The sequence below is a fragment of the Oceanospirillum maris DSM 6286 genome, assembly GCF_000422865.1.
Lineage (GTDB): Bacteria > Pseudomonadota > Gammaproteobacteria > Pseudomonadales > Halomonadaceae > Oceanospirillum > Oceanospirillum maris.
In genome coordinates this window covers 57,672-288,357 of record NZ_AUGW01000007.1, presented here as the reverse complement: position 1 = coordinate 288,357, position 230,686 = coordinate 57,672, and the positions used below count along the sequence as shown (strand labels likewise).

The 230,686-nt window shown below is 46.6% G+C and carries 230 protein-coding genes, 1 tRNA gene, 1 other RNA gene and 3 pseudogenes (2 of these 235 only partly in view); 92 read left to right on the top strand and 143 right to left on the bottom strand.

Annotated features, from left to right (window positions below):
• The 3 genes from G517_RS0102905 to G517_RS0102895 all read left to right on the top strand — a co-directional run.
• On the top strand, positions 1 to 757 hold the 3' portion of the coding sequence (locus G517_RS0102905) for a heme/hemin ABC transporter substrate-binding protein (RefSeq protein WP_028303154.1). Its footprint begins 140 nt before the window's first position; the window shows 757 of its 897 coding nt (coding positions 141-897); the start codon falls outside the window, past its left edge; the stop codon is at positions 755 to 757.
• Positions 758 to 759: 2 nt separating this feature from the next.
• A complete protein-coding gene (locus tag G517_RS0102900) occupies positions 760 to 1,788 on the top strand; it encodes a FecCD family ABC transporter permease (RefSeq protein WP_051205927.1) in 1,029 nt (342 codons plus the stop codon).
• A gap of 77 nt (positions 1,789 to 1,865) precedes the next feature.
• The gene (locus G517_RS0102895) at positions 1,866 to 2,624 is read left to right on the top strand and encodes a heme ABC transporter ATP-binding protein (protein WP_036590136.1); all 759 of its coding nucleotides are present in this window, start codon (positions 1,866 to 1,868) and stop codon (positions 2,622 to 2,624) included.
• Here the strand turns inward: G517_RS0102895 and G517_RS0102890 are convergent.
• Positions 2,621 to 3,688 (bottom strand): hemin-degrading factor, encoded by a 1,068-nt coding sequence (locus G517_RS0102890; RefSeq protein WP_051205925.1) that lies wholly within the window; start codon positions 3,686 to 3,688, stop codon positions 2,621 to 2,623. The two genes, G517_RS0102895 and G517_RS0102890, sit on opposite strands and share 4 nt — an antisense overlap.
• A 91-nt stretch (positions 3,689 to 3,779) precedes the next feature.
• On the opposite strand from G517_RS0102890, the gene G517_RS0102885 reads away from it, so the two are divergent.
• Positions 3,780 to 4,994 (top strand): cytochrome-c peroxidase, encoded by a 1,215-nt coding sequence (locus tag G517_RS0102885; protein WP_051205923.1) that lies wholly within the window; start codon positions 3,780 to 3,782, stop codon positions 4,992 to 4,994.
• A gap of 100 nt (positions 4,995 to 5,094) precedes the next feature.
• Here the strand turns inward: G517_RS0102885 and G517_RS0102880 are convergent, their stop codons facing one another.
• The 4 genes from G517_RS0102880 to G517_RS0102865 form a co-directional block, all read right to left on the bottom strand.
• On the bottom strand, positions 5,095 to 6,237 hold the full coding sequence (locus G517_RS0102880; RefSeq protein WP_028303149.1) for a hypothetical protein: 1,143 nt from the start codon (positions 6,235 to 6,237) through the stop codon (positions 5,095 to 5,097).
• Between the two features lie 32 nt (positions 6,238 to 6,269).
• Positions 6,270 to 8,291 carry a TonB-dependent receptor plug domain-containing protein gene (locus G517_RS17535; RefSeq protein ID WP_051205921.1) on the bottom strand — a complete coding sequence of 674 codons (2,022 nt, stop codon included), beginning with the start codon at positions 8,289 to 8,291 and terminating at the stop codon, positions 6,270 to 6,272.
• A 280-nt stretch (positions 8,292 to 8,571) separates the two neighbouring features.
• Positions 8,572 to 9,597, bottom strand: a complete 1,026-nt coding sequence (locus G517_RS0102870) for a TauD/TfdA family dioxygenase (protein WP_028303148.1) — start codon at positions 9,595 to 9,597, stop codon at positions 8,572 to 8,574.
• Positions 9,560 to 10,768, bottom strand: a complete 1,209-nt coding sequence (locus G517_RS0102865; RefSeq protein ID WP_028303147.1) for an MFS transporter — start codon at positions 10,766 to 10,768, stop codon at positions 9,560 to 9,562. Before G517_RS0102865 ends, G517_RS0102870 begins: the two co-directional genes overlap by 38 nt.
• A gap of 89 nt (positions 10,769 to 10,857) precedes the next feature.
• Here G517_RS0102865 and G517_RS0102860 point away from each other — a divergent pair, with 89 nt between their 5' ends.
• Positions 10,858 to 11,769, top strand: coding sequence for a LysR family transcriptional regulator (locus G517_RS0102860; protein WP_028303146.1), 912 nt, complete (start codon positions 10,858 to 10,860; stop codon positions 11,767 to 11,769).
• 48 nt (positions 11,770 to 11,817) lie between these two features.
• On the opposite strand, the gene trmB is transcribed toward G517_RS0102860, so the two are convergent.
• The 3 genes from trmB to thiS all read right to left on the bottom strand — a co-directional run bounded on the left by trmB (position 11,818) and on the right by thiS (position 13,799).
• A complete protein-coding gene (trmB, locus tag G517_RS0102855) occupies positions 11,818 to 12,450 on the bottom strand; it encodes a tRNA (guanosine(46)-N7)-methyltransferase TrmB (protein WP_051205950.1) in 633 nt (210 codons plus the stop codon).
• 259 nt (positions 12,451 to 12,709) lie between these two features.
• Positions 12,710 to 13,507, bottom strand: coding sequence for a thiazole synthase (locus G517_RS0102850; protein WP_028303144.1), 798 nt, complete (start codon positions 13,505 to 13,507; stop codon positions 12,710 to 12,712).
• A 91-nt stretch (positions 13,508 to 13,598) separates the two neighbouring features.
• Positions 13,599 to 13,799 carry a sulfur carrier protein ThiS gene (gene thiS / locus G517_RS0102845; protein ID WP_028303143.1) on the bottom strand — a complete coding sequence of 67 codons (201 nt, stop codon included), beginning with the start codon at positions 13,797 to 13,799 and terminating at the stop codon, positions 13,599 to 13,601.
• 161 nt (positions 13,800 to 13,960) lie between these two features.
• Here thiS and G517_RS0102840 point away from each other — a divergent pair, with 161 nt between their 5' ends.
• On the top strand, positions 13,961 to 14,416 hold the full coding sequence (locus tag G517_RS0102840; protein ID WP_028303142.1) for a DUF423 domain-containing protein: 456 nt from the start codon (positions 13,961 to 13,963) through the stop codon (positions 14,414 to 14,416).
• A 66-nt stretch (positions 14,417 to 14,482) separates the two neighbouring features.
• Here G517_RS0102840 and G517_RS0102835 read toward each other — a convergent pair whose 3' ends face one another.
• The 3 genes from G517_RS0102835 to pyrE all read right to left on the bottom strand — a co-directional run bounded on the left by G517_RS0102835 (position 14,483) and on the right by pyrE (position 16,454).
• A complete protein-coding gene (locus G517_RS0102835) occupies positions 14,483 to 14,932 on the bottom strand; it encodes a PaaI family thioesterase (protein WP_051205919.1) in 450 nt (149 codons plus the stop codon).
• A 253-nt stretch (positions 14,933 to 15,185) separates the two neighbouring features.
• A complete protein-coding gene (locus G517_RS0102830; protein ID WP_028303140.1) occupies positions 15,186 to 15,734 on the bottom strand; it encodes a YfaZ family outer membrane protein in 549 nt (182 codons plus the stop codon).
• 60 nt (positions 15,735 to 15,794) lie between these two features.
• Positions 15,795 to 16,454 carry an orotate phosphoribosyltransferase gene (pyrE, locus tag G517_RS0102825; protein WP_028303139.1) on the bottom strand — a complete coding sequence of 220 codons (660 nt, stop codon included), beginning with the start codon at positions 16,452 to 16,454 and terminating at the stop codon, positions 15,795 to 15,797.
• Between the two features lie 91 nt (positions 16,455 to 16,545).
• Here pyrE and G517_RS0102820 point away from each other — a divergent pair, with 91 nt between their 5' ends.
• On the top strand, positions 16,546 to 17,307 hold the full coding sequence (locus tag G517_RS0102820; protein ID WP_028303138.1) for an exodeoxyribonuclease III: 762 nt from the start codon (positions 16,546 to 16,548) through the stop codon (positions 17,305 to 17,307).
• A gap of 142 nt (positions 17,308 to 17,449) precedes the next feature.
• Here the strand turns inward: G517_RS0102820 and rph are convergent, their stop codons facing one another.
• Positions 17,450 to 18,172, bottom strand: coding sequence for a ribonuclease PH (rph, locus tag G517_RS0102815; RefSeq protein ID WP_028303137.1), 723 nt, complete (start codon positions 18,170 to 18,172; stop codon positions 17,450 to 17,452).
• Positions 18,173 to 18,434: 262 nt separating this feature from the next.
• On the opposite strand from rph, the gene G517_RS0102805 reads away from it, so the two are divergent.
• Entirely contained in the window at positions 18,435 to 19,298 is an 864-nt protein-coding gene (locus G517_RS0102805; protein WP_028303136.1) for a YicC/YloC family endoribonuclease, read from the top strand.
• Between the two features lie 56 nt (positions 19,299 to 19,354).
• Here G517_RS0102805 and G517_RS0102800 read toward each other — a convergent pair whose 3' ends face one another.
• The 12 genes and pseudogenes from G517_RS0102800 to G517_RS17510 form a co-directional block, all read right to left on the bottom strand.
• Entirely contained in the window at positions 19,355 to 20,569 is a 1,215-nt protein-coding gene (locus tag G517_RS0102800; RefSeq protein ID WP_028303135.1) for a type II toxin-antitoxin system HipA family toxin, read from the bottom strand.
• Positions 20,562 to 20,873, bottom strand: coding sequence for a helix-turn-helix domain-containing protein (locus G517_RS0102795; RefSeq protein WP_028303134.1), 312 nt, complete (start codon positions 20,871 to 20,873; stop codon positions 20,562 to 20,564). Before G517_RS0102795 ends, G517_RS0102800 begins: the two co-directional genes overlap by 8 nt.
• A 431-nt stretch (positions 20,874 to 21,304) precedes the next feature.
• Positions 21,305 to 22,379, bottom strand: a pseudogene (locus G517_RS17530) (IS3 family transposase).
• A 380-nt stretch (positions 22,380 to 22,759) separates the two neighbouring features.
• The gene (locus tag G517_RS20855) at positions 22,760 to 23,107 is read right to left on the bottom strand and encodes a DUF3427 domain-containing protein (RefSeq protein WP_028303133.1); all 348 of its coding nucleotides are present in this window, start codon (positions 23,105 to 23,107) and stop codon (positions 22,760 to 22,762) included.
• 20 nt (positions 23,108 to 23,127) lie between these two features.
• Positions 23,128 to 23,583 (bottom strand): hypothetical protein, encoded by a 456-nt coding sequence (locus tag G517_RS20850; RefSeq protein ID WP_211224223.1) that lies wholly within the window; start codon positions 23,581 to 23,583, stop codon positions 23,128 to 23,130.
• A gap of 99 nt (positions 23,584 to 23,682) precedes the next feature.
• Entirely contained in the window at positions 23,683 to 24,039 is a 357-nt protein-coding gene (locus G517_RS20845) for a DEAD/DEAH box helicase (RefSeq protein ID WP_211224222.1), read from the bottom strand.
• Positions 23,999 to 24,268, bottom strand: a complete 270-nt coding sequence (locus G517_RS20840) for a hypothetical protein (protein ID WP_028303130.1) — start codon at positions 24,266 to 24,268, stop codon at positions 23,999 to 24,001. Before G517_RS20840 ends, G517_RS20845 begins: the two co-directional genes overlap by 41 nt.
• A 307-nt stretch (positions 24,269 to 24,575) precedes the next feature.
• A complete protein-coding gene (locus G517_RS0102760; RefSeq protein WP_028303129.1) occupies positions 24,576 to 25,508 on the bottom strand; it encodes a DUF7281 domain-containing protein in 933 nt (310 codons plus the stop codon).
• A gap of 13 nt (positions 25,509 to 25,521) precedes the next feature.
• Complete coding sequence (locus tag G517_RS0102755) at positions 25,522 to 26,760, bottom strand: hypothetical protein (RefSeq protein ID WP_028303128.1); 1,239 nt, start codon at positions 26,758 to 26,760, stop codon at positions 25,522 to 25,524.
• Positions 26,760 to 27,380: a condensin complex protein MksE gene (locus G517_RS0102750; RefSeq protein ID WP_028303127.1), complete on the bottom strand. Its 621-nt coding sequence runs from the start codon at positions 27,378 to 27,380 to the stop codon at positions 26,760 to 26,762. The genes G517_RS0102755 and G517_RS0102750 overlap by 1 nt, the downstream gene beginning before the upstream one ends.
• Complete coding sequence (locus tag G517_RS17515; protein ID WP_084632027.1) at positions 27,377 to 31,141, bottom strand: ATP-binding protein; 3,765 nt, start codon at positions 31,139 to 31,141, stop codon at positions 27,377 to 27,379. The genes G517_RS0102750 and G517_RS17515 overlap by 4 nt, the downstream gene beginning before the upstream one ends.
• Before the next feature lie 78 nt (positions 31,142 to 31,219).
• The gene (locus G517_RS17510; protein ID WP_211224221.1) at positions 31,220 to 33,034 is read right to left on the bottom strand and encodes a sensor domain-containing diguanylate cyclase; all 1,815 of its coding nucleotides are present in this window, start codon (positions 33,032 to 33,034) and stop codon (positions 31,220 to 31,222) included.
• Positions 33,035 to 33,366: 332 nt separating this feature from the next.
• Here G517_RS17510 and gmk point away from each other — a divergent pair, with 332 nt between their 5' ends.
• From gmk to G517_RS0102715, 4 genes are all read left to right on the top strand, one after another.
• Entirely contained in the window at positions 33,367 to 34,005 is a 639-nt protein-coding gene (gene gmk / locus G517_RS0102735) for a guanylate kinase (RefSeq protein ID WP_028303126.1), read from the top strand.
• Positions 34,006 to 34,126: 121 nt separating this feature from the next.
• Positions 34,127 to 34,369, top strand: coding sequence for a DNA-directed RNA polymerase subunit omega (rpoZ, locus tag G517_RS0102730; RefSeq protein ID WP_028303125.1), 243 nt, complete (start codon positions 34,127 to 34,129; stop codon positions 34,367 to 34,369).
• A gap of 74 nt (positions 34,370 to 34,443) precedes the next feature.
• Complete coding sequence (spoT, locus tag G517_RS0102720) at positions 34,444 to 36,600, top strand: bifunctional GTP diphosphokinase/guanosine-3',5'-bis pyrophosphate 3'-pyrophosphohydrolase (protein ID WP_028303124.1); 2,157 nt, start codon at positions 34,444 to 34,446, stop codon at positions 36,598 to 36,600.
• A gap of 38 nt (positions 36,601 to 36,638) precedes the next feature.
• Positions 36,639 to 37,025 carry a RidA family protein gene (locus tag G517_RS0102715; RefSeq protein ID WP_028303123.1) on the top strand — a complete coding sequence of 129 codons (387 nt, stop codon included), beginning with the start codon at positions 36,639 to 36,641 and terminating at the stop codon, positions 37,023 to 37,025.
• A gap of 83 nt (positions 37,026 to 37,108) precedes the next feature.
• Here G517_RS0102715 and G517_RS17505 read toward each other — a convergent pair whose 3' ends face one another.
• Positions 37,109 to 37,987 carry an SDR family oxidoreductase gene (locus G517_RS17505; protein ID WP_036590129.1) on the bottom strand — a complete coding sequence of 293 codons (879 nt, stop codon included), beginning with the start codon at positions 37,985 to 37,987 and terminating at the stop codon, positions 37,109 to 37,111.
• A gap of 167 nt (positions 37,988 to 38,154) precedes the next feature.
• Between G517_RS17505 and recG the strand changes: the two genes are divergently transcribed.
• Together recG and G517_RS0102700 are read left to right on the top strand one after the other, a co-directional pair.
• Entirely contained in the window at positions 38,155 to 40,272 is a 2,118-nt protein-coding gene (recG, locus tag G517_RS0102705; protein ID WP_028303122.1) for an ATP-dependent DNA helicase RecG, read from the top strand.
• 110 nt (positions 40,273 to 40,382) lie between these two features.
• Positions 40,383 to 41,780, top strand: a complete 1,398-nt coding sequence (locus G517_RS0102700) for an HDOD domain-containing protein (RefSeq protein WP_036590126.1) — start codon at positions 40,383 to 40,385, stop codon at positions 41,778 to 41,780.
• A 92-nt stretch (positions 41,781 to 41,872) separates the two neighbouring features.
• Here G517_RS0102700 and G517_RS0102695 read toward each other — a convergent pair whose 3' ends face one another.
• Entirely contained in the window at positions 41,873 to 42,148 is a 276-nt protein-coding gene (locus tag G517_RS0102695; protein ID WP_028303120.1) for an HU family DNA-binding protein, read from the bottom strand.
• Between the two features lie 140 nt (positions 42,149 to 42,288).
• Between G517_RS0102695 and G517_RS17500 the strand changes: the two genes are divergently transcribed.
• The 4 genes from G517_RS17500 (at position 42,289) to phoR (ending at position 46,108) form a co-directional block, all read left to right on the top strand.
• Positions 42,289 to 42,930 (top strand): chorismate--pyruvate lyase family protein, encoded by a 642-nt coding sequence (locus G517_RS17500; RefSeq protein ID WP_157833136.1) that lies wholly within the window; start codon positions 42,289 to 42,291, stop codon positions 42,928 to 42,930.
• Positions 42,931 to 42,935: 5 nt separating this feature from the next.
• Complete coding sequence (ubiA, locus tag G517_RS0102685; RefSeq protein ID WP_028303119.1) at positions 42,936 to 43,820, top strand: 4-hydroxybenzoate octaprenyltransferase; 885 nt, start codon at positions 42,936 to 42,938, stop codon at positions 43,818 to 43,820.
• Positions 43,821 to 43,920: 100 nt separating this feature from the next.
• Positions 43,921 to 44,610: a phosphate regulon transcriptional regulator PhoB gene (gene phoB, locus G517_RS0102680; protein ID WP_028303118.1), complete on the top strand. Its 690-nt coding sequence runs from the start codon at positions 43,921 to 43,923 to the stop codon at positions 44,608 to 44,610.
• 118 nt (positions 44,611 to 44,728) lie between these two features.
• On the top strand, positions 44,729 to 46,108 hold the full coding sequence (gene phoR / locus G517_RS17495) for a phosphate regulon sensor histidine kinase PhoR (RefSeq protein ID WP_245543176.1): 1,380 nt from the start codon (positions 44,729 to 44,731) through the stop codon (positions 46,106 to 46,108).
• Here phoR and G517_RS19910 read toward each other — a convergent pair.
• The 7 genes from G517_RS19910 to G517_RS0102640 form a co-directional block, all read right to left on the bottom strand.
• Positions 46,079 to 46,918, bottom strand: coding sequence for a response regulator (locus tag G517_RS19910; RefSeq protein WP_028303117.1), 840 nt, complete (start codon positions 46,916 to 46,918; stop codon positions 46,079 to 46,081). The genes phoR and G517_RS19910 overlap by 30 nt on opposite strands.
• Positions 46,919 to 46,954: 36 nt before the next feature.
• Entirely contained in the window at positions 46,955 to 47,692 is a 738-nt protein-coding gene (gene cysZ, locus G517_RS0102665; protein WP_051205914.1) for a sulfate transporter CysZ, read from the bottom strand.
• A gap of 321 nt (positions 47,693 to 48,013) precedes the next feature.
• Positions 48,014 to 48,739: a phosphate signaling complex protein PhoU gene (gene phoU, locus G517_RS0102660; RefSeq protein ID WP_028303115.1), complete on the bottom strand. Its 726-nt coding sequence runs from the start codon at positions 48,737 to 48,739 to the stop codon at positions 48,014 to 48,016.
• A 73-nt stretch (positions 48,740 to 48,812) separates the two neighbouring features.
• Positions 48,813 to 49,682 carry a phosphate ABC transporter ATP-binding protein PstB gene (gene pstB / locus G517_RS0102655; protein ID WP_051205947.1) on the bottom strand — a complete coding sequence of 290 codons (870 nt, stop codon included), beginning with the start codon at positions 49,680 to 49,682 and terminating at the stop codon, positions 48,813 to 48,815.
• 190 nt (positions 49,683 to 49,872) lie between these two features.
• A complete protein-coding gene (gene pstA / locus G517_RS0102650; RefSeq protein ID WP_028303113.1) occupies positions 49,873 to 51,546 on the bottom strand; it encodes a phosphate ABC transporter permease PstA in 1,674 nt (557 codons plus the stop codon).
• Between the two features lie 27 nt (positions 51,547 to 51,573).
• Entirely contained in the window at positions 51,574 to 53,862 is a 2,289-nt protein-coding gene (locus G517_RS0102645) for an ABC transporter permease subunit (RefSeq protein WP_028303112.1), read from the bottom strand.
• A 145-nt stretch (positions 53,863 to 54,007) separates the two neighbouring features.
• The gene (locus G517_RS0102640; RefSeq protein ID WP_028303111.1) at positions 54,008 to 54,991 is read right to left on the bottom strand and encodes a PstS family phosphate ABC transporter substrate-binding protein; all 984 of its coding nucleotides are present in this window, start codon (positions 54,989 to 54,991) and stop codon (positions 54,008 to 54,010) included.
• A gap of 345 nt (positions 54,992 to 55,336) precedes the next feature.
• On the opposite strand from G517_RS0102640, the gene G517_RS0102635 reads away from it, so the two are divergent.
• Positions 55,337 to 55,750 carry an acyl-CoA thioesterase gene (locus tag G517_RS0102635; protein WP_028303110.1) on the top strand — a complete coding sequence of 138 codons (414 nt, stop codon included), beginning with the start codon at positions 55,337 to 55,339 and terminating at the stop codon, positions 55,748 to 55,750.
• Between the two features lie 122 nt (positions 55,751 to 55,872).
• Here G517_RS0102635 and G517_RS0102630 read toward each other — a convergent pair whose 3' ends face one another.
• Together G517_RS0102630 and uvrD are read right to left on the bottom strand one after the other, a co-directional pair.
• Positions 55,873 to 56,988: a TRAP transporter substrate-binding protein gene (locus G517_RS0102630; RefSeq protein ID WP_028303109.1), complete on the bottom strand. Its 1,116-nt coding sequence runs from the start codon at positions 56,986 to 56,988 to the stop codon at positions 55,873 to 55,875.
• Between the two features lie 127 nt (positions 56,989 to 57,115).
• Positions 57,116 to 59,332 carry a DNA helicase II gene (gene uvrD / locus G517_RS0102625; RefSeq protein WP_036590123.1) on the bottom strand — a complete coding sequence of 739 codons (2,217 nt, stop codon included), beginning with the start codon at positions 59,330 to 59,332 and terminating at the stop codon, positions 57,116 to 57,118.
• A gap of 255 nt (positions 59,333 to 59,587) precedes the next feature.
• Here uvrD and G517_RS17485 point away from each other — a divergent pair, with 255 nt between their 5' ends.
• On the top strand, positions 59,588 to 62,593 hold the full coding sequence (locus G517_RS17485; RefSeq protein WP_051205912.1) for an EAL domain-containing protein: 3,006 nt from the start codon (positions 59,588 to 59,590) through the stop codon (positions 62,591 to 62,593).
• Positions 62,594 to 62,642: 49 nt separating this feature from the next.
• Here the strand turns inward: G517_RS17485 and hexR are convergent, their stop codons facing one another.
• Positions 62,643 to 63,494, bottom strand: a complete 852-nt coding sequence (gene hexR, locus G517_RS0102615; protein ID WP_051205909.1) for a transcriptional regulator HexR — start codon at positions 63,492 to 63,494, stop codon at positions 62,643 to 62,645.
• Positions 63,495 to 63,703: 209 nt separating this feature from the next.
• Here hexR and G517_RS0102610 point away from each other — a divergent pair, with 209 nt between their 5' ends.
• Complete coding sequence (locus G517_RS0102610; protein ID WP_051205907.1) at positions 63,704 to 63,925, top strand: PA3496 family putative envelope integrity protein; 222 nt, start codon at positions 63,704 to 63,706, stop codon at positions 63,923 to 63,925.
• Positions 63,926 to 64,011: 86 nt separating this feature from the next.
• Here G517_RS0102610 and glmS read toward each other — a convergent pair whose 3' ends face one another.
• The 16 genes from glmS to G517_RS0102530 all read right to left on the bottom strand — a co-directional run bounded on the left by glmS (position 64,012) and on the right by G517_RS0102530 (position 81,358).
• Positions 64,012 to 65,835, bottom strand: a complete 1,824-nt coding sequence (glmS, locus tag G517_RS0102605) for a glutamine--fructose-6-phosphate transaminase (isomerizing) (protein WP_028303105.1) — start codon at positions 65,833 to 65,835, stop codon at positions 64,012 to 64,014.
• Between the two features lie 85 nt (positions 65,836 to 65,920).
• The gene (glmU, locus tag G517_RS0102600; RefSeq protein ID WP_036590120.1) at positions 65,921 to 67,270 is read right to left on the bottom strand and encodes a bifunctional UDP-N-acetylglucosamine diphosphorylase/glucosamine-1-phosphate N-acetyltransferase GlmU; all 1,350 of its coding nucleotides are present in this window, start codon (positions 67,268 to 67,270) and stop codon (positions 65,921 to 65,923) included.
• Between the two features lie 120 nt (positions 67,271 to 67,390).
• Positions 67,391 to 67,816 (bottom strand): F0F1 ATP synthase subunit epsilon, encoded by a 426-nt coding sequence (locus tag G517_RS0102595; RefSeq protein ID WP_028303103.1) that lies wholly within the window; start codon positions 67,814 to 67,816, stop codon positions 67,391 to 67,393.
• Positions 67,817 to 67,851: 35 nt separating this feature from the next.
• A complete protein-coding gene (gene atpD / locus G517_RS0102590) occupies positions 67,852 to 69,225 on the bottom strand; it encodes a F0F1 ATP synthase subunit beta (RefSeq protein WP_028303102.1) in 1,374 nt (457 codons plus the stop codon).
• Positions 69,226 to 69,276: 51 nt separating this feature from the next.
• The gene (gene atpG, locus G517_RS0102585) at positions 69,277 to 70,134 is read right to left on the bottom strand and encodes a F0F1 ATP synthase subunit gamma (protein ID WP_028303101.1); all 858 of its coding nucleotides are present in this window, start codon (positions 70,132 to 70,134) and stop codon (positions 69,277 to 69,279) included.
• Positions 70,135 to 70,207: 73 nt separating this feature from the next.
• Positions 70,208 to 71,752, bottom strand: a complete 1,545-nt coding sequence (gene atpA / locus G517_RS0102580) for a F0F1 ATP synthase subunit alpha (protein ID WP_028303100.1) — start codon at positions 71,750 to 71,752, stop codon at positions 70,208 to 70,210.
• A gap of 16 nt (positions 71,753 to 71,768) precedes the next feature.
• Positions 71,769 to 72,302, bottom strand: coding sequence for a F0F1 ATP synthase subunit delta (locus tag G517_RS0102575; protein ID WP_028303099.1), 534 nt, complete (start codon positions 72,300 to 72,302; stop codon positions 71,769 to 71,771).
• Between the two features lie 12 nt (positions 72,303 to 72,314).
• The gene (locus G517_RS0102570) at positions 72,315 to 72,785 is read right to left on the bottom strand and encodes a F0F1 ATP synthase subunit B (RefSeq protein WP_028303098.1); all 471 of its coding nucleotides are present in this window, start codon (positions 72,783 to 72,785) and stop codon (positions 72,315 to 72,317) included.
• Between the two features lie 60 nt (positions 72,786 to 72,845).
• Complete coding sequence (atpE, locus tag G517_RS0102565) at positions 72,846 to 73,103, bottom strand: F0F1 ATP synthase subunit C (protein ID WP_028299499.1); 258 nt, start codon at positions 73,101 to 73,103, stop codon at positions 72,846 to 72,848.
• A gap of 63 nt (positions 73,104 to 73,166) precedes the next feature.
• Complete coding sequence (gene atpB, locus G517_RS0102560) at positions 73,167 to 73,988, bottom strand: F0F1 ATP synthase subunit A (protein WP_028303097.1); 822 nt, start codon at positions 73,986 to 73,988, stop codon at positions 73,167 to 73,169.
• A 63-nt stretch (positions 73,989 to 74,051) separates the two neighbouring features.
• Complete coding sequence (locus G517_RS0102555; protein ID WP_028303096.1) at positions 74,052 to 74,435, bottom strand: F0F1 ATP synthase subunit I; 384 nt, start codon at positions 74,433 to 74,435, stop codon at positions 74,052 to 74,054.
• A gap of 184 nt (positions 74,436 to 74,619) precedes the next feature.
• A complete protein-coding gene (locus tag G517_RS0102550) occupies positions 74,620 to 75,513 on the bottom strand; it encodes a ParB/RepB/Spo0J family partition protein (RefSeq protein WP_028303095.1) in 894 nt (297 codons plus the stop codon).
• Positions 75,514 to 75,575: 62 nt separating this feature from the next.
• Entirely contained in the window at positions 75,576 to 76,349 is a 774-nt protein-coding gene (locus G517_RS0102545) for a ParA family protein (protein WP_028303094.1), read from the bottom strand.
• A 44-nt stretch (positions 76,350 to 76,393) separates the two neighbouring features.
• The gene (gene rsmG / locus G517_RS0102540) at positions 76,394 to 77,029 is read right to left on the bottom strand and encodes a 16S rRNA (guanine(527)-N(7))-methyltransferase RsmG (RefSeq protein ID WP_036590114.1); all 636 of its coding nucleotides are present in this window, start codon (positions 77,027 to 77,029) and stop codon (positions 76,394 to 76,396) included.
• Between the two features lie 43 nt (positions 77,030 to 77,072).
• Positions 77,073 to 78,995, bottom strand: a complete 1,923-nt coding sequence (mnmG, locus tag G517_RS17480) for a tRNA uridine-5-carboxymethylaminomethyl(34) synthesis enzyme MnmG (protein WP_036590111.1) — start codon at positions 78,993 to 78,995, stop codon at positions 77,073 to 77,075.
• Between the two features lie 554 nt (positions 78,996 to 79,549).
• Positions 79,550 to 81,358, bottom strand: coding sequence for a DEAD/DEAH box helicase (locus G517_RS0102530; protein ID WP_028303092.1), 1,809 nt, complete (start codon positions 81,356 to 81,358; stop codon positions 79,550 to 79,552).
• A gap of 405 nt (positions 81,359 to 81,763) precedes the next feature.
• Between G517_RS0102530 and G517_RS19905 the strand changes: the two genes are divergently transcribed.
• Positions 81,764 to 82,363: a methyltransferase gene (locus tag G517_RS19905; protein WP_051205905.1), complete on the top strand. Its 600-nt coding sequence runs from the start codon at positions 81,764 to 81,766 to the stop codon at positions 82,361 to 82,363.
• Positions 82,318 to 82,977 carry a methyltransferase gene (locus G517_RS17475; RefSeq protein ID WP_051205903.1) on the top strand — a complete coding sequence of 220 codons (660 nt, stop codon included), beginning with the start codon at positions 82,318 to 82,320 and terminating at the stop codon, positions 82,975 to 82,977. Before G517_RS19905 ends, G517_RS17475 begins: the two co-directional genes overlap by 46 nt.
• Before the next feature lies 1 nt (position 82,978).
• Here the strand turns inward: G517_RS17475 and G517_RS17470 are convergent, their stop codons facing one another.
• Positions 82,979 to 83,575 (bottom strand): TetR/AcrR family transcriptional regulator, encoded by a 597-nt coding sequence (locus G517_RS17470; RefSeq protein ID WP_051205900.1) that lies wholly within the window; start codon positions 83,573 to 83,575, stop codon positions 82,979 to 82,981.
• Positions 83,576 to 83,759: 184 nt separating this feature from the next.
• On the opposite strand from G517_RS17470, the gene G517_RS17465 reads away from it, so the two are divergent.
• The 3 genes from G517_RS17465 to G517_RS0102505 all read left to right on the top strand — a co-directional run bounded on the left by G517_RS17465 (position 83,760) and on the right by G517_RS0102505 (position 85,790).
• Complete coding sequence (locus tag G517_RS17465) at positions 83,760 to 84,500, top strand: Fe(II)-2OG oxygenase family protein (protein WP_028303091.1); 741 nt, start codon at positions 83,760 to 83,762, stop codon at positions 84,498 to 84,500.
• A gap of 45 nt (positions 84,501 to 84,545) precedes the next feature.
• Positions 84,546 to 84,758: a hypothetical protein gene (locus G517_RS19900; protein WP_028303090.1), complete on the top strand. Its 213-nt coding sequence runs from the start codon at positions 84,546 to 84,548 to the stop codon at positions 84,756 to 84,758.
• 150 nt (positions 84,759 to 84,908) lie between these two features.
• Positions 84,909 to 85,790 (top strand): DMT family transporter, encoded by an 882-nt coding sequence (locus G517_RS0102505; protein ID WP_084632025.1) that lies wholly within the window; start codon positions 84,909 to 84,911, stop codon positions 85,788 to 85,790.
• Positions 85,791 to 85,905: 115 nt separating this feature from the next.
• Here G517_RS0102505 and mnmE read toward each other — a convergent pair whose 3' ends face one another.
• The 4 genes from mnmE to rpmH all read right to left on the bottom strand — a co-directional run bounded on the left by mnmE (position 85,906) and on the right by rpmH (position 89,839).
• A complete protein-coding gene (mnmE, locus tag G517_RS0102500) occupies positions 85,906 to 87,297 on the bottom strand; it encodes a tRNA uridine-5-carboxymethylaminomethyl(34) synthesis GTPase MnmE (protein ID WP_051205943.1) in 1,392 nt (463 codons plus the stop codon).
• Between the two features lie 179 nt (positions 87,298 to 87,476).
• Entirely contained in the window at positions 87,477 to 89,144 is a 1,668-nt protein-coding gene (gene yidC, locus G517_RS0102495; RefSeq protein WP_028303087.1) for a membrane protein insertase YidC, read from the bottom strand.
• 110 nt (positions 89,145 to 89,254) lie between these two features.
• Positions 89,255 to 89,677 carry a ribonuclease P protein component gene (gene rnpA, locus G517_RS17460; protein WP_084632024.1) on the bottom strand — a complete coding sequence of 141 codons (423 nt, stop codon included), beginning with the start codon at positions 89,675 to 89,677 and terminating at the stop codon, positions 89,255 to 89,257.
• Between the two features lie 27 nt (positions 89,678 to 89,704).
• Positions 89,705 to 89,839 carry a 50S ribosomal protein L34 gene (gene rpmH, locus G517_RS0102485; RefSeq protein WP_028303086.1) on the bottom strand — a complete coding sequence of 45 codons (135 nt, stop codon included), beginning with the start codon at positions 89,837 to 89,839 and terminating at the stop codon, positions 89,705 to 89,707.
• 751 nt (positions 89,840 to 90,590) lie between these two features.
• Here rpmH and dnaA point away from each other — a divergent pair.
• From dnaA to gyrB, 4 genes are all read left to right on the top strand, one after another.
• Complete coding sequence (dnaA, locus tag G517_RS0102480; protein WP_028303085.1) at positions 90,591 to 92,126, top strand: chromosomal replication initiator protein DnaA; 1,536 nt, start codon at positions 90,591 to 90,593, stop codon at positions 92,124 to 92,126.
• A 116-nt stretch (positions 92,127 to 92,242) separates the two neighbouring features.
• Positions 92,243 to 93,355 (top strand): DNA polymerase III subunit beta, encoded by a 1,113-nt coding sequence (dnaN, locus tag G517_RS0102475; RefSeq protein WP_028303084.1) that lies wholly within the window; start codon positions 92,243 to 92,245, stop codon positions 93,353 to 93,355.
• A gap of 130 nt (positions 93,356 to 93,485) precedes the next feature.
• Positions 93,486 to 94,607 (top strand): DNA replication/repair protein RecF, encoded by a 1,122-nt coding sequence (gene recF, locus G517_RS0102470; protein WP_028303083.1) that lies wholly within the window; start codon positions 93,486 to 93,488, stop codon positions 94,605 to 94,607.
• Between the two features lie 32 nt (positions 94,608 to 94,639).
• Positions 94,640 to 97,060 (top strand): DNA topoisomerase (ATP-hydrolyzing) subunit B, encoded by a 2,421-nt coding sequence (gyrB, locus tag G517_RS0102465; RefSeq protein WP_028303082.1) that lies wholly within the window; start codon positions 94,640 to 94,642, stop codon positions 97,058 to 97,060.
• Positions 97,061 to 97,116: 56 nt separating this feature from the next.
• On the opposite strand, the gene G517_RS0102460 is transcribed toward gyrB, so the two are convergent.
• From G517_RS0102460 to G517_RS17455, 6 genes are all read right to left on the bottom strand, one after another.
• On the bottom strand, positions 97,117 to 98,094 hold the full coding sequence (locus G517_RS0102460; RefSeq protein WP_028303081.1) for an Abi family protein: 978 nt from the start codon (positions 98,092 to 98,094) through the stop codon (positions 97,117 to 97,119).
• A gap of 142 nt (positions 98,095 to 98,236) precedes the next feature.
• Entirely contained in the window at positions 98,237 to 98,785 is a 549-nt protein-coding gene (gmhB, locus tag G517_RS0102455) for a D-glycero-beta-D-manno-heptose 1,7-bisphosphate 7-phosphatase (RefSeq protein WP_028303080.1), read from the bottom strand.
• A 150-nt stretch (positions 98,786 to 98,935) separates the two neighbouring features.
• Complete coding sequence (glyS, locus tag G517_RS0102450; protein ID WP_028303079.1) at positions 98,936 to 101,008, bottom strand: glycine--tRNA ligase subunit beta; 2,073 nt, start codon at positions 101,006 to 101,008, stop codon at positions 98,936 to 98,938.
• A gap of 1 nt (position 101,009) precedes the next feature.
• Positions 101,010 to 101,969 carry a glycine--tRNA ligase subunit alpha gene (gene glyQ, locus G517_RS0102445; RefSeq protein ID WP_028303078.1) on the bottom strand — a complete coding sequence of 320 codons (960 nt, stop codon included), beginning with the start codon at positions 101,967 to 101,969 and terminating at the stop codon, positions 101,010 to 101,012.
• 160 nt (positions 101,970 to 102,129) lie between these two features.
• A complete protein-coding gene (locus tag G517_RS0102440; protein WP_157833135.1) occupies positions 102,130 to 102,909 on the bottom strand; it encodes a phosphatase PAP2 family protein in 780 nt (259 codons plus the stop codon).
• Positions 102,910 to 103,075: 166 nt separating this feature from the next.
• Positions 103,076 to 103,852 carry a 3-deoxy-D-manno-octulosonic acid kinase gene (locus tag G517_RS17455; RefSeq protein WP_051205898.1) on the bottom strand — a complete coding sequence of 259 codons (777 nt, stop codon included), beginning with the start codon at positions 103,850 to 103,852 and terminating at the stop codon, positions 103,076 to 103,078.
• Between G517_RS17455 and G517_RS0102430 the strand changes: the two genes are divergently transcribed.
• The 3 genes from G517_RS0102430 (at position 103,851) to G517_RS17450 (ending at position 107,262) form a co-directional block, all read left to right on the top strand.
• Positions 103,851 to 104,924, top strand: coding sequence for a glycosyltransferase family 9 protein (locus tag G517_RS0102430; RefSeq protein WP_028303076.1), 1,074 nt, complete (start codon positions 103,851 to 103,853; stop codon positions 104,922 to 104,924). The two genes, G517_RS17455 and G517_RS0102430, sit on opposite strands and share 2 nt — an antisense overlap.
• Positions 104,925 to 105,050: 126 nt before the next feature.
• Positions 105,051 to 106,325 (top strand): lipid IV(A) 3-deoxy-D-manno-octulosonic acid transferase, encoded by a 1,275-nt coding sequence (gene waaA, locus G517_RS0102425; RefSeq protein WP_051205896.1) that lies wholly within the window; start codon positions 105,051 to 105,053, stop codon positions 106,323 to 106,325.
• A 4-nt stretch (positions 106,326 to 106,329) separates the two neighbouring features.
• Positions 106,330 to 107,262: a lysophospholipid acyltransferase family protein gene (locus tag G517_RS17450; protein ID WP_051205894.1), complete on the top strand. Its 933-nt coding sequence runs from the start codon at positions 106,330 to 106,332 to the stop codon at positions 107,260 to 107,262.
• Positions 107,263 to 107,328: 66 nt separating this feature from the next.
• Here G517_RS17450 and G517_RS0102415 read toward each other — a convergent pair whose 3' ends face one another.
• The 5 genes from G517_RS0102415 to def all read right to left on the bottom strand — a co-directional run bounded on the left by G517_RS0102415 (position 107,329) and on the right by def (position 113,188).
• Positions 107,329 to 108,777 (bottom strand): TrkH family potassium uptake protein, encoded by a 1,449-nt coding sequence (locus G517_RS0102415; RefSeq protein WP_028303074.1) that lies wholly within the window; start codon positions 108,775 to 108,777, stop codon positions 107,329 to 107,331.
• Positions 108,778 to 108,813: 36 nt separating this feature from the next.
• On the bottom strand, positions 108,814 to 110,187 hold the full coding sequence (gene trkA, locus G517_RS0102410) for a Trk system potassium transporter TrkA (RefSeq protein ID WP_028303073.1): 1,374 nt from the start codon (positions 110,185 to 110,187) through the stop codon (positions 108,814 to 108,816).
• Positions 110,188 to 110,189: 2 nt separating this feature from the next.
• On the bottom strand, positions 110,190 to 111,542 hold the full coding sequence (gene rsmB, locus G517_RS0102405; protein ID WP_028303072.1) for a 16S rRNA (cytosine(967)-C(5))-methyltransferase RsmB: 1,353 nt from the start codon (positions 111,540 to 111,542) through the stop codon (positions 110,190 to 110,192).
• A gap of 101 nt (positions 111,543 to 111,643) precedes the next feature.
• A complete protein-coding gene (gene fmt / locus G517_RS0102400) occupies positions 111,644 to 112,603 on the bottom strand; it encodes a methionyl-tRNA formyltransferase (protein ID WP_028303071.1) in 960 nt (319 codons plus the stop codon).
• A gap of 75 nt (positions 112,604 to 112,678) precedes the next feature.
• On the bottom strand, positions 112,679 to 113,188 hold the full coding sequence (gene def, locus G517_RS0102395) for a peptide deformylase (protein ID WP_028303070.1): 510 nt from the start codon (positions 113,186 to 113,188) through the stop codon (positions 112,679 to 112,681).
• 248 nt (positions 113,189 to 113,436) lie between these two features.
• Here def and dprA point away from each other — a divergent pair, with 248 nt between their 5' ends.
• The 5 genes from dprA (at position 113,437) to aroE (ending at position 118,003) form a co-directional block, all read left to right on the top strand.
• Positions 113,437 to 114,669 (top strand): DNA-processing protein DprA, encoded by a 1,233-nt coding sequence (gene dprA / locus G517_RS0102390; RefSeq protein ID WP_028303069.1) that lies wholly within the window; start codon positions 113,437 to 113,439, stop codon positions 114,667 to 114,669.
• A gap of 112 nt (positions 114,670 to 114,781) precedes the next feature.
• Positions 114,782 to 115,351, top strand: a complete 570-nt coding sequence (gene tsaC / locus G517_RS0102385) for an L-threonylcarbamoyladenylate synthase type 1 TsaC (RefSeq protein ID WP_245543174.1) — start codon at positions 114,782 to 114,784, stop codon at positions 115,349 to 115,351.
• A gap of 114 nt (positions 115,352 to 115,465) precedes the next feature.
• The gene (gene hemF, locus G517_RS0102380) at positions 115,466 to 116,383 is read left to right on the top strand and encodes an oxygen-dependent coproporphyrinogen oxidase (protein ID WP_028303067.1); all 918 of its coding nucleotides are present in this window, start codon (positions 115,466 to 115,468) and stop codon (positions 116,381 to 116,383) included.
• Between the two features lie 4 nt (positions 116,384 to 116,387).
• Positions 116,388 to 117,131 (top strand): hypothetical protein, encoded by a 744-nt coding sequence (locus tag G517_RS0102375; protein ID WP_028303066.1) that lies wholly within the window; start codon positions 116,388 to 116,390, stop codon positions 117,129 to 117,131.
• Between the two features lie 32 nt (positions 117,132 to 117,163).
• On the top strand, positions 117,164 to 118,003 hold the full coding sequence (gene aroE, locus G517_RS0102370; protein ID WP_028303065.1) for a shikimate dehydrogenase: 840 nt from the start codon (positions 117,164 to 117,166) through the stop codon (positions 118,001 to 118,003).
• Between the two features lie 92 nt (positions 118,004 to 118,095).
• Here the strand turns inward: aroE and G517_RS0102365 are convergent, their stop codons facing one another.
• The 4 genes from G517_RS0102365 to G517_RS0102350 all read right to left on the bottom strand — a co-directional run bounded on the left by G517_RS0102365 (position 118,096) and on the right by G517_RS0102350 (position 120,674).
• Positions 118,096 to 118,389, bottom strand: a complete 294-nt coding sequence (locus G517_RS0102365; protein WP_036590106.1) for a hypothetical protein — start codon at positions 118,387 to 118,389, stop codon at positions 118,096 to 118,098.
• 28 nt (positions 118,390 to 118,417) lie between these two features.
• A complete protein-coding gene (locus G517_RS0102360; protein WP_084632022.1) occupies positions 118,418 to 119,302 on the bottom strand; it encodes a M48 family metallopeptidase in 885 nt (294 codons plus the stop codon).
• Positions 119,303 to 119,548: 246 nt separating this feature from the next.
• Positions 119,549 to 120,016, bottom strand: coding sequence for a Spy/CpxP family protein refolding chaperone (locus G517_RS0102355; RefSeq protein ID WP_028303062.1), 468 nt, complete (start codon positions 120,014 to 120,016; stop codon positions 119,549 to 119,551).
• Positions 120,017 to 120,095: 79 nt separating this feature from the next.
• Positions 120,096 to 120,674 carry a gamma carbonic anhydrase family protein gene (locus G517_RS0102350; protein WP_051205892.1) on the bottom strand — a complete coding sequence of 193 codons (579 nt, stop codon included), beginning with the start codon at positions 120,672 to 120,674 and terminating at the stop codon, positions 120,096 to 120,098.
• Positions 120,675 to 120,825: 151 nt separating this feature from the next.
• Between G517_RS0102350 and prlC the strand changes: the two genes are divergently transcribed.
• Complete coding sequence (prlC, locus tag G517_RS0102345; protein ID WP_028303060.1) at positions 120,826 to 122,883, top strand: oligopeptidase A; 2,058 nt, start codon at positions 120,826 to 120,828, stop codon at positions 122,881 to 122,883.
• A gap of 109 nt (positions 122,884 to 122,992) precedes the next feature.
• Positions 122,993 to 123,235: a YheV family putative zinc ribbon protein gene (locus G517_RS0102340; protein ID WP_028303059.1), complete on the top strand. Its 243-nt coding sequence runs from the start codon at positions 122,993 to 122,995 to the stop codon at positions 123,233 to 123,235.
• Between the two features lie 57 nt (positions 123,236 to 123,292).
• Here the strand turns inward: G517_RS0102340 and G517_RS0102335 are convergent, their stop codons facing one another.
• Positions 123,293 to 124,264, bottom strand: a complete 972-nt coding sequence (locus tag G517_RS0102335; protein ID WP_028303058.1) for a homoserine kinase — start codon at positions 124,262 to 124,264, stop codon at positions 123,293 to 123,295.
• Positions 124,265 to 124,384: 120 nt separating this feature from the next.
• A complete protein-coding gene (locus G517_RS0102330; protein WP_028303057.1) occupies positions 124,385 to 124,663 on the bottom strand; it encodes a DUF2782 domain-containing protein in 279 nt (92 codons plus the stop codon).
• A 95-nt stretch (positions 124,664 to 124,758) separates the two neighbouring features.
• Here G517_RS0102330 and polA point away from each other — a divergent pair, with 95 nt between their 5' ends.
• Both polA and G517_RS0102320 read left to right on the top strand, forming a co-directional pair.
• Positions 124,759 to 127,917, top strand: a complete 3,159-nt coding sequence (polA, locus tag G517_RS19895; protein ID WP_051205891.1) for a DNA polymerase I — start codon at positions 124,759 to 124,761, stop codon at positions 127,915 to 127,917.
• Between the two features lie 28 nt (positions 127,918 to 127,945).
• The gene (locus G517_RS0102320; protein WP_028303056.1) at positions 127,946 to 128,353 is read left to right on the top strand and encodes a hypothetical protein; all 408 of its coding nucleotides are present in this window, start codon (positions 127,946 to 127,948) and stop codon (positions 128,351 to 128,353) included.
• A gap of 88 nt (positions 128,354 to 128,441) precedes the next feature.
• On the opposite strand, the gene speA is transcribed toward G517_RS0102320, so the two are convergent.
• Positions 128,442 to 130,358 carry a biosynthetic arginine decarboxylase gene (gene speA / locus G517_RS0102315; RefSeq protein ID WP_051205889.1) on the bottom strand — a complete coding sequence of 639 codons (1,917 nt, stop codon included), beginning with the start codon at positions 130,356 to 130,358 and terminating at the stop codon, positions 128,442 to 128,444.
• Between the two features lie 369 nt (positions 130,359 to 130,727).
• Between speA and speE the strand changes: the two genes are divergently transcribed.
• A complete protein-coding gene (speE, locus tag G517_RS0102310; RefSeq protein ID WP_028303054.1) occupies positions 130,728 to 131,588 on the top strand; it encodes a polyamine aminopropyltransferase in 861 nt (286 codons plus the stop codon).
• A 93-nt stretch (positions 131,589 to 131,681) separates the two neighbouring features.
• Here the strand turns inward: speE and G517_RS17435 are convergent, their stop codons facing one another.
• From G517_RS17435 to G517_RS17430, 3 genes are all read right to left on the bottom strand, one after another.
• Positions 131,682 to 132,716 (bottom strand): extracellular catalytic domain type 2 short-chain-length polyhydroxyalkanoate depolymerase, encoded by a 1,035-nt coding sequence (locus G517_RS17435; RefSeq protein WP_051205887.1) that lies wholly within the window; start codon positions 132,714 to 132,716, stop codon positions 131,682 to 131,684.
• Between the two features lie 200 nt (positions 132,717 to 132,916).
• On the bottom strand, positions 132,917 to 133,207 hold the full coding sequence (locus tag G517_RS21425) for an HD-GYP domain-containing protein (RefSeq protein ID WP_483814916.1): 291 nt from the start codon (positions 133,205 to 133,207) through the stop codon (positions 132,917 to 132,919).
• Positions 133,208 to 133,210: 3 nt separating this feature from the next.
• The gene (locus tag G517_RS17430; protein ID WP_245543172.1) at positions 133,211 to 133,993 is read right to left on the bottom strand and encodes a response regulator; all 783 of its coding nucleotides are present in this window, start codon (positions 133,991 to 133,993) and stop codon (positions 133,211 to 133,213) included.
• A gap of 253 nt (positions 133,994 to 134,246) precedes the next feature.
• Between G517_RS17430 and G517_RS0102295 the strand changes: the two genes are divergently transcribed.
• The gene (locus G517_RS0102295) at positions 134,247 to 136,577 is read left to right on the top strand and encodes a TonB-dependent receptor domain-containing protein (protein ID WP_028303053.1); all 2,331 of its coding nucleotides are present in this window, start codon (positions 134,247 to 134,249) and stop codon (positions 136,575 to 136,577) included.
• Between the two features lie 131 nt (positions 136,578 to 136,708).
• On the opposite strand, the gene G517_RS0102290 is transcribed toward G517_RS0102295, so the two are convergent.
• From G517_RS0102290 to G517_RS0102250, 9 genes are all read right to left on the bottom strand, one after another.
• Positions 136,709 to 136,945: a thioredoxin family protein gene (locus G517_RS0102290; RefSeq protein WP_028303052.1), complete on the bottom strand. Its 237-nt coding sequence runs from the start codon at positions 136,943 to 136,945 to the stop codon at positions 136,709 to 136,711.
• 12 nt (positions 136,946 to 136,957) lie between these two features.
• Positions 136,958 to 137,950, bottom strand: a complete 993-nt coding sequence (locus G517_RS0102285; protein WP_028303051.1) for a permease — start codon at positions 137,948 to 137,950, stop codon at positions 136,958 to 136,960.
• Between the two features lie 124 nt (positions 137,951 to 138,074).
• On the bottom strand, positions 138,075 to 138,815 hold the full coding sequence (locus tag G517_RS0102280) for a sigma-70 family RNA polymerase sigma factor (protein ID WP_051205885.1): 741 nt from the start codon (positions 138,813 to 138,815) through the stop codon (positions 138,075 to 138,077).
• A gap of 65 nt (positions 138,816 to 138,880) precedes the next feature.
• On the bottom strand, positions 138,881 to 140,107 hold the full coding sequence (arsJ, locus tag G517_RS0102275; protein WP_028303049.1) for an organoarsenical effux MFS transporter ArsJ: 1,227 nt from the start codon (positions 140,105 to 140,107) through the stop codon (positions 138,881 to 138,883).
• A 1-nt stretch (position 140,108) separates the two neighbouring features.
• On the bottom strand, positions 140,109 to 141,110 hold the full coding sequence (locus G517_RS0102270) for an ArsJ-associated glyceraldehyde-3-phosphate dehydrogenase (protein ID WP_028303048.1): 1,002 nt from the start codon (positions 141,108 to 141,110) through the stop codon (positions 140,109 to 140,111).
• Between the two features lie 96 nt (positions 141,111 to 141,206).
• Positions 141,207 to 142,223, bottom strand: a complete 1,017-nt coding sequence (gene arsB, locus G517_RS0102265) for an ACR3 family arsenite efflux transporter (protein ID WP_028303047.1) — start codon at positions 142,221 to 142,223, stop codon at positions 141,207 to 141,209.
• Entirely contained in the window at positions 142,223 to 142,960 is a 738-nt protein-coding gene (gene arsH, locus G517_RS0102260; protein ID WP_028303046.1) for an arsenical resistance protein ArsH, read from the bottom strand. The genes arsB and arsH overlap by 1 nt, the downstream gene beginning before the upstream one ends.
• Before the next feature lie 29 nt (positions 142,961 to 142,989).
• Entirely contained in the window at positions 142,990 to 143,742 is a 753-nt protein-coding gene (locus G517_RS21285) for a metalloregulator ArsR/SmtB family transcription factor (RefSeq protein ID WP_028303045.1), read from the bottom strand.
• Between the two features lie 448 nt (positions 143,743 to 144,190).
• A complete protein-coding gene (locus G517_RS0102250; protein WP_028303044.1) occupies positions 144,191 to 144,445 on the bottom strand; it encodes a hypothetical protein in 255 nt (84 codons plus the stop codon).
• Positions 144,446 to 144,777: 332 nt separating this feature from the next.
• Between G517_RS0102250 and G517_RS21335 the strand changes: the two genes are divergently transcribed.
• The 4 genes from G517_RS21335 (at position 144,778) to G517_RS0102225 (ending at position 148,163) form a co-directional block, all read left to right on the top strand.
• Positions 144,778 to 145,041, top strand: coding sequence for an Arm DNA-binding domain-containing protein (locus tag G517_RS21335; RefSeq protein ID WP_036590102.1), 264 nt, complete (start codon positions 144,778 to 144,780; stop codon positions 145,039 to 145,041).
• A 41-nt stretch (positions 145,042 to 145,082) separates the two neighbouring features.
• Positions 145,083 to 146,027 carry a tyrosine-type recombinase/integrase gene (locus tag G517_RS0102235; RefSeq protein WP_028303042.1) on the top strand — a complete coding sequence of 315 codons (945 nt, stop codon included), beginning with the start codon at positions 145,083 to 145,085 and terminating at the stop codon, positions 146,025 to 146,027.
• A gap of 175 nt (positions 146,028 to 146,202) precedes the next feature.
• Entirely contained in the window at positions 146,203 to 146,391 is a 189-nt protein-coding gene (locus G517_RS0102230) for a helix-turn-helix transcriptional regulator (RefSeq protein WP_028303041.1), read from the top strand.
• Positions 146,392 to 146,492: 101 nt separating this feature from the next.
• Positions 146,493 to 148,163, top strand: a complete 1,671-nt coding sequence (locus tag G517_RS0102225; RefSeq protein WP_036590100.1) for an ATP-binding protein — start codon at positions 146,493 to 146,495, stop codon at positions 148,161 to 148,163.
• A 109-nt stretch (positions 148,164 to 148,272) separates the two neighbouring features.
• Here G517_RS0102225 and G517_RS17420 read toward each other — a convergent pair.
• Positions 148,273 to 148,505, bottom strand: a pseudogene (locus G517_RS17420) (DDE-type integrase/transposase/recombinase); the annotation flags it as partial.
• Between the two features lie 71 nt (positions 148,506 to 148,576).
• On the opposite strand from G517_RS17420, the gene G517_RS0102215 reads away from it, so the two are divergent.
• Complete coding sequence (locus G517_RS0102215; RefSeq protein WP_028303039.1) at positions 148,577 to 149,899, top strand: hypothetical protein; 1,323 nt, start codon at positions 148,577 to 148,579, stop codon at positions 149,897 to 149,899.
• A 187-nt stretch (positions 149,900 to 150,086) separates the two neighbouring features.
• Here the strand turns inward: G517_RS0102215 and G517_RS0102210 are convergent, their stop codons facing one another.
• Positions 150,087 to 151,175, bottom strand: coding sequence for an IS630 family transposase (locus tag G517_RS0102210; RefSeq protein WP_051205882.1), 1,089 nt, complete (start codon positions 151,173 to 151,175; stop codon positions 150,087 to 150,089).
• Positions 151,176 to 151,459: 284 nt separating this feature from the next.
• Between G517_RS0102210 and G517_RS0102205 the strand changes: the two genes are divergently transcribed.
• Genes G517_RS0102205 through G517_RS0102160 form a run of 10 tightly spaced genes read left to right on the top strand, consistent with a single transcriptional unit; the run spans position 151,460 to position 159,495 of the window.
• Positions 151,460 to 152,092, top strand: a complete 633-nt coding sequence (locus G517_RS0102205) for an FMN-dependent NADH-azoreductase (RefSeq protein WP_028303037.1) — start codon at positions 151,460 to 151,462, stop codon at positions 152,090 to 152,092.
• Between the two features lie 44 nt (positions 152,093 to 152,136).
• A complete protein-coding gene (locus G517_RS0102200; RefSeq protein WP_028303036.1) occupies positions 152,137 to 153,171 on the top strand; it encodes an AfsA-related hotdog domain-containing protein in 1,035 nt (344 codons plus the stop codon).
• A complete protein-coding gene (locus G517_RS0102195) occupies positions 153,171 to 154,310 on the top strand; it encodes an oxidoreductase (RefSeq protein WP_028303035.1) in 1,140 nt (379 codons plus the stop codon). Before G517_RS0102200 ends, G517_RS0102195 begins: the two co-directional genes overlap by 1 nt.
• A gap of 3 nt (positions 154,311 to 154,313) precedes the next feature.
• Entirely contained in the window at positions 154,314 to 155,087 is a 774-nt protein-coding gene (locus tag G517_RS0102190; protein WP_028303034.1) for an SDR family NAD(P)-dependent oxidoreductase, read from the top strand.
• A gap of 35 nt (positions 155,088 to 155,122) precedes the next feature.
• Positions 155,123 to 155,863 carry an SDR family NAD(P)-dependent oxidoreductase gene (locus G517_RS0102185; protein ID WP_211224220.1) on the top strand — a complete coding sequence of 247 codons (741 nt, stop codon included), beginning with the start codon at positions 155,123 to 155,125 and terminating at the stop codon, positions 155,861 to 155,863.
• A 29-nt stretch (positions 155,864 to 155,892) separates the two neighbouring features.
• On the top strand, positions 155,893 to 156,192 hold the full coding sequence (locus tag G517_RS0102180) for a hypothetical protein (protein WP_028303032.1): 300 nt from the start codon (positions 155,893 to 155,895) through the stop codon (positions 156,190 to 156,192).
• 38 nt (positions 156,193 to 156,230) lie between these two features.
• Positions 156,231 to 157,574 (top strand): ANL family adenylate-forming protein, encoded by a 1,344-nt coding sequence (locus tag G517_RS0102175; protein WP_028303031.1) that lies wholly within the window; start codon positions 156,231 to 156,233, stop codon positions 157,572 to 157,574.
• Positions 157,575 to 157,602: 28 nt separating this feature from the next.
• Entirely contained in the window at positions 157,603 to 157,851 is a 249-nt protein-coding gene (locus G517_RS0102170) for a hypothetical protein (protein ID WP_028303030.1), read from the top strand.
• Entirely contained in the window at positions 157,841 to 158,860 is a 1,020-nt protein-coding gene (locus G517_RS0102165; RefSeq protein ID WP_028303029.1) for a 3-oxoacyl-ACP synthase III family protein, read from the top strand. The genes G517_RS0102170 and G517_RS0102165 overlap by 11 nt, the downstream gene beginning before the upstream one ends.
• Positions 158,861 to 158,913: 53 nt before the next feature.
• On the top strand, positions 158,914 to 159,495 hold the full coding sequence (locus G517_RS0102160) for a hypothetical protein (protein WP_051205880.1): 582 nt from the start codon (positions 158,914 to 158,916) through the stop codon (positions 159,493 to 159,495).
• 143 nt (positions 159,496 to 159,638) lie between these two features.
• Here the strand turns inward: G517_RS0102160 and G517_RS17415 are convergent.
• Both G517_RS17415 and G517_RS0102150 read right to left on the bottom strand, forming a co-directional pair.
• A pseudogene (locus G517_RS17415) lies at positions 159,639 to 160,360 on the bottom strand (IS3 family transposase); the annotation flags it as partial.
• A gap of 131 nt (positions 160,361 to 160,491) precedes the next feature.
• A tRNA-Arg gene (locus G517_RS0102150) sits at positions 160,492 to 160,568 on the bottom strand.
• Positions 160,569 to 160,882: 314 nt separating this feature from the next.
• Between G517_RS0102150 and G517_RS0102145 the strand changes: the two genes are divergently transcribed.
• Positions 160,883 to 161,305: a c-type cytochrome gene (locus G517_RS0102145; protein WP_028303027.1), complete on the top strand. Its 423-nt coding sequence runs from the start codon at positions 160,883 to 160,885 to the stop codon at positions 161,303 to 161,305.
• 83 nt (positions 161,306 to 161,388) lie between these two features.
• Here the strand turns inward: G517_RS0102145 and rep are convergent, their stop codons facing one another.
• The 3 genes from rep to G517_RS17410 all read right to left on the bottom strand — a co-directional run bounded on the left by rep (position 161,389) and on the right by G517_RS17410 (position 165,435).
• Positions 161,389 to 163,413 carry a DNA helicase Rep gene (gene rep, locus G517_RS0102140; protein ID WP_028303026.1) on the bottom strand — a complete coding sequence of 675 codons (2,025 nt, stop codon included), beginning with the start codon at positions 163,411 to 163,413 and terminating at the stop codon, positions 161,389 to 161,391.
• Positions 163,414 to 163,562: 149 nt separating this feature from the next.
• Entirely contained in the window at positions 163,563 to 165,083 is a 1,521-nt protein-coding gene (locus G517_RS0102135) for a YifB family Mg chelatase-like AAA ATPase (protein ID WP_028303025.1), read from the bottom strand.
• Positions 165,084 to 165,147: 64 nt separating this feature from the next.
• A complete protein-coding gene (locus G517_RS17410; protein ID WP_051205877.1) occupies positions 165,148 to 165,435 on the bottom strand; it encodes an accessory factor UbiK family protein in 288 nt (95 codons plus the stop codon).
• Between the two features lie 360 nt (positions 165,436 to 165,795).
• Here G517_RS17410 and G517_RS0102120 point away from each other — a divergent pair, with 360 nt between their 5' ends.
• The 7 genes from G517_RS0102120 (at position 165,796) to glnK (G517_RS0102090) (ending at position 175,237) form a co-directional block, all read left to right on the top strand.
• Positions 165,796 to 166,839 (top strand): TAXI family TRAP transporter solute-binding subunit, encoded by a 1,044-nt coding sequence (locus G517_RS0102120; RefSeq protein WP_051205941.1) that lies wholly within the window; start codon positions 165,796 to 165,798, stop codon positions 166,837 to 166,839.
• 262 nt (positions 166,840 to 167,101) lie between these two features.
• Positions 167,102 to 169,300, top strand: coding sequence for a TRAP transporter permease (locus G517_RS0102115; RefSeq protein WP_245543171.1), 2,199 nt, complete (start codon positions 167,102 to 167,104; stop codon positions 169,298 to 169,300).
• 68 nt (positions 169,301 to 169,368) lie between these two features.
• Positions 169,369 to 171,213 (top strand): sensor histidine kinase, encoded by a 1,845-nt coding sequence (locus G517_RS0102110; protein ID WP_157833134.1) that lies wholly within the window; start codon positions 169,369 to 169,371, stop codon positions 171,211 to 171,213.
• Between the two features lie 35 nt (positions 171,214 to 171,248).
• Positions 171,249 to 172,442, top strand: a complete 1,194-nt coding sequence (locus tag G517_RS17405) for a sigma-54-dependent transcriptional regulator (protein WP_245543170.1) — start codon at positions 171,249 to 171,251, stop codon at positions 172,440 to 172,442.
• Between the two features lie 565 nt (positions 172,443 to 173,007).
• Entirely contained in the window at positions 173,008 to 173,346 is a 339-nt protein-coding gene (glnK, locus tag G517_RS0102100; protein WP_028303021.1) for a P-II family nitrogen regulator, read from the top strand.
• Between the two features lie 45 nt (positions 173,347 to 173,391).
• Positions 173,392 to 174,636 (top strand): ammonium transporter, encoded by a 1,245-nt coding sequence (locus tag G517_RS0102095; RefSeq protein WP_028303020.1) that lies wholly within the window; start codon positions 173,392 to 173,394, stop codon positions 174,634 to 174,636.
• A 262-nt stretch (positions 174,637 to 174,898) separates the two neighbouring features.
• Positions 174,899 to 175,237 carry a P-II family nitrogen regulator gene (gene glnK, locus G517_RS0102090; protein WP_028303019.1) on the top strand — a complete coding sequence of 113 codons (339 nt, stop codon included), beginning with the start codon at positions 174,899 to 174,901 and terminating at the stop codon, positions 175,235 to 175,237.
• A gap of 120 nt (positions 175,238 to 175,357) precedes the next feature.
• On the opposite strand, the gene G517_RS0102085 is transcribed toward glnK (G517_RS0102090), so the two are convergent.
• From G517_RS0102085 to G517_RS19890, 3 genes are all read right to left on the bottom strand, one after another.
• On the bottom strand, positions 175,358 to 175,807 hold the full coding sequence (locus tag G517_RS0102085) for a copper chaperone PCu(A)C (protein WP_028303018.1): 450 nt from the start codon (positions 175,805 to 175,807) through the stop codon (positions 175,358 to 175,360).
• A 117-nt stretch (positions 175,808 to 175,924) separates the two neighbouring features.
• Complete coding sequence (locus tag G517_RS0102080; RefSeq protein ID WP_028303017.1) at positions 175,925 to 176,527, bottom strand: SCO family protein; 603 nt, start codon at positions 176,525 to 176,527, stop codon at positions 175,925 to 175,927.
• 140 nt (positions 176,528 to 176,667) lie between these two features.
• Positions 176,668 to 177,135 carry a hypothetical protein gene (locus tag G517_RS19890; RefSeq protein ID WP_051205874.1) on the bottom strand — a complete coding sequence of 156 codons (468 nt, stop codon included), beginning with the start codon at positions 177,133 to 177,135 and terminating at the stop codon, positions 176,668 to 176,670.
• Between the two features lie 243 nt (positions 177,136 to 177,378).
• Here G517_RS19890 and G517_RS0102070 point away from each other — a divergent pair, with 243 nt between their 5' ends.
• Positions 177,379 to 178,314: an AEC family transporter gene (locus G517_RS0102070; protein ID WP_028303016.1), complete on the top strand. Its 936-nt coding sequence runs from the start codon at positions 177,379 to 177,381 to the stop codon at positions 178,312 to 178,314.
• 12 nt (positions 178,315 to 178,326) lie between these two features.
• Here G517_RS0102070 and G517_RS0102065 read toward each other — a convergent pair whose 3' ends face one another.
• The 6 genes from G517_RS0102065 to radC form a co-directional block, all read right to left on the bottom strand.
• Positions 178,327 to 179,328 (bottom strand): 2-hydroxyacid dehydrogenase, encoded by a 1,002-nt coding sequence (locus G517_RS0102065; protein WP_028303015.1) that lies wholly within the window; start codon positions 179,326 to 179,328, stop codon positions 178,327 to 178,329.
• 12 nt (positions 179,329 to 179,340) lie between these two features.
• A complete protein-coding gene (locus G517_RS0102060; protein ID WP_169447897.1) occupies positions 179,341 to 179,721 on the bottom strand; it encodes a SirB2 family protein in 381 nt (126 codons plus the stop codon).
• A 38-nt stretch (positions 179,722 to 179,759) separates the two neighbouring features.
• Positions 179,760 to 180,599 carry a bifunctional DNA-formamidopyrimidine glycosylase/DNA-(apurinic or apyrimidinic site) lyase gene (mutM, locus tag G517_RS0102055; RefSeq protein ID WP_028303013.1) on the bottom strand — a complete coding sequence of 280 codons (840 nt, stop codon included), beginning with the start codon at positions 180,597 to 180,599 and terminating at the stop codon, positions 179,760 to 179,762.
• A 159-nt stretch (positions 180,600 to 180,758) separates the two neighbouring features.
• On the bottom strand, positions 180,759 to 180,914 hold the full coding sequence (gene rpmG / locus G517_RS0102050; RefSeq protein WP_028303012.1) for a 50S ribosomal protein L33: 156 nt from the start codon (positions 180,912 to 180,914) through the stop codon (positions 180,759 to 180,761).
• A 23-nt stretch (positions 180,915 to 180,937) separates the two neighbouring features.
• Complete coding sequence (gene rpmB / locus G517_RS0102045) at positions 180,938 to 181,174, bottom strand: 50S ribosomal protein L28 (RefSeq protein WP_028303011.1); 237 nt, start codon at positions 181,172 to 181,174, stop codon at positions 180,938 to 180,940.
• Positions 181,175 to 181,408: 234 nt separating this feature from the next.
• Positions 181,409 to 182,083 (bottom strand): RadC family protein, encoded by a 675-nt coding sequence (gene radC, locus G517_RS0102040; protein ID WP_028303010.1) that lies wholly within the window; start codon positions 182,081 to 182,083, stop codon positions 181,409 to 181,411.
• Positions 182,084 to 182,313: 230 nt separating this feature from the next.
• On the opposite strand from radC, the gene coaBC reads away from it, so the two are divergent.
• The 5 genes from coaBC (at position 182,314) to G517_RS0102015 (ending at position 187,154) form a co-directional block, all read left to right on the top strand.
• Positions 182,314 to 183,594, top strand: a complete 1,281-nt coding sequence (gene coaBC / locus G517_RS0102035; protein WP_245543169.1) for a bifunctional phosphopantothenoylcysteine decarboxylase/phosphopantothenate--cysteine ligase CoaBC — start codon at positions 182,314 to 182,316, stop codon at positions 183,592 to 183,594.
• 145 nt (positions 183,595 to 183,739) lie between these two features.
• On the top strand, positions 183,740 to 184,195 hold the full coding sequence (gene dut, locus G517_RS0102030; protein WP_028303008.1) for a dUTP diphosphatase: 456 nt from the start codon (positions 183,740 to 183,742) through the stop codon (positions 184,193 to 184,195).
• A 67-nt stretch (positions 184,196 to 184,262) separates the two neighbouring features.
• Complete coding sequence (gene argB / locus G517_RS0102025) at positions 184,263 to 185,177, top strand: acetylglutamate kinase (protein ID WP_051205872.1); 915 nt, start codon at positions 184,263 to 184,265, stop codon at positions 185,175 to 185,177.
• Positions 185,178 to 185,205: 28 nt separating this feature from the next.
• Positions 185,206 to 185,823, top strand: coding sequence for a nucleoid occlusion factor SlmA (gene slmA / locus G517_RS0102020; protein ID WP_028303006.1), 618 nt, complete (start codon positions 185,206 to 185,208; stop codon positions 185,821 to 185,823).
• Positions 185,824 to 185,867: 44 nt separating this feature from the next.
• Entirely contained in the window at positions 185,868 to 187,154 is a 1,287-nt protein-coding gene (locus tag G517_RS0102015; RefSeq protein ID WP_028303005.1) for a GGDEF domain-containing response regulator, read from the top strand.
• Between the two features lie 64 nt (positions 187,155 to 187,218).
• Here G517_RS0102015 and G517_RS0102010 read toward each other — a convergent pair whose 3' ends face one another.
• Both G517_RS0102010 and G517_RS0102005 read right to left on the bottom strand, forming a co-directional pair.
• Positions 187,219 to 190,509 carry an efflux RND transporter permease subunit gene (locus tag G517_RS0102010; protein ID WP_036590096.1) on the bottom strand — a complete coding sequence of 1,097 codons (3,291 nt, stop codon included), beginning with the start codon at positions 190,507 to 190,509 and terminating at the stop codon, positions 187,219 to 187,221.
• On the bottom strand, positions 190,502 to 191,548 hold the full coding sequence (locus tag G517_RS0102005; RefSeq protein ID WP_028303003.1) for an efflux RND transporter periplasmic adaptor subunit: 1,047 nt from the start codon (positions 191,546 to 191,548) through the stop codon (positions 190,502 to 190,504). The genes G517_RS0102010 and G517_RS0102005 overlap by 8 nt, the downstream gene beginning before the upstream one ends.
• A 288-nt stretch (positions 191,549 to 191,836) precedes the next feature.
• On the opposite strand from G517_RS0102005, the gene G517_RS19885 reads away from it, so the two are divergent.
• The 3 genes from G517_RS19885 (at position 191,837) to G517_RS0101990 (ending at position 196,081) form a co-directional block, all read left to right on the top strand.
• The gene (locus G517_RS19885) at positions 191,837 to 192,856 is read left to right on the top strand and encodes a hypothetical protein (RefSeq protein WP_051205870.1); all 1,020 of its coding nucleotides are present in this window, start codon (positions 191,837 to 191,839) and stop codon (positions 192,854 to 192,856) included.
• A 305-nt stretch (positions 192,857 to 193,161) separates the two neighbouring features.
• On the top strand, positions 193,162 to 193,875 hold the full coding sequence (locus tag G517_RS0101995; protein ID WP_084632018.1) for a response regulator: 714 nt from the start codon (positions 193,162 to 193,164) through the stop codon (positions 193,873 to 193,875).
• A gap of 127 nt (positions 193,876 to 194,002) precedes the next feature.
• Positions 194,003 to 196,081, top strand: a complete 2,079-nt coding sequence (locus tag G517_RS0101990; protein WP_028303001.1) for an ATP-binding protein — start codon at positions 194,003 to 194,005, stop codon at positions 196,079 to 196,081.
• Between the two features lie 92 nt (positions 196,082 to 196,173).
• Here the strand turns inward: G517_RS0101990 and rpoH are convergent, their stop codons facing one another.
• The 4 genes from rpoH to ftsY all read right to left on the bottom strand — a co-directional run bounded on the left by rpoH (position 196,174) and on the right by ftsY (position 200,396).
• Positions 196,174 to 197,040 (bottom strand): RNA polymerase sigma factor RpoH, encoded by an 867-nt coding sequence (gene rpoH / locus G517_RS0101985; RefSeq protein WP_028303000.1) that lies wholly within the window; start codon positions 197,038 to 197,040, stop codon positions 196,174 to 196,176.
• 207 nt (positions 197,041 to 197,247) lie between these two features.
• Positions 197,248 to 198,387, bottom strand: coding sequence for a permease-like cell division protein FtsX (ftsX, locus tag G517_RS0101980; RefSeq protein ID WP_084632017.1), 1,140 nt, complete (start codon positions 198,385 to 198,387; stop codon positions 197,248 to 197,250).
• Positions 198,384 to 199,052 (bottom strand): cell division ATP-binding protein FtsE, encoded by a 669-nt coding sequence (ftsE, locus tag G517_RS0101975; protein ID WP_028302998.1) that lies wholly within the window; start codon positions 199,050 to 199,052, stop codon positions 198,384 to 198,386. Before ftsE ends, ftsX begins: the two co-directional genes overlap by 4 nt.
• Before the next feature lie 81 nt (positions 199,053 to 199,133).
• Positions 199,134 to 200,396 carry a signal recognition particle-docking protein FtsY gene (gene ftsY / locus G517_RS0101970; protein ID WP_028302997.1) on the bottom strand — a complete coding sequence of 421 codons (1,263 nt, stop codon included), beginning with the start codon at positions 200,394 to 200,396 and terminating at the stop codon, positions 199,134 to 199,136.
• Between the two features lie 250 nt (positions 200,397 to 200,646).
• Between ftsY and rsmD the strand changes: the two genes are divergently transcribed.
• Positions 200,647 to 201,309, top strand: a complete 663-nt coding sequence (rsmD, locus tag G517_RS0101965) for a 16S rRNA (guanine(966)-N(2))-methyltransferase RsmD (RefSeq protein WP_028302996.1) — start codon at positions 200,647 to 200,649, stop codon at positions 201,307 to 201,309.
• Positions 201,310 to 201,342: 33 nt separating this feature from the next.
• On the opposite strand, the gene G517_RS0101960 is transcribed toward rsmD, so the two are convergent.
• Complete coding sequence (locus tag G517_RS0101960; RefSeq protein WP_169447896.1) at positions 201,343 to 201,981, bottom strand: TetR/AcrR family transcriptional regulator; 639 nt, start codon at positions 201,979 to 201,981, stop codon at positions 201,343 to 201,345.
• 434 nt (positions 201,982 to 202,415) lie between these two features.
• Between G517_RS0101960 and coaD the strand changes: the two genes are divergently transcribed.
• The 3 genes from coaD (at position 202,416) to G517_RS0101945 (ending at position 204,660) form a co-directional block, all read left to right on the top strand.
• Positions 202,416 to 202,898 (top strand): pantetheine-phosphate adenylyltransferase, encoded by a 483-nt coding sequence (gene coaD / locus G517_RS0101955; protein WP_028302994.1) that lies wholly within the window; start codon positions 202,416 to 202,418, stop codon positions 202,896 to 202,898.
• A gap of 30 nt (positions 202,899 to 202,928) precedes the next feature.
• Entirely contained in the window at positions 202,929 to 203,183 is a 255-nt protein-coding gene (locus G517_RS0101950; protein WP_028302993.1) for a YfhL family 4Fe-4S dicluster ferredoxin, read from the top strand.
• A 160-nt stretch (positions 203,184 to 203,343) separates the two neighbouring features.
• The gene (locus tag G517_RS0101945; RefSeq protein ID WP_245543168.1) at positions 203,344 to 204,660 is read left to right on the top strand and encodes an MATE family efflux transporter; all 1,317 of its coding nucleotides are present in this window, start codon (positions 203,344 to 203,346) and stop codon (positions 204,658 to 204,660) included.
• A 9-nt stretch (positions 204,661 to 204,669) separates the two neighbouring features.
• Here the strand turns inward: G517_RS0101945 and G517_RS17390 are convergent, their stop codons facing one another.
• Positions 204,670 to 205,095 (bottom strand): chemotaxis protein CheW, encoded by a 426-nt coding sequence (locus G517_RS17390; protein WP_051205868.1) that lies wholly within the window; start codon positions 205,093 to 205,095, stop codon positions 204,670 to 204,672.
• A 290-nt stretch (positions 205,096 to 205,385) separates the two neighbouring features.
• On the opposite strand from G517_RS17390, the gene G517_RS0101935 reads away from it, so the two are divergent.
• The 4 genes from G517_RS0101935 (at position 205,386) to G517_RS21330 (ending at position 210,895) form a co-directional block, all read left to right on the top strand.
• A complete protein-coding gene (locus G517_RS0101935) occupies positions 205,386 to 206,825 on the top strand; it encodes an aspartate kinase (RefSeq protein WP_028302991.1) in 1,440 nt (479 codons plus the stop codon).
• A 717-nt stretch (positions 206,826 to 207,542) separates the two neighbouring features.
• The gene (locus G517_RS0101925; RefSeq protein ID WP_211224219.1) at positions 207,543 to 210,089 is read left to right on the top strand and encodes a sensor histidine kinase; all 2,547 of its coding nucleotides are present in this window, start codon (positions 207,543 to 207,545) and stop codon (positions 210,087 to 210,089) included.
• 90 nt (positions 210,090 to 210,179) lie between these two features.
• Positions 210,180 to 210,488 carry a DUF6482 family protein gene (locus G517_RS0101920; RefSeq protein ID WP_028302989.1) on the top strand — a complete coding sequence of 103 codons (309 nt, stop codon included), beginning with the start codon at positions 210,180 to 210,182 and terminating at the stop codon, positions 210,486 to 210,488.
• A 176-nt stretch (positions 210,489 to 210,664) separates the two neighbouring features.
• Entirely contained in the window at positions 210,665 to 210,895 is a 231-nt protein-coding gene (locus G517_RS21330) for a type II toxin-antitoxin system YhaV family toxin (RefSeq protein WP_425413767.1), read from the top strand.
• Positions 210,896 to 211,219: 324 nt separating this feature from the next.
• On the opposite strand, the gene G517_RS21175 is transcribed toward G517_RS21330, so the two are convergent.
• From G517_RS21175 to G517_RS0101790, 25 genes are all read right to left on the bottom strand, one after another.
• Positions 211,220 to 211,345 (bottom strand): hypothetical protein, encoded by a 126-nt coding sequence (locus tag G517_RS21175; RefSeq protein ID WP_281167487.1) that lies wholly within the window; start codon positions 211,343 to 211,345, stop codon positions 211,220 to 211,222.
• Entirely contained in the window at positions 211,342 to 211,491 is a 150-nt protein-coding gene (locus tag G517_RS20680) for a hypothetical protein (protein ID WP_157833133.1), read from the bottom strand. Before G517_RS20680 ends, G517_RS21175 begins: the two co-directional genes overlap by 4 nt.
• A gap of 3 nt (positions 211,492 to 211,494) precedes the next feature.
• Positions 211,495 to 211,635, bottom strand: a complete 141-nt coding sequence (locus tag G517_RS20675; RefSeq protein WP_157833132.1) for a hypothetical protein — start codon at positions 211,633 to 211,635, stop codon at positions 211,495 to 211,497.
• Complete coding sequence (locus tag G517_RS0101895) at positions 211,632 to 211,925, bottom strand: hypothetical protein (RefSeq protein ID WP_028302987.1); 294 nt, start codon at positions 211,923 to 211,925, stop codon at positions 211,632 to 211,634. Before G517_RS0101895 ends, G517_RS20675 begins: the two co-directional genes overlap by 4 nt.
• Before the next feature lie 4 nt (positions 211,926 to 211,929).
• A complete protein-coding gene (locus G517_RS0101890; RefSeq protein WP_028302986.1) occupies positions 211,930 to 212,343 on the bottom strand; it encodes a hypothetical protein in 414 nt (137 codons plus the stop codon).
• Positions 212,344 to 212,396: 53 nt separating this feature from the next.
• A complete protein-coding gene (locus G517_RS20670) occupies positions 212,397 to 212,561 on the bottom strand; it encodes a hypothetical protein (protein WP_157833131.1) in 165 nt (54 codons plus the stop codon).
• Positions 212,561 to 213,349: a glycine-rich domain-containing protein gene (locus G517_RS0101880; protein WP_028302985.1), complete on the bottom strand. Its 789-nt coding sequence runs from the start codon at positions 213,347 to 213,349 to the stop codon at positions 212,561 to 212,563. The genes G517_RS20670 and G517_RS0101880 overlap by 1 nt, the downstream gene beginning before the upstream one ends.
• Positions 213,346 to 214,089, bottom strand: a complete 744-nt coding sequence (locus G517_RS0101875; RefSeq protein ID WP_028302984.1) for a translocation/assembly module TamB domain-containing protein — start codon at positions 214,087 to 214,089, stop codon at positions 213,346 to 213,348. The genes G517_RS0101880 and G517_RS0101875 overlap by 4 nt, the downstream gene beginning before the upstream one ends.
• A complete protein-coding gene (locus G517_RS0101870; RefSeq protein WP_028302983.1) occupies positions 214,086 to 214,817 on the bottom strand; it encodes a hypothetical protein in 732 nt (243 codons plus the stop codon). The genes G517_RS0101875 and G517_RS0101870 overlap by 4 nt, the downstream gene beginning before the upstream one ends.
• A gap of 3 nt (positions 214,818 to 214,820) precedes the next feature.
• Entirely contained in the window at positions 214,821 to 215,030 is a 210-nt protein-coding gene (locus G517_RS0101865) for a hypothetical protein (RefSeq protein WP_028302982.1), read from the bottom strand.
• Positions 215,027 to 215,314, bottom strand: coding sequence for a hypothetical protein (locus G517_RS0101860; RefSeq protein WP_028302981.1), 288 nt, complete (start codon positions 215,312 to 215,314; stop codon positions 215,027 to 215,029). Before G517_RS0101860 ends, G517_RS0101865 begins: the two co-directional genes overlap by 4 nt.
• Positions 215,315 to 215,317: 3 nt before the next feature.
• Positions 215,318 to 216,187 carry a major capsid protein P2 gene (locus G517_RS0101855; RefSeq protein ID WP_028302980.1) on the bottom strand — a complete coding sequence of 290 codons (870 nt, stop codon included), beginning with the start codon at positions 216,185 to 216,187 and terminating at the stop codon, positions 215,318 to 215,320.
• Between the two features lies 1 nt (position 216,188).
• Positions 216,189 to 216,344, bottom strand: coding sequence for a hypothetical protein (locus G517_RS20665; RefSeq protein ID WP_157833130.1), 156 nt, complete (start codon positions 216,342 to 216,344; stop codon positions 216,189 to 216,191).
• Between the two features lie 123 nt (positions 216,345 to 216,467).
• Complete coding sequence (locus tag G517_RS0101845; RefSeq protein ID WP_157833129.1) at positions 216,468 to 217,163, bottom strand: ATP-binding protein; 696 nt, start codon at positions 217,161 to 217,163, stop codon at positions 216,468 to 216,470.
• Positions 217,132 to 217,629, bottom strand: a complete 498-nt coding sequence (locus G517_RS0101840; protein ID WP_028302978.1) for a hypothetical protein — start codon at positions 217,627 to 217,629, stop codon at positions 217,132 to 217,134. Before G517_RS0101840 ends, G517_RS0101845 begins: the two co-directional genes overlap by 32 nt.
• Positions 217,630 to 217,632: 3 nt before the next feature.
• The gene (locus tag G517_RS20660; protein ID WP_157833128.1) at positions 217,633 to 217,785 is read right to left on the bottom strand and encodes a hypothetical protein; all 153 of its coding nucleotides are present in this window, start codon (positions 217,783 to 217,785) and stop codon (positions 217,633 to 217,635) included.
• Between the two features lie 3 nt (positions 217,786 to 217,788).
• Positions 217,789 to 218,211 (bottom strand): hypothetical protein, encoded by a 423-nt coding sequence (locus tag G517_RS0101830; protein ID WP_028302977.1) that lies wholly within the window; start codon positions 218,209 to 218,211, stop codon positions 217,789 to 217,791.
• Between the two features lie 59 nt (positions 218,212 to 218,270).
• Positions 218,271 to 218,549, bottom strand: coding sequence for a hypothetical protein (locus G517_RS0101825; protein ID WP_028302976.1), 279 nt, complete (start codon positions 218,547 to 218,549; stop codon positions 218,271 to 218,273).
• Positions 218,513 to 218,752 carry a hypothetical protein gene (locus G517_RS0101820; protein WP_157833127.1) on the bottom strand — a complete coding sequence of 80 codons (240 nt, stop codon included), beginning with the start codon at positions 218,750 to 218,752 and terminating at the stop codon, positions 218,513 to 218,515. The genes G517_RS0101825 and G517_RS0101820 overlap by 37 nt, the downstream gene beginning before the upstream one ends.
• 12 nt (positions 218,753 to 218,764) lie before the next feature.
• Positions 218,765 to 219,085, bottom strand: coding sequence for a helix-turn-helix domain-containing protein (locus G517_RS17380; RefSeq protein ID WP_036590094.1), 321 nt, complete (start codon positions 219,083 to 219,085; stop codon positions 218,765 to 218,767).
• A complete protein-coding gene (locus G517_RS19880; RefSeq protein WP_051205865.1) occupies positions 219,078 to 221,033 on the bottom strand; it encodes a replication endonuclease in 1,956 nt (651 codons plus the stop codon). Before G517_RS19880 ends, G517_RS17380 begins: the two co-directional genes overlap by 8 nt.
• A gap of 3 nt (positions 221,034 to 221,036) precedes the next feature.
• A complete protein-coding gene (locus G517_RS0101805) occupies positions 221,037 to 221,321 on the bottom strand; it encodes a hypothetical protein (protein WP_028302974.1) in 285 nt (94 codons plus the stop codon).
• Entirely contained in the window at positions 221,318 to 221,692 is a 375-nt protein-coding gene (locus G517_RS0101800) for a hypothetical protein (RefSeq protein WP_028302973.1), read from the bottom strand. The genes G517_RS0101805 and G517_RS0101800 overlap by 4 nt, the downstream gene beginning before the upstream one ends.
• Positions 221,689 to 222,120, bottom strand: coding sequence for a hypothetical protein (locus G517_RS0101795; protein ID WP_028302972.1), 432 nt, complete (start codon positions 222,118 to 222,120; stop codon positions 221,689 to 221,691). The genes G517_RS0101800 and G517_RS0101795 overlap by 4 nt, the downstream gene beginning before the upstream one ends.
• Before the next feature lie 25 nt (positions 222,121 to 222,145).
• Positions 222,146 to 222,454, bottom strand: a complete 309-nt coding sequence (locus tag G517_RS0101790; protein ID WP_028302971.1) for a hypothetical protein — start codon at positions 222,452 to 222,454, stop codon at positions 222,146 to 222,148.
• Positions 222,455 to 222,538: 84 nt separating this feature from the next.
• Here G517_RS0101790 and G517_RS17370 point away from each other — a divergent pair, with 84 nt between their 5' ends.
• From G517_RS17370 to G517_RS0101775, 3 genes are all read left to right on the top strand, one after another.
• Complete coding sequence (locus G517_RS17370) at positions 222,539 to 222,835, top strand: helix-turn-helix domain-containing protein (protein ID WP_211224218.1); 297 nt, start codon at positions 222,539 to 222,541, stop codon at positions 222,833 to 222,835.
• Positions 222,836 to 222,937: 102 nt separating this feature from the next.
• A complete protein-coding gene (locus G517_RS0101780; RefSeq protein WP_028302970.1) occupies positions 222,938 to 223,360 on the top strand; it encodes a hypothetical protein in 423 nt (140 codons plus the stop codon).
• Positions 223,360 to 223,818, top strand: a complete 459-nt coding sequence (locus tag G517_RS0101775) for a hypothetical protein (RefSeq protein ID WP_028302969.1) — start codon at positions 223,360 to 223,362, stop codon at positions 223,816 to 223,818. Before G517_RS0101780 ends, G517_RS0101775 begins: the two co-directional genes overlap by 1 nt.
• Before the next feature lie 22 nt (positions 223,819 to 223,840).
• Here the strand turns inward: G517_RS0101775 and G517_RS0101770 are convergent, their stop codons facing one another.
• From G517_RS0101770 to G517_RS20655, 3 genes are read right to left on the bottom strand one after another with little or no spacing between them, the layout of a single operon-like run.
• Entirely contained in the window at positions 223,841 to 224,326 is a 486-nt protein-coding gene (locus G517_RS0101770; protein WP_028302968.1) for a type II toxin-antitoxin system YhaV family toxin, read from the bottom strand.
• Complete coding sequence (locus tag G517_RS0101765) at positions 224,326 to 224,550, bottom strand: hypothetical protein (RefSeq protein WP_028302967.1); 225 nt, start codon at positions 224,548 to 224,550, stop codon at positions 224,326 to 224,328. The genes G517_RS0101770 and G517_RS0101765 overlap by 1 nt, the downstream gene beginning before the upstream one ends.
• A gap of 50 nt (positions 224,551 to 224,600) precedes the next feature.
• Positions 224,601 to 224,762, bottom strand: coding sequence for a hypothetical protein (locus G517_RS20655; protein ID WP_157833126.1), 162 nt, complete (start codon positions 224,760 to 224,762; stop codon positions 224,601 to 224,603).
• 151 nt (positions 224,763 to 224,913) lie between these two features.
• Here G517_RS20655 and G517_RS0101755 point away from each other — a divergent pair, with 151 nt between their 5' ends.
• Positions 224,914 to 225,930, top strand: coding sequence for a phage integrase (locus G517_RS0101755; protein ID WP_028302966.1), 1,017 nt, complete (start codon positions 224,914 to 224,916; stop codon positions 225,928 to 225,930).
• Between the two features lie 70 nt (positions 225,931 to 226,000).
• Here the strand turns inward: G517_RS0101755 and ssrA are convergent.
• Positions 226,001 to 226,358, bottom strand: a transfer-messenger RNA (tmRNA) gene (gene ssrA / locus G517_RS20395).
• Positions 226,359 to 226,420: 62 nt separating this feature from the next.
• Positions 226,421 to 226,903, bottom strand: a complete 483-nt coding sequence (gene smpB / locus G517_RS0101750; protein WP_028302965.1) for an SsrA-binding protein SmpB — start codon at positions 226,901 to 226,903, stop codon at positions 226,421 to 226,423.
• Positions 226,904 to 227,096: 193 nt separating this feature from the next.
• Between smpB and G517_RS0101745 the strand changes: the two genes are divergently transcribed.
• On the top strand, positions 227,097 to 227,531 hold the full coding sequence (locus tag G517_RS0101745) for a type II toxin-antitoxin system RatA family toxin (protein ID WP_028302964.1): 435 nt from the start codon (positions 227,097 to 227,099) through the stop codon (positions 227,529 to 227,531).
• Complete coding sequence (locus G517_RS0101740; RefSeq protein ID WP_028302963.1) at positions 227,521 to 227,820, top strand: RnfH family protein; 300 nt, start codon at positions 227,521 to 227,523, stop codon at positions 227,818 to 227,820. The genes G517_RS0101745 and G517_RS0101740 overlap by 11 nt, the downstream gene beginning before the upstream one ends.
• 53 nt (positions 227,821 to 227,873) lie before the next feature.
• Here the strand turns inward: G517_RS0101740 and G517_RS0101735 are convergent, their stop codons facing one another.
• Positions 227,874 to 228,188: an outer membrane protein assembly factor BamE gene (locus tag G517_RS0101735; protein ID WP_028302962.1), complete on the bottom strand. Its 315-nt coding sequence runs from the start codon at positions 228,186 to 228,188 to the stop codon at positions 227,874 to 227,876.
• A gap of 82 nt (positions 228,189 to 228,270) precedes the next feature.
• Between G517_RS0101735 and fur the strand changes: the two genes are divergently transcribed.
• Both fur and G517_RS0101720 read left to right on the top strand, forming a co-directional pair.
• The gene (gene fur / locus G517_RS0101730; protein WP_028302961.1) at positions 228,271 to 228,678 is read left to right on the top strand and encodes a ferric iron uptake transcriptional regulator; all 408 of its coding nucleotides are present in this window, start codon (positions 228,271 to 228,273) and stop codon (positions 228,676 to 228,678) included.
• A gap of 384 nt (positions 228,679 to 229,062) precedes the next feature.
• Positions 229,063 to 229,647, top strand: a complete 585-nt coding sequence (locus G517_RS0101720) for a rhodanese-like domain-containing protein (protein ID WP_028302959.1) — start codon at positions 229,063 to 229,065, stop codon at positions 229,645 to 229,647.
• A 45-nt stretch (positions 229,648 to 229,692) separates the two neighbouring features.
• Here G517_RS0101720 and recN read toward each other — a convergent pair whose 3' ends face one another.
• Positions 229,693 to 230,686 carry the 3' portion of a DNA repair protein RecN gene (recN, locus tag G517_RS0101715; protein ID WP_028302958.1) on the bottom strand. It continues 692 nt past the right edge of the window, so only the last 994 of its 1,686 coding nucleotides appear in the window; its start codon lies off the right edge, out of view; its stop codon occupies positions 229,693 to 229,695.

Sequence of the window (230,686 nt, the reverse complement as noted above, 5' to 3'; positions counted from 1 at the left end):
CCTGCAGGATAAGTTAATCGCGATTGATGTCACCAGCACTCAACCCGATACTGAAAAGCCTTTGCCATCCATCGGCTACCACAGAAACCTCTCGGCAGAGGGCCTAATGAGCCTGAATCCTGACGCAATTATTGGTAGCAACCATATGGGCCCGGATCATGTTGTTGAGCAGATAAAACGCAGCCAAATTAACCTTATTCAGCTTCCCGTTGCCCATACGGTCGATCAGCTTAGTCGCAATATTCGGTCACTAGCCCAGCAGCTTAATATTACCCAGCTTGGTGATACGCTGGCGGCTCAATCAAACAAGGTTTTCCAAACACTTCAAGAGCAAGCCCTTAGTCATGAACGGACGGTATTCCTGCTGTCCATGGATGGTAAGCTTCGAATGGCTGGCGAAAAAACCGGCGGCGGTGCCTTGGTATCGCTTTTAGGAGCGAAGAACCTAGCGGATTACGATAATTACAGAAGTATTTCCGCCGAGGCACTGGTGGCGTTGCAGCCCTCGATTATTCTTGTGTCGAACCGAGACCCTGAATCTGGCGTGCAAACATTACTGGATAGCCACCCTCTGCTTAAACACACGCCAGCGGGTAAATCTGGGAAAATATTAACGGTTGATGGACGTACCATTGTCTCTGGAGGCTTAAGTATTTCTGCCCTAGCAGAAGCCCACCGCCTATCGGATCTGCTCCACAAAGATTCGACCCTTGCCCAAGGCTCCGATCTAAAAACCGCCCAACGGCTTCAGGAATAATCATGCTGCGCTTGTCACCGTTATTAACTGCATCAGCACTTTTGGTGCTGCTTCTGCTCTCGGCTTTGCTCTCTATTATGATGGGTGCGATGCCGCTGCCCGCATTGGATAGCCTGCTATCGGTTATTGATGCGATGGCAGGGTCAACCTTCAGCCGTCTGTTAGATTATCAGCAAGCGGTTGTTATGGAGCTTCGTGTGCCGCGCATTCTATTGGCACTGGCTATCGGTGCTATTTTGGCTCAGTGCGGTACAGTTATGCAGGGTTTATTCCGAAACCCCTTGGCAGATCCCGGTATTATTGGCGTTTCCTCTGGGGCGGCGGTTGGCGCCGTGATTGCCATTGTTTGGTTACCTGCCAGTATCGCCAGTTGGTCGGTTCCGGTTGCGGCATTTGTTGCGGGGCTAGGGGCCACACTATTGGTATACGGCTTATCCCAAACACGCTCTGGCACCTCTGTTTTGGTACTGCTATTAGCGGGCGTGGCATTGTCAGCGTTTGCGGGGGCGGCCATCGGTTTTGTCAGTTATTTTGCCAGCGATGAGAACCTAAGAGCATTAAGCCTTTGGCAGATGGGTTCTTTGGCGGGCAGCAATACCCATCGTATTTTACTTGCGGTTTGTACGTTAATACTACTGTCTATCGCCTTCCAGCGACGGGCAAATGCCCTCAATGCATTACTGCTGGGTGAGTCAGATGCGCGGCATCTTGGCATCAATGTAGAACGCCTTAAACTGGAGCTGATTGTGCTCACGGCGATAGGTGTCGGAGTTGCTGTGGCCTGTTCCGGTATTATTGGATTTATCGGCTTGGTGGTTCCTCATATCGTGCGAATGGCTACGGGGCCAAATCACAAAACACTCTTACCATTAGCCGCTTTATGTGGCGCGTTACTGCTGCTGATAGCCGATCTTTTTTCCCGTTTATCCGTTCAACCGGCAGAGCTACCCGTGGGCTTGGTAACAGCACTGATGGGGGCACCTTTCTTCCTTATTATGCTGATTCAACAGCGTCGTCGCTGGGATAGCTGATGGCCATTAATGGCTATTAATTACGTTTTATTGCCGCTAATAAATAACCCTTAATTGCTACGAAGATACCTAATATCATGTTGTTTATTCAGAACTTGCACGTATATTCCGATAAAAAAGTGCTGCTCAATGTCGATCAGATACAGCTCCAGTCCGGTGACGTTATGGGCGTTCTGGGGCCAAATGGCGCAGGTAAATCAACGCTATTTAAGGCTATTACCGGAGATATTCAAAGCCAAGGCGATGTCACGCTGCACAACCGCAGCCGCAAAGCATGGGCGCATCAAGCCTTGGCACGCCATTTAGGAGTGCTTGCTCAGGCCAGTCAGCTAAGCTTTCCCTTTCATGCTCAAGAGGTAGTTGCCTTGGGGTTAACGCCACTATCGTTAAGCCATAAAGAGGGCTGGAAACAGATTAAGCGCCTAATGGCTCGAACTGATTGCCTTCATTTGGCCGAGCGCAGCTATACCTCCTTATCCGGTGGCGAGCGCCAGCGGGTGCAATTGGCTCGGGTTCTGTTGCAGCTTAGCCAAGCAGAACACGCACCGTTACTGCTCTTAGACGAGCCAACATCTGCTCAAGATTTGGGGCAGCAACACAGTATTCTTGACCTTGCCCGTCAACTGGCTAAGGAAGAAGGATACGGTGTTCTAGTCATTCTCCACGATCTAAATCAAGCTCTGCAGTATTGCGACTTATGCATACTGTTAGATCGCGGTGAAGTGGCTCTTCAGGGCAAACCTGCCGAAATACTCACTCCTGATACCATTGAGCATCACTGGCAGTATCGCCCTGAGCAGGTGAGCTTGAATAACGGCCAGCCGATTTTAATCTAGCCGACTAATTCGCTCAGCAAATCCTGCCACTCGGTCAGCTCTTTTTGTCCTGGTTTTCGGGCGCCAAAGAGCTGCAAAGCCAAACCGCCCTGTTGATCAAAAGCCTCTAAAGAAGATACCACCCCATCTTCTGTCGGGCGCTTGACCAACCATACGTGGCGAAAAGCATCGGTATCAGCATGAAGGTTAAAGGTAGGGTCAAGCACATTAAACCAAGGCCCACGGCGCATCAGCTTTTTCACCGGCCCAGTATGGATTTGCACAGCACCAGTGTTACCGGCAAAAACCATAATCGGCAGTTCACATTCCGCAGCCTTAACCAAAGCCTGCTCAATAGCGGTAACCGGTAACGGTTGCGCACGCTCAGTACCCGCTAAACGAAATGCTTGCTGGCGCTCTAACTGATGCTTCTTTAGTAACCCGAAGAAATCATGCACATCTTTTAGCTGATCCCAATCCTGATGAAAGGCCTTCAGATCCACTTGATCATCACTTAGAGTAAGCGGCACGGCACGATGATCAATCTCATCCGCCGCCGAATCCACAGCCTGTCCAGCGGTTTGATCTTCAGCCTGATAGCGCTGCACTAAGTTTTCTAGCGCAGGAATATCGGTATCCCCATTGGCATAAATCTTATGTATCGCCACACCCGCTTTATCAAAGAACTGTAAGCTGCGACGCTCGCCTTCCTGGACATAATAGGCAAAACTCCAACGCTCAAAAAATAGCCGTAGGTCGATATCCCCTAAAAATAAGCCCACTTTCTCACCGCCTCCCAACTTGCCGTAGATGCCTGTTTTTTCATGAACAACGCTGTCATTGCGTGATAACGCCATAACAGAGCCAAGCTGAGATATTTCAGCCATTAATGCTCGAAAAACACCTTGATCATTTTTTAACCGCACAACATCCGCTTGACCACAGTTAAGCGCCAGCAGCTCAACTTCACTGACTCCCAGAGCATCCGCCACATTGCGGATTCTTAGTTTAGGATTATCTGCTTTAAAGCGTGCAACGCGCTCGCGCAAACTGTTCAAGCTATCGCAACTCAGAGGCTGAATCATGCCGTCTCCCTTATCTTTTTGATGGTTCACTTATTGCCCTAGTTAATGATAGTGATTATCATAATCAAAGTCACTTGAAATTGAATTCACTATGATCCCTCTATCTCAGCACCTCTTAAAACTTGTCCAAAACCCTTTAAAACTGTCCCGCCTTACGCTAGTACTGACTTGCTCAGCTCTTTGCGCCTGTGGTCAGGACTCATCAACCCAAACATCAACCGATACGGAGCAGACGTCTGGTATAAGCGCTAAAGCAACTCTTGGGCAGATACTGTTCTTTGACCCCAACCTATCCCTGACCCGCAATCAATCCTGCAGCAGCTGTCATGATCCCGGCAGAGCCTTTACCGACAGTCGAATAGCGGCTATTGAGAAGGGTGTATCCATTGGTGATGACGGTATCAGTCTGGGAAACCGCAACGCCCCAACCCTAAGCTATATTGGGCTAACACCTGAATTCGGAGTCGATGCCGATGGAGAATACCTAGGTGGCTTTTTCCATGACGGGCGTGCCAAAACGCTGCAACAGCAGGCAGGCCAGCCATTTCTGAATCCGGTGGAGATGGCGATCCCTGACAAAGCAACGTTGATAGCTCGGATCATAGAGCAACCCCGATATGCGAAGGCCTTCCAACAGGCTTTTCAGCGCTACGATTTCAGTGATACGGAAGCGGTTTTTTCTGAAGTCACCGAGAGTCTGGCGGCGTTTCAGCAAACCGAGCCGTTCCAACCTTTTGATGCCAAATATGATCGGTGGCTGGCGGGAGAAGCGGAGCTGACAGCGGCAGAGGAGCGAGGCAGAGTGCTTTTTTTCACATCCAGACAAAGTAGTTGCATTAACTGTCACCGTATGGGAAAGGCAAACAATGCCCAATATGAAACCTTTACCCACTACCGCTATCGCAATATCGGCGCTCCGATTAACCTGGAGCTGGAGCAAAGCACCTCCGAGGCTGATCTCGGTATTGCGGCGCTACCGGATCTGGAATATGCCACGGCAGGCGCGTTTAAAACCTCCACTCTGCGCAATATCGCGGTTACAGGGCCCTATCTGCACAATGGGGCGTTAAAAACACTGGAAGCGGTACTGGAACTCTATAACTTCCGTAGCTGGGGCAATACCAGCAACCTGAATCATGGGATAAACCCTGAAACCGGCCTCGTCTGGCAGACAGACATCTATGCCAATCAGCTACACGGGGCAGAACTGGCGATGCCGGAGCTGTCATCCCAGGACAAGCAGGATCTGATCGCCTTTTTGAAAACGCTGACCGACCGTCGCTATGAACACCTGCTAAACAGATAACCCATTTCTGCCCAAGAGCTACCGGCAGAGAAAAACAAACGCAACAAAAAAACCCCGCTTATCAGGCGGGGTTTTATCACTCATGGTTTGGCGCTGAGATTTACTCCACCGCCTTCCACTGCTCCACCTGGAGAGTCAGCGGGCTGTAGCTGCTGAAGTGAATTCGGGCGTAAGCATTGCCGTCTGCTGATTTTACAATCCAGCCATTGCTGTCGCCTTTATCATGTACGGTGACGATATGCGTTGTGCTGTCGTAGTCATACCAGCCGCTTGATGGCATCAGTGTTTTTACTGCATCTGCAGCGGTAGCACAGTCATCCGCCTTAACCGCATTAAATTCAGTCAGAGTATTTGCTGCGGTTAGTTTCTCGAACTCCGCTGCAACTGGGTTACCATCAGCGTCATAAAGCGCATCATACTGATAGGCGACACAAGCTTTAGCAGAAGCGTTGAGACTGAAGCCTACATATTTCTGATAGGCCATATCCCATGCGGTGTTCGTTGCGGTATCAGCGACTGTGATATCTCCTGACAGATCAAGGCCTACCGCCGTTCCACCGGTGGCGTCCAGACTGATCGTTTTCTCCACCGCACCTGTGGCAGCATCAGCATAGCGGATAAAGAGACTGGCGGAGGAAAGATCGCCGTTCTCACCGGTATTACTCAGAACCTGAACTTTATGATGATTACCTTCATCATCGTCAATCAGATAGACCGCAAAGGTTGGCCACATGGCATGTCCACCTGCAGCGCCATATTCCAACGCACCAAAATCACCGGGTGCATTAAAGGCTCCCTCGGTGGAATCGGTAAAATACTTATAAACCTGACTGGTATCAGCAGGATCTGTGACATCCCATACAGAGTCCGCTAAAAGCGCACCAACGCCCTGAGCATCACCTGCTTTATCACTACCGACAATCGCCGCCTGACCGGAACCTGATGCACCGCCGTTCAGCGAGTAAACCGTGCTATAGCCGGACTTCTCCACCTTAAGCTCCCAGTCATCATTTTCGGTAACAATACTGTTAGTCTCAAGATCCCAATAAACAGCCCCTGAATCCGGTGTCAAACTAGGAGAGGCCGTTGCAACCTGCCAAGAACCCGCACCCGTCTCCCCTACTGCGGTATCACCATCGGAATCATCATCACTATCCGACCCTAAGCAGCCGGTTAGGGTCAGTGTCGCCGCCAGAACAGCAGTGCTCAGTAAAGAACGGGTAAAGGGTAACTCTAAATTCATGATGTTCTCCGTAACGGTTAGCAGAAAAAATATTAAAGATCGACTCTTAAGCCGGAATAGACGAAGCGCCCGGGATGCGGGCCCTGGTCATGGGGATCTGAAGGATCTTTAGTGACGTCAGCGAGGTTGTCGACGCCCAGATAAACCTTCAGATGCGGATTGATTTGCTGATTCAGTTTCAGATCCCAGGTGCTCCAGGCTGGGGTGTAATGCTCATTGTCGACATCGCTAAAGCTCTTACTCTGATAACTGCCCAGCAGCGAAGCACTAAAACCTGATCCCGGCTTGAGTGTCAGGCCGGTTTTAAACTGCTGCTGTGGACGACCGGTAAGCTGCTTTCCTGTCGATGCATTTTCGGTATCCATCAAGGTCAGTGCCGCATCCCAGTACAGCAGATGACGCCACTGACCTTTTAGTGCCAGCTCGGCACCGGTAATTGTGGCTCGGTCAATATTCAGATATTCGTAAATGACGACGGATGGCGTACTTCTGGGATGGTCAGCATTCGAGGCAGACGTGATAAGGTCGGTCAGATTATTGCGATACAGGCTCAGATCCATACTCAGTCCGGAGGGGAAGCTCAGCTCAGCACCAATCTGATAACTATCCGAGCGCTCCGGCTGAAGGTCTGGGTTTCCCATGACCATATAGCCCAAATTACTGTGATCAAAAACGTAGTAGCGTTCCTTAAGGTTAGGAACACGGTAACCCATACCCACACCCGCCCGAATACGCATCTCAGCAGCGTCAAACCAGTCTGGCGTATAAGATAGATTGACCTTGGGCGTGTAGTGACTGCCAAAATCGGAATCATACTGATAGCGCACACCAGGTAATAACTCCCAGTGACTTCCCAGAAAAATATCGTTCTGAACAAATAGTTCCGCACTCTTGTTATCCGTTCCGTTACCGATCTCTTCTGTTCTCTGATAACCGGTCAGGGTGGGCTTATCCAAATATTGTTCCAACTCTGCCTGGGACAGATCGGCTCCCAGAGTCAGTAGCTGGTTATCGCTCAGGGGCGTGTCCCATTGGACACTACCCCGAAGAATCTTTTGTTCTGCGGTACGGATATCACCTTTTTCGGTGGTATCACTAAACGTTTCCTGGGTCAGATATAAAGCCAGCTTATCCTCGCCAAACTGAAAACGTGCCCCCGTATCCAGATGCTTACGTTCCGCAACTTCAGTTTTATCTCGATAACCCACCCCAGGTGTAAACAGCAGGTTCTCCGCAACCAGATCTTCTTTGTAGTAACTGGGCTCAACAAAGTATTCATTACCGGACGATGTTTCATAGGCCAGGCGCGCAGAAACATTGGTTTTTGTGCCAGATGAACCATCTCTGCTGGGTGTATCCAAGTCGAGATCATAGCCATCGGTATCCCTGATGCTGCCATTCAGCACCGCACTCCAGCTGCCTTTATTCACCCCAAGATTTAACTGACCATAACGGGAACTGATATCCTGCGCTCTCCCCCCTAGGCTCAAATCAGAGTTACCGATATTACCCTGACCATAACTGCCGGCATCGGCGGTTACCGAAAGACTGAACTCTTTATCCGGGCGACGGGTAATAATATTCACCACACCACCCATCGCTGAACTACCATACAGCGCTGAAGTAGCACCCTTTACGATCTCTATACGCTCAATATCCGCAGTGGCCAGTTGGCTGACATCCACCGATGAGCCGGTGCTGGCCGTGACAGGTCGGCCATTAACCAGAATCAGAACCCGGTCAGCATCCAGACCCTGCAACCAGACTTCCTGACCGCCTTTACCGTGAATATCTTTCAGCATAAGCCCCGGCACTGTTTTCAGCGCTTCACTGACATTGCGGGCATGTTGATTATCAATCTGCTCCCGAGAGATAACCTCTGTGCGCACCGGAGTATCCTCTAGCAATCGCTCTGTTCTTGTTCCCGTCACGACCCAAGTTTCATTTGAACGAACAGTATCTTCTGTGGCGTCAGTGATGCTTTCAGCGGCAAAAGCATTGCTTAATGACAGCGATGCCACCGCCAGATATATCAGAGAAAATCGATGATTCACGGCATTAGCTCTTAAGTTTAAGATCATTTATGCAAATGATAATAATTATCACAAACATTTAATGCAAATATAAATAAGAACTATTTTTATTTGAGAGCTAAAACAAACGAGGGAAATAGCGGAGGGAAGAGCTGTTCGTTAACGGCATCATGGTGATATATCAGCCATGTAGTCTTCTGACTACTACGAACTGTCCACCGACGCTCTGAACCTGTAAAAATCGACCCAGAGCGTCAACATTTTAAAAACCTTTCAGACAGATCATTAAACCACTAAGGGTTCAGCTTGCTTGCTTCCTTGCCTCTCGATCAGACGTGAAACAAGCCTCCAACGGGTAACGAATGACACTATCAGGCGATGTGGCAACCGGATCGTGTTGCCCAATCCAGATCCGCAGCAAGTGCCGTCGAGCATCACTGAATGCGTTACGATAGTGGATCACATCATGGTTATTCACCAATAAAATATCCCCTTCATCCATCATCAGATCCAAACGAACATCATCCCGATCTGCCAGTGTCATCAGATGCGAAACAGACTTCATTGTTTCCCTGTAATATTCGTGTCGATAAAAGTCAGCACCTTTTCTGATGGAGTCAATACGCAGGCGTATACTCGGTTTATCTGACAACACTGTGCTTTGAATCACCTCGGCTATATCTGGAGACTGGTCAAACGTAAATGCACCAGGAATTCTGAACGCTAAAGGTACCTTGCTCAAATATTCATATGCCCAGCGATGCTTAGTATCTTGCAACTTCTCTTTGAGATCACCCAGGTGCGCCAACCGATTGATACCACCACCACAGGCCGCTTGTTTAATACACATCAAACCAATAATCTTTACCGGATCAGGGTAAAAAGACGTGTCGGTATGAAAAGGTGCTTCACCGCGACCTTCAGAGAAAGTGGCATAATACGCTTGGCTTCCCACCGGTAAAATGCGTTGACGAATATCCCAAATCACCTGTCCCGAAACCTTATCCGCTGCAGCAGGCTGCCCCATCATTACGGACAGAAGATAAAGAATCCGAGCTTGCTGCTCTGAATTGTACGATTGACCAATTCCCTTTAACAACACGGCACCTTTTGTGTGAACCCCATGCACAATTTCCGCAGTAATTTCGTCAAGAATGGAAAAAACCTGACTCAGTTCACCGCGTATATGTTTACTGTCCTGCCTCTCCGTTATTTCTGTATAAGAGCTCCCAGAGAAAGTACCCGACACTGATAATAGTGAGTCCAGTGACTTCAGAATAACGTCCCAGTTAACTTTTCCTAAATGATGTATCGGCTTCAGATTCACGGCACTCTCCTTTTGTTATCCGTTCTTTTTTCTGTTCAGACACGCCACGCCCGATCCCGTATAAAACTGCCAGAAACTGTATTGAAATGATGCTCAGCACCACATAGGACCAACCGTAATGGCTGTAGATAAACGCGGAACTCAACGCACCACAGCAGCCGCCTATGTAATAGAAAAAAAGGTATATGCCATTGGCATAGCGGATTGATCCGGCGGGTAAATCAGCGATCCCATAATTTGCCAGCGACTGCGCCATATAGGCGGCCACTGAGAAAACCGCTACCGACAGCGCAATCAGCCACAGGTCCGATAACAAAGAAGCCAATACCGACAGTGCACTCAGAGAGCACACCAGCAGCAAAGAAGTGCCCCGACCAAAACGATAGGCCAGTGACAACGCCAGAGGAGGAAAGAAGATAGCCAATACCGCAGTCAGATAGATCAGCCCTGAATCACTGGCACTTAAGCCAAACTCACCCGCCAGGCGCAGACCGATAGCCGTATAGAGACTACTTTGCGAAAACAGAATACAGAAACCAATCCCCAGCAGAGTCTTCAGGCGAAAGCGAGTCGATTCACTGAGCTGATGCCAACCACTGACCCGTGTTGTAGTGTTCGATGGTAAAGCCGCTGTAGTATCAGACTCATCACGAAACAACCCCTCATGCTGACGGATAATTATTAATACGATCATCATCGCAGCCGCTGAACAGATAAAACCATTTTGCCAGCCCAGATGATCTACCAGCCAGGCTGTACCAAAGCGACTGGCTACACTACCCAGAATCGTACCCGTAACATAGGCGGAGATCACAGCTGGACGCTTACCCGAAGCCCTCAACAAGGTCGACAGAATCAAAGGGATTAAGATGCCCTGAAACATACGCACGGCTAATAGCGGCCACTGTTCACTGACCAGCGCCAGAGCCAGATTAGCCAGCGCCATCAACAGAAAAGCCGCGCAAATTAAGGTATAGCCACGGATACGGCCCATCAGAGCACCGCTGAATAAAGCCATAAGCGCCAGGCTTAGCAAGGTCGCCATATTCAATGGCCCGGCCTGGGCCTCGGACACGGCAAAAAGCAGATGCAGCTGGGGATAAAGGGACTGTAGCTGATATAGATTGAAGAACGCCCCAGCCGAGGCGATAAGAATGATTAAGGCTTGCATAGGATCCTCCGTTCTTTGAGAATCCCACAGATGTTTCACTCAGAGAATGTCCGTTTTCAGATCAGGCGATACGACAAAGGAATCAATTAATGGACATGAAGCAGTTGAAATACTTTATTGCCGTAGCAGAGGCGCTGAATTTTCGCCGAGCTGCAGAGCACTTATGCATGACTCAACCGCCTTTGAGCCAGAAGATTCGTCAATTAGAAGATGAACTGGGCACACCTTTGCTGCTTCGTAATACGCGTCAGGTCAGCCTGACGCCCGCCGGAGAATATTTCCTGCATAAGGCCCAGCATATTATTCAGCAAATGCATCAGGTCAGCCAAGAAGTGCGTGATATCGGCCTGCAAACGGTGCACCCCATACGTATCGGTTATTCAGGCACCAGCACTTTTGTCGCGCCTGTGATGCAGTCTTTGAAGGACTATGCCAGCCTGAATTCTAATATCCGGCTGAATATGACCTGCACAAATGCCAAAGACCTACAAAAACAGCTATTAGCCGGTCAGCTGGATCTCGCGCTGATACGCAGCAGCCAACCACCGGTTAGCCCGAAGATCGATTATCGTCACCTGTCAGAAGAACCGTTTTTTTTATTAATACCACCGGAAAACAGCCTGGCACAGGCAAGCCAGATTCGACCTGAACAACTGAGTACGCAAACGCTGATTACCTACCGTCGTAGTGACAATACCGCTTTGCGTCAGCAGATCGACCGCTACCTGATAGAAAATGCCTGCCAACCTGCCGATATTCTGGAGGTTTCAGATATCGCGGCCATGGTGAACATGATGCAGTTTGGTATGGGGGTCACAATGCTACCTGAAAGTGTCGCACGGGCTTTTTCTGAACAGTACATCGCTCGCCCGGTATTAGGGCTTGAGAACACCATTGGGCTTTATCTCTGCGTCACCGAGCAAGGCACTATCGCCCGACACCTGTTTGATACACTGTTGCGATTGGATCTTTATCCGCTTAACAGCAACGATCACAACTAAAAAGACTGCCAGGATATGGCAGTCTTTTAAGATCCGTCCGCGACCCGTTTAGCCGGTGCGGCGGTAGATAATATCCCACACGCCATGACCCAAGCGTTCACCGCGTTTTTCAAACTTAGTGACAGGCCGGGAGTCTGGGCGCGGTACATAATCACCATCGCTGGCGGTATTTTCGTAGCCTTCTGCCACCTGCATCACTTCAACCATATGTTCGGCGTAGTTTTCCCAGTCGGTAGCCATGTGGAAGCGACCACCCACCTTCAGCTTTTGGCGTACCCGCTGGACGAACTCAGCCTGTACGATACGGCGCTTATTATGACGCTTTTTATGCCAAGGATCAGGGAAGAACAGCTGCAGCAGATCCACGGAGTTATCGGGAATACACTGATCTAGAATTTCGATCGCATCATCTTCATAGGCGCGCAGATTGGTTAAGCCTGCATCGCCAGCTTCGGCCAGCAACTTACCAACACCCGGCGTGTGTACTTCAATGCCAATAAAATCATGATCGCGCATGGTGTTGGCCTGCTCAAAAAGAGAGTGGCCCATACCAAAACCGATCTCGATAACCAACGGTGCTTCACGCTCAAAAACCGTCTTTGGATCGATCATGCCCTGCTCTAGGGTCAAACCCCATTTAGGCCAAAATTCATCCATACCACGCTGTTGCCCTGCGGTCATACGACCCGTACGCAGTACAAAGCTACGAATGCGGCGTTTATGCTCCTCCGGCGTTTCGTTTGTTTTCTTGGCTGGATCATCCGTTGTTGCTTGATTTTTTGCTGATTCCTGGCTTTCTACCGGCTGCTCAGAAACCTCAGCTTCGGTTACAGCTTGATTCGGATTTTGAGCGTCAGTTGCGTCAGACATTGTTGTTTTTTAAACCTGTATCGTGTGTTGGTCTAGCCTGAAAACGCTGTGTTTTCAGGCGGGAGGGTGATTAATCGATCAAGCCGTTCATTGGAGAAGAGGCGCTGGCGTATTTCTTACGAGGCATTCGACCGGCCAAGTAAGCTTCTCGGCCTGCTTCAATCGCTTTCCGCATGGCGGAGGCCATTAGCACAGGATCTTTAGCCGCCGCGATAGCCGTGTTCATCAATACCGCTTCACAACCCATTTCCATCGCAATGGCCGCATCAGAGGCCGTGCCCACGCCAGCATCAACCAATACCGGAATATTGGCGCTTTCCATAATGATACGGATATTGTGCGGATTCAAAATACCCAAACCGGAACCAATCAGAGAGCCAAGCGGCATAATCGCGCAAGCACCCATATCTTCCAGTTTTTTCGCAGCAATAGGGTCATCATTGCAATACACCATGACATCAAAACCATCGCTGATCAGCGTTTTCATCGCTTTCAGGGTTTCTTCCATATCGGGATACAGTGTTTTCTGATCCCCTAAAACTTCCAACTTCACCAGATTATGGCCACCCAATAGCTCACGAGCTAGACGGCAGGTGCGCACGGCATCTTCTGCGGTATAACAGCCCGCCGTATTGGGCAGAATGGTGTATTTATCAGGGGTAATCACATCAAGCAGATTCGGCTCATCAGGGTTCTGACCGATATTGGTCCGACGCACCGCAACGGTAACAATCTCTGCGCCGCTGGCCTCAATCGCCAAGCGCGTTTCTGCAAGGTCTTTGTACTTACCGGTGCCGACAAGAAGACGGGATCGGTAGCTTTTTCCTGCAATTGTCAGAAGATCATTATTGTTCATCGAATGTGTCATCAAATGCCTACCCTTATCTGATTTATTTGCGATATTTGAGTTATTTACGTGATCATTCAAGATCATTAACATTACCCTGCCAAGATGCTAATCACCCACCGCCAATAGCGTGCACAATTTCAACTTGGTCATCGGCCTGCAAAAGAGTACTGCTGTGCTGGCTGCGAGGTACAATTTCTGCGTTTACTTCAATCGCAATACGCTTGCCCGTTAGTTCCAACAGTGCAACCAGATCCGCTAAGGAGGCATTTTCCGGCAAGGTCTGGCTTGCACCATTAACCTGTATCTGCATGTTTTTTTGCATGAAAGTTCACTCTTTCAGCTGTATTCTTTAACGTTTTAATACGCTCGCTTTAGTGATCATTCCCACCGGAGCGCCATGAGAGAAAAATGGCGTTATTGTACCCTAATCCACGGGGTTTGCGGCCTCTATTTACTTACGGAGTATACAGAATGCAGGATCAAACAGATTCACCAACTAAAGCTCTTTTTTATCTTTATGGCCTGTTCTGGCTTTTTGCTGGGTTAGCCGGTGCGAGTAGTGTTTTCCTAGATGCTTGGCTTAGCCACGGCTTTACCAGCAATCAGGCGGGGGTACTTGAGAGTTTGCAAACCGCCGTAGGCTATCAACAGTTTAATAGCCTGACATTAGCATTTAGCCTATGGATTGCCGGTGCAGGCTTGCGCCAAAAAAACAAAACCATGGGCTGGCTCAGCCTACTACCCAGTTTATTTTTTCTACTCGCCATTTTCGCCTTTAGCGGCGGTATCTATGGTAAACATCTTTTAGATTTATCAACAGGAGCCATAACCCCAACCGGCGGCTTTATGATGGCGTTAGGTTGGTTGAGTCTCGCCCATGTGGGCTGGCGCTACCAGAGAGAAGAAGGGCAGAGAAAAGAAAGATAGAGAAAGTAAAACCTCTCTATCTTAAAAAAGAGAAGAAGTGATAACAAAAACGATCACAGAAACCTCTTAACGAGGCGGGATTGAGTAAGTCGCTGTCACATGAGCCACAGGTTCATCATCCCCTTCAGAGTAGAGACTGATTTCGCCCACGGCCAAGCGTTTGCCTAACTTTAACAGGTGACCCTCAGCAATCAGCGCCTTGGCAGGCTGCGGCTTCCGCAAGAAATTAATATTAAGGTTCGTGGTTACCGCCAAAGCAACAGGGCCAATCTGACCCAAAATAGCCACATATAAACAGATATCAGCCAAGGCCATCATGGTAGGGCCTGATACCGTTCCACCAGGGCGAAGATGGCTATCATCCACCTCAAGGCGCATAACCGCACCCTTTTCATCCACCGCTGTTACCACCCCAATATGTTGAGGAAACTCTCGATGTAAAAGTGCCATAACATCATCAGCTGACATTACATTAGAGGGTACAGCACGCGCAGCGTTTATTTTTGTTGTTGTCATAGGTGCTCCAATACAGGATTAAATAGCCTTATTTAGGCTTAATATAACGCTGTCCAGTATGCCTGTGACGTTTATCCGATGAATAGCCTTCGCTGTGACCGAGCATTCACATAAGCTTTCGTGATCTTTATAAAACTTTCGTGACCCTTATAAAAAAGGGAGCGCCCGACATCATCAACAGCATGACGGGAAGCTCCCTTCAGGCGACAGCTTGAGAGTAGCTGAGGCCAAGACATTCTCTGTTAACTCATCATTAGAACTTCATGATAAAACCAACATTTAAGCCGCTTTCCAGATCATCGGAATGGGGGCCTACATCAACTTCAAGCTTACGCCAGCCCAAATAAATATCGACATCTTTTAACGCCGCATAATAAGCCCGCAGAGAAAGATCCATCATGCCATCAAGGTCGCCAAAGGAAACAACCTTAGGTGCAAAATAGACATGGCCGCCAAAACGAACATCCCTAAGCTGGCGAAAAGAAACGCTACCTTGGCCGCCTAAACCAATGGACACACCATCAATATCGTTACTGCTGGTCACGCCATAAAGCCGCCCACCAACACCGGCACTGTAGGTCGCTGTGTTTTCCTGAGTGTGTAAACCAAGGTGGCCAACGACTGCATCAAAGTGGTTTTCTTCATGATACAAAGCCCCAACAGCCATGTTAAGACGGTTCTGCGGCAGCGGTGCGTCATATTCGGCACGAATGGTTTCATCATTAATATTCAGGTCAATAGTAGCGGCCTGAGCTGTTACCGCCATTCCTGCCGTTAATACAGCCAAAGCTAATCGTTTCATTACAAACCTCTGATAAGTGTCCAGTCCATTCAAATACACGTTCAATTCTTTTCGACCGTATTAGATGCCATACTGCTCACGGTAATCACGAATCGCACCGGCATATTGTGTCAAAGTGCTATCATTATCCTTTTGAGCGCATTCATCTAAATACTGTAATACTTGCTCTAACGTGATAATACTGACAACCGGCATCTTAAAATCGCGCTCAACTTCTTGAATAGCCGATAATTCGCCTTTACCGCGCTCTTGACGATCTAAGGCGATAACAACGCCGCCAGGTTGCGCACCATTGGCTTCAATAATTTGCATCACTTCACGAATAGCGGTACCGGCGGTGATCACATCATCAATAATAAGTACTTTGCCTTCTAGGTCAGCACCGACTAAAAGGCCACCTTCACCGTGATCTTTGGCTTCTTTACGGTTAAAGACATAAGGTACATCGCGATCATGATGATCGGCCAACGCAACAGCGGTAACAGCCGCTAAAGGAATCCCTTTATAGGCGGGGCCAAAAACAACATCATATTCTACTTTTGCGGCGGAGATCGCCTGCGCGTAAAATCGACCAAGTCGGGCTAAAGCTTGGCCTGACTTGAATAAGCCTGCATTAAAGAAATATGGGCTAATACGGCCTGATTTGAGGGTAAATTCGCCGAAACGTAGTACATTTTGCTCGATCGCAAACTCAATAAACTCGCGCTGGTAGTCTTGCATTCACTGAACTCCGGTAGATTTGGCTGATGAGTATTTACCAAAACGTCTAAAGCTCGGGTATCATACACGCTCGTCGTAGCAGGAACCATGTATGAAGATCATCAACATTAACTTAAACGGCATTCGCCGTGCCGTAGATAGAGGCTTTTTAGACTGGCTACAGCAGCAGGACGCAGATGTTATCTGTGTACAAAACCTGCAAGCCAAGTCTTACGAATTGGACGATTCTATTCTGTATCCGCAAGGTTATGAAGGTTATTTCTTCGATGCGGATCAGGAAAATTTTGGTGGCGTTGGCGTCTATTGCCGCAAACTGCCAAAAGCAATTATGACCGGTCTTGGTTTTGAACAAGCGGATTTTGAAGGCCGCTTTATTCAAGCCGATTTTGACAAGGTCAGTATTGCATCGTTTTTGATGCCCGATAACAGCGACCCACAGGCAAAATATGCCTTTATGGAGCAGTTTAACGAGTATCTGAAAAAACTTCGCCGAAAACGGCGTGAACATATCATTTGTGGTAGCTGGTATATTGCCCACAAAACGATTGATCTCGCTGACTGGGCTAACAACCAAGAAACACCGGGCTTTCGCCCCGTAGAACGCGCATGGCTGGACCAAGTCTTTGGCCCAATCGGCTTTTTAGATGCGTTCCGTGAAGTGAATCGCGAGGAAGGCCAGTACTCTTGGTATCCCGACGTTGATAAACCTCGCAACCGTCAAGATGGCTGGCGTATAGACTACCAAGTAACAGGCCCGAACATGCGTCGCAATATTGTGAATGCTTGGTTTGATATTCAAGCCAACTTTTCAGAATATGCACCATTAGTTGTTGAATACGATATCGACCTCTAATCCAGCTTACCCTGAGAAACACAGGGTTCTGGCTTACGATGATACGTCTAACAACTCTAGCATCCGTTGTCTTGTTAGCGCCAAAAGGCCCGTAGGTTTCTAACCTTTGGGCCTTTTGTTTTTACATCGTTCTTTATGCCGCTTACTCAGCCAATGCTTTTAACTGCATTTCAAAAAGCTCATTACAGCCTTTTTTCGCCAGTTCTAGCATCGCAAATAGCTCTTCTTGGGAATAAGGCGCGCCTTCCGCTGTACCTTGAACCTCAATAAAGCCACCTTGATCGGTCATTACCACATTCATATCGGTTTCAGCGGTAGAATCTTCAGGATAATCAAGATCCAGTACCGGCTGACCTTTATAAACACCCACAGAGATCGACGAGATCATCTGCTTCAGCGGATCGCCTTTAATCATCTTCTCGCGCTGCATCCAGCGGATCGCATCCACCATCGCCACACAAGCACCTGTGATCGACGCCGTACGAGTACCGCCATCCGCCTGAATCACATCACAATCAACCTGAATCGTATGTTCACCCAACTTACCCATATCAACCGCTGCCCGTAACGAACGACCAATCAAGCGCTGAATCTCTTGAGTGCGACCCGATTGCTTACCCCGAGCCGCTTCACGCCCCATACGACTACCGGTAGAGCGAGGTAACATACCGTATTCTGCCGTTACCCAACCTTGATTTTTACCCCGTAGGAAACGCGGCACAGACGCATCTACAGAAGCCGTACAGATTACTTTAGTATTGCCAAATTCCACCAACACAGAACCTTCCGCATGACAGGTATAGTGACGTGTGATTTTTACTGCGCGCATCTCATCAGATGCACGTCCACTTGGACGAGAAACCATAGAACACCTTTAAATAATGGATTAATAAGACTGAATTCATGATCGCTTTCAAAGGAAAGCCAAAAGAAACAAACTCGAAGATGCCGAACAAAATCGACTCAAAGATCAGATGTGGCAATTATACACGTTACACCAGCATAAGCAGGACTTTGCCCACCGCATTCGCTAAACTAACGCCCACTAACCACCAAGATAAAAAAACATAAAACAACCCAGCAGGCAGACTATTACCGCCTACCCGCACTGGAAATCGGAGCAGAAAATGACTCACAGCATGACCGCCTTCACCCGACAGGAAGAACAGTATTCATGGGGCACCCTAAGCTGGGAGATTCGCTCGGTAAACCAACGCTTTTTAGAACCCCATTTTCGCCTGCCCGAAACCCTGCGAGAGCTAGAGCCAGCCATTCGTGACCTACAACGCAAAAGCCTAAACCGAGGCAAAGTAGAATCCGTACTGCGTTTTCATCCTGCACAGGTCAGCGACAGCCTCAATATCGACGAGCAATTAGTCAAACAGCTGATCGGAGCTGCCGAAACCATCAACGGCCACCTAAGTAAACCGGGCTCCATCAACCCGTTACAGATCATGCAGTGGCCCGGTGTACTGCAAAATGAAGAAATGGATGCCGATGCGGTAAAAAAATCCGCCCTAGAACTGTACAAAAAAGGCCTGCAAGACCTGATCGCCATGCGCGCCCGAGAAGGTGAAGAGCTGGCCAATCTTATCAGCCAACGTCTTGATGGCATCGACGCCATTGTTGTACAAGTACGCGCCGCACTACCGAGTATTCTAGAGCGCCAACGCCAGCTCATTCTAGATAAACTGGACAGCATCAAAGACGACCTAGACCCCAGCCGCATTGAACAAGAGATGGTACTCGTCGCCAACAAAACCGACGTCGCCGAAGAACTCGACCGCCTCGACACCCACGTCAACGAAGTGCGCCGCACCCTGAAAAAGAAAGAACCCGTAGGCCGCCGCCTAGACTTCTTAATGCAAGAACTTAACCGCGAAGCCAACACACTAGCCTCCAAATCCATCGTCACCGAAACAACCCAATGCGCGGTTGAATTAAAAGTGTTGATTGAGCAGATGCGGGAGCAGATTCAGAATATTGAGTAGGTTCTTAGGTAGAAAATTACCCGTTGCTTTTTAAGTAGTAGGCAAACTTGAACACTTTAGCGTAGCGGTATATTTCGTAAGTGCATATCAATGGCTTCAATCATTGACTTGGTAAGCGGTAAATGCGCTTTTTCTTTCGCCCAGATTTCATGAAAGCCTTCCACGGTTTGCTTGGCAGTATCTAACACCAATTTTTCTGGCAGCATGGCTTTAGCGGCTAGATGTGATAATTCATCTAAGGTGAAGTCACGGAATTTCTTGCTACGGCTCACCTTCAGCGACGCACTATCATCGGGGATATAAGGAATGGTCGAGACAAAGTCATAGGCAGGCGCAATCGATGCTGTGCGCTTGTCTTTGTAAATCACAGACCAATTCTTCAGATGCATATCCGCATTGCCAATTAGGGTATTGAACACCAATCGACGCGTAAATTCTGCAATGTCTTCGTCTTGACCTTCGATGCCGATAACCTGAGCAATATTGCGCATACTGGCTTTTTTGTATTTATCTTGAGGGTATACACCAAACACTTGCGCAAAATCTTCAATATGTACAGCTTGATCACCTGCACGATCAAAGCGCTTGATCACAAACGCACTGTCACCAAATTTACCAATACCATCTGGGATATTAGCAATCTGGTTAATCGGGAGTAGCTGCGTCTCTGGTACATCCATTCCCAACATTCGAGCCAACTCCATCATCGAATATTCATTTTCTGGCACAGCGTCAAATCGAGACGATGGCAATTTCACTATCCAAGAGCCACCTTTACCAGTTGCTGGAACGGTCAAACCACCGTTTGCCTGTTGTACGGCTGAAAACTTCAACTGCACACCTGCTAATGAAAAGCGCATGGGTGCTTCAACTTTCGTCTCATCGTCAATGTCTTGATGCGCATTAGGCGGCAGCGCTTCGCCATCAGCAGGTTCAACCGTGATCGCGCCTGCTAAATCCTGGCCTAATACCCACAATAGAAAAAACTCACGCGCTGGGTTCACACCAGCACGCTCCGCTAGGTAATTTCGCATGGTTTCTTCTGGCAAAAGGTTAGAGAAAAACGGAGTTAACTTGGTTTGGGTCGGTTTGAAGTTAGTCAGCAAGCCACCTAGCGAATCTTTAAAACCCAGCCCTAATACGGGCCGTGATTCATGATTAATGTACGAATCCATAAAGGCAAAAAGCGCTCTGTCATTGCCCACATTGGTGATCGTTGCTATAGGTTCCCCGTAGAGCAACACGTTAAGCGTAGAGACATGGTTAGTCATTGTCGTCTTCCTCTAACTGATATGCAGGCGACATTGCCTCACCTTCATCGCTGATCCCTTGGCTGCTTCGAATGATCGACTTAATGGCAGGTACAGATTTTTTTGGCGCAACCAATAGCTCTAGGTCGAGCACACGGGCAAGTGCTATCAAACTGGACATTCTTAAATCAACACCACCAGACTCGATTTTCGATATGTGGCTTTGAGGCACACCCGAACGCGCGCTCAGTTCTCTTTGGCTAAAACCTCTACCTACCCGAGCTTCTCGAAGGCTTTCTAGTATCTGCTCTGTTACATAGCTCATTTTGATATACTTTAATGTATCAATTAGGAATAATTATATACAAAAACATATCAATCAAATCCAAAAAACACAAGGATGATTAGCTATTATGTATCATAAAGTACTTTTTGATATGCAATTATAGATAAATCATTAAATGTACGCTTAATTACTGTGAGCAGATGGGACAATGGGGCAACACCTGATATACCAAGTTTTAGAGGGTGAATAAGAGGAAACTAAACTACCCCAAGAAATGAGGCAATAGGGGATGCGGTAACAACTCCTAACCGCATCAAAATGCTAAACCTGCAAAAGTCTCAAATTGGGACTACCATCTGTTTCTGAGAAACATCGCACTATCAACCTTAAAAACATTTTGGGAAGACAGCCCAGAATACATTGATGCGAAATGTAATCCTCCCATTTTTAGCAGGTGCCAAAAGTAGAGGTTAAGCCGCCTTCATGGGTGGCCTGCCACCATTGGCTTTGTGGGAACCCTCATGATTGTAAAACCAAAGCCAGCGTGTTGCATAATCCTGAACTTCTTCCAGAGTCTCGAACAGGTGTTTACTGACCCAGCTGTATCGCGCTGTCCTGTTAAAACGCTCGATATAAGCATTCTGCTGAGGCTTTCCTGGCTGAATATACTCAATACGGATTGAGTGCTTACGTGCCAACTCCGTAAACTCACCGCTGATGAACTCAGGGCCATTATCGCAGCGGATAACACTTGGCTTACCTCGCCACTCGATGAGCTGGCTCAGAGTCCTGATCACTCTTATCGTGGGTAACGAAAAGCCCGCCTCAATCGTTAAGCCTTCACGCCGAAAGTCATCCAGTACGTTGAAGAGGCGGTATGTGCGCCCGTCTGATAGTTGATCACGCATAAAGTCCATCGACCATACTTGGTTCTGTCGCAAAGGTTGTTTCAGCGGTTCTGGCTTATGTCGGTTTAATCGCTTGCGTGGCCGTATCCTGAGGTTTAACGCGAGTTCGCAATAAATCCGATAACACGTTTGTGATTCCAGGAAAACCCCTTCTCATTGCGGAGATAGTCAAAACAGAGGCCAAAGCCCCAGTCCGATTCATCTTTTGTCAGCTGGATCAGCCAGCTGGCGATCTCCTCATTCTCAGAATGAAGTCTCGGCTGATAACGATAACAGGTTTCGCTGATACCAAAGGCATGGCAGGCCAGCCTGATGCTGACACCTTATGTTGCGACGACTTGCTGCGCCATCTCCTTACGACGAGACGGCTTTACCACTTTTTTTGCAAAGCTTCTTGGACGATCTCAGCCTTGAGTCGTTCCTCAGCGTACATTTTCTTTAAGCGGCGATTTTCCTCTTCCAGCTCCTTCATGCGAGCCATCAAAGAAGCATCCATCCCGCCATATTTTGCCCGTCATTTATAAAAGGAGGCGGAACTCATGCCGTGCTCACGACAAAGCTCAGGAATAGGTGTTCCAGCTTCGGCTTGTTTCAAAATCGCCATAATCTGGCTATCGGTATAACGTGACTTTTTCATGCAGAATCTCCTGCGTATAGGTTACGAGAAAATTCTACTTTTGGGCACTGCTACTTTTGGGGGGGGATTACAACTCCACCTAATGCCAGTAGTAAGTGTAACAGCTTTATTTTCATCAATTTTCCCTAAGCTAGAAACCAAAAAATACTGTTGATACAAGATATTATGCGTCTTAAATCGAAAATACTTATATTATATAACCTATTCTTACACTGAACGTCTAAACTGGAAACTGAAGGATAATGCAGAATCATCAGCATACCCAGCTATATCGCTATTTTCTTATACGGCTAAGAAAGCAGACATTTTTGAACGCTTTCGTCTCGATAAGCGATTGAGTAATCTGAAAACCGAATTAAAAAAGGAGCCAAATGGCTCCTTTAACCCACCGCTAATTTCGCTGCCTGCTTCCACATAAAGCTTGGCATCGGCTCTCGTAGTCGCCACGTGATATTCATGGGCTGACTGCCGGTATAGCTGACGTAATCAATTTCACCGTAGTTCACAAAACCCATTGTGCGTCCATACTCATCCCTTGGCTGCTCTCGGACAAACAGAAACAAGCGCTTTCCGGTTTCACGATGTTCAATATAACTCAGGCCAACACCAAGATCTGTCCTTGCAGCATTTTGCGATTGCCAATGGAAAAGATCTTCGCTGATCGCATAATCGTGATACATGGTTGTAGGCGAAAACTGCTTTTCATTTTTATTGAGTGTGACAAACATCAGTTCAATATTCTGCTCTTCTATAAAATATAGAGCTCTTCCAGTTCAATATGCGGATTCATCTTCAGAAAATTGGCTAAGGTCAGCGGTAGGTCTGCATCATGCTGGAACTGGCGAATCATGCTGATAAGTCGCTTTAGCGTCAGGCTGGCTTGGCGGATATTGCGCAACACCATTTCTTGCGTGCGCTTAGACAGCTCGACTCGACAGCCCGGAGGGGTGTGCGGGAAACCCTCTTCAATTTCTTTGCTGATCGCTTTATTAGTTTTACCCACAAGGGCTCTAAATTTATGGGAAAAATCATATTCAGGGCGCGAATTACCAACAAAGTCCAGAATGGTGCAGCACTCTTTGTCATCGGCAAGACGTAATCCACGACCCAGCTGCTGCAAAAATATAGTCAAACTTTCCGTCGGTCTCAGGAACAGCAGAGTATCCACTTCTGGGATATCCACCCCCTCCATTGAAGATATCAACCACAAACAACACCTTGATCTCACCGGAACGAATCGCTTGTTGCTTTTGCTGCCGTTCAGCGCTGTTATCGCTGGTTAATAGGTCACTAGGAATGCCTTTCAGCAAAACTGCTTACACATAAAGTCAGCGTGCTCACGGCTGACACAAAATGCCAACGCTTTCATATCCAAAATATCGGTCACAATCTCCCGTAAGCTTTGCACGATTTTATTTACCCGCGCCTGATTGTGGATATAAAGATTCGTCAGCTGTGAAATGTCATAGCGTCCACGACTCCAACTGATGTTTCTTAGATCGGTTTCATCATCAATACCAAAATACTGAAACGGACAAAGATGACGACGGCTAATCGCCTCGGGCAAATGAATCTCGGCAGCAATCACATCACAAAAGTCTACCAAAATGTCTGAACCATCATACCGCTCTGGAGTGGCAGTTAAGCCAAGCAGACTCATACAAGGCCGTTAGGATTTTGCCCTGTGTATCCAGCAGGTTGTCTTCAAAGAAGGTGTCGTCTTTCAGCTTATCCTTTAGCCAGTAAAGCAACTGGTTAGAAAGCTCAATCTGTTTCTGCAATCGGTCATCTTTATCCGGAACAGCATTAACCACATATTCCAGTACGCGGCTTAAAAACCGAGAAAGCCAAACCGCCGCATCCGCCTGTTCAAGTTCGCGCTCCCCCACATAAAAAGAGTCACGATCAATTTAAGAGGCTATCAGTTGAGTAATAAGTTGTTCATAAAGGCCTGATTGCTGCATAACCGATTCATCTCCCTTGAAAAGTATTATTCAGCATCTTACTCGCCCAAGGCTTCAAAGTCTTTTACCGACCCTGTACCTAAATGCGCAGAATAAAAACAAAGGCTGAAATCTTTCAGCCCTGATCCTGTTTCAAACCCATCACACAATCGGTAGATAAATATCATCTACTCTGGCACATCAGGTAAAAATTTCTTAAATGGGAAACTATAGAAGCCTGTTTTTAAAATAGCTAGAGGCGAGTTCGGGTTTGTATATTCTCGATTACCATGCCTCGCATCCGCTGTTGCCTTAGCCCTTTATGCTGCAATAAAATCTTTAAATAAGCGCCTAGCTCTGGCGTTAAAGTGTTATTTTTTGATGCTGCAAGCGCCTCTATTCTTGGTAAAAAATCTTGTTGTTTCTCAGGGCTCATCCCAGGGGATGCGTGGATGGAAAGGGTAGATAATGAAGGTAATGCAATTCCCTGATACCCCTCAAATAGAGCAATACTGACTCCTTTAGGGTCAAAGTCGCCAAAGTAAATAATCGGTTTAATACTGTAATCATCGATGTCGTCGTAATGACTTGAGCTCAACCAGGCTTTTTTTAAGGCTGTAGAGCCTTGCGTATAGAGGCTATCACCACGATAAATAACTAGATCTGTCGAGGAAAGACCAGCAAGAAGCCCCTCCTTCTGAAAGCTCTCTAGCTCATAAAAACAGTCAAGGTTTTCTACTACAATTAAACGACTAAAACGGCTAAAGTCTAGCTGTTGCCACTCAATATCAACTACTTCAACTGAAGTACCGAGTGCAATTTCTTGCTGCTGATGTAATCGTACAAGTATACGATTTTCCCTAGGTTTAATACCTTGCTGCTTATCTTCTTGGTCGCTGAACTGAGCCTGCTCAGTACGGGAACTGGTTTTTAACGTTTGTCGGAAACAGAGTTGCTTTAGCTCGATCTGTTTTTGAGCAATGGTATCTAGCAAATCTTTGGTTAGTAAAAATTCAGGTAGGTTCAAGCTATTACTCGCAATAAGATCTAGAGCGATACACCACCGCAGAACTTCTTGGGCGCTTTTAACTTTTGTTTTAACCCATACTCCCTCGGGTTGCTGCTTTGCATCTTTGGTTCTTAGCCAATGTCGAGCTTGGCCGCTAAGTGGATCAAAGCCAATCATTATTCGCTCCAAATCAAGCCCGTAGCTGTATATAAATATCGTGAATCAGCATCAGTTGGTTAGCCGCTGATACGGGTTTCTCTTCATTACGCAGGCGGAACATGTTTTGTTCATGTCGGGGTAGTGCTTGGTAGTCTGCCATAATTTGATACAGCCAGATTTCTCCATCCCACGTTAGGGCTTGTTGTTCTAGATAACCTAGGGCGCTAACGGGGGCGCTGTTATCCACAACATGCAAATAAAAGTTTTCCACATCCTGTTTTAAGGCTTGCTGACGAGCGGCAATCTCTTCATTAACAAATAGCTCGGCAAAGTTGGCGCTGTGCTGTTCCGGCAGGTTGAGTGAAGCGGACTTTGGTAAATGGTGTACCAGCTCCGCTAGGGTTTGCCGTTCATGGGTGCGGTCTAGGGCAATACTGCCTTTAGGCTGTAAATGAGCCGCTTGATTAAACAGTACCGGAACCTGCACACGATTGGGATAGTCTGCAGGGTGGTAAGCGGGATGCTGACGAAGATAGGCCACCATGTTATTAATTAATAATGATCGTGATTGCTGCTGGCGAAATTTGGCCAAAAGCCCAATCAGGCGCTTCTGTACTTCTAACAAACTACTGTGATGGGAGCTAAGCTGGCTTTGCAGTTGGCTAACGAGCAGTTTGCGTAGATGACTGTTGCCTTCAGACAGCTCTATCAGGGTGTTAAAGTCGATAAGCTCTAGGCCATCTAGAAGGCGACGCAGCTGTTGCTGGGCGCGCTCATTCTCTCGGATTTTATCGTTTAGGCTGCGGACAAAACCAAAATCACTATTTAGGCGATTCCAAAGACTGTCGATTGCTTCTTCAAACTGACCGCTCATATCGTGAACTTGTTCGGTCAGGCGCTGTAGCTGGGTCTCGGCAATGCTGTAATCGCCCTTGTGCTGCGCTTCTTTATAGGCTTGTACGCGGTTATGGATCTGTTCCAGCTTTTCTGCCACATCGGCGTTAACCTGTCGGCGGTTTTCATCCGCCACCATACTGGCGATTAGCTCACTCACTAAGGGGCGCAGCATCAGCGGTTGCTGTTCATCCGGTCGCCAAAGAATACGGGCGGCCATCAGTTTTTTTAAGACGCTATCGCCAAGGGCGCTTTCATCAATATATCCATCAAGATAACCCTGCATCAGAGCCTTATGATGCTTGCCCAGTAGGGCGAGTCGATCAGCGCCAATGGCAAAGAGATTAGAGGTTAGTGCTGTCTTTGATGCCGCCATTAGATCAGGCTCTCTTGGGCCGGTGCATCATCCACGGGAAGGTGTTCTTCATCTCGAATAAAGCGAATAATATCCAATAGATAATCGATTTTTCCGGTAACAATATAATATTGACGATCACCGTGGGGTTGTCGCAAGTAGCCATGCTCTTTAAGACGACGGAAAATCAGTTTTACCTGTTGATCCAGCGCTTCACTTTGGCTGTTAAAAAAACGATCGGTTGCCAGTGTATTAAGGCGTTGGCGTAAGCTTTGGTTATCTTCTGTACGCAGTACAAATTCTTGCAGCTTGATGGTATCCCCTGCGGTCAAAGCGCTATCACGGCCTAGGGTTTCCTGTATTAGCTGCAACCATTCTAGTACGGGTAGTAGTGACTGTACCGTTAAAGCAAACTGGCTACTAAGGTGCTCCCGCGCGTCTGGGGTTAGCTCGTGGTAGGCCAGAAAATACACACTACGCTCATCATTGCTAACGATCCGGCGATTAAGCGGGCGTAAATAATGGTTAATTGCCAACTGTGTTTGTTCATTATTTAGGTGACGAAACCCATCGCTATCACTGATCTCACAGATAAAGTCACCGGCTAATAGACGTTCGAGTAAAGGGCCGTGTTCAATCATCTGCGTGGCTCCTGCGGCAAGGTCGTTGATGATGGGTCAGCTGTTGATGATGGGCTAGCGGATAAGCTGGCTTCAGCATCGGAATGCTTGGCAGCCAACCGTTCGGCTAGGCGACTAATTTTTGGCTGAATACGTTTAAGTTGTCGTTTGCTGGGATCTTGTTGGTTTGGCTCAATCAGATAGCGATGCTGGAATAGCATTAACACGTCGGATTCTGGGTTTGGAAACGCACCAACAATCACAATACGATTGCTGCTACAGGCTTGGAACAGCTTTTCGACATTGTGGTAGGCCAAGGTGCCAATTTCATCAATCGGCCAGTGCAGCGTTACATCGCTTTCGCCTCTAAGCAAACGGGTAAAGGCCAGCAGATACTTGCACAAAATAAGATAGGCCATGCCGTGGCTGGAGGATTCGAGTAACTGGCGGTCGTTTTTAATCACCAGATCAGAACCACCTTCACTCAGGTGCAACTCCAGACGCAGCAGCGACTCCATAGTGTATTGCTCATCGGAGCGTAACAACTCAACCACATCCGCTAGAGCATTAAGATACCCGTCTGTCGGTAGTGATTTTCCAGAGCGCTGCCATTCATCAAACCGCTTGGCAAAGCGCTTAAGTGGTCGCCAAAAACCAAGCTCGTCAATGGTCGATAATATGCGAACTTCTGACCGGCTGATGCCTTCCAGTATAAGATCATCGGCGACGGCCTCACTTAAACGCCGACTTTGTAGGGCAATACGGCGATTAATATCGCTAAACACGGCGAAGAACTTTTTCAGGTCACCGCCAATGTTTTCACCCATTTCTAATAGCTGTTGCTGCTGATCTTTTAGGATATGCAGTAGGTCAGCCAAAATAGGCAGTTGCTCGCGCTTACTGGCAAAGTCTGGCAACTTACTTTTTTCATGTTCCAGCCGATCCAGAAACTCTTTACCGGCATCTTTGCTCAATAACGCCTCAAAAAGATCAAGACGGCGGCTTAATTCGCTATCCAGTTTACTGCGCTGATCAAGAGCTTCATTCGCCCGAGACAAGCGCTCCGCAAGATCTGCTGATTCAAGTGGCTGGGTGAAGGGCTCTGCAAAAGGTTCAACAAAAGGCTCTCCGATAAGGCTTAGCTCATTCAGTTTGGCAATAATAGGTCGCAATTGGCTGAGCAATCCATCCGCTTTTTGGATCTGTTCTTGCTGCTGGCCCTTGCGCTCATCCAGGGCTTTGCGGTTTCGGGTAAAGTCATCTTTAAGCTGCGCCAGCTTTTGTGTCAGTTCCCGCTGCCGCTGTTTTAACCGCGTTTCCTGTGCCAATAGCTCTGGGCGGCGCTGCTGCCAGTCCAGTTGCATAAAGTTTTGCCAACCTGTTAGCTCATCTTGGCGATCTTCAACGGCTTTAATCTCATTTCTAAGCTGCTGCTGGCGTTGTTTCAGGCCACTCAGGCGTTTAGGGTCGATCCCCTTTGCGGTTAATTCTTCATCAAAAGCCTGTTGTAATTCTTTTAGCTGGGCTTTGCTTTCATCCCGCTTACGGGCAAGCTGATGTTCCAGTTCGCTAATTTGATCATCGATGGCTTGTAGCTCCGATTGCCACCCTGACTTTAGCTCTATGCGCTGGGCTTGATGATCATCGTTCATGCCTTGAAGGTCACGCTGCTGCTGGCTTTTTAAGGCTTCAAGCTGCTGTTTTCGCTCTGCTAGCTCGCTACGGGTTTTAGCCTGACGCTGTAGCGTTAGCTCCTGCTGTTGCGCTTTTAGTCGATCACGGGCATCCCGAGCATATTCGATATTGCTCTCATGTTCGGTGCTCTGCCATTGCACTTGTTCAAGCTGTGCGCGAATCAGTTCGGTCTGTTCGTGCTGCTCTTTTAGTACTTTTTCCCCATGAGCACGCTGGCGATTGGCCTCTTCAAACTGCTGTTCTGCCTGTTGAATACGGTGCTGAATCGCCTCTTCATCTTGAGCGTAATCTGGCACGTCAACATTATGCAACTCTAGTTTTAAGCCATAAAGAGTATCGGTTAACACGCTAAAATGGGGCTGTAGGTCTTGGCGCTCTAGCAGGGCTTCATCCAAAACTTTACCAAGGCTTTGTTCCCAGCCTTGATAGTTTTGACGTAAAAAGTGGCGCAGACTGCCGTGCTCTGGGGTTAATTGACGCTGAAGTTGCAGCCGTGCTTGTTCCGCTTGATTTGCTTGTTTTCGCTGCTGTTCAAGGTTTTTATTCGCTTGATCCCGCCGTTCTCTCGCCTGTTGCAGCTCTTGTTGCACCCGCGGTAACTGGCGGCTATGTTGCTGGGCTTGGGCTTGAGCCTGCTCTAATCGAGCTTCGGCAGTACGCAACTCATGATGTTCGGCATCAGTTAATGGTGAATGAGTGAGTTCACTTTCCAGCACCGCAATTGCGCTGCGGTATTCGGCGTCCTGCTCAGAGAAACCCTGCTGCTGCGCTTGAAACTGCCCTTGGAAACGCTGATCCAGTGCCGATAAGGTGTTGTCCTGCGCTTCTCGAATTTGGTCTTTTTGTAACTGAAGCTGTTTTACTTTGGCGCTATGCTGCTGGCTTAGGCGCTCAAGGCTCTCTGAGAGCTTAATTTTACGTAGATCTAACTGACGCTCCAGATCACCATGCTGTTCAGCCATTAGTTGATACTGCTCTTGCAGCTCTTGCAGATTCTCCCGTGATAACGGCAAAGCATCGCTATCCCGCTGTAACTTAGCCATATCTCGCGCTTCGTAACTATCGTAGCGGTTCTGCATCTGATCAAGGCGATCTGTAGCTTCTTTTAGGTCGTACTCTGTTTTGCTCAGGCTGCTATTCAGGTCTGATTGCTGATCATCAAAATGATCTTTCAGTTTTTGTAGCTCACCACGCAGGGCATGTAGAGTCTCTTCACTTTCTGCCCGAGACTGTTTCTGAGCCTGTTCATCGTTTTGTAATAATGGCTGCAGAGCCACAAGTTGTGATTCCGCGCCTTCCAACTGCTGGGCGGTCTGTTTCAGGTGGTCAAAATCCTGCTGTAATTGACCCAGCTTCATCGACTGGCGCATTTGCAGAATCCAGTCCCGGGCCTTGGTATTTTTAACTTTTGTGGTAGGCAGGGTAACGCCGTCTTCCTCGAAAATAGCCGCTAACATCGCCTTTAACGTGTCCATTTTGCCTTCTTTGGCATGAACCGCGCTAACCAGCTTCTCAATATGACGTAACTTATGATGGCCGCTAACCAGACTAAAAGTGGCGGCTAAGCGGCGTAGCTTAATGCTCTCAGCGTTGTTGCCCCGCAGGGCTGCAGCATCATTTTGAATAATACTGCGGTATTCACTGGTAGCACCAATTTTAGCGGAGAACTGCCCCGCCGCCTGATGCCGCATAATACTGGACCAGTCACCATAGCTGTAAGCTTTAACGCCACCGTTGTCATCCTCTTGAAGGTAATGCGCACTATCGTAGGGAATACCAACAAAACGGTACTCAAGGCCGCCATCACTTTTTTTTGTTAAAACGGCTTGGCAGATATCGCCTTTGTCTCGACAGTATTCGTAAACGATATAGCTGTTGCTGTAGGGTAGGTAAAACTCATCAAATTTCTTGCGGGTTTTCGGCACAACACGGTTAGGCAGCTCGCCATAAAAGACAGGCACAAGACGTTGTAAGGTTGTTTTCCCGGATGCATTGGTACCGCAAATATTGGTGTGTTCATCCATCTGTATTTCCACAACGCCGGGCAAATGGGTGTGGATAAGAATGATACGGAGGAGTTGTGACATGTCGCATCCTTTTGGTGATCGTTCTGTCGCGCCGGCTTAAATGATATTTTCGGACACAATAAGGCTGGGCTAACGGTTTTAAGCTAACGGCTCTTCTTTTTGAAAATCCAGTCGCGCCGGAGCCATACGGACACGATTACGGCCACTATTTTTTGCCTCATACAGGGCAATATCCGCTAGGTTAAGCGCGGTTTCCATCGTTTCAGAGCCGGTATTGATCTCGGTAACGCCTACGCTTACGGTGAAATATAAGTCGGGTTTATCTGAATCTAAAAGTACGACTTTATGCTTTTCAGCGGTTTGCCTGATCTGCTCCGCAATATCCATAGCTTGCAGCAATGCAGTCTTAGGTAGCAGGATTACAAATTCTTCACCCCCAAAGCGCGCAATCAAATGACCCTCTTGGCTATGGGTTCTTAGAATATTTGCTAGGGCGATAATCACCTGATCACCGGTTTGATGGCCGTGGGTATCATTCACTAATTTGAATCGATCAATATCCAAAATCATTAGGGATAAAGGCGTTGCTTCTTTTTGCGCCTGTTTAAGCTGGTAATTCGCTTCAGTATAAAAATAACGCCGATTATATAGTTGAGTCATAGAGTCCGTCACGGCCAGTAACTTTAATTCATCCTGTGACGACTTAATCTCCTCAAGCATTCTGATCCGATAAGAAATAATAAACGCCAGCATTAGGGCTTCTAACATAATGCCGATACCAACGCCGTGGCTGGTTATATAATTAAACTCGATTAAGCCTTTATAGAAGAGTACGGCAATGGTGCTGAATCCTACGAATAAGCTATGACCAAATAAGAAGTACTTTGCAAAGGGATGACCTTTTCGTACTAAAGAGATGCTGACAGAGATAGTCACCAGCATCATTAATGCCGCCAATGAACTGGCAGGTTTTAGAGCATTAACAATATCAAATAGGCCATAACAAAAATCGAGCCCCAAAAACAGCAAGGTGCCTTGTAAAAAACGATGCTCTATTGGGTAGTGTTCGGCTGTTTCAAAAATATCCATCATAAAAAGGATGAGAAACATCGGCATAGCGATCAAGGACAGGTGTAAGGGCAAAATGCCAGCCCCATAAATATTAAAAAAGTTGGCTAATAACCCGTAGGAAAGCGCAATCCAAATACCACCAGAAATCAGGTAAAGGGAATAGAAGACATTTTCATTTTTGCTGGAGGAGAAATAGATCAAGAAATTATAAATAATTAACGCCAGTAGGATACCAATCATCAGCGCAATATCGTTATGGGTGCCGATCAACTCCCGTCGAGAACTATTCTCATCAAGCAGTAAGAGAGTAAACCACTGGTGCGAGAAAGAAATCCCTTTTACATATAAGGTTTTGCTCTGGCCAATATCTAATTCAAACTCAAAAATAGCACTCCCGCGATACATCAAAGGGCTATCTTCGGCTAAATCTAGGTCAAGTACCTGCTCTCGAATCAAAGAGCCTTGCTCAACTTCATATAGGGTAATCAAACGGTTGTGATAGGCATAAGGATGATGCAAGAACAGTCTTTTTTTCTGCGCGCTGGTGTTTTTTAGCAGAATTTTTGACCAAGTGGTTTTTGCCCCCGTCCCTAAAGAAAGTTTATTGCTGGACGGTATAAATTTCTGCTGCTGTACCCGCTGAAAGGATAAAGACTCATTGGTATCAACAAAATAACCCATAGAAAAATTGAGAGAACTCTTCCAATCTTCGCCAATTTCTATTGGTTGAATAGCCTGATTAACACTCGGTTTTATATCTGAGTTTTTTGTCGAAGCTAAAGCCGTTACCATAAATGCTGAATTGAATAGTAATACCGCCCAAACAATCGCTGCCACATATCCCGTGGTTGCTCGCACGAATGACTTTAATAATCCTTGCATAGCGATGATTCCGTTGTATAGACATGCCCTCATGAGAACCTTCTTCATAAAAACCTTAACTTATGGAGCTCATGTTGAATTAAGGCGGCATTAAATAATGCTTGAGTCTAGAGAGTGGTAGCCAAATTCGCTTTAAATTTATCTGAAAATACAGTTAAGCCACTGAGTATACCAGCACCAGATGAGCAATATATGACCTTGTCTTTCAACCGAAGTCTGAAGGCTTGGGCTGCAAGTCGTAAAATGATGGTCTAACGATCCCTAGAGACAGTCGCATCTATCCTTCAATACCGATAAAATCCTTATTCAGATACAGGTTTTAGGAATCAGCAATGTCTCAAGCAGTCCAGCCAAACAGCACGCAAGGTACGCTTTATATTGTTTCTGCGCCTTCTGGGGCAGGTAAGTCCAGCTTAGTCACAGCACTACTGGAACAGACTCAGCATATTAAAGTGTCGGTTTCCCATACGACCCGCGCACCACGACCCGGTGAAGAAAATGGTGTGAACTATAATTTTGTCTCCGTCGAGCAGTTTAAAGCCTTGATGGAAGAAGAAGCATTTTTAGAACACGCCGAAGTCTTCGGTAATTTTTATGGTACATCTCGCCCTTGGCTAGCGGAGCAATTGGCCGCAGGCACCGATATTATTTTAGAGATTGATTGGCAAGGTGCGCAGCAAGTTCGCCTTTTAATGCCAGAGGCCATTGGCATCTTTATTTTACCGCCATCAAAAGAAGCGCTACAGCAACGGCTGGATAACCGTGGACAAGATTCCGATGAGATTATCGCCGGTCGAATGGTTCAAGCGGTCAGTGAAATGTCACATTATGACGAATATGAATATGTCATCATTAATGACCGCTTCGAAGTCGCCTTAAATGAACTGCGATCTGTTATCATTGCTCAACGCCAGCTACTGAAGAATCAACAACTGCGACAGAGTGCTCTGATCAAAGATCTCTTGTCTTAATCAGACCTAAGCATTGCTCTGTTCTTGTCAAAGGTTGCTATTGTTCTCTTGTCATAGAAAGCAGTAATTCAGTAAACTGGGCGATTCTCTGCTGGTTGTAAATTTTATTTGGGGATACCAAATGGCTCGCGTCACTGTTGAAGATTGTTTAGAAAACGTAGAAAACCGCTTTGAACTGGTTATGGTTGCCAGTAAGCGTGCTCACCAACTGAGCACTGGCGGTAAAGATCCTATGCTGCCATGGGAAAACGACAAGCCTACCGTTATGGCCCTGCGTGAAATCGCAGAAGGTCATGTTACTGGTAAGCTGCTGCGTGATGCCAACGCAATCGGTCGTGAATTCCAAGGTGACGACGAGGAGTAAGTCGCTTATGTTGGCACAGATGAAGACACCCTTTACGGCGGCCCTAATGGCTAAAAAAGCTGAGGAGCTGAACTGTGTCAACTATTGAAGACTTAGTGGATCGTATGCGGGGCTACCTGAAACCTGAAGAGATTCAGCAGGTGCGCCGCGCGTATTTTTTTGCCGAGCAGGCCCACGATGGTCAACGCCGCCGCAGTGGTGAGCATTATGTAACTCATCCTCTGGCGGTAGCGACTATTCTTGCTAATATGCACATAGACCATCAAAGCTTGATGGCGGCCATGCTGCATGACGTGATCGAAGATACCCCCGTCACAAAAGATGCCCTAGCCAAACAGTTCGGTGATACCGTGGCTGACTTGGTTGATGGTGTCTCTAAGTTGACCCAGATTCATTTTGAAGACAAAGCCCTTGCCCAAGCGGAAAACTTTCAGAAAATGGCGTTAGCCATGGCGAAAGATATTCGCGTAATTTTGGTTAAGCTGGCAGACCGTCTACATAATATGCGCACCTTGGGCGCGCTTCGCCCAGACAAGAAGCGCCGCATTGCCCGCGAAACCCTCGATATTTATTCTCCGATTGCGGCTCGCTTAGGGATTAATACCATACGGACAGAGCTTGAAGAACTCGGCTTTGAAGGTATGTACCCTATGCGCTACGAACGCCTAAAACGGGCGGTTCAAAAGGTACGTGGTAATCGTAAGCTTGTTATTCGTGAAATTAAAACAGCATTACAAGACTGTATTGATATCGAAGAATTAGACGGCAAAGTGTTCGGGCGTGAGAAACATTTATTAAGCCTGTATCGAAAAATGCGCGCCCGCCGTAAATCTTTCTCTGAAGTGATGGATGTTTACGGTTTTCGTATCGTTACCGACAAAGTTGATACCTGTTACCGGATTTTAGGCGCAATTCATAATCTTTATAAACCTGTTCCCGGTCGTTTTAAAGATTATATCGCCATTCCAAAAGCTAACGGCTATCAATCGCTACACACCTCTCTGATCGGCATGAACGGTATTCCTATCGAAGTTCAGATCCGTACTCGGGAGATGGAGTCGATGGCCAACAACGGCATCGCTGCCCATTGGCTGTATAAGTCAGGCCAGAAAGACCAATCAGAACAGAAAAACAGCACCCAAGGCATGACCGGTGCCAGCCATGCCCGTGCTCGCCAGTGGGTGAAAGGCCTGCTGGAAATGCAGCAACGGGCCGGTAACTCGTTAGAGTTTATTGAGCATGTGAAAATGGATCTCTTCCCTGATGAGGTTTATGTTTTCACTCCCAAGGGTGACATTATGGAGCTACCTTCTGGTGCAACGGCGGTCGATTTTGCTTATGCGGTACACACCGATGTAGGGAATTCCTGTGTTGCTGCCCGTATTAACCGACGTTTATCACCATTAAGTGCTCATATTGAGAGCGGGCAATCCATCGAAATTATTACCGCCCCAAGCGCTCGTCCTAATTTAGCGTGGCTAAGCTTTGTGGCAACAGCTAAAGCCCGTAGTGCGATCCGGCACTATCTGAAAAATCAGCAACGGGCAGAATCCATTTCTCTGGGTAAGCGCCTGTTAAATAAAGCGCTCGATGCCTTTGATAAACAATATGACGATATACCTAAAGCTCAGACTGAAGCCCTGCTGAAAGAGTTTCAGTATGACACCGAACAAGATCTGCTGGATGCTATTGGCTTAGGTAATCGCATGGCCTTTAGTGTCGCCCGTGCATTAATCGGCCAAGAAGGTAACTCTGCCGATCAAGAATCAAGCCCAGCTAAAAGCAACAACAAGCTGGCTATTAGCGGCACCGAAGGTATGGTGACCTCTTATGCTCGGTGCTGTCACCCGATCCCTGGTGATCCTGTTGTAGGCCATATTAGTAGCGGTCGCGGTATTGTGATCCACATGGATACTTGCCGTAATATCACTGATATTCGTGATGACAGCAATCGCTGCATTCCGATGGCCTGGTCCGATACAGTATCCGGTGATTTCACTGTTGTGATTCGTGTTGAAGCTGAGCACCAGAAGGGCTTTATCGCATCTTTAGCATCTTTAATTACAGAAGCGGATGCCGGAATCGAGAAAATAACAACAGAAGAACGGGATGCTCGCCTAACCATGGTTAATATTGAAATAAGCATCACAAACCGTATTCACCTTGCCCGCGTTATGCGTCGTATTCGTTCACTATCTAATGTTAATCGCATTATGCGCGCCCGCCGCTAGCCTTTGTCACTGTTTAAGTAAAAAATGGAGCATTAATAATGAGCAACAAAAGTGTTATCCACACCGATAAAGCCCCTGCAGCCATCGGGACTTATTCACAGGCTGTAAAAGCCGGTGATACCGTTTATATGTCTGGTCAAATTCCACTGGTTCCTGAAACGATGGAAATTATCTCCGATGACTTCGCCGAGCAGACCGAGCAGGTGTTCAAAAACATCTCTGCGGTGGTTGAAGCCGCCGGTGGTCAGCTGTCTGATGTGGTTAAACTGAATATCTACCTGACCGATCTATCTAACTTTGCCACCGTTAACGAAGTAATGGGGCGTTTCTTTAAGCAGCCTTACCCAGCCCGCGCTGCGGTTGGTATTTCAGAGCTGCCTAAAGGTTCTTTGGTTGAGATTGAAGGTGTCGTAGTACTGTCTTAGGCATACTGCCTTAGGCGTACGGCCTTAGGTTACCTACTCCTTAGCAAACTCCACGTACCCTCGCCCAATCGGGCGGGGAGCCGTTACACGCTATCTGCTTCAGCTGTCATTTGAGCTTTAACCTCAAGCAAGGCCTCTCGATAACCTTCGCGATAGGTTGGGTAGATAAATTCATAGCCGGTGCTTAACAACAGACGGTTATCACAGATTTTACTGGTACGGCGGCGCGTAGGGGATTCCACCACTTCAGTGGGTGTGACCTCCAATAATTCCGCCATCCAGCTCATCACTTCAAACAAGGGTACAGAGCCCTTGTCCGTCGCCAGATAAACCGAATCCGCTTGCTCAGCCATACCGATTAGGTGCGCTAAAATACCCGCACAATCATCACTATGAATCCGATTGGTATATTTCACCGGCACTTCCGGTGCAATACGACCTTGGCGCACCTGCCGAATAAGCATATCTCGACCGGGGCCATAGATACCTGAAAAGCGCACACAGCTATGACTTAAACCACTTCGCCTTAGAGTTTCTTCAGCCTGAAGCATAACGCTACCGGCAAATCCTGACGGCTGAGGTAAAGACGTTTCATCAACGGTTTCCCCCTCCGTTTGACCATAAACACTGGTGCTTGAGACAAAGAGAATATGCTTGGGCGTGTGCTTTAGCTTTTTAAGCCACTGCAACATCTGCTTCATCCCTTCAGCATAAGCCTTTTGATAGTGCTCTTCTGAAAAACCTCCAGCGGCGACTGAATAAACAATATAATCCGGCTTGAGTTGCAGAGGCTTCCAAGATTCTGGGTCAGCAACATCAAGCACAACTGGCTTGATCCCTTCCGGTAGATTTTGAGGGTTACGACGTGCACCGTAAACCTGATAGCCTTGCTGTATTAAATTCAGAGCCGTACGACTACCGATATCACCGCATCCTACGATTAAAATCTCCTGAGCACTCATCTTTCTTCTCTCCTCGGGAATCTCTATTATCAGACAGGGTCAGTGCCAAACCTACGGCACACCACGCATCCTTGTTGTAACATCGTTACCCATCATACAAGTAAAGTGCGCCGATAAACTACCGATCTGATATTGATACCCCCCATAGCCCGATAGATGGATAGGATATGCCAACAACTAGCCAACACACTGATTCTAAAAGCGCAGGTTCTCTTGGTTCTGAGCAACTATCACAATCGGTTACAGCCTTAAAAGGGGTTGGTGCCGCACTGGCTGAGAAGCTAACGAAGCTACATATCAGCACGGTTGAAGATCTATTATTTCATCTGCCGTCACGTTATCAAGATCGCACTCGGGTAACACCTATCGGAGCCGTTCGCCGGGGGGATGAAGCGGTAGTGGTCGGGCAAGTATCGCTTTCAGAAGTGATAAAAGGCCGCAGACAGACGCTTATCGTACGCCTACAGGATGGAACGGGCAGTATCACACTGCGCTTTTTTCATTTTAATACGACGCAAAAAAAACAATTCCAAAAAGGCGCACTGGTACGCTGCTATGGCGAAGCAAGGCCGGGGGCTAGCGGTTTAGAACTCTATCACCCTGAATACAGTTTAGTGGCTCAGGATCAACCTGTGGCGGTAGAGGATCACCTCACCCCTATCTATCCACTGACTGAAGGCTTAACCCAAAATCGACTACGGCAACTGATCCATTTAGCCTTAGCTGAGTTGAAAAAAGCCCAGGTAGCCGATTGGCTGCCCAAGTCTCTATTTCCTAATTTACCCTCACTCAAAGAGTCCCTGTTCTTACTGCACGAGCCGCCACCGGATGCTCCCGTTTTTGAACTACAAGAATACAAGCACCCAAGCCAGCATCGGTTGATTATAGAAGAACTGATCGCCCAGCAGCTCAGCCTATTAAAACTGCGCCAGCAGCATAAGCACCATCGAGCGCCTGTATTTAACGGCACAGGCAATCTAAGCAAGCGGATGCTCGATCAGCTACCTTTCTCCCTCACTGGGGCACAAAACCGTGTGATCGGAGAGATTCAGCAAGATATTCAACAGGCAAGCCCAATGCTGCGATTGGTACAGGGTGACGTTGGTGCGGGAAAAACATTAGTGGCGGCGATGGCAGCTCTCAACGCCATTGAAGCGGGCTATCAGGTTGCGGTAATGGCTCCTACGGAGATTCTTGCGGAGCAACATTTTAATAATTTCACCCAATGGTTTACTCCTTTAGGCCTTGATGTGGCATGGATGGCTGGCAAACTAAAAGGCAAAGCCCGTCAAGCTCAGCTTGATCAAATCGCCGCCGGTGCGCCGATGGTCGTGGGTACTCACGCTTTATTCCAGGAAACCGTCATCTTTAAGAATCTAGGGCTTATTGTGGTTGATGAGCAACACCGCTTTGGTGTCCATCAACGTTTAAGCTTGAGGGAAAAAGGACAGCAGGGGGATCTTTACCCTCATCAATTAATTATGACGGCGACACCTATTCCACGAACATTGGCGATGAGTGCCTATGCGGATCTGGATACTTCTGTTATTGATGAGTTGCCTCCAGGACGAACGCCCATTGAAACTGTCGCCCTAGCAGATACCCGTCGGGATGAGATTATTCAACGGGTATCTGCTGCCTGCCATCAAGGTAAACAGGCCTATTGGGTTTGTACGCTTATTGACGATTCCGAAGCCCTGCAATGCCAAGCCGCCGAGACGACTTTTGCCGATCTAAAAACTCGCTTACAGGGTTTAAATATTGGCTTAATTCATGGGCGCATGAAAGCTCAAGAAAAAGCTGACATTATGGCGCAATTTAAAGCGAATAAGCTTCAACTCTTGGTGGCAACAACGGTAATTGAAGTGGGTGTAGATGTACCTAATGCGACGCTGATGGTGATCGAAAACCCTGAGCGCCTTGGCCTATCACAGCTACATCAACTACGAGGACGTGTTGGCCGGGGCGATCAAAAAAGCTACTGCGTACTGCTTTATCACGCCCCTTTATCTCGCAATGGCAAAGCCCGTATCGCCGTTATGCGTGATACGCAGGATGGCTTCCAAATAGCAGAGAAAGACTTGGAGCTGCGTGGCCCCGGTGAGGTGCTTGGTACGCGGCAAACTGGCTTGGCCCAGATGAAAATTGCAGACTTGGTACGTGATCAATACCTGTTAGAAGAGGTTAATGTCGCAGCCAATAAGCTGATCCAACACCACCCTGAGCACCTAACACCCTTGGTGGAACGCTGGTTAGAAGGGGCGGAACAATATGCTCAAGTTTAAGAATAAGCCTTGCTTTAGCCCCCTTGAAATACATTTTTTAAATCATGTTCTTATATCCTCTGCTAAGGCATAGTAGGTATAATTACTAGACTTTCTAGTCGGAGAACATCATGTCCTTTCAAGGATTTGTACAGATTTTAAGGGAAAATATTACACAAGGTGTCTCACCGAATAGCTTCCCTCAGCTACTTAAAGATCGTTTGGTTCCCCGCAACCAGGCGACGGCCAAGCAGCTCGTTCGCTCATCAATACTTGAAGATGCAAATGGTGTGCGTCATATTTTTGCATTTCCGGCGCACTGTTTACTGGATGTGAAACTTTACCCAGACTATAAAACGATTACGCCTGATGCCAAATTAGCACTCTTAAAGCGTAAGAAGCTACAATCTGTTCCCGCCATTCCTGATGTTCTAGATTATGATCTGATTGTTGATAGTCGCTGCCTTGATAACGATACTGTGTTCACCGAATCTGGTGATCCTCGCTGGTTATTTGAGTTTACCGCTGACGAGTTTAAAGAGCTGATCAATACTTTTGATCAGGCAAAATTTGATCAGTTTAGTATCCCTCTTGTCTCGATTCGCCCCAATATGACTGCGGTTGATCAGGATGAGATGGAGATCAAAGCAGCCATTGAGACCATCACTTCTCGCCGGATTCGTACTCGTCTGGCTGAAAGTCTTGAAATTCCACCGCTGCCTCTTAGTGCCCATAAAATTATGCTACTGCGGGCGGATGAAAATGCTGACGGGGATGATTTAGCATCCATTGTAGAATCAGACCCTAGCTTAGCCTCCCAAGTTATTAGTTGGGCAAACTCGCCTTATTATGGCCTGCCAGGGCAAATCCGCTCGATTCAAGATGCGGTTATTCGTGTGTTAGGTTTTGACCTTACCATGAACCTATCTCTTGGCTTATCCCTTGGGAAAAATATCAAAATGCCAAGCGATGGCGTTTTTGGTTACCGTAACTATTGGCGGGAAGCGGTTGTTAAAGCAATGCTGATGGAGCGATTGGTTAAACAAATCCCGTCAGCTCATCGTCCTTTTTCAGGCTTAAGCTACTTATCTGGCTTGGTGCATAACTTTGGCTACTTGGTTATTGCCGAGGTTTTTCCGCCGTATTTTTCACTGTACTGTCGCTATCAAGAGGCCAACCCTCACGTACCGGCCATGTACATTGAGCGCTTTTTATTCGGTATTACCCGCGAGCAGATCGCCAGCTTCCTATTTCAAGCGTGGGGGCTTCCCGATGAAGTATGTAGTGCGGTTCGCCATCTGCACAATGCCTCCTATGAAGGCGCTCACCATGAATACACCAACCTCTTGTACATCGTCAACCAATTGGTACAGAGCGACGGCAGCGTACACTTAGGCAGATTACCAGAAACACTACTTAGCCGATTACATCTATCACTCGAAGCGATTGAAGGTACGATTGAGGGTATTAACAAGTTTAATGATGAATTAAACCAACTGGCAGAAATGCTAGAAAAAGCCAGCAAGTAAACCAAAACCAAAAAACCCATAGCGCCAATTTTAGTGCTATGGGTTTTTGAGTTTTACTTTTACGATCTAAAAGCGATTAACCTCTAAAAAACTTAATTATCAACCGCATCTTTTAGTTTTTTGCCCACCTTAAAGCCAACGGTTTTACTCGCTGGAATATCCATCGGCTCACCCGTTTGAGGGTTTTTACCTTTACGAGCGCTGCGCTCGCGTACTGAAAAAGTACCAAAGCCGATCAAAGAAACAGAGTCACCTTTAGATACGGCACCAGTAATCTCGTCTAACATGGCATTCAAAACTTCATTCGCTTTATCTTTCGACAGCTCCGCTTTTTCTGCGATCGCTGCTGCCAGTTCAGGCTTACGCATGCGTTATCCTCTTTTGTTATTTCTATTAATCCGTGTGTGACCGCAGATATTTAAGCAGCCCACTATGCCCGATGCAAAGGTTTTTTCCCCACTATGGTAGAATCTCCGCCCATCAAGAAGATGGATCAAAGAGGCATGTGTTGGATCTGCATCAACGGAAGTCCCCTCAAGCGATAACCCGCTTAGACTGGGATGTATTAAACTGGGTTCGCCCCTACGCTCCGGGGTATATTCAACCCGATAGCACTTGGCTGGACTGGCTAACCGATAGCACGTCATTAACCCGCCGATTAAAGCAGGTTAGCGGCCAGCGTTTTCACGTCCAACTGTTGCAGCAATGCTTAATGCGCCCTGCATTAAACGAATGTCGCCTACTTGCAATGGATAGCCAGCAATACGCTTTGATTCGCCAAGTGATTTTACACGGAGAAAACCAGCCGTGGGTCTTTGCCCGTACCGTTATTCCCTTGCCAACGCTACATCAAGGCAATCGCCACTTAATGATGCTGGGCAACCGTTCCTTAGGTAGCGTGCTGTTCAAGAATGCCCAAACCAAACGAACCCCTATGGAAATAACCCCCTATACGCCTGATTTTTCTACGCCTTTTATTTGGGGTCGGCGCTCCACCTTTGAGATTCGCCAAGCACCTTTGCTGGTAACAGAGCTGTTTCTGGAACCCTTTCGTCAACATCAGCAACTGTTCCCCTTAAGCTCTAATACCGAAACCGTCCCTAGTGCCTCACCTGCCCTTAACACTATGCTAACGCCCCCCAAAGGATAAGCCCTATGTCATCTCTTGCCTTTGCACAGCACCTTCGTCAGCAGTTTCCACACTATATTAAACTGATGCGCATTGACCGCCCTATTGGCACCTACTTGCTGCTGTGGCCAACCCTATGGGCGCTCTGGATTGCAGCGGAAGGTGCACCAGATTGGGATGTGTTAACTATCTTTATTCTTGGGGTTTACAGTATGCGGGCTGCGGGCTGCGTAATTAATGATTTTGCAGACCGAAAAATAGACGGCCATGTTGAGCGCACCAAAGAGCGCCCCCTTGCCACAGGAGAGGTAACGGCAAAAGAAGCTATTGGGCTTTTTATCACCCTAGGGCTTATCTCCTTTGGTTTGGTATTAATGACCAACCCTCTGACAATTATTCTCTCCCTAGGCGGAATACTACTGGCCTTTATGTACCCTTTTATGAAGCGCTATACCCATCTACCCCAAGTCATTTTAGGGGCGGCTTTTTCGTGGGCGATTCCGATGGCTTACGCGGCACAAACCAATTCCGTACCGGTTGAAGCTTGGCTACTTTTTACCGCTAAGTTGCTCTGGACTGTGGCTTACGATACGCAATATGCCATGGTCGATCGTAATGATGATGTAAAAATCGGGGTAAAATCCACAGCCATTTTATTCGGTGATCTGGATCGCCATATTATCGCGCTATTGCAGCTATTGGCGGTTATCGCCCTGTTGATTGTGGCGAACGATAAAGGCTTGGGAAGCTTCTTTTATCTCGGCCTTGCTGGGGCAATAGGGTTGTTTATTTATCAAGGAAAACTGACCCTTAACCGCCAGCGCGAAGGCTGTTTTAAAGCATTTTTAAACAACCACTGGGTAGGCTTATTGATCCTAATAGGTATTATTGCAGACTATGCCGTACGCTAGCGAATTAACATAAACGTCATCATGTCATCTTATTGTCATATTTAATCGCTGTAATAAAGGCATTATTGATGACATAACCGACTTAGACGGGAACACGGAAATGACAGGAAAAACCGTCCTGATTGTGGATGACGAAGCTCCGATCAGGGAGATGATCGCTGTTGCGCTTGAGATGGCAGACTACACCTGCCTAGAGGCTGAAAATGCCCAGCAAGCCCATGCCTTGGTAATCGACAAACGCCCCGACCTTATCCTGCTTGACTGGATGATGCCAGGAACCAGTGGAGTCGAGCTTGCTCGCCGCCTAAAGCGTGATCCAGTCACCGCGGAAACCCCTGTGATTATGCTCACCGCAAAGGGTGAAGAAGACAACAAGGTACAGGGCTTAGAAGCCGGTGCGGATGACTATATCACCAAACCTTTCTCGCCCCGTGAACTGGTAGCACGACTCAAAGCCGTGCTACGCCGGACAACACCTAAGGGGATTGAAGATCCTGTCGATGTAGGCGGCCTTATGCTTGATCCTGCAAGCCATAGAGTAACCTCTAACGGTGATCCCTTGGAGATCGGCCCTACGGAGTTTCGCTTGCTGCAGTTCTTTATGACGCATCAAGAGCGGGCTTACACTCGCAATCAGCTATTGGATCAAGTCTGGGGTGGTAACGTTTATGTTGAAGAGCGTACCGTAGACGTTCATATTCGCCGCTTGCGTAAAGCCTTAGGTGAGAAGCATGAGCAACTGATTCAAACGGTCCGAGGAACAGGCTACCGTTTCTCGATTAAGGTTTAAAATTAAGGCTCGGCCTTAACGCTCACCTAATCCCTAGACTCAAACGGCCTGATTCGCTTGCTCGGATCGGGCCGTTTAACCACTTATCACTTGATCATTTTAAGTAAGGTAATCGCTTGTGACTCCTATCTGGCAAGCAGAACTCACCCGGATGCTTTACATCGCCCTTTTTGCTGCCGTTATTGGTTGGATCTCCGGCTCAATGGCTTGGGCGCTTGTGACCGTAATGGGAGTGTATATTTTATTCGCGTTACTCTTTTTACAGCGACTGGATAACTGGCTCGAAAAAAATGCCAATGCCGCACCACCTGAGAGCTGGGGTATCTGGGGCTATCTTTTTGATAAAATGTACCGCCACCAAAAACGTTACCAAAGCCAGCAACAGCATCTCACCGAGATTATCCATAAGGTGCAACGCTCCAGCGGTGCCCTAAAAGATGCGGTAGTGATGATCGATCAACACGGCTGCCTTGAGTGGTGGAACCGTGCGGCTGAAGGCCTATTAGGATTCCGCTCACCATCAGATAAAGGTCAGGCGCTAACCAACCTACTGCGTGATCCGCGCTTTATTACTTACTATGATCGTCAGGACTATCAAGACCCTCTCGTACTGCATTCACCCGTGGACGACAATGTAGTTTTGGAGTACCAAGTCACTATTTTTGGCCGCAATGAACGCCTGATGCTGGTGCGAAATGTTACCCGCCTGTACCGCCTTGAGCAGATGCGAAAAGACTTTGTTGCGAACGTATCCCATGAGTTGCGCACACCGCTAACCGTCATCAATGGCTATTTAGAAACCTTCGGCGACTATAGCGACCAACTACCGCCACGCTGGGGCCGCGCCACCCAACAGATGCAGCAGCAATCACGCAGAATGCAAAATATTATTAATGATCTTTTGCTCTTATCCCGGCTTGAAACCACCGATATAGAAGGCCAACAGCAGCATATTGATATTCAATTGATGCTAGAAAGTATCCGACAAGATGCCTTGCTGCTTAGTGGAGAAAAAGATCACCAGATTCATATTGATCAACAAACACCCGCTCAAATTATCGGCTCTGAAAACGAGCTGCGCAGCGCCATCTCAAATCTCGTTTTTAATGCTGTGAAATACACGCCGCCTCGTTCTCACATTAATATGCGCTGGCTAGAGCAGCCTCAGGGGGCAACCCTAATCGTAGAAGACAATGGGGAAGGGATTAGTGCTCGCCACTTGCCACGCCTGACAGAGCGCTTCTACCGGGTTGATAAAGGGCGTTCCGCAGAAACCGGTGGCACCGGCCTTGGCCTAGCGATTGTGAAGCACGTATTACTGCGTCACGATGCTAAACTAGAGATCAAAAGTGACGTAGGAAAAGGCACCTGCTTTACCTGTATTTTTCCCGATGCACGTCTTATCTGGCCAGGAGATAAAAGCCGGCACAATGAGCATCTTTTTGCTCAGAGTCCCGAACTATCAGATTTAACTACTCAGCCGCGCGATGATTTTTGATAGTAACTGGCTGGACTTCTCGTCCATATCAACAAAGCGTATCCCCACATAAACGTTTTCTGCGGTGACGCGCTTTTCCTGGGCCTGTAGCAGAGTGACACAACCTCTAGTGGTTAAGCGCATCTGCTTCTCGACCTGACCAGCGATAAACCCAACCGATAGCTCTTCAAACATCTCAGGCAATGCTTGATCACGGGGTATCACCGCAATCACTTCTTGAGTATTTAGCTCACGGATCGTCACGGGCAGCTTATGCTCACCAAATAGCAGCATGGCTTTACCGCGTACACGACGAGGGGCTTGACTTGAGGGCGCTGAACCACTCATTCCCTGCTTACTGGTCAAAACATTAGCGGTTGTTCCGCCACCCATAACATGGGTTCGGCGACTAACAATGCTAGCCAGCTCGCCTCGGCTAATAATGCCTTGTTTAACCATTTGCTTCGTTACTTTGCTGACTAACTGATCATTATTGAAGGGCTTCGTGATGTAGTCCGTTACGCCATGCTGAGCCGCTTCAACCACGTACTCCTTATCTCCAAGGCTGGTCACCATAATAAAGGAAACATCTTTATTGCGGCTTTCGCTTTGCTCCCGCAGCCAAGTGAGTAGTTCAATACCCGACATTTCAGGCATTTCCCAATCACAAAGCACCAGATCAAAGCGGGAAATCTCTAACAGTTTTTGCGCCTTACGGCCATCTTGAGCCGTTTCAACCTCAAACTGAGGGAACTCAATTTTAACCGCTTTTACCATTAGATCACGGGTAAACTTAGCATCATCTACAACAAGTATTCGGGCTGGTTTCATAATACTTCTCTGTTACCCTTCACGCCTGATGGGCACTCAAGTGTCATCGGCAGATGTTGACACTTGATCGACCCAAAGCCAGGTCGCACCAGCAACGGCCACAGGCATCAAGATAAGGTTAATGAAGGGGACAAACATTAATAAATAATGGGTTAACCCAAAACTTACCGTGTGCCACCAGTTGCTTTTAAGTCGTTTCTGCATGTCATGGAAACCTATTTGATGGTTGTCCATGGGGTAATCCAGATACTGCAAAGAGAGCATCCAAATTGAAAATAAAAACCATAAAAATGGACTGATCAAGTTAACTACTGGAATAAAGCTAATCAGCAATAATAGCAAAACACGCTTCAGGAAAAACCACTGCTTTTGTAGCTCTCGCTGCAACGAACGTAGCGCCATTTCACTGATGGTTTCATCGGGAAAACTTACTTGACCACCACGAAGATGTGATTCAACTTTTTCAGCTAACAGGCCGTTAAACGGAGCTGCAATTAGCGAAGCCGTTGCATTAAAACCGTATAGAACAAAACCCAGCATGCTGATTAACGCTAACGGCCATATTAGCCAACTTAGGAAACTAAGCCAGTCTGGTAGGCTGCCAATAAATCCATCAAGCCAGCCGCTAATCAGGTTGATGGTCAACCAGATAAACCCAGTCAAAATAACAACGTTGCTAACCAGAGGTACGAAGACAAAGCGTTTCATACCCGGCAAGATGATCAAACGAAAACCAGCGGCAAATGCCGCAGGCCCTGAAAAAATCTGTGTCATGCCACTCTCAATTTATGCGTTTATTTATGCGTTTATTTATGCGTCTATTTAGGGCGTTAAGGAGATTAAAACAATTAAGAAAAAACCCTTTAACGACGGCATATTACTGCGCTTTTCTACCTACTGGAATATTAAACACTTTTCACTGAACGCTTAAAAACTTGCTGCAATATTGCTAGCCGTTGCTCACTTTACCCAACTTTAACGATAAAGTTCCTGCAATAGCACAATAAATGATGATAAAAACGGCTAATAGCGATGAAAACACCATAAAAAAAGGGAGCCGAGGCTCCCTATTTCAAGTAATCGAATAGCCACAGACTATGGATTATCATTTAATCGTTTTTCAATGGTCTCAGGGGAGGAGTGACGAACATCCATGCCTTTAACAAGATAGATCACATATTCTGCGATATTGTCGGCATGGTCGCCAATACGCTCCAAAGAGCGCAAAACCCAGATCACATTAAGCACACGGCTGATAGAGCGTGGATCTTCCATCATAAAGGTTACTAATGCCCGCATGGCAGAACGGTATTCCAAATCCACGGCTTTATCTTCTTGGGCGACTTTTAGCGCCAAATCCGTATCAAAACGTGCGAAGGACGTTAGGGCATCTTTCACCATATTACGAACATGATTACCGATATGCCGGGTTTCAATATAACCCCTCGGTGACTCACCCTCTTCTGCCAGCTGAATAGCATGACGGGCAATCTTAGACGCCTCATCACCAATACGCTCAAGGTCAGAGGTGGTGCGTGTCACCGCCATGACCAAACGAAGATCACTTGCCGCAGGCTGGCGGCGCGCCAGAATGCGGGTACATTCTTCATCAATATTAATCTGCATATCATTGATATTACGATCATTGGCCCGCACTTCTTCCGCAACGGCGCTGTCGCCTTCGGTTAAGGCATAGATCGCATCCTGAACCTGCTTCTCAACCAAGCCACCCATGGCAAGCAGGTGGGTTTTCAAGTCTTCCAGCTCGTTATTAAACTGCTGAGAAATATGATGACTATGGGTTTCTGTTGTGATTTCCATGGTACTACCTTAAATATGCGTTAAAACCTTAAGATCCAAAATATTGGTACCGTCATTAGCCATAACAGCCGACTTAGCCATAACGGCCAGTGATATAGTCTTCGGTTTTCTTTTCCTTAGGATTGGTAAACAGCATATCGGTGTTACCAAACTCAATCAGATTCCCCATATACATAAAGGCAGTGTAATCAGAAACACGGGCGGCCTGTTGCATATTGTGGGTTACGATGGCGATGGTGAACTTATCTTTTAGCTCGTAGATCAGCTCTTCGATCTTAAGGGTTGAGATAGGGTCTAGCGCTGACGCAGGCTCATCCAATAACAGAACTTCAGGTTTTACCGCAATCGTACGGGCGATAACCAGACGCTGTTGCTGACCACCGGACATACCCAGTGCACTTTCATGCAGACGATCTTTCACTTCGTCCCATAAAGCCGCTGAGCGCAAGGCCCACTCTACCGCTTCATCAAGAACACGCTTCTTGTTGATCCCTTGAATACGCAGGCCGTAAGCCACATTCTCATAGATTGATTTAGGGAAAGGATTCGGCTTCTGAAACACCATACCAACACGACGACGCAACTCAGCCACATCAACATTTTTATCGTAAATATTCTGGCCTTCCATATTGATTTCACCGGTAATACGGCAACCATCAACCAGATCATTCATACGGTTCAAACTGCGTAAAAGCGTTGATTTACCACAACCCGACGGGCCAATAAAAGCGGTAACACGTTGCTTAGGAATGATCATATTCACATCAAACAAAGCCTGTTTGGTGCCATAGAATAGATCCATATTACGCACGTCTAGACAGGTGGTTTCCTGCTCTATCGTTAGGGTGTTGCCTTCACCGCGATTCATGGCACTAATATCAATACCGTGGCTTTTTGAATCACTAGAATGTTTAGCATCCGTTGCACTATTTTTATCTGTCATAGAAGAACTTGTGTCTGTCATAGAAGAACCTGTCGCGTTATTCGCTGGTGTCTGTTCATCGGCTACAGCCAATGCTTCTGTCGCTTTTTTTTCAGCTTGAGCTTCCATGGGAATACTCTCTTAAATTCGTTATCTCAATAACAAGAGCACGACTGCGGCGACCATAGAAGACAACCGCAGCCGTTAAGGCCTACATCTCAAGTGATTTGTATTTCTCACGTAGATGGTTACGGATCGAAATAGCACTTAAGTTAAGCAGTGCGATCACAATCACTAGCAGCAGGGCCGTGGCGTAAACCAGAGGACGCGCCGCTTCAACATTCGGACTTTGGAAGCCCACATCATAGATATGGAAACCAAGGTGCATAAACTTCTGATCTAGATGGATAAACGGATAGTTACCATCTAATGGCAAGCTTGGGGCTAATTTCACCACACCCACCAGCATCAGAGGGGCTACCTCACCCGCTGCACGGGCTACCGCTAGAATCACACCGGTCATCATGGCAGGGCTGGCCATCGGCAGAACCACACGCCATAGGGTTTCTGCTTTAGTGGCACCTAGTGCCAAAGAGCCTTCACGTACCGTACGCGGAATTCGAGCTAAGCCTTCCTCTGTCGCCACAATCACCACAGGTACGGTCAAAAGCGCCAGAGTTAGCGAGGCCCACATTAAGCCTGGCGTACCAAAGGTTGGCGCTGGCAATGCTTCTGGGAAGAAGAGTTCATCAACATGCCCCCCTAAGAAGTAAACGAAGAAACCCAAGCCAAATACACCGTAAACAATGGACGGTACACCAGCCAAATTGTTCACCGCGATACGGATCATCCGAGTAATAAAGCCCTGTTTGGCATATTCACGCAGGTAAACCGCTGCGACAACACCAAAAGGTGTGACCAAAATCGACATCAGGATAACCATCATCACCGTGCCGAAAATCGCAGGGAAAATACCACCTTCAGTATTGGCCTCCCGGGGCTCATCCGTTAGAAATTCCCAGAGCTTTGAACCATAAAAGCCCATTTTTGCCATCACGCCCATTTGGTTGGGCTGATAAGCACGAACGACTTTACTTAGTGAAACTTCGACCGTTTGCCCATTCATTGCTTGAGTAACAAAGCTATCCCGGTTCGCAGCGATATAAAGTTCTGCTAACTGTCTTTGCAATACTTCATATTCGGCGTTAAGTACAGCGCGCTCAGCATCAAGTTCAGCAATATTCTGCGGGCTATCTTCACCTTTTAGCTCAAAACCACGCTGCTTAAGACGCAGGCGTTCAATAGCATAGTTGATACGTCCAATATCATGCTTTTCGATCTGATAGATCTCTTCATGAATGGCTAGGGCGCGTTCAATACGCTTCTCAAACTCTGGCCAGATGCTATTTTCCCCAGCCGCTTGAACGGCAACCGTTTCACCTTTTTCTTTCAGCGCCAGCAAGTAACCGTATAAGTTACCCCACTCACGACGCTCTACAGCGATCAAGTTTTCTGGGTAGGTCACGTCTTGAACAAACTCTTCCAGAACCCAACGGAAGTCGGAACCGTAAACATCACGGTTGCCGGTCTTGATCAAAAAACGCTCAACAGTTTCTTTTTCGCTTTGGATCTGAATACCGGCAGAGCGTATTTGCTCTGTCGGTACAGAAACGGTTTCCACCTTCTCACCCACAAGATGGTAAACCTGATCAGGGGTACGAACTTCCGTCTCTAGAACAGCCGCTGGCCAAAAGTGGCCTAAGCCACGGGAGGCGATCAACGCTAACAGGCCAATCACCATAACCACGCTGATGGCTACCGCACCGGCATTCAACCAAACCCAGGGAGATCCACTACGGGTCCAGCTACCAAAAGATTCACGCATAACTTTTTCCTTTCTCTCTTGGGTTGCTTACAGAGCGCCGTATTTCTTACGCAGACGCTGACGAACCACCTCTGCTATCGTGTTCACCACAAAGGTAAACATAAAGAGTACGAAGGCTGCGAGGAACAAGATTCGATAGTGAGAACTGCCGACTTCTGATTCAGGTACTTCCACGGCAATATTGGCCGCCAATGTCCGCATACCTTCAAAAATATTGGCATCCATAATTGGGGTGTTGCCGGTGGCCATCAATACAATCATGGTTTCACCTACCGCTCGACCCATACCGATCATAACCGCAGAGAAGATCCCCGGACTGGCCGTTGGTAGAACCACTCGCGTTAAGGTCTGCCACGGGGTCGCACCCAGCGCCAGCGAGCCATAACTCAAGTGCTTAGGTACCGCGAAGATCGCATCTTCCGTAATAGAGAAGATGGTCGGAATCACGGCAAAGCCCATCGCTAAACCCACAACCAAAGCGTTACGCTGATCGAATGGAATACCCAGATCATTGCTCAACCAAGTACGCATATCACCATCAAAGAAGGCGATTTCAAAGGTCGCACTCATACCAAATGAGAACCAGCTTACCAGCAGTACCACAGGGATAAGCAGTGCTGCCTGCCATCCATCCGGTATCGCATGGCGTACTTTGTCTGGCATCTGTGCCCAAGCAAAACCAAAACCAACCATGCCCAATGGCAGCAATATCAACAGAGCAAAAATACCCGGCAAATTAACTTCGATAAAAGGCGCAAGGAACAAGCCCGCTAAGAAGCCCAGAATCACCGTTGGCAGTGCTTCCATCAACTCGATAATCGGCTTCACTTTGCGGCGCATCGCTGGAGCCATAAAGTAGGCGGTAAAAACCGCGCCACAAATCGCTAAAGGCGTCGCCACGATCATGGCGTAAAAAGCGGCTTTAAGTGTACCGAAGGCCAGAGGCATCAAGCTAAATTTTGGCTCAAAGTCATTACTCGACGCCGAAGACTGCCAAGTGTATTCAGGCTCTTCATAGCTTTCGTACCAAACTTTGTCCCACAGAACATTCCAAGACACTTCAGGGTGCTCGTTATGTACGCTAAACGTTTGGATTACGCCGTCTTGCCGTTGCAAAATCAACAGATCGGCACGGGGGCTAATCGCACCAATTTCAGGCTGATGATCGAGAACTTTCTCTCTTAACATGGTGCGGTGTGCGGTGGTACTGTAAATGCTCAGCTCGCCTTTATCATCCAGCATCAAAAAGCCTTTACGGCGATGCTCAGGCAAGATCAGAGCAACGGGTGTTACATCATGCTCAAAACTGCGGATTTTTTTCAGCGCCCACTCATTTTGCTCATCACGCACCAAGAACCACTGGGATAGAGCGCCTTGTTCGTCGCCGACAAGAACCGAGATTCCCCCTAACTGGAAGCTAACATCACCAATAGGGCTATTTTTCTCTGTTACTTTTAGACGGGCATTTAACTTAAGGTTATCAAGGTCACGCAGATCCAAAACATCAATCGTGCCTTTCTCACTAACGAGATAAGCCCAATTCTGATCCGGTGAAATTAAGATCGTGTGCAGGTTGCTCTCTACAACTGGCAGTACGATATCATGACGCTCGAGATTAACCTCATCACCAAACAGAGATTCTTCTTTAACGTAATGCACCAAATGCGCTTTTTTATCCGCCGTTACCGCAGAGATCAACATGTTTTCTTCAGTATCACTGATCGCGGCTTTAATCACCGGCTGACCTGTTTCACTGATAACAATAGGTTCCTGACCATAAGGGTATTCGATACGCGGAGTAATCAGGCGTTCATCGTTAGGGTAAGTGATACGGTAGCGATCTCGGATAATCATCACGCTGCCATCCGTCAACCCCAGAACCATCAAAGTAGATGCGGGGCCTTCCGGTTGCACTGACGTCACGTCAACGCCCGCAGGCAGATCAAGTTGCACGCGGTCAATAACCTGTCCATCTAGAGTGCGGAAGAAAACTACTTCGCCGACGTTCGTCAAACGAATAGCAACTTCTCCCTGCTCTTCTGTGGCTAGGTAGAGGGTTTTAGCATCATCAGGGCGCACAGACGTCGCGGGTACCTGATACTCTGCTACGGGTTCAATGCTTGCCGATTTGAATAGAGGCACAACCTCATACATCAGATATAGGAAGATCAGTAAGATTGCGATAATCACACTGACTCCACCAATACCGACACCAACCTCGGCAGCTTTGTCTTTATACGATCTGATTTTCCGGTGCATACGTAATGCCGGAGTATCAAAATCGATTACAGGGGCGTTTTGGCTATTTTCTTTCATAGCGGGAAAATACTGCACTTATATGACATTTGTATGACACCAGACAGACGATCAGAGGTATAGAAAAAAAAGGGCAAGCTTAGCGCCCACCCTTTTTTCAACATGTTCTTATTGAACATCCCTGTTCACGCCCGTCCAACCCGGATTACTTAATGTCCAGAGCTTTCAGAGTTTTCTCTACGACAGCAGCAGGTAACGGAATATAACCGTCTTTCACAACAACTTCCTGTCCTTGCTGAGACATCACCATCTTGATGAATTCACGCTCTAGCGGCTGTAGCGGCTGGTTTGGCTTCTTGTTGATGTAAACGTACAGGAAGCGAGACAGAGGATACTTACCTGCTACAGCATTCTCAGGCGAGGCCTCAACGAACGGCTGACCGGCTTTCTTAGCCAAAGGAATAGCCCGTACGCTGGATGTTTTATAGCCGATACCAGAGTAACCAATCGCATTAATAGAGGTACTTACCGACTGTACAACAGAGGCAGAACCTGGTTGCTCGTTCACGCTGTTCTTAAAGTCACCTTTACACAGGGCTTTACCCTTAAAGTAACCGTAAGTACCGGATACAGAGTTACGACCGAATAGCTGAACGCTACGGTTGTCCCAGTTACCCGTCAGACCCAGATCACCCCAAGTAGAAGCGTCATTAGCCGCACCACACTTACGGGTAGAAGAGAACACAGCATCCACTTGATCAATGCTCATGCCTTTAATTGGGTTATCTTTATGTACAAAAACGGCCAAGGCATCAATCGCTACAGGAACAGGAACGGGCTTGTAGCCATGTTTGTTTTCAAAGGCTTCCAGCTCTTTATCTTTCATCTTACGGCTCATAGGGCCTAGGTTTGCAGTACCTTCGGTCAGAGCTGGTGGCGCAGTAGAAGAACCTGCCGCTTGAATCTGGATATTTACGTTAGGGTAAGCGCGCTTGTACTCTTCAGCCCATAGCGTCATCAGGTTTGCCAGGGTATCAGAACCTACGGAAGACAGGTTACCAGATACACCACTTGCCTTTTGATACACTGGCAAGTTTGAATCCAGTTCCGCTGCAGCGTTAGCTACGGTTGCTGTAACAGCACTTGCAGCCACGAAGGATATCGCTGCAATCATCTTCTTCATTTTCATGTTATCTCCTGAACATTACGTCCGTTTTCTATTTGCTAAAGAGGTTTAGTCGGCTATTTTTACCATGGGGCTTTACCATGGGCTGCCTTCTGTTCTTACTATGAAATGTACTATAGGGCGGGTTTATGACAGTTATATGAACGCCCTATTTAAGCCGGTACACTTTTTTAACGTTAAAAACGATTTAACGTTAATAACGACCTATTTCTGGCTCACCAGTCATGGGGATTAGTGATAGTTCTGACTTTTAGTGATAGTCTGCGCCTAACCGTGAATGACTTAATAACGAGAACGTCGCCCGCAACTGGCGTACCTAAAAAACACTCAAACAAATAAGAAAAGCTAATGAGCAACGTGGATAATATTGAGGATATTCCTTCACCTATGGGTGAGCTGACACTAAAGATCGTTGCAACGCCGCAAGATACCAATATCTATGGCGATATTGCCGGTGGCTGGCTGGTTTCCCAAATGGATCTGGCCGCAGAGATCAGTGCCGGTAAACTGGCTAAAGGCCGCACCGCTACTGTTGCTATTAGTGAGATGGATTTTCTTTGCCCGGTTCGCATCGGTTCAACGGTAGAAATTTATACCCGTGTCAAAGAGGTTGGCCACAGTTCGATCAGTGTCCGTGCTGAAGCTTGGATTCAGCCGCCTTTTGAGAGTGACGAGCTGGAAATGTTTAAAGTATCTTATGCGAAATTTGTCATGGTAGCCATTGATGCCAACGGACGAATTCGGGCTGTGCCGGAGTCTTAGTCAAAGTAAAATATATATATAAAAAGATAAAGGAAATAAAGAAGATAAAAAGAGACCGGAAAAAAATCCGGCCTCTTACTTTTCTTTTTCCGACGGTCAAGCCGCCGAAAAGAATAAACGTATTATTTGCTGGTCATCATACGGCCATGCAGATAAGCGTATTCAGAAATTTTCTGATACTCTTCTGACAAGTCGCGGAATTTGATGAACGATTCATAGATGCGCTTACTTAAATCATCCTTCTGCGCTTCTTCATAAACAACTTCTTCTGAAATAGTACGCAGTGTCTGATACACATCAGCCGGCAGTTCACGCAGCTCTGTACCATGCTCTTCAACCAGCTCTTTTAGTGCGATCGCGTTGCGGTACGTGACTTCATCCATCATATCTTGGTTAGCGGCACGGGTTGCCACCATCACGATATCTTGCAGATCCTGAGGCAATGCTTCAAAAGCTTGCTTATTCAGCATGCCTTCAAGCACAGTGCCCGGCTCATGCCAGCCTGGGTAGTAGTAATATTTGGCCGCTTTATAAAGTCCAAACGCTTTATCGTTATACGGGCCAACCCACTCTGTCGCATCAATCGCACCAGTTTGTAGTGAGGTAAACAGTTCAGAACCTGGCAGACTTACTGCCGTACCGCCGGCGCGGTTGATAACTTCACCGCCTAGACCCGGAATACGCATTTTCAGACCTTTCAGGTCTTCCACCGAGTTAATCTCTTTATTGAACCAACCCGCCATCTGTACACCGGTGTTACCCACCGCCGTTGGTATCAGGTTGAAAGGTTCATAAACTTCTTTCCATAACTCAAGACCGCCGCCGTAATAGATCCAGCTGGCGATCTCCTGAGCATTCAAACCAAAAGGAACCGCGGCAAAGAACTGAGCCGCAGGCGCTTTACCTTTCCAGTAATAAGAAGCTCCATGCCCCATTTGAGCAGTACCTTCAGATACCGCATCAAATACGCCAAAGGCAGGTACTAATTCACCGGCACCATAGACTTTAATTTCTAGGCGGCCACCGCTCATTTTAGTGATTTTTTCTGCAAGGCTGTTAGCAGCCGTACCCAAGCCTGGGAAGTTTTTTGGCCAAGTTGTAACCATCTTCCACTTAATTGTTTCTTGCTTTATGCTAGCTTTTTTCTCTTCACTGCCCGATTCAGTACCGGAACAACCTGCCAGTACAGCACCTGCTGCGCCCACACCTAGTGCGGTAACAAACTCACGACGCTTCATGTTTATTAGCTCCTGTTTTTATATTCTTATTTTCATTTTCTCGTGTATCCCGACTAAAATTATCAGATTTCTCGTTGGGATACACTATTAAAGAAAATGGCGAAGAGATTAAAGCAAGCCATCAAAATTAAAGCGCCTCTAATTTAGCAAAACCAGCCATAAGCCATTTTTCGCCTTCGCTGTCGAAGCTAACTTGAATACGGGCTTTTGGCCCTTGGCCCTCGTAATTCAGTACAATGCCTTCACCAAAGACCCCATGCTTTACCCGCTGTCCAACCATCAGTGTTGGACCGTCATCACCGCTATCTAGCGCTTCTGTTGGCTTCCACTGAGAACCTGAACGGGAGCTGGTAACAGGTTTGGAAATTTGGCCTCGCAAACGCACCTCTTCGAGAAGTTTATCCGGTATCTCCCGTACAAAACGAGATGCCGTATTATAGGTTTCTCGGCCATGTAGGCGGCGCATCTCTGCATAGGTGATATAGAGCTTTTTCATGGCACGGGTAACACCCACGTAACACAGCCGGCGTTCTTCCTGTAATCGCGCGGGATCATCCATCGACATCTTATGAGGGAATAATCCTTCTTCGACACCAGCCATAAAGACCAGCGGAAACTCTAACCCTTTCGCGGAATGTAGCGTCATCAGCTGTACCGCATCCTCATATTCATCCGCTTGCTGTTCGCCAGAGTCCAGTGCTGCTTCAGAGAGAAAACTTTGTAGCATGGTGAGGGTATCAACACCCTCGTCGTCATCTTCTGCCACAGGATCGTTTTCAGGGCTGAAACCTCGGGCAGCGGTCACTAATTCTTCAAGGTTTTCGACGCGGGCTTGGCCTTTTTCACCCTTTTCCTGGCGATGAAACGCCACCAAACCGGTGCTTTCATTCACATGGTCAACCAGTTCATGCAGGCTGATTTCATGGGCGGAGTCTTCCAGCTGATCCACCATCGCCATAAAGCCACCCAACGATGACAGCGCGCGGGCAGGAAGAACCTTGTTCGCAATACAGTGCACCGCAGCGTCCCAAAGCGAGCAGCCTTCGTTACGCGCCAGTTCACGCAGGGTATCAATCGTTTTTGCGCCGATACCTCGGGTTGGCGTGTTAATCACTCGCTCTAGGGCGGCATCATCATTACGGCTTTGAATCAATCGCAAATAGGCTAAGGCGTTTTTAATCTCCAGCCGTTCATAGAAACGCTGGCCGCCATAGATGCGGTAAGGTGTGCCCGCTCGAATAAGGGCTTCTTCCAGGGCACGAGACTGGGCGTTAGAGCGATATAAAATAGCGCTTTCAGAACGTGAGCCACCCTCTTGAACCCATTTTTCAAGGGTATTCACAATAAAGCGTGCTTCATCCTGCTCGTTAAATCCCGCATAAAGCGAAATAGGTTCGCCTTCGTTGCCTTCCGTCCAAAGCTCTTTGCCCATACGATCAAAGTTATTGGCGATCAAGCTATTCGCGGCATCCAAGATGGTGCTCGTCGAACGATAGTTTTGCTCAAGGCGTACGGTTTTACTGCCGGAAAAATCATTAGCAAATTGATGAATATTTTCCACCTTAGCGCCACGCCAGCCGTAAATAGACTGATCATCATCCCCCACAACCGTCAGTAAGTTATTGCTACCTGCTGTTAACAGGCGCAGCCATGCATACTGAATAGTATTGGTATCTTGGAACTCATCCACCAGAATATGACGAAAACGATCCTGATAGTGTTTCAGAAGCAGAGGGTTATCCCGTAGTAATTCATGGGCGCGGAGTAATAGTTCGCCAAAGTCGACCAATCCGGTACGCTGGCAATGCTCTTCGTATAGGGTATAGAGGTGATTCATCGTCGCGGTGAATCGGTCACCGTTATCAATAAAGTAGCTCGCGCGGCGACCTTCATCCTTTTGACCGTTGATATAACCTTGCACCTGACGGGCAGGCCAACGTTCGGTATCAATATTTTGTTCTTTCATCAGGCGCTTAACCAAACGCAGCTGATCATCTGAATCAAGAATCTGGAAGTTTTCAGGTAATTTAGCATCACGCCAATGGGTGCGGATCAGCCGGTGAGCAATACCGTGGAAGGTGCCCACCCAGAAATTACGCATCGGTAAGCCCAGCAGTGCCTCAAGTCGAGTACGCATTTCTGCTGCGGCTTTATTGGTAAATGTTACCGACATAATACTATGAGGGGATAAACCTTCAGCTTGAACCAGCCAACCAATTCGATGCACCAAGACTCGGGTTTTACCACTGCCCGCCCCCGCCAATACCAACATATGTTGGGCTGGAGCAGTAACCGCTTCACGCTGCGCGTCATTTAAAGCATCAATAAGGTGTGTAACTTCCATAGTATTCCTGTCATTCAGAGCCCACGTATACTTATTCATGCAGGCTCATCGTATACTTATTCGTTCAGGCCTATCCCATGCCAGTCATTTAGGTAGTGTCAGGCCGACTTTTGACGCTAAACTCTATCACAATATGTTACGGAAAACTCTTGGCGGCCTATTCTGCCACTGTCATCCATCTGTTATCTTAATCCATAAAGGCCGAAGGGAATTGGGCCGCTAAAACAACAATAATACTTTGAGTGCTAACACATCATGAACCAATCTAAACAAGCCGCTTCTTTGAAGGATGACAATACGGCTGTCCCCTTCAACAAAGTGCTTTTGAGCGAGCAGCTATCTCTGCTGTATAGAGACTCAACAGCCTATTACCGCTTAGGGATGGGCTGTGCGCTGGTCTCTTGCTCACTGTTATGGAACAACACCAATAACCTATTACTGGGCTTCTGGCTGCTGATTTATGCCGCCCTAACATGGGGAGGCATCCAGCTTAATTGCCGCTACCAGAAACATCTTTTGTTAAGGTCTTATCCAACCCTTGATACAGAATCAAAGTCAGAATCAAGGGTTGAACCAGGGCCAAAACCCGCACTTAAACCTCATTTACAAAGCCAAGAAAAATGGCGCAATCTGTTTACTCTTGGCGGCATTCTTGTGGGTTGTTGCTGGGGATTACTGCTGATTTTCTTAACGCCTCAAGACAATGCGACACTGCAATCGGTTGTTATTATTTCCATGACAGGGCTTGCTCTGTACGCCAGTGCTATTTTTTCAGCGGTATTGGTCAGTTATTTAGGCTTTATTCTACCGGCATTTATTCCGCTTATTATTCTGGAGTACAACCGTTCTGAGCCTTTAGTGTCACCCTATATTGTCGCCATTTTTTTGGCATTTTTGATCTACAGCGCATGGCGCAATCATGTGTTATTAAAAAGCTCGCTAAGCCGTAATGTTGAAAACCGGCTCTTGCTCAAAAGAGTAACCGCCGAGCAAGCCATTACCGAAACGCTTAATAAACAGCTTGAAACCGAGGCAGAAACACGGGCGAAGGCCGAAAACCAATTAAAAGAAGCCCACGCCAATCTGGAAAAGCAAATTCAGGAACGTACTCAAGCCTTATCTGAAACCAATCAGCGTTTAAAAGCAGCCGTTTCTGAGCAGCGCCAATCGAGCCTCGCCTTAGAAAAAAACCGCCAACGTTATAGCAAAGCTATTGAAGCCAGCGACCTAGGCCTTTGGGAGTGGGATCTTGTCACGGATGAAATTTATCATTCAAATTTTGATCAGATTTTTGGCTATTCTGAACAGGAAATCCCCCACTTTATGGGGCATCTAAAACCCCTTGTTCACGAAGATGATTACCCCTCTTTACGCACCGCACTTATCGATACGCTTAAGGGCTATATCGACCAATTTAAGATTCAATTTCGGATTCGCCACAAGAATGGCCAATGGCGCTGGTTGGAAGATACAGGGAGAGTAATTGATCGTAACCCCTTATCTGGTAAGGCTTTAAAAATGATCGGCACCCGCCGAGATATCACCGAGCAGATTAACCGTGATGAACGGTTGCGCTTAGCGTGGCAAGCGTTTGAAAGCTCCAGCGAAGCGATCTTTATTCTGGATGAAGACTTCACCATTACCACCGTCAATGAAGCCTTCTATCAAATTACCGGCTATACCAGCAAAGAATTACAAGGCCAATACTTTAATCAAGGGCCGTTATGGCAGCTGGACAGCGGGCTTAATCAGCGTATCCGGGATCAATTACGAGAATTAGGCGCTTGGGAAGGCGAGCTAGTTGAACAGCGCAAAGATGGTGATAAATTCCCAGAGTGGCTAAAAATCTATCGCGTGCCTTCCAAGCAAAGCGAAAGAGTCCATTTTGTTGGTATTTTCTCAGATTTAACCCAGCGTAAAAAAGCAGAGGAGAAGCTCAGTTATCTGGCAAACCATGATGATTTAACCGGTCTTGCTAACCGAAACCTATTCAAAGATCGCCTGCATATGGCGATTAATCAAGCCCGACTCAATCACAGTAAAATGGGCTTGATCCTGCTCGACATTGATCGCTTTAAGATCATCAATAACACCCTAGGCCACGATATTGGTGATCAATTACTAAGAGAGCTGGCAGAGCGCCTAACAAGTCAGATCAGTGAGATTGATACCATCGCACGCTTAGGGGCCGATGAATTCGCCTTAATATTGGATCACTACGAACAAAAATCAGATATTAGTGATCTGGCCGATCAAATTTATAATCTTGTTCATACGCCGTTTATGATTGAAGGCCACGAGCTTATTATTTCCTGCAGTATGGGCATCAGTTTATTTCCAAAACACACTCGCGGTCTGAATATTCTGGTCAATCAAGCTGACTTAGCCAGAAACAAAGTGAAGCAGCTTGGCGGGTCTGGCTTTGAGTTTTATTCTGAGGAGCTACAAACAGGCTCACTTGAACGCCTTAAAATGGAAAGCGATCTACGTAAAGCCCTTCAGCGGGATGAACTTTGCGTTTATTACCAGCCAAAAGTCTGCTTAAAAGAGAACAAAATTTATGAAGCCGAGGCACTGGTGCGCTGGAATCACCCAGAGTCAGGTCTAATCTGCCCAGGCTCCTTTATATCGATCGCAGAAGAAACAGGGCTGATTTCAGTCTTGGGCGAGCAGGTTTTTGTCAAATCTTGCCATCAAGTCCGAGAATGGTTGGATAAAGGCTTAGAGATTAAACTGTCGGTTAATCTCTCTGCCCAACAGTTGCATCATCATGATCTGGTAGGCTTTATTGATGAGACTATTCGCCAAGCCAATATTCCCCATCACCTTATAGAGCTTGAATTAACAGAGAGCTCGCTGATAGATGATCCTAATCGCACAGTAAGTCTGCTAGATGGTATCCGTGCTCTTGGTGTCACCTTAGCCATTGACGACTTTGGCACAGGTTATTCATCCCTAAGCTACTTACAGCGCTTTCCTTTAGATATTTTGAAAATCGACCGAAGTTTCTTAAAGCAAATCCATAGCGCAGACCCTCAACAAGCAACGCTAACTAAAGCGATTATTGCTCTTGGGCATAACTTAGACATGAAAATTGTTGCAGAAGGAGTGGAAACCAGAGCGCAGCTAGAGTTTTTACAGCGTCATGCCTGTGACTTTGCCCAAGGTTTTTATATTAGCCCGCCAGTGCCGCCTCAAACCTTCTTTGAGCTAGTGGAAAACTACAACCAAAGCAACATCAGAACTGACGAATCGATCTGACACAAAAGCGGAGCGTATGCTCCGCTGCTGCTTATAGCCTATTAACGGCTTAGTTATCTGTTAATCGCAAAGAATGGAGACTTCGCTTTACCGCCTTAAGATGCTCCGCCAATTTTGGCCCGCGCATCTTGGCAACGCCAACCGCAAGCACATCAATCATCACTAAATGAGCAATGCGGGAGGTCATCGGCGTATAAATTTCTGTATCTTCAGGCACATCAATATACAAAGGTATAGTAGCCAAATCCGCCAACGGTGAACCATTTGGGCATAAAGCGATCACATTGGCGCCTGCTTCTCGCACTAGCTGAATACTTTGTAATAAAGCCTTAGTACGCCCTGTTTGAGAGATCGCCACCACCACATCAGTACTAGAAAGCGTAACCGCTGACATATTCTGCATATGAGGGTCAGAATACGCCGCAGTCGACATCTGCAGTCGGAAAAACTTATGTTGGGCATCGGTGGCTACAGCACCAGAAGCCCCAAAACCGAAAAACTCAACTCGATCAGAACTGCTCAAGGCGGTAATTGCTTCTTGAACTTTTTCTGTATCAATTCGGTTTTTTACTCCTAACAGAGCACTGGCCGTCGTATCAAAAATACTGTTAGTAAAGTCGCTAACAGAGTCATCTTCATTCATAGAAAATTGGGCAAAGCGTGTTTCTTTTGCCAAAACCTGAGCTAGGCGTAGCTTAAAGTCCTGGAAGCCATCACAGCCCAGTGCACGACAAAAGCGAACAACCGTAGGCTCACTGACATTAGCTTCTGTAGCAAGATCAACAATGCGCATATGAATCACATCCGTCGCATGGCTTAGCACATAATCTGCAACCTTTTGCTCCGAGCGACGAAATTGAGTTTTCGAATGATGAATCTTTTCTAGGATGTTTTCTTTCACCGGTTTACCACTGGTTAATTAAGCTCTTAGTCATTTCGCCATTTTACCTATAAGTACCACAAAACGTCATTTTTTATTCAGCCAACATAATCTCAAACTTGTCACAGGAATTTCATACGCGCTATATTAGGATAGTAATCCGAACACGATGTAGGTTGTCACTTGATTCTCAACCAAGCCTCAAGGTAAGCCTGAGGGAGGATGCTGATATGAGACACAACCCTCACATTGATCATGTAAAAGTTGATCAGGTGAAAGACGAAATCTTCGATATTTTTATGTCCATCGAAGTAGAAGAACACGAACAGCGCAAAAAAAGTGAAGCGCTAAAACAACTTGAAGCTCGCCGAGGCATCGAAAAACATTTCGAGAAAAAACGCCTTGTAGAAGAGCTTGATGATTATTGCGGTGACGACGATGTAAATCACTAGCTGCTTTAATTTTCTACTACAAATAACCAAAAACCGGCACGATTACACGCGCCGGTCATGGTTTTTTTACACAAATACCCCAAGGGCTATTCCACAGTAACGCTTTTGGCTAGGTTTCTTGGCTGGTCCACGTCGGTGCCTTTTAGTACGGCGACATGGTAGCTCAGTAGCTGCAAGGGAATGGTGTAAACAATGGGTTCCAGAATTTCTGGTACGTCTGGCATTTGCTTAACCTTTAAACCTTCTTCCGGTTTAATATGGTCGGCTCCGGCGAAGACAAACAGCTCTCCACCTCGGGCTTTAACTTCCTGCAAATTCGCTTTCAGTTTGTCCAGTAGCGCATTATTCGGCGCGATGGCAATCACCGGCATCTCTTTATCCACTAAAGCCAGTGGGCCGTGCTTAAGCTCTCCGGCAGGGTAGGCTTCCGCATGAATATAAGAGATCTCTTTCAGCTTCAACGCCCCTTCCATTGCGATAGGATACAGAGGGCCACGGCCTAAAAAGAGGGCATGATTTTTCTCGGCAAAGTCCTGTGATAACACTGCAATATCTTTGTCGAGCTTAACGGCTGCAAGCAATAGCACAGGTAGTTGATGCAGAGCCTGTACCAGTTCTGTTTCCTTCGCTTCCGTAAGCCCGTGGCGGCGCGCTAGGGCGATAGACAGCATGAGCAATGCGACGAGCTGAGTAGTAAAAGCTTTGGTGGAGGCGACGCCAATTTCAGGCCCGGCATTGGTCATTAAGCAAAGATCAGATTCACGTACGAGGGAGCTACCCGGTACGTTACACACAGTCAAACTAGCCAATACCTTATCTTTTACCGCACGCAGGGCGGCTAAGGTATCTGCGGTTTCACCGGACTGAGAGATGGTCACAAACAGGGTATTCGCTGGAATCACATGCTTACGATAGCGGTACTCGCTGGCGACTTCGATCGAGCAAGGAACACCGGCGAGATCTTCCAACCAATATTTTGCAACTAACCCTGCATGAAAGCTGGTGCCACAGGCGATAATCTGAATATGTTGTGCTTGATCAAAAACCTTGCAAGCATCGCTACCAAACGCCTGTTCAAGCAAGTGTGTCTCGGAGATACGCCCTTGAAGTGTTGCTTTAACAACTTCCGGCTGTTCGTAGATCTCTTTCATCATAAAGTGGCGAAATTCACCTTTATCCGCCACAGAAAGATTGTGCTCAAAGGTTTTTACCGGCCGTTCAACCTGTTTGAGACTAGCGTCCCAAATGGTCAGGGTATCAGGTGTAATCTGAACAAAATCCCCCTCTTCCAGATAGATAAAGCGATCCGTAACCTGTAGCAGGGCCATTTGATCTGAGGCGATAAAGTTCTCACCAATACCAACGCCAACCACCAGCGGACTGCCTTTGCGGGATGCCAGAATTTGATTCGGGTAATCTTTATGCAAAACACCTAAGGCAAAAGCGCCTTCAAGTTGGGAAACCGTCGCTAAGAAGGCATCTTGCAGTGATTTTCCGTCTCGAATAGCACGGGCAACCAGATGGGCGATAACCTCTGTGTCGGTGTCTGAGGTGAACTGATAGCCTTGGGCCTGAAGCTCTTGCTTTAACGGTTCAAAGTTCTCAATAATGCCATTATGCACAATGGCAAGATCATCACCTGACATATGCGGGTGGGCATTTTTCTCTGTCGGCTTACCATGAGTCGCCCAACGAGTATGGGCAATACCGTTAAAGCCTCCTAACGGCGTTTCTTTTTCTGCTTGGCTAAGGTTCTCAACTTTACCGGCTCGACGCAGACGATGAATCTGCTGACCATCTAAGACGGCAAGACCAGCAGAGTCATAACCCCGATACTCTAGACGACGCAATCCTTCCAACAGAATGCCAGATACAGGCCTTTGCGCTACCGCACCAACAATGCCACACATCGAGGGAGTCTCTCCTTTAAACCTTAAGCTATTATCAATATCGATTAATCTGCAATAAAAGCAGACACAGGGCTCTTTTAAAAATTTATTTCTTCCAGCCAGATTTAATTATCTGACGGCTTCTCGCTACGGCTAAAGCACCCGCTTCAACATCTTTACTGATCGTTGAGCCTGCGCCAATAACCGCATTAGCGCCAATAGTAACGGGTGCCACAAGGGAGCTGTTGGAGCCAATAAAAGCACCTTCGCCAACCTCGGTTTTAAACTTATTCACACCATCATAGTTACAGGTAATGGTTCCTGCGCCTACATTGACTTTCGCGCCAATATTGGCATCACCAATGTACGTTAGGTGGTTAATCTTTGCACCAACACCAATGACACTTTTCTTGGTTTCAACAAAGTTACCCACTTTAGCACCGGCCAATAACTCACTGGCTGGGCGAATTCGAGCAAAAGGGCCAATAGAGCAAGATTCGGCAATACTTGCACCATCAATTACGCTATTCGCATCGACCTGCGTATTGGTGCCAAGGGTTGAGTTTTTGATCACACAGTTAGGGCCAATCTGTACCCCGTCACCCAAGACAACATCACCTTCAAACAGGGTGTTAATATCAATAAAACAATCACGCCCGACGGTAAGCGAACCCCGAATATCAATACGGGCTGGGTCAGCTAAACTAGCCCCTTTAATCATTAACTGCTCGGCGAGCTGGCGCTGATACCAGCGTTCCAATTCTGCTTGCTGTTGGCGATTATTAACACCTTGCACTTCTTGTTCAAAATCAGGTTGAGCCGTTTTAACCGCTACGCCAGATTTTGATGCCATGGTGATAACATCTGTTAAATAATACTCACCTTGAGCATTTTCACTGGATAGTTTTGGCAACCATTCTGCCAGCTGTGGCTGTGTTAACGCCATAATGCCGGTATTAATCTCTTGAATTTTTAGTTGCTCATCATTGGCATCTTTCTGCTCAACGATTGCGGTGACCAAACCCGCCCCATCCCGAATAATACGGCCATAACCGTTGGGGTTTTCAAGGTTAACGGTTAACAAGGCCATTTGCTGTGAATCAACCTGAGCCAACAAGTTCTTAAAAATAGCCGAAGGCGTTAAAGGCACGTCACCGTATAACACTAAAACTTGGCTGCCTTGGGTTAAATAAGGCAGCGCCTGGGCAACAGCATGACCTGTACCTAACTGCTCCTGCTGCACAATAAAGTTAACATCTTGACCCGCAAGTGCTTCTTTAACGTGATCGCCACCATGGCCAATAACAATATGGACTCGGCTGTTATCCAGCATTTTGGCTTGGTCCAGCACATGTTGAGCCATAGGCTTACCGGCAATCGTGTGTAAAACCTTTGGTTTGTTGGAGCGCATACGCGTGCCTTGGCCCGCAGCCAAAATAACAATATCGGTAACCATATTGTTGATCCTTAGCAAGAGATGGAATCAAAAAATCAGATAGGAAAAATGAAGACGATAGAGTAGGCCAAATTGCAGATAAAAAAAAGGCGGCCTAGGCCGCCTTTTTGTTCGGTACTGTTAAGCACCCAGCTTTCGACGCAGTTGCTGAACTGTGCGCAAGCGCGCAGCAGCTTGGGCAAGTTCCGCCGCAGCTCTAGAGTATTCGAACTCAGAAGCCTGATTTGCCAGTGCGCGTTCTGCAGCAGCTTTCGCTGATGCCGCCTCAGCTTCATCAATCTCTTTTGCACGAACGGCAGAGTCTGCCAGTACGGTCACTAGGTTCGGTTGAACCTCGATAAAACCGCCAGAAACGTAGAAAATTTCTTCTCCACCACTCTGCTTCTTAACCCGGACAGGGCCCGGTTGTAGTTCCGACAGTAATGGTGCGTGGCCTGGGGTAATACCCAGGTCACCCAGCACACCGGCGGCAACAACCAGATCCACACGGCCGGAGAATATAGACTCCTCGGCACTTACGATATCGCAGTGGACGGTCATAGCCATGGTTTTGCCTCTCTTACTTCCGGGAAAAAACGAACTTATTTGTTCGCTTTTTCAACTGCTTCATCAATGCCGCCAACCATGTAGAACGCCTGCTCAGGCATATCATCATAGTCGCCATTCAGAATGCCCTGGAAGCCACGGATGGTGTCTTTCAGTGAAACATACTTACCGGGAGCACCAGTAAAGATTTCAGCAACGAAGAACGGCTGAGACAAGAAACGTTGGATCTTACGCGCACGAGATACAGTTTGCTTATCTTCATCAGACAGCTCATCCATACCTAGAATTGCGATAATATCTTTCAGCTCTTTATAACGCTGCAGTGTACCCTGTACACCGCGAGCAACGTCATAATGCTCTTGGCCGATAACCAGTGGATCCAACTGACGTGAAGTAGAATCAAGTGGATCAACCGCTGGGTAAATACCCAGAGAGGCGATATCACGAGATAGTACAACCGTTGCATCCAAGTGGGAGAAAGTCGTCGCTGGAGATGGATCCGTCAAATCATCCGCAGGTACGTATACCGCTTGGATAGATGTAATAGAGCCCGCTTTAGTCGACGTAATACGCTCCTGTAGTACACCCATCTCTTCTGCCAGTGTAGGCTGATAACCTACTGCAGAAGGCATACGGCCTAGCAGTGCTGATACTTCAGTACCTGCTAGCGTATAACGGTAGATGTTATCTACGAAGAACAGAACATCACGACCTTCGTCACGGAATTTCTCTGCCATCGTTAGGCCAGTCAGAGCAACACGCAAACGGTTACCCGGCGGCTCATTCATCTGACCATATACCAGAGATACTTTATCCAGTACGTTAGATTCAGTCATTTCGTGGTAGAAATCGTTACCCTCACGAGTACGCTCACCAACACCTGCAAACACAGAGAAACCGGAGTGCTCGATCGCAATATTACGGATCAGCTCCATCATGTTTACAGTTTTACCTACACCCGCACCACCAAACAGACCAACTTTACCACCTTTAGCAAACGGGCAAACAAGGTCGATTACCTTGATACCTGTTTCTAGCAGTTCAGTACTGTTTGACTGCTCTGCGTATGTTGGCGCAGAACGGTGAATAGGCATGCGCTCTTCTTCGCCGATCGGACCTTTTTCGTCGATCGGACGGCCAAGAACGTCCATAATGCGACCCAGAGTTTGTGTACCTACAGGTACAGAAATCGGAGCATTTGTGTTGACTGCTTCCAGTCCGCGCTTCAGACCCTCAGTGGAGCCCATCGCAATAGTACGTACAACACCGTCACCCAGCTGCTGCTGAACTTCAAGAGTAATCTCGGTGTTGGTAACCGTCAGCGCGTCGTAAACTTTTGGCACGGAATCACGTGGAAATTCCACGTCGATTACGGCGCCGATAATCTGAACGATACGTCCGCTACTCATTTTGGTTCCTCTTAAACCTGCAATTGAAACCTGCCTGCCTGTGTCTGCGCGTTAAACCGCTGCAGCACCGCCAACAATCTCGGAAATTTCCTGCGTAATCGCAGCCTGACGGGCCTTGTTGTAAACCAACTGAAGGCTTTTGATCAGGTCACCTGCGTTGTCTGTGGCGTTCTTCATCGCCAACATACGCGCGGATTGTTCACAAGCATTATTCTCGACCACCGCTTGGTAAGTCTGTGATTCCACATAACGTACCAGTAACTTATCCAAAAGCTCTTTAGCGTCTGGTTCGTATAAGTAATCCCAGTGATCAGAGGTGGTTTCCTCTTCAGCCTGTAAAGGCAGTAGCTGTTGCACAACAGGGGTTTGGGTCATGGTATTTACGAACTGGTTATACACCACGTAAATACGATCCAGTTCACCTGCATCATATGCATCAAGCACTACCTTGACATTACCAATCAGATCGCTCGCAACCGGGGCATCACCGAGCCCGGTTTTAGTTGCCAGAACCTGACCACCATATGAGCGGAAGAAAGTAACGGCTTTAGAGCCGATTGCGCAGAATCTTTGTTCTACACCTTTCTCTTTCCACTCTTTCATGTTCTTTAGCATGGCTTTGAACATATTCACGTTCAAACCACCACAAAGACCACGATCAGAAGCAACAACGATGTAACCAATACGTTTTACATCACGCGCTTCCATATACTGGTGGCGATATTCTGGCGTTGCATTCGCAATATGGCCTACAACTTTACGAATCTGTTTGGCATAAGGCTGGCTGGCGGCCATGCGATCTTGTGCACGGCGCATCTTGCTCGCGGCAACCATCTCCATCGCGCTAGTAATCTTGCGCGTGTTTCCGATGCTCGCGATCTGGATTTTAATCTCTTTTCCGACTGCCATAGCGTCTCGCCCTATTCAAAAAACAACGTAACACAGTAATGATTGCCCACAGCGCAAGCCGTGGGCAGACGACTTACCAGGTTTGTGTCGCTTTGAATTGCTCAAGACCGGCTTTAAAGCCAGCTTTGATTTCGTCGTTGTAAGCGCCAGATTGGTTAACTTCAGCCATAAAGTCTGCTTTTTCACTATTGAAGAAAGCCAGCAGGCTTGCCTCAAAGTCACCAACTTTATTTACTGGAACGTCATCCAGGAAGCCTTCGTTCGCCGCGTACAAAACAACACCCATCTCAGCGATAGACATTGGCGAGTACTGCTTCTGCTTCATAAGCTCTGTTACACGTTGACCGTGCTCCAGTTGCTTACGGGTTGCTTCATCAAGATCAGAAGCAAACTGAGAGAAAGCTGCCAACTCACGATACTGAGCCAATGCCAGACGAATACCACCGCCCAGTTTAGAGATCAGTTTGGTCTGCGCTGCGCCACCTACACGAGATACGGAGATACCCGCGTTCATTGCAGGACGAATACCTGCGTTAAACATGCTGGTTTCTACGAAGATCTGACCATCAGTAATCGAAATTACGTTGGTCGGTACGAATGCAGAAACGTCACCACCTTGGGTTTCAATGATTGGCAGAGCGGTCAAAGAACCGGTCTTACCTTTCACTTCACCATTGGTGAATTTTTCAACATACTCAGCATTTACGCGAGATGCACGCTCCAGCAAGCGGGAGTGTAGATAGAAAACGTCACCTGGGTACGCTTCACGGCCTGGTGGACGGCGTAGCAATAGGGAAATCTGACGATAGGCCCATGCTTGCTTAGTCAGATCGTCATAAACGATCAGAGCGTCTTCACCGCGGTCACGGAAGTATTCACCCATAGTACAGCCAGCGTATGGTGCTAAGAACTGCATTGCTGCAGGATCAGAGGCACCCGCATTAACAACGATGGTATTTTCCATCGCGCCATGCTCTTCCAGCTTACGTACTACGTTAGCAATCGTAGACTGCTTCTGACCGATCGCCACATAAACACAGGTAATACCTGAGTCTTTCTGGTTGATGATCGCGTCAATTGCGATAGCAGTCTTACCAATTTGGCGGTCACCAATAATCAACTCACGTTGACCACGACCTACCGGTACCATGGCATCAACCGCTTTATAGCCAGTTTGTACTGGCTGATCTACCGATTGGCGCTCAATAACACCAGGCGCAACTTTTTCTACAGCATCTGTTAATTTGGCTTCAATTGGACCTTTGCCATCAACAGGGTTACCTAGTGCATCGACTACACGACCTTTCAGTTCCGGTCCTACCGGTACTTCAAGAATACGGCCAGTACACTTAGCAGTCATACCTTCTTGTAGCGATAGGTAATCACCTAAAACTACAGAACCAACAGCATCACGCCCTAGGTTCATCGCCATACCGAAAACGCCGCCAGGAAACTCAATCATTTCCCCGTACATAACGTCAGCAAGACCATGAATGGTAACAATACCGTCAGATACACTTACAATGGTGCCCTCAGTGCGGGCTTCAGAAGATACATCGGTTTTTTCGATGCGCTTCTTGATAATTTCGCTGATCTCAGATGGATTCAGTTGCTGCATGCCATGTCCCTCAAACTCAGGAATTCATTGCCTCGGCCAATTTCGCAAGCTTCCCACGTACTGAACCGTCAATAACAGTATCGCCAGCATGTATGAGAACGCCGCCGATCAGGCTTTGATCAACCCGAGTCTGGATTTTAATTTCACGATTCAGACGCTTTTGCAGAGCTTGTGCCAAATTGGTCTGCTGTTCACTTGTCAGCTCATAGGCAGAAGTAATTTCTACCTCAACCGTTTTTTCCTGTTCTGCTTTTAGCGTCTCAAATTGCTCAGCAATTTGAGGGAACAGAGGCAAACGGCCTACTTCGCTCAGTGTCTGTACAAAATTCTTGCCGTTTTCATCAAGATCTGGGCAGATATCCATGAGGATGCCTACTTTCTGATCTTGAGTGATTGCCGGATTGCCCAGAACATTCTGAACTGCCGAGTCAGTCACAGCTTCTGCTGCAAGACCCAACATTTTAGACCATTCGGCCAATTTGCCCTGGCTAAAAGCATACTCAAATGCAGCTTTTGCATACGGCCGGGCAACAGTGCTTAATTCAGCCATCGGTCACCTCGCTTAAAGCTCAGCTGCGAGTTTCTCTACAAGCTCAGCGTGGGCTTTTCCGTCAATAGAAGCGTTAAGAATTTGCTCTGCGCCTTTCAATGCCAAAGTTGACACTTGGGCACGAAGTTCTTCTTTCGCACGACTTACTTCTTGCTCAATTTCAGCTTGAGCAGCAGTAATTAAACGTGCGCCTTCAGAACGTGCAGTTTCTTTCGCTTCATCAACAATTTGATTAGCTCGCTTGTTCGCTTGCTCTATAAGTAGGGCTGCTTGCTCTTTGCCTTCACGTAGCTGTTGAGTAGCTTTTTCTTGAGCTAACTCTAGGTCACGTGCAGCACGACTTGCAGCATCCAAACCATCTGCAATCTTCTTCTGGCGAGCTTGCATTGCTTCCGTTACCGGAGGCCATACATACTTCATACAAAACCAGACAAAGATCGCAAATGAGATGGCTTGTCCTATCAGTGTTAAGTTCAGATTCACGCCATCACCCCTTGCTTTCCAGTATTCATCATTTAAGGGTTAAAAAAACCAGCTTAAAGATTAACCAGCAAGTTGAGCTACGAATGGGTTCGCAAACGTGAAGAACAACGCAATACCAACACCAATCATAGTTACAGCATCAAGCAGACCCGCAACGATGAACATTTTCACCTGTAGCATAGGAACCATCTCTGGTTGACGGGCAGCGCCTTCCAGGAATTTACCACCTAGCAGACCAAAACCAATCGCGGTGCCCAACGCACCTAAGCCGATCAGCAGAGCAACAGCAACGGCGGTTAAACCCAGTACTTGTTCCATTTTTTTCTCCCAGTTTTTCTCAAGTTAAAGTTAAGAACGTTAAATTTAAAAACAAAAAGTTAATTAGTGATCTTCACAAGCCAAGCTTAGGTACACAATAGTCAGCATCATAAAGATGAATGCTTGCAGTGTGATGACCAGAATGTGGAAAATAGCCCACGGTACAGACAATGCCCACTGAACCCAGAACGGCATAATAGCGATCAGAATAAAGATCAGCTCGCCTGCGTACAAGTTACCAAACAAACGCAGTGCCAGAGAGATAGGTTTAGCAATCAAACCTACACCTTCTAACAACAAGTTGAATGGCATCATCCATTTGCCAAAAGGCTGCAAAGTCAGTTCACCAACAAAGCCGCTAACACCTTTTACCTTGATGCTGTAGTAGATAATCAGGAAGAATACTGAAATCGACATACCTAGCGTGGCGTTTACATCTGTTGTTGGTACGATCTTCATGTGCTCAACGCCCATCAACAGGAACAGCGTAGGAATGAAGTCTACCGGTATCAGATCCATTAGGTTCATTAAGAAAACCCAGCAGAAAATGGTGAGACCCAGAGGAGCGATCAAACTACTCCGACCGTGGAAGGTATCCTTCACACTCTGATCAACAAATTCCACCATAATCTCTACAAAATTCTGCAACCCACCAGGAACACCTGTTGTTGCAAGCTTTGCAGCCTTACGGAACATGAATATAAAAATGAGACCTAAAAAGATAGACCAACCTAAAGTATCAACATGTACCGCCCAAAACCCCATTTCGGCAGCTTCCTTAGCAGTATGAGCAAAGCCCATTGTGCCATCAGGATGCAAACCATAGGTTAGGTTCTGAAGGTGATGTTGAATGTACTCGGAAGGTGTCGGATTTGCGCCTGCCATTGTCTTCCTCGAAATTTCTGTAGTAGTTGTGGTCATTACTTGCCTACTTTAGCCTCAAACGAGTTACCGTTTAATAACCAAAGGTGCCAACCAATGAATCACTTGAACTACCGCGTAAGTTAAAAAAAAGGAAATTGGGTTTAAAGGCCGCACTAAAATAAAAACCAGTGCAAATAATACAGCCGTTAAACCAAACTTCACTGCTTCTGCTCGATAAAACGAGCGCACAATATCTTTTGCTGCATGGGCACCTTGATGTGTAAATACCTGCCAAGCAAAGTAGAAATTTGGCAAAAAACACACCATACCACCCAAAAAAATCGAATACGCAAGCACAAGATCGCCAGACAAAAGACCGCCACAGGCAATTAAAAGAGTAACCAATACCTGTAAGCCAACAACCCGTAATACTTTAGGCCGCTTTAGCTGTGCGCTTTTCGCGCCCATTGTCTCTCCTAGATCGAGCTAATGTCGTGTTTTCAATTCTATCGGATACAGCATTATCAAATTGTGACCGCAGGATTATAGGTTGATTGGGCGGCCCATTCAACTTAATTACCTGCTTAAACACTGATCTAATACCAATAGATAAGCTTTTTTAGCCCTGTGGATAAGACTATTTTTTAAACGGTTATTGGATATGCGATAAGATACCGTCGAGTTCATCAAGACTTGAATAATTAATCACAAGTTTACCTTTGCCCTTTTTATTATGGCTAATGTGTACCGGTGAACCTAATGTTTCCCCAAGCTTGCGCTGAAGATAATCAATATCAGACTGTGATTCCTGTACTTTATGTTCTTCAACGGGTGCTTGCAGTTTCCGGACGAGAGCCTCAGTTTGTCTAACTGACATTCCCTTAGCGGCCACCTGTCTTGCGGCTAAACTTTGTTCACTTTGCTCTAAGCCAAGCAAAGCTCGTGCATGCCCCATTTCAAGATCGCCGTACTCTAACATTTTTTTCACATCATCAGGCAATGTAATCAGGCGGAGAAGATTAGTCACCGCAGAACGCGATTTACCCACCGCGTCGGCGACTTGCTGCTGAGTCAGTTCAAACTCTTTTTGCAGGCGCTGAAGTGCAAAAGCTTCTTCAACCGGGTTTAAGTTTTCTCGCTGAATATTCTCAATAAGAGCCATAGCGATAGCGGCGGAATCGCTGACATCACGAATAATAACAGGAACTTGATCAAGCTCTGCAAGCTGGGCTGCCCGCCACCGTCGTTCACCAGCAATAATTTCAAACTGATCTTTTGCGTCCAGCGGTCGAACGATAATTGGCTGCATAATACCTTGAGCACGAATCGAGCTGGCCAATTCTTCAAGGGAATCGGGATCCATATCTCGGCGTGGCTGATAACGCCCACGGGATAGAAACTCAACGGGCAAATGACACATATTGCCATCATGGTTTTCTTTTTCCTGGAGAACCACAGGCACATCACGGGGCTGCGTTAGTTGGGATGACCCAGTCCCTAGCAGTGCATCCAGTCCACGACCTAAACCTCGTTTCTTCGCTGTCATTGGTTCTCCCACTCTACAAAAAAGACATTAACCATTAGTTAGCAACCGCTGAATCAAGAGGGCTAAGCGGCCTGGCCCGACTTCCGCACAAGCTCACTGGCTAGGGCTAGATAAGCCAAGCTTCCCTTAGATTTGCCATCATACATCAGTACAGGCATTCCGTGGCTAGGGGCTTCGGCCAGCCGCACATTACGAGGGATAACGGTGCCATATACTTTGTCACCGAAGTGCTCAATCAGCTGCTGAGAAACATCACGGGTTAAGCTATTACGAGGGTCGTACATCGTGCGCAGTAATCCTTCAATACTTAAGTCAGGGTTCACTGTTTCTTGTATATGCTGAATGGTTTCTGTTAAGGAGGAAAGCCCTTCAAGAGCATAGTATTCGCACTGTACGGGAATAATGACACCATCAGATGCAGTTAAGGCATTAACTGTTAGCATATTGAGAGAAGGAGGGCAGTCGATCAAAATATAATCGTAGCTATCTTTCAAATCAGACAACACTTTTTTTAACCGAAAGTGGGCGCCATCAAGCTGCAAAAGCTGCACTTCCGCCGTGGTAAGATCTGAGTTTGCAGGCAGTAAATCATAGCCCGCTGGATTAGCTTTAACTCGAACTTGATCCAGCTCGGCTTCACCTAAGAGCAAATCACAAACGGAGTATTCACAGGAATGTTTATCCACACCACTACCCATGGTCGCGTTGCCCTGTGGGTCTAGGTCGATTAGCAGCACTTTCCTGCGCGTCGCCACTAAAGACGCCGCCAAATTAACGCAGGTTGTGGTTTTGCCAACACCGCCTTTCTGATTGGTTATTGCGAATACATTTGCCATCAGTTTCTTCCCGTCATCCTTTTTTCTTCACTGGAGACACTGCGTTATAAACCACGCTGTAGTAACGCTAAATGTCGCTCACCATCAGCTCCAGCAACGTCTAGCCGATGAACCGTTTTGCAGGTTACACCTTCTGGCAGCTGCTGTAGCTCATCTTCAGGGTATATACCTTTCATGGCTAGCCACTCAGCATTCTCTGTACCTAAATGCAAAGTCCAGTGCATCATATCCTGTAGGGAACTGAATGCACGGCTCATCACCTGATCAAAGAGCTGCTCCGGTTGGTACTGCTCAACGCGCTTATTGACCACGGTGACATTCGTCAGTTTCAATGCGGTTACGGCCTGAAACTGGAAACGGCTTTTTTTGCCGTTGCTATCCATCAAGGTGATATTCAAATCCGGTCGAACAATTGCTACGGGAATACCCGGTAAGCCGCCGCCAGAACCTACATCAATGCAGTTCGGCCCTTTGATGTACGGCAAAATGCTTAAACTATCCAGCAAGTGACGATCAACCATCTGTGCAGGATCACGCACTGCGGTTAAATTAAAAGCTTTGTTCCACTTTTCTAATAAGCGCAGATAATCCATCAGCAAGGCTTGCTGCTGATCACTAACCTCAAGGGACATAGCTTCAATGCCACGTCGGAGCTGTTGCTCAAGTTGCTTGTCGTTCAAAATTCTAATTTCCTGCAATACCGCTAAAGATGCCAGCAAAAACCTAAGACAGCGTCTTGCTTGTTGATGAGCTAGCACTGGTCAACTCGCTATTGGTCGCCATTGCTCGCTTCTTCAGATGGATCAGCAACAACGAAACCGCTGCGGGGGTTACTCCCGGAACACGACCGGCAGCGGCCAATGTTTCAGGACGTTGCTCGCTCAGTTTTTGTCGAATCTCTTTGGACATGCCTTCGATGATATCGTAATTCAGATCATCAGGTAGTACCGTATTTTCATGGCGGCGAAGCTTTTCAATATCATCTTGCTGACGGGTGATATAACCCGCGTATTTCACTTGAATTTGTACCTGCTCCGATACTTGTGGATTATCCACAGGCTCGCCTTTCAGACTTGCTAAATCCTTGTATTCCAGTTCAGGCCGTTTTAACAGATCCAACAAGCTGTATTCTCGGGTCATCGGCTGACCTGTTTTCTCTTCAACCGCTGCGGCTTGCTCCGTTTTAGGTTGCAACCAAGTACCAGCTAAACGGGCAGTTTCTTTTTCAATTTGCTCTTTCTTAACGCTAAACGCTGCCCAGCGTAAATCATCAACCAAGCCAAGCTCTCGGCCTTTTTCAGTCAAACGGAGATCCGCGTTATCTTCTCGCAGAATCAAACGGTATTCTGCGCGACTGGTAAACATACGGTACGGTTCGCTCGTACCGTAAGTAATCAGATCATCCACAAGTACACCGATATAGGCTTCATCACGTCGCGGATACCAGCCCTCTTTGTCCTGTGCTCTTAGGCCAGCATTCAAGCCCGCAAGCAAACCCTGTGCTCCAGCCTCTTCATAGCCCGTGGTGCCGTTTATCTGTCCGGCAAAGAACAAGTTGGGGACAAATTTTGTCTCCAGCGTGTGTTTTAGATCCTGTGGATTAAAGTAATCGTATTCGATGGCATAACCCGGGCGCATGATATGGGCATTTTCCATGCCCCGAATAGAACGCACTAAGTTCAGCTGTACATCAAAGGGCAAGCTGGTGGATATGCCGTTTGGATAAAGCTCGTGGGTAGTCAAGCCTTCCGGTTCGATAAACACCTGATGCGAGTCTTTGTCTGCAAAACGGTGAATCTTGTCTTCGATGGATGGGCAGTAACGAGGGCCGATCCCTTCAATCACGCCGGTGTACATCGGTGAACGATCTAAGCCAGAACGAATAATATCGTGGGTTCGTTCGTTGGTATGGGTGATATAGCAACTGATCTGCTCAGGATGGTCACTCAATGACCCCATAAACGACATCACAGGTATTGGCGTATCACCTGGTTGAATTTCCATTTTAGAAAAATCGACTGATTTAGCATCAATCCGTGGAGGCGTACCGGTTTTCAAACGCCCAACCCGAAAAGGCATCTCACGTAAACGGTTAGCCAGGGCAATAGAAGGTGGATCACCAGCTCGACCACCGGACTGGGTCTCAAGGCCAATATGGATGATACCGCCTAAAAAAGTACCCGCTGTCAGTACAACCGTTTTGGCATGAAAACGAATACCAGCGCTAGTAATAACACCGGCTGCCTTTTCACCATCCATGATCAAATCATCGGCAGCTTGCTGAAAAATAGTGAGATTTTCTTGATTTTCCAGAATGGTACGGATCGCCGCTTTGTACAAAATACGATCGGCTTGAGCGCGAGTAGCTCGTACCGCAGGGCCTTTACGGCTATTCAATACTCGAAACTGAATACCGCCTTTATCCGTTGCCAGTGCCATAGCGCCGCCTAAGGCATCAATCTCTTTTACCAAATGGCTTTTGCCGATACCGCCAATGGCTGGATTACAAGACATCTGTCCAAGGGTCTCGATATTGTGGGTTAGCAAGAGGGTAGAACAGCCCATGCGTGCTGACGCCAATGCTGCTTCCGTTCCCGCATGACCTCCACCGATCACAATTACATCAAAGCGGGTTGGATAATCCACAATATCACCTCTAGCTATCTGGTTGTGCACAAGTGCGAATAATGCACAGGTGGTTTGTTACAAAGGGGGACAAGTATATACCTGCTAGAGCAAATGAGAAGTCTTGTGACAGCGCTCAACATGAAGATTTTTTATATTTTGCTCACAATTAACATTATTAAAATTATTATTTATATAGATAGTTATAGTGATTATTATTGTGTGAATAAAATCTGTGGATAAACAGGCAAAAAGCCCGAACTATAAGGGCTAAAGGCTGTGTTTAACTACCGTGAGATCCTAAGGATTAGCTTGGAGTATCCAGCGAGGAAGCTGTGAATAAGTAGGTGAGTTATCAACAGGCAATAAAATCAACGAGTTATTAAGAAGGTTTAGGGTTGTTGATACCTTGGTTATACCGAGCAAAATTTGAGAAAAATAATTAAAAAATATCAGCTTTTATTATTTTTCATTTTTTATAGACGAAAAAAAACCCGCTCCGAAGAGCGGGTTTTTCGTAACTCAGTTACGACTTAGAATCTTAAAAGTCCAAAGCCGTACCTTAGTAACATTTTTTAGCTATCTGAACGCGGTCTACGCGGTGGACGATCACCCCGTGGAGCGCCACGAGAACGATCACCACGCGGCTTACGAGGCGGACGATCACTCCGTGGCTCATCTTGTGGTGCAGGCCCTTTGTCCACGCTGATATTCATTGATACCTGACGCACACGGGTTTTCTGCAGATGATTAAGCACATCGCTTGGCATACCTTCCGGCAGCTCTACAGTACTGAACTGGTCATACAAACGGATATTACCGATGTACTTGCTTTCAATACCAGCTTCGTTTGCAATAGCACCTACAACATCACCAGGCTGTAGACCATCATTACGACCCACTTCGATGCGGTAGCGTACAAAGCTTACATCTGTTGGACGATCACGGCGTGGGCGACGCTCACCACCACGATCTGAATCACGTTCATTACGGCGACCATCACGATCACGACTATCGCGCTCACGGGGTTCACGACGTGGACGCTCTTCTTCTGGCGGTAGGTTCAGAGGACGTTTTTCCTGAACTTTCCAAGCCAATGTCGCTGCAATATCTTCCAGAGATACATCATTTTCTTCCGTTAACTCTTGAATCAGCTTGCGGAAGAAATCCATGTCAGCACCAACCGATGCAGACATTTCAATAACACTGTCTTTAAATTGCTTAACGCGCTGATCTGCAACCATTTCACGGGTTGGGAGATCCATACGTTCAATTTGTTGACGCGTTGCACGCTCAATCGCACGCAACATGCCACGTTCACGAGGCGTTACGAACAAAATCGCATCACCAATACGACCCGCACGCCCAGTACGACCAATACGGTGTACATAAGCTTCTGTGTCGTAAGGAATATCGTAGTTGATTACGTGAGTAATACGTTCAACATCCAAACCACGAGCGGCAACATCCGTTGCGATTACGATATCCAGCTTACGGTTTTTCAGCTGGTTAACGGTACGTTCACGTAGGGCTTGGTTCATGTCGCCATTCAATGCAGAAGCACTGTAGCCACGGGCTTCAAGTTTTTCTGCCAGCTCAACCGTTGCTGTTTTGGTACGTACGAAAATAATCGCAGCATCAAACGCTTCCGTTTCCATAATACGAGTTAGGGCGTCCATCTTATTAACGCCACTAACTTGCCAATAACGCTGGTTGATTGTATCAACGGTCGAAGTTTTCGCCGCAATACTAATCTCTTGTGCACCTTGGATATGACGACGAGCAACCTTACGGATCTCATTCGGCATTGTCGCAGAGAACAAAGCAACCTGACGGGGCTGTGGAACTTGTTCCAGAATCCAGTCAACGTCATCGATGAAGCCCATTTTCAGCATTTCATCGGCTTCATCCAATACCACAGCTTTCATCGTTGAGGTATCAAGTGTGCCACGACGTAGGTGATCCATTACACGACCCGGTGTACCCACAATAACGTGAGGGCCACGTTTCAACTGTTTCAGCTGAAGTGTCATGCTGTGGCCGCCATAAATAGGCAGCACATGGAAACCACGCATATCACGAGCGTAGGTTTGGAATGCTTCTGCAACCTGTATCGCTAGTTCACGGGTTGGGGTTAAGACTAAAACCTGTGGGCTGTTTTGGCGGATATCAACACGCGCCAACAGCGGTAGCGCAAAAGATGCGGTTTTACCCGTACCTGTTTGAGCTTGACCTAATAAGCTGTCGCCTTTCAGTAAAACCGGAATACTCGCGGCCTGAATAGGGGAAGGTGTTTCGTAGCCAATTTTTTTTACAGTCGCAACAAGTGTTTCGGGAAGGCCCAGCTCATCAAAGCTGGATACAACAGTTTCTTCTGATGACATTCAAGGGTTACCTGAGTCGTTAAGGTATAAATGACGGAACCCCTGGCATCTCATCCAAGCATACTGACGCGGTAAATAAACGCTCAATATCAATTACGGGTTCCACTTCGCTTCATAGAGCCTAGCCGTTAGATAACGGTTAGCACTAAGCTATCTCATATGGCAGGGGACGCGCTGCGCGCAATCGGGGCTGATTCGATGATCAGATACGGAGAAAACAGCAGTCTTTCACCCTGAGGGGCACGCATTGTGCCTGCATTTGAGGCTAAAATCCAATTTAGTTTCGATTTATTGGCACTTATTTGTCTTTTAACCGGTAAAATTGAATATTCCCGTTCAAATGGTTCATTTTAAGCTGTGCCCGGCTAGGTTTATCTTGTCCTACCGCTTATTTCAGAGGTTGATGTGCTGCACTCTCTTTTTCATCATGCTGATCAATTGCTTACGCAATATCGTCCTTTCTGGCAGATGCGCCCTTTCTATATCCGGCAACTCAGTGAGTGTAGTCAGTTGCCGGAGCATCTTCTGTCTAAGCTAACAAAATTGGATCAGAAAGAATTTGAGCAATTAAGTCAAAACTCAGAGGCAAGACAGCAATGGCTGCAACCCTGGCTACCTTGTCTGGACGAATTAGAACAGATTCAGCGCAGCATTCCTTATGTGGATAACTCTGAAACGTCCTCACAGCAGGACTCAGTGAGCATAAAACATTTGAGCACAGGAATTCCCGGTCGCAAATGGAGCCAGATTGAGCAGTTTATTAATTTCCTGCCAATTACTGGAGACACAGCAAAGCACAAACTACTCGAATGGTGTGCCGGCAAAGGTCATCTGGGCCGACTGCTATCCATCCGTAAAGGCTATGAGGTCACCAGTCTTGAGTGGCAACACCGTCTTTGTATTCAGGGTGAAGCGCTGATCCATCAGCAAAAAAACGCTATCCACAAGTGCAACAACGCATGCAGCAAGGTGATGCACTGTCTAATGATGTGTCCCGACTTTTAAATCAGCATAATACTGCCGTCGCTCTTCATGCCTGTGGTGATCTGCATACTCACCTGATCAGCCAGTGCTGTAACTCTGCACAAGCTATTAAACAGCTTGCGGTTGCGCCCTGTTGTTATCACCTGACCGCAGATGATATTTATCAGCCGCTGTCGAAGGCGGAGCAGGGTAGCCTGTTAAGCCTCGATCGACAGGACCTGAAAATCCCGCTGCAGGAAACTGTCACTGGTGGTCAGCGTGTCAGCCGCTTGCGGGATATCGAACTGCACTGGCGTTTAAGCTTCGATTTTTTGCGCCAGTCACTGACAGGGGAGACCCGTTATAAACCTCTGCCTGCTTTTCCTAAAAAACTGCTCTCCGGTGAATTCAACGATTTTGTCCTCTGGACTCTGATCAATCGTGAGCTGTTAAGCGATAATCATGACTCCGACAATTTGCCCTTCAACGAACGAGAAATGTCTCAGGCGTTAACGGAAGGAGCTGAAAAGCTGCTTGTGGTACGCAAGCTGGAATGGCTGCAAAGCCATTTTCGGCGTGTGTTGGAAATATGGCTGGTAGCGGACCGGGCATATGCGATAGTCGACTCAGGGTCACACAGGATCTTCAGCAAATAGCTTAGTCAATACTCCGGTCATCATCTGAACGACAAAAAGAGACGCTCGATTGCAGCAACTGCATCCCGCCATGACCTACTTTGTCCATATAGGTTGAATTGGAATGTGCCCGACTCAGAATAAATGCGCCCTGAACACAGGCAACCAAAGCTGCAGCAATATCTTCCGCTTTGCCCTGCAGATGTATCTCTCCCTGCTGTTCAGCCTGCTGCAGCGCCTCAGTAAATGAGTGCTCAATATGACCGAATAACCGGGATATTGGCAATCGAAGTTCATCTTCTGTGATGGAAATGTCACTCACCAGACGCCCAATTCGACAGCCTCGTAAGCCATTGCGCTGCTTGCATAGGTAGCTAGAAAAGCGATCCAGCAGAGGGAGGTCGTCTCTGAACTCTGCATTAAACTCGGCGACCAACTCTTCCGAACGCTCTTCAATCGCTATCTGAGCCAACTCTTTTTTGCCTTTGAAATGATGATACATGCTCCCTTTGCCGACTCCGCTATATTCCAGCACATGGTTAGAGCTCATCGCATCATAACCTCGCTCCCATAGCAGTTCTTTTGCCGTATCAACCAATTTCTGACGTGTATTAGACATAGCTTTATCCTGAACATAAACATGCGGCTTTTTGCCTGCATTATAAAGGCTGCATGAGCAGACTACATCAGAGAATCCATTTGTATAGGCTAACTAAACTTTAGTAGCATGGGAGTACTTCCATCTTTACTCTGTACCAACTGGTATGTACAGTTAATAAATGAGTAATACAGGGAGTAATATAATGCAAGGAAAAAGCCTTTTTAGTCATACTTTTTCTACTCACGAAGCACAGCAACTTCATAGAATGCTGGATATTAAAAGCAACCCTTATCAGAACTATCATCTTTTTCTGGAAGAGATACAGACTCTGATATCAACAGATCAAATACCGATTTTTTTTACCGATATATGTCGACATATAAAAGATCTCGATCTTAATGAAAGCCCGGCCATTATCCTTAGAAATTGTCCTATTGATGATAGTTTGCCGGTATTTGATCATAAAGAACCGGTCCAATCAAAATATGGCCTGAAAAAAACCTTTATTGCAGAAGCATTTCTTAATTTATATTCAGAGCTGGTAGGCAGTTATCCTGTAGGTTATAAAACTATTAATAATGGTGATTTATTCCATGATATTTATCCTAAGGCAGATCTGTTAAATTCGCAGTCCCAAAAATCTACAGTGACACTGGGATTTCACAATGACCTTCCCAATAATAAAGTAAGGCCCGATTGGGTTAATATCCTTTGCCTGAGAAACTCAAACCTTAACCGGGTTTCGACCACAATGATAAGAAATAAAGATATTATTGATGTTCTTGATCAGGAAACATTGGATATTCTGAAGGAACCGATTTTCTTTACCCCGCATGAAGTGGTGAGTGTCGATGGCGGTCGCAATGAAGAAGGCATAGAGATCAAACCTATATATCAAGAAACTGATCCTGTTCCGCTTTGCTATTTCGAAACCCGAACGTAATCCTCACATCCCGAGGGACAACACGCGATTCAGGAGCTTGATCGCGTGCTTCATGAAGTCAAACAACCGGTCTTTCTTGAGCCAGGCGACTTTGTCAGTATAGCCAACAATTACAGCTTACATGCCCGAGAAGTGATACATATCGGTGATAGAGAAGCCCACCAAAAGCGATGGCTCTGCAAAACCTTTAATGTCGATAATATAAAGGAACACCAAGCAGCGATGTCTGACGGGCAGTTCCGTGTTGTTGATGAATAATAAGTAGGCAGCGAAACAGAATTACCGGGAACAAAGCATTCAATATTCTCAAAATCGCTTAGTAAAGAATATCGGAATCATGCTTTTTTCCCGATGTATATAACCGCTGACCTATATATCACCTAGCGCCATCTTTCAGGAAACTTAGTCATGCACACTGCAATATTATCATTACTATTTATCACCCTGTACGGCTCAGGATTTGTCGCGACACAGTTTGGCATCCCCTATACAGATCCATTGTCATTTTTAACCTACAGGTTTTTTATAACGGCAATTATATTAACGATTGTTTGCTTAGTCATCAGAGCCAGGTGGCCATCATCAGTTAAAGAGGTAATGCATCAGTCGATAGCAGGGGCATTAATTGTAGGGACCTTTTCAATTGGTGTTTTTATATCCATTGATCAAGGTACATCTGCTGCGACCTCGGCTTTAATTATTAGTTTTCAGCCCCTGATCGCCAGCCTGCTGTCTTTTTTAATTATGAGAACAAAGATCAACCGGCCACAATGGATTGGTCTTATTATGGGGCTACTAGGCGTTAGCTTTATCGTATTTAGTAAACTAAGTGTTAATAGCTTATCAGGTATTATGATGTCAGTACTGGGTTTACTTGGTCTGGCCTTTGGTAGCTTGTATCAAAAAGCTTTCTGCGCAAATATGAATATATTCTCCGGTGGTGTAATTCATACCAGCTCCTCAGCTGTTCTGTGTTTACTGATCAGTCTATTCTATGGCGATAGTTATACCGAATGGCAGCCGGAGTTTATTTTCTCACTGCTCTGGATGTCGATCGTGGTATCAATAGGCGCACTCAGTATTCTCTATGTTCTGATAAGAAAACTTGAAATCAGTCAGGTATCCAGCTTGTTTTATCTGATCCCAGTAAGCTCGGTTATTCTATCGATCATATTCCTCGATGAGTCTCTGAATACCAATGAATTGGTTGGCATTCTGATCACGTCTGTCGCAGTATTTATGGTCAACAGCTCTATTTTCAGATCCACTCGGCCGACAAAACCTATTTGATAGCAGGGTTTCTACGTGCACGCTTCTGGGCTGCTGTCAGTTTCTTTTTGATCTTTTCCATAGAGCAAAGCTCCCCAAGCTCCCTCTAAAATTGAGCTATCAGTTCAAACAGAGGTTATTTACCAATACAGAAAGATCCGAAGATCTTACCCAGCAAGTCATCCGCACTCATCTGTCCGGTAATCTCGCCCAGCGTCTGTTGCGCCATACGCAGGTCTTCAGCCAGTAATTCACCGGCTCCCATATTCAGCAACTGGTAATGGCCGTTGTGGATAAATTCACGAACCTGCTCTAAAGCATCCAGATGACGGCGACGGGCACTAAAACCACCTTCAGTGCCGCCGGTATAGCCCATGGTTTCTTTCAGGTGGCGAGTTAAGTCATCCACACCCTCACCAGACTTGGCACAAAGACGAATCACTGGCGGGTTTGTGGATAAATCAAGGCCGATGGACTCGCCGCTGCGGTCAATTTTATTACGCACAACGGTAATCGGTAGAGAATCAGGCAGCTGATCAATAAATTCTGGCCAGAGTTTATGGGGATCAATTTCTTGGGTTTCGGCGCTATCAACCATCAATAACAGACGATCGGCTTGTTTGATTTCATTCCAAGCCCGCTCAACACCTATTTTTTCAACCTGATCAGGTGTTTCACGAAGGCCCGCGGTATCAACAATATGCAGGGGCATACCATCAATATGAATATACTCTCGCAAGACATCTCGAGTGGTTCCGGCAATATCCGTGACAATAGCGCTGTCTTTACCGGATAAACAATTCAGCAAACTGGATTTACCGGCGTTGGGTCGTCCGGCGATCACAACGGTCATGCCTTCCTGCATGAGAGCCCCTTGGCTGGCGCTATTTTGTACCTGTCGCAACTCCTCTCGAATAGCATCAAGATCAGCCATAACTTTACCATCTGCCAAAAAATCGATCTCTTCCTCTGGAAAGTCGATCGCCGCTTCCACATAAATCCGCAGGTTGGTTAACTTATCCACAAGCTGATGAACCTTCTCAGAAAAAGCGCCCTGTAAAGAGCGCACCGCATTACGGGCTGCTTGTTCAGAAACACTATCGATCAAATCAGCAATCGCTTCGGCTTGAGCCAGATCCATCTTGTCATTCAGGAAGGCTCGTTCAGAGAATTCACCCGGGCGAGCCATACGTACGCCACAGGCTAAAACCCGTTTCAGCATCATATCCATAATGATGGGGCCACCGTGGCCTTGAAGCTCTAGCACATCTTCGCCGGTAAAAGAGTTAGGACCAGGAAAATAAAGCGCAATGCCTTCATCCATTACACCGCCATCTTCACTATAAAAAGGGCCGTAATGGGCATAGCGAGGTTTCGGTATAACACCAAGCAGCTGTTCTGCTAATACAGCAGATTTTGGTCCAGAGACGCGAATAATACCCACACCACCACGACCAGGGGGCGTTGCCTGTGCAGCGATCGTATCAATAGAGGCCGTATCAAAGGTGTGTGCAGCGCTCTGTGTCATGGCCAAAATCCCCATAATAATCTTAGTGTTGAACAACAATGGTCAGGCTCAAAATACCGAATGATATTCAAACCACTTACTCTATGCTTATGCTAAAGCCGCTTGTATATACCAAAACAGGTTGTGGATAAAACGAAAAAAGCCCCCGAAGGGGCTTTTTAAGCAAAAATTAGCCGATGCTAAGCCTTTGCTTTTTTATCATCACCGCCGCCTTCAATACGTTTAGTAATCACATATTGTTGTGCAATAGACAGCACGTTATTCACGACCCAGTACAGTACCAGTCCAGCAGGGAACCATAGGAAGAATACCGTAAACACTATCGGTAGCATCTTCATCAACTTAGCCTGCATAGGATCGGGAGGCGTTGGGTTCAGCAGTTGCTGAATAAACATAGACGCACCCATAAGGATCGGCAGTACAAAGTAAGGATCTTTTACAGAGAGGTCGGTAATCCAAAGCATAAACGGCGCATGACGCAGTTCAATACTTTCCATTAACATCCAATACAGTGCGATAAAAACCGGCATCTGAATCAAGATAGGAAGACAGCCACCAATGGGGTTGATCTTCTCTTTCTTGTACAGCTCCATCATCGACTGAGACATTTTCTGACGATCGTCGCCGTACTTCTCTTTCATGCGTTGCAGCTCTGGGCCAACACGACGCATATTCGCCATGGAGCGATAAGCCGAAGCAGACAGCTTAAAGAAAGCACCTTTAACCATCATGGTTAAGATAATAATCGCCCAGCCCCAGTTACCTAGAAAGCCATGAATTAAATTCAGCATCCAGAATAACGGTTGAGCAATAAACCACAACCAACCAAAATCAACGGTTAGTTCTAGGTTAGGCGCAGCAGCTTCCAGTTGCTTTTGAATCTTAGGCCCTACATATAACTTGCTGCCTAGAGTCGCTTGCTCGCCAGCTTCAACAACGGTTTCAGGACTTGAGAAGCCAACAATATTTTCACCGCGAGAGGTTGCACGGGTGCTATATTCTTGCTTTTCATTTTGGTTTGGAATCCACGCACTAACAAAGTAGTGCTGAATCATCGCAACCCAACCGCCAACAGATTCACGTTTAACTTGTTTCTCTTGGATATCATCAAACGTAATCTTATCGAATTTTTCTTCACTGGTTGAAATGGCAGCACCCAGATAAGACACCATACCCATGCCTTCAGCTTGGGTAGGATCTGGAGAGTTATCACGCTTCAACTGTGCAAAGAAATAACCAGACCACGCTTGGTCACTGGCGTTATTGATCAAGTAATCGACTTGAACATCATAATCATCGCGTTTAAAAGAAAAACGCTTGGTAATTTGCACACCAGATGCCTGAACAAAATTCAGATCAACCTGCAGACTGTCAGCACCTTCACTCAAAACATAGCTTGTTTGTTTTGTGCTAAAGAGCGGACGACCATCCCGTGAAGCATCTGGCCCATTAACACCGGCCAAGCCACTTTGAGCAACGTAAGTTCGATTTTTACTGCGCTCTAGTAGAACAAAAGGGATTTCAGGAGTATCCACACGGGCAGTGTGCTGTGGTAATGCGGCATAAACAATGTCGCCACCTTTTGGATCAATACGTAGATCCAACACATCGGTGCGTACTTCAATCAGAGAAGTGCTCGCTTCTGTCGCAGGTGCTAAATCACCATTAGCAGAAGTTTGTGGAATATCTTCACTGGTCGTACTGCCTACTGACGATGCCGTAGAAGGAAGGGTATTTTGCACAACAGGCGCTTGAGCCTGAGGGCCATAATCCTTATTCCACTGAACCACCATCAGATAAGACACTAATGCCAGGGAGATGATCAAAAATAAACGTTTCACGTCCATGGGTATGCTCTTACCGGATTCGTGTTGAAAAAAGAAATGCTATTTTGAGTCTGGGTTTGCTCTGTGGCAACCCATACCAAGGATAAAACTATGAAATAGCACAAAGATTATTATTTTTCCGGACGCGGTTTCCGCTTGCCATGAGGTTTATGGCCGGATTTTTGACCGGATAGCTTCTTGCGATATAACATCTCTAGCCGTTTCCAAGCCAAATCAAGCTGATGAGCATATTCTTCTGAAGAGAGATCATTAAGACCTTTCTGCGTGAGCAAAACGAGATCCATCGAAGGCATCTTATCTTTATTTATCCGGAAAGATTCACGGGTAAGACGTCTGATACGATTTCGATCGACAGCTCGACGAAGATTTTTTTTAGCCAAGATCTGGCCGAGGCGAGGGTGAGGCAGAGTATTAGGACGGGCAAGAATCATAAAACAACGGCCAAACACTTTGATCTGGACGTCATCGAAGACGGAACGGTAATCCCCGGCTGTCAGTAACCTGACATCCCGGGGAAACCCGAAACTGGTCATAATGCTAAAGAATCAGCTGACCAGAAATCAAGCACTCAGACGCGTACGGCCTTTGGCGCGACGACGAGTGATGATTTTACGACCATTTTTAGTAGCCATACGAGCACGGAAGCCGTGGTTGCGTTTGCGTTTTAGAACGCTAGGTTGAAAAGTTCTTTTCATGACTGTATTCCCACACTTTCACTTTCAAAATGGCGCAGAAAGTGCGCCTAGTCTTTGATCAGGGGCGGAATTCTAGAGAATAACGCGACAGACTTCAAATACTTCCTGATAAAAAAGTGGTTGTGTATAAGTTTTTAGGTTGTTTTTTACGCTATCCCTATGAATTTTAGCCAAAAATTAAAGTTTACCCATTTCAAGAGCCCTTTTGCTTACAAAGCCTTTTATCCCGCTTCTTTCCTCGTTTTGATCAGCAACACCAATGGGCCTGTGGGTAAGATCGCAGTACTGAATCTAGCCTTTTGAAAAAACTTTTGAAAAAAAATCGATTCATCAGTAATCGAGAAACAGGACAAGGAGCAAAAATTACTTTTCCAAGGTTCTAAACACTTACTAAGAAGAACTATATATATTTATTAAGTTTATAAAGATAATTATAGTGATAAATATAAGGGAGGTTATTTTCTGTGGATAAGCCGTCTCAGCCTATGAATAGCAGGCTTTTGAGCAATGTATAACTGTTCTGATAAAAAGAAAGGTACTTGTCTGTAAGCTTGGGGTCTCTTGTGGATAAAAAAGGTACTTACACACAAGGCAAAATATCCCTTGATCCCTCCCCAGACCTTACCTAGCCTTAGAAACCTACTTATCCACAGCTGATTTAACCAGAGAATGTCATAAAACAGTGGCGTTGGTGTGGATAACCTAGGCCTTAACCGATAAAATACGCCTTTGTTTTTCTTGGGGATCCACAGTGTCTTTAGCTCTTTGGCAGAAATGTTTAGGTTATTTGCAAGACGAACTACCTTCACAGCAGTTCAATACATGGATACGACCGCTTCAAGCCGACACTGAGGGGCAGAGTTTAAAGCTGCTAGCGCCCAATCGATTTGTGCTGCAATGGGTTTCTGACAAATACCTCACTCGAATTTCAGAGCTATTAAATGAGCTGAGCAACCAGCAACCGCCTCAGTTAATTTTAGAAATTGGCAGTAAGCGAACCGTTTCAAACCCTGATGTGATGCCTAGGTCAACAGCACCACCGGGCGTTATTATTCGTACGGCACCCCCTAGACCTGATTTTATTCAAGAATCTGGACAGCCACCGGGGTTTGAGTCGGCGAAGTCTCAAGAAAAAAGCAGCTCTCAGATACAAACAAGCTCAAACCACGGTAATAGCGCGCCTTATACTGGTAATACTTCTTATATTGGTAATTCAGGTGGTTCTAGAACGGAGCGAACGGTGCAGGTTGATGGCGGCCTTAAACACCAAAGTGCTCTTAATCCGAACTTTACTTTTGAAACCTTTGTTGAAGGTAAATCAAACCAACTGGCCAGAGCCGCTTCTCGACAGGTTTCGGAAAACCCAGGGGGGGCTTATAACCCGCTGTTTTTATATGGTGGTGTTGGCTTAGGTAAAACGCACTTAATGCATGCGGTTGGTAATTATTTAGTTCAGCAGAACCCAAATGCTAAAGTGATGTACCTGCACTCAGAGCGCTTTGTAGCCGATATGGTGAAAGCCCTACAGCTAAACGCGATTAATGACTTTAAACGCTTGTATCGCAGCGTAGATGCTCTTTTGATTGATGATATACAGTTCTTCGCCGGTAAAGAGCGCTCACAGGAAGAGTTTTTCCATACGTTTAACGCGTTACTCGAAGGTGGCCAGCAGATGATTCTGACCAGTGACCGCTATCCGAAAGAAATTAGCGGCATGGAAGAACGTTTGAAGTCTCGCTTTGGCTGGGGGTTAACCGTTGCCATCGATCCGCCCGAACTGGAAACCCGTGTGGCTATTTTGAAGAAAAAGGCCGATCAAGCAAAAGTGCTTTTGCCTGATGATGCTGCTTTCTTTATCGCGCAAAAAATTCGTTCTAATGTACGTGAATTAGAAGGCGCATTGAAAAAAGTTATTGCGGATTCTCACTTTCGTGGACAGCCGATTACTACGGAATTTATTCGTGAATCCCTGCGGGATCTCTTTGCGGTACAAGATAAGCAAGTGGGTATTGATAATATTCAACGTACCGTTGCTGAGTACTACAGCATTAAAATGCCAGATCTACTATCTAAACGCCGTAGCCGGTCTGTGGCTCGACCTCGTCAAGTCGCTATGGCCTTGGCAAAAGAGCTTACAAATCACAGTCTGCCAGAGATTGGTGATGCGTTTGGTGGCCGAGACCACACCACGGTTTTACACGCCTGTCGAAAAGTTAAAGCGCTGCAGGAAGAGAATGCTGATATCCGTGAAGACTATAAGAACCTTTTGCGCGCCCTAACCAGCTAGTAAGCTGCTTGGTTCGTTTACGTTTTATGAGTTGTTTTAAACTTAATACGTTTGTTTTTTAAAATGGTCTAGGACTGTTTTGAAACCCAGTTAAAGCTGTTATGGAATAACCTGTTATGAAATTTACTGTTTCCCGTGAAGCGCTGTTACGCCCCTTGCAACTCTTGAATGGCGTTGTTGAGCGTCGTCAAACTCTGCCTGTCCTATCGAATGTCTTGGTTGTGGCAGAGCCGCAGGGCTTATCTCTAACAGGTACGGATTTAGAAGTTGAAATTCTAAGCCACTTAACGATTGATGGTGCGGTTGAAATACCAGGGGCAACTACGGTTCCTGCAAAGAAACTTTTTGATATTTGTAAATCACTTCCTGACCAGTCTCAGATTGAATTTTCCCTTCAAGAACAAAAGGTTATCATTCGTTCAGGGCGTAGTCGTTTTTCATTATCGACCCTGCCAGCAGCTGAATTTCCGAAAGTGGAAGAAAGCCAGCAAGATCTTTCTTTTGAGCTGACTCAAAAAGCCTTTAAACGCCTGCTAGATCGCTCTTCTTTTGCCATGGCGCAAAATGATGTGCGTTACTACTTAAATGGTTTATTGCTGGAGTTAAGCCCCGGTATGCTTCGCAGTGTCGCTACTGATGGTCACCGTTTAGCAACGTGTTCTTTAGCAATTGATCACGGCGCAACGAGTGTTATTCGAGCGATTGTGCCTCATAAAGGCATTCAGGGTTTAGGTCGCCTCTTTGACGATTCTGATACACCGGTTCAGGTTGTGCTTGGTAGTAACCATATTCGTGTTAAGACCGGTGATTATGTCTTCACCTCGAAGCTTGTTGATGGCAAGTTTCCAGATTACGAACGGGTTATTCCTCGTAATGGTAATAAGGTTGTGGTTGCTGAGCGTCTTGAATTGCGAGAAGTACTACACCGTGCCTCTATTCTGTCTAATGAAAAATACCGAGGCGTTCGTCTTGCCATTACCGACAGTAATCTTCAGGTGACGGCGAACAACCCAACGGAGCAGGAAGAAGCAGAAGAAAATATCAGTGTGAATTATCAAGGTGATTCATTAGAGATCGGCTTTAACGTGACCTACGTGCTCGATGTACTGGATGTACTGAGCAATGATCAAGTTAAAATTACTGCCTCTGATGCTAACAGCAGCGCGCTAATTGAAGAGTTTGGTACAGAGGATGATTCCTTGTATGTTGTTATGCCGATGCGACTGTAAGCTTTTATATTAATTTACCGTGTGCTTTTTTGTAGATGATTTGAGTATCCCATAAAGCCTTACTGCATAGTGTTGTAGTAAGGCTTTGCTTTTTTTAGATGTTTTACTTTCCAAGGGAATTCTGGTTGCTATGAGCTTGCGCCGTCTTGATATTGCTCACTTTCGTAATTTAGATGCCGTTAGGCTTCAGCCCTGCGCGGGTATCAATTTAATCATTGGTGATAATGGCGCGGGCAAAACCTCCATTCTTGAAGCGATCTCAGTGCTATCTACCGGTCGATCCTTTCGAGCCACCCGCACACCCGCAATTATCAATTTCGAGCAGGAAGCCTACACCTTGTTCGCCGAGGTTTTTAATGCATTAGCGGAGCATCAACAGATTGTCCCTGTGGGGATTTCCCGTAACCGTCAAAGTGAACAACAGATTCGAGTGGCGGGACAGCAAGCCCGTTCCGCATCTCAGTTAGCAGAACTGCTGCCGGTTCAAGTGATTAATTCTGACTCGTTCCAGTTGCTTGAAGGTTCACCAAAAGTGCGCCGCCAGTTTGTAGATTGGGGCGTGTTTCACGTGGAACATCAATTTTTCAATATATGGCAGTCCAGTCAAAAAGCGTTGAAACAGCGCAATAAGCTGTTGAAATATGGTAAAATGCACGGCTCTGAACAGCTTGATATCTGGGATGAAGCCTTATCTCGATATGCGGATCAAGTGGATCGGTTGAGAGCGGACTATATTGCGATGTTGGTTCCAGAGTTTGAATCAACCTTGGCGGAATTAGCGTTTTCAGGCGAGGTTTCGCTGAGCTATTATCGAGGATGGGATAAGCATACGGCTTGTCTTGATGTACTTCGCCAAAATCGAGAAAAAGATTGGGCGCTAGGTTTTACTCAATCAGGCCCACATAGAGCCGATCTGAGAATTCGGGTTAATAAACTGCCTGCGGTAGATGTGCTCTCCCGAGGACAACAAAAATTAGTGGTATGTGCACTTCTTCTCGCTCAAGGCCGTTTAATGCAAAAGCTGACTGGTAAGCAAAGTATTTATCTGGTGGATGATTTACCGGCAGAGCTTGATAGTGAACACCGAAACTATTTATGTCAGGTACTGGAAACGATGCAGTGCCAGGTTTTTATTACTAGTGTGGAGGCCGATGCCCTAACGGATTGTTGGTCGGCATCAACGCCAATGACCATGTTTCACGTGAAACATGGACAGCTAGATCACACACCCGGGTCTGATACCTCAAGGTAAAACAGAGCCGGCTGTAAACACAGGAACAGGATATGAGCGAACAATCATACGATTCATCCAGCATTAAGGTTTTAAAGGGTCTCGATGCGGTTCGTAAGCGTCCAGGGATGTATATCGGTGATACCGATGATGGAACTGGATTACACCATATGGTGTTCGAGCTGGTGGATAACTCCATTGATGAAGCTTTAGCAGGGCATTGCTCTGATATTAAGGTGACTATCCATCCCGATGAATCGGTTACTGTATCGGATGATGGTCGTGGCATTCCTGTGGATATGCACGAAGAAGAAGGTGTGTCTGCAGCCGAGGTTATTATGACGGTGCTGCATGCCGGTGGTAAGTTTGATGATAACAGCTATAAAGTATCTGGCGGCTTACATGGCGTGGGTGTTTCCGTTGTTAATGCGCTATCTGAAAAACTAACACTGACGGTATGGCGTAGCGGCAAACTGCATGAACAAGTCTATGTGCATGGTGTGCCTCAAACGCCTTTAAGAGTTATTGGTGATTCTGATAAAACGGGAACTGAAACTCGCTTCCATCCATCGCCAGAAACCTTCACTAATGTTGAATTTCATTATGATATTCTCGCTAAACGCCTGCGTGAACTATCATTCTTAAACTCTGGTGTTAGCATCATCTTGCTTGATGAGCGTTCAGGACGGACGGATAACTTTAAATACGAAGGTGGTTTGAGTGCCTTTGTTACCTATCTAAACCAGAATAAAACCGCCCTGAATGATGTTTTCCATTTCACCTCTGAACGTGAAGATGGCACCACCGTTGAGGTTGCTCTGCAGTGGAATGAGTCTTACCAAGAGAACATCTATTGCTTTACCAATAATATTCCTCAGCGTGATGGTGGTACACACCTTGCCGGTTTCCGTGCCGCTCTGACTCGTACCCTGAATACCTATATTGAGCAAGATCCTAAAGTTAAAAAAGATAGGGCCAACACCTCCGGTGAGGATGCTCGTGAAGGGTTGACCGCGATCGTTTCAGTAAAAGTACCGGATCCTAAATTCTCATCCCAGACCAAAGACAAGCTGGTCTCGTCAGAGGTGAAAACCGCCGTTGAGCAAGAGATGGGCCGCCTGTTCTCTGACTATCTGCAAGAAAAGCCAAACGAAGCGAAAGCCATTGTTAATAAGATGCTGGATGCCGCTCGTGCCCGTGAAGCCGCGCGTAAAGCCCGTGAGATGACCCGCCGCAAAGGTGCGCTCGATATCGCAGGGCTGCCCGGTAAGCTAGCCGATTGCCAAGAGAAAGATCCTGCGCTGTCTGAACTCTACTTAGTGGAGGGTGACTCTGCAGGTGGATCTGCAAAACAGGGGCGCAACCGTAAAACTCAGGCTATTTTACCGCTGAAAGGTAAAATCCTTAACGTTGAAAAAGCCCGCTTTGACAAGATGCTGTCCTCCGTAGAGGTTGGCACTTTGATTACGGCGATGGGCTGCGGTATTGGTCGCGAAGAGTTCAATCCTGATAAGTTGCGTTATCACTCCATTATTATCATGACGGATGCGGATGTGGATGGTTCTCATATTCGTACTTTGCTATTAACCTTCTTCTTCCGACAAATGCCGGAGCTGATCGAGCGTGGCCATATCTTTATTGCTCAGCCGCCTCTTTATAAGATTAAGCGCGGTAAACAGGAGCAGTACCTTAAGGATGAGTTAGCGCTAGAAGCTTATTTAACGAATACCGCACTTGATGGCGCGACGTTACATGTGAACTCTGAAGCTCCGGGTATTGGTGGTGAGGCGCTAGGCGGTCTTGTTTCTAGCTATCAAGATGTGATTCGCCGCATCTCTCGCCTGTACCGTGCCTATCCTCAGCCTGTATTGGATCAGCTACTTGAGCTACCTGTCTTGGATGATGCCGCTTTGGCGACGGAATCTTCTGTGCAAGCCTGGGTTGATCAGCTGACAGTTATTCTGGAAGATAATTCAGGCCGTCATCCGGCAATGCGTTTTGAATGGCGTGTTGTACATGATAGCGAGCGCAGTGTTTATCTACCGGAAGTAACGATTATTGCCCACGGCGTGCCAACAGATTATCGCTTTGGCTTAGATTTCTTTAAGTCTCAGGATTACAAAGCGATTAGCGGTTTGGCTGAACGCCTTGATGGTCTTCTGGAAGAAGGCGCATATATTAAGCGTGGTGAGCGCAGGAAAGAGGTTTCTCGCTTCCTTGATGTCCTGGCATGGTTACTGGGTGAAGCCCGTCGTGGTTTTAGTATCCAACGCTATAAAGGTCTGGGTGAAATGAACCCAAGCCAGCTATGGGAAACCACAATGGACCCTGAGACGCGCCGCATGTTGCGAGTGACGATCGAAGATGCCGTTGCTGCGGATCAGATCTTTACAACGCTGATGGGTGATGAAGTAGAGCCTCGTCGAGAGTTTATCGAAACCAACGCCCTGACCGTTGCAAATTTGGACGTTTAATCAAGTATTTCGTTTAAACATCGGAAAACAAAAAAGCAGCCTGCGGGCTGCTTTTTTTAACTGAAAAATAAAGGTTCTTCCCGCCAATTTTCAGGGAAGCCCATAGAAGGCTTAAAGCGAAGAGCAATGGGATATTTGTCAAAAAGTGCAGATATTACCGGCCCCATTTTCTCGTCATAGCCCAAGCCAATAAGCAGCTGCTGAAGTGCGGCAGCTGCCGTGTAAAGCCTGTTTACCTGGTCTACCTCATGTTTGTCTGGGCTTGGTTTTGTTTTAACTAGAGGCGCAGCTTGAGGTTGGAGGATTCTTTTTATCGCGGTGGGGGCTGCAAGGTTTCTGTTAAACAGCCGGCTGTGATGACCGCAGTTATTTCTGACTTCATGTATCGTCTTCATCCAGCTGCATAAAGACTTATATTTTTCGACAGATAGATTTTTCTTCGTGAAACGGTTGAGTTTGAGAGAGTCGTACTGTTTTTCACATACATTAGACATGAGTTTGACAAGATTACCGAAAGTCATCAGTTCGATAGCAACCCAGCCGGGAGGAAGCTCTCGATAGAAGGGACAATACTCGTTGTAGTATTTAGATTGGAAATGCCGAGCAAATTCTTCTTTTGATGCTTTAAACATACCTCGTAACTTGCTAATGGTTTCAATTTGCTCTCCATTGCTTGCAAACAAGGATGAATCTAAGTACCAAAATGGGTTGCCCGTCTCTTTGGTCATCCACTGGTCGAATAGAGATCTGACCCCAATTTCTACTTTTTCAATCACAGAGAAAAAATAATTGCGTAGCTCACTATCAAAATGATAAAGAAGATAGCAATCTTCGAATGAAGTGCCGGAATGAAACCGCTTCGTTTCAGAGTTTTGAAAGGGCAAAAAGTACGCTTTCAACCGGTAGTAACTTATTCGGTTTAACGCTTTCTCTGCTGAAAGTTGCTCCGGTATTTCTAAACCTTGATCTCGCAGTTTCTGGCAGAGTTGTGTGGCTGTTTGGTATGGTTTTTTGTAAGGAATCAGGTCTGCCATAGAGATAGAGGTTCCATTTCTTGCTGGCAAAAAAAAGGCCTCCACTCTTACGAACCGAAGTTCTGGAGGAAGCCGTTGTTACCTAAAGAATATCGATCAGGGTTAAGAATGTCAATTATGGCGGGCTTTATATCGCTTTGTGTTAGCCTTCAGTCTCAAGCAACCAGTCAATAAAGTCTGCCAGTTCATTAAACACTAACGCGTTTTCCAGACCTTCATTGGTTGCGAGTGTTTTCTTCCCTTTACCGGTTTTTACCAAGACAGCTTTGCATCCCCGAGCTTCACCCGCCTGCAGGTCTCGTAAGCTATCGCCCACCATATAACAGCCAGACAGATCACTCATCTGTAGTTCGCTTATGATTTGATCAATAAGGCCGGGTAATGGTTTACGGCATTCGCATCCTGCATCCGGTTTATGCGGGCAGTATTTAATGGTGGCAAAGTGGCCTCCTTCTGCCTCAACCAAATGTTCCATTTTAGCGTGCATCGCATCTAGGTCGTCTTGCGAGAAGTGACCCCGTCCGAGGCCGGATTGGTTGGTCGCTACGGCAATCTGATAGCCTGCTTGGTAAAGTCGGGCGATCGCTTTGATGCTATTTTCGATAGGAATCCACTCATCTGCATTTTTGACAAAAGCATCAGAGTCGAGGTTGATAACGCCGTCGCGGTCGAGGATAACCAGTTTAGTCATGGCTGTATTTGGATTTCTTTTATAGGAGTGGGTGGTGGTCTTTATAATATATAAAAAAAGAGCCGTAAAAATACGGCTCTTTTTCAGCTTTAACAACCACAATATGTAAAGGATTACAGGGATTGTGTTTTTATCAGCTGTTTTCGTCGTTTATTGCTGCAGCAAGGCAATATCGGCAACCTCTAAGAATAGGCTGCTTAGGGATGCTAGAAGCGCAAGGCGGTTATTCTTAACCTGCTCATCATCAGCCATCACCATGACATTGTCGAAAAAGCTATCAACAGCACTACGCAGACTGGCTAAGCTATTCAATGCGGCCTGATAATCTGCAGCAGCAAATAAAGGTGCCAGTTCAGCTTGCTTAGCGGCAACCTGTTCTGCCAACACTTTCTCGGCATCTTCAGACAAAAGCGCGCTATCGACTTGAGCATTACCTTGATAGTTTTGCTTCGCTAGAATGTTGTTTACACGCTTATTGGCTGCCGCTAGGGCTTCTGCTTCATCCAGCTTGCTGAATGCTGTAACGGCTTGTACACGACGGTCAAAGTCATAAGCGTTACTTACAGGGCGAGAACGTACTGCAAGGAAGGTTTCCACAGGGATGCCTTCTGCTTGATACCATGCACGGAAACGATCCAGCATATAGTTCAGCACATCATCCGCTAAGCCTTCTGCTTTTGGCAGATTGCCATGTTGAGCAATACTGAGTTCGATCAAGCCTTTCAGATCGATATCCAGCTTGTTGTGTACCAAGATGCTCAAAATACCGATGGTTGCACGGCGTAGGGCAAACGGATCTTTATCACCCGTTGGACGTTGGCCGATACCAAAAATACCCACTAACGTGTCGATACGATCGGCAATGGCTAGGGCCATACCTGTCTGAGTGGCAGGTAGCTCGTCACCGGCAAAGCGTGGCATATACTGTTCGTTTAAGGACTGAGCGACTTCAGTATCTTCGCCATCGTTCGCGGCGTAGTACGCACCCATAATGCCTTGCAAATCTGTAAATTCCAGCACCATCTCAGTGACTAGGTCACATTTGCTCAGATCGGCTGCACGCTGTGCTTTGGCTTTGTCACCACCAATTTGCTCGGCAATAAACTGAGCGATCTGGCTAACACGCTGAGATTTGTCATAGATACTGCCTAGCTGCTTCTGGAAGGTAACAGTTTTCAGAGCATCGATACGTTCCGCTAAAGGTTTCTTCTTATCGGTTTCAAAGAAGAAAGCGGCATCAGATAGACGAGGACGAATCACTTTCTCGTTACCGGCAATAACCTGAGCGGGATCTTTGCTTACGATATTGGAGACCGTGATAAAGTTTGGTTTTAACTGGCCATCTTTATCGACAACGTGGAAGTACTTCTGGTGCTCTTTCATGGATGAGATTAAGCACGCCGCAGGGACTTCTAGGAAACGGTTTTCAAAAGAACCAGTTAAGGCCACTGGCCATTCAACCAAACCGTTAACTTCATCTAATAGATCTTCATCTATTTCAGCAATAGCACCTATTTGGGCGGCTTCTGCATTAACCTGCTTGCGAATAGCGTCGCGACGCTCAGCCATATCTACCAGTACGAAAGCTTTACGTAGGGTTTCTACATAGCCATCGGTGGAAGCCAGCTCAATGGCTTCGTTATGATGGAAGCGATGCCCCATTGTGGTACGGCCTGCTTTTAATCCCAGTACGTCACAGTCGACAACATCTGAACCGAACAAGCTTACTAGCCAATGTACCGGGCGGGAAAATTCGATGCGGCTTGCACCCCAGCGCATACGCTTAGGCACAGGTAGTTGAGCAACGGATTTATTAATAAGCTCTGGCAGCAGATCGGCGGTTTGGGTGCCTTTCTGTACGGTATTAAATACCAGCCAAGTGCCTTTTTTGGTTTCTAGCTTTTCTAGCTGATCAAACTCAACACCACAGGAGCGGGCAAAACCAGAGGCTGCTTTAGTTGGATGTCCATCGGCATCCAAAGCTGCTTGTAGTGCCGGGCCGCGACGCTGTACTTCACGGTCAGGCTGAGCAACCGCCAAATCTTTTACTTGCACCGCTAAACGGCGAGGCGTCGCTAGGGCTTTAACTTCGGTAAATGGAATATCGGCTTTTTCAAGACCTGTTTTAATACCTTCCGCAAAGGCATCAGACAGGCGCTTTAATGCCATCGGTGGTAGTTCTTCAGTACCCAGTTCAACTAAAAAATCACGAACGTCAGCCATGTTATGCCTCTTCCTCTTTATACTGAGCGAGAACTTCGTCTCGTAGCGCGTCAGGTGCTAGTGGGAAGCCCAGATCTTTACGTACGTTGAAGTACGCATTGGCAACATCACGGGCCATGGTGCGCACACGCAGAATATAGCGTTGACGCTCGGTAACGGATATAGCGTGACGGGCATCCAGCAGGTTAAAGGTATGGGATGCTTTTAAAACCTGTTCGTAAGCGGGTAAAGGCAGTGGAGTTTCCTGCTCTAACAGCTTTTGGCATTCAGACTCGCAATGGTCGAAGTTTTTAAACAGCATTGGAACATCTGCATGTTCAAAGTTATAGGTCGATTGTTCCACTTCATTCTGATGGAACACGTCGCCGTAGGTTACTTTGTTGCCTGATGGGTCAATGGTCCAAACCAGATCGTAAACGCTATCCACGCCTTGAATATACATGGCGATGCGCTCAAGGCCGTAGGTGATCTCGCCGGTCACTGGGTAGCATTCAATACCACCAGCTTGCTGGAAGTAAGTGAACTGAGTCACTTCCATGCCGTTTAGCCAGACTTCCCAGCCTAGACCCCAAGCACCCAATGTAGGGGATTCCCAGTTGTCTTCTACAAAGCGAACATCGTGCACAAGGGTGTCGATACCCATCATGCGCAGAGAGCCTAAATACAGCTCTTGGATGTTACTTGGGGAAGGCTTCATTACTACCTGAAACTGATAGTAGTGTTGCAAGCGGTTTGGGTTTTCACCGTAGCGACCATCGGTCGGGCGGCGGGAAGGCTGAACATAGGCAGCGTTCCATGTTTCGGGGCCAATAGAGCGCAGGAAAGTAGCTGGGTGGAAAGTCCCCGCGCCTACTTCCATATCTAGCGGCTGTAGAATAACGCAGCCTTGATTGGCCCAGTATTGTTGCAGAGCCAGAATCAGGCCCTGAAAAGTTTGTACGTCTGGCGTATTTTGGTTCATCTCAGTTAGCCACCATCAATGAGCTAATGAATTTTTATAAGCGATCGAGTATACATTTTGACTGCTTATCTATGTAGTGGACATTGGCAACAAGCATGAAAAAAGCGGCTTAAATAGCCGCTTTTTTCAGTGATTCAGAGTTATTTACCGCCTGATTGGCTCAGAACGGCTTGATCACGCTTAACAGCACAGTATCTTCGTCGGCATAGGGTAGCACAAGGGCGTCTTCAGGCTGTAGATCACCATTCAGAACTTCAGCAACTTTCATGGCATATAGCCAGCCCATTAATGCTTGGGAGAAGTAGTGCTGCTGATCGTTAACCCGGGAGGCCGCCGTCAGCGGTGAAAGTGCATAGAAAGCGGCTTTGGCATAGGGGTTCTCGGTCATTTGAGCGGCGGTTAGAAAAGGTATCGCACCAACAAAGGCGTGACCGCTAACAGCATGTTCATATTTAAACTGTAAAACACTCCAGTCGGAACCTTCGCCGTGGCTGGGGCGCGCACCCCCAAGAATAGCTTGGGAAGCCCATACGCCAGGTAAGCCAATCAATAGAGCTTGAGCCGTTCGATCCCCCCACTCAGGAATGACACCGCAATCACGATCACAGGCTAAACGATTGACTGCCGCTAGGCCAAAGTAGAGTAGGGTTGTGCTTTTATCGCCGATTTTTTCCGTATGTAATGAAAAGCTATCAGAGGATTTGGAGAGAAAGCTATCGTTGTAATGTTTTTGAATCTTATGATCAAGGTCGGTATTAGCCAGAATCCCTCCCACTAACCAGGTTTTACCTAACCAAGGTAGATTGTGGCTGTTATAGACGTTGCCATAACCTGTTTTTAAGTCATCGATGAAACTGGGGGATGAGTTTAGGGATGGAGACTGATTTGAGCTTAAAGCGAGCGGTTGGTTTAAAACCAAAGATTGACCGGAAGCGTGCATTGAAAGCAGGAGCGCTCCCAAGGTGAGAGCAGTTGTAATTATTTTTTTAAACATATATCCATACTTTCTAATAATTAATCAATAATAAGCGGTTGATAAATATAACCGATAAAAGAGCCGCTTACGATTAATTAAGGGATAGAATTATGGATGGAATGATTACGTCTTATTGCGCGGTGTAACCATTTTGTAAGTGCTGCCAGTGTGGTGATGGCTGATCGTTGCCGGTTAGTTTGCAAATAGAACGCTGCAGTCGCTGGAGGTTGCTCTGCTGCCATGATGATGTGTTGGTTTTATTAGATGATGCGTTAGTTTTATTGATAGCGGAAGGCATTCTTTTGCAGCGATCAAAATCGATAAGCCAAGCTTCACCATCGGCACTAATCAGAATATTATTCGCGTTAAGATCCACATGATTTAATCCCCAGCGATGAAAGCGAGCGATCATCTTGCCAACGTTTTGCCAAATAGTGTTATGGCCGATTCTTGATAGGTTTTGGGCACCACACAGGTCGTGAGAAAGTAGGCAGCGGGCAAAGGGTTGTGCGTTAGGAATCCGCAGTGTCACTAGATCACCTTGGTAAGTTAAACCTGAACGTATTACCCGTGCAGCAATAGGTTGGGCTACTGGTAAACCTGCTTGAAACAGTTCATGGGTAAGCTTGAATTCCTGCCAAGGCCGACTGTGCTCTAAGCCGGAATACCAATATTTATCCTGACTGATTTTGGCGATAAGCCCTCCACGGCGATAATGTCGCATCAGGTATTCGTGACCATTAGGATGCTGAATAAAAAATGCCTGTCCGCGACCGCCACTTGGTTCGGAAAGTGCATGTTGTTGTCGCCAAATATCTAAGTCAAAGAATTGGCTGTCTATTTGTGACAGGTGATCAGCATCATATAGAATGTGCTGCTTCTTGGAGGAATAAATCTTAATGGTCATGACAAGTTTCCAGAAAACGCCCCCTCAAACAGTCTGTTTGCTTCGGCTATCTGCACTGGGCGATGTATCTAATGTGGTGCCAGTGGTTAAAAGTTTACAGCAGGCATGGCCAGAGGCTCGAATTGTCTGGGTTACCGGCAAGACGGAGCACAGTCTACTGAAGGGGCTAGCAGGGGTCGAGTTTATTGTTTATGACAAATCGACCGGCCTAAAGGGAATGCGTGCGATCTGGAAACAGCTAGAAGGCACACGGTTTGATCTGTTGTTACATATGCAAGCAGCCCTAAGAGCATCAGTATTGTCCGTAGGTATTAAAGCCAAGGTGCGCTTAGGGTTTGATAAAGCTCGGGCGAAGGACTGGCAATGGCTGTTTACCAATCAAAGAATTAAGCCCCGTAAGAAGGGTCATGTTGTGGAAGGCTTTTACGATTTTCTGGATACCTTAGGTATCGCCCCAGAGCAGCCTTCTGATATGCAGTGGGCGCTACCGGTTTCTGATGAAGCTATAGCAGAAGCCCTAAAAAAATGCCCCTGTGATCGTTATGTGGTGATCTCTCCTTGTTCCAGTCAGCGAGCGCGTAACTTTCGAAACTGGACTATTGAAGGCTATATTGCGGTTGTTGAGCACCTTTATCGTCACTATCAACTGAAAGCGGTAATCACCGGCGGTGATCGTGCAATAGAACAGCAGTACGGCCAAGAGATTATGGAGCGATCTTCAACACCTGTACTTAATTTGGTGGCCCAAACTTCTCTTCAGGGGGTGGTGGCCTTGATTCAGCGGTCATCACTGGTGATTGCTCCAGACTCTGGCCCTGTGCATTTTGCTAATGCGGTTAATACACCGGTTATTGGTTTATTTGCCACATCCAATGTGCAGCGTACTGGCCCTTATAAATGGCAGGATTGGGTGGTGAATAAATACCCAGAGGCCGCTAGAACTTATATGAATAAGAGTGTTGATCAATTGAGTTGGGGGCAGCGAGTGCGACACCCTGATGCGATGGAACTCATACAAACACAGGATGTGATTTATCAGATTGATCGTTTGATGGCTCAGCAGCCAGTATAAATTTTTAAATTTATCAATGTGTTACAGTTATTTATATGGCCTATACAGTCGATATGGCTTATGGGTACTCCAGTGATGATGACACCGTAATTGATGATAAATGTTGATGATGAAGATAAGTAACCTATGAAGATTAACCGAGGCTTGTACAGCACTATTCTAACGCTGCTATCCCCTGTGCTGTTATGGAAAGCTCAAAAAGAAACTACCGAGCAAAATCATTTTTCTGAACGATTAGGCTCTGTCCCAAGTTTGCCGATTAAACCTGTGATTTGGCTTCATGCGGCCTCTGTTGGCGAGGTTGTTGCGGCGGCCCCTCTTATTGATCGTTTGGTACTGCATTACAGCCAGCACCAACTTGTAGTGACAACCATGACCGCAACGGGAGCACGGCAGGCAAGAAAAATCCTAAAAGGCAAAGGGGTGCAATTGATGGTCCCCGTTGACTTGCCTTGGGTGGCAAATCGTTTCCTTGACAGCCTAAAACCCGATATTGCGATTTTTATGGAAACTGAAATTTGGCCTAACTTGATTCATGGTTGCTATGAAAGAGAGATTCCTTTTGTGATTGCCAATGGACGGTTATCGGAGAAATCACACCGAAGTTATCAGAAGTTTAGAAAAGTGGTTCAAGAAGCACTAGCCGGTGTTTATGCTGTCGCGGCAAAATCAAAGCAAGATGCCCAGCGCTTTATTGAACTAGGAGCCCCATCTGACAAAGTTAGTATTACAGGTAGCATCAAGTTTGATATTAATCCTTCGCCAGAGCTACTAGAAGAAGGCATGGCGCTAAAAAGTGAGTGGTTTGGCGATCGTCCGGTTTGGGTGGCGGGTAGTACCCATGCCGGTGAAGATGAGCGCCTGCTAGAAGCCCACAGGCTATTATTGGAAGAGCATTCGGATGCGGTATTAATTTTGGTGCCGCGCCACCCTCAACGCTTTGATGCGGTGGCCCTGCTGATTGAGGATCAAGGTTTTAACTTTAAGCGGCGCTCCCGTTCAGAAAACTTCGAATTGTCAGATAGTGTCTTTTTGGCGGATACGATGGGCGAGTTGATGCTGATGTATGCCGCAAGTGATATCGCATTTGTTGGTGGTAGCTTAATGCCTATCGGCGGCCACAATTTACTGGAGCCTGCCTCCTTGGGTAAGCCGGTGTTGTCGGGGGATCACCTGTTTAACTTTGCGGATGTGGCAGAAATGTTTGATCAACATAAAGCTTTGATTCGCTGCGCTGATCCTGCGGATATCTTTAGTCAGTTGCGGCCCTTAGTTGAGCTGCCCGATCTAAGGCGAGATCTGGGAGAAAAGGCTTTAGCTGTAGTGGAAAGTAATCGAGGGGCGCTGGATAAACAGTTCGCAATGATTGAGCGTGCCTTGAGCAGCCAGGAGGCCCGTTAGTATTATGGTAAAAGGTAATATGAAACGGTTAAAGCGCCGGTTAAAGCGTTTTTTGGAGCACAGACTCACAGAGCCTCTACTACGGTTTCTTAGTCGACGATCGCTGCCACAGTTGCAACGCTGGGGTATGTCCTTGGGGGCTTTAATTTACCGGCTTAATACAAAGTCGGCACAGGTGACCCGACGGAATATCTCTTTGGTTTATCCTGAGTTAGACCATGAGGCGCAGGAGAAGCGAATACAGTCGAGCTTACAAGAAACCCTAAAAACAGGGCTTGAATTGGGGTGGTGCTGGATGGCTCCAATGGATCAGGTTTTGGGTCATGTACGCCAAATACATGGCTTAGATATGGTTAAATCTATTCATGAATCTGACAACGGTATTATTGTTTTAGGGCCTCATTTGGGCAATTGGGAAATTTTTGGCCTGTTACTTAATGAGATTCTGCCGCCTTTTTCCGCCATGTATGCGGTACCTAAAAACCTAGTGCTGGAGCCTATTATTTTTGAGGGTCGGTGCCGATCCGGTATGACGATGGTACCCGCCAATATGAAAGGTGTTGCCCACCTGTTGAAAAAACTAAAAGCAGGTGAAGCGGTGGGTAATTTGCCGGATCAAGAACCTGATGATCGCAGCAGTGGTATCTTCGCGCCTTTTATGGGAGTCGAGGCATTATCACCTAAACTCGTTTCGCGTTTGATCAGCAAAACGGGGGCTAAAGTCGTAGCGGGTTTTGCCGAACGACTGCCCGATGGCCAGGGTTTTGATATCTATTTTATTGCGGCTGATGATGGTATTTATAGTACCGATGAACGGGAAGCGATAACCGCAATGAACCGAACGGTAGAGCAACTGGTTGCTATCGCTCCTGAGCAGTATCAATGGGAATATAAACGCTTTAAAGCCCGCCCAGAAGGCGAGGGTAAGATTTACTGATTTATCTATTCAAAATATCCGCGAGGCTAAAGCAATCAAATACTTTAACGTCGCGGATAGCTGAACCTATCGACGCCAGAACATCGGCGTAAAGAGTACCAATAGGGTGAAAATCTCTAAGCGCCCCAGCAGCATTGCTACAATTAAAATCCACTTTGCGGTATCTGGAATATCACCATAGTGGGCCGATACATCACCTAAACCAGGCCCAAGGTTATTTAGCGCAGAACCCACCGCTGACCAAGCCGTGACCTGGTCTAATCCGGTGGCTAGAAGCCCGATCAGCATGGCGACAAACAGCATCATGTAAACAGAGAAGAAGCCCCAAACAGCTTCGATCACCCGATCTGGTACACTGCGGCCTCCTAGCTTTACCGGAATGATAGCGCTTGGATGCACCAGACGTTTAATTTCACGAATCCCCTGTTTTAAGATCAACAGAACTCGGATGACCTTCATACCCCCGCCCGTTGACCCCGCACAGCCCCCGACAAAAGCTGCTAAGAAAAGCGTAAATGGTAGCACACTGGGCCATTGGGAAAAGTCTGCAACCCCAAAGCCTGTGGTGGTCGCAACGGAAACCACTTCGAATAGACCGTGACGAAAGGCATCGGATATATCATAGGTTTCTGTTAACCAAAGCACACCAATTGTGCTAACAGAGGTTAGCGTCATTAAAAAGAGAAAGAATTTAAACTCTGGATCATAGAAGTAATGACGTACCGAGCGTTCTCGCCAAGCCAGAAAATGAAGGGAAAAGTTGACGGTGGAGATCAGCATAAAAATGATACCGATCAGCTCAATAGCAGCACTGTCAAAATAACCGATACTGGCATCATGGGTAGAAAATCCTCCAATCGCAACGGTAGAAAAGCTATGGCAGATAGCATCAAAAAAGCTCATACCAGCAATCCAGTAAGCGCCAGCACATAAGACGGTTAGCGCTAAATAGATATACCAAAGTGCCTTTGCGGTTTCGGTGATTCTTGGGGTGAGCTTATTGTCTTTTACCGGCCCAGGGATTTCAGCACGATAGAGCTGCATCCCCCCGACGCCCAGCATGGGTAAGATCGCAATGGCTAATACAATAATCCCCATACCGCCAAGCCACTGAATCAGTTGCCGGTAGAAAAGAATTGACTCCGGCAGACCGTCTAGCCCTGTAATGACCGTTGCGCCGGTTGTACTTAAACCTGATACCGACTCAAAGACAGAATCGGTAAAGCTTAAATTGGGGGTTTCCGTTAAGAATAATGGAATAGCCCCGAACAAACTCAGTACTGTCCAGAATAAAACCACGACCAGAAAGCCATCTCGGGTGCGCAACTCCTTACGCTCTCGACGTACAGGGAGCCAGGTGATAAAGCCCGTAATGAAGGTAATTGACATACCGGCAATAAAAGCCAGATGAGCACCGTCTTTGTAATAGGCTGAGATCAGAATTGAAGGCATCATGGTGGTGCTAAACAGCATCAGCAACAGACCCAAAATCCGCATTGTGATAACAATATTCATAACAGTCGCTACTTATCCATTAGCAGATGTGGGTATTTAGAAGAACGTTAAGCCGACTTGGAACAGGCGTTCTACTTCGCGAATTTTGCGTTTATCCACTAAGAACATAATGACGTGATCATCTTGCTGCACAATGACATCATCGTGAGCAATAATAACCTCGCCGTTACGTACGATAGCTCCAATTGTGGTGCCATCCGGTAGGTCAATTTCTTCAATTGTTTTGCCGACTACTTTGGAGCTGTGTTTATCACCGTGGGCAATGGCTTCAATGGCTTCTGCTGCGCCTCGACGTAGTGAGTGGACGTTAACAATATCGCCCCGGCGAACATGAGTCAGCAAGCTACCGATAGTGGCCATTTGGGGAGAGATCGCGATATCAATCTCGCCACCTTGCACCAAGTCTACATAAGCGGCGTTGTTGATTAGCGTGAGGACTTTGGTTGCGCCCAGTCGCTTAGCAAGCATGGACGACATGATATTGACTTCATCATCGTTAGTTAGGGCGCAGAAAATATCAACTTCATCAATATTCTCTTCGACCAGCAGATCTTTACTCGTTGCGCTGCCGTGCAGAACAATGGTGCGGTCGAGCTTTTCAGATAACTCCTGACAGCGGGGTAGGCCGTACTCGATAATTTTAACCTGATATTCGTGTTCCAGTGCCTCCGCCAGACGTTCGCCGATATTACCGCCACCGGCGATCATAATGCGTTTGTACTGATGATCCACTTTACGCAGTTCGCTCATTACAGCGTTAATATTGTGTCGAGCGGCAATAAAGAAAACTTCATCGTCCGCCTCAATCACCGTATTTCCTTGGGGAATAATTGGGCGATTACGGCGATAAATGGCAGCAACACGGGTATCTACATTTGGCATATGCTGACGCAAATATCCCAGCTCCTGGCCGACTAGAGGCCCGCCATAATAGGCTCGTACTGCTACGAGCTGAGCTACACCACCGGCAAAATCCAGTACTTGCAGTGCCCCTGGATATTGAATCAGGCGTTTAACATGGTTGGTAACAACCTGCTCAGGGCTGATCAGAACATCAATCGGGATGGCTTCGGTGCCAAATAGGCCTTTACGGCCAGAGTAAGCATTGGAGCGGACTCGGGCGATCTTAGTCGGGGTGCGAAACAGCGTAAAGGCGATCTGACAGGCGATCATATTAACTTCATCGCTGTTGGTTACTGCAATCAACATATCGCAATCTTCGCCACCGGCCTGTCTCAGGACATTCGGGTAGGAACCCTTGCCTTGAATGGTGCGAATATCAAAACGGTTTTGCAGATCCCTCAGTCGGGCACCGTCGGTATCAACGACTGTAATATCGTTTTCTTCAATGGCTAGGTTTTCAGCCAAAGTACCGCCTACTTGACCGGCACCCAGAATAATAATCTTCATTATTAACTCTCAGTTAAATCCGCTTTTGGTTTCTGTTGCCCATCAGCACTAGAGGCTGGTTTTTGAAGAACAGCGTAAAAGAAACCATCGTGTCCCTGGGGCTGAGGCAACAGTTGTTGACCAAAGCCGGTGTTCATACCAAAAGAAGCGTCTTTTGGCCCAATTAATTGAGCGTCAGATGCTGATAAGAACTGCTTAATATTCCCTGTATTTTCCATGGATAAAACAGAACAGGTAGCATAAACCATGATCCCCCCCGGTTTAAGTGTTTTCCAGAGCAGGTGCAGCATAGAGTGCTGTAGCTCAGCTAATGCTGGAATATCCGCTTTACGGCGTAGCCATTTAATGTCGGGGTGGCGACGAATCACGCCCGTGGCTGAGCAGGGGGCATCTAACAAAATACGATCAAATAACTGCCCATCCCACCAATTATCCAGATGAGTAATATCGGAGCAGTGTAGTTCAGCACTTAAGCCTAGGCGTTCAAAGTTCTCCTCAACTCGTTGTAAACGACGGGCTTCACTGTCTACGGCGACAACCGATAAACTTGGTTCTCGCTCTAGCATATGAGCTGTTTTACCGCCGGGGGCGCAACAGGCATCCAATACTCTTTGGTTGGGTTCTAGCTGCAGCAGTTGAGCAGATAGTTGAGCGGCCTCATCCTGAACGCTCACTGCGCCATCGGCAAAGTTTGGTAGGGCTGTAACATCGAGTGCTTTTTCCAGCTGAATACCATCCGGCGAGTAGGCGCAGGCTTGGGCGTTAATCTCTGACGCTGTTAGCAGGGCAAGGTACTCATCGCGATTCGCTTTGCTATGGTTGACTCGCAGGGTCATCGGTGGATGTAGGTTGTTGGCTTCTGCGATACTTTGCCACTGCTCCGGCCAGTCTTCTTTCAGATGCTTTAATAGCCAATTAGGATGAGCAAGGCGGGCTGCATCCGACCGATTTAACTGTTCCAGTAAGGTGTCGCTTTCCCGCTGAAAGCGGCGAAGGCAGCCGTTTAGCACACCTTTTGCCCACTCTTTTTTCAGATCAACGGCACCTTGTACGGTTTCGTTAATCGCGGCATGGGCCGGAATTCGCATATAGTGCAGTTGATATAAACCGACCAGTAATAGCAGATCAAGATCTTGATCTTTGGTCTTAAAGGGTTTGCTAAGCAGTTGTTGGCGTACGCCTTCCAGCTGAGTGAGCCAGCGTAAGGTACCAAAGCAGAGTTCTTGCAGCAGGCCACGATCTTGGTCGGGAACCTTCTCTAGCTGTTTTGGCAAGCTGGTTGATAGAGAATCCTGTTGAGAAACTACCGGCATAAGTGCCTGCACCGCTGCTACACGAACATTCGGACGTGCCATAAAAAGATACCGCCATTATCTGAAAATCATGTTTGAGCTTTTATAACGCTTCAAACGTCTTGTTGTTGCTTGTCGTTATCACGGCTTGTTACTTGCCGTTATTACTGACCGCCTAAGCGAGTCTCTCCGGCAGTAAAATGACTTTTGCCTGAATTTAAGATATCCACAACCGAAAGGGCTTTCTTGCCTGGCAGTTGTAGGTTCTTGATACAGAGCACACCTTCGCCACAGGCGATACGCAACCCTGTTTTATCCGCGCTGATAACGGTGCCCGGCGCTAGCTCGCTATGGGTTGTTTCCGGTATGGCTTGCCAAATACGCACGGTTTCACCGTTTAGCGTGGTCCAAGAAACGGGCCAAGGGTTAAAGGCTCGAATACAACGATCAATAAAGATCGCTTCTTTTGACCAGTCGATTTCGGCTTCTGCTTTACTCAGCTTCTCTGCATAGTTCGCCAGCTTATCATCCTGTACTTCCGGTGTAAGAGTGCCTTCAGCTAGTGCATCAACGGCTTGTTTCAGTGCTTCACCACCTTGAGCTGCCAGCTTGTCGTGCAGGCTATGTGCGGTGTCGTCAAGGGCAATATCCAGCTGAGTTTTTAGCAGCATCGGGCCCGTATCTAAGCCTGCTTCCATCTGCATAATGGTCACGCCGGTTTCTTTGTCGCCTTGCCAGATTGCCCGTTGAATCGGTGCTGCACCGCGCCAGCGTGGCAATAACGAACCGTGTACATTAATGCAGCCCAAGCGAGGGGTATCTAATACCACTTGGGGCAGAATTAATCCGTAAGCGACCACCACCATCAGGTCTGCTTGATGAGAGGCCAAAATCTGCTGCGCTTCTTCATCTTTTAAAGATACAGGCTGGAACACGGGAATACTGTGTTCCAGTGCCAGTGCTTTAACCGGCGTTGGGGCTAGCTTACGGCCACGGCCTGCAGGGCGATCCGGTTGGCTGTATACGGCCACAACTTCATGTCGGGTTTCTAGTAGTGCGGTTAAAGAACGCACTGCAAACTCAGGAGTACCGGCAAAGATAATACGTAAGGAATCAGATGACATTGAACGATCTCCACAATCACCAAAAACAGAACAGGCCAGCATTAGGCTGGCCTGATGATAACGAATAGCGTAAACCTAGCGGTTTAACTCTTTATGACGTTTTTCCATCAACTTACGCACGCGATTGCGTTTCATGGCGGAGAGGTAATCAACAAAAACCTTACCTTGTAGGTGATCGCATTCGTGTTGAATACAGTGAGCCAATAAGCCGTCAGCTTCTAACTCATAAGGTTCGCCGTTTTTATCTAGAGCTTTTAGGTGTACACGTAGAGCGCGTTCCACATCGGCATAATACTCTGGTACAGAAAGACAGCCTTCCTGCATCATCTCACGCTCATCACCTAGCAGTGTGTATTCTGGGTTAATCAGCACATAGGATTCATCGCGGTTTTCTGACACGTCGATAACAATAATTTGCTGATGCACATTAATCTGAGTGGCTGCCAGACCAATACCGTTGGCATCTAGCATAGTTTCAAACATATCGTCGACGATCTTACGGATAGAGTCGTCTACTTCTGCGACGGGCTTAGCCACCGTGCGCAGGCGGGTGTCAGGGTATTCAAGAATTTCACGGATTGCCATGGAGAGGGCCTTTTTTATGGTCTATCTAGATTGTGACGCGCTAGCTCGCTACAGTCTAAAGCTAAACTGTCTTAGTTGAATCTAAGGACAGTATAACGGAATCATTTTGGTGTCAGACGTCTGCTAAAAGCTGGTTCTGCGCTATTTGACTGGTATTGTAGGGGGGTGGTTCTCTAGGGGCAATCTCTAGAGCGTAATAAGACGGCTTTGAAAGGTCGCTTTCACTGTTGGATGAAGGAAATGACAGGATGTCACAACTCAAGCTTGAGCAAAACTTACGTTTTCTAGCCTTATCAACCGTTAAGGGTTTAGGGCCTGTCCGTTTGCAGCAGTTATTAGCCTACTGTGAACAGCACCGCTGTATGCCGGATCAAGACGCATTTTGGCAGCATATACTGCAAGCGCTTTCTGGCCAATCATGGCTTTCTGCGCAGGGTTTGATGGTGTTAGAGCAGCGTATTGTTGATCCAGCTGACTCCTCTTTGTCTTGGCCTGAACGTGATAACGTGATGCAGTGGCTACAGCAATCTGATCAACGACAGCTTTTGGCTTTGGGGCAAGCAGATTACCCTTACTTGCTCCGCCAGATTAGCGACCCTCCGCTGCTACTTTATCTACAGGGTGATTCGCAGCTGCTGCACAAACCTCAATTAGCGATTGTGGGCGCAAGGCGGCCTACTGCCATGGGGGCTTCTGATGCTCGGGCTTTTGCCAGCGCCTTAACCGAATTAGGCTGGGTTGTAACCAGTGGCTTGGCTGAAGGTGTTGATGCCTCAGCTCATCAAGGGGCTTTACAGGCTAATGGCTCCACCATTGCGGTACTTGGAACGGGCATTGATTGCTGCTACCCCGCTCAGCATAGAGGCCTACAACAACAGGTGGCAGAACGAGGCTTACTGGTCAGTGAGTATTCCTTGGGTACACCACCAAGGGGCGTTAATTTTCCGAGGCGGAATCGGATTGTCAGTGGGTTAAGTGTGGGGGTTTTGGTTGTAGAAGCGGCGCTCAAAAGTGGTTCTCTAATCAGTGCTCGATTGGCTAGTGAACAAGGCCGAGAGGTTTTTGCGATCCCCGGATCGATTCATCAAGCCCAAAGCAAAGGCTGTCATCAATTAATTAAACAGGGGGCTAAATTGACGGAAACAGTGATGGATATTCATGAAGAGCTATCACATTGGTTAGAGCCTGTTAATCGAGAGCTTGAGACCGAATCGTTTGTTACTGAATCTCCAGAGATGTCTCTCTACTCCCATCACCTCGCCCATCAACCGATAAAGGCGCAGCCGGTGCAGCGTTCTTGTTCTGACTTCCCTACGCCAGAGGCTTATCAGGTTTGGCAGGCAATTGCGGGAGGTGCTGGTACGGTGGATGAATTGGTCGTGGCTTGTCATTTTGATGCGGTACAGATCAGTCAGCACTGTTTATTGTTAGAGATGCAAGGTTACTTACAGCAGCAATCGGGGCGTTGGTTGGTGATTTAGTTTTTTGTGAGATATGTCATCGTCGTTTTATATCTTGCATCTGATTTCAGCCTTGGTTATTTTGCCGCCTGCTATAAACAGAAACCCAGCAGGTTCACCGTGGATAAATATTGTGGATAAGCAACAGATTCAACTGGCAGCCGAATGTCTTAAGCAGGGTGGTGTTATTGCCTATCCGACCGAAGCGGTTTGGGGTTTAGGTTGTGACCCGCATAACCGTCAGGCTTTGGAACGTCTGCTGGCGCTAAAATCCCGCGACTCTGCTAAAGGCGTTATTTTAATTGCGGCTAGTTATGAACAACTGCTGCCTTATATGGCTGAATTGCAGTTGGATGCTCTTCCCTATGAGAAAATGCAGCAATTGACCCGCAGCTGGCCTGGCCCTAATACATGGCTGGTGCCAACATCAGATAACGTGCCCGAGTTAGTCAAAGGGCAACACCCTTTGGTTGCTGTTCGTGTGACCGCTCATCCCTTGGTTCAGGCACTATGCCATGCTTTTGGCGGCCCTATTGTATCGACATCGGCAAATCCCGCCGGTGAAGCCCCCGCCCTAAACAAAGAAACTATCCACAGCTACTTTGCCGACCAGCTTGATTTTATTCTAGAGGGTGAGTTAGGGGGATTGGGTCAGCCAAGTACTATTCGTCATTTACTAACCGGTGAAACGGTTCGTCCATAACGTTGAATTAAATCGCGTTCAATTTATCCACAGGCTTGTTTTCTGAAGCCATCTGTTTAGTTTGCATCCGCTTAGTTTGCACCTGTTAACTGATATACCAACCGGAGAAATACCATGAGTGCTGTCGATTTTGAAGCCGTAAAAAACTATCTGCTTGAACTGCAGGATCGCATCTGTGACGGTCTTGCTGAAGAAGATGGCAAGATCGGCTTTCAGGAGGATAACTGGCAGCGTGAACTGGGTGGCGGTGGTCGTACTCGCCTGATGACTAATGGTGCTGTTTTTGAAAAAGGTGGTGTTAATTTCTCCCATGTTTATGGCGGCAAATTACCACCTAGCGCCTCTGCGGTACGCCCCGAATTAGCCGGACGTAGCTTCCAAGCTGCGGGTGTTTCGTTGGTGATGCATCCTGAAAACCCTTACGTGCCGACTTCCCATATGAATGTGCGTCTCTTTGTGGCTGAAAAAGAGGGCGAAGAGCCGGTTTGGTGGTTTGGCGGTGGTTATGACCTTACACCGTATTACGGCTTTGAAGATGATTGTGTTGCCTGGCATCAGGTCGCGAAGAAAGCCTGTGAGCCATTCGGGGAAGAGGTTTATCCTAAGTATAAAAAGTGGTGTGACGAGTACTTCTACCTGAAGCACCGTGATGAAGCCCGTGGTGTTGGCGGTCTTTTCTTTGATGATCTAAACGAAGCGACTTTTGGTAGCTTTGAAGCGTGTTTCTCGTTTATTCAAGCTATTGGTGATAGTTATCTGGAGGCTTACCGCCCGATTGTTGCCCAGCGTAAGAATATTGCCTTTGGTGAGCAAGAGCGCAAGTTCCAGTGTTACCGCCGTGGTCGTTATGTCGAATTTAATCTGGTGTTTGATCGTGGCACACTATTTGGGCTGCAATCCGGTGGTCGCACAGAGTCTATTTTGATGTCTCTGCCGCCTATTGTACATTGGGATTATGGCTACGAGCCTGAAACTGACAGTGCCGAAGCTGAGCTGACGGAGCGCTTTTTACCCCGTCGTGATTGGGTGTAAGACCATGAATAAACAAAACGTGGATCATCAGAGCATGGAAAACCAAAAATTACAGATCGCCTATATTATGGACCCGCTGTGCGGTTGGTGTTACGCCGCATCGCCTATTGTGGAACAACTGCGGGCAGAGTACGGCGATAAATTGCAATGGCAAATTTATCTTGGTGGCCTTATTCGAGATTCCCGTGTTTTAGGGCCACGTTTTCGTGAGCATATTTTAACCGCCAGTCAACATATCGAGCAGATTACAGGTCAGGTTATTGGTGCTGGTTTTAAGGCGCTGATTGAGCAACCAGATAGTGCATTAGATTCCCGTCCTGCCAGTATCGCCATTTATGAATTGATCTTACAGGGTGACGCCAATAAAACGCTGGATTATATCCACCGCCTGCAGAATCATCATTTCCGTGAAGGTTTCTCCCTAAATGAAACGGACTTACTGATTAGCGCGACAGATGGCTTACTGGATGATCAAAGTGGGTTGAAAAAGAAACTCAGTGAGCCAAAAACGTGGTCGGATTTGATGGACCCTCTGTTTACTCAGGGGCATAACATGATGACGTCATCGGAAGGCCAAGGTTATCCCACCTTTGCCATTAAATATCGTGGTCGTTACCAGAAGGTTCAGCATGAAGATTTTTACGGTAATCCAGAAGGCCTTGTAACGGCCTTGGCGAGTGTCATTAGTGAAGTGGTTGAAGGCCGAAGCCCAGCCCTTAAAGCTATCGTGACGGAAAGACTATCGTGATGGAAAGACTATCGTGACCGAGGATGTTTAATATGACTGATCGTTATGCTGTGTTTGGTAACCCTATTGCACACAGTAAATCACCGCAAATCCATCAAGCCTTTGCTGAACAAACGGCTCAAGACTTAATCTACGAAGTCCTATTAGCGCCGGTAGATGCTTTTATTCCGTCATTGACCGCTTTTCTAGCGGATCAGGGACGGGGTTGTAATATCACCGTACCTTTTAAGCAGGATGCTTTTGAGGCTGCTGAAAAACTAACCTCCCGTGCGCAACGGGCGGGGGCTGTGAATACTCTTTGGCAGGCAGAAGATGGCACTCTTTGGGGTGATACTACTGATGGCGTGGGTTTAGTGCGTGATTTAACCGATAACCAGCAGGTTAATATTACAGGTAAGCGGGTGTTGATTTTGGGTGCGGGTGGCGCGGTGCGTGGTGTTATTGAGCCTATTCTGGAGCAGCAGCCAGCCGCCGTTATTATCGCTAATCGTACCATCTCGAAAGCGGAAACCTTGGTGGGCATTTTCCAAGATTTATCCACAGAGGATGGTTGCCTCACCGCTTGTGGCTTTAGTGATTTGGACGGCCAGCAGTTTGATCTGGTTATTAATGGCACCGCCGCTAGCTTAGCGGGAGATTTACCGCCGCTACCTGATGGGTTATTAGCGGATCAGGCCGTTTGCTATGACATGATGTACAGTCAAGACATCACTATTTTTAATCGCTGGGCCTTAGAGCATGGCGCTGAAAAAGCGGTTGATGGTTTAGGAATGCTGGTTGAGCAAGCCGCAGAATCCTTCCGTATCTGGCGTGGAATTAAACCGGATACCACGTCTGTTCTGGCTGATTTAAGAGCACAATTGAAGGCCTAGGTTTGTCTGTAAGATCTAGGCTTATTTGAAAGGACAGGCTTAAGTTGATCGGGTGGCAAAGCCACCCGAGGCCTGTTATTGCTAGCCATAAGCTATTGATGATTCGTACTTACGCTTCTATAAAGCCCTATCAAGCAGAAAATCAATCCTAGCGTAGACAACAACATACCGCTGTTCACCAATAAAGGCTGGCGCTCGGAGAAAGGCACAAAAATAGTGCTGCCTTCTATACATTCACCAGTGCGGTAGTCAAAGCCCATGCCTTCAGCCGTGCACTTTTGCACCTCTGTGAGTTCCGACCAAAAGCCGGACATCATCGCAACGGAGGGGATAATCATTAGCGCTAATCCCAAGAGTACCCAGCGGTTTTTAATTGAATAATTCATTCATTTATCTTTTATCAGATAGTGACAATTAAATCTTACAGTTAGGTATACGGCCTTCAGCCTGAGCTTGCTGATAAAGGGTGTTGGCCTTTGCCATCTGGCTTTGCAGATCTTTAATCCGGTTTTCGTGGGACGGGTGAGTTGATAATAGTTCCGGCTGGCTTTCACCGCTTGCTTGGGCCATATTCTGCCAGAGATTCACCGCCTGCTGCGGTTGGAAACCCGCTTTAGCCATAAGCTCCAGCCCCATCTCATCGGCTTCGCTTTCCTGAATGCGACCAAAGGGCAGCACAATACCCACTTGAGAGCCAATGCCTAGCAGGGCAAAAAGCTGATCTTTTTCTGTGCTTTGCTCGCCGCTCACCTTATACGCTAAAGCTAAACCTGTTTCGGTGGCAAAAGAGGTGGAAACCCGCTCATTACCGTGCTCCGCTAAAACATGAGACAGTTCATGGCCGATAACCGCTGCAAGCTGGTCTTGATTATTAGCGACTTTTAGCAGGCCGGTATAAACGCCTACTTTGCCACCGGGTAAGGCAAAAGCGTTAACCTGATCCGATTCAAAAACCACGACTTCCCAGTTATCAATACCGTATTTAGCCGGCACTTGAGCGATAACCTGATTCGCCACACAGTTGACGTAGGCACTGGTCGTTGTATTGGTGGTTGAAGGAGTTTCTTCTTTCATTTGCACAAAAGATTGCACGCCCATCTGGTCAATCTCAGAGCTAGGAAAAAGCTTAAGCTGATGGCGACCCGTAGGAGAGCTTGCGCAGGCGGTTAACAGCGCAGCACCAATACTGGTGATAAGTGTATTTCTAATCCAGCGGTTAGCTCGGTATTTTTTGGGTGATACTTTTTGCGTTGCTGACTGTTTTGTCGACGCTCGCTTTGACGATAATGCTGATGACATAGCTGAAAACCTATCGTTAGAGTTCTGTTGATGTTTTGAAATCAGACATAATCGTAGCTAACTTCAGGGAAAATAATCAAATGAGGTTTGTTATTTGATTATCCCTGATTCATTTTCAGTGTACAGCTTCTATTTTTTGTAAGGTGGGTTTGTATCGCAGAACAATATCTTATTTGATGCATCAAAATAGAAAGATAAAGCCCTGCGAGGCAGGGCTTTATAGTGGATATCAAGGGCAAAAGAACGTTATTGCAGGCGTTCTTTTAATTTTGCTTTTTGCTCATCGGTTAAAACTGCGACTTGTTTCTGCATCATGGCAACATAAGCCGTCTGTCTTTGAGTCATCAGGTCTCTTTTCTCATTAAGAATCATATTGAGGTTTGCATCATCAGTGCCATCAACCAGTGCTTCCATAAAGCGGTAGCGAACATCTCTTAGAGCCTTACGGTCACCTTTCTGACTATCGCGATGCTCTTCTTTAATGTCGTGCATCTGTTCACGCTGGGTTTTTGTCAGCTCTAGGCCTCGAAAGTTGATGCTCATCATGCCATGATCCATGCGAGAGCCTTTTTTATTCTTTTGATGATCACAGTGTTCTGCTTTATCTCGGCGATCACCGTGGTCATCTGCTTGCGCGGTACTTACTAATGTTGCGCTGCTTAGTGCCAGTGCCAACATAAATGCCATAGGTTTTGCTTGTTTAAAAAGTTTCATAATGTCTACCCTTAAAGTTCACCAAATGTTTAGTGTCAGGGGTAGTCTACAAATGAAACCTTAATGGAACATGAAAGTACTAGTGGCCGTAATTCTCTGCGATATGCTCATCTTTTAGTTTGACGTAGTTACCCGCGGTATAGGTAAAGAACTTAAGCTCTTTCTCCGTCAGAGGGCGTTTTTTCTCTACTGGACGACCCACATAAAGATGGCCAGATTCTAGCTTTTTACCTGGGGGAACTAGGCTGCCCGCGCCGACAATGACCTCATCTTCCACCACGGCACCGTCCATCACCATAGCCCCCATGCCGATTAATACCCGACTACCGATGGTACAACCATGCAGCATCGCCTGATGGCCAATGGTGACATCATCACCAATAATCAACGGGAAACCGTCTGGGTTAAAAGGCCCTGCATGGGTAATATGTAGTACTGAGCCATCTTGCACGCTGGTGCGGTTGCCGATACGAATGCGGTGCATATCGCCACGAATGACGGTTAACGGCCATACCGAGCAATCATCACCGATTTCCACATCTCCCAGTACGACAGCGGATGGATCAACAAAAACCCGCCCTCCCAGTTTTGGTGTCCACTCTTTAAAAGGGCGGATGTTGGCTGCAGTTGGGGTGTTTTCCGGCTTGGGTGTGGACATGGCAGAAGCTCCGTTTTAGTTGTCATTATCGTAAGATTAAAAGAAAGCGTGATGCGATTATAACCCGCTAAGTAGTGGAATTTCTGTGATAAAACCCCATATAGACTAGAAGACTAGAAAAAAGCCAAAGATTATCGATAAGGATTTATTCATGAGCAATCCGTTGTTAGAAAGCCATACCTTGCCACCTTTTAGCCAGATCAAGCCAGAGATGATAGAGCCAGCGCTAGATCAAATCTTGGCCGATAATCGCGCGGCCATCGCTGAGCTACAACAGTTAGAAAACCCTACATGGGCATCCTTGGTTCAGGTGTTAAGTGAACATGATGACCGCCTGTCACAAATGTGGTCTCCTGTTGGTCATATGAATGGCGTCCTTAACAGCGATGCTCTGCGAGAAGCCTACAACGCCTGCCTGCCTAAATTATCGCAATACGGTACAGAAATCGGCCAGAACGAAGCGCTATGCGAATGCTTTAAAGCTCTGAAAGCCAGTCCCGAATTTGCTAGGCTGAATGAGGCTCAGCAGAAAGCAATCAACAACACGCTGCGTGATTTCCATCTTTCTGGTATTGATCTACCGGCGGAGAAAAAACAGCGCTACGGTGAGCTAAAATCCCGCCTTTCTGAGCTAACCAATAAGTTTGCCGAAAATGTGATGGATGCGACTCAAGGCTGGACGAAGCATATTACCGATAAGGCCGAGCTTGCTGGCCTGCCGGAAAGTGCCTTGGGCCTGCTGCAGCAACTGGCGCAACAGAAGGGTGAAAAAGAGCAGAAAGAACTTGATGGCTGGCTGATTACCTTAGATTTCCCCGCCTTTCATCCGGTGATGACCTACGCAGAAAACCGTGAACTGCGGGAAGAGATCTACACCGCCTTTGTTACCCGTGCTTCTGATCAGGGGCCAAATGCAGGGCAATGGGACAATACGCCGGTGATGGAAGAGATTTTGGCTCTGCGTCATGAATTGGCCCAACTGTTGGGCTTTAGCACTTATGCGCAATACTCTATCGAAACCAAGATGGCTTCCAGCACCGATGAAGTCTTAGGCTTTTTGACCGATCTGGCGGAACGCTCCGTACCGCAAGCGCGGGAAGAGTTTAAAGAGCTGCAGGCTTATGCTAGCGAAGAAGGCCTTGATGGTGATCTAAAAGCTTGGGATGTGGGCTTCTATAGCGAAAAACTGCGCCAGCAACGTTATGCGATTTCCCAAGAAGAGCTGCGCCCTTATTTCCCTGCACCAAAAGTGATCTCTGGAATGTTTGAGGTGGTAAACCGCTTGTACGGCATCACCATTGAAGAGAAAACCGAGCAGGTGGATCGCTGGCATGAGGATGCCAAATACTACGAAATTTCACAGGATGGACAGCTGATTGCCAGCTTCTATCTGGATCTTTACGCCCGTGAAAATAAACGGGGCGGTGCTTGGATGGATGATTGCCGTGTGCGTCGCCTGAAGGCCGATGGCTCGATTCAGCTGCCAGTGGCCTATCTTGTGTGTAACTTCTCCGCTCCGGTTGGTGGTAAGCCTGCTCTGCTGACCCATGATGAAGTGACAACCCTCTTCCATGAGTTCGGTCACGGCCTGCATCATATGCTCACTAAGATTGATGTGGCAGATGTTTCCGGTATCAATGGTGTTGCTTGGGATGCGGTGGAACTGCCTAGCCAGTTTATGGAAAATTTCTGCTACGAGAAGGAAGGTTTGGATCTGATCGCAGGCCATGTAGATACCGGTGAGCCTCTGCCACAGGCATTGCTGGATAAGTTACAGGCCGCGAAAAATTTCCAGTCAGCCATGACCATGGTGCGGCAGTTAGAGTTCTCACTGTTTGATTTCCGTCTACATAACGAATATCAACCGGAGTGGGATTCTAGCGTTCAGCAACTACTGGACGAGGTTCGTACTCAGGTTGCGGTGCTGCCCCCTGCGCCCTTTAATCGCTTCCAACATGGCTTCAGTCATATCTTTGCCGGTGGTTATGCGGCGGGTTACTACAGCTATAAATGGGCTGAAGTACTCTCTGCGGATGCCTATTCTCGCTTTGAAGAGGACGGTATTTTTAACACAGAAACCGGCCGATCTTTCCGTGAAAATATCCTAGAGATGGGCGGCTCGAAAGAACCGGCAGAGCTGTTTAAAGCGTTCCGTGGACGTGAACCTAAGGTTGATGCGCTTCTGCGACACTGCGGTATTAACGGCTAGTGCGGTATTAATGTCTAGAAGGCTCAGGGCTGTACTATATAGCCCTGATGCATTCTTAACCTTTACTTGATCCGTTTTTTTTGGCCATTACTCGATTCAGGAATTTGATATGACCGTTGTTAAACGTTTTATCGCCGGTGCGGTTTGTCCCCGTTGCAGCGAAATGGACAAGCTAAAAGCTTGGGTAGAAGATGACGTGCAGTACCGCGAATGTGTTGCCTGTGGTTTTACCGATGAGATGTCACTGACCGCACCACCGGTTGAAGAACCTGCAACCCGCGTCAACCAAAGCCAGCCAGACCCTAAAGATGAGATTCAGGTGGTTAACCTGATGGACCCGAAGGCGAAGTAAACGAAATTCCCCGATCAGGATTCGAGTTCTGATCGGGGCTGTTCCTCATCACCGGTATTACCAACCCGCTTGTTTCACTCGGTTTAGCAGAATTAGTTTGTAGTGTTCTGGGTCTTTGTAGCCATGATCATGTTCTTCCTCTTCCGCTAGGTGTTTTGCTAGCAAGCGAGAGATCCAGTAACGCAGGGCGCAGGCGCGAAGGTAGCTGGGCAAGGCACGACGTTCTTCATCCGTTAGAGGGCGAACGCCTTCATAGGCTTCTAGCAGAGCGCTCTGTAGCGCTAAATCCGGTGCATTGCCATCCTGACAGCTCCAGTCATTTAGTACGACGGATAAATCATAAAGTAGATGGCCGTTGCAGCCGTTATAAAAGTCGATCACGCCGGTTAGTTTATCGCCTTCATAGAAGGTGTTATCTCGAAACAGATCCCCGTGCAGAATACCCTCTGGCAGATTGGGGTACTCTTCTAACAGGTCTGTGAAATGGCTGATTTCCAGCTGCATCAGTTGCTGATCCATCTCATCCAATAACGGCAGTAGATCCGGTGCTACGTGTTTCATCCAGTCGATAGAACGCAGATTGGGTTTGTGCAGATCAAAGGATTGCGCAGTAATGTGCATCTGCCCTAACCATTGACCGATGGCACGGGCTTGCTCGATCGACGGTTGCTCTGGATGAGAACCATTAAGACAGGGAAATAATAGCGCAGGTTTCCCCGCCAATGTCTGCAAGTAATGACCCTGTTGATCGGCTATAGGCGCTGCAACGGTGTTTATGCCTTTGTCTTTTAGCTGAGTGAGCAGGGATACAAAGTAGCCTAGATCACTATGATCGCCTTGCTCAAATAATGTAAGAATATAACTTTTATCGCTGCCACGATGTTGACCCTCTGCTTCAGTATAACTAACGCGATACGTGGTATTTTCTGTACCGCCCATAAGCCCCTGCAACTGGTAGTGTTCACTAAGGCCGTAGCCGTGCAGAAACGGGTTGAGTTCAGACTCAAAAACCTGGGTATAAACAGCCATTGTAAGTGCTCTTTTATTGGATTATTACGCTTACCAGTTTGCAGAAAACAAATGGGTTATTTAAGATTTTTTATTATAAGGCCAACAAAATCAATAAGATGCTTTAAATTATTGGCAATTTTACCAGCGTAAGATAACCCATTCAGGAATCAAAAAAGACTTTTGGGTGGTCTCTTTGCGTATAAAATTACCGTCGCCGTTAGCATCAACTAAGAAATACTCCTTACCCATTTTCGGCTTAACCTTGATGGCGTAAAGAATCCCATTGGCGCGGTATTCGTACAGCGTGCGATCACCACCGTCACGAATGGTAATCTCAGGTTCTGGCTGTTGATCTTCAGCGTAAACAGACGTGATAGGCAATGATAGTAACAGAGCAAAAAACAGCGCGCGTTTCATGTTAAATCCTTGTCAGACCTTTGGTCTGAATCCTCAGTGCATTATGATGAATCATCTTTCATTTTAAGTATAACCGAGTTGAGTTGATATCCTGTATGAATGACACCACCCAATTGCCTCTGGTTCTGGTTGATGGCTCTTCCTATCTGTATAGAGCTTTCCATGCGATGCCGCCTTTAAACACATCAAAAGGCCAGCCCAGCGGGGCGATTAAGGGCGTAATTAACATGCTGAAAAGTTTGTTAAGGCAATACGCTGGCTCCCCTGTTGTGGTGGTGTTTGATGCTAAAGGCAAAACCTTCCGTGATGATATGTACTCAGAGTACAAAGCTCATCGTCCACCCATGCCGGATGATCTACGCCGCCAGATAGCGCCTCTGCATCAAGCGATCAAGGCGATGGGAATGCCGTTGCTTTGCATTGAAGGTGTCGAGGCTGACGATGTTATCGGCACATTAGCGGAGCAGGGCGAAATGGCTGGCCGCTCTGTGGTCGTTTCAACCGGCGATAAAGATATGGCTCAACTGGTGACAGAAAAAGTCACGCTGGTGAACACCATGACCAATACCTTGATGGATATTCAAGGTGTGCATGACAAGTTTGGTATCGGCCCTGAGCTTATTATCGATTTTCTCGCCTTAATGGGAGATTCGGTGGATAACATTCCGGGCGTGCCTGGTGTGGGAGAGAAAACAGCCCTTGGCTTATTACAGGGGCTTGGCGGTTTGGATACTATTTATGCCGATCTGGATAAAATCCCTGAATTGGGCTTTCGTGGCGCAAAAACCTTGCCTAAAAAGATGGCCGAGCATAAAGAGATGGCCTATCTGTCTTATAAGCTAGCAACGATCAAATGTGATGTCGATTTAGGCATCACGCTTGATGAACTGGTTATGGCTCCTCAGGATACTGAAACCCTGAAAACCCTTTATGCGGAGTTAGAGTTCAAAAGCTGGTTGAATGACTTAAATCGTGAGGAGAGTCAGCCTAGCCGTATCTCGAAAGAAACGGCGGTTCCTATAAAAGACATTGATGCTGTTTCAAAAACCGTAGACTTAAAAACCACAAAGCCGCTGGCCGAGGCGTTAGTTGATGCTGAGACTATTAACGCAGATGAACCAGAGATTATTTGTGAGTATGACACGGTACTGACTCAAGCGGATTTCAATCAATGGCTTGATCAACTTAAAGCTGCTGAACAGTTTGCCTTTGATACCGAAACCACCAGCCTTGACTATATGCAGGCTCAAATTGTGGGTGTCTCTTTTGCGGTAGAAGCCGGTAAAGCGGCCTATGTTCCAGTGGCCCATGATTATCTAGGCGCGCCAAAACAGCTTGATCGAGACTGGGTGTTAAACCAGCTAAAACCTCTGCTGGAAGATCCGAGCAAGGGTAAGATCGGTCAGAACCTAAAGTACGACATTAATGTATTGGCCAACTACGGTATTGAGCTGCAAGGGGTATACAGTGATACCATGCTGGCCTCTTATGTGCTGAACTCCACCGCTACCCGTCACGATATGGACAGCTTATCCGCTAAATATTTAGGCCATACTACCATCAGTTTTAAAGAGGTGGCCGCTAATAATGGTGAAGAAGCTTCAGGGCAAATTGATCTGTTAGGAGATTCTGTTCCTCAGGAAAGCAGTGAATTAAAGACGCTGGAAGAGAAGATCTATGCTCTTGCTGGCGAGAAATTTGATATTGGCTCACAAAAAGAGCTAGCGGATATTCTGTACGTTAAGAAAGGGCTGCCGGTTAAAGATAAAACCAAATCTGGCGGCTCTACCTCTCTTAGCGCATTAAAGCGGTTATCCCGTGATCATGAGCTGGCTAAGCTGATTTTTGATTTTAAAACCTTAGAAAAATCCCAGAAAGACGACGCAGGTCTAGGCAAAAGTTTATTACCGTTTAATAAGATTCGGCTTGATAAAGCAGCACCTTACGCCGCAGAAGATGCGGATATCACTCTGCGCCTGCATAACAAACTGTGGCCCATGGTGCAAAAGGTTGGGCGCTTAGTTGATCTTCTCACGGATGTTGAACTGCCATTAGTGCCTGTTTTGTCCCATATTGAACATAACGGCGCTAAAATCGATACGGCTAAATTGGCAGAGCAGAGCCAGCAAATTACCGCGCGGTTAATCGATATAGAAGCCGATGCCTACGCATTAGCGGGCAAAGAGTTTAATTTAGGTTCTCCCAAACAGCTGGGGGATATTCTCTACGAAGAGATGGCGCTTCCTGTTAAAAAGAAAACCCCTAAAGGAAAACCGTCAACATCTGAAGAAGCCCTACAGGAACTCGCACTGGACTACCCGCTGCCTAAGCTGATTATGGAGCACCGTGGCCTAAGCAAGCTGAAATCGACCTATACCGATAAATTACCTCAGATGGTGAATGCTCGCACGGGTCGTATTCATACGTCTTACCATCAGGCCGTAACCGCCACAGGTCGTTTATCATCCAGTGATCCTAACCTGCAAAATATCCCCATTCGTACGGAGGACGGTCGCCGCATTCGTCAGGCCTTTATTCCAGAAGCCGGTAACTTAATTGTTGCTGCGGATTACTCGCAAATTGAGCTGCGCATTATGGCTCATCTATCCGGTGATAAAGGTTTACTAGAAGCCTTTAAGAATAACCAAGATGTGCATAAAGCCACCGCTGCGGAAGTATTTGGCTGTGAGCTTGATCAAGTAACCAATGATCAACGTCGTAGCGCCAAAGCGATTAACTTTGGCCTTATCTACGGAATGTCAGCCTTTGGTTTGGCCAAGCAGCTGCATATTGAACGGGGCCAAGCGCAGGTCTATATCGACCGTTATTTTGACCGTTATCCCGGAGTGGCCCGTTATATGGATACCATTCGAGAAAATGCCAAAGAGCAAGGCTATGTTGAAACCTTGCTAGGCCGTCGCTTATATCTACCGGAGATTAATGCTGGCAATGGTGCCATGCGCAAAGCTGCGGAACGCACTGCGATTAACGCACCGATGCAGGGAACGGCGGCGGATATTATTAAAAAAGCGATGATCAATGTTCACCATTGGTTGTCTGAAGATAAAGACCCTGTCTGTCAGAATGTGAAGATGATAATGCAGGTACATGATGAACTGGTCTTTGAAGTGCCCGCAGAGCAGGTTGAAAACTTTAAACTTGCGCTGAAGCCTTTTATGGAAAATGCCGTAATATTGGACGTGCCGCTTCTGGTTGAAACCGACAGCGGTGAAAACTGGGATCAAGCTCACTAATTTTTGGTAAATAGTAGGAATGATTAACGTGCGGATCAAAATAGAACTGTTTTTAAAAGGTGGGTTGGTAGCTTTAGCGCTATTAACAGCCTCGATTCATTCCGCCCAAGCCGCTGATGCCGACGCCATAAGAGACAAGGCCGCCGAGTTGATGGATGAAACTGCAGAAACGGCTTCTGAGGTGGGCAGTAAACTGAAGGATTGGGGCAGCCAAGCTTGGGATGTCAGTAAAGATGCCGCCGATGCCGCCAAAGAAAAGCTGGATGAAAACGGTGGCGAAGAAATGGGCGAAACCTTAAAAGATATCGGTAGTTCCCTGCTAGATGCCGGAAAACGGGCGGTGGAAGCGACCCAAGATAAGATGGATGAGCTAAGTAGCCAGCGAGACGATCAACTTGAACCTGTTGGATCTGGTATGAAAGGTATCGCCATTTAACAGAGCGCTCTATTTAACAGAACACCCCATTGGCACAGGGCTTTTACACCCTGTGCCGAATGGGTTATTTGTTTATCTGCACAAACGGTTATTCCAGATAGGTGTAACCGGCTAAGCCTTCTTCTAGCTCTTTAATGTACAGCGTTTGCTCTTCACTGGAGAGGTCGCTGGCATCCATTTTTTGACGGTAGCGTTCCATTAGCTTTGCAGGATCAAAGTTAACGTATTCCAGAACTTTGGCTACGGTGTCGCCTTTGATGACTTGGTTGATTTGTACGTCTCCGTTTGCATCAACGGTGACATCAACGGAATCGGTGTCGCCAAACAAGTTGTGCATATCACCTAAGATCTCTTGATAGGCACCCACCAAGAAGACTCCCAGTAAGCGTTGTTCGCCCTCTGGCCATGCCGGTAGTGGCAAGGTTGTTTCTAAGCCTTGGCCGTCAACATAAAGATCGATTCGACCATCGGAATCACAGGTAATATCCTGAATAACACCCCGGCGCAATGGTGGTTTATGCAGTTGCGAGAGAGGAAGTATTGGGAAAATCTGCTCAATACCCCATACATCGGGTAGCGACTGGAATAGAGAAAAGTTAGCAAAGAGCTTATCGGCTAATTTTTCATTCAGCTCATCTAACATGGTACGGTGCGCACGATTACGTGTATTTAATTGGCCGCGTAGCTGATCGCAGGTTGCGGTGTAAATACGTTCGGCCAGAGAACGCTGCGTCAATGTCAAAATACCTAATGTGTACATATCTTGAGCTTCTGACACTGCCTGTACAACGTCGTGATAGCTTTCAACCAGAGAGCGTTCATCGGCACCCTGTGTCACCAACTGAAAGGCGCGCCACAGCTCTTGAATCACAGCCGGTTCTTCATCGGCAATGGCTTCAGGGGCATTGGTATCCGGTGACTCAATATCAATCACATTGGTGATTAGAACTGCGTGGTGTGCGGTGATCGCTCGGCCAGATTCAGTAATAAGATGGGGGTGAGGCAGGTCGTTATTCGTACATACGTCGTTAATCGCCTGCACCACGTTGTTGGCATACTCTTCCATGCTGTAGTTGATGGAGCAAATACTACGGGAGCGAGTGCCCTCGTAATCAACGCCTAAGCCACCACCTACGTCAACAAAGCTAACATTAGCGCCCAAATGGCATAGCTCGGTATAGAAACGACCGCACTCTTTTAGGCCGCGCTGAATATCGCGAATATTGGCGATTTGAGAGCCTAAGTGGAAATGCAGCAGTTGTAACGCATCAAGGGCATTGGCTGTTTTTAGCTGCTCAACCACCTGTAAGATTTGGCTGGCGGATAAGCCAAATTTTGACTTTTCGCCGCCAGTGTTCTGCCAGTTTCCTTTACCGATAGAAGCCAAGCGAGCACGAATACCCATGCGCGGTTTAACGCCCATGCGCTGGCTTTCTTCTAGCACAAGGTTTAGCTCGTTCATCTTCTCGATAACGATAAACACTTTATGACCGAGTTTCTCACCCAAAAGTGCTAAGCGCACGTATTCACGGTCTTTATAACCGTTGCAGACGATGACCGAGTTCTTTTGACCGTTTTGCGCCAGTACCGCAAGCAGCTCAGGTTTACTACCAGCTTCTAAGCCTACGCGATTTTCTGAGCGGGCAGATGTGTTGAGAATTTCTTCCACCACGCGGCGCTGCTGATTTACCTTGATAGGATAAACGGCGGTGTAGCCACCTTGATAGTTTTGCTCTTGCATCGCTTTATCAAAGGCTGCGCATAGGCGATTGACGCGATGGTGCAGAATATCGGTAAAACGAACCAGAACCGGCAGCGAAAGCCCCTGATCCTGAAGTGTTCGGCACAGCTGTGTTAGATCAACCGCGGCGTTTGGTTGAGCCGGACTTGGTTTAACAACCACACGCCCCTGTGGGTTTACAGCGAAGTAGTCACTGCCCCAGTGGTCGATATTGTATGTGCGGAACGCGTCTTCAAGGCTCCAATCGGTCATCTTTTCGGTCATCTCTTTGTTAATAACCCTTGTTATATTTAAGGCCCTTTTAAGATCTCATAGGGTCGGGGTAAACAGGTTAAACTGAATAGGCTTGAGGGTAGATCATTTTGATGGGAAACGCAGGTTTTTCATTAACACGCGAATGCCGATTTGATCAGGCTTGAGCCTTGTTTTGAGCGCGCGCATTATCCAGCCAAATTTGGCAAAATCAAAGTAAATATAGTCTTAACCGATAAGTAGCCTTTATCATTGGTAAGATTGAAAATAACTTTGTTTAGAAGGGAGGCATCCGTTATTGTTGCGCCCCTTATTTTAACGATGAATTAACGTTATTTAACTTTTTTGATTAAGTCATCTCCCATCAGGGTTGAGGTAGCTATGAGCGAACAAATGGACAACAGCTGGTTTACTGAAATATTCACATCCTGCGGCTCCGGCTTTTCTTTAAAGGTAAAAGCTAAACTGCATGAAGAGCAGAGCCCGTATCAGAAGCTGGAAATTTACGATACGGAAACCTATGGCAACCTGATGGTGATTGATGGCTGCGTGATGCTGACCGATCGTGACAACTTCCTTTATCATGAGATGATGTCGCACCCTGCCTTATTTAGCCATGCAGACCCTAAGCATGTGGTGATTATCGGCGGCGGCGACTGCGGTACATTGCGTGAAGTGCTGAAGCACCCTGGTGTTGAGAAAGTAACCCAGATCGATATCGACAAATTGGTAACAGATCTGTCGGAAAAATATTTCCCACAACTTTGCGACAGTAATAATGATCCGCGTGCAGAGCTGCTGTTTGAAGATGGCGTAAAATGGGTCGATAACTGCCCAGAAGAAAGCATCGACCTGATCATTGTGGACTCGACAGACCCCGTAGGCCCAGCTGAAGGATTGTTTAAAGTTGATTTCTTTAAGCGCTGCTTCCGTATCTTAAGACAGGGCGGCATCATGGTGCAGCAGTCAGAATCTCCGCTGTATCACACCGATAGTATTATCAAGGATCTGCATGTTGATATGCAGGCTGCTGGTTTTAGCACAACAGCGACGCTACCGTTCCCTCAGCCCGTTTATCCTTCTGGTTGGTGGAGCTGCACGATGGCGGGTAAAGGCACAGATGTGAAATCCTTCCGTGATGCCGATTCTGCGGCAAAGGTTTTTGATACCGATTACTACACCGATGCCATGCACCGTGGTGCACTAACACTGCCACCTTTTATGAAGAAAATTTTAGGCTAGAAGCTTTTGTGTAAAAGCCCGTAAAAAAGTCTTCAAAAAAAAACAGCCCGATGCTATTTAAGCATCGGGCTGTTTTTGTGTTTCTGTAGGGTGTTATTCCGTGCGTGCTGTTAACTGATTTATTATGTCGATAATCGCAGTGATCTGAGGGTTGCTACGGCTAAAGAAAGGTTCCTTTTCATATCCCCACCAGTCCCAGCAACCTTTTGGATTTGTTAGGCTTTTTGTGGCTTGCGGATAAAGCACGACAATATTGTTGCTATCGGCCCAACGATTAAAACCGCTGTTGCGGATAAAGCTATCTCCGGTCACTTCTACGCTCTGGTCGCAGCCATGCAGAGCAACATGTAGCTGACACAGGTTGTTAGCATCTTTGCAGCTGGCGGGTATATACAGATAGCCTCGATCCAACATCCCTCTGCCTTCAAAGAACGGTGCCTGACCAAACTCGAAGATTTCACCGCTAAGCTGGCTTTCATCTGAGGCAGGTTTCAGCTGACCGTAAAGGGTTGTGAAAGCTTCCCCTGCACCATCGAAATTGCAATTCTGAAGGTGCGATGAGGATGGCGAGCCGCACTTGGCATCGGTTTGCAGGGTTGGAAAGCCGTGAGTTGCATTCGGTAGGGTTGTCACCCTCAGGTTATAAGATGCCACAAGCTTTTGATAGAAGCCGATCAAACTCTCTGTGACCGCTGGCGCGACAACGGTATCGGCCTGTCCCAGAAAAATATACACAGGGTCATCGACCAGTAGCGCCGGATCACCAATGGTACCGCTGCGACTGGCTTTGTGCAGCATCACCATACGCTCATCTAAGCTGGCCATCTGCAAGGTTGTTTTCATGCAAGACATCATGGCATGGCTCAAACCTTTAATCGCACAACCCCAAGGCCCGGCTGAAAATATGGCTGCACCTTCAATCTCTTCAGGGTGAGCAAGGTGTATCTGATTTGCCATGTAGCCACCAGAAGAAAAACCAGACACGGTTACCCGCGCTTTGTTAAGGCTGGAAAGCGTTGGTAGTTTTTCGTAGGAAGTATCAGGGGTGTTCGATGAGCAGGCCGCAAGAAAGCCCACTCCAACGAATAATAACGCACGTAAAAGGTGTGAAGCAGATCGCTGAATCATAAGGGAAACCTGAATGAGAACATTCCGAGTACCATAGCGAATCTCTGTGGATATGCCTATTGCGCCTTTTGCCTATATAGAACGATAAAAATGCCATTTTGGGGATAAACAGCTTATTGACACGTTTTACCCACAATAAAAACCCCCTTAACAACAGAGTTATCCACAGGGCCTGGATTTAACCATAAAATATTAAAGGCTTATTTTTCTGCAATACTAGGTTCTTGATGGTTATCACGGATGGCTAAAATACCGTTTAAGTTAGCCATAAAAGCATCGACTAGGCGTGGGTCAAAATGCGTTGCTCTATTTTCTTCAATTAACTGCAAAGCATTATCTACAGACCATGCTTTTTTATAGGGACGTTCTGACGTTAAAGCATCAAAAACATCGGCAATGGCACAGATACGACCCACAAGAGGAATTTCTTCACCTTTAAGGCCGTTGGGGTAGCCGCTGCCGTCCCATTTTTCATGGTGTGTTAAGGCGATTTCTCAGGCCATAGAGAGTAGATCTGATTCTTCACCTTCAAGAATATCAGCCCCCATCTGAGCGTGCTGTTTCATAATCTCCCATTCTTCTGGCTCAAATTTACCGGGCTTGAGTAGGATGTTGTCAGGAATGCCAATTTTTCCGATGTCATGCATAGGGCTGGCATTGAGTAATAAATCACACTGATAGCTGTCCATTCCCATTGCTTGACCGAGCAAGTAGGATATTTTGCTCATACGGACAATGTGTAGGCCTGTTTCATTATCGCGATACTCCGCAGCACGGCCTAAGCGTCGAACAACCTGTAGACGGGTATGCTGTAGTTGTTTTGTGCGCTCTTCTACTTTTTCTTCAAGGGACTCATTGAGCAGCTCCAGACCCCGCCGATAAAGCCTACTTTCTAAAAGATTGCGAACTCGGTGCAGTAGCTCGTTGCGTTCGAAAGGCTTAGTAACATAATCCTGTGCGCCAAGTTCTAGGGCTTCTGTACGGTATTCTTGAGCGGACTGAGCGGTAAGTACTAAAACGGGAGGCAGGCGGTCGAAGCGTTCGCTAAGTGCCTTTAATACGGCAAAACCATCCATATGCGGCATATTTAGATCGAGTAGAATCAAGTCATGATCCTTCTCCGCAAAGCGGTCACAGACCTCACGGGGGTCCATTGTCGATTCAATATCTTGATAACCCGCTTTTGCTAAAGTTCGTTCAAGCAATTTAACGTTTATCGGCTCATCATCAACGATGAAAAGCTTACCCGCAAAAATATCAATGTGTGATGATGTCATTGTCATATCCTAAATTAACGGCTAATACCCCTGCCCTATGTAAGCCAATGTAAAGCCTTGCTTAAGTATGTGCAAACCTCATCTTGGCTTATATCGATAGATAAGAAAGGTTAATTGTCTTGCTTTAAAACACCGTCTTGGCCTTACGTAAAGAATGTAAATGATAATGATTTATATTTGATAGTTATTTAGTCTACTGAGCTGAATTTAACCAGCCAGATAACTGCAAAGTGTCTTTGAGGGTAGCTAGATAATGAAAACTGTATTTCGCCCAGTTTTACTGGGGCTAAGTGCTGCGGTAGCCGCAGCGACAGCTTATGCTGATGATCAGGTTAATCTTAACTCGGTTGTTGTAACAGCCGCAGGCTTTGAGCAGAAACTGACAGACGCTCCAGCCAGTATCTCCGTGATCACCGAGGAACAGTTACGCTCTCGCCCTTATACGACGCTTTTGGATGCAGTGAAAGACCTGGAAGGTGTTGACGTTGGTGAAACACGGGACAAAACAGGTCAAGGCACCATCTCCATGCGTGGCATGGGATCAGACTACACGCTAGTGCTGATCAATGGTCGTCGTCAGAATAACCATGGTGATATCTATCCGAATAACTTTGGCGGCAACCAGTTAAACCATATCCCACCGTTGGATGCCATTGAGCGCATCGAAGTCATCCGTGGCCCGGCTTCAACACTATACGGTGCTGATGCGATGGGTGGTGTTATTAACATTATCACTAAGCGTGATGCTAAAAAATGGTCCGGTTCGATTACAACGAGCCGTACTGTTCAAACCGATAGTGATTATGGCGATGATACTACCCTAGACTTTTCCGTTATGGGCCCAGTGGTGCCCGGTAAGTTAATGATGGGGCTTCGAGGCAGTATCTACGACAAGGAATCCTCAACGCCAGATTATGCTGATGTAACCGATCCTTCTGGTACGGTTCATGAACGGGAACTGGGCTTTGGTAGCGGTGGTAAAACCGTCGATAACACCAATAAAGCTGGTGGCCTAAGCCTGATTTTTACCCCTGATGATAATCACACGCTAACTTTTGATTATGATGCCTCTAAGCAGGTTTATGATAACGAAGGCAGCCAAGTAGGTACGGTCGATAGTATTGATCGCCTTTGGTATAAAGATAGCTCTCCACGTACCGGTTATAAGGATGAGCAAGAGTTTAATCGTGAAGAGTGGGCGCTAAGCCATGAAGGTCACTGGGGTGACATCATGAGTTTGGTTAGCTTCTCCAGCCTTAGCACAACCAACGATGGCCGAACGCTACCGTTAACTGCGGAAGAGCGTGCCGATATCAATCTTATGTACGATGCGGCCAATGGAACGGCAGCAGCGGGTAATCCCTATGCTGGTATGTCAAAGGAAGCTCTGCAAGCGCTATCCGGCGAGAAATTCTTACCTCGTCCCGACCGTGTTATGGAAAGCCGCCAGTACACATTAGATGCAAAACTGGATATTCCTTTAGGTGACCATCAGGTTATTACCGGAGTACAGCTGATTCGTGGTGAGCTGGAAGATGGCGTCTTCGGTATGTATGGCGACAACTATAAATCTGGCGAAGTGCAAGAGCACAATACTTGGGCGTTGTTTGCTGAAGATAACTGGGCAATTACTCAGGACTTCACCTTAACTGCAGGCTTGCGTTATGACGATCACGATACCTTTGGTGGTCAAACCAGCCCACGTCTATACGGTGTTTATGCGCTGGCGGATAGCTGGACCGTTAAAGGTGGTGTTAGTACGGGCTATAAAACACCAAAAACAACGGATCTTTTCCAAGGTATTACAGGTTTTGGCGGACAAGGCACTAGTCCTTTTGTGGGCACGCCTGATCTAAAACCAGAAACCAGCGTCAGTTCTGAGCTGGCGGTTTACTGGCAGCACCCTGCTAAACGTCATAGCTTTAATGCCACGGTGTTTCAGAATAATTTTAAAGACAAAATACAGAGCCAAGGCGACCTTAGCAGCTGTGAAGCAACGGGCGGTGTAGAACCTTGTGCGGATATCGGCGAAGGTTGGGCTGACCTTGGTTATGATTCCTTCACCAAGAAAGTGAACATCGATAAAGCTACCATTAAAGGGCTTGAATTGGCCGGTAGCTATGAGATTACACCTGTACTCTCTGTTCGTGCTAACTACACCTATACGGATAGTGAGCAGAAAAGTGGCGCACAAGAAGGTTATCCACTAACAGGCACAGCCAAACATATGGCTAATGCTACTCTAGATTGGATGGCATCTGATGATGTGAATGTATTTCTAACGATGGAAGCTCGTAGTAAACGTTTCCGCGGTCTGAATCGAAGCAACGAAGTTGATGCGGGTAAAGATGGCGATATCTACTACAAAAGCTATGAAGTGCTACATCTAGGTGCTGCTTGGCAAGCTATGGATAATCTGACTCTAACGGGCCGTGTTAATAATCTGCTAGATCAAGATTTTACCAGCCAGTCGGTATCCTTCGAAGATAATGGCGATGGAACTTACGAGCCGACCTATTACGATGATTACAACAACAAAGATAAATCTCGTAACCTTTGGTTCTCAGCTAACGTAACCTTCTAAGTATGATAGTTTAAGACATCAATCGATTTACCTTTCAATCAATCGACTTACCTTTCAACGCCCATGGAGATCTCCTCCGTGGGCGTTTTTTTATGCAAAGCGAATCGCTTTAAGTTTAAGAGAGAGTGTTATCAGGACTCTAACCAGCCAATAACCTGCTCTTTACTTGGGATGCCGCCCTTGTGTACCACTGTTCCGTCCAGAACAACCGCTGGGGTCGACATAACGTTGTAAGTCATAATTTGGGCAGGGTCTTCCACTTTTTCCACCTTAACGTCTACGCCAAGCCCTTGTGCGCTTTCTTCGATCAGTTGCACGGTATTTTTGCATTTGGTGCAACCTGTGCCTAATACGGTAATGGTTTTCATACTAGAAACTCCTTAAAAAAGAAAAGATAGGCCGTTAAAAATCCAGCCGATGGTGGTAAACGATATCAGTAGCATGGCAAACAGGATCGCCAGTAAACGCCATTGCATAACCTGTTTGAGTAAAATAAATTCAGGGAAGCTGGCGGCAACAGTACTCATACAGAACGCCAGTGTGGTACCAATAGGTAAGCCATTAGTGATCAGACTTTCCATGACAGGAATAACCCCTGTGGCATTGGAATACAGTGGAATACCAATCAGAGTTGCAGCGGGAACCGACCACCACTGACCCGCACCTAAGTGCGCTTCAATCCATCCATCCGGTACAAAGCCATGCAATGCCGCTCCTAAGCCAACCCCGACAATAACCCACTTCCAGACTCGTCCGAAAATCTCCAATGTCTCTGATTTAGCGAAAGTATGGCGCTCGGCAAATGTTATTTTTGGGTGATCTTCTTCAGCGGTATTTAGCGGCTGGGTTTGAGCGCCTTTTAGAGCCTTAGCCGCAAAAGATTGTAGCCAGCGTTCTGCCCGAATAGCATCAAGGAATAAGCCGCCGAGTACACCGACTAAGACACCCACCACGACATAAAGCAGGGTGAACTTCCAACCCAGAAGGCTTAGGAGTAATAACACCGCTACTTCATTGATTAGCGGTGACGTTAATAAAAAAGCCATCGTGATACCGATAGGGATACCCGCTGAGGTAAAGCCTAGAAAGACAGGGATACTTGAGCAGGAGCAAAACGGTGTGATCGCCCCCAGTCCCGAGGCCAGTATATAACCAGTGCCTCGGCTTTTTCGTGCGAGGAAGTCCCGTACCCGTTCGACATCTAAAGAGACTCGTAATAAGGCAATGAGGTAGATCATTACCATCAGGAGCACAAAAATCTTGCTGACATCTTCAACAAAGAAATGCAGAGCCGTACCCAGTTTTGTCTCGGGAGATAGGCCCAGCAGATCATAGATTAGCCAGCTTGCTAAATCTGTAAATATGATAAACATCGTATCCTCATTTCCTAGGTCAGATTCGTATAGAAGATAAATTCGTATAAGAAGGCATAGTTAGAGGACGCAGCACCTAGAAAAAGGATGCAGTATTTTTTATGTTTTTTGTCGGTTTTGGTCTTCAATCGTTACGAGGGGTATGGCAGCAGACTTTTCCGGCGGCATCGAAGCGCACCTGACAATTATGAATAATCAGGCCTCTTAGTTTCTGACGAGCGCGCTGAAGCCGAGCTTTGGTGGCGGGTAGGCTTAAGCCATTTTGTTGCGCAAATGTTTTTTGGCGCATTCCGTTAAGGTCACATTGTCGAATAATCGCCAGCTCTTCTGTGGGGAGTTCTTCTAAATTCCGCCAGAGGCAGCGATCCAATAAATCCATAACCGCAGGATTAAGCTCTTCTGAAATAAGGGATTCTGAAATAAAGGGCTCTGAAATAAGACCCTCTGAAATTGAAATAAAGGGCTCTGGAAACAGCGTGTCAGGCCGTTTTTCAGGTTGCTCTTCAAACCGCCCTTCAAGCAACCCACCGTATAGATTTTCGTCGAGTTCTACAAAAGAACGCTGTTTCCGATAGCGATCAATTAAGGCATTGCGCGCCACGTGATACAGCCAAGCTCTAGGTTGTTTTATCGAGCAAAACTTTTCACCCTGCTGCAACAAACGAATAAAAAGCTCCTGTATCAGATCTTCCGCATCTTCTAGGGTGTTAAGCCGACTGGCTAAGAAGTTAAACAGCTCTGCTTCATGCTGTTGCCACGCTTGAATCATACACTCGCAGACTTTGCAGCTAGATTTGTTTGCAGCAGCATCTTTTTTAGCACGTTTATCAGTAGCGTGAGGGTCGCAACAGAATTCTGGTTTCACGGGATTCCCTGCATCAATAAGCGGTGATTATTGGCTTAGTCGCTATTTTAGTGGTTGCCGTGTTGTCAGGCTGTTTGCTCGGCTTGAGGGAGTTTGAGGGAAATAAGCGTTGCTAGGAGCAGAAAGCCTAATGAGATATAAAGGCAAGCCTGTAGCCCGCTGCTGCCCTGTCCTGCCAATTGGAATACCCAGCCAGATAGCACGGTTCCAATTAAGCGTCCCATGGCGTTGGACATATAGTAGAAACCGACATCAAGGGACACGCCATCGCTGCCTGCGTAGCGAACAATCAGATAGCTGTGTAGAGATGAGTTGATGGCAAATATCGCCCCAAATAACATCAGGCCGCTAATCAGTACGGTGGCTGGATCAAGTCCCGACATTAGCCCAAGGGCAATACCTCCTGGCAGTAAGGTCAGTATCAAAGCCCAAAGGGTTGCGGTACGGCCATTCGGTGTTTTTTGGGCTGACGCGGTAATATACGGCGCTATGGTTTGCACTAAACCATAGCCAATCACCCAAAGAGCTAGAAAGCCGCCGGTTTGACTGTGACTCCAGCCTAGTGTTTGAGATAAAAATACTGGCAGTGCGACCACAAACCAAACGTCGCGAGCGCCAAAAAGAAACATCCTTGCCGCTGATAAAATATTGATGGTGGCGCTTTTCGAGAAAATATCGCGGAATTTAGGCTTATGCTTTGCCTTGCCCAGATCTTCTTTCAGTAATATCAAACTTATTAGCCAGACTAAGGTTAGTGCCAGCGCCATTGCCGCTGCTGCACCGGCAAAGCCTAATAGCATCAACAGCGCGCCACCTAAAAAGAAGCCTACGCCTTTTAAGGTGTTTTTAGACCCTGTAAGAAGGGCGACCCATTGATAGAGCTTGCCCTGAGCCTCTTCTGGTACGAGCAGTTTGATAGCACTTTTAGCGCTCATTTTATTGAGATCTTTGGCGATACCTGACAGCGCCTGAGAAGCCATGACCCAAGGTACAGTCAGCCATGCGGCGGGCACCAGAAGCATCGTCAGCGCGACTATCTGAAGCGCAAGACCAATATTCATGGTGCGGTTAAGCCCTAAATGAGCTCCCAGCCATCCCCCGATTAAATTGGTGATAACACCAAAAACCTCATAAAACAGAAACAGTAGGGCTATCTCCAGGGGAGAATAGCCCATACCATGAAAGTGCAGCACGACGAGCATCCGTAGAGCACCATCTGTCAGAGTGAAAGCCCAGTAGTTACCTGTGACGATGAGATACTGGCGAACGCCGGAGGATAGCTGACTTAGCATGTTAAGATCGTCCTACCTTCAACGCTAATTCAGCGGTGCGGTTCGCGTAGCCCCATTCGTTGTCGTACCACGCATAAATTTTCACCTGAGTGCCATTAACAACCATGGTTGATAGGGCATCAATAACGCTAGAACGAGGGTCTGTTTTGTAATCAATAGAGACGAGAGGCCGCTCTTCATAACCCAAAATACCCTTTAAATCTGTTTCTGATGCCGTTTTTAGCAGAGCATTAACCTCTTCGGCGGTTGTCTCGCGCTCAACCTCAAAGACACAATCGGTGATAGAAGCATTGGCTAACGGTACTCGAATAGCGTGGCCATTTAGCTTACCTTTTAGCTCAGGAAATATATGGGTAATCGCCGTAGCAGAGCCGGTAGTGGTTGGGATTAAACTCATACCGCAGGCACGGGCGCGGCGGAGATCCTTGTGGGGAGCATCAAGAATTGTTTGGGTATTGGTAATATCATGGATGGTTGTTATAGAGCCGTGTTTGATACCTAGCTGCCCATGAATCACTTTTACAACCGGAGCTAGGCAGTTGGTGGTACAGGAGGCGGCGGTAACAATACGGTGTTGTTCTGGGTTATAGAGGTGGTCATTTACGCCCAATACCATATCAAGCACACCTTCTTGCTTAACTGGAGCCGTTACCACAACTCGCTTCACCCCTTGATCCAAGTAGGCCTGAAGAACATCTTTCTTTTTCATCTTCCCTGATGCTTCAATAACCACGTCACAGCCAGACCAGTCGGTTTCCTCAATCTGCTTATTCTGACTGACACGGATGGATTTTTTACCGATCACCATCTGCTCTTCTACAGCGATCGCTTCGTGATTCCAACGGCCATGCACTGAGTCAAAATTGATAAGATGAGCAAGGGTCGCCGCATCGGCAGCGGGGTCATTAATCTGAATAATATCGACATCACTCTGATCAAAAATAGCGCGCATCGTCAGTCGCCCCATACGACCAAAACCGTTTATACCTATTTTAATAGCCATCATTTCTCTCCCTTACGACTTATCATTTTTCTTTAGTGGATGCGGTTGCTTAAACAAGATTGTTTAGGCGATGTTTAGGTGGTATTTAGGTAATGGTCATATGAAATAAGGTTGCGTTTTATTGGCGATATAAACCAAGGACAACATAACGGGTACTTCCACCAATACGCCCACTACCGTTGCCAGTGCAGCCCCTGAATGAAGGCCGAATAGGGATATCGCCACCGCCACGGCTAACTCAAAAAAGTTAGAAGTACTAATCATGCAGGCCGGAGCGGCTATGTTGTGGGGTAAACGTAACCAATAGGCAGCGGCATAAGCGATAATAAAAATACCGTAGGTTTGGATCAACAGAGGAATCGCGATCATGCCAATGGTTTGAGGCTGCGCAATAATGGTTTCTGCTTGAAAGCCGAACAGCAGCACGACCGTTGCGAGCAAGCCGAGGACAGACCAAGGTTTCAGTGCGCGTAGAAACTGCTCAAGACGAATGCCATCATCTTTGCGCTCTAGTCGATGACGGATCCAAATACCGGCTAATAACGGCAATACAACATAAAGCACCACCGATAACAGTAAGGTTTCCCACGGCACATGAATATCACTCACCCCTAGCAGGAATGCAGTAATCGGCGCAAAAGCAAAAACCATAATGATATCGTTAACCGATACCTGAACTAGAGTGTAGTTCGCATCGCCTTTCGTTAGCTGGCTCCAGACAAACACCATAGCCGTACAAGGGGCGACGCCGAGTAAAATCATACCGACTATATATTCACCGGCTGTTTGTGGATCGACCCAGTCCGCAAAAATAACCCGAAAAAATAACCAGCCCAGTGCCGCCATCGTGAACGGTTTAATCAGCCAGTTAATGACCAGCGTTAACATCAGCCCCTTCGGCTTTTTACCAACGTCTTTAATTGAGCTGAAGTCGATCTGCACCATCATTGGGTAGATCATCACCCAGATAAAAACCGCCACCACCAGATTAACGTGGGCAAATTCTAGCTGTGCGATGGTGCCAAAAGCATCTGGAGCCAGATTGCCCAAAATAACGCCCGCTAAAATAGATAGCCCGACCCATAAGGACAGATAACGCTCGAAAATACCCATTAAATGGCCCTCTGATTCACACGGGCAGATAGCTGCTCTGCACTTTCTACCCGCTCTGAATAGCGGTCGGTAAGATAATCACTGCAGCCTCGGGTGAGTAACGTAAACTTCACCAACTCTTCCATGACATCCACAATACGGTTGTAGTAAGCCGAAGGCTTCATACGGTCATTGTCATCAAACTCCATAAAGGCTTTCGCAACAGAAGACTGATTTGGGATGGTGATCATCCGCATCCAGCGGCCAAGAACCCGCATCTGGTTGACTGTATTAAAACTTTGAGAACCCCCAGAGACCTGTAACAGCGCAAGGGTTTTTCCCTGTGTTGGGCGTATGGCTCCAACACTGAGCGGAATCCAATCAATCTGCGCTTTCATAACCGAGGTCATCGACCCATGACGTTCAGGAGAACACCACACCATTCCCTCGCACCACAGGGCCAGTTCACGCAGTTCCTGAACCTTCGGATGGCTTTCATCGGCATCATCCGGTAATGGCAAACCGCTTGGATTAAATATTTTTACCTCAGCTCCCATCGCTTGCAGTAGACGGCTTGCTTCCTCGGTGACTAAGCGACTAAAAGACCGTTGGCGCAGTGACCCATACAGTAAAAGAATTTTTGGCGCATGGTTGCCGGTTATCGGCTGCAGTTTATCCATATCAGGGCTGTGCAGCTGACCGGATTCAAGGTTAGGACAGTGGTCGATATTCGGGAGGTTAGGCGTCTTATCGCTCATTAGATTCATCCTTATTACAGATGCTGGCATCATTTTTTGGGACGGGATTTCATGGCTTCTAAGCGGGATAAAGGCTGCTCTAACAGTTGAGGAGCCTGTTCTAATGTGGTCTGCAGAACACCTCGCATCCAGTCATTTAACAGGGGATGGAGCTGATAAAATACCCACTGACCTTGGCGGCGATCCAGGAGCAATCCTGTTTTACGAAGCTGGCTGAGGTGTCTGGATATTTTCGGCTGAGGCATATCTAAAGCCACCATCAGCTCACAGACACATAGCTCACCTTCCTGCTCAATCAATAGCAAACTTAAAAGCCGAGTTTCATCCGCCAATGCTTTGTAAAAATCGAGAGGCTCCAGCACCTTAATGTCAGACTTAACCGCTTTACTATTAACCAGAACAAACAGGCGAATACGCTCGCTTAGCTCCTGTAATGTTCGAGCAAAAGCCTTAGGGTCGTTACTTGCTTTAGGATCAGAGAAATCCCAAGTCATCACCACACCGCTGTCAGGCCAAGATTTGCACTCTTGATGGGCCTTGTCACACAGACTGATGACAAAGTCGAAATGTTGATCACCAAGACTTTCAATAGATTTAGAGACAAGATTATCGGCCTTTAAACCAAAGCCTTCAATCGCCCCAATTGTGCGTGGATCAATGCTAGAGGGCTGTGTTCCAGCGCTAAACACTTCGAATGACTCACCGGCAAAATATCGTAAAAGCACCTCCGCCATCTGAGATCGAGCCGAGTTGGCCGTACACACAAACAAAACCTTCTTCATGACTTACCCTCTGTTTAGCCTTGAGGGGGATTCTATATGTTAAAAAAAGATATGCAAAATAATAGATATGCTTTTAAACAGATATATGGAATTTCGTATGTTTTAGGTGAAATAAGACAAGCGTGCATAGCCATAATCTGTGGAAGAGATAGAGGTTGTGATCAAAGGCTTGAGTGCGGCAGATAAAGTGTGTAGTGGTGTTTTTATTCTAAGATGGTTTGGAGTAATAAATAGTGTGAAAAGCCCCGATCTGTGAGATGGCATTCCTAATGCTGGGTATCCAGCTTTTTGTGAAGGGGCTTTGTAACGGTTATCTGTTATATGGAAAGTAGAGTATGACAATATATTCAGTGTAGTGCGGCTGAGATTTTCGCTTCCACTAAATTGGGGAGAATAGAGTTTTTCTGTCTCTGGCTACCATAGCCAAGCTTTTCATACACACTTCCACCTATCCCCGGTATAACTGTATCTCCATCTCGCTGGGAATCTTTAGCGAGAAAGTCCGCGTCTTCGACAGTGGAGGCAACACAATATTTTTTACTTGAGATTGAGCCAATTTTTGACCAAGGTGTTGACCAATTTTGAACATTGTTTTGCGGTACGAGTCAGCTGATACACCTTCTTCAAGAAGGGCATTAAGAAGGGTTTTAGCTTGACTGTCATCAGGATTGCTAAACATCCTATCGTTTACCTGATTAATCATACCTATTCTCCGCCATCGCTCATGAGTATTTGTAGCAACTCTATCAGCTCAGTGGGCTGATATTTTTTTACTTTTTCCATAACGGCACGAAAGCTGTCTGTATCGACTTTAGCGCGTATCATGCCTTATTAATCACAATCAAATCATCTACGAATGCTTTTGTTTGCGAGTCAATTCGGATTTGATCAAAGTCTAGGTCGTCCACTGCTTTAGCAATTTGGTAAATCGCATATCTGCACTCGTGGCGCGCACCTTTCTCATTATTCTTACCGCCGGTATTCTGATTCCGCAGGCTTTTTAAAGCACTGCTTCCAAGTTCCGAACGTAAAGCAGTGACAACAGCCCGTGGGCTTCAGGCTCTGAAGGCAGAAGACAAGAAATACACGTGCAGCGTAAAGACTTCCATGATGGCAAAAGGTGGCTTGTTGGTTCAGGTTACGCCGAATGGAGCAAAGACGTTCTACAGCCGCCTTCGGCTATCTGATAAGCGAATAGATATAAGATTAGGGGCGGTCAATGAATTGTCACTTCCAGAAGCCGTTCAGGAGCATAACGAAGCAGTGGCAATGGTCTCCCAAGGAATCACTCACGTATAGCCAAAGCAGAGAGCAAAGCTAAGCGTGAAGCTGAAGCGACAATGGATGTGCTCGTTGAACGTTGGTTAGATCACCTAGAAAGCGTAGGCGATCTGAAGCCGAGAACTATTGAAGATCATCGCTGGCGTTGGTCAACTTATTTGCAAAAACATATCGGTAAGTTCAAAGCCAACGATATTGAGCGAGGGCAGTTAGCTTTGGCTCTGGATAAAATTCGTAAGCTAACCAAAGAGCAAGCACGTAAATGTTTAACAACCGTCAGCCTTGCTTTGGATTACGGCTTAACCCGCCAGATCGTTTCAGAAAATCCCGCCCGATTACTCAGACCGAAAGACTTTGGTGCGACACCCAATGCCCCGAGAGATCGCTGGTTATCAGTAGATGAATTGCGCCAGTTTTGGGGCTACTTGGAAGATGCTAAACACAGTATTAGTTTCCCAATGGTTTCTGCATTGAAGTTGCTGGTTTATACAGGAGCCAGACGTTCAGAAGTCATTGAAGCCAAATGGTCGGAGTTTGATCTCGAAAACGGGCTTTGGGTACTTCCTGCTGAACGCTCCAAAAATAAGCAGTCTCATACCTTCTATTTATCTGATGGCGCTAGAAAAATTATGTCAGCGCTTGATGAGTTTTCAGGGCATGCTGAATTTGTATTTGAATCACCTTCTTTAAAGGGGCAGCCAATAACCCCCCGTGCGGTAACACGTTCAATTAGCCGTGTGTGTAGTGCGCTGGAGTGCAATCCGTTCACAGTCCATGACCTGCGACGAACTTGTGCGAGTCACTGGGTTGATACGCTGGGGGCTGATAGTCGCTTGGCTGAGTTGATGTTGAACCACCTTCCTGCCGACAAGTTGGTCAGAACCTATCAGCAGGGTAAACAGCTTGAGAGGCAGAAAATGGTTTGGGCGAGATGGGGAGGCTTTATCGAGGAAAATGTCATCTCTGAGGGGGCAGGCAATGTTATCTCTTTAAGGGCTGGATGACTGGTTAAATAATAATTAACCATTTGATAAATTCTTTGGGGGTGCATATTTACCCATAGAGACCTATGAGAACCCGAAACTTGGTGTTCCGCGAAATTGGGCTTTTTTTCTTGTTGCGCATCAATCATTTATGCAGAGAATGGGGAACTTGTCTCAATCAGAGGAGAGATAAGTCATGGCTTCTAATACCGCCTCAACAGCACAGTTTCTGACAGATAAAGATGTTGCCCAAAGATACAGTATCGGGCGTGCAACGGTATGGCGCTGGGTTAAAATGGTTCCTGAGTTTCCCAACCCGATTAAATTAGCTGGCTGCACTCGCTGGAGGCTGGAAGAACTGGTTGTCTGGGAACGCCAGCAGTAAGCAAAATAAACCTGTGAGACAATTAATCTGTAATGACTTCTGGTTCGCAAGTTCTTTACCACTTTATGGAAGTGGTTCATTCAAAGTGATACGAGCAAATTATGGCTGACCTGTACCCGGAAATTCCACAGACCGAAACACTTACGGTCGAGTTCAAAAGTGACCGAAAACGCCTGCCGGATGATGAGCTGGTTCAGGCCTTGGTCTGCATGGCTAATTCAGAAGGCGGCGAGCTTTGGCTTGGTGTTGAAGATGATGGTACACCAACGGGGTTGCATAAGGCGCACATGAACCTAGTCGGGCTACCCGGTTTAATTGCGGCCCGGACATCTCCTGCGTTACAGATTGTGGTTGAGCCTGTTCAGGTTGAAGGTTATACGGTGGCTCGTATTCTGGTGCCCAAGGCTATTCATTCTGAGGTTGCCACAACTTCAGGCCAGTATTTACGTCGTCGGATTAAGCCAGATGGCACGCCTGAGTGTGTTGCTATGTTGCCTCATGATCGTGATAGTCATGCTTCCAGAATTGGTATTTCCGATGCGACAGCGCAGATTGTTCAGGGAGCCTCTACTGCTGACTTCGATCCGCTCGAACGGGAGCGCCTTCGCCAGTCCGTTGAATACTATGGCGGTGACAGAGTGCTTTTAGAGCTGGATGATGAGCAGCTTGATGCTGCACTGGGTTTTACTGCGAGAACCCCCAGCGGTGAACGGCAGCCGACGTTAACGGGTTTGTTGGTTATCGGACGTGAAGCCGCGTTACGGGATTTTATCCCAACGCATGAATTAGCCTTTCAGGTATTGGAGCAGGAGGACATCCGCTTTAATGAGTTTCGCCGCTTCCCTTTATTAAAAGCACTGGAATGGCTGGAGATAAATTTCCGCCCCTATAACCCTGAACGTGAAATTCAGGTAGGCCTGTTTCGTGTGCCTGTACCGCTGGTGGATATGGGGGCGTTCCGTGAGGCTGTTGCCAATGCACTGGTTCACCGTGACTATCATAAACTGGGCGCGGTGCATGTTCGTCTGGACGATCAGGGACTGACCATCAGTAACCCCGGCGGCTTGGTTGAAGGTGTGACTTTAGACAACCTGTTGAGCACTGAGCCAAGACCGAGAAACCCACGTCTGGCAGATGTGATGAAGCGTATTGGTATTGTTGAGCGCTCTGGTCGGGGTGTGGATAAAATCTACCGAGGTATGCTGCGTTTTGGCCGCCCCCAGCCTGATTACAACCGGACGGACTACAACAGCGTTGTTTTGCGACTGGATACTGTAGAGGCTGATGAGGTGTTCTTGCGTCTGGTCGTTGAGCAGGAGAAGCAGAGAGGCAATTTGCCGGTGAACAGCTTGATCGTTCTGTCGGCATTAAAAGATCAAAAGCGCTTATCGGCAGAGGATTTGGCTGCTCTGATCCAGCAGGAGATTGGACAGGCTAAACGCACTGTTGAATCCTTGGTTGAGGCGGGTTTAGTTGAGGCTCATGGTAAAACCCGTGGCAGAACCTACACGCTGTCAGCGGCGATGTATAAAGAGAAAGGTGACAAGATTGCGTACACCCGACAAGCAGGATTCAGTAAGCTGCAGAATGAACAGATGGTGCTGAGTCATGCGCAGCATCATGGCCGTATTCAGCGGCAGGAAGTGATGGAACTCTGTCATTTAGGAAAAGATCAGGCGAATAGGCTGCTAAAAAAGCTACGGGATAATGGTCAGCTTGAAATGCATGGCACCACTCGAAATGCTTATTACACCATTCCAACAGAGGATTGAATTAAGGTATTGCGCGGTATTGCGCGGTATTGCGCGGTATTGCGCGGTATTGCGCGGTATTGCGCGGTTTAATAAGTTGGCGTTAAAAGTATGGGGCTGTGAGCAGCCCCCAGCAGTTACCTCGTCGACTCATGCTCAGTTTAATCTGACACCGCCAGAGTGTTTGCCTGAACCTGCGCTTGTATAGTGGCTACCTTGATCACTATGGAACATAACGTCCTTAGGTCGTCCACGGCTTTCATAAGCTATTTTAAGGGCATCACTAGTCAGCTCACTATCTGGCGATAAAGACATCGCTCATCCAACAGGTTTACGCCCAAATAAATCCATCACAACTGCTAAAGAAACAGGCTATCTAAAGTCTGGCAGACAGGGGGAGGCTTCTACTCCCTTTTTCTTGATAAGGAATTACCGTGAATCCCGATAACCCGATTCAAATACACTGGGACGCTGAGCACGAATTGCTGTTGTTGTCCGGTGGCTTGATAGCCCTTGATGATACTAAGGCTGTTGCCATTGGTGGTAAGGCTCACGCTGGTAAAGCATGGCGGCTCAGTCTCGGTGATGTATGGGAAGAATCGCTACCGCAGGATGTCCCTGCCTTCCCTGTGTTGGCTGATGGCGAGGCTTACCCGTGGCACGATCAGTTACCTCCAGATCTTATCCCTATGCTGTCATCCCGCCCTGATGTTGTGCTGATACTTAACCGGGCGATCCTCACGTCTGATACGGTTGCCAGTCGCTTCCAGCATACACCTGCACTGATCTTCAACTGGTGCTGCCACCGCCTGCCCGCTGATGCAGGCTGGGCGCAGCTGATTGAATGGTTAGAGCGGCCTGCTGATCACTTATTGATGGATCTTGGGCTGAAGCCGACAGAGCAGGTCATTAGTCTGATGCCCCACATGGCACTTACCGTATGGCCTTTGGCGGTGTTGAGAAGAACGCTTCGTAAACTGAGCTCTCTTGATGAATGGGCATGGTTGCCGCATTGCCAAAACCTAACGTCCGCAGGTTTGGAAACACTGCTGATAGATCCTGTTGTACGAAGCTCCAAAATCGCCCCTCTGGTGGGTTCAGAATCAGAAGAATCACTGAACCAAAACAAAGATATGCTCTATGAGCTGGCTATCTTGCTTGGAGATCGCAACCTTACCGATCAGGCGAGCCTAACAACTGATATTCAACAGTTTGATGATCTGGTAAGGCTTAGGGATCAACTGGTAGTGGGTGAGAATCACGCTGTTCTTAATACCCGCAGGCACTTCCAAAAGCGCTACGGTGAACGACTGAAGGCTCACTTTGGCAATCCTCCTTTTGCCGGCCAGTTGGGTATCCAGCCGCTAACATCGCTCAAGTCGATTTTGGACTGCCATGTATTGATCGGTAGCGAAGTCTCACTGGAAACACTGCGCAAAGTGAATGACGGCGATTACTACCTGTATCAGGTGGAATATGGTATTGAACTGGCACTGCTGACCTTGGAGAGAAATCCAACGGTTTGGCTGGGACTGCCTGATTCTGACGATATCGGCTACGGTAATGGCGACAGACTGCATATCTACTCAGTGAATCATGCAACAGAGGTTGCCTTGAAGCCAGAGAGCGAACGTGATGATCACTGGGTAGCGGTGAGTTTGTCTGCTGGAGGTGAAGTTCAGGCCTCATTAACGTTTAAACGACATGTAATCTCTTGGCTCAATTTATTAGAGATTTATGATGATGAACTGAAATAGTGTAGGTAAAAGCATGCCTAACAGTCATGCGATGGGATATACAATATGCATGATCTTCTTTTCATTTTCAGTAATAGACTCTGCCAATTTTATATGATGTTTTGATAGCTCTTTGAGAAAGTCATGCTACTCAGTTTGATAAAATTTCGCACGATAAACTCGATAAACCAACTAGTGGCCTGTATGCTTAATTCGCATGAGCTTTATTCAATAAACTCAGTTTCGCTTTTGCAACCGCCGTCAATATCGACTCTGCTGACTTCTTCCAGATAAAAGGCTTACTACTCTCTTCGTTGTGAGCCTTTATAAATCGTTTGATCTCTTTGCGTAGCGCTTCAGCACTGTTAAAGCTCCCTCGGTGTACCGCTCGACGCTCCAGCTGTGCAAACCAACCTTCCACGGCATTCAACCAAGAGGCACTGGTTGGGGTGAAGTGCATTGCAAACCTTGGGTGAGCCTCCAGCCAGTCACGTACTGCTTTCGTTTTGTGGGTGCTGCTATTATCCAAAATCAAATGAAGATCCAGCCCTTTCGGTGTTGCTCTGTCGATCTGCTTCAGAAAATCAAGAAACTCTTTAGCGCGATGACGTTTGGTCAATCGCCCAAGAACCTTACCCGTTAAAATATCAAATGCGGCGTATAAGTTAACGGTGCCATTGCGCTTGTAGTCGTGAGTTCGACAAGCAGCCAACCTCGGCTGTAACGGCAACATGGGCTGCGTCCGATCCAGTGCCTGAATTTGGGTTTTCTCATCGACAGACAAGACAATAGCATTGTTTGGCGGATCCATGTAGATGCCCACAATGTCATGTACTTTTTCCGCAAACAAAGGATCCTGGCTAATTTTGAACGTATGGAGTAAGTGAGGTTTTAAACCTGCATCCTTCCAAATCTGTGTGACTTGCCAGTGCGTTATTCCCGCATATTTCACCATCAAACGGACGCTCCAATGGGATGCTTCTTTAGGCAGTGAATGCACCGTCATATCAAGAACCCGCTTACGGACTTCTGGCGTTATCTTGGTGGGTTGTCCGGAACGGGGAGCATCTTTAAGCCCTGATAATCCTGATGTTAAATATCGATGCGTCCAACGGGTGACCGTCGCTGTACAGCAATTGAGCTTATGAGCCGTGTCCGTGATAGATGTGCCATCCGCCAACTGAAGAATAATCGAGGCTCTCAATACATCTCGATGGGGAGCTGTCGTTCTGCGGACACAGGCCTCTAATTTAAGACGGTCTTCAACAGGTAATACAATCGGAGTAAGAGCTGACATAACAACCAACAATGAAGGGAAGTGATGTTATTAAAGATAGTCCAGGTCTGTCGGGACAACACAACTACCCATACGGCCCACTAGTTGTGTTATCGGTTTAAGATCTCATATTCAAGAGCGTTTCGTGCAAAGGTCTCATACTCGGTTATGAACTTCTTACGTTGCTGAGTTTGTTGATATAGGTCAGTATTATTATGATTTTTAATATTGAAGTATTTATTTTCAATAGGTAGCATGATTCTTTATTATGGATTGTGAATTAAAAATTAACTAAGGATAGTTTTATGGAAAATAAAAATCTGTTACTTATTAAAGCAAGTCCTCGTCAAGACCGCTCAAGATCTGGTCAGCTGGCCGAAAAATTCCTTTCTGAATGGCAAAAATCAAACCCAAGCGCTGAGGTTATAAGGCGCGATGTTAGTCCTGGAAATATTCAAGGTCCAGACCAAGAATGGGTAGAAGCCAATTTAACTGATGATGCTTTAAAAACGGATAAGCAAATTCAAAAGCTGTCTAATTCTGACTTGTATATTGATGAAATCAAGTCGGCATCTCATATTGTTATATCAACTCCCATGTATAATTTCTCAACCCCTTGGAACCTTAAAGCGTATATTGATAATGTCGTTCGAGAAGGAAAAACATTTTATTACTCTGTTGAAACAAGTCACGGTCCACTATTGCCAGCAGGCAAAAAGATATTGCTGATTTCAACCGCAGCAGGAGACTACTCGCCTGGAGCAGAATTTGGGGCGTATGACCTTCTCACACCAACTATAGCGACAGCGTTTGGATTTATGGGGGTTCAGGATTTCTCGCATATTCATTGTGGTAATAGGGAAGAAGCTGAGCATTTAAAAGAGGCCTCAATGAAATATGCCTTGGAAAAAATAGGTGAATTTTCAAAGGCTTGGTAAATTTAAGTATTATTATTTCTTTTAGATAGAAAAAGGATTTTTCTATGCTTGTTTCGCCTGAACTTGTTCATAAGAACTCAAAAGATGATGTTCTTATAAAAAATTACGCTAGAGCTGTGCCATTTTATTTTCTTGAGAAAAATAATTTTGAAAACAATATAGACTTTCTCATAGATAATAAAATTAGAAAACGAATTAGGCTGGATGAATCCTTTTTTGAACCTGAATTGGATGGTTCTAAATTATATTGGAAAAGAACAATTCCTTTTCAAACTCTTAAAGAGTTAAACCTCAATAAAGAATTTATTAAGCGTGTTTCTCATGCTTCTGAGGCGTACTCTTCTGAAGAATATATTCCTAGTTCATTTGAATTGGTGAATTTAGCCGATAACTATTACTTTTACAGAAAGCCGCATGAACATGTACCTGGTACAATGTTTATAGAAGCCGCTCGACAGTCTGTGTATTACCATATATATACGACGACGAAATATGTCAAAGGTGAAGTGACAATCACCTTAGATGAATTGAACTCTAGATTTTTTTCCTATGCGGAAGTTATGTATCCAATTGAAATTATTGTCGATACGATAGATGGGTATTTAGGCAATGATACAAGAAAGCTATTTTGTCGAACAACATTTTATCAAAAAGGACAGTTGATTTGTATTGTCGACTCTAAAGTTAATATCATCGATATGGATATATTTAAAAAAATCAGGAATATATTCTTATACTCGGATTATTGGTATAAACCAATTGATCCAAAACGTATCGCTTGTACATTTTTTGATCATGAGGGTAATGAAATATCATCTCAACTTGTTGGTATAGGCAAGAGAGGGTGTATTAGTTCATTACCTGCAATGGAAAATCAAATAATTCGGTCCATTAAGCTTGCTTTTGATGGGAAACTGTATTTCTCCAAAGTAGTAGATGTTTTAGGTGAACATGAAGGTTTGCTGTTATTGAAATTTAAAGATCTCAATATTGATGACACCTATTCTATTAGCGAATTGATAAAGCGATTCTTTTTACTCATGGAAAAAAACTCAGCTACAGACAAGGTAGATGAGTGATGGGCAATGTATCTGTTCATAAATTTAATGAAGAAATAAGCTTTGGAAAAAATGTATTTGCGAAAAATCGCCTTTTTTTTGCGTCCATGGGATTAGATTTATGTGATGATAGTGGTTACCCAAAAGAGGCCTTCTTTTCATTATATCAGTCCTTAATTAAAGGAGGATGTGGATTCGGTTATTTATGTAATGCATCCGTTACATCTGCATCTAGATTTAATTCTCGCGGATTAAAGCTTACAACTGAGCAGCATGCTCATGCCTTGAGGCCTTTATTTAATTGGGCTAAATCAAATAATTTTATTTTAGGGGTTCAGTTACAACACTATGGAATGCAAGGTGATGGGGTAGCTTTAAGTCCAAGTGGTGTTTCATTAAGAAACGGCAATGAATCCATCGCAATGTCAGAAGAGCAGATTCAAGACTGCATAGAACAATTTGTCATATCTGCAATCTTTGCTCAAAAAGCGAATGCTCCAATAATTCAACTGCAAGCAGCTAATGGCTACCTTCTGAGTAGTTTTCTATCACCTAAAACAAATCTGCGTCAGGACTTTTGGGGAGGGACACCATTAAAGCGAGCAAATATTGTCATATCTATTATAAAGGAAATCATCAAAGCCACTGATGGACAAATTCCAGTAAGCGTCAGATTGGGAATAGATGACGGCTTTTTAGCAGACGGACAAAAGCCGCATTTGCTCAAAGATGTTATATTTGCTTTTGAAGAGGCAGGGGTGGCATCCATTGAATGCTCGGTTGGTGTTAGTGATACATTTAGTCAGTTTTTTTCCAATACGGAAGAGACACTCTCGATTTTGCGAAAAGGAACCAAGTTACTAAAAGAGCAAGTAAAAATACCTGTAGGGTTTAGTGGATCTGTATTTTCTGTATCAAAAGCAAAAGAAATTTTAGAGTCAGGTGACGCAGATTTTGTTGGTTTTGCACGTGCAGTTCTTGCTGATAACCATCTAGTTGTAAAAGAACTTAATGGATTCGATGATGATGTGAATAGATGTCTCGGTGATGCTTTTTGCTTTCGTGATAAAAAAGAAACTTCTGCTGAGAGAGTTTACTGTTGTGTAAATCCAGATTATCTACGTCCAGATAAATTAAAAGTTGTTTATAAAGGGAAATAAAATATGGATTTTTCAAATAAAGTTGTTTTGGTGGCAGGTGGAACTAGGGGAATAGGTTTAACAGTTGCAAAGGCTCTTATAGATAAAGGCGCGATTTGCTATATAACCGGTAGAAAAATTGAAGGTGGACTGCTAGCTAGAGAATATCTAGGAGATAACTGCATCTATATTCAAAATGATGCAACAGATGAAAACAGCGTTAGGGAACTCTCTACGAAAATCGAGAAAGATCATGGTTCTCTAAACTTTGCAGTGAATTGTGTTGGTGCAACAGGTAATCACCAACCGATAAGGGATTTCAAATTCGATGATTGGAGACAGATATTTGATTCAAATTTAATCGGGCCACTTTTATTACTAAGAGAGGAGATTAAATTAATAGAAGGCAATGTGAATGGTGCGATTGTCAACGTTTCATCCTGTGGTGGCATTCTAGGAACTGAGAATCAGAGTGCCTATTCCTCAAGTAAAGCTGCCTTGAACATGCTTACTCAAGTCTGTGCACTTGAGTGCTCTATTCCCAAAGAAAATGGTCGAAATACAATTCGTATCAATGCTGTTTGTCCGGGACCCACTTTAGGTGGAATGAATTCGAAGGAACGCTTAGAAGCAAACCCTGAATCAACTAAACGAAAAATGCAAATAACGGCATTGAAGCGTTTTGCAGACCCACAAGAAATAGCCTCAACCATTTTATTTCTTTTAAGCGAAGACTCTTCTTATATGACAGGCAGTGTTTTACCCGTTGATGGTGGGTTTTCAGCAGGTAAATTCTAGGGATAGCCAGAAATTTTTAGTGAATGGGGAGTGGAATGAAAAGGATTTTAATTACAGGCGTTAGCAGCGGTATTGGAGAGGCTCTTGCTCGTTTATACCTAAATAAAGGATACCAAGTATATGGCATTTCTCGTAGAACACCTTACCTCATCATAGATAACCCTCTCTTTACATTCATACCTTTTGACTTATCACGTCTTGATGATTATGACGAGCTGCTTGAGGCTGGCTTAGCCAGGTTGTTAGAGGAAGGTATTGATATGCTTTTTCTAAATGCTGGCATAAGTGGAAGGGTTCCGAATAGGGCCGAAGAGTTTACAATACGAGAGCTACAGCATGTGATTTCAGTAAATGTGTTAGCAAACAAGTTGCTGTTAGATCTTGTTATATCTTCTGCCCACCTCCCCAATCAGTGTATTGTGTCGGCATCTATGGCAGGGGTAAGGTATCGAGAAGGTACCTTACCTTATAGCTTGAGTAAAGCAGCATTAATGGCTATGTCTGGTGTATATGCGAAAGAAAATCCGGGAATATTTTTTGCAGTTTTGGGTCTATGTAATGTCAATTCAGATTTGTCAAGACAAGTGAGTTTTAGCGAAAGAACATCCCATTTTAAAGAGCTAAAAAAACTACAAGAAAGGGCGGTGACTGAGAACTATATGGTATCTCCTGAACAGCGGGCTAAAGATATAGACAAAGTAGTAAAATCGCCATCCGAATACGGTGTCACAAGTGGTGATTTTATTGATATTAGAAGCGTTTTAATTGATAAATAATAGTTGATTTTATTAAGGAAGATAGATCAATGACAAATCAAATAAAAGAAATTGTTATTCATGCGATATCGCAACAAAATATATTGTTAGAAAAGCCAGTTGACCTTTCTATGGGCGACAATTCTCCTTTGTATTGTGAAGGTGGCCAAATTGACTCATTAGCACTTGTTTCAATTTTAGTAGATGTTGAGTCATCTATAAAAGCACACTATCAGGCTGATGTTCGGCTTGCTGATACAAGTGATTTATCTTCTATGGAAAGCCCATTTCTTACATTGGGGACACTTGTTCAATACACAAGAAATAGATTGACTGATCTTGGCGTGTGAAGTTTGATATTTTTTAAATCTAGTGATAGGGAACCGTCGTGAATATTGAAGAATATGTCGAGCATATTAGGTGTGGAGGAGATAAAACAGCTATTGTTGACTCCGATATTCCAATCTCATACCACAGCTTATACAATATAATTATTAAATATAAGTATGATCTACGTGCCAATAAAATATCGGGTAAAAGTGTGCTATTGCAGAGTGATTACAGCGTCAATAGTATAGGTATTCTTATCGCACTATGGCTAGAGAAAAACATAGTTTCATTGTGTTCTGTTAATAAAACTAAGCGAATTTCTGAATTGGCTAATACTGTAAGTGCTGACTATATCATTACCTCTACAGATGCTAAGGGCTGGAATTTCTGCTCAAATGTTGCAAATCAACCGCCTCTCAATATTAGACTTCTCAAAGAAAAACAAGAAGCTGGGTTTGTTGTATTTTCCTCCGGTTCGACCGGCCCCTCGAAGGGGGTTGTGCATAAGTTGCAGCCTTTTTTAGAGCAATACCGTCAAGCGGAACCTTGCGATGTTATGCTTGCCTTTCTTCTATTTGATCATATCGGCGGTCTTGCAACTTTATTTCAAGTAATCGCGACCCATGGTACCCTAATAGTTCCCGCTCAGCGCTCATTAGATGAGGTTGGTCGCTGTATTGAAATGCACAAAGTTAATACGCTACATGTTTCCCCAACACTTCTAAATCTAGCTCTTCTTTCTCACACATTTGATCGTTGGAATATCAGTAGTTTGAGAAAAATTTATTATGGCTCAGAACCCATGTCTCAATTGGTGTTAGATAAGCTAATCAATCGTTTTCCTGACATTGAGTTAACTCAGTTGTATGGCATGTCGGAAGTAGGGGTTTTACCATGCAAAAACAAAGAAGGGGATAGCCAATGGATAAAAGTGGCGTCATCTAGCTCAGCTGTTAAAGTCATTGAGGGAGTTTGTCATGTACGAAGCAAGACCATGATGATGGGCTACCTTTCTGATCAAACAACGCTAGAACGTGATGTACTGTTCAATACGGAAGATTTAGCCGACGCAGAGGGAGATTACTTTCGTATTAAGGGGCGTAAAGCAAATCTTATTAATGTTGGAGGAACAAATATTATTCCAACAGATATTGAGCGTGTATTAGAAGTTTATGAGAATGTGCAAGACGTTGTTGTATATGGTAAACCCCATCCGCTTATCGGTGAAATTGTTGAGGCCTGTTTCTTTTTAGAAAAGACCGAAGAAGTCGAATCTTTTAAAGCTCGAATATACAAAGAAATTAAGAGCCAGCTACTACCAGAGCAAATTCCTCGATCAATAGTTATAAGTGACGTACCACTATATTCAGAGCGTTTTAAAAAACTTCGTCATGAAGCATAAAAGTAAACCAATTTATAAGGAGATAATTATGATTACAGTTGTGGCATTTAAGACGAAATTTTCCGAGATTGTATCCATGTCCCCAGAAGAAATTCATGATGATACTCAATTGGATTCACTGATCGAGTGGGATTCTCTTGCTATGGTTGGTATGGCTGCATTACTTTTTGAAATCTCGCAAACTACGAGTACTGCTGACGAGATTACTGAGTTAAAGACTTTTAAAGATTTAGTTAGCTTAGCTTATGCAAAAGGTGGAATTGAAAATGCAGAATAGATCGGTTTCTGGTGTGTCAATACGAGCTATTACTGCCGCTTTTCCAGATAAAATTGTATCTTTTGATACATTCGATGAGCTTTTTGGCGAGAAGGAAGCAAGAAGAATAGCGAAAGGTACTGGCATTAATTCTATTCGCGAAGCTGGCTATTTGAATACCTCTGATATGATTCTCGCTGCATGCAAAAACATGATTGAAAATGGGGGCGTTACTATTGACAATGTTGATTGTGTAATTGTTGTTACTCAAACCCCTGATCGTTGGAGCCCCGGAATTAGTTTCTATCTGCAAGACAAGTTAGGGCTTTCTACTGATTGTTTTACTTTGGATATTCTTACAGGTTGTGCTGGCTATATTACGGGACTATTTCAAGCGGCTAGCTTAATATCATCTAAAGCATGTAAAAAAGTCTTGCTGTGTACTGGAGATACAACAACAAAAATCATAGATGATAATGATCGACATCTTAAAATGCTGTTTGGTGACGCGGCATCAGCAACATTATTAGAAGCTGGCACTGATACCTTAGATTTTATATTAGGGGCCGATGGAAGCGGAATAGATGCTCTAGGCGCTGGAATTTCCTACTGCAAGGAACAAGCTCAACCGGCCAATACCATTTGTAGTTTACAAATGGATGGTACGGCAGTAATGAACTTTGCTTTAACGCGAGTCCCCTCTGTTATTAAAGAACTACTTAAAAAAAATGATCTGACCACTGAGACTGTAGACTTACTCGTTTTGCATCAAGCAAATGAGTTTATGATCAAGTACTTGGCTAGTATTATTGGAATATCACCTGATAAGTTGCCTATTGATCTAGATCAGCTGGGCAATACAAGCTCAACTTCTATTCCTTATGTATTATCTCGTCACACCTCAATTGGCACTTCTGATGCACAAAATGTTGTTCTATGTGGGTTTGGAGCAGGACTTTCATGGGGGGCTGTAAAAGTTAATTTAGCAGATACCTTATCGGTTTCTCCTATATGTATACCTGCAAATTAAAGTCTGTGATTTACAGGCTTTATTAAAACCTTTTTGCATTAGGAACAAAAGATATGAACTCATACTCAAATATAACTCAGCCATTAGGGAAAACCCCTTTCTTAGCATCATATAGCTTTTATGAAATGCATTCTTCTGATCCTATATCTGCAACGCCTAAGCGTATTATTGAAGTAGTTAGTCGGTTGGATATGAGAGAAGATTTTGTAGCACGACTGATGCTTTCTCTAAGAGAGCTGCCTACCAGGTTACTGCATAGATTGTTTCATAATAAACATCCTGATAATAATGCTCCTTTTGGGTTTGATAGCTTCACAAAGTTAAATGAAACTGAAAATGAAATTTCATTAGGACTTATTGGAAAGTTTTGGCGACCTGATTTGATTATTGAAACAATACATTCATCAGACGAATTTTATGATTTTAGCGATAAAAGCATGGCTAAGTTAGTCCTAAGGTTTCAAGTTATAGAGCAATATAATGAAAGCCCTATATTGGTTACAGAAACATTTATCTATTGCCCAAGTTTACGAACAAAAATTTTCTTTTCTCCTTACTGGTTAGTCATAAGACTAGCAAGCGGTTGGCTCCGAAAACGAACCCTCGCAAGCATTAAGAAGAAGCTAGAGGATTAGATTTTTATATTAGAGACTTTAAGGTTTAAGCATAACAATTATTAAGGGTAAACTACGGATGGATTCATTGCTTGGATTCAAGTAATAAGTGCAATCCAGTTTATTGTAATCCCCCCCATTTTTAGTCGGAGCTAAAAGTAGAGTTAAGCGGCCTTCATTGGAGGGCGATCATCATTGGCTTTATGGGGACGCTCATGATTGTAAAACCAAAGCCAGCGTGTAGCATAATCCTGAACCTCTTCCAGAGTCTCGAACAGATGCTTGCTGACCCAGCTGTATCTGCCGTCCTGTTAAAACGCTCGATATAAGCATTTTGCTGGGGCTTTCCTGGCTGAATATATTCAATTCGGATTGAGTGCTTATGTGCCCAATCTGTAAACTCACCACTGATGAACTCAGGGCCGTTGTCACAGCGGATAACGCTCGGCTTACCCCGCCACTCGATGAGCTGGCTCAGAGCCCTGATCACTCTTATCGTCGGCAGTGAAAAGCCTGCTTCCATTGCTAAGCCTTCGCGTCGGTAATCATCCAATACGTTGAAAAGACGGTATGTCCGCCCATCCGATAGCTGATCATGCATAAAGTCCATCGACCACACTTGATTCTGTCGCAGAGGTTGTTTCAGCGGTTCAGGCTTATGTCGGTTCAATCGTCTACGAGGCCTTATCCTGAGGTTTAGCGCCAGTTCACAATAAATCCGATAAACGCGCTTGTGGTTCCAGGAAAATCCCTTCTCATTGCGAAGGCAGTCAAAACACAAGCCAAATCCCCAGTCCGACTCATCTTCCGTCAGCTGGATCAGCCAGTTTGCGATCTCTTCATTCTCAGAATGAAGCCTCGGCTGATAGCGATAACAGGTGACCGAAGGAATGTAATGAGCGTTTGAGTGATGACAATCTGCAAAACTTTATCAGACTAGTGGGGATGGTTGTGGGGATGAGGTTTATAAGAGAAGTCTTTGAGAAACTTAAAATCACGCAACTTGTTGATTTTAAATGGCCCGCTCGGCGCGATTCGAACGCGCGACCACCGCCTTCGGAGGGCGGTACTCTATCCAGCTGAGCTACGAGCGGGCAGTGAGGTGCATTTTATGGTCTTATTCTCCTTATGTCTACTCTGAACCCTTGTTAGATCAAAGCAGTGAGGGATAAAGGGCTTTAAAATCAGGGTTTAAACGGATAGTCCGTGATTCGATGTTGGTAATTACGGTCTGGAATAAAGGCGCTTAGGGGCTTATTGGTGTGGGTTGTAGAGGTCATGCGCCTTGTTGGCTATTTCCGCTAAGACTAATTGCCGCTATACTTCCGTTTTTTAGGGTTAATAGAATACATACCGAAAAAAAAGCAAATCTTGTTTTTTGACGGACCAGTGATTAGAGGTGGTGAGAGTGAAACGCAGCGGAATTATCGCAGGTGTAGTGGGCGTGCTGGCTGGCGCGGTCCTAAGCACATCAGTACAGGCAGCAATGTCTAAAGAAGCTATTGCTGAGCGTCTGAAGCCAGTAGGCGACGTATGTATGCAAGGTCAAGATTGTGGCGGTGCAGCTCCTGCTCCAGCAGCAGGTGGCGGTAAGTCTCCTGAAGATCTTTATGGCTCTGTTTGTTCTGCTTGCCACAACACCGGCGCAGCAGGCGCACCTAAGAAAGGTGACGTAGCGGCATGGGCTCCACGCATCAGCAAGGGTATGGATACGCTTCATAACCATGCTCTGAACGGCTTCAATGCGATGCCAGCTAAAGGTGGTAATCCAACCTTGAGCGATGATGATGTAAAAGCTATCGTTGATTACATTGTTGAGAACAGCAAGTAATTTTCGATTAGAGATAAAAAGCCGGCGCTAATTTTTTGGAATTAGCACCGGCTTTTTTATATCTTAGATAAAGCCCATAGAGTTTATTCTGTATTACCCAAACGTTTTTTCAAGGCATCAAGGGCGGCATGGCCTCGGGCGCGTTTGGCTTCATCGGGGGCGTTCTCTTTGCCTTCCCATGCTAGATCGGCTTCTGGTAGCTCATCTAAGAAACGACTTGGGGTGCAGTTCAGCATCTCGCCAAACTGTTTGCGCTGACTGGCAAAGCTTAGGGTTAATGTTTCCCGCGCTCGGGTGATGCCAACATAAGCAAGGCGGCGTTCTTCTTCTATATTACCTTCATCAATGCTGTTGCGATGGGGTAACAGGTCTTCTTCCATTCCGATAATGTAAACGTGCGGGTATTCCAAGCCTTTGGCTGAGTGTAGGGTCATCAGCTGTACGCGGTCAGAATCATCTTCTTTCTCTTGCTGCTCTAGCATATCCCTTAGTACCAGCCGTGAGATGGCATCTTCGATGGTGGCGGTATCATCATCTTCTTGCATGCGGCTGAGCGTGTCTTTCAGGGAGTCTAGAAGAATCCAGACATTAGCCATGCGTTTCTCTGCGACATGGGGTGAGCTGGAGTTCTGGTATAGCCAAGCTTCGTAGTCGATATCTTGTATCATCTGACGAATGGCGGCGATAGGGTCGCCTTGGTAGCAGTTTTTGATCGTCTGTTGTAGCCAATGATTAAAGCGGCCAAGTTTCTCTAGCGCTTTGCCAGAAAGGTACTGCTCTAGGCCAATCTCTGAACAGGCGTTAAACAGGCTGATATGACGGCTGTTAGCATAGGTGCCAAGGCGCTCTAGTGTGGATGGCCCTATCTCTCGGCGGGGCATGTTGATCACCCGCAAAAAGGCGTTATCGTCTTCTGGATTTACCAAAAGCCGTAGGTAGCCCATGATATCTTTGATTTCATGCCGGGAGAAAAATGAGGTGCCGCCACTGATTTTGTAAGGCACTTGATAGGCCTGCAGCTTAATCTCCAGTAAACGCGCTTGATGGTTGCTGCGATAGAGAATGGCAAAATCTTTATAGTGACCATCATTTTTGATGCGATGGGTAAGAATCTCGGTGACGACGCGCTCTGATTCTGCATCTTCGTTACGACAGCTAATCACGCGTACCGGTGCCCCTGAACCCATATTACTCCACAGGGTTTTCTCATAAACGTGGGGGTTGTTAGCGATTAACGTATTAGCACAGCGTAAAATCAGCGATGTTGACCGGTAGTTCTGCTCTAATTTGACGATTTTAAGGTTTTTAAAATCATCTCCCAGTTTTATCAAGTTCTCCGGTCTAGCCCCACGCCAAGCATAGATGGACTGATCATCATCACCCACCACGGTTAATGCACCACGGTAGCCAATTAAGAGTTTTACCAGTAGATACTGGCTGATGTTGGTATCTTGATATTCATCCACCAACATATAGTGAATTTTATTCTGCCAGCGATCCAGTACCTCAGGGTTATCACGGAACAGGCGCACCGGTAGGCGAATCAGGTCATCAAAATCGACCGCGTTATAGGCCTGCAAGTGACGATCGTATTCACGATAAACCGCCGCCGCAAGAATTTCCCTGTCGTCTTGTGCTAATCCCGCCGCTTGCTCGGGTTCTATCAGGTCATTTTTCCAACCGGAAATCATATGCTGCACTGAACCGATAATTTCAGCATCGGTTTGGAAATCTTTGTGCATCAAATCTTTGATTAGCGACTTGGTATCCTGATCATCAAACAGCGAAAAGCCTGATTTATAACCAAGGGTTTTATGCTCCCGCCGAATAATAGTCAGGCCTAAGTTATGAAAGGTCGATACGGTTAAGCCCCGTGCTTCTTTGCCCTGCACCAGCTTACCTACCCGTGCTTTCATCTCTCGGGAGGCTTTGTTGGTAAAGGTTACCGCTGCAATCCGGTTGGCCTTGATCCCTTTTTCTTTGATCAGGTAAGCAATTTTAGAGGTGATAACACTGGTTTTACCACTACCGGCACCGGCCAGTACCAAAAGAGGGCCGCCAATGTATTCAGCAGCTTCACGTTGGCGTTCATTCAGGCGAGAGAGCATATTGGGTTCCGGTGTTGCTGGTTGGTTCAGGGGAAAAGAATTGTACCAGCCCCGCGCAAAAAAGCAGTGTGAACTTTAAACCTGTTCACCCTGCTGTTAATGAATCTGATTTAATTGAGGTGATACTTACAAACCGATAGGGTTTCGTATTAGGGATTCAACTGTTGCAGATAGCGATCCAGTTGTCTTAGCCCGAGGGCTTCGGAAACGGCGGGTACGCCCACGGTTTCTTCTCCCGCTAGATCCGCGATGGTGCGGGCGACCTTCAGGATGCGATGGTAGCTGCGGGGAGACAAGCCGAGCTGTTTCATGGCCTGTTGTAGTAGCACGCTGGCATCTTCTTGCAGCAAAATTTGATGATCCAGCTCCCGACCACTCAGGTGGGCATTACTTTTACCGGCCCGAGCGATTTGTCGCTCGTGGGCTTCCGTTACCCGCGCTTGAACCTGCTGGCTGCTTTCTCCAGGGCTAACGTTGGCCAGTTGTTCTGGTGGCAAACTGGTAACGGCAACTTGCAGGTCAATACGGTCGAGCAGTGGGCCGGATAGGCGGCTTTGATAGTTGCGAACCTGCTTGGCGGTACAGCGACAGCTTCTTAAGTTGTCGCCAAAGTAGCCACAGGGACAAGGGTTCATCGCCGCGACTAATTGAAAGCGGGATGGGTAGCGTACTTGCTGAGTTGCGCGGGAGATGTGGATTTCACCGGATTCTAACGGCTCCCGTAGTACCTCTAATACGCGGCGATCATATTCTGGCAGCTCATCTAAAAAGAGAATGCCGTTATGGGCCAGACTAATTTCGCCGGGTTTAGGGCGAGAGCCACCGCCAACCAAGGCCACGCCAGAAGCGGTATGGTGGGGGCTACGAAAAGGTCTGTGCCCCCAATCATCCATTGAGAAACGCCCTGATACAGAGGCCAGTGCCATCACCTCTAAGGCTTCCTGTTCGCTCATCATGGGCAAGATGCCGCCTAGTCGACTCGCCAGCAGGGTCTTTCCCGTGCCGGGAGGGCCGACCAACAGTAGATGGTGCTGGCCCGCCGCTGCAATTTCTAAGGCTCTTCGGGCTTGAAATTGCCCTTTCACATCGGCCAAATCAGGTTGCTCTTGCCAAAGTGCGGTTCGCGTTTTGGGCGCTATCTGATGCAAGGGCAGTGACTCTTGGCCAACAAGCATGGCTGTAACCGCTAGAAGATGGGGCGCTGTCATCACTTGATTGGCTTCTGGCAAAGAGGCTTCGTCGCCGTTGCCTATTGGTACCAGCATGGTTCGACCAGCTTTAGCACAGGCTAGTGCTGCGGGTAAAATGCCAGAGATTGGACGAAGTTCTGCAGATAGAGAGAGTTCACCGTAACATTCAAACTCTTCCAGTCGATCAACGGGAATCTGGTTTGATGCCGCAAGCACGCCTAAGGCGATCGCTAAATCATAACGCCCACCCTCTTTTGGCAGATCCGCCGGAGCCAAATTAACGGTAATACGCCGCTGAGGGTATTCAAAGCCAGCATTGATTAGGGCACTGCGTACGCGATCTTTGCTTTCCCGTACCGCTGTTTCTGGCATTCCAACGATGGCTAGGCCAGGCAGGCCATTGGTGAGGTGGACTTCAATTCGCACTTCCGGAGCATCAATACCCACGGAAGCACGACTGACTATTACGGCAAGTGTCATAGCACGGCTCCTTGTGCGTTGTACGTAAATTATTGCTTGGCTATCCCTACACTATAATGGCTCGTTACTCTTTCTCTTTAGTTACGTTTGATTCTTTAGCCATTAGCGTAGCAAGAGAGGCTTCCAGTTGAGCCACTTGCACTTCTAAAGCATCGGCTTTAGCACGAGTTCGTAGCAAAACATCAGTTTGGATATCAAACTCTTCACGGGTGACTAAATTGAGTTTAGCAAAAACATTCTCAGCCACCGATTGCATCTGGCGTTTTAGTTCTGCTTCGCCCGGGAGCCCTGCCCCAGAGAATTTCTCGCCTATTTGACGGGTGAACTCAGAGATCATTTCAGGTTTTAACATGTGGGTTCTCATCAATCGTTGATTGCATCTTTTGAAATGCAGTTATTTCTAGAGCGCGTTTTAACGCTTAGTGTATCACTTTATGGTGGTGCCCTTTATCCCCTAATTATCAGCAAAATCTTGCTTACTTTAAAAACAAGATAAGCAATATCTTGCTTATCTTGTTGTTTTATAAGAAATAAATTTCTTTAAATTCATATGGTTATATATTTTTATAGGTTGGCCTATGCCTTGCAAAATCCTTTTAGGATAGTGCTCGCTAGATATTAAGCGAGACGTTGTGGAAAAACAAAAAAGATAAAGATTAAGGGCGGCACCATGACAATTAATAAGAAAGTAATGCAAGGTACTCTGTTAAAAATGACTGCAATAAATAAGACAACCAAAAAAGCATCTGCACTTGCGCTGAAAGCTACAGTGTTGGCAGCAGCTTTGGCGGTTTCTGCAATGAGCTCTGGCGTACAAGCTCAAGATAATAAATCTTACATTCTGGCAACGGCAACGACAGGTGGTACTTACTATCCTGTAGGTGTTGCGGTCAGTACGTTAACCAAGGTGAAGCTTGAACCAATCCATAATGTATCGTTGTCAGCGATTAGTTCTGCTGGGTCGGGTGAGAACGTTAAACTACTACGTGAAAACCAAGCCCAGTTTGCAATTTTAATGGGGCTTTATGGTAGTTGGGCAAAAGAGGGTGCAGGCCCGCTTGCTAATTCTGGCCCACAAAAACATCTGCGATCTGTGACTATGCTTTGGCCTCAGGTTGAGCATTTTTTGATCGCTAACGATAAAGTGAAGACGGGCACTTTAGCCGATCTACAACAATTAAAAGGTACGAGCTTTTCTATCGGTAAACGGAATTCAGGCACTGAAGGTGCTAACCGTTATATCTTTGGCCAATTAGGAATTAACCCAGATGAGGATTTCGATCTAGCTTATTTAGGCTATGGAGCTTCTGCCGATGCATTCAGTAACGGTAAAATTGAAGGTATGAACACCTCTGCGGGTATTCCTGTTTCTGCTGTTACCCGAACTATGGCTTCTCTAGGTGATCAGGTTACATTATTGAATGTAACATCGAGTGAGTTGGCTCAAGTGAACGCCAAATACTCGCTTTGGGTGCCATATATGATACCTGCCAATACTTATCCTAGCCAGTCTAAACCAGTCCAGTCTATTGCGCAGTCTAACTTTCTTGCGGTTCGTGATGATGTCAGTGAAGAAGATGTCTATCAGCTAACGAAGGCAATTTACGAGAACTTAAGCTTTTTGAAAAATATTCATAAAGCTACTTCGGATATGTCATTGCAAAATGCGATTAACGGTCTACCTGTGCCGCTACACTCTGGTGCGCTACGTTTTTATCGTGAGCAGGGTATTGAGATCCCTCAAGCACTACTTTAACGTTTTTTGGCAAGGCCAATCTAGTTTTGGCAGGGTGTCACTTTCTGTTTAGTAGGCTGTGCAACGCCAGTTGTTTTGTTCGTGATATTTTATCGCGTTCATCGCTCACTTGGGCAACTGGCGAGGGGATCTCATAGCCTTAGGATTGTCTTGCTTTTTACGGCCTTGCCTTTTTCATTGAATTGATCTGTTGGTGCTCTAAAGCGCTAACGTCGCCATGTTTAAGCATAATATTTTTTATTGTTTAAAGAAGGATTCTGTTATGAGTCAACAGTCACAGAGCGAGGGTATGGTGCGAGAGTCTAATGATACACCATCCCTTGATGAGCTAGATGTTCACCTATCTTCGGACCCTGAATCGGCTGTTCCTGTGCCAGATAGTCAGGGTTGGTTGGGGCGGTTTGCTTTTGTATTTTGTATTCTTGTTGCTATAAGCCATATTTATTTTAATACGTTAGGCAATATGTCAGAACTTTGGCTATCGGCAATGCACTTCGGTATGTTTGGCTTTTTATGCGCACTTTTATACCGTACAGGTAAGCACCATACCGGCATTAGTAAAATGATTCACTGGGGCGGGAATATCCTTTTAGGCATTTTGAGCCTTGGTGTTGTCGGCTATCTGATGCTGGAAGAATCTGATCTGTATGCCCGAGGAGTAACCTTTATTTCCAGTGACTGGATCGCGGCAACACTCGCTGTTGTTTTAGTGGTGGAGTTTGCCCGCAGAACTAGCGGCTGGGTTATTCCTATAATGATTATTATCGCGCTAACCTATGTTGCTTGGTGGGGTAAGTATCTAACAGGAGTCTTCCATTTTCCTGGATTAACTACTGAGACTTTATTGTTCCGTAGTTACTTCTCAAATGAAGGCATGTTTGGTTCTATTGCACGTATTAGCTCCACTTACGTGTATATGTTTATTTTGTTTGGGGCATTTTTGGTTCGCTCTGGTGCCGGTGATTTTATTATTGAGTTGGCGCGATGTGTTGCTGGCCGTATGATCGGTGGCCCAGGTTTGGTTGCGGTGCTTGGTTCATCTTTAATGGGCTCTATCTCTGGCTCTGCGGTGGCTAATACGGTTTCAACAGGCGTTATTACTATCCCTATGATGAAGCGCGCGGGATTCCGACCAGTATACGCAGCAGGAATTGAAGCTGCTGCGTCTACCGGTGGGCAGCTTATGCCGCCAGTAATGGGAGCTGGCGCTTTTATTATGGCCTCTTACACGCAAGTACCTTACTTAGAGATTATTACACTGGCCTTTTTACCGGCTATGATCTATTTCTTGTCCGTTGCCTTTTTCGTCCGTATTGAAGCTAAACGTTTGAATATTCAAGTGGTTGAAGAAGAAATCCCGCGTGTTCGGGATATTATGAAGCGTGGCTGGCATTCTTTAGTCCCTATTGGTGTATTAATCGCTCTACTGATTTATGGTTTCACACCAACTTATGCAGCAGGCTTTAGTATTTTGAGTGTCATTATCGCATCTTGGTTGTCGCCTAGGCCTATGGGCTTAAAAGATATTGCTGAGTCCATGGTACAGGGGACTTATAATATGATCCCAACGGCAGTGTTACTTATTGCTGTTGGTCTCGTAATTAATGTGGTTACAACGACGGGGGTCGGTAATACTTTCTCCCTAATGATCAGTCAGTGGAGCGGGGATAGCCTTTTAATTAGCCTTGTTCTAGTAGCATTAGCATCTCTAGTTGTTGGCATGGGCTTACCCGTAACGGCTTCTTATATTGTATTGGGTACACTTTCTGCTCCAGCTCTTTATAGTTTGCTGAATGAATCCCACCTGATTGATTATTTGATGAGCGGTGAAGTTGATGGCATGGCGAGCGCTATGATTACCTTAAGTTTGCCAAATCTAGCGGAAGCCTTATCTCAAGGTTTAAGTCTTGAACAGGCACAATATGTTATTGCTAGCTTGCCAGCTGACTCATTGGATATGGTTATTGAGCAAGGTTTATCGCCAGAAGTGCTGACAGTCAGCTTGGTTAGTGCCCATATGATTATTTTTTGGCTGTCACAGGATAGCAATGTAACGCCTCCGGTGTGTTTAGCTGCCTTTGCGGCGGCGGCTGTTGCTCGAGCTAACCCGATGAAGACAGGGTTTATGGCATGGCGCTTTGCAAAAGCACTTTATGTGGTGCCGCTTCTATTTGCGTATACACCTCTAATTGGTGGTACTTTGACTGAAGTGGTGCAAATTTTCATTTTTGCTTGTCTAGGGATGTATGCACTTGCTGGGTTCTTTGAGAATCATTTAGAAGGGCCGCTATTACTTTGGCAGAGAGCATTATTGATACCTATAGCAGGTCTACTGTTGTGGCCAAATTTAGGCCTAATCGCACAGTTAGCAGGCGCTATTATACTTGCCTTCTTGTTCATAATGAGCCGTCGTGCAGAACCTGAGAACCCTCATCGTGTTGTTAGCGTTGAGACTGCCTAACAAAGATTCAGTTGCAGGTGATATTTATTGCCTGCACTGCTTTTTCATTGGCCCTTGAGGTCTGCACCGTGCATAACTCTGTTATTCGTTCAGCTAAGGGTGGCCAGCTTAGGTATATTGTTGTGCTGGCGCCAATGTTGTTATTAAGCTTTCTTATGACGGGTGTGGCAACCGATTGCACTTATCGTAACTCTTTAGCTCAGTTGGAACGGGAAAGCCACTTCAAGCTTAATCTCTATAAAAAAGTAGTACTTAGTGAACTAAAGCGACATGCCTATCTTCCGCTTATGCTATCTAAAGATGATCAGGTGCTATCGTTTCTATTTAATTCAGAATTTAGGGCTGAAGGGCAAGCATTAAATAGCCATCTTGAGACTCTGAGTGAAGGGACTGATGCACTTAATATTTATTTGATGAACTTAGCAGGAACGACGATTGCCACCAGTAATTGGAATGATGAAACCAGTTATCTTGGTCAGAACTATCACTATAGACCTTATTTCCAAGATGCTTTGCAAGGCAAGCCTAGTATTTTCTTTGCTATTGGCGCTACTACAGGTATTTCTGGACTCTTCTTATCTAGTCCTGTCTATATCAACGATAGCATTGCTGGTGTTGTTGTTGTCAAGGTAAGTATGCGTCCCTTGGAGAAGTTGTGGGCTGAGCAGGGAGCTGAGAAGGTTTTTTTAACTGATGATAACGGCATCATTTTTAGTAGTAATGAGGCTGGTTGGCGCTTTAATGCGGTATCCAGTTTGACCTCCTTGCAGCAGAAGCGTTTGAAAGCAGATCGCAAATATTTAGACTTCAACATTAAGTCATTACCGATTACTCAATATTCAAATTATTTAGAATATCGATTAGTGCATATTAGAGAGAATGTCCGCAGTGCTCGGTATTACTTATGGCAGGATCAGGCCTTGCCTAATAGCCCTTGGAAACTACACATTATGGCCAGCTCTCAACCAGCCAGAGAGTCGGCAATTAACGCTTTTTTTCTCGGCATATTACTATCCGCTTTTGTCGGGTTATTAGGCTATGTGATGTTAAAGCGACGACGAGTTGCTGACCGTCTTCAAGAAGCACACGATCTACTTGAGCAGCGAGTAGAAGCTCGAACTCAAGAGCTATCAAAAAGTAATCAGCGGTTGACTTATGAAGTTATCGAAAGACAGAAGGCTCACGAAGCTCTTCGGCGTGCTCAAGATGATTTGATTCAAAATAGTAAACTTGCAGCATTAGGACAGATGTCTGCGGGTATTACTCATGAGCTAAACCAGCCCCTATCAGCGATACAAACCTTTGCTCGTAATGGTGAAAAACTATTAGACCGTGAGCGTTACAGTGCCGCTCAGGAAAGCTTCTCCCGAATATACGGCTTAACAACGCGAATGGGTGAAATTATTAACCATTTAAAAACCTTTGCTCGCAAAAGTGAAAAGCGCCGAGAGCCGGTAGATCTTGTCGAGTGTATACAAAGCGCATTACAGCTGGTTGAACATATGAGCCAACGGGATCAAGTGCATATTGAACTACTGGGTTCCCAACAAGCAGTTTTTGTATTGGGTGATCCCGTTCGCTTAGAGCAGGTATTTGTTAATTTGCTGAGTAATGGGGTTCAAGCTCTGGTTAGTTCAGAGCAAGCGAATAAAGTTATCCAGATAAAGCTTAGCCAGAGTAAAAGTCTTGTAGTTATCAGTATTCATGATAATGGCCCAGGATTTGATGATCAGATTCTTGAATCTATTTTTGACCCCTTCTTTACGACTAAAGAACTGGGTGAAGGGATGGGGTTAGGCTTATCTATTGTTTACGGTATCTTGATGGAACATAACGGAAAAATTCATGCCCGTAATGATTCTGGGGCAGAAATTTGTGTTCAGTTACCTGCGCTAGATAGTAGTCGACAGTAGCTGTTTGATTGAGAAGGATTATTTAGGAGAAAGCTATGGCTCATCAGACCTTAGAGCATTGGCGTGAACTGATAGTACTCTTTGTTGATGATGAGGAGAGTATGCGCTTATCTGCGGAGCAGTGTTTACAATTAGAAGACTTAAACGTTATTACCTGCACCGATGCTGAAGAAGCTCTTCGGCACTTAAAGCCAGATTTTAATGGCATTTTGGTGACAGATATAAAAATGCCTAAGACTTCGGGATTAGAACTAATGGATCGTGCTTTGTCTCTAGATCCAGAGTTGCCTGTTATTTTGCTTACCGGCCATGGGGATATTGATACAGCCGTTACTGCAATGCATAAGGGAGCTTTTGATTTTCAGCAAAAGCCTTTTAATCCCGATCACTTTATCCGCATGGTTGAACATGCATTGGTGCAGCGTTCGTTAGTATTGGATAACCGAGCGCTACGAAAGCAGGCTAAGGCCTCTGACATTGCCGATGTTTATCTACTAGGAAAAAGTGCACCGATGCAACAACTGCGAGATATGGTGCGCGATTTGGCTGACCTTCCAGTGAATGTCCTTATCTATGGAGAAACAGGTAGCGGTAAAGAGCAAGTTGCCCACTGTTTGCATCAGTTAAGCTGTCGTCAGAAAGCACCCTTCGTTGCTCTTAATTGTGCGGCAATGCCAGAGCATCTTTTCGAGAGTGAGGTATTTGGTTTTGAAAAAGGAGCTTTTACTGGAGCGGATCGTCAACATACTGGCAAGTTAGAATTTGCCAGTGGTGGTACTGTCTTACTCGATGAAATAGAAGCGATGCCGATAACGTTACAGGTAAAGTTGCTTCGGGTATTACAGGAGATGAAAGTTGAACGGTTGGGGTCCAATCGACAGATTGATCTGGATTTTCGTTTGATTGCTGCAACTAAAACAGATCTTCTGGTTGCTTCAGATGCGGGACTGTTTCGGGAAGACCTTTATTTCCGGCTGAATGTTGCTGAGATACATATCCCACCATTAAGGGAGCGGCGGGAAGATATTCCACAACTTTTTGATGCCTTTGTACAGGAAGTAGGTCTTACTTATGAGCGAGATGTTTACAGTGCTGACCTTGACGATCTAAAAGCTTTAATCCAGCACCGGTGGCAAGGAAATGTACGTGAGCTGAAAAATACGGCTATACGGCTAAACGTTTTGCTTTTGGCCGAATGGGTCAAAAACTTTCTGTGGCTGAGCTGCTAAAACAAGGTTGCTCGTCAGAAATAACACACAGTTTATCGCAACAGATGCAAAGTTTTGAGCGTAACTTATTGGAAAATGCGCTGAGCCGCCATAAAGGGCAGGTGCAACCGATACTTGATGAACTAAAACTTCCACGACGGACTTTTAACGAACTTCTGAAGAAGCACAATCTTGATAGAAAGAGTTTTCTGTAGAGTTTTTCCTTATTTCTTTATCGCCCTCTATCTTTTTACTTCTTACCTTCCATGAGTTTATTCAGTGTATTTTTAATATACCTGCCCTATGCACCAAAATGGTGCCCAAGGTATAGGCTGAGGATTTTGTCGGTGCATTGAATTTTCTGTTTAGTGGTGTTTTATCGTCGTGAAACAGTTGGATTACCTTGCAGATGCATGAAAAATAAAGAATTTTGCTAATTGGCATGACCTGTGCAAAACCCTAGTCATGTTGGCGAGTAAGCATGCACAAATAAGATAAGTGTGCGATGCACTGATTAAAAGCCGCTGAATTTAGGGAAATAATTCTAACTGATAAGCACGATTAAACGTGCCGTAGGGGTAAACCAATGAAGCTGGTCACTGCAATCATTAAGCCGTTCAAGCTAGACGATGTGCGTGAAGCCTTATCCGATATTGGTATTCAAGGTATCACAGTAACTGAAGTTAAAGGTTTTGGCCGCCAAAAGGGCCACACAGAACTTTATCGCGGTGCAGAGTACGTGGTGGATTTTCTGCCTAAAGTGAAACTGGAAGTTGCGGTTTCAGGTGAGCAGGTTGATCAAGTGGTTGAAGCCATCACAAATGCTGCAAATACCGGCAAGATCGGCGATGGCAAGATTTTCATCACCGCTCTGGAAGAGATTGTTCGTATCCGTACCGGCGAGCGCGGCACTGACGCAATTTAAGCCGCAATTTAGCTAAAAAGAATTAAGCCTTCGGAGGGCCTTCCTATGGAAGATTTAGTACAGGTCAAGTACGCAATTGACACCTTCTACTTTCTAATTTGTGGTGCGCTGGTGATGTGGATGGCGGCAGGTTTTGCCATGCTAGAAGCTGGACTGGTACGCGCCAAAAATACGACTGAGATCCTTACCAAGAATATCGCGCTTTATGCGATTGCTTGTACGATGTACCTGATTTGCGGTTACTTCATTATGTACAGCAGCGACGCGGGCGGCATTTTGCCAAACCTTGGCTTCTTAATCGGTGATGAAAACGCGACGGATGCGGTTCTGGCGAGCGGTGGTGATACTTACTACTCGGCGCGTTCAGACTTCTTCTTCCAGGTTGTTTTCGTAGCGACGTCGATGTCTATCGTATCTGGTGCGGTTGCTGAGCGTATGAAGCTATGGGCTTTCTTAGCCTTTGCCGTTGTCATGACAGGTTTTATCTACCCTGTATCTGGTTACTGGACTTGGGGTGGTGGTTTCCTAAGCGAAGCAGGTTTCTCTGACTTTGCAGGTTCTGGCATCGTTCATATGGCCGGTGCTGCTGCGGCGCTAGCGGGTGTTCTATTGCTGGGTGCTCGTAAAGGTAAGTACGGTCCTAATGGTCAAGTTAATGCGATTCCAGGTAGCAATATGCCTCTGGCAACGCTAGGTACTTTTATCCTTTGGATGGGTTGGTTCGGTTTCAACGGTGGTTCAGAACTGAAGCTGTCTGATATTGGTGAAGCGAATGCGGTTGCACAGGTTTTTGTTAATACCAATGCTGCTGCAGCGGGTGGTGCGATTGCTGCGCTGATCCTTGCTCGACTATGGTTCCGCAAAGCGGATCTGACTATGGTGCTTAACGGTGCTCTGGCTGGCCTAGTGGCTATCACTGCTGATCCTCTATCGCCAACTGCTTTTGCTTCAACGCTAATTGGCGCGGCTGGTGGTCTGTTGGTTGTGTTCGCTATCATCACTTTAGACAAGCTGCGTATTGATGATCCTGTTGGTGCGATCTCTGTTCACGGTGTTGTGGGCATCTGGGGTCTACTTGCAGTACCTCTATCAAATGCTGATGCAACCTTCTCTGCACAGCTGCTAGGTATTATCTCAATCTTCGGCTGGGTATTTGTCGCAAGCTTAGTGGTATGGGGTATCTTGAAAGCCGTGATTGGTATTCGAGTGACTGAAGAAGAAGAATACGAAGGTGTTGATATCTCTGAGTGTGGCCTAGAAGCTTACCCAGAATTCACCGGTGGTAAGTAAGCCTTAGCCCAAAAAAAACGTATTCTGATGCAAACCCTAAACTAAAAATAAGAGTTCGATCTTAATAATTATAAAAAGCTAAAGATAAAAATAGTAAGAGGTTCAGCCTCAAAAAAGCTTAAGGGTACCCTCGTGGTGCCCTTTTTTATTGTCAACAATAGCAGTATGCTATTGGCAGTTTAGCGATGAGTCGGAACTTGGCTTGTCCACTTGTTTATGCCAGCTCCGTGGGAGTTGGAGCCGTTTTCACAGGAGCACAACAATGAAATTGGTTACTGCAATTATTAAGCCTTTTAAGCTGGATGATGTACGTGAGTCACTGTCAGAGATTGGCGTTCAGGGCATTACCGTAACAGAAGTTAAAGGTTTTGGTCGTCAGAAGGGGCACACGGAGCTGTATCGTGGCGCTGAGTATGTTGTCGATTTTCTGCCAAAAGTAAAAATTGAAATCGCTGTTGGTGACGATGTGGTTGATCAAGTGATTGAGTCGATTACTAAAGTGGCGAATACCGGTAAGATTGGCGATGGTAAGATTTTTGTTTCACCTCTTGAACAGGTGATCCGTATTCGTACTGGCGAGAGTGGTACTGACGCGGTTTAATTGATGCGTCTAGTCTATATTTAGTATAAAAAAACGGCTTATAGATTCACTCTATAAGCCGTTTTTTTTGGCGCTGTTCTTTGGAATAGTCCGTTAAATAAGTGTTACTGCATGGAAGATTTAGTGCGACATTTTCTTCATACCTACCATGACTTTCTTAACTGGTAGTTCAACGACGGACATTTCCCCGTTACTGAAATAAAGTTTTACGGAGATTTTTTGACCTTCAAACAGGTTTTGTCTTAAGCCGATCAGCATGATGTGGTAGCCGCCTGGTTTAAGGTGAGTCATACCGTTGCCCGCAATCTTAATCTCAGAAACTTGGCGCATTTTCATAACACCTTGGTCCATCGTATGCGTATGTAGTTCTACCGCCTCAGCGACGCCACTTTTGGCGTTGATCAAGCTAATAGGCACCGCTGAGTTATTTTTCAAACGCATAAAAATAGCAGAGTTTGTTTGTCCCGGCGGTACGGCACGGGCATAAGGTTGAACCACATCAACGCTTGTAGCAGCCATCGCTAATGGAGTAATAAGGGCGAAGATGAGTGCGGTAAGCCATTTTTTCATGGGATTTCCTTTTTTGTTCTCAGTAGGTACTGTTAATTGTTAGGTATTGTTTAATTGTTAGGTACGGTTAATCGTTAGATTAGGTTTATTTCTATGCTATTGGATCTATATTCATGACTAGAGTTGACGCTTAAGCGCTGCCAGTAAGGTATCAGACGACGCTGAATGAGGAACAGACTCTAGAACTTCACCCTTACTGTTGGTGATATAAAATACAGAGGTATGATCAATGGTGTAACCCATGGCACTGTTATCAATCTGTGCTTTTTGGTAGAAGGCGCCATATTGACGGGAAAGGGTTAGGATCTTCTCCGGGGTATCGGTTAGGCCAATAATCTGTGGGTGGAAAAATGCGGTGTAGCTTTGCAGGTGCTCAAGGCTGTCTCGCTCAGGGTCAACACTGATCAAGATACCTTGCAGCTTATCTAACTGTTCTGGCGGTAGTTGCTTAAACGCGAAAGCCATGACCGACAGCGATGTTGGGCAGATATCGGGGCATTGGGTATAGCCAAAATAGATCACGTTGAGTTTTTCAGGGTGCTGGCTCAGCGTGAAACTGCCATTGGCGGACTGTAGTGTAAAGTCGCCTCCAAGCTGTAGCGTTTTAGCGGACGTTTCCATTTGGTATTTTTGATACATTTCCATGCCAGCGACAAGCGCAACAACAGGTAGCAGCATGATAAAAGCTTTGAAAAAGTGCTTTTTAAAACGATTGAGCATAATCATGTTCCATGATGTATGAATAGAAGTCTCAGTAAAGGCGCTGAATATAACGCTTACTGAGCATCTTAAAGACATTCAACGAGAAAGAAAAAAGTGGCGATCGATTAACGTTATTTTCTTAAAATGCTAATGGATCATCAAAACTGGCGTACATCGAAATCAAACCAAAGCTGCTCACTGCCTGACATCGTTTCTAGTTCAACGCGTCCGCGCCAGGGCATTATTTTTTCAGTGCACACGCTAATTGTACCGTTAACGCCAATGCCTGCCATGTTAGGCCTAGGGCTTAACGTGTATTGGTGAATGCCCATATACATATTACGACCAGTGAGTGCCAGTGTTGCCGATGACAATCGCATCTGATCCGATGTGATTCTAAATTCAACAGGGTTCAGGGCAATCACGGGCCACGGTGATATCAACAGTTGTACCGATTGACCGCTATTAAGCGTAACGGTGCAGCGCCCTTGAACGATAGTGCAGCCAGGCACTTGGCTCTCATCAACATCCATTAATGCATTAAGATGGCTGGCTAGATAGATCAGCATGACCAACAGGGAGGCTATGGTTAGCGTCCAGAGAATTTTGAGTTGCTTTGCTGCCATGATGCTCAATTTTTGCCCATTTAATTATCGCCAGTCTAACGAAAAACGTTATAAAAACCGTGTGACCAATTGCCGCAGATTTTTTTAACGATATGCGCTGTGTCAAATAATGGATGCTTTAAGTTTGGCGGCCACTTATCTGAGTGTAGGTTTTGGCCGCTTGGTCTTCGCCAAACCCTTATGTAGACTGCGCGAACATCAAAAGCCCGTAAGGGTAGGCGCTTAATTTTACCAGAGGTCGATATGTTGATTCTTGATGCTTTAGTCCCCGTATTTATGGTGATTATGGTGGGTACGCTGTTCCATTTCGTCCGCTTTCCTGGCGGGGATTTTTGGCCTTTGGTTGAGCGTTTCACCTACTTCTTTTTATTCCCTGCCATGTTGGTCAGTAAGATGGCAAACGCTAAGATTGATCAGGTGGCTGTGGATAAGATAGCCCTTGCGATTATTCTGCTCTTGGTTGCGATGACCACATTAGTCGTTGTTCTAAAGCCTTTGCTAACTAAGTCTGGGCCGGCTTTTACGTCTATTTATCAGGGTGGGTTACGGTTTAATACCTACGTTGTATTGGCCGCCGCAGAAGCTCTTTATGGTGAATCAGGTTTAACCACTGCTGCGGTTGCCATGGCGATTATGATTCCACTGATCAATGTTTTCTGTGTCTGTATTTTTGCGGTTTATGTTGGGCAAAGCGGTAGTGGTATCCTTGCGACGTTAAAAGCACTGGTGAAAAACCCGCTAATTGTAGGCTGTGTTGTGGGGATGCTCTTGAATGTTACCGGTATTGGTTTGCCGGGCTGGAGTGCTGCTGCTTTTAGTATCGTTAGTAATGCCGCGTTGCCGTTGGGGTTGTTGGCCGTGGGGTTTGCTTTAAACCTAAGTGCCATAAAAGAAGCCTCATGGCCGCTAATCTCATCGAGTTTACTGAAGCTTATGGTGATGCCCGTGGTGGCGACTTTGATCGGCTACTATGTTGGGTTAAGCGAGATAGAGATTGGCGTACTGCTGTTATTTGCCGCGATGCCAACCGCCACGTCGTCTTATATCCTAGCCCGACAACTTGGCGGTCATGCACCGCTTATGGCTGCGATCACGACCGCGCAAACGCTATTAGCGATGATAACCTTGCCGATTGTTTTGCAGCTACTGCCAAATACGTTGTTGCGGCTGCTCGGTTAGCTAAATGACAGATCAGCTAATATTCTGGGTAAGCTCATTCTCGCAGGGCTGAGCGTTACTCAGACACGTTATATTATCTAAGGTAGTCCGTGCTATCTCAGACAGAGCTTCTTCGGTAAAGAAGCCCTGGTGACCTGTAACCAGCACATTAGGGAAGCTCTGTAGCCGCTCGAATATATCGTCATCAATAATCTCACCAGAATGGTCATGGAAGAATAGCTGACTTTCTTGCTCGTAAACATCTAACCCTAGCGCCCGTATTTTGCGGCTTTTCAGGCCTTGAATTAAAGCCTGAGTATCGACTAAACCGCCTCGGCTGGTATTAATCAGCATAACGCCTTGCTTCATCTGTGCGAGTGAATCGGTATTAATAAGATGCTGGCTTTCGTCTGTTAGTGGGCAGTGAAGGCTAATAATATCAGCGGCTGAATATAGATGGTTTAAGGTGGCATATTGGCCGCCTAACGCTAAATATTCATCGCTGGGGTAGGGGTCGTAGGCCACAAGGTTGCAGCCAAATCCGCTAAGGATTTTAGCCGTTGCTAAGCCGATCTGGCCTGTGCCGATAAGCCCAATGGTTTTACCGTGCAGATTAAAACCCAGCAAGCCATTCAGTGTGAAATTAGATTCCCGTACGCGGTTGTAGGCGCGATGGGTCTTGCGGTTAAGGGTTAAGATTAGCGCTAAGGTATGCTCTGCCACTGCTTCTGGTGAATAAGCAGGAACGCGTACAACCGGAACCCCCAAGGCTTTAGCCGCAACCAAATCTACGTTATTAAAACCGGCACAGCGAAGCGCAATAAACCGTATACCTAAGTTTTTCAGCTTGGTAAGCACGGGAGGGCTTAAATCATCATTAACAAACACGCAGACCGCATCGAAGCCTTTACATAGATCTGCATTGGTTTCATTCAGCAGTAGATCAAAATAGCTAAGCTGGAAACCGGTCTCTTGGTTTTCCTGCTCTAAAAACTGTTTATCGTAGGGTTGGGCGCTAAAAACAGCGATACGCATGATAGGGCTTCCTTAAGCTAACCAAGATAAAGCGTTATGACGCAGGGCAACGCCGACAATATAAGCAATAACAGCCAAGGCCGCGACAAAGGCTAGAATCCTTGTTCCTTGGGTTTTTCCACGCTTAAGCGCAATGGTGCCCAGTACAATATAAGCGATCAGGCCGAGCAGTTTTGCGGTAAGCCAGCCATCCGTCATCGGGTATTGTCCAATCTGAAACATCAGGCCAATAGCACTAACCAATAAAAGCGTGTCGACAATATGGGGTAAAATCTTCACCCATTTTTTTTGCAGCAAAGCTGATCCAGAGAGCATCCAGACGCCTCGTAAGACAAAAAAACCTAAGCTAATAGCCACGGTAAGTAGGTGAATATGTTTAAAAGCAGCGTACATGATGGTTCCCTTTTAATCTGAATGTTTAATCGAAATGCCTAATCTAAAATAGGTTGGCAGCTGGGGCAAAAGACACTACTGCGATTGTTTTGGCGGATCTCTTGCAACAGGGTGTGGCGTAATAGTGAGTGGCACTGACCGCATTCAGACCCTGCCCGCCCGTAGACGTTCAGTTGTTGGGCAAAATACCCCGGCTTGCCATCGCCCCCAACAAAGTCTTTTAGTGTGGTGCCGCCTTGCTCGATGGAGCGCTCTAAGACAAGGCGAATATTCTCGGTGAGTTTGGATAGTTGAGTCGTGGATAGTTTTCCTGCGGCCTGCTGTGGATGAATACCTGAAAGAAACAAGACTTCATTGGCGTAGATATTACCCACACCTACAACCACTTTGCTGTCCATTATTAGGTTTTTGATGGCGGTTTTACGCTTGGCACAGCGGCGGGCTAAGTAGTCAGGATTAAAATCATCGGAAAGCGGTTCTGGCCCTAAGTGAGCGATTAGCTTGTGTGTTGCTACAGGCTCTTCTGTCCATAGGATAGCACCAAAGCGACGGGGATCGTGATAGCGTAAAATAGGCCCATTTTGCATGATAATATCGACATGATCATGCTTTTTAACCGCTTCGTTCTGTAGCAGGATGCGCAAGCTTCCTGACATGCCTAGATGAATTAGTAGCGTACCCTGATCAAAGCCAAAAAGTAGATATTTACCACGGCGTGAAACGGTGCGAATGGTCTGGCCGCAGAGTTTCTCAGCAAGATTATCAGGAATAGGCCACCGTAATGATGGTTGTCGAACATCAACTTCTTTAACGGCTTGATTGAGACAGTAGGGGCTAACGCCCTTGCGGGTGGTTTCTACTTCCGGTAATTCAGGCATGGTGGGGTCTCAAGGCTTGATGAGGGTTCTGGGATATAGCGTTCTGGGGTATGTTCTAGGGCATAAAAAAGTGACAAAGAATAACCCAGTGACAAACTCGGCTATTATGCAGGCATAAAAAAACCCGGACAAGCCGGGTTTTTTTGAGAAGAAAAAATCTTATTTGATTTTAGCTTCTTTGTACATTACGTGCTGACGGATAACAGGATCGAATTTCTTCATTTCCAGTTTGTCAGGCGTAGTACGCTTGTTTTTGTCTGTAGTATAGAAGTGACCTGTACCAGCAGACGATACCATTCTAATTTTATCACGCATGATTTTACTCCTTTATTCAGTACTTACAGCTTAGCGCCGCGTGCACGAATGTCAGCCAGTACCTTTTCGATACCTAGCTTGTCGATGATACGCATGCCTTTAGCAGATACGCGCAGTTTCACAAAACGTTTTTCGGCTTCAACCCAAAAACGGTGCGTGTGAAGATTAGGAGTAAAACGACGACGCGTTTTGTTTTGTGCGTGAGACACATTATTTCCGGTTACAGGACGCTTCCCGGTAACCTGGCAAACTTTGGACATTTTCTAGCCTCCAGCCGCTAGCTAGGCGTCTTAACTATTCAAGAAACCTGGGGGAATCAGCGAATCAGCCGGAAAAAACGGCGCCCTGCTTCAACCCATCAATTTAAAGGCGCACTGTTATATCAGAAAGCCCACTAGCTGACAAGTTATATGTGATTTTGCGGCTGTTTTTCTCTGTTTTGTACAGATTCTCTCTGTTCTCCACAGAAATACCAACCAGAAGTGCGTCATTATCTACATAAGCCCGCGTTGAGCAAGCGAAACCGTATCTCCATTGCCAATTATAAAATGATCGAGCACACGAACATCAATCAAATCGAGGGCTTTTTTTAGTTTCTGAGTGATAAATTCATCGGATTGGCTAGGCTCTGCAATGCCCGATGGATGGTTGTGAGCAAAGATTACTGCAGCGGCATTATGGGCTAGAGCGCGCTTAACAACTTCTCTAGGGTAAACGCTGGCGCTGTCGATGGTGCCGCGAAACATCGGCTCAAAGGCGAGCACTTGATGTTGGTTATCCATAAAAAGACAGGCGAACACTTCATGGGGCTCATGGCGAAGCTGGGTGATGAGGTAGTGCTCGGCAAGTTCTGGGCTGGTGAGAGCTTCACCGCTTTCGAGGCGAGCCATTAGATGGCGCTTGCTCATTTCTAGCACGGCTTGCAGTTGTACAAATTTGGCGGGGCCAAGTCCTGCATGGCTACAGAAACTTTTTATATCGGACTCCAGTAGCGGGCGAAGGCCGTTGAAGCCAACAAGAAGCTCTCGGGCAAGTTCTACAGCATTTTTACCGGGGATTCCTGTGCGTAGAAAAATAGCCAACAATTCAGCATCACTTAATGCAAAAGCACCCTGTTTAAGCAGTTTTTCCCTTGGGCGTTCATGCTCAGGCCAGTCTTTCAAACTCATAGTCACCTCCTTGCTGACGCGGGTTTGATCTTGAATGGGATATGATTAGTGTTGTCCTAGAGATGAAAAATGGCAAGTCACAGGATTTATTTCAATGAGGCGGTAGCTGACGGCTTATACGTCTCATGCTATCGTGTTGCGCTTTCTATTTTTTACCGTTTTGCCTTTGGGCTGTTTGGGTTATTTAGATTGAGCCGTTTAGGTTATTTAGAGCGAAAGGTGTTAGGCGTATGTCAGATAAACGAGTCATAACGGATGAGCGAATGATGTCAGCTAAGGTGGTTCGTATCCTACTGGGTGTTAGCGGTGGTATTGCGGCCTATAAAACGGCGCAGTTGACCCGTTTGCTGGTTAAATCAGGGGCAGATGTTCGCGTGGTTATGACCGAAGGTGCCCAAGCGTTTATTACACCGCTGACGTTTCAGGCTCTTTCTGGAAATTCGGTACACACCCATCTGTTAGACCCCGAAGCAGAAGCCGGTATGGGGCATATTGAGCTGGCAAAATGGGCGGATTTAATCGTTATTGCGCCAGCCAGTGCGGATATTATGGCGCGATTGGCCGCCGGTATGGCAAATGACCTGCTAACAACGTTGTGTTTGGCAACGGAAGCGAAGGTGTTGCTAGCTCCGGCGATGAATCAGGCGATGTGGCGACACCCAGCGACTCAGCGTAATGCGACTCAGCTGACGGACTATGGCTACCGGCTTTTAGGGCCAGATCAAGGTGAGCAAGCCTGTGGCGATGTGGGCTTGGGACGTATGTTGGAACCGGAAGCGTTGGCTGAATTGATTCAAGAGGCAATGCCTTCTCTTTCTCCTTCAGCCGCTCCCCAACCTCTTGCAGGAAAAGTGGTTACGATTACCGCAGGCCCTACTCGGGAAGCTGTGGACCCTGTGCGCTATATCAGTAACCACAGTTCAGGAAAAATGGGGTTTGCTTTGGCTGAGGCCGCATTGCAAGCAGGTGCCCACGTTAATTTGATTGCCGGGCCTGTTCAAATTGCCGCTCCAAAGGGCGTGAATCTGTTGCCGGTTCAGAGTGCGGAGCAGATGCTGGCGGCGAGCCTTTCGGTGATTGATCAAACGGATATTTTTATTGCAGCGGCTGCTGTTGCTGATTTTCGTCCGGCTAATGCCGCTGATCAGAAAATGAAAAAGCAGGCGGGCCAAAATGAGATGGTTCTGCATTTGGTGCAGAACCCGGATATTGTCGCGACGATAGCACAGCATGAGCAGCGTCCGTTTACGGTGGGGTTTGCCGCAGAAACGCAGGATGTTGAGATCTACGCTGCCGACAAGTTAGTACGAAAAAACCTAGATATGATTATCGCCAATGACGTTTCCCGTACAGATATCGGTTTTAACAGCGATGAGAACGCGGTGACGCTACTTTGGCAGCATGAAGGTATGTTGCAGGCACATAAGCCTGAACAAGCCGCTAAGCAGCAGCTGGCGCAAGATTTGATCGAGCATATCATCGCGCAGTTTTGCCATCTCAAACAAAAGTAAGTACAGGCTTTTTACATAAGTACCTTACACCGGCACTTTACATAAACACTTTACACAAGCAGATGACTATAACTGTCGCTATAATGGCTGCCTTCGTTTGAGGCATGACAGATTCTTTCTTAATTAAAAAGAGCACGACCACTACATGAGCACACTTGACGTTAAAATCCTAAATCCAAAAATTGGTGCTGAGTTACCGTTGCCACACTATGCCACCGAAGGCTCAGCAGGTATGGATTTACGGGCCTGCCTTGATGCGCCTGTAACACTTCAGCCAGGAGAGACTCAATTAATCGGTACAGGTCTTGCTATACACATTGGTGATCCGAATCTTGCCGGTGTTATCTTGCCTCGGTCAGGGTTAGGCCATAAACACGGTATCGTATTAGGTAATCTTGTGGGCTTGATTGACTCTGATTACCAAGGGGAGTTGATGATCTCTTGCTGGAATCGAGGACAAACGGCCTTCACTTTAGAGCCCGGTGAGCGTTTAGCTCAATATGTACTCGTGCCAGTTGTACAGGCCAAGTTGAATATTGTTGAAGACTTTGAAGTAACCGATCGTGGCGCCGGTGGCTTCGGGCATTCTGGTCGCCAGTAAGCCTTCTTGTGACATCCCTTTTTTTAGAGCCAATCCTTTTGCCGACAGAGGTTATACAGGTACTCCCATGAGCAACAAGCCAACCAGTACGAATACCGAACATGCTATTGAAGTGGTTAAAATTCTTAGCGAAGCCCTTCCTTACATTCAGCGTTTTTCAGGCAAAACCATCGTGATCAAGTATGGCGGCAATGCCATGACAGATGAGGCGCTTAAAGCCTCCTTTGCCCGAGATATGGTATTGATGAAAGAAGTGGGGATTAATCCGGTCGTTGTACACGGTGGTGGCCCTCAAATTGGTGATCTGCTGGATAAGCTTAAAATTGAGTCTCGTTTTGTTAACGGTATGCGAGTAACCGACGAAGCAACTATGGATGTGGTTGAGATGGTTCTTGGTGGCTTGGTTAACAAAGAGATCGTTAGCTTGATTAATCAGTCTGGCGGCAGAGCGGTTGGCTTAACAGGTAAAGATGGTGGCTTAATTCAGGCTAAAAAACTGAAAGTAACCCACAAAACCCCAGAAATGACCGTCCCAGAAATTATCGATATCGGCCATGTTGGTGAAGTTGATTCGGTACAGACTGATGTCGTTGATATGCTGGTTCAGCGTGATTTTATTCCTGTGATTGCACCGATTGGTGTTGATAAGGAAGGTCGGTCTTATAATATCAATGCGGACTTAGTCGCGGGTAAAGTGGCGGAAGCTTTGGGGGCTGAAAAGTTGATGTTGCTCACAAATGTAGCCGGATTACAGGATAAAAATGGTGATATCCTTACTGGCTTGAGCACGGATCAGGTCGATGAGCTGATTAAAGATGGCACCATTTATGGTGGCATGTTGCCAAAAATAGGCTGTGCGTTGAGTGCTGTTAAAAATGGCGTGATAAGTTCCCACATTATAGATGGACGAGTACCGCACGCGACCCTACTTGAGATTTTCACGGATGCTGGGGTGGGAACCCTTATTACGAATCAGGATTGATGCCTAACCGCTGGAAACTGGAAAGATCATGACGCAGGATAGTAATCAGAAGCATACAAAAACGTCTCGTCGGGAGCAGATTCTTCAAGCATTGGTTCAAATGTTAGAGAACAATCCCGGGGCCAGAATTACAACCTCTAATCTTGCAAAAGAAGTTGGCTTGTCTGAGGCTGCGTTGTATCGTCATTTTGCCAGCAAAGCGAAGATGTTTGAGGGGTTGATTGAATTTATTGAAGATGCGCTATTCAGTCGAGTAAGTCGTATTCTTCAAGATGAACCCCAAGCCATCTATCGCTGTGAGCACCTGCTTACGCTGGTGCTTGCCTTTGCTGACCGTAACCCTGGTTTGTGTCGGATTCTTACTGGAGAGGCTCTTGTGGGCGAAAATGAGCGGCTTCGTAGTCGTGTTTCGCAGATCTATGAGCGCCTAGAAACTCAGTTGAAGCAGATTCTGCGTGAGGCTGAGATACGGGATCAGATGAAAACATGTATGCCAGTGCCGGTAACGTCTCAATTGCTGCTCTCAATTGTAGAGGGGCGCATCATGCAGTACACCCGCACAAAGCGATCGCCGGTAGAAAACTGGCCGGAACAATGGGCTTTTTTATCGCGTGATTTACTCGTACCTGTCGTCATTGGTATGTAGACCAAGCTAGCGCTTAAACCAAACTAAGAACAAGGTTTTAACCGATGACTTTAGATCACCGCCTGCTGATTGTTGATAACTCTATTTTTTTTAGGGATGTACTCGCGCAGACGCTGGTCGCTCAGCTTAAAGGGCTACAGGTTGATTCGGTTAAAACCTGCCATGAAGCTGAGCAGCTAATGGCTAACAATCATCAAAGTTATATGGCGGTGATTAGTGGTCTGGTACTGGAAGACGCCCTTCCTGGTGCAATGCTGGATATTGCGGCACAGCACGGTATTCCTGCCATTGCACTAACCAGCTCTCTTGATAGCCAAACCCGTCAGAAAGTGATGGACCTGAATGTCATTGATTACTTTTTTAAAGATCAAGACGGTTTGGTTGATGTTATTTCGCTCATTAAACGTTTAATGACAAACGGTAAGCACAAAATTCTAGTGGTGGATGATTCATCAACGTATTGCGTTTACTTAAAAGCCTTGTTAGAGCGCCAGCATTATCAAGTGATATTGGCGACCACAGGGGAGCAGGCGGTTGATATTTTAGGCAGCGGTCATGATATTTCTCTGGTGCTGTTAGATTATGAGTTGCCGGGGATGAGCGGCTACGATGTGATTCGTCGTATCCGCAAACAATACAACTCTACGGAGCTGCCTGTTATTGGGATCTCTGGTCAAATTGACCAACAGATTCCGGCTCAAATTCTAAAGTGCGGCGGTAATGACTTTATGTATAAAGGTTTTACTGTGGAGGAATTTTATAGCCGAATCAACAATATGATGGATTTGTTGCTGAGTGTTCGTGAGCTAAAAGATGCCGCTTATAAAGACTTTTTGACTGGTATGCCTAATCGGCAATATTTTTACCCTACAGCAGATGATTTGATCGCCCAAAGTGACAGCTCAGAGTTACAGCTGGGGCTTGTTATGATGGATATCGACCACTTTAAAAAGATTAACGACAGTCACGGCCACTGTGCTGGCGATGAAGTATTAAAAGCGGTTGCGGATGCGATACGCAAAGAATCAACATCTAAGATGCTTATGGCTCGCTTAGGCGGTGAAGAGTTTTGCTTACTAACTCAAGGGTTTTCTGAAGTGCAGTTGGTGCAGCGTATGGAGCGGTTGCGTGCTCTTATTGAAGCGATAGAAGTTGTGGTTCTTGGGCAAACTCTGAAGGTTACTTTAAGCATGGGGATTCGCATGCGTGATAACGAGAGCCTAGAAGATTTAATGGAGCAAGCCGATAAAGCGTTGTATGTTGCCAAGGAAAGCGGCCGTAATCGTATTGATGTTTTTCAGCCAAAAAATGAAGCGACACCGCTAGATTGATCAATCTAGTGGCATACGCTTCATTCTTTATGTCGTGCTAAAGCACAAGTTAATAGCTAGAGAGCTAGCTGTGTTTTACGGTTTGATCCAGATCTTTAATGCGCTGTGGTGCAAATGCGTAGTACATCACGGGAATAACGATCAGGGTCAATAGCGTTGATACGGTCAACCCGAAAATTAGCGCAATGGCTAGGCCATTAAAGATCGGGTCATCCAAAATAAAGAGCGCCCCTATCATCGCAGCAAGAGCCGTTAGAATAATCGGCTTTGCCCGTACTGCGCCGGATTGAATGACGGCCTCTTCAAACGACATACCTTCATGCAGTTGCTGATTGATAAAGTCCACTAGCAGGATAGAGTTCCGCACGATAATCCCTGCTAAGGCGATCATGCCGATCATGGATGTGGCGGTAAATTGTGAGCCAAGTAGAGCATGGCCGGGCATTACGCCAATCATGGTTAGGGGGATCGGTGTCATAATAATCAGTGGTACACGATAAGAGCGGAACTGGGCGACCACCAGCATATAAATCAAGATCATACCAACACCGTAGGCGATACCCATATCGCGGAAGGTTTCGTAAGTCACTTGCCATTCTCCATCCCATTTTACCGAAGGGACTAGGGGCCACTCTGGTTGCTGAATAAAGAACTGCTCAAGAGGTGTCTCTTTAAACAATGGTGTTTCGCCAAGCTGTCCTATTAGGTCAAACATACCGTACAGAGGGCTGTCTAGATCACCGGCCATATCAGCAGTAACAAAGGTTACGGGCAGTAAGTCTTTATGGTAGATGGTTTTTTCCCATTGGGTTTCTACCAAGTTAACAACCTCTGATAAGGCGACCATCTGCCCACCGGTGCTACGAACCTTTAACGTTAAGAACTGTTCTAAATTGCTCTTATCCGCTTCGCTAAGCTCTAGGCGAATGGGGAGGGCGTATTTCTGATGGGGCTCATGCAGGTAGCTGATATCGTCACCACCTAACGCAGAAGTAATGGCGGTGACTAAACTGGACTGAGGAACGCCTAGAAGTGCTGCTTTTTGACGATCAATTTTTAGCAGGTACTTTTTAGCCGATGCTTCAATCATATCATCAACATCAACAATGCCATCGGTCTGCTCAAGTCTAGCGCGTAGGGCTTTGGCTGTTGCCGTTATGGCAGCCTGATTCGGGCCATAAACTTCAGCCACAATAGGTGCAATAACAGGAGGCCCTGGGGGGACTTCCACTATTTTTACGTTGGCGTTGTAACGCTTACCAATCGACTGTAAGTCATCACGCATACTCAGGGCGATATCGTGGCTCTTGCGGTCTCGTAGGCTTTTATCAACAAAGTTAACCTGAATGTCGCCAGAGTGAGGGTCGGCCCGCAGATAATATTGACGCACTAAACCATTAAAGTTAATGGGGGCTGCGGTGCCTGCGTAGGTTTGGTAATGGATAACCTCGGGTACAGTTTGCAGGTATTGGCCCAGATCTAGCAAAACGCGCTGAGTTTGCTCAACAGGCGTTCCTTCCGGCATATCCACAATAATCTGCACTTCTGATTTATTATCAAAGGGCAGCATTTTTAGCACAACGGCAAAGGTTGCCGGTAAGGCCGCAGCGGCTAAGGTTAAGCCGATAACAACGACGCTTAGCAGAATACGTTTACCGCGACCTTTTTTACCTTGAAGGAAAGGCCCTACCAGCTTACGAAATAGGCGCAGCATTTTTGTATTACTTGCTGAATGCTCAGCACCTGCATTCTGCTGACTATCGGTATTTTGATTTGTGGAATCTTGATGCTCATGTTTTAGTAGTTTAAAGGCTAGCCAAGGCGTTACCACAAAGGCGATAACCAAGGAGATCAGCATACCCATGCTGGCATTTATCGGAATTGGGCTCATATACGGGCCCATTAAGCCGGTCACAAAAGCCATCGGCATCAGTGCTGCGATAACGGTAAAGGTAGCCAAAATCGTTGGGCCACCCACCTCATCCACTGCCAGTGGAATCGCTTCCCGCATCGACTTGCCGCCAATCAAGAGGTGGCGGTGAATGTTCTCCACCACTACGATGGCATCGTCCACCAAAATCCCGATAGAGAAGATCAAGGCAAATAGTGAGACACGGTTTAGCGTAAAGCCATAGGCCCAAGAGGCAAATAAGGTGATCATCAGCGTGATCACAATAGCTAAGCCGACGATTAAAGCCTGACGCCAGCCTAAAGCGGCCAATACCAATAAAACAACCGAGCCGGTGGCGAAGATTAGCTTAGAGATAAGTGTGTTGGATTTGTTGTTGGCGGTTTCGCCGTAGTCACGGGTCACAGTGACATGAACATTGTCGGGAATCGCAATATTTTTCAGCTGTTCCAAGCGGGTGTTTACGCTTTTGGTGATATCAATAGCATTCTGCCCCGGCTGCTTGGCGATAGCCATTGTCACCGCAGGATAAACACCAGCAGGGCTGTTACCCGTAAAGGCAGGCCCCGTTCCCATAAAGACACTTTGTTCCGGTACATCGGCACTTAATGCCACATCGGCTACATCGATTAAATAAACGGGGGCACCGTTATTGAGACCAACAACAAGGTGCTTTACATCTTCCACTGTCGATAAAAAGTCACCGGCTTGAACCGGAATAACGGTGTTATTGGTGACAATGGTGCTTTCTGCCCCTGTTGTGTTGCCTGATTGCAGTGCGTTGCGTAGGTCATCTAGGCTGATATTAAAGCCAGATAAACGAGCGGGATCTAGTGTTACCTGTACGGTTGTATCGGGGCCGCCTAGTGTATAGATATCTCGGGTGCCCTTAACACGCTTCAGTTCTACTTCAAGATTGTGAGCGATTTTTTTCAGCTCATGACTGCCAACCTGATCATTATCTGACCAAAGGGTAAGCGACATAATCGGAACATCATCAATCCCCATGGGCTTAATCAGGGGTTGCCCTGTGCCTAGGTTAGGCGGTAGCCAGTCACTATTAGAAAACACCTGATTGTATAGGCGCACAATGGCTTGCTGGCGGGAGATGCCCACCTCAAACTGAACGGTTAATACCGACATTCCCGCACGGGAAACCGACATCACATGCTCAACACCCTCGATTTCACTTAGCACTTGCTCTGCTGGGGTAGAAACCAGCTGCTCCACTTCAACGGGAGACGCGCCAGAGAACGGAATAAAGACATTGGCAAAAGTAACATCGATTTGAGGCTCTTCCTCCTTCGGTGTAATCAGGATTGCCAGTAGGCCAAGCAACATACCTGCAATGGCTAGCAAGGGCGTGATTTCGGTGTTTTGAAAGGCTCGGGCTATTCGGCCTGAGATACCCAGCTTTGCCGGTTCGGAAGTCTGATTATCATGCATCGTGTTCAGTCCTTGCCGCATTGATCTGTTTCAGTGCTTCATTAGGGTTGATCGCGATGCGATCACCTATCTCAAGGCCTGAAAGTACCTCAATATCACCATTTTTCTCATAGCCCGTGCGTATTTGGCGCAGTCGTGGCTGGTCTTCTTGATCTAAAACATATACCGCCCGTAGCTCACTACGAACAACTAAGGCTGATGCAGGGATCAACAATGCTTGGCCTGTTTTGATGGGCAAAGACACCTTGACCATCATGCCGGGGTATAACCCTGCTTGGCGCTCTGGTAAATGAAGGCGTACTTTAAAATTATGAGTTTGGGCATCGGCATAGGGAAAAATTGTCAGCTTTCTAGCAGGAACAATCTTACCGTCTGGAAGGGCTATTTCTGCCAGTTGATGCTGACGGACAGTGCTCGCGTAGCGCTGTGGCAGATTGATATTAACGCGCATCTGCTCCAGATCGATACCGGCCATTAAAGGTGAGCCGGGGGCGACCACTTCGCCTATTTCAACAAAGCGCTGAATAACAATGCCACCATAAGGAGCGATAACCTTGGTGTAGGACATCTGTTTTTGAGCTTCTTTTAAAGCACTTTGGGCTCGACTATAGGTAGCTTTGGCGCCATCACGCTGGTTCTTTGCTTGGTCGTATTGAGCTTTAGAGGCCAGTTCTTTGCGGTAAATTTCATCAATGCGAGCAAAGCTCTGTTCAGTATCGCGCAGATTGGCCAATGCTGCGCGAACGCTGGCTTGGGATTGTTCAAGGCGAGCCTGTTGTTCTGTATCGCTGATTTCAACAATAACAGAGCCGGGTCTTACCTTGTCATCCACATCATAATAAATGGCTGTAACCGTACCACCGGTTTGTGCGGCGACAGTGCTTTCGCGTACAGCCTCTACAACGCCGTCAAGGCTAATCGATTGGCTAACCGCCTTGGGTTCAAGCGTTACCGACTCTAAAGCATAGGCGGGTAGGGAGATAGCCCCAAGTAAACAGGCTGCTGTTAGCAGCCATGTATCGAGATAATGTTTGGACATGAAACGTTCTCCTGCTAAGCCTTTTTGTTTTTTGGCCTAATTTTAGATTTTCGGAATATTAGCCCAATCTAATTATATAGGCAAATATGAGACATCTTGTAAATACGGCTAAGGCTTAAGTTTGAAAGATAAAAGATCGTTGAAGTTTCTTTTCTCACCCTCCCTGTTTTGGGATACCTGCTAAGCCACTGCGGCTTATAAAATTAATAAATTGCTATGACTTAATAAATTAAATGTCCGCAATGCATTTTTTATATCCAGCCGAAAGATAAAAAGGAAGATAACGTCATGTTTAAATGTAAACAAGAATCCCTAAAGTACACCTTGATGGTGCTTGGCTGCTCGGCCTTGGTTGCTTGTGGTAGCAGTGGTAGTGATGATAGTGACGCTGTTATCAAAGGAACCGCTGCAGAGGGTGCACCTGTTGCAAATTCGGTTGTTAATCTTCGGTGTACCGGTGGTGATTTTAGTACTCTGACTGATGCGGACGGAAATTACTCTGTCAGTCAGACAATGCTGGATGATAATAAAGCGGCACTTCCTTGCGCATTAGAAGTGAGTGGAAGTAGCATGGGGACATTATTCAGCTATAGCGCCAGTAGCGGTGTTGCCAACATTACGCCGCTGACAACGCTAGCGGTAGGCCGCGCCGCAAGTATGAATCCTGCGACATGGTTTGCCGGTGTTGGTAGCGACTACGACTTTACTAGCCTTGATGCGGCTATGGAAAGTGCCGTGAGTGACCTAAAAAATCAGCTATCCAGCAGTGCTAGCGGTGATAACCCTGGTTTTGATATTTTCAGTACGAGCTTTAAAGCCGATGGTAAGAGTCTTTATGATCGATGGTTAGATGCATTCCAGGAATCTTTAGGCGGCACTACGTTTAATAACTTTCTGACACAGTATCAGGAAGGTAATAACCCGTTCACTTCAATTAGTATCACCCTGCCCACTGAGACAGCGGCTGAAACAGATACCAGTACTCCTGAAGAGCCTGATACCAGTGCTCCGGTTACGCCTGATAGCCCCGTTACTCCCATCAATCCAGGCGATGTTATTTCAAGTGGGGATTATACGCTGCACCTGACGGTAAAGGTTATGGGAACAAGCACAGTAACAACGATTGAGAATATGCCAAAACCAGCTAATCAGTCAGAGTTCTGTGCAGGCGACTATGAAAGCTATATGAGTTCAGCCGGTTCGTTACAGATCAATTCCTGTAGCTTCAGTGGCAATAAAGGCACCATTAATGCGACGGTTAATGCGGGCATAAGTTTATCTTACGAAGCTGTTTACGAGTGGAAATAAGTTCGAAAATAAACATCAAGAGTAGAACCCCCCTACGTTGCCGTTAGAGTAAGGCAGGGGCAAGGGCTTAATGTTTGGTTTTAACGTCCAAGCGTTAAGCCCTGTATTTCTGGTACGAGATTTTTAGTATGAGATTTTTAATGGGGGGAGGTATACCGAAGTCACACTTGCAGTATCAATAGGGTTATTATATCTATCGCTGTAAACATGCTGGATATAGCGCTTAAATAACCTGAAACTGGGATCTTGTCACATATGAATGATCAGCATCGCATTGGCGTTGTACTTGAGGCGTTATATCGGTTGTGCCTGTTGTACCGATTGTGCTTGTTGTACCGATTGTGCTTGTTGTACCTGAAGTGGCCAGCAGCATGAGGATTTTGATCATTGAAGACAAAACAGAAAGCTGGACGTGGTTGCAGCAGTTGGTCAAATTGGTTTGGCCTGGCGTTACCTGTGGTTGGGCAGCATCATTAACGGAAGCCCGTGAACTGCTTCGCCAGCAACAATGGCAGTTATTATTGGTCGATATTGGGCTACCCGATGGATCTGGAATTACTCTAATTCAAGAGATCCAGCAAGACTCTCACCCTGTTCCTACCGTTGTTACTACAATCTTTGATGATGATAACAATATATTTCACGCGCTTGCCTCTGGTGCGCAAGGCTATCTGCTGAAAAGTGACCCAGAGCCAGAATTGGTGGGGCAATTACAGCGATTCAAAAACGGCCAGCCTCCTATTTCAGCACCTATTGCTCGGCGTATGCTGCAGTTCTTTCGTGAACCCCGTAAAGATGTTGATTCGTTAAATGATAATGATGATGCGGTACTCTTAACGCCTAGAGAAACGGATATTTTAGAAGGTATCGGTAAAGGGCTGCGCACCCGAGAAGTTGCCCAAGGGCTTGGGTTAAGTGAGCAAACCGTTTCAACCTATGTACGTAATCTTTACGCTAAGCTCAATATTCATACGCGCTCGCAGGCCACGCTAGAAGCGGTACGCCGAGGCTTATTATAAAAACGAGCACTATCATGACTATTTCTATCGTCGCTATAATTTTATATGGGTTGAGAAAAAGACATTGATCATAAAGGGGTCGTGGTTTACGCCAGCTGCTCGTTTCTCGGCCATTCTGGTTGTTGCGGTGCTGACAGTGATTTTAGCGGTAGGGCTAGCCGTTGATGTTCCTCACTGGAACCAAACCTTTGGCGAAGGCGATCTGCTTAGTACGCCAGATGCTCGCTTGCGACTTGAGGCATTAGACCTTACTCCCGAGCCAGGGGAGATTAGCCGCGATGATGAGCTGCAACGGTTTTATCAGCGTCAGCAGCAGCTTTCCGGTCTGCTTGCCGACCCGAACCTAACATTACGGAAAGCTGATAGCCAAGAAAGCCAACACCTACAGATGCTAAGCATCAACTTCACCGAGCTGTCGTTATTGTTCTGGGTGCAGGTGCTCGTTGGGGTTGGAGCGGTGATTATTGCCGGCTGGGTTTGGGCATTACGTCATCGAAGCCAAGCGTCTTGTTGGTTTGTCTTAAGCGGTCTTGCAACCTTGCTGTTCACTGTATCCGCTGCGGTTTATACCACTCGAGACTTAGCGCTGCCTGCTACTTTGTTTCGTTCACTGGTTGGTGTGAATGTATTCGGGGCATCCTTGTTTGGCATCGCCATGATCGCCTTATTTCTATGTTATCCGCTTAAGGTTAAACGCTGGCGTAGGCTTACCCTGATTCAGGCGCTGGTGTTTGCTATTTGGACCGGCTTATCGCTGGTCGGCTACGTACCTGCTTGGGCGGGCGTTAATTTGATCACCCTTGTGGAGATGGTCGTGATCGTCTTTGCTTTGGTGGCGCAGTTTGTGGCGACCCGTAATAATCCAGCTGCTCGGGCAGCGTTATCATGGTTAGGGTTATCTGTGTTGGCTGGCGCTGGGGCTTTTATTCTACTAAATGCCTTGCCGATGGTACTGGGTAGCGACGCAACGATGGATCAAGGCGTGGCCTTTGTTTTCTTTCTGGTGATTTATTTCGGGCTGGCTGCGGGAATCACTCGTTATCGCTTGTTTGATGTGGGTAAATGGGCCTTTACCTTTCTATTTTATTCACTTGGCACTGTCCTGCTTATCCTATTGGATGCCGCTTTGATTCTTTTGATCGGCTTGGATCGGCTTCCTGCGTTAGGGTTATCATTTTTTATCACAGGGCTTTTATATCTCCCAATGCGAGATGGATTGCAGCGTTTCTTCCGTCGAGCACCGGATGTTAAACCTCATGAGCTGCTGGATTTAGCGATGCAGGTTGCCCTAGCTCCAGGTCAGGCTGAACGCCGAGCTAACTGGGAAGCATTAGTCCAACGCCTGTTTGAGCCTTTAGAGCGGATACCTTTGGATCAAAGAATATTGGAGCAAAACGCCGTTATTACAAATGGTGCGCTTATAAACGCTTCTTTTACAAACGTTACTATCGCTGATGATGGCATGACGCTTTTGCTGCCTGAAGTTGCTGGTGCTCCGGCGATGCAGTTGAAGTATCCGGCTTCTGGCAAATCTCTGTTTTCCAGAGAGGCACAACAGTTGGCGCAGCAGTTAGTCACGTTGGTCGAGCGGGCTTTATCCAGTCGCCAAGCCTATGAAAAGGGTGTAAAAGAAGAGCGACTCAGAATCGCCCAAGATTTACATGATGATGTCGGGGCTAGATTACTGAACGGCTTACATGCGGATGAAACGCGCCTTAGGGCTATTATTCTGGAAAGCATGGCGGATATTCGGGGGATTGTCCGTGGCATTGCCGGTGAAACGGTATTGCTGGTCGATACGTTGGCAGATCTACGGGCAGAAAGTATCGTGCGAACGGATGCTGCGGGTATTGATCTGATTTGGCCGATCGAAGGCTATGATACTTCAACCCAGCGTATTGATTACCATCTTCATAAGACGCTAAGGTCCTTGTGCCGTGAAGCGGTCAGTAATGCGATCCGTCATGCGGAGGCAAATCGTTTGGCGGTGGATATCTCTCTGGTGGGCAACGGTATTCAGATAGAGCTTCAAGATAACGGTAAAGGGTATCCCGATAGGGTTCTAAAGGGCGAAGAAGGCTTTGGTCTGAAAGGAATTAGGGCGCGGGTTAAAAATGTTGGTGGCACGGTGCAGATGGAAAATACTCAGGACGGTGCTCGTATTCTGCTTTCTTTAGAGAATAATCCCGCTGTCTTTTTGGAGTGAATAGTGCTCGCTAACACGCTCTAATAAAAAAGGCTGCCGAGGCAGCCTTTTGTTTGCATAACGCTATTTATATAACGTGGAATTTAGCGCCATCAATGTTCGGCGGTCTCTTCCATCATTTTGCGTACTTTGTTCATGGCATTTTTCTCAAGCTGACGAATACGTTCAGCAGAAACACCATAAACATCTGCTAGCTCATGTAATGTCGCTTTACTGTCGGTTAGCCAGCGTTGTTGCAAAATAGCCTGACTACGCTCGTCAAGCTGCGACATAGCAAACTGTAAGCGGGAGGAAGAATCTTCAGCCCAGTTAGAGTTTTCTAGCTCTGTGGCAGGGTTAAAGCGATGGTCTTCTAGATAATGCGCCGGTGCTTGGTAGGCGGTATCGTCATCATCGTCGGTATAAGCATCAAATGCAGCATCATGGGCACTAAGGCGACTTTCCATCTGACGGACGGTTTGTGGCTTTACATCAAGGTCTTGTGCAATGGCTTCAACTTCACCATTGTTTAGCCAGCCAAGGCCTTTTTTAGCGCTGCGTAAATTAAAAAAGAGTTTACGCTGAGCTTTAGTCGTAGCCACTTTAACGATACGCCAGTTACGCAGTACGTATTCGTGAATTTCTGCTTTAATCCAGTGAACGGCAAAGGAAACCAGGCGAACGCCAACATTCGGGTCAAAACGCTTAACGGCTTTCATTAAGCCCACGTTGCCTTCTTGAATCAGATCTGCCTGTGGTAAGCCGTAGCCTGAGTAGCTTCTTGCTATATGTACAACAAAGCGTAGATGAGACATAACTAACTGACGAGCAGCATCAAGATCACCGTCATCATATAAACGACGAGCAAGATTTTGCTCCCGTTCAACAGATAAAACAGGGATGCTGTTAGCAATCTGAATATAGGCGTTTAGGTCCTGCCCAGGGGACAGGTGGTCAACGGTTTGTAAGCTAGTATTCATATTACCTCGAAGAAGCAGTTAACAACTGATCTTTGTGAGTTGCGGTTGCAGCAAAAGTTCAATTCTACTAACAATTCTACTAAAGAGTTCAATCAAGAGATTAATATAAAATTTCGTAGATTTTTTGCAAGTACCAGATACGTTAAGCTAGGTAAAGGCAGAGGATTTAATTGATCACCTGCCTTTGTTTGATTATCTAGGTCAATCTTATCTAGGTTCAATCTCACCGAGATGACGACCTACAGCGACCCATGCGCCAAGCCAGCCAAGTACTGTACCGGATATAATAAGCAATAGCGAATCAGCCATTCCTAGCCCTACAAGCTCAAAGCTACTGGAATAGACGCTTGCAAGGGCGCGCACAGGGCCAGATAACCAGATAAGGCTAACATTGATGATGCCCCAAGCCATTAGCCCGCCACCCAAACCGTACCAAATACCGGTATAGAGAAAAGGACGGCGCACAAATGCATTTGTGCCGCCAACCAATTTAACAATAATAATCTCATCGCGACGGCTTTCAATTGCTAAGCGAATGGTATTGCCAACGACCAGTAAAACGGCAATTCCGAGTAGTACCGCTAAGGCAAGTACCATACGTTGAGCCAGCTCCATAATGTAGTACAGGCGTTTGACCCATGCGAGATCTAGCTGAGCTTCATCCACTTCTGGTAGGCTTTGCAGCTCTTGCAACAGTTGCTCCTGCTGATTTATTTTACCGGCAGCAGGGCGTACCACTAGAACGCTGGGCAGAGGGTTGCCATCGAGATAATCGAGTGCTTCCCCAAAGCCTGAGAACTGCTTGAACTCACTCAATGCTTGAGCGCGGGAAACATACTGCACCGAGGCGATATCACTGCGTTGGCGCAAATCATCGGCTAACTGTTCTGATCGCTTCTCGCTCATCTCAAGCTTTAAGAATAGCGACATTTGAGCCGTGCCATCCCAATTGCTCGTGACTAACTGAGCGTTGTTTAGAAAGATATAAAGGCTTGCCGGTAACGCTAAAGCAATAGCCAAAACGGCCCATGTCATCAAACTGGCAAAAGGTGCTTTTACAACACGGCTGAAACTGTCTGATGCCATCAAGCGGTGGTGGCGTAACCAGCTGCTTATTTTTTGATTGGTCTGTACTTTTGCTTCACTGGCTCCTTCCGAATGCGCACGCCGTTGTGTTGGTTTGTGCTGCGGCAAGGGCTTGTGTTTTTGAACCGGCTTATGTTGTGCGCTAGTGCGCGTTACTGGCGCTGTTTTAGGGGTTACGCCACGGCGTGGATGTGATGGTGTGGCACCAACGGCACCTCTTGGAGATGCCCCTAGATTATGGGGTTTGCCTACTTCACTCATAGGGTGCTCCCATCATTAACCAAGTGGCCATCGCTTAAGGTGATCACACGATGACCCATACGTGCAATTAAGCTCAAATCGTGACTGGCGATAACAACGGTAACGCCCACTTCGTTGAACTCTTCGAAGAGGTGCATAATCTCTGAGGATAATTGAGGATCAAGGTTACCTGTTGGCTCATCCGCCAGAAGCAAGGGCGGCTTATTGACTACCGCCCGTGCAATACCTACGCGCTGTTGTTCACCGCCGGATAGCGTAATAGGGTTAAGCTTCTCTTTTTTAAGTAAGCCGACTTTATCCAGTGCAGCTCGAACACGACGACCAATATCGATGGGGTCTGCGCCCTCAATCAATAAAGGTAAAGCGACATTATCGAAGACGGATCGGTCAAATAGCAGTTGGTGGTTCTGGAAAACAACGCCAATGTTGCGACGCAAATAAGGTACTTGGCTGTTGCTCATACGGGATAAGTTTTGGCCTTTGATAAAGACTTGGCCTTGGGAGGCTGTTTCCATCCGCATAATAAGTTTAAGCAGTGTGCTTTTACCGGCCCCAGAGTGGCCTGTTAAGAAACACATCTCGCCTTCAGCGATAGAAAGGTTGAGCTGGCCGAGGGCTTCATACCCGTTCTCGTAGCGTTTACTGACGTTATCGAAGCGGATCATAGCATCCTGCGTTGAATGTTTGGGGAGGCTTTAACACCTCCGGTTTATATCGAAAAGGCTTGTTGATGGGCTATTTTTAATTTAGCTCTCTGTCTGATCAAACAAGGCCTTCGTAAACTGATCGGCATCGAAAGGGCGTAGGTCATCAACCTGTTCGCCAACACCAATATAGCGGATGGGTATCTGCATTTTTTGCGCTAACGCAAATACGATACCGCCTTTGGCTGTACCGTCTAGCTTGGTTAGTGTGATACCTGTGATGCCTACGGCTTCATCAAATAAGCTGGCCTGAGACAGTGCATTCTGCCCCGTACCGGCATCAACAACCAGCATGGTTTCATGGGGTGCTGAGTCATCAAGCTTCTTCATAACGCGGGTGACTTTCTTTAGCTCTTCCATCAGGTTGCTTTTATTCTGTAAGCGACCAGCGGTGTCTGCAATAAGAACATCAATATTACGAGCTTTTGCAGCTTGAATAGCATCAAAGATAACCGATGCGCTATCAGCGCCGGTGTGCTGAGCAATAACGGGAACCTTATTGCGCTCACCCCAAACCTGAAGTTGTTCAACGGCGGCGGCACGAAAGGTATCACCAGCGGCGAGCATGACGCTCTTACCTTCCATTTGATATTTCTTCGCCAGTTTGCCGATAGTCGTTGTTTTACCAACGCCGTTGACCCCTACCATTAAGATCACAAAGGGTGTTTTTTGCTCAGGGAGAACCAATGGTTTGTTGGCAGGCTCTAGCATGTCGCGCAACTCTTCCTGTAGCGCGCCATACAGAGCCTGGGCATCAGACAACTGCTTGCGAGCCACGCGATCAGTTAAACGATCAATAATCTGCGATGTGGCTTCAACGCCAATATCGGCCACCAAAAGCTGTGTTTCTATATCTTCTAGCAGATCATCATCAATCTGTTTTTTACCTAAAAACAGACTGGCTAAACCTTCGCTTAAGTTGGCACGGGTTCGACCTAAACCCTGTTTGATACGGCCAAAAAAGCCAAGTTTCTCTTTTTTTTCCGGCTCTGACGCTGGCACCTGATCCACTGGAGACTCGGGTGCTGTTACCTTAGAAACCTCTACTTCAGAAACCGCTGGCGTAGCGGCAGGTATAGCCTGTGCTTCTGGCTGCGTTGAGGTTGATAGAGCGCTAGGTGACGCAATGCTCTGATCTTTAGCGATGCTCTGGCTTACATCCTGAGTATTAACAGGCTGTTCCTGCACCTGTGAGGTATCTGCTTCAGAAGGTGTTGCTTCTAAAGTACTCGACTCTTGAGGTTGCTCAAGAGGCGCTTCCGGCTGTTCCGGCTGTTTCTTTTTACGCTTAAGGAAGCCAAACATGGGATAGTTTCTGTCTCTGTAGAACGAAAAATGACGGGCGCGATCCCGCCTCTTGTAACGGTCTATCCTACCACTTGTCGTTCACGGGGGGTACAATCCACGGCGTTTTGCCAAGCATCTTTTGTTAACCTTTTGATGTAAACCGGAAAGATGTTGGTGATGTAAACCGAAAAGATATTGGCTTGCTCGATGCTAAATGGCTCCTGTGATGCTGAGTCTTTGAATGATCTGCTCTATTGGGAAGTTTGTTATGCCAAAATCACGACGCTCCGCTGCTCGCCATGCTTCTGTTGGCCGTTCTGTTTCTAGTAGCTCGGTAACAGGGAAAAAAACGGCCTCAGGTAAGAATCAGTTACGTATTGTCGGTGGGGAATGGCGCGGACGTAAACTGCCCTTTCCTGATGGAGAAGGCCTGAGGCCTACCGGCGATCGTATGCGGGAGACACTGTTTAACTGGCTCAACTTTGAGCTATTTGGCCGCAGAGTGCTGGATCTTTTCGCAGGGAGTGGGGCGCTCGGGCTAGAAGCCTTGTCCCGTGGTGCAAAAAGTGCCGTTTTTCTGGATAACCATTCCGGTGTTATTCGTCAAATACGCGAGAACCTAACAACGCTAAAGTGTGAAAATGCCGATGTTGCTCAAGGTGACGCACTAAGCTGGATCGCCTCACAGCACGATGCTTTTGACCTTATCTTTCTTGATCCACCGTTTGGTAAAGGCTTGCTGGCACCGGTGTGTCAGGCCTTGGACGCTCAGGGTGTTATCAATGATCGAGCTCTCATTTACTTAGAGGCAGAGAAGCATTTCGATTTTAGTGATATTCCTTTGGACTGGCAGCTTAAAAAAGAGAAGCGAGCAGGGCAAGTGATCTGCCGCCTGTATCAACGTATTGCTGTGGAAACCCACGATGATTAATAGGGCTGATAATTGATAGCTAGTATCGATGAGTTAGCCGTTAGGGCCAAAGGTTGCCAATAGATGCTCGGTTTCTTCTTGGGTTGCTTCCGTTAAATAAGGCAGCTCAAGGTGGGCCATCTGGTAAACGACTTGGTTGAGTTGCTCTTTGGTTAATTGGTCTTCACGAATCCCCCGTGCAACGCCCAAGTACGTTGTCCAGCTTGTGATAAGAATCCAAACATTAAGCGCCAGTGGTTTTATTTGGTTATCTGGAATGCGCATAAAGCCGGAATCACGCATTCGGATATAAATCTGCTCGGTATTGGCAATGGAGTGATTGGCAAATGCCTGATAGCGGTCTTTCAATATAGGGTCGTTCGCCAACATGCCGACTAAATCACGGTGCATAAAGCGATACTCCCAGATTAGTGCGAGCAGCTTTTCGGTCAGTTGGGCGCGATCTTCTAGGGTAATATCTCTTTCTTTCGGTAAATCAAACAATTCTGCAACAGATTGTTCGTATTGATCAAAAATACGCGCAATAATGTCGGACTTGTTGCGATAGTGATAATAGAGATTGCCCGGAGATATTTTTATATGGGCTGCAATATGGTTGGTTGTAATCGGGCGTTCACCATATTGGTTAAATAGCTCTAACGATGCATGGATGATTCTATCTTTTGTTTTCACGGTCATCTCTCAAGGTTTGAACAGTAAAATGTCGAACTTGAATGTCAGGCTTGATAGTCAGCTGTTCTCTTGTTCTCTCGCCTTCTTTGGGCCAGTAGATTTATTTTTGGGTCAGTAGGTTTTAGCGCTATTAATCAGTTAGCGAGTGCAGTAACCCAATACGTTAGCAGGTACAGATATTACGAATATAGCATTAACAGCAGGATAAATCTGTGATGCAATGCAGGGGATTGATGGTTTCAATAGGACTGTCATCATCTCGACATTTAGAGCCTTCAGGCTATTGAGCCCTTGATAATGGCTAGTCTGTTATCCTTGGACTTTTAGAATATTGAGAATTAGCTATAACCTTATAGCGAGAGAAGTTTGTACAGGTGAGGCAATTTGTTTAACATTCTGCCTCTCCAAAATCCGCGCATAATCAGGAAAATGCGATGACAACGGTAGTTTATCCCGGAACGTTTGACCCTATTACCAATGGTCATACCGATTTGGTAGAGCGTGCAAGTAGGATTTTTGACCGAGTGATTGTGGCTATTGCTGCCAGCCCTCGCAAAAAACCACTGTTGCCTTTGGAGCAACGTGTTGCTTTAGCAGAGTCAATTTTGGCTCAGCATAGTAACGTTGAAATATGCGGATTTGATTGCCTACTGACCGATTTTCTAGAGCAGAAGCAGGCCCGCGTTATTATAAGAGGTCTACGTGCTGTTTCCGATTTCGAGTACGAGTTACAACTTGCTAACTTGAATCGAGCGATGGCTCCGGATGTAGAAAGTATTTTCCTGACGCCGGAAGAGCGTAACTCTTATATCTCATCTACTCTAGTGAGAGAAATTGCTTATCTGGACGGTGACGTGAGCAAGTTTGTGCATCCTGTCGTTAGTCAGGCTCTGAAAGAACACTTTAAAAACGATTAAGCAAGTTAGCTTTTTGACGAGGTAAGCGTTATGGCTTTGATGATTACCGATGAATGCATCAACTGTGATGTATGTGAACCTGAATGTCCTAATGGTGCAATCTCTCAAGGTGACGAGATTTATGAGATCGATCCGAACCTGTGTACAGAATGTGTAGGCCATTATGATGAGCCTCAGTGTGTACTGGTTTGCCCGGTTGAGTGTATTCCTGGCCACCCTGAGCATGTTGAATCAAAAGATGAACTGATGGAAAAATATAATATTATCCAAGCTTCACTCGGTTAACTTTAGTATTTTTCAGAAGAGTGCAGCACTTAGGTGCTGCATTTTTTTTGTCTGCTTTTTGCCTAACACTGACGGCTTAATATTGATTCTCTGATATTGATCGCCTGACCTTAGCCGTCCCTGATGTTAATGGCCGCCTCTGCTAATGAGAGATAACCCTTTGAAAACTGCCTCCATGTATCCGCAAATTTTAGCGCTGGCCGCCCCTATCATTATTTCAAATATTAGCGTGCCTTTGCTGGGGCTGGTGGATACGGCGGTGGTGGGGCATCTTAGTGATTCCGTCTATCTTGCAGGCGTAACCTTGGGCGCAACGCTGTTTAGCTTCCTGTTTTGGGGGTTTGGTTTCTTGCGAATGGGGACAACGGGAGCGGTATCTCAGGCTGCCGGTGCTAACGACTATCAACGAGTGGTGCTGTTATTACGGCAGGGGCTGGTTATGGCGCTAGGGATTGCTGCGGGCTTACTGATCTTTCAAGGGTGGTTGGTTTCAGAGGGCTTGGCTCTATTGGCGGATGATGTCGCGGTGGTCACGCAGGCAAAAAACTATGCGAATATTAGAATATGGTCTGCCCCTGCAGTGTTGGTCAACTATGTGTTGATGGGCTGGTTTTTAGCACAAAAAGACAGCCGCTTTGCCCTTAAAATGCTGCTGCTGGGTAATGGTATCAATATTATGCTCGACCTGTGTTTTGTCGTGCTTTTAGGCTGGCATGTTGAGGGGGTTGCGCTGGCATCGGTTATTGCGGATTACAGTGTTTTGGTGGCAGGCTTGCTGCTTGCTTATCGGCGGTTGATCACTCTCTTGCCGGTAACGGACTGGAGTTTAGGTGGGCTGGATGACTTTCGCGTGTTGTTCAGAGTAAATCGTCAGCTAATGGTGCGTACTTGGTTGCTGCTCGGCTCTATGGCGTATTTTACTGCCCAAGGTGCGGCATTTGGTAGTGATACGTTAGCGGCTAATGCGATATTAATGCAGTTTATCATGATGGCTTCTTACGCTTTAGACGGTTATGCCCATGCTGTTGAGGCTCTGGTGGGGCAAGCAGAAGGTATGAAGGATCGGCTTCTAAGGCACCGTATCGTCGTTTCTGGGGCTGCGTTAAGCGGTTTTACGGTGATTACCATTAGCGGGCTGTATGGCCTTTGGGGACGTGAGCTTGTCGGGGTTATGACTGATATTCCTGAGGTACAGAATCTTGCGCTAACGTATCTGCCTTGGGCGATAGGAGTTCCATTGTTGGCGGCAGGAAGCTACTTGCTTGATGGTGTTTATATCGGTTTGATGCGCAGCGATGTGATGCGTAATGGAATGCTTGTCTCATTTACAGCGTTTTTGGTGGTCGAACAGTTGACGTCCCAGTGGGCTAATCAAGGCCTATGGTTTGCGTTCGCCTGCTTTATGCTACTGCGTTCTTCGGTTATGGCGGTGCATTATTGCTATCGACTTTACCCGTCTTCTCTACGGCCTCGGTGAGGGGAAAACTTACATCTGGCGTGCAACGTGTTCGCAATGGGGTTGAAAATCCGCCACAATAAATAGCTGCCCTTCACGGTGAACGGTTCCCATAATAATCTGAGTTGATTCGTAATTTGGTGGAGATTCTATTGTGTCTTGATCAAAGCCTACAATTGCTTCAACGTTATCAACGACGATACCGCAAAGACCGTCATCAGTTTCAATGGAGATGATTTTTGCATCTTCTGCACTGGGAGCTTGCGGTAGATTCATCAGCTTGCGAGCTGAAATCACGGTTAGAACCTCCCCTCGAATATTCAGAATTCCTTCTACATCATAGGGTGCACCAGGAACCGGCGATGGTTCTTGGAAATTAAGTACCTCTTTGATGGACTCAACTGGATGGGCGTATTTTTCTCCCGCGAGACAAAAACTGATCCATTGGTTGTTCATTTATTCTCCATTTATCTCATTAGAATCACTCAATATGATTAGAGAACTATATAATTTAATAAGGTCAATATCAAAATCGGATCGTGTTTTTTTGTGAGATCCTGTTGCTCTTTGCGGTTGTAGGCGTTAATGCGACTTTTTGGTGCTCTCCAATAGTATGATTTAACAAATAATATATTTAGAGGTATAATCTTTTTCAATTCGAGTAGGCCAGCGCCTACATCACGTATACATCACAGGAGGCAGCTGCTTTTGAATTGGCCGTTAGGCCCAGAAGCTGAACCTAAACAATGAAGAGTCATACGGTAGAAAAAATCGGCGGTACGTCGATGAGCGATTACGCCGCAGTACGAGATAACATCATTTTTCATAAACAAGCCCAGAAAGAAGGGTATCAGAGAATTTTTGTGGTATCTGCGTACGGTGGTGTAACCGACCTCCTCCTAGAGCATAAAAAATCTGACAAAACAGGCGTTTATTCCTCCTTTGCAGGTGCAGAGGATGGCAGCGTCTGGCGGCAAAAAATAGCTCAGCTACGGGCTAAGTTATTCGCCATTAATGAAGAACTTTTTGAAGACACGCCGCTATGCCAGCGAGCAAATGCCTTTATCGGTGAACGCTTGGATGAAACAGAGCAAACCCTCAATGATTTAGAGCGGGTTTGTGAGCACGGACATTTTGCTTTAAACGACCATCTAATTACCGTGCGCGAAATGTTGGCCAGCCTTGGTGAAGCTCACAGCGCTTGGAATATGGCAGAACTGCTAAAGCGTGATGGCATTAATACGGTCTTTGTCGATTTAACCGGATGGAATGCAGAAAAACACCTATTGCTAGATGCTCGTATAGAGAACGCTTTTAAAGATATTGATTTAGCGACTTGCCTACCTATTGCAACAGGTTATGCCCACTGCACCGAAGGGCTGATGAAAAGCTTTAATCGGGGTTATAGCGAGATGGTTTTCAGCCGTATTGCGGTATTAACTGATGCCCGTGAAGCGATCATCCATAAAGAGTATCACCTGAGCAGCGCAGACCCACGGCTTGTGGGTATTGGTAATGCCGTGCCTATTGGTCGAACCAACTATGATGTTGCGGACCAACTGGCTAACTTAGGAATGGAAGCTATCCACCCGAAGGCCGCAAAAGGTTTGCGCCAGAAATGCCTGCCATTGCGTGTTATGAACACCTTTGAACCGGATCATGCCGGTACTTTGATTACGGTTGAATATGTGAGTGAGAAGCCTTCGGTAGAAATTATTGCCGGACGACAGAATGTCTACGCTCTGGAATTTTTCGATCAAGATATGATGGGAAGTATGAGTCGCTATGGCCGTGATCTGCTGGGTATTATCGAGCGCTTTAAAGTGCCGCTTATCTCAAAGCACAATAATGCGAACACCTTAACGCATTACCTTGTTTCTAATTTGAAAAATATCAAACGTATGCAGAATGCGATTCAAGAGCTGTTTCCTAATTGCGAAATGAGACTGCAGAAAGTTTCGATTGTCTCCGCTATTGGTAGTGATATGCAGGTCCCCGGCATCCTTGCTAAAACGGTTAACGCCCTAGCTGCGGCTAATATCAGCGTGTTGGCTTTACAGCAATCAATGCGCCAGGTTGATATTCAGTTTATTGTTTCCGACGATGACTATGATCTTGCGGTACAAAGCCTGCACCGCAGCCTGATTGAAGTCCATGATCATGGCGAAGCAATTTGTGCGGCCTAACGTTTTGTAAGCAGTGATTGCTAGGTCGTTGTAAATAGTGATTGTTAGGTAATTGTTGTTATGCAATTGTTGTTATGCAAAAAATGGCGGTATCACAGGTTGTGTCCGTCATTTCTGTCATTGATTGTTTGATATCCAGTGTTTTTAGCTGCTTTTAGGCTAAGATAGATTAAAGGCGGTTGTTTAAATTCCCTTTAAAATCAATGGGTAAGAGTTTGATTGTTTACAGCTTTTAGATTTTGGCACTGCTGTTGCAATAGCTTAAGTAGATGTAAGACGTCGATATAATCGATATTAATTAAGCTAGAGTAGGAGTGACCAAAATGGCTGAATCTCACGATTATGAAACAATTGGTGTTGGTGCAACTTTGCTAATGGCTGCTGGTGGCTTGGTTATGGGTATCTTGCCTGTGTTAATGCAAGTTTATTTATTGCTGGAATAAATTGGCAGCTTAAGGTTGATGCTCTGTATCAGAAGTTCAAGAATAGCCTCGCTTAGTCGAGGCTATTTTTTTGTTTTTTTAATCAAAAGATTGATGTTTTGGAAAGAATGCTGAAAGGTTGTTGGTATAGATTCTAAAGATGGAATAGATTCTAAGGAAAGTAGGTAAGAGTGACTTTGTCTCATTAAGCTCAGTAACATAATATCGACTTAACCGTAGGTTTTACCCTGATCTGGGTTAAGATTATAAAAATAACAATTTTGGAGCAAGCTGGATGAGTGGAATGCCAGTGCAGATAGGGATTCGAGCCAAGCTTGTAGCCCTCTTTTTACTAATTAAAGTAATTCCTTTGGTTTTGTTAGCACTATTAGCATGGCAAGGGGTTATTTATCTTGGTGAGCGCCTTAATAACGAAACTCGGCAACTGAACGAAGAGGTTCGCTTAACCGTTAAGGATATGGGGGATACCTTTAGTGTTGGCGCTGAAAAGGCGCTTAACGATCGTGCTAGAGAGGAGTTAGAGCGGCTGACGACAGATACTGCGCGTAAGGTTGCAGACTTTCTCTATCAGAGAGATCAGGATGTATTGCTGGCGGCTTCCTTACCTATCACAGAAGCAAGTCTCAGAAGCTTTATTCAGCAGCGAAAAAGTAGGATCGTTGATACTGGTGATTGGCAGTTATCCGATGATGGTAGTCAATGGCTACCGGTAAAGCCAGCCGCTACGATTGAGCATAATGTTCAATCAAGTAATATTGAAAACCAGCAAGATTTCCACTACCGCCCACCAGAATTTGTCCAAGCTAAAAAGCTGATCCCACTATTCCATGAGATTACTTTTGTAGGCCTAGATGGTAAAGAGCAGCTAAAAGTACAAAGCTCTAACGTACTGCCTAGTGGCCTAAAAGATGTTTCTAAGCGAGAGAATACTTACAGTAAAGCAGAAACCTATTTTGAGGATCTTAAAAAACTAAAGGCGGGTGATATTTATGTCTCCGAAGTGATCGGCCCCTATGTACCATCTCGGATTCTTGGAATGGCAACTCCAGGTGCAGCAGCTAAACGCAATATCGAATTTACACCGGAAAATGAAGCCTACGCAGGCCGAGAAAACCCAGTTGGTAAAAAATTCCAAGGCATTATTCGTTGGGCAACCCCAGTTGTTCGTAACGGCAAGAAAATAGGCTACATCACGTTAGCCCTTAATCATGATCATATTCTAGCGTTTACCGATAATCTCAAGCCAACCGATAAACGATATGATGTTATTGCCGATGCGAGTAGCGGTAACTACGCTTTTATATGGGACTATAAAGATCGCAATATAGCGCACCCGCGCCACCACTCTATTGTTGGTTTTAATTCTGAAACCGGTGTTAGGGCAACCCCTTGGTTGGAAAGCAGTCTCTATAACGGTTGGCAAGCTAGCGGTCAGCCTCTATGGGATTATTTAGAAAAAGTGCCTGCGTTTGATCATCAAACCCGCGATAAAAAGCCCGCCAAAGAATTGATTAAGCAGGGTTATCTGGGCTTGGATTGCCATTATTTGAACTTCGCCCCTCAGTGTAAAGGCTGGAATGATCTTACCAAAACCGGCGGGTCCGGCTCCTTTTTGATCCATTGGACAGGGGTTTGGAAGCTCACCACGGCTGCAACCATTCCCTATTACACCGGCCTTTATGGCAACACCCCAAGGGGATTTGGCTTTGTCACCATTGGCGCTAATATTGATGATTTTCAGCTTCCTGCTAAAGAAACCGCCGCGCGGATGGAAGTTAAGCTAGATGAATTCACCGGCCACCTGAGTCAACGACAGAAAGAACTCAGTGCATTGATCCGTGATATTACGCAAGATGTTGCGGTTAAAATTACACTATCGACCATTATTATGATCGTTTTGGTGGTGATTATTGCGGTTTGGATGGCTTCTTCGATTACAGGCATGGTGCGCCTTTTTAGTGCTGGTCTAGGTAAAATTGAACAAGGTGATTACGGTTTTCGTTTTACCTTAGAGCGCAAGGACGAGCTAGGACAGCTTAGTAACGCTTTAAACGGCATGGCAGACAGCGTTCAAGCATCCTTTGAATTATCCGATCAAGCTCGACAGGCTGCAGAACAGGCCAGCCAAATGAAGAGTGACTTTTTGGCACGAATGTCCCATGAGTTACGCACGCCACTAAACGGCATTATGGGTTTTGCAGAGATACTGCAGCTTGATGAGAAGGACCCTGAAACCAAAGAGTACGCCGATATTATTCACGGTAGCGGTCGACATCTACTCCATCTGGTTGATGATATTTTAGACCTTGCGAAAATGGATGCAGGGCAACTAACACTAACACCCCATGAGATAAGCATCGGACAATGGCTTGAAGGCTTTATCAATAGCCATAAAGGCAGCGCAGTAAAAAAAGGGCTGAACCTTAAACTGCAGCTGAATCAGATCGCACCAGAAACTCATCTCTATATTGATGATACTCGCCTACGACAAGTGCTAAACAACCTAGTCGGAAACGCTATTAAGTTCACGTCACAAGGCACTGTCCTGCTTGAGGTTTCAGAAAACGAAACAAGCATGATCTTTGATGTAAAAGATGATGGTGAAGGCATCCCTAAAGAAGCCCATGAGTGGATCTTTGAAGCCTTCCGCCAAGCAACAGAGTTTGTAAATCGTAGTTACGGTGGCACAGGGCTGGGGTTAAGTATTGTGAGTGAACTTTGTCATGTGATGGGGGGCGAGATTGAGCTTGTTTCCTCCGAGTTAGGTGTTGGTAGTCATTTCCGTGTCACCTTGCCAAAGGTTGATGGGCCTCAAGCTTAAACCTCGATTGAAACCATCTAAAAGATGGCGGCGCTCCAATTGATTATAGCCTGCGTAAAAGTATCAAAGCAGCTATTAGGATACGTCGCCATGACAACTAACTTGAAGCAACTCCGTAAACTCTCGAAAATTGATAAGGTTATTATCCACTCTCTAGAGAGTTCTCTTTATCAGGTCTCTGTGTTGGTGGATGGGCAAGAACACTATGTCGAAAGTGATGATGGTAAATTATTACGCAGTCATCATAAACTTGGCTTGCAGACGTTATTTGCTGAACTACCCGTTGAACGCACCGTCTTACGCCATAAAAGCGCTTACGACGAGATGGTTGGCCAGCCAGTGAGCCAAGGCGATAATTTTCTAGAGGTATCCCTAGGGAATAGTGAGATCGGCCACTAATGCGGAAGCCCACTGTCCAACCAGAATCAGACTTTTTATAGCCACGGTAACTTCTTGTTTAGAGAGGAAAAACGCCATAAACCCCCACAAAACTACCGTAAATGGTAAGAGGTGAGGGTATGAAAATGGGTGGCCGGAGGAGTTATACTTAAGGATTGTTAGGACTTGCCGACAGTGTGAAGGGAGTCAAAATAGTAGTGATTCATTGCCGCCTTTTTTTCCGTTTTCAGTCTGCTGCACCTAGGTCGATTATTTATATCTGGATGAATAGCGAGAGAACCCAGAGGAAAGCAGGGAGCAAAACGGATATGTACACAGTGCTTGGCAAGTTGCTGAATAGGGGTGATGTACCCGTCAGCTACAAAGAGCTGTTGAAACAATCAAGGCCAATGCAGAAGCCAAATTAAAAAATTACCCCTCAATTTAAGGTCGTATATTTCGAATACTTATAAGATTAAGGCTATCACAGGAAAGGTTGATATAAAGGTACAAAAACAAAAAAGGCCCAGCTGTTTCCAGCTGGGCCTTCGATGTTTGGTGGAGGCGGGGGGAATTGAACCCTCGTAACACCCCAGTAAATATGGGCTTTTTTAGCATTATCAATAAGTTAAAGCCAGCTCTGATATGTTGTACTTGGTTCTAATCTGCTTTGCGTTCTCCCTTTGTTCACCCAAATCACCCAAACAAAAAGCCGCCCAGTTCAGGGCGGCTTTTTTGTGCCTGAGATTTACTTAGATAGTACTTGATAACGCATCTGCGATTGTGTATGCCAGCTCTGCATTTTCAACGCCTACCGCGCCTAACAGACCAATAAACACACCACGCAAACCCCATTTTTTCCAGTCAACATTTTTCAAGTTTTATTCTCCAATTGCTCAATTCTATAATCCATCACCGGCAGTACGGTTGTAATACCCTGCAGTGTGACGGTGTTCCAGCCCATGACGCCCAGTAACACGGCCAACATGATGCTATTCAGATTATTACTTGTTTGAGTGCTCACCGGTCACATCCAAATCGTTCCGCTACTCGATGATCCAAAAACCCCACCACTGCTAGCACTTGCGCTCAACTTACGAATCATCAGACTCATAACAAGCACACCCACTGCAGCGCCTAAAGCCGCCCCCACTGCTGCATTTTTCAATAATCCGGCTCCTGTATCTGCCCCATCAAAACCGCGTTCTTCCATCGCATATACTGGGCATCGGTCATTAATTTATTGACGTGCCGGTGTTTTTTATCAAATGCGTCCATGCCGATACTTTCCACAGCATCACCGGCCAGCTCGATCTGATGACCGTACCACCAGACCGAATCTGACACCGCCTCACCCGTTGCGGTGACTACCTGATCTGCACGGCGATACATCCACCAGACACCAGCAGCAGCAACCACGGCCAAGGCGGCAAACTGCTTGTTAGTAAACAGTGCCATTGCATTACGCCAGCGCCACGGAATCAGCGATAAACTGATCACTGAATGGGTTAATGCCGTTTTCGTGGCGGATGATGGCTTTTGTCAGATCGACCAAGCGACCACGGACGCTGAATGGCTCGTCCGGATGAACGTTCAGCTGATCAGAGACATGCTCGATATATGCCCCGGTGTTGTTTTCTGTGCCCGGTGCAAAGCGGCTAATGATCTGACTGACGGTGTTCAGTCCGTGTTTTTGCTCGTAGTTGAGCAGCAGACGCGCACCGGCACGGATGCCCATTTCATGGGATGAAAACGTTTCAAACGTGGCATCACCTCCGTCGGTTTCACCCTGCCAGTTGATCCCTGTTTTTTTGATGTTGAAGGGGTTTTTATTACGCAGGCCCCGCGCGCTGCTAAATACGCTCTGATGCGTCATGATTTTGTATCCTGTAATTAGTGCAGCTGCCGTTAAAAACAGCGTTAGCGGTTTCATGGTTCTGGTTCAGGTTCTGGTGGCGGTGTGAAATCACCGGTTTCTGAGTCGTACAACCAGCCGATCTGCGCTGTGTCTGAAGGAATCCAGTTTTCAAAAAGAGACGTTTCTGAGATCACGCGATTGATTACAACCCCGCTTTTTACGATGACAAAATTCACTATTTGAACTCCCAAATCGTCACGCAGCCGTTAGCGCCACGGCCTGACGTCGCCATATATCCCGAGGTACTCAACTGATATGCAGCGCCCCCGCCTCCACCTGGAAACTCTCCATCCCCTGCTGTAATGGCAGCTGCGGAAGCCGAAACACCATAGCCGCCTGCCCCTGCAATGCCGGAGCCGCTGCCAGCGACAACATAGAGTGTTGACGACGTACTACCCCGAGCCGCTGCGCCACCTCCTGCAGCAACACTGAGACCATTAATCCCCGACTCCAGCCCTCTAGTTGTGAAGACATCTTGCAGTGAGCCATAAACTCCGCCTGCACCTGGCATCAGCAGCGGAAACACCCAGCTGCTGCCCCCAAAAGACCAACTCTTAATACGCTCAGGTTGACCGTGAATTCGCTGAACTGGCATCAATTTAAAATCTGATGACCCGCCCGTACCGCCACGCGCAATCAGACCGTTAAATGACGAATCCCCGCCATCCAAACCATAAAAAAGCACCGAAGACGACGCAGCACGAGACGAGCCACCTGCCCCGATCAGCACTGATCTATTCTGCAGTTCTAATACCGACATCCATTTCGATAAGCATTGACCACCCGCCCCGCCACTGGGCGCACTTCCTGCCCCACCCACCCGCAGCGCACCACCGCCACCGGCACCAACAACCTCAACAAAAATAGTTTTGGTTTTTTTATCCGGCGCGAACACACCAGATGACGTGAAAACGGTTTTCTTATGGAATCCGCCCGATTCGGCGGTGTTGATTACTTGCATCATGCGAATGCCTCCATTACTGATAGATCAACATCATGATCTGGCGACCACACCCGCACCGCTGCGGCTGTCTGAAGCTCTAGCCAACCCACAAAATCCCCGCCCCCAATCAGCCGTACACCCGCAGCCGTGGCGGCTGAGGGGTTGCTGATTCGACACGTTGTTTTATCGGTGCCAGTGACCTGGATACCGATAACCTGACGACCTGGACGCGCTGCAATATCAACGTAGCTGCCTGCTGTAATAGTGTGATCCGCAAAAACAATCTGCTGATCACGATCAGAGACAGTTTGCACCGCTGGCAAGTTGTCGATACTGACGACTGAGCTGGTAACGTCTACTGTGCCACTAACTTCGACAGCAGAGCCGGTAACGTCTACTGTGCCGCTAACTTCGACAGCAGAGCCGGTAACGTCTACTGTACTGCTAACCGCAACGCTCGACCCCGTCACGTCAACAGGCCGCTGAATCTGCTCAATAATGCTAGATGTAATTGCAGACATAGGGGGCGTATAACGACCAAATCCCATGCGCACGTCAATTTCCTGATCTGCGCCGCGCGCCTGGAACTCCAACGACTCGAACGCGATATGCAGCGTTTCGCCCTGACCCATTGTTACCGTCTGTTCACGACCCGGGAGCCGGAACGTAACATCAACATCACCTGTGGCATTGCGAATAAAAATATACTCACCGGAGGCAGGAACCGGGGTTTTATGACTGCTAAAAATATTAATTTTCATCGCATCACCACCGCTACCAGTACAACAGCACCAACCGCCAACCCACCGAATATCAAGGCGGTTTTGCTGTTTGCTGACTGCATCTCAGACTGGCCGGACGTGAGCACGTTGGTCAGCGTTGACTGCAGCGCCTTAGATGTTTCGCTGAATGTTTTTTGAGCTGATGAAACCGACTGAGCAGCTGATCCGGACACGGTTTCAAGTGCTTTGTTACTCGCACCTTCTACGCTGTTAATTGCTCGATAGCTCGACTGCAGCGCCGCCTCATTAGCCGCGCGCACATCAGCACTTGCACGCTCTGCACTTGACTCCAAAAAACCTAACGATTTATCAAATGCATATTTTGTTGACGCCTGAGATTGTGCCGCCGCACTAGCCGCCGCTGCTGCTGATAACTCGGCAGCTCGAGTAGCTGACGCTGCCGCTGTATCGATTGCGTATTTTCCTGCTCGCTCGACAAAACCAGCATAGCCACCGGCCAGATTTAAAGCAGCGTCCTGCGTTTTCGCAGCCAGTGCCACGGCGTTATTATTCGCCTGAGCAGCAAGAGCCGTATTATTGCTGTTAGCCTTTGCAGCCAGAGCAACAGCATTAGCTGTTGCACCGCCATCGGTCATATAGATCCGCGAATCAGCACCGGCATTAATACTATTATTATTCGCCCCCGAAACCTGCGCTGCCGCACTCTGGTCATAGTTGTTTGTGGTTTTTTTACTGTCAAAAGCCATTAACTATCGCCCCCGAAAAATCAGATAAACAACGCCCACAACAGCTACAGCAGAAAGCACATTACCCACGCTAACCCCCCAAGGCCCAGATGCCTGATTAAATCCTGTAGGCATTGGAGGGATGGCGCCAAAGCTGATACCACCGAAACTAGCACTATCGCCACCACCAACCCCGCTACTTCCGCTAAATCCACCTCCACCCGTATTAATCATTTACGACCCCCTACTGCAGCGATTAGAACAAGCAAGATAAACCCGCCGCCAATTAGCGCTGGCACCATGTATTGCTGCGGTTGCGCCTGCGCAGCCCCTTGCGTCTGCGCAGTCCCCTGCGGCTGCTCAACAGCAGCCGTGGGAACCGCGATCTGATCACTAACAGATGCTGTAGCCTCAGGTGTCGGATTATGCTGCGGCGGACTGATCTGCTCGAGACCATGCTCCAACCATTTTTCTGACACACCCCCCAGCGCATCCCCAATTGAGTCAAAGAAACTCATGACCTACACCATCTTTTTGACGTAATCGGTGATGATCTCAATAGAACCAGACGCTGCAGAGTCGATTTTTAGAATCAGCTCGTCGTATAGCGTCGAATCCATATCAGCGAGTGAAAATCCGGTTGCGATTGGGTCAATAATGAAATAACCGGACACGTCAGAGATACCCAATTTTTGCCCACGAACCTTTTGCAAATACGAGTTCAGCGCGCTAGTGAGCTTCCATCGGTGGACGATCTGACCATCGCGTTTGCCTTCAAACGTCACTTGATCAATAGCGCCGGGGCCTTTCATGTAGATTGTCCGAATATTGATACCGGGGCCTTTGATCAGTTTGTCGAACGTGTTTTCACCATCGACACCCGCAGTCAAAACCTTACGGTCAAGTCGTCGCTCCATCACACGGCCACGGCGTACCATCTGAATTCCGCCCTGACCGTTCGGCATTGCGCGTGAAATCGGACTGGTTTCAGACCAAACGCGCAGATAGTAGCCACCTTCGGGCGGGGTATCTGACAACGTGCCGATCTCTAATTTCAGGAGCCAGCTCTCGCCGTGCTCACACACCAGCGCCGTTGCATCCTGGCCTTCGATAGTCATCGCATCAGGATCAGAAAAACGAACTGGAATAAACGAGGTCAAATTGCGGCCACGATGTTTTTCAAACACATCTACAATTTCAGTGCCCGATGTAACGCGAAAATCATCAGAGCCGTTTAACACGCTGATTTTTTTCAATTGAGCATATGGAATATTTGTATCCAACAACAGCGACTCATATACAACGCCGTTCGGCATTGTCAGCTGTAGCGTGCTACCAGATGCCAGAGCACCGTCCGGTGTTTGCATTTGATCAGTAATCGTACGAGACATATTATTTGCCCCCTTTCAGAACTGCAGCAGCTTTTCCAGCACCCAGTTTTTTCAGTGCATAAATACACACACCGAAGGCGGCCATAGTCACAACACCTGTAACGACTAATTTCACGTCAATGTTGTTTTTGACCGTTTGTTTTAAATCTTCACCCATTATTTTTACCCGTTGCGATTGATTAAGCAGACAGGAGAAAGCGTAAGTGGTGGTCAAGGTTGGCTGTAAAGAGGGGGCGACCTATAGGTTAGATTTAAACCTATAGGTCAAATTTAGTGGTTTTCAGGCCACTTTTTTGCGGGTTCTGCGGCCACGCTGGCCTGATTTGTTGCGGTGCTTGTAGGTCACTTTGACCTTGGAACCCCCCCCTTTTTCGATCCGGTAAAATTGCAATGGCTCCGTCCGTGGTAGTGTCTCTGGGTCTATGGGGAACATTTTTGCTAGATATTTAGCGTCGTGCTGTGCCTGCAGGCCTACAAACACAATCGCGCTTTGGGTTAAAAGCTGCTTCGGAATCTCTTGGCAACGCTGTGTGCAAGTCACCAGAATAGCTCCGTATTTTCGGCCACGTCGTATGATCCGACCAAACTGCAGCGGTGCTTTACCCGCGCCCAACTCCAAGTCAGCGGCCTCTTCAACTACAACGTACGTGTCTTTTCGACCATCCAATACAGCCCAAACAGCAGAACACCACCAGAGAAATGTCTCCTGATCATCGTCACCACTCCACCCGACCCTGAACGGTTTGCCACTTTTATTGGCGCTGTTCAGCGCCTTCAAAAATCTCCTCTTATCGGTAAACCTCAGACAGTCATGGTCTTTGTCCACATCCCAAAAAACCGCCCGTACCCCATTTGCGGGAATAATATCGTACATACACTGAGATTTACCGCCACCCGTGGCGGCGGTAACGCAGGTATGACGATTTGATAGACTGGTGTCTTCGTTAATCGCCATCGGTTCCGGTACCCCCCTCATCAACCGAATCATCATTAGCAGCAGCGGCAGCTTCAATAGCTTTACGCTCTAAAACTGCCAACTCACGAACCGTAGGTACAAAATACATACCGGCAGCAATGGCCCAGTCGTATTTCTCTAACATTTGCACCAACCAAGGAGGCATTTGACCGCCTGTTTTTCTGGCCAGCGGCAACAGAGCCTCAACCCCAGCCTGTTTTTTATCGTCATCAATTAGCTCAACAGCATTCGGGAACATGGGGCCAGTCCCCATAACCCACCAAAAAGTGCCATTAATCTGATCTGCAAAAACCTGCGCCTGTTGCTCTTTTAGCTCTGACTGCTCTTTCTCGGCCTTACTTTGTGCGCTGATTTGCTCAGGGGTCGGCTGATCCAATTCCCCCATCATATCGTCCAAAGTGAACTCTTGGTCTGTTTGACCCTCTAAATCTTCATGCTCTAGCAGATCCTCATTATTACCGGACATTTTTTACCACCAATTAACCGTTGAACGGATACCCAAAACGCTCAAACCAACGACAAACAAAACTACAACCACAGACCCCAGACCTAGGGTGAACTCTTGGTCTGTTTGACCCTCTAAACCTTCATGCTCTAGCAGATCTTCATTATTACCGGACATTTTTTACCCCCAATTAACCGTTGAACGGATACCCAAAACGCTCAAACCAACGACAAACAAACCTACAACCACAGACCCCAGACCCAGACCTGAACCGCTGCCCTCTTCCACAAGTTCGCGGTTCTGCTCAGGTTCTGGGTCTGTAACCTGTTCTTTTTTTTCTGGATCTGACACCTGCGCTTGCTGCTCTGCTTCAAGGTCACGGGGATGCGCTTGATAATCCACCCCAGCAACCAGCGACCCCACGGGAACCATATTTTTACGCCAATATGATTGAACCCAATCCCCTGTTTGCTGGTTTAAACCGCATCCATCATTGCGACTGGTACCACAACGTTTTTGCAGATAATCGCCCTTTCTGCTGGTCTTTTGAATGTAAGCCCGACGGCCACATTCACAGACGATTTCACTTACCGTTTCAGCCATTGCGCTCAATCTCCCGTTTCACTAATTCAGTTGTTACCCGTAGCTGCAGTTCTGCTAGCTCAGAAATCAACGGTTTTACTAATAGCGTCGGCGTGACTTTCACTTTCTCCTTCAGCACTGCCATACGTTCCACTGCTTGCGTCATCTGTTGATTGTTCACGGTGTTTCTTCTCCTTATAGTCGTTATACGCAATAATTAAAGCGGCCACTGCCAAACCAAGAACCAAGGCCAGTTCATGCCCCTGAATTTTTAGCCCGGCAAAAACGCTCAGAATAAAAAACCCGAACTGAGTAAAAACGCTCAGTGCTTCGCTGATGATGTGTTTTGCTGCTTCCACTGTTTAACCCTCTGCTCCATTTCCACCAACGCGCCACCCAAGCCCATGATTTTTGCCGGATAGAGCTCTAGCGCCTCATGCATCTGTTCACGCTCAACAAATTCGATCTGTTCAGCGTTAACCGGCTGCTCAGCCCATTCCTTCAACTCCTGATAACAGCTGTTAATTTCCTCATACAGCTCATAAACTGACTTCTTACCCATACCAACCCCCATCTATAAACCCTTAATCTCAATTTCTGAAATCTCAACGTCCAACACCTCAGCCAGCTTGAACAGCTGAAAAGCCGACATACGCGATTCCCCATTCTCAAATCTGCTTAGCTGCGCCCCTGACACACCCAAACGCCTTGCAACCTCAGCCTGCCTTAATCCCTTAGCTCTGCGCTTATACTGAAAAAAATTACCCAACCAAAAATCAAATCCGCTAACCATATCGCCCCCACTTCCCCCCACTCTGAACAAATCCAAAAAAGACAAACCAATTACCAACCCAACTGCAGTACCCACCACGCTAAAAATAACAAACTCAGACATACCAAAGCTCTCCTAAATCCTCCAATTCTCCGGTATCCCAACCGGCCCAAAGACGTTCCACCGATCTATCAACAGAATCACCCTCCGGCAAAGCCTCATTTCTAGCCCTGCGATCTGCTACAGCATGACGAACACGGGCAACCCACGAAGGTGACGGTGGTGGAATGGGGCAGAAATTGCCCTCGGTGATCATTTCCTGATCCAGCGCAGAGACCTCTTGAAGTGCGCGCAGCCTGATGACTTCGCGTTCTGACGGGCTGAAGTTGGTATCAGGACAGTTATTGACAGAACTCCAAGGCGAACGCTGCGCGTCGCTAAATTCAACCCCCTTAGATTCGTACTTTGACTTCACTTCCCAAATATAACGGCGAGTAAGCAACGCAGAACCATGGGAGATAACACCTTTAACCACATGAACCAGATCACCGAAAGCGCCATAACGAAACGGGTTGATAGATTCTGTTTTACCATCAATACGAGCCACTTGTGGGGCGGTTGTCATCCACGTTTTTATAGGTCGCTCAGCCGATGGCAACATAGGCCCCCCCATAATCATCACGTATGCCGCCCAGTCCGCCCAGTCCGCCACTTCACGAGCCTTTGTTATCACGTCCGGCATTTTCTGGCCTGTGCGCTGCTCCCAGTCGTCAAGATGTTCTTTTTTCACCCTACGCAGTTCGCGCCAAACTGTCACAGACGGCCCACCAATCTGCTGAAACTGACGAATACCCCACGCCCCCGCCCACTCGCATATCCTTGCAGCAGACTGCTTTGCATCGTGTCCGTAGTTGTCGTAACCGACACCATGACCATCAATATTTTTAGAAATGTATTTGGAGATATAAGCCGTGGCCCCACCCTTTGATTTATCAATCAGCTCAACATCAAAGCGGTATTTTTCTGCGCCCTGCTCCTGCCCGTCTTCTTTCATTGCGTGATCCCGCATAATCTTATTCACCTGTAGACGGTGTTCTTCACGCATAAAAAACAGCATATGGGAGTGCGGCGTACCGTCTGAATGTGGTTCAGCAACGCGAAAGCCGTAAACCTGAACACCAGCTTCTTTCAAACGCTTGCGGATACCCGACCAAACCCCGTTCAGATAGTCTTGTGCTTGTCGTGGCGTTGAGCCGTTGTACTTGCGGTTTTTCCAGCCCTTTGACGTAGGGTGATATTTTGACGGGCAAGTAATGGTATAGAACACACCGACATGCCCCAGCTTATCAGCAACTTCTTCAAAGCCGCGAAGGCGCACCATTAGCTCTGCACGACGGATCTCCGGTTTACTAACCGATTTGTCTGCCAGCTCAGCAATCAACGCTGTGTACCCGTCTTGATTTGTGGCCTCCAACTGCTCTAACAGCAGGCGGTTGCGGCGCTTTTGCTGTCTACGCAACTTGAACGCACCATTACTAATATATGGCTGCTGATACTCATGCACGGCCCGCAGATTACGCGCGAGCTGATCTATAGACCTAATCTGTCTCTTGCGCATATTCCTACGCCAAAACCGCGCGTCAGAAAGCCGAAGTACCATACTAACCCGATCATCAATCGTTGCTTTTGGGTGATCTATATCGACAGGCAAATCAAAACCGTAAAAGGCGCATAGCTCAACACACACGCGAGAAACCGCCATAATATCAGCGGTCTTATTCATCGCTTTTGTGATTCGCTCGGCTTGCACATCCGCCCACGCCTTAACAGCATCATCATCATTTTGCAGATTAAAATCACCGCACTTCAACTGATCAACTGCAGCAGACGCGGTGTAATACAACTCTAAATTAGCTTCTCGATAATCTGAACGCTTACACGCCCGAGCATACATTTTTGCCACATGCGAATGCAGAAACTCAGGAATAACCGCAAAACGCTTATTCCTGATTCTCCGACAAATGTCTACCGGCCCGTAGGCCGGATCATTAAGAAAAGCCGTGGCTGTCATTGATCAACGCCCTGCTGCTATCAGACCAATCCCTTCATCAATCCCAATACCACCCAAACACCAGCGGATTTGATCGCCCCACACACGAGCTTCAATCTCAGGCAAGCACTCAAAATCACCAGCGAACTTATCCAGCTCGGACATAGACAAACCTGAACCCATAACGAATCCCAATGCCCTGACCGCTTCGTTATTTCGAGCGATTTCAAGCAACTCATGACGACCCAATGACGCGCCCAGACTTTCAAAACGAGCAATACGAGCTTGAATCTCTGCCTTAGTTCTCACACCGCACCCCCGTGCTCATTGCAATGGCGGCACAGGCGCAGCTCATCACCCAGCTCAACAGGAATATAATAATCTGCAACCCGATACCCGCAGTCATCACAGATATCTCTATCTGCCGATTCCGCATCAGTCAAATAAACGAGATCGCCTCGCAGCCACGCATAAACCTCGTTCAGATCATCAGACGGGCTTAGTGTGCGCTGCTGCATTTGAGCCTCTGCCTGATCTTTTGGCAAAGGCCCTGCATCTTCCTGCAGAATCGCCAGCTCACCGCACACGCGATAAGTTGAAGCCCACAACAAATACGCGCCGGTTTTTAGATCTGCGTTAAGCCGCTCAATACGCGCCTGAATCTCCGCCTTAGTTCTCATACCGCAACCCCTGCTGCTTTGCGCAGAAGGCCAAAAAAACAATATGAAGTGTAGGCCGGTGCAGTTTCACCCAACGACCAATAGAGCGTTTCACGCTCTGTCTGGTAGCGCTCGCAAATAACATCTTTAGACATATCGTAATCAAGCGGAAAAATGTACGTGCGCTTCTCAGTTTCTAGGTACTCGATACGCTCACGAATCTCTGACTCTGAACGCGCCGCAGGGCGATCAGCAACGGGCAGGCCCATCACTAAACGCTCTAACCGCGCTATCTCTTGGATCATGCCCCGACGATTATCCGTCCACGCCTTACGCTGCAGTGTTGCCACGCTTTCAAGTACCGATTTTACGCAAAGGTCTTGCTGCATCTGCTGAAACTCCACCGGCGGCTGGCGAACCGCTACAGCGGCTTGTTGTCCTAAAGGCATTGGGAAACCTCCCTGTTTATGCGGATTAATAAGGTTTTGCTTCAAGAATTTTGCGGGTTTCGGCCAGTACGTTAACGAACAGGCGACCCCGTGGACTGAACTGGTGACGGACAATAAAGCCATTCATCAAGGCCTCTTTAACCGTCTTAAGCGGGATGTGTGTGCGCTCTGCCCATGCCTCGGGTGTGCAATACGGGGCTTCTGTTTCGATGGACGTTCCATCACCCAAGGCCACACGCATGTACTTGTGGTAATAGCGGTTCATTGGGTGCTCTGGGTTCATCGTCTCTAACAACTGATCGGCTTCCTGACGCTCTGGTGCTGTGTGTGTCATATCCATATACTCAAGGGTTAGGTGTGTTTTACGTGGTTTTAACGTGTTTTAAGTGTTTTGCAGAACACTTGAGGGGAGAATAGTGTGCTCAGTGACACTTTGTCGACTTCCGTAGGGAAGAAAATTCAAGAAATGAGAAAGGCCGAGGGCTACACACAAGCCACCTTTGGTGAATTGGTCGGCCTCTCATTGGACACAATCAAGGGGTTTGAATCAGGGAGGAGCAAGCAGGTTTCAGTGGAAACACTGCTGAAAATCACAAATCATCCAGAGTTTGAGAAGTACACGCTTTGGCTGATGACGGGGCATGTAAGCCCGGAGGGTGGGCAGATTTCACCCGAAATTAAGCTGCAAGCCGCTCAACTCAAAACTGGGTCTTAGCGGCAAAAGTGCTATTTACCTGGTTCTCTCATATCGGCAGGGAACCCAGTTAATCGAGATTAAATGTTTGTAGGAAATATCTTTAATACCAAGGGGTTAGGCATGGATACAGCAGAGCTGAATAGGCTTTATAACGAGTGGCAGGGGATGGAAAAACACACAGCATCTGGTGGTGAGTTTACCTTTATCACTGACCCCAAGCAGTCGATCACAATTGAACTTTTCGCGGAATACCTAGGCTTAAAAGGCATTCAACGCTGCCCGATCTGTCAGTCTGAAGAGCTGGCTGTACCCGAAGTGCAAGATCTTATCGGTCACTTTTGTCAAAGGTATCAAGTCAGTACATCAGGCGTTCAACAGTTACACCCAATGGATCAGCAGATCCTAAAAGAGCGGGGTGTCACGACTCAGCCTTTCACTGAACATTTTGCCCTTGACTGCCTGAATTGCGGGCATCGTGCGCTGTTCAGCAAAAACATGGTGACTAAAAACATCGACAAACTGCTAGGAAAGGAATCAGAATAATGGTGAGTAAAAGCAGAATTGGCGGCCATCCAACACAGGATGAGTCTTTCGATTTCAGCACGTTAATAAATTCACCCTATAAAGAGGACAGTAGCATGGCATCACCTGGCTATGTCACCCATGACCAACTTAGAGACTTTGGCGATAAATTCGAAGAACGTTTTGAAAAACGCTTCGATAAGATGGATGCGCGCATGGATCGTATGGACGCGAATATTGCTGAAATGAGCAAAGGCATCGTTGCCCTGACTGCGAAAGTTGACCATATTCCGATGCAACTGGAAAACCAGAAGCTGCAAACCAAGCTCGATATTGAGGGCATGCTCAAAGAGCAGAACAAAGAGATTAAGAGTGACGCTCGATATAGAACAACCATTACTATTGCAGGCATTGGCCTTGTCGTTGCGCTTATTCAGGCGGCACCTGCCATTTTTAGCGCTATGACTTCCGCCCCATAAAAAAAGCCACCCCTGGGTGGCTTTATCTTGCTGCGGGTTTTGACTGGCTGAGCAGTTCTTTAAAGTCTCTGGGGACTGTGCCGCTTTTGATCATTTTCAGGAAGGTGGCGTAAACATCGTTTTTGTCGCCTTCTTTCCTGATGGTGTTCTCATCGTTCATCCAGATATAGATGATCGATTTAGGAGCCGAGGATTGATACCGGAAGAAGATCCGGTAACGGGGCTTCAGGTGCTTTTTCACCCGTCGAAAACTTCTGTTTTCTTTGCCCAGTGTGTTACCCAGTGCAAAGTCTTTATGGGCAGGATTACTCGGCACATGATGCCGAATATTTTCGAGCACCTGGCGAAAAAGAACGACATCGGGGTGACTGAGAAATTCCTGCTTAGAGAGGTTCTGGGCAACGACTCGCTGCTTTAGCTTTTCAACTTTGGCCTGCAGATCCTGAAGGATCTCTTTCATCAGGTAAAAGGTGTGCAGCGTCCATCCGTTGGCTTCTGTGGTTTCCATTAACCTTCCTGCAGCTCCTCGGCTTTGGCTTCTTCTTCAATTTTCAGAATGTCGTCGTACAGAGACTGCATGCTGTTCATTTCAGAAGCGGTAATGGGTTGCACCAGATCTGAGTTTTCATCAATCGCTTTGTCCAGCAGGCTGACGAACACGGCTTCTGCGTGCTCTTCGTTGCGAGCCATTCGGCGGCTGTTCAGATCAATGACATTGGTCTGTGCATTCATGGGGTTTTCTCCTTATGCGCTGAGAAGTGTTTCTGCAACGACCAGCAAGGTTAGGCGTGACTCAGAATGAACTGCTTCTTCTGTTCACGGGTCAGACCCTGCGGGATTTTAATTTTTTCGCCACTGATGGCTTTTTTCATACGCTCCAAATCAAAATCACCGATTTCACGAGTCTGAATCGGTGCTGATTGTGTGTCCCTTGGATTTTTCATTTTTTAAGCACCTGAGAATTTAGTGCGCAGATGCATTAAATGATAGGTTTTTATACATTTGCGCGCAAACAATTTTCAATTTGTTTGCAGTGGTTTTAAGGTGTTTTAAGGCGGTTTAATATGTTTTGTCTGTTCAAACAAGGGGTTAGCAGTGGCGATAAAACCTGTAAAAAATGGTTGGCAGGTAGACTTTAAAGTCGCGGGTCGTGGCAGCAGACGGTATAAGCGGGTGTTTCCGACAAAAGGGGAGTGCGAGCGCTTCCAGCGGTACACCATCGCCCAGTATGAGACGGATTCCGGTGCAAAGCCTTGGCTAGAAAAACCACAGGACAACCGGCGACTGTCTGAACTGTCTGAACTCTGGTACCAGAACCACGGGCAGTACTTGCGGGATTCAAAGCGAACCTATAACAAGTTGAAGGCCACGATTGAACGGCTGGGCAATCCCGCTGGCTCCAAACTGACCGCCGCTGACTTCATTCGCTACCGATCAACCCGATCCCAAGAAGGGATCACCCCCAAGACGCTCAATAATGAACTAGGCTACCTGTCTGCGGTACTGTCCGCACTGGCCAAGACGGAGGAGATCACCTTTCCCAATCCGTTAACCAGTGTTGACCGGCTGAAAATCGTAGAGCATGAGCTGGCCTTTCTGACCGATGACCAGATAACCGAGCTTCTGACGGAAACCCGCAAGGCTGATAATCCTCACGTTACTCTAATCAGTAAAGTGTGCCTGAGTACCGGCTGCAGATGGGGAGAAGCGGAGGGGCTGACGGTGCAACGGGTGCGGCATAATCGGGTGATCTTCACGGATACCAAAAGCGGCCGGAATCGTGCAGTGCCAATCAGTGAAAGCCTTTACCGAGAGTTGCTAGACCATAGCACCCTGACTGCCGGCAACCGGATTTTCTCAGGGTCGATCAGCAGTTTCAGGCGATCACTGAACAGAACAACAATCGAACTCCCCAAGGGGCAAGCGTCCCACGTTCTCCGGCATACGTTCGCCAGTCACTTTATGATTAACGGGGGGAATATTCTTACCCTGCAGAAGGTGCTCGGGCACAGTGATATCAAGATGACCATGCGGTATGCGCACCTGACACCAGATCATCTGCAAGAGGCGGTCAGGCTCAACCCACTGGCACAAAAAAAGGGCGAACCGTAAGAGCTGTGTGCTCCTACCGTTCACCCTTTCCCGTATTGACTTAAAAAACCCTTATAAATCAATACTTTGTTGGTGGAGGCGGGGGGAATTGAACCCCCGTCCGCCAGCCCTCTGCCATCGGATCTACATGCTTAGTTTCGTTATTTGATTTAACGCGTAGCACTCCAACGAACAGGATTGCTTAGCGCGAGTCTCTTAAAGTTTTAGCAGCGCGGTCTGAGACGGACTTTGCTGCGAGCCTGTTTCGCGGGCTCATACCTCGTCTAGAAGTTACAGGCAACTTCCGTCTGAGGGAGCTGCATTAAGCAGCTAGAGCGTAGTTTTCGTCGTTTGCGACTATAAAGTTGTAACGCTGGATTTACGAGATACGTTACCCTCTCGACATGCACCTCAGGGTTTGTAGCCGGCGTCGAAGCCATGTCGCCCCCAAAGAAGTTAGGCATTCTAACAGAGTTGCCCTTAGTTTGCCTAATTATACGAGCCGCTTAACTTATCCGGCGTGTTCTCGCACAATTCGTTGTTTCTGACGACCCCAATCGCGGTCTTTATCTGTTGCTCGCTTGTCATGAAGCTGCTTACCGGTTGCTAGAGCTATCTCGCATTTTACTTTGTTATTTTTCCAGTACATCGCCAAAGGTACACAGGTGTGACCTTTTTGTTGTACGGAGGCAAAGATTTTTGCGATCTCTTTCTTATGCAGTAAGAGTTTCCGGTTACGGGTTGGTTCCGCAAGAATATGAGTTGATGCACTAATTAAAGGTGTGATGTGTGTTCCCATCAGCCACACTTCTTCGTTGTGCATGACAACGTAGCCCTCGGTAATTTGGACTTTGCCTTCACGGATGCTTTTTACTTCCCAACCTGCAAGCGATAATCCCGCCTCGAACTTCTCATCAATATGGAATTCGTGTCGGGCACGCTTATTTAAAGCGATTGTTGGGCTGTTTGATTTTGCTTTCTGTTTCTTAGCCATGTTGAGCATTATAAGACGAAGAGAGGCAAAGGGCTATTAGGCTAAACCGTTAAAAATCAAAATCATGCTACAATCTTGCTTTTAAGTGGGTGGTTAAGGTTGAAACCACTGTGTTTATCGCAGGTTATTGGTGCTTGGTAGTGATACTGAGGCATTTTTTAGCCTGTTGTGATTGAGTAAGAGAGCGTCATAAATGACAACGGTGACCCGTAGCGCGCTAGTTATGCACTCTGCCCGTGAGATGTATGACTTGGTTAACGATTGTGAATCCTATCCTGAATTTCTGCCTTGGTGCAGTGATGCCACTCTGGTTGAATCGTCAGAGACGCATATGGTGGGTAAGTTAGAGATTGCTAAGGCTGGCATTAAGCATAGTTTTACAACCCGAAATACTTTAGAAGCCCCACACCATATACATTTACAGTTAGTGAATGGCCCTTTTAAAAAGCTGGTTGGTGATTGGCATTTTGATGTCTTGTCTGAAGAGGCTTGTAAAGTATCTCTGACGATGGAGTTTGAGTTTGCCAGTAGAGTGCTCGGCATGGCATTAGGTGGCGTGTTTAATCAGGCGGCGAATACGTTAGTGGATGCATTTTGTCAGCGGGCGGATAGTGTTTATGGACAATAAGTTAATTCGGGTAGAGGTTGTGTATGCACTGCCCAATGAGCAGCGGGTTGTGGAACTGCACCTGCCGGAAGGATCGACGGTACTGCAAGCGGCAGAACGCTCTGGACTGGATAAGCATTATCCTGAAATTGATCTAGCCTCAGCCCCGTTAGGGGTGTTTAGTAAGTTGGCGAAAAAACCAGCAGAGCAAGTATTGCGAGACAATGATCGGGTTGAGATTTATCGCCCCTTAATTGCAGACCCTAAAAAGGCTCGCGCTAACCGCGCGGCTAAACAGCAAGCGTCTTAACATGCCCGCCAGGGCTGTGGGCGGGCATTAAATGTTAAAGTGGCTGATTAGGTTTACGGTTTTTTCTTGATCTGCTTTAGATCGTTGCCATCAAAATAGAGGGATACCGTTTGTTGTGTTACGTTATCTCTTGGATCTTTTGACCAATAGATGTAATCCCAGCGGTTTTGATCAAGGCTGGAAGGCGTCAACGGCATCCCCATCACGTAAATAACTTGTTCACGGGTAAGGCCGGGTTGTAACTGATTGATCATCTCATCCGTCATGACGTGACCTTGCTGAAGATCCCTTTTATAAGCGCCGGGAAAAATACAGCCAGAAAGTGTGACGAACGACGAAAAGATGACTAAAATGATGAGTCTTTGCATTTGAGAATATCTTTCACCTTGTTGTGCAATTCTGGAATAATACCGGAAATAAGCATCGACTGCTAAGCGAGACCGGAAAAACATGGCAGATGAAAACCAAGAACTGAAAAAAGCAGGTCTAAAAGTAACACTACCGCGTATTAAAATCCTTCAGTTGCTGGAAAATGCAGACGCTCATCATATGAGTGCTGAAGATGTCTATAAGGCGTTGTTAGATGCGGGGGAGGATGTCGGTTTAGCGACCGTATACCGTGTTTTAACTCAGTTCGAGTCAGCAGGATTGGTCGTTCGACATAATTTTGACGGCGGACATGCTGTATTTGAGCTTGCGAAAGAAGAGCACCATGATCATATCGTCTGTGTTGATACAGGGGATGTCATTGAGTTTTTTGATGCTGAAATTGAACGTCGTCAGCATGAGATTGTGGCAGAACATGGTTATGAAATGGTCGACCACGCTCTAGTCTTGTACGTACGTAAGAGAAGCTAGGTTTTACGTATGTAGGAAGCGGCTGAAGCTGACATTTTTTATAATGCTCTGTTTCTCGCTTATTATCGAGCCCCAAGGCTGGTTTGCCAGCTATTGGGGTGTTATTACCCCCCCCCTTTTTAGTGATTGCCTTTCTTTACTGTCTTTTTCTATCGTCTCTTTATTTCCCTTCTTTTTGATCGTTGTCGCAAATGGTAATAAGTCTGCCGATAACGATGTGTTATGTCTCGATACTGATAGTTATTTAGTTATTTGTTTGGATTTAAATATATTAGAAAATACTTTATTATATTTGCCTTTACAGCAGCCACTTGCAGATGCTTTGCAGGTTAATCGAATCGCCATTTTGTTGTATCGGCAGTCTTGTATAGGTAGTAATCCATAATGAAAAAACAGCTGTTTTCGGCGATGCTTTCGATCGCTTGTGTGTTGTCCATTTCTCTTTCTAGTCTTGTCTTTGCCGATAGTGGAGGTCGCTCGGATGGTATCGGTATTAGTCCAAACCAGACGTATAAGCTTAAGCAGCAGGCGACATCTCCGGTGCTTTTTATTGATGTGAGAGACCCCGTTGAAATTATGTTTGTGGGGTTTACGGATGAAGTTGATCTAAATATTCCTTTTCTAATTGTCGACCGAAGTCAGTGGAATGCTGAGAAAAATAGCTTCCGTCTTTACCGTAACCCAGATTTTATTGCTCAGGTTGAGCAGGCTTTGCAAGATCGGGGCATGGATAAAAGCGCAACCATCATAACAATGTGCCGCTCGGGCAGTGCGCGAGGTTTGCCTAGTGCAGAGTTCCTAAGAAACAATGGGTTTGAAAATGCTCGCTATGTTGTTAACGGGTTTCAAGGAAGCGCGGTTAAAGATGGTGCTCAAAAAGGACTACGTATTAAAAATGGTTGGCAAAACTCAGGTTTACCTTGGGGAAGTAAGCCGAATGCAGATAAGATTTTTCGAGTTGATCGTTAATGCTTCGGCTATTGATATAACGGTGCTTTAAGGCTTGAAGTAGGGTTAGGTCTTTGTTTTTTTGCGGCTGATACTGAGCATCTCTGCTGCATGGGCAAGGGTTTGTTCCGTTAGATCGACACCACCAAGCATGCGTGCCAGTTCTGTGGTGCGCTCTTGATCCGCAAGCCAGTTCATCTGTGAGCGAGTGTTATCTTCCGTACTGTGCTTGCTAATGTGTAGGTGTTGGTCGCCCTGTGCAGCTACCTGTGGCAAGTGTGTTACGGACAAGATCTGGCCTTTTTTCGCTAAGTTATGCAGGAGTTGGCCAACTATCTCCGCTGTTCCTCCGCTAATGCCGACATCAACTTCATCAAAAACCAGCGTTGGAATAGCCGAGGTTTGAGCGGTGATTACCTGAATGGCCAAACTAATACGAGATAGTTCGCCACCGGAGGCAATCTTGATCATAGGTTTGGCTGGTTGGCCGGGGTTGGTGCTGATTAAAAACTCAATATCATCGGTGCCGGTGGGCTGGAATTGATCCGTGCTTTTAATCGAGATTTCAAATCGTGCGTTACTCATGCCGAGTTGTGCCAGTTGCTCGTTAACGTTCTGGTTAAGTTGTTGAGCAAAGCTGTGGCGCTTTTTATTCAATACGGCTGCGCTTTCGCGGTATTGATCGGTTAGCTCTTGTAGTTTTTCGGCGAGCTGGTCGATATTTTGCGGCCCACTTTCAATATTGTCTAACTCTTCCCGTAGGGCGAGACTGTGGGCATAGAGTTCTTCCGGTGTAATGTGATGTTTGCGTGCAAGCTGGTAGATAGAGGATAGGCGGTCTTCGACGAATTGAAGGCGTTCTGGGTCGATCTCGCAGCGATCAATAAAGAAGCTAAGCTCCCGGGAAGCTTCTTCCACTTGAATCAATGCATCGCTGAGCATCTGTCCAATATTGGTTAATTGCGTATCTTGGTAAGGAATCTGGCTCAGTCGTTGGCACGCGTGATTAAGCGTTTGGCGTGCACCGTCGTTGTCGCCATCGCACAGATCAAGGGTGGCT

Excerpts from the sequence above, each read along its gene's own strand:
- G517_RS0102900 (WP_051205927.1), top strand. The coding sequence starts at position 760 with ATGCTGCGCTTGTCACCGTTATTAACTGCATCAGCACTTTTGGTGCTG.
- G517_RS0102895 (WP_036590136.1), top strand. The coding sequence starts at position 1,866 with ATGTTGTTTATTCAGAACTTGCACGTATATTCCGATAAAAAAGTGCTG.
- G517_RS0102890 (WP_051205925.1), bottom strand. The coding sequence starts at position 3,688 with ATGATTCAGCCTCTGAGTTGCGATAGCTTGAACAGTTTGCGCGAGCGC.
- G517_RS0102885 (WP_051205923.1), top strand. The coding sequence starts at position 3,780 with ATGATCCCTCTATCTCAGCACCTCTTAAAACTTGTCCAAAACCCTTTA.
- G517_RS0102880 (WP_028303149.1), bottom strand. The coding sequence starts at position 6,237 with ATGAATTTAGAGTTACCCTTTACCCGTTCTTTACTGAGCACTGCTGTT.
- G517_RS0102865 (WP_028303147.1), bottom strand. The coding sequence starts at position 10,768 with ATGCAAGCCTTAATCATTCTTATCGCCTCGGCTGGGGCGTTCTTCAAT.
- G517_RS0102860 (WP_028303146.1), top strand. The coding sequence starts at position 10,858 with ATGGACATGAAGCAGTTGAAATACTTTATTGCCGTAGCAGAGGCGCTG.
- trmB (WP_051205950.1), bottom strand. The coding sequence starts at position 12,450 with ATGACCGCAGGGCAACAGCGTGGTATGGATGAATTTTGGCCTAAATGG.
- G517_RS0102850 (WP_028303144.1), bottom strand. The coding sequence starts at position 13,507 with ATGACACATTCGATGAACAATAATGATCTTCTGACAATTGCAGGAAAA.
- thiS (WP_028303143.1), bottom strand. The coding sequence starts at position 13,799 with ATGCAGATACAGGTTAATGGTGCAAGCCAGACCTTGCCGGAAAATGCC.
- G517_RS0102840 (WP_028303142.1), top strand. The coding sequence starts at position 13,961 with ATGCAGGATCAAACAGATTCACCAACTAAAGCTCTTTTTTATCTTTAT.
- G517_RS0102835 (WP_051205919.1), bottom strand. The coding sequence starts at position 14,932 with ATGACAACAACAAAAATAAACGCTGCGCGTGCTGTACCCTCTAATGTA.
- G517_RS0102830 (WP_028303140.1), bottom strand. The coding sequence starts at position 15,734 with ATGAAACGATTAGCTTTGGCTGTATTAACGGCAGGAATGGCGGTAACA.
- pyrE (WP_028303139.1), bottom strand. The coding sequence starts at position 16,454 with ATGCAAGACTACCAGCGCGAGTTTATTGAGTTTGCGATCGAGCAAAAT.
- G517_RS0102820 (WP_028303138.1), top strand. The coding sequence starts at position 16,546 with ATGAAGATCATCAACATTAACTTAAACGGCATTCGCCGTGCCGTAGAT.
- rph (WP_028303137.1), bottom strand. The coding sequence starts at position 18,172 with ATGGTTTCTCGTCCAAGTGGACGTGCATCTGATGAGATGCGCGCAGTA.
- G517_RS0102805 (WP_028303136.1), top strand. The coding sequence starts at position 18,435 with ATGACTCACAGCATGACCGCCTTCACCCGACAGGAAGAACAGTATTCA.
- G517_RS0102800 (WP_028303135.1), bottom strand. The coding sequence starts at position 20,569 with ATGACTAACCATGTCTCTACGCTTAACGTGTTGCTCTACGGGGAACCT.
- G517_RS0102795 (WP_028303134.1), bottom strand. The coding sequence starts at position 20,873 with ATGAGCTATGTAACAGAGCAGATACTAGAAAGCCTTCGAGAAGCTCGG.
- G517_RS20855 (WP_028303133.1), bottom strand. The coding sequence starts at position 23,107 with ATGTTTGTCACACTCAATAAAAATGAAAAGCAGTTTTCGCCTACAACC.
- G517_RS20845 (WP_211224222.1), bottom strand. The coding sequence starts at position 24,039 with ATGAGTCTGCTTGGCTTAACTGCCACTCCAGAGCGGTATGATGGTTCA.
- G517_RS0102760 (WP_028303129.1), bottom strand. The coding sequence starts at position 25,508 with ATGATTGGCTTTGATCCACTTAGCGGCCAAGCTCGACATTGGCTAAGA.
- G517_RS0102755 (WP_028303128.1), bottom strand. The coding sequence starts at position 26,760 with ATGGCGGCATCAAAGACAGCACTAACCTCTAATCTCTTTGCCATTGGC.
- G517_RS0102750 (WP_028303127.1), bottom strand. The coding sequence starts at position 27,380 with ATGATTGAACACGGCCCTTTACTCGAACGTCTATTAGCCGGTGACTTT.
- G517_RS17515 (WP_084632027.1), bottom strand. The coding sequence starts at position 31,141 with ATGTCACAACTCCTCCGTATCATTCTTATCCACACCCATTTGCCCGGC.
- G517_RS17510 (WP_211224221.1), bottom strand. The coding sequence starts at position 33,034 with ATGCAAGGATTATTAAAGTCATTCGTGCGAGCAACCACGGGATATGTG.
- gmk (WP_028303126.1), top strand. The coding sequence starts at position 33,367 with ATGTCTCAAGCAGTCCAGCCAAACAGCACGCAAGGTACGCTTTATATT.
- rpoZ (WP_028303125.1), top strand. The coding sequence starts at position 34,127 with ATGGCTCGCGTCACTGTTGAAGATTGTTTAGAAAACGTAGAAAACCGC.
- G517_RS0102715 (WP_028303123.1), top strand. The coding sequence starts at position 36,639 with ATGAGCAACAAAAGTGTTATCCACACCGATAAAGCCCCTGCAGCCATC.
- G517_RS17505 (WP_036590129.1), bottom strand. The coding sequence starts at position 37,987 with ATGAGTGCTCAGGAGATTTTAATCGTAGGATGCGGTGATATCGGTAGT.
- recG (WP_028303122.1), top strand. The coding sequence starts at position 38,155 with ATGCCAACAACTAGCCAACACACTGATTCTAAAAGCGCAGGTTCTCTT.
- G517_RS0102700 (WP_036590126.1), top strand. The coding sequence starts at position 40,383 with ATGTCCTTTCAAGGATTTGTACAGATTTTAAGGGAAAATATTACACAA.
- G517_RS0102695 (WP_028303120.1), bottom strand. The coding sequence starts at position 42,148 with ATGCGTAAGCCTGAACTGGCAGCAGCGATCGCAGAAAAAGCGGAGCTG.
- ubiA (WP_028303119.1), top strand. The coding sequence starts at position 42,936 with ATGTCATCTCTTGCCTTTGCACAGCACCTTCGTCAGCAGTTTCCACAC.
- phoB (WP_028303118.1), top strand. The coding sequence starts at position 43,921 with ATGACAGGAAAAACCGTCCTGATTGTGGATGACGAAGCTCCGATCAGG.
- G517_RS19910 (WP_028303117.1), bottom strand. The coding sequence starts at position 46,918 with ATGAAACCAGCCCGAATACTTGTTGTAGATGATGCTAAGTTTACCCGT.
- cysZ (WP_051205914.1), bottom strand. The coding sequence starts at position 47,692 with ATGACACAGATTTTTTCAGGGCCTGCGGCATTTGCCGCTGGTTTTCGT.
- phoU (WP_028303115.1), bottom strand. The coding sequence starts at position 48,739 with ATGGAAATCACAACAGAAACCCATAGTCATCATATTTCTCAGCAGTTT.
- pstB (WP_051205947.1), bottom strand. The coding sequence starts at position 49,682 with ATGACAGATAAAAATAGTGCAACGGATGCTAAACATTCTAGTGATTCA.
- pstA (WP_028303113.1), bottom strand. The coding sequence starts at position 51,546 with ATGCGTGAATCTTTTGGTAGCTGGACCCGTAGTGGATCTCCCTGGGTT.
- G517_RS0102645 (WP_028303112.1), bottom strand. The coding sequence starts at position 53,862 with ATGAAAGAAAATAGCCAAAACGCCCCTGTAATCGATTTTGATACTCCG.
- G517_RS0102640 (WP_028303111.1), bottom strand. The coding sequence starts at position 54,991 with ATGAAAATGAAGAAGATGATTGCAGCGATATCCTTCGTGGCTGCAAGT.
- G517_RS0102635 (WP_028303110.1), top strand. The coding sequence starts at position 55,337 with ATGAGCAACGTGGATAATATTGAGGATATTCCTTCACCTATGGGTGAG.
- G517_RS0102630 (WP_028303109.1), bottom strand. The coding sequence starts at position 56,988 with ATGAAGCGTCGTGAGTTTGTTACCGCACTAGGTGTGGGCGCAGCAGGT.
- uvrD (WP_036590123.1), bottom strand. The coding sequence starts at position 59,332 with ATGGAAGTTACACACCTTATTGATGCTTTAAATGACGCGCAGCGTGAA.
- G517_RS17485 (WP_051205912.1), top strand. The coding sequence starts at position 59,588 with ATGAACCAATCTAAACAAGCCGCTTCTTTGAAGGATGACAATACGGCT.
- G517_RS0102610 (WP_051205907.1), top strand. The coding sequence starts at position 63,704 with ATGAGACACAACCCTCACATTGATCATGTAAAAGTTGATCAGGTGAAA.
- glmS (WP_028303105.1), bottom strand. The coding sequence starts at position 65,835 with ATGTGTGGCATTGTTGGTGCGGTAGCGCAAAGGCCTGTATCTGGCATT.
- glmU (WP_036590120.1), bottom strand. The coding sequence starts at position 67,270 with ATGGTTACCGATATTGTTATTTTGGCTGCGGGCCAAGGCACGCGTATG.
- G517_RS0102595 (WP_028303103.1), bottom strand. The coding sequence starts at position 67,816 with ATGGCTATGACCGTCCACTGCGATATCGTAAGTGCCGAGGAGTCTATA.
- atpD (WP_028303102.1), bottom strand. The coding sequence starts at position 69,225 with ATGAGTAGCGGACGTATCGTTCAGATTATCGGCGCCGTAATCGACGTG.
- atpG (WP_028303101.1), bottom strand. The coding sequence starts at position 70,134 with ATGGCAGTCGGAAAAGAGATTAAAATCCAGATCGCGAGCATCGGAAAC.
- atpA (WP_028303100.1), bottom strand. The coding sequence starts at position 71,752 with ATGCAGCAACTGAATCCATCTGAGATCAGCGAAATTATCAAGAAGCGC.
- G517_RS0102575 (WP_028303099.1), bottom strand. The coding sequence starts at position 72,302 with ATGGCTGAATTAAGCACTGTTGCCCGGCCGTATGCAAAAGCTGCATTT.
- atpE (WP_028299499.1), bottom strand. The coding sequence starts at position 73,103 with ATGGAACAAGTACTGGGTTTAACCGCCGTTGCTGTTGCTCTGCTGATC.
- atpB (WP_028303097.1), bottom strand. The coding sequence starts at position 73,988 with ATGGCAGGCGCAAATCCGACACCTTCCGAGTACATTCAACATCACCTT.
- G517_RS0102555 (WP_028303096.1), bottom strand. The coding sequence starts at position 74,435 with ATGGGCGCGAAAAGCGCACAGCTAAAGCGGCCTAAAGTATTACGGGTT.
- G517_RS0102550 (WP_028303095.1), bottom strand. The coding sequence starts at position 75,513 with ATGACAGCGAAGAAACGAGGTTTAGGTCGTGGACTGGATGCACTGCTA.
- G517_RS0102545 (WP_028303094.1), bottom strand. The coding sequence starts at position 76,349 with ATGGCAAATGTATTCGCAATAACCAATCAGAAAGGCGGTGTTGGCAAA.
- G517_RS0102530 (WP_028303092.1), bottom strand. The coding sequence starts at position 81,358 with ATGTCATCAGAAGAAACTGTTGTATCCAGCTTTGATGAGCTGGGCCTT.
- G517_RS17475 (WP_051205903.1), top strand. The coding sequence starts at position 82,318 with ATGCAGCAAGGTGATGCACTGTCTAATGATGTGTCCCGACTTTTAAAT.
- G517_RS17470 (WP_051205900.1), bottom strand. The coding sequence starts at position 83,575 with ATGTCTAATACACGTCAGAAATTGGTTGATACGGCAAAAGAACTGCTA.
- G517_RS17465 (WP_028303091.1), top strand. The coding sequence starts at position 83,760 with ATGCAAGGAAAAAGCCTTTTTAGTCATACTTTTTCTACTCACGAAGCA.
- G517_RS0102505 (WP_084632025.1), top strand. The coding sequence starts at position 84,909 with ATGCACACTGCAATATTATCATTACTATTTATCACCCTGTACGGCTCA.
- mnmE (WP_051205943.1), bottom strand. The coding sequence starts at position 87,297 with ATGACACAGAGCGCTGCACACACCTTTGATACGGCCTCTATTGATACG.
- yidC (WP_028303087.1), bottom strand. The coding sequence starts at position 89,144 with ATGGACGTGAAACGTTTATTTTTGATCATCTCCCTGGCATTAGTGTCT.
- rnpA (WP_084632024.1), bottom strand. The coding sequence starts at position 89,677 with ATGACCAGTTTCGGGTTTCCCCGGGATGTCAGGTTACTGACAGCCGGG.
- rpmH (WP_028303086.1), bottom strand. The coding sequence starts at position 89,839 with ATGAAAAGAACTTTTCAACCTAGCGTTCTAAAACGCAAACGCAACCAC.
- dnaN (WP_028303084.1), top strand. The coding sequence starts at position 92,243 with ATGAAATTTACTGTTTCCCGTGAAGCGCTGTTACGCCCCTTGCAACTC.
- recF (WP_028303083.1), top strand. The coding sequence starts at position 93,486 with ATGAGCTTGCGCCGTCTTGATATTGCTCACTTTCGTAATTTAGATGCC.
- gyrB (WP_028303082.1), top strand. The coding sequence starts at position 94,640 with ATGAGCGAACAATCATACGATTCATCCAGCATTAAGGTTTTAAAGGGT.
- G517_RS0102460 (WP_028303081.1), bottom strand. The coding sequence starts at position 98,094 with ATGGCAGACCTGATTCCTTACAAAAAACCATACCAAACAGCCACACAA.
- gmhB (WP_028303080.1), bottom strand. The coding sequence starts at position 98,785 with ATGACTAAACTGGTTATCCTCGACCGCGACGGCGTTATCAACCTCGAC.
- glyS (WP_028303079.1), bottom strand. The coding sequence starts at position 101,008 with ATGGCTGACGTTCGTGATTTTTTAGTTGAACTGGGTACTGAAGAACTA.
- glyQ (WP_028303078.1), bottom strand. The coding sequence starts at position 101,969 with ATGAACCAAAATACGCCAGACGTACAAACTTTTCAGGGCCTGATTCTG.
- G517_RS0102440 (WP_157833135.1), bottom strand. The coding sequence starts at position 102,909 with ATGCACGCTTCCGGTCAATCTTTGGTTTTAAACCAACCGCTCGCTTTA.
- G517_RS0102430 (WP_028303076.1), top strand. The coding sequence starts at position 103,851 with ATGACAAGTTTCCAGAAAACGCCCCCTCAAACAGTCTGTTTGCTTCGG.
- G517_RS17455 (WP_051205898.1), bottom strand. The coding sequence starts at position 103,852 with ATGACCATTAAGATTTATTCCTCCAAGAAGCAGCACATTCTATATGAT.
- waaA (WP_051205896.1), top strand. The coding sequence starts at position 105,051 with ATGAAGATTAACCGAGGCTTGTACAGCACTATTCTAACGCTGCTATCC.
- G517_RS17450 (WP_051205894.1), top strand. The coding sequence starts at position 106,330 with ATGGTAAAAGGTAATATGAAACGGTTAAAGCGCCGGTTAAAGCGTTTT.
- G517_RS0102415 (WP_028303074.1), bottom strand. The coding sequence starts at position 108,777 with ATGAATATTGTTATCACAATGCGGATTTTGGGTCTGTTGCTGATGCTG.
- trkA (WP_028303073.1), bottom strand. The coding sequence starts at position 110,187 with ATGAAGATTATTATTCTGGGTGCCGGTCAAGTAGGCGGTACTTTGGCT.
- rsmB (WP_028303072.1), bottom strand. The coding sequence starts at position 111,542 with ATGGCACGTCCGAATGTTCGTGTAGCAGCGGTGCAGGCACTTATGCCG.
- fmt (WP_028303071.1), bottom strand. The coding sequence starts at position 112,603 with ATGTCATCTGATTCCTTACGTATTATCTTTGCCGGTACTCCTGAGTTT.
- def (WP_028303070.1), bottom strand. The coding sequence starts at position 113,188 with ATGGCAATCCGTGAAATTCTTGAATACCCTGACACCCGCCTGCGCACG.
- dprA (WP_028303069.1), top strand. The coding sequence starts at position 113,437 with ATGTCACAACTCAAGCTTGAGCAAAACTTACGTTTTCTAGCCTTATCA.
- hemF (WP_028303067.1), top strand. The coding sequence starts at position 115,466 with ATGAGTGCTGTCGATTTTGAAGCCGTAAAAAACTATCTGCTTGAACTG.
- G517_RS0102375 (WP_028303066.1), top strand. The coding sequence starts at position 116,388 with ATGAATAAACAAAACGTGGATCATCAGAGCATGGAAAACCAAAAATTA.
- aroE (WP_028303065.1), top strand. The coding sequence starts at position 117,164 with ATGACTGATCGTTATGCTGTGTTTGGTAACCCTATTGCACACAGTAAA.
- G517_RS0102365 (WP_036590106.1), bottom strand. The coding sequence starts at position 118,389 with ATGAATTATTCAATTAAAAACCGCTGGGTACTCTTGGGATTAGCGCTA.
- G517_RS0102360 (WP_084632022.1), bottom strand. The coding sequence starts at position 119,302 with ATGTCATCAGCATTATCGTCAAAGCGAGCGTCGACAAAACAGTCAGCA.
- G517_RS0102355 (WP_028303062.1), bottom strand. The coding sequence starts at position 120,016 with ATGAAACTTTTTAAACAAGCAAAACCTATGGCATTTATGTTGGCACTG.
- G517_RS0102350 (WP_051205892.1), bottom strand. The coding sequence starts at position 120,674 with ATGTCCACACCCAAGCCGGAAAACACCCCAACTGCAGCCAACATCCGC.
- prlC (WP_028303060.1), top strand. The coding sequence starts at position 120,826 with ATGAGCAATCCGTTGTTAGAAAGCCATACCTTGCCACCTTTTAGCCAG.
- G517_RS0102340 (WP_028303059.1), top strand. The coding sequence starts at position 122,993 with ATGACCGTTGTTAAACGTTTTATCGCCGGTGCGGTTTGTCCCCGTTGC.
- G517_RS0102335 (WP_028303058.1), bottom strand. The coding sequence starts at position 124,264 with ATGGCTGTTTATACCCAGGTTTTTGAGTCTGAACTCAACCCGTTTCTG.
- G517_RS0102330 (WP_028303057.1), bottom strand. The coding sequence starts at position 124,663 with ATGAAACGCGCGCTGTTTTTTGCTCTGTTACTATCATTGCCTATCACG.
- polA (WP_051205891.1), top strand. The coding sequence starts at position 124,759 with ATGAATGACACCACCCAATTGCCTCTGGTTCTGGTTGATGGCTCTTCC.
- speA (WP_051205889.1), bottom strand. The coding sequence starts at position 130,358 with ATGACCGAAAAGATGACCGATTGGAGCCTTGAAGACGCGTTCCGCACA.
- speE (WP_028303054.1), top strand. The coding sequence starts at position 130,728 with ATGAGCGAACAAATGGACAACAGCTGGTTTACTGAAATATTCACATCC.
- G517_RS17435 (WP_051205887.1), bottom strand. The coding sequence starts at position 132,716 with ATGATTCAGCGATCTGCTTCACACCTTTTACGTGCGTTATTATTCGTT.
- G517_RS17430 (WP_245543172.1), bottom strand. The coding sequence starts at position 133,993 with ATGACATCATCACACATTGATATTTTTGCGGGTAAGCTTTTCATCGTT.
- G517_RS0102295 (WP_028303053.1), top strand. The coding sequence starts at position 134,247 with ATGAAAACTGTATTTCGCCCAGTTTTACTGGGGCTAAGTGCTGCGGTA.
- G517_RS0102290 (WP_028303052.1), bottom strand. The coding sequence starts at position 136,945 with ATGAAAACCATTACCGTATTAGGCACAGGTTGCACCAAATGCAAAAAT.
- G517_RS0102285 (WP_028303051.1), bottom strand. The coding sequence starts at position 137,950 with ATGTTTATCATATTTACAGATTTAGCAAGCTGGCTAATCTATGATCTG.
- arsJ (WP_028303049.1), bottom strand. The coding sequence starts at position 140,107 with ATGCTAAGTCAGCTATCCTCCGGCGTTCGCCAGTATCTCATCGTCACA.
- G517_RS0102270 (WP_028303048.1), bottom strand. The coding sequence starts at position 141,110 with ATGGCTATTAAAATAGGTATAAACGGTTTTGGTCGTATGGGGCGACTG.
- arsB (WP_028303047.1), bottom strand. The coding sequence starts at position 142,223 with ATGGGTATTTTCGAGCGTTATCTGTCCTTATGGGTCGGGCTATCTATT.
- arsH (WP_028303046.1), bottom strand. The coding sequence starts at position 142,960 with ATGAGCGATAAGACGCCTAACCTCCCGAATATCGACCACTGTCCTAAC.
- G517_RS21285 (WP_028303045.1), bottom strand. The coding sequence starts at position 143,742 with ATGAAGAAGGTTTTGTTTGTGTGTACGGCCAACTCGGCTCGATCTCAG.
- G517_RS0102250 (WP_028303044.1), bottom strand. The coding sequence starts at position 144,445 with ATGATTAATCAGGTAAACGATAGGATGTTTAGCAATCCTGATGACAGT.
- G517_RS0102235 (WP_028303042.1), top strand. The coding sequence starts at position 145,083 with ATGGATGTGCTCGTTGAACGTTGGTTAGATCACCTAGAAAGCGTAGGC.
- G517_RS0102230 (WP_028303041.1), top strand. The coding sequence starts at position 146,203 with ATGGCTTCTAATACCGCCTCAACAGCACAGTTTCTGACAGATAAAGAT.
- G517_RS0102225 (WP_036590100.1), top strand. The coding sequence starts at position 146,493 with ATGGCTGACCTGTACCCGGAAATTCCACAGACCGAAACACTTACGGTC.
- G517_RS0102210 (WP_051205882.1), bottom strand. The coding sequence starts at position 151,175 with ATGTCAGCTCTTACTCCGATTGTATTACCTGTTGAAGACCGTCTTAAA.
- G517_RS0102205 (WP_028303037.1), top strand. The coding sequence starts at position 151,460 with ATGGAAAATAAAAATCTGTTACTTATTAAAGCAAGTCCTCGTCAAGAC.
- G517_RS0102200 (WP_028303036.1), top strand. The coding sequence starts at position 152,137 with ATGCTTGTTTCGCCTGAACTTGTTCATAAGAACTCAAAAGATGATGTT.
- G517_RS0102195 (WP_028303035.1), top strand. The coding sequence starts at position 153,171 with ATGGGCAATGTATCTGTTCATAAATTTAATGAAGAAATAAGCTTTGGA.
- G517_RS0102190 (WP_028303034.1), top strand. The coding sequence starts at position 154,314 with ATGGATTTTTCAAATAAAGTTGTTTTGGTGGCAGGTGGAACTAGGGGA.
- G517_RS0102185 (WP_211224220.1), top strand. The coding sequence starts at position 155,123 with ATGAAAAGGATTTTAATTACAGGCGTTAGCAGCGGTATTGGAGAGGCT.
- G517_RS0102180 (WP_028303032.1), top strand. The coding sequence starts at position 155,893 with ATGACAAATCAAATAAAAGAAATTGTTATTCATGCGATATCGCAACAA.
- G517_RS0102170 (WP_028303030.1), top strand. The coding sequence starts at position 157,603 with ATGATTACAGTTGTGGCATTTAAGACGAAATTTTCCGAGATTGTATCC.
- G517_RS0102165 (WP_028303029.1), top strand. The coding sequence starts at position 157,841 with ATGCAGAATAGATCGGTTTCTGGTGTGTCAATACGAGCTATTACTGCC.
- G517_RS0102160 (WP_051205880.1), top strand. The coding sequence starts at position 158,914 with ATGAACTCATACTCAAATATAACTCAGCCATTAGGGAAAACCCCTTTC.
- rep (WP_028303026.1), bottom strand. The coding sequence starts at position 163,413 with ATGCTCTCTCGCCTGAATGAACGCCAACGTGAAGCTGCTGAATACATT.
- G517_RS0102135 (WP_028303025.1), bottom strand. The coding sequence starts at position 165,083 with ATGACACTTGCCGTAATAGTCAGTCGTGCTTCCGTGGGTATTGATGCT.
- G517_RS17410 (WP_051205877.1), bottom strand. The coding sequence starts at position 165,435 with ATGTTAAAACCTGAAATGATCTCTGAGTTCACCCGTCAAATAGGCGAG.
- G517_RS0102120 (WP_051205941.1), top strand. The coding sequence starts at position 165,796 with ATGACTGCAATAAATAAGACAACCAAAAAAGCATCTGCACTTGCGCTG.
- G517_RS0102115 (WP_245543171.1), top strand. The coding sequence starts at position 167,102 with ATGAGTCAACAGTCACAGAGCGAGGGTATGGTGCGAGAGTCTAATGAT.
- G517_RS17405 (WP_245543170.1), top strand. The coding sequence starts at position 171,249 with ATGGCTCATCAGACCTTAGAGCATTGGCGTGAACTGATAGTACTCTTT.
- glnK (WP_028303021.1), top strand. The coding sequence starts at position 173,008 with ATGAAGCTGGTCACTGCAATCATTAAGCCGTTCAAGCTAGACGATGTG.
- G517_RS0102095 (WP_028303020.1), top strand. The coding sequence starts at position 173,392 with ATGGAAGATTTAGTACAGGTCAAGTACGCAATTGACACCTTCTACTTT.
- glnK (WP_028303019.1), top strand. The coding sequence starts at position 174,899 with ATGAAATTGGTTACTGCAATTATTAAGCCTTTTAAGCTGGATGATGTA.
- G517_RS0102085 (WP_028303018.1), bottom strand. The coding sequence starts at position 175,807 with ATGAAAAAATGGCTTACCGCACTCATCTTCGCCCTTATTACTCCATTA.
- G517_RS0102080 (WP_028303017.1), bottom strand. The coding sequence starts at position 176,527 with ATGCTCAATCGTTTTAAAAAGCACTTTTTCAAAGCTTTTATCATGCTG.
- G517_RS19890 (WP_051205874.1), bottom strand. The coding sequence starts at position 177,135 with ATGGCAGCAAAGCAACTCAAAATTCTCTGGACGCTAACCATAGCCTCC.
- G517_RS0102070 (WP_028303016.1), top strand. The coding sequence starts at position 177,379 with ATGTTGATTCTTGATGCTTTAGTCCCCGTATTTATGGTGATTATGGTG.
- G517_RS0102065 (WP_028303015.1), bottom strand. The coding sequence starts at position 179,328 with ATGCGTATCGCTGTTTTTAGCGCCCAACCCTACGATAAACAGTTTTTA.
- G517_RS0102060 (WP_169447897.1), bottom strand. The coding sequence starts at position 179,721 with ATGTACGCTGCTTTTAAACATATTCACCTACTTACCGTGGCTATTAGC.
- mutM (WP_028303013.1), bottom strand. The coding sequence starts at position 180,599 with ATGCCTGAATTACCGGAAGTAGAAACCACCCGCAAGGGCGTTAGCCCC.
- rpmG (WP_028303012.1), bottom strand. The coding sequence starts at position 180,914 with ATGCGTGATAAAATTAGAATGGTATCGTCTGCTGGTACAGGTCACTTC.
- rpmB (WP_028303011.1), bottom strand. The coding sequence starts at position 181,174 with ATGTCCAAAGTTTGCCAGGTTACCGGGAAGCGTCCTGTAACCGGAAAT.
- radC (WP_028303010.1), bottom strand. The coding sequence starts at position 182,083 with ATGAGTTTGAAAGACTGGCCTGAGCATGAACGCCCAAGGGAAAAACTG.
- coaBC (WP_245543169.1), top strand. The coding sequence starts at position 182,314 with ATGTCAGATAAACGAGTCATAACGGATGAGCGAATGATGTCAGCTAAG.
- dut (WP_028303008.1), top strand. The coding sequence starts at position 183,740 with ATGAGCACACTTGACGTTAAAATCCTAAATCCAAAAATTGGTGCTGAG.
- argB (WP_051205872.1), top strand. The coding sequence starts at position 184,263 with ATGAGCAACAAGCCAACCAGTACGAATACCGAACATGCTATTGAAGTG.
- slmA (WP_028303006.1), top strand. The coding sequence starts at position 185,206 with ATGACGCAGGATAGTAATCAGAAGCATACAAAAACGTCTCGTCGGGAG.
- G517_RS0102015 (WP_028303005.1), top strand. The coding sequence starts at position 185,868 with ATGACTTTAGATCACCGCCTGCTGATTGTTGATAACTCTATTTTTTTT.
- G517_RS0102010 (WP_036590096.1), bottom strand. The coding sequence starts at position 190,509 with ATGCATGATAATCAGACTTCCGAACCGGCAAAGCTGGGTATCTCAGGC.
- G517_RS0102005 (WP_028303003.1), bottom strand. The coding sequence starts at position 191,548 with ATGTCCAAACATTATCTCGATACATGGCTGCTAACAGCAGCCTGTTTA.
- G517_RS19885 (WP_051205870.1), top strand. The coding sequence starts at position 191,837 with ATGTTTAAATGTAAACAAGAATCCCTAAAGTACACCTTGATGGTGCTT.
- rpoH (WP_028303000.1), bottom strand. The coding sequence starts at position 197,040 with ATGAATACTAGCTTACAAACCGTTGACCACCTGTCCCCTGGGCAGGAC.
- ftsX (WP_084632017.1), bottom strand. The coding sequence starts at position 198,387 with ATGAGTGAAGTAGGCAAACCCCATAATCTAGGGGCATCTCCAAGAGGT.
- ftsE (WP_028302998.1), bottom strand. The coding sequence starts at position 199,052 with ATGATCCGCTTCGATAACGTCAGTAAACGCTACGAGAACGGGTATGAA.
- ftsY (WP_028302997.1), bottom strand. The coding sequence starts at position 200,396 with ATGTTTGGCTTCCTTAAGCGTAAAAAGAAACAGCCGGAACAGCCGGAA.
- rsmD (WP_028302996.1), top strand. The coding sequence starts at position 200,647 with ATGCCAAAATCACGACGCTCCGCTGCTCGCCATGCTTCTGTTGGCCGT.
- coaD (WP_028302994.1), top strand. The coding sequence starts at position 202,416 with ATGACAACGGTAGTTTATCCCGGAACGTTTGACCCTATTACCAATGGT.
- G517_RS0101950 (WP_028302993.1), top strand. The coding sequence starts at position 202,929 with ATGGCTTTGATGATTACCGATGAATGCATCAACTGTGATGTATGTGAA.
- G517_RS17390 (WP_051205868.1), bottom strand. The coding sequence starts at position 205,095 with ATGAACAACCAATGGATCAGTTTTTGTCTCGCGGGAGAAAAATACGCC.
- G517_RS0101935 (WP_028302991.1), top strand. The coding sequence starts at position 205,386 with ATGAAGAGTCATACGGTAGAAAAAATCGGCGGTACGTCGATGAGCGAT.
- G517_RS0101925 (WP_211224219.1), top strand. The coding sequence starts at position 207,543 with ATGAGTGGAATGCCAGTGCAGATAGGGATTCGAGCCAAGCTTGTAGCC.
- G517_RS0101920 (WP_028302989.1), top strand. The coding sequence starts at position 210,180 with ATGACAACTAACTTGAAGCAACTCCGTAAACTCTCGAAAATTGATAAG.
- G517_RS0101895 (WP_028302987.1), bottom strand. The coding sequence starts at position 211,925 with ATGGCACTGTTTACTAACAAGCAGTTTGCCGCCTTGGCCGTGGTTGCT.
- G517_RS0101890 (WP_028302986.1), bottom strand. The coding sequence starts at position 212,343 with ATGACGCATCAGAGCGTATTTAGCAGCGCGCGGGGCCTGCGTAATAAA.
- G517_RS0101880 (WP_028302985.1), bottom strand. The coding sequence starts at position 213,349 with ATGATGCAAGTAATCAACACCGCCGAATCGGGCGGATTCCATAAGAAA.
- G517_RS0101875 (WP_028302984.1), bottom strand. The coding sequence starts at position 214,089 with ATGAAAATTAATATTTTTAGCAGTCATAAAACCCCGGTTCCTGCCTCC.
- G517_RS0101870 (WP_028302983.1), bottom strand. The coding sequence starts at position 214,817 with ATGGCTTTTGACAGTAAAAAAACCACAAACAACTATGACCAGAGTGCG.
- G517_RS0101865 (WP_028302982.1), bottom strand. The coding sequence starts at position 215,030 with ATGATTAATACGGGTGGAGGTGGATTTAGCGGAAGTAGCGGGGTTGGT.
- G517_RS0101860 (WP_028302981.1), bottom strand. The coding sequence starts at position 215,314 with ATGAGTTTCTTTGACTCAATTGGGGATGCGCTGGGGGGTGTGTCAGAA.
- G517_RS0101855 (WP_028302980.1), bottom strand. The coding sequence starts at position 216,187 with ATGTCTCGTACGATTACTGATCAAATGCAAACACCGGACGGTGCTCTG.
- G517_RS20665 (WP_157833130.1), bottom strand. The coding sequence starts at position 216,344 with ATGGGTGAAGATTTAAAACAAACGGTCAAAAACAACATTGACGTGAAA.
- G517_RS0101845 (WP_157833129.1), bottom strand. The coding sequence starts at position 217,163 with ATGAGGGGGGTACCGGAACCGATGGCGATTAACGAAGACACCAGTCTA.
- G517_RS0101840 (WP_028302978.1), bottom strand. The coding sequence starts at position 217,629 with ATGTCCGGTAATAATGAGGATCTGCTAGAGCATGAAGATTTAGAGGGT.
- G517_RS20660 (WP_157833128.1), bottom strand. The coding sequence starts at position 217,785 with ATGTCCGGTAATAATGAAGATCTGCTAGAGCATGAAGGTTTAGAGGGT.
- G517_RS0101830 (WP_028302977.1), bottom strand. The coding sequence starts at position 218,211 with ATGGCTGAAACGGTAAGTGAAATCGTCTGTGAATGTGGCCGTCGGGCT.
- G517_RS0101820 (WP_157833127.1), bottom strand. The coding sequence starts at position 218,752 with ATGGGTAAGAAGTCAGTTTATGAGCTGTATGAGGAAATTAACAGCTGT.
- G517_RS17380 (WP_036590094.1), bottom strand. The coding sequence starts at position 219,085 with ATGTCTGAGTTTGTTATTTTTAGCGTGGTGGGTACTGCAGTTGGGTTG.
- G517_RS19880 (WP_051205865.1), bottom strand. The coding sequence starts at position 221,033 with ATGACAGCCACGGCTTTTCTTAATGATCCGGCCTACGGGCCGGTAGAC.
- G517_RS0101800 (WP_028302973.1), bottom strand. The coding sequence starts at position 221,692 with ATGAGAACTAAGGCGGAGATTCAGGCGCGTATTGAGCGGCTTAACGCA.
- G517_RS0101795 (WP_028302972.1), bottom strand. The coding sequence starts at position 222,120 with ATGCCTTTAGGACAACAAGCCGCTGTAGCGGTTCGCCAGCCGCCGGTG.
- G517_RS0101790 (WP_028302971.1), bottom strand. The coding sequence starts at position 222,454 with ATGACACACACAGCACCAGAGCGTCAGGAAGCCGATCAGTTGTTAGAG.
- G517_RS0101780 (WP_028302970.1), top strand. The coding sequence starts at position 222,938 with ATGGATACAGCAGAGCTGAATAGGCTTTATAACGAGTGGCAGGGGATG.
- G517_RS0101775 (WP_028302969.1), top strand. The coding sequence starts at position 223,360 with ATGGTGAGTAAAAGCAGAATTGGCGGCCATCCAACACAGGATGAGTCT.
- G517_RS0101770 (WP_028302968.1), bottom strand. The coding sequence starts at position 224,326 with ATGGAAACCACAGAAGCCAACGGATGGACGCTGCACACCTTTTACCTG.
- G517_RS0101765 (WP_028302967.1), bottom strand. The coding sequence starts at position 224,550 with ATGAATGCACAGACCAATGTCATTGATCTGAACAGCCGCCGAATGGCT.
- G517_RS20655 (WP_157833126.1), bottom strand. The coding sequence starts at position 224,762 with ATGAAAAATCCAAGGGACACACAATCAGCACCGATTCAGACTCGTGAA.
- smpB (WP_028302965.1), bottom strand. The coding sequence starts at position 226,903 with ATGGCTAAGAAACAGAAAGCAAAATCAAACAGCCCAACAATCGCTTTA.
- G517_RS0101745 (WP_028302964.1), top strand. The coding sequence starts at position 227,097 with ATGACAACGGTGACCCGTAGCGCGCTAGTTATGCACTCTGCCCGTGAG.
- G517_RS0101740 (WP_028302963.1), top strand. The coding sequence starts at position 227,521 with ATGGACAATAAGTTAATTCGGGTAGAGGTTGTGTATGCACTGCCCAAT.
- G517_RS0101735 (WP_028302962.1), bottom strand. The coding sequence starts at position 228,188 with ATGCAAAGACTCATCATTTTAGTCATCTTTTCGTCGTTCGTCACACTT.
- fur (WP_028302961.1), top strand. The coding sequence starts at position 228,271 with ATGGCAGATGAAAACCAAGAACTGAAAAAAGCAGGTCTAAAAGTAACA.
- G517_RS0101720 (WP_028302959.1), top strand. The coding sequence starts at position 229,063 with ATGAAAAAACAGCTGTTTTCGGCGATGCTTTCGATCGCTTGTGTGTTG.